This window comes from Pseudoxanthomonas sp. Root630, assembly GCF_001427585.1.
Taxonomy (GTDB): Bacteria; Pseudomonadota; Gammaproteobacteria; order Xanthomonadales; family Xanthomonadaceae; genus Pseudoxanthomonas_A.
Map to the genome: position 1 here is coordinate 175,343 of NZ_LMGY01000012.1, position 185,960 is coordinate 361,302.

Annotated in this window: 160 protein-coding genes, 1 tRNA gene, 2 pseudogenes and 1 riboswitch (1 of these 164 cut by a window edge); of the genes and pseudogenes, 114 read left to right on the top strand and 49 right to left on the bottom strand. The window is 67.7% G+C overall.

Translation table 11 applies throughout. The features are described from left to right. The 4 genes from ASD72_RS06985 to ASD72_RS07000 form a co-directional block, all read left to right on the top strand. Positions 1-171: the final stretch of a Rieske (2Fe-2S) protein gene (locus ASD72_RS06985; protein ID WP_056879216.1), read on the top strand. 462 nt of this gene lie to the left of the window's left edge; only the last 171 of its 633 coding nucleotides appear in the window; the start codon falls outside the window, past its left edge; the stop codon is at positions 169-171. A 58-nt stretch (positions 172-229) separates the two neighbouring features. Then, positions 230-1,957, top strand: coding sequence for a PQQ-dependent dehydrogenase, methanol/ethanol family (locus tag ASD72_RS06990; protein ID WP_056879217.1), 1,728 nt, complete (start codon positions 230-232; stop codon positions 1,955-1,957). A gap of 80 nt (positions 1,958-2,037) precedes the next feature. Continuing rightward, positions 2,038-2,496 carry an azurin gene (azu, locus tag ASD72_RS06995; protein ID WP_056879218.1) on the top strand — a complete coding sequence of 153 codons (459 nt, stop codon included), beginning with the start codon at positions 2,038-2,040 and terminating at the stop codon, positions 2,494-2,496. Continuing rightward, positions 2,493-4,628 (top strand): TonB-dependent receptor, encoded by a 2,136-nt coding sequence (locus ASD72_RS07000; RefSeq protein ID WP_056879219.1) that lies wholly within the window; start codon positions 2,493-2,495, stop codon positions 4,626-4,628. The genes azu and ASD72_RS07000 overlap by 4 nt, the downstream gene beginning before the upstream one ends. Before the next feature lie 4 nt (positions 4,629-4,632). Here the strand turns inward: ASD72_RS07000 and ASD72_RS07005 are convergent, their stop codons facing one another. Both ASD72_RS07005 and ASD72_RS07010 read right to left on the bottom strand, forming a co-directional pair. After that, positions 4,633-6,048, bottom strand: coding sequence for an ATP-binding protein (locus tag ASD72_RS07005; protein ID WP_056879220.1), 1,416 nt, complete (start codon positions 6,046-6,048; stop codon positions 4,633-4,635). After that, a complete protein-coding gene (locus tag ASD72_RS07010) occupies positions 6,045-6,764 on the bottom strand; it encodes a response regulator (protein WP_056879221.1) in 720 nt (239 codons plus the stop codon). The genes ASD72_RS07005 and ASD72_RS07010 overlap by 4 nt, the downstream gene beginning before the upstream one ends. Before the next feature lie 285 nt (positions 6,765-7,049). On the opposite strand from ASD72_RS07010, the gene ASD72_RS07015 reads away from it, so the two are divergent. From ASD72_RS07015 to ASD72_RS07030, 4 genes are all read left to right on the top strand, one after another. Continuing rightward, on the top strand, positions 7,050-8,060 hold the full coding sequence (locus ASD72_RS07015) for a glycosyltransferase (protein ID WP_056879222.1): 1,011 nt from the start codon (positions 7,050-7,052) through the stop codon (positions 8,058-8,060). Beyond that, the gene (locus ASD72_RS07020; RefSeq protein WP_162250358.1) at positions 8,057-9,076 is read left to right on the top strand and encodes a sulfotransferase; all 1,020 of its coding nucleotides are present in this window, start codon (positions 8,057-8,059) and stop codon (positions 9,074-9,076) included. The genes ASD72_RS07015 and ASD72_RS07020 overlap by 4 nt, the downstream gene beginning before the upstream one ends. A 129-nt stretch (positions 9,077-9,205) precedes the next feature. Beyond that, positions 9,206-9,559, top strand: a complete 354-nt coding sequence (locus ASD72_RS07025) for a hypothetical protein (protein ID WP_056879224.1) — start codon at positions 9,206-9,208, stop codon at positions 9,557-9,559. A gap of 59 nt (positions 9,560-9,618) precedes the next feature. After that, positions 9,619-10,608: a hypothetical protein gene (locus ASD72_RS07030; RefSeq protein WP_155944519.1), complete on the top strand. Its 990-nt coding sequence runs from the start codon at positions 9,619-9,621 to the stop codon at positions 10,606-10,608. Positions 10,609-10,621: 13 nt separating this feature from the next. On the opposite strand, the gene ASD72_RS07035 is transcribed toward ASD72_RS07030, so the two are convergent. Together ASD72_RS07035 and ASD72_RS07040 are read right to left on the bottom strand one after the other, a co-directional pair. Further along, on the bottom strand, positions 10,622-11,446 hold the full coding sequence (locus ASD72_RS07035; protein ID WP_235577962.1) for a polysaccharide deacetylase family protein: 825 nt from the start codon (positions 11,444-11,446) through the stop codon (positions 10,622-10,624). A 4-nt stretch (positions 11,447-11,450) separates the two neighbouring features. After that, positions 11,451-12,821, bottom strand: coding sequence for a glycoside hydrolase family 30 protein (locus tag ASD72_RS07040; RefSeq protein ID WP_081420264.1), 1,371 nt, complete (start codon positions 12,819-12,821; stop codon positions 11,451-11,453). A 428-nt stretch (positions 12,822-13,249) separates the two neighbouring features. Between ASD72_RS07040 and ASD72_RS07045 the strand changes: the two genes are divergently transcribed. From ASD72_RS07045 to ASD72_RS07075, 7 genes are all read left to right on the top strand, one after another. After that, positions 13,250-14,260: a LacI family DNA-binding transcriptional regulator gene (locus ASD72_RS07045; protein ID WP_056879227.1), complete on the top strand. Its 1,011-nt coding sequence runs from the start codon at positions 13,250-13,252 to the stop codon at positions 14,258-14,260. A 357-nt stretch (positions 14,261-14,617) separates the two neighbouring features. Beyond that, entirely contained in the window at positions 14,618-17,665 is a 3,048-nt protein-coding gene (locus ASD72_RS07050; RefSeq protein WP_056879228.1) for a TonB-dependent receptor, read from the top strand. A 129-nt stretch (positions 17,666-17,794) separates the two neighbouring features. Continuing rightward, a complete protein-coding gene (locus ASD72_RS07055) occupies positions 17,795-19,348 on the top strand; it encodes a tryptophan halogenase family protein (RefSeq protein WP_056879229.1) in 1,554 nt (517 codons plus the stop codon). 12 nt (positions 19,349-19,360) lie between these two features. After that, positions 19,361-20,068 (top strand): SapC family protein, encoded by a 708-nt coding sequence (locus ASD72_RS07060; RefSeq protein ID WP_056879230.1) that lies wholly within the window; start codon positions 19,361-19,363, stop codon positions 20,066-20,068. After that, on the top strand, positions 20,055-21,074 hold the full coding sequence (locus ASD72_RS07065) for a cupin-like domain-containing protein (protein ID WP_343123681.1): 1,020 nt from the start codon (positions 20,055-20,057) through the stop codon (positions 21,072-21,074). The genes ASD72_RS07060 and ASD72_RS07065 overlap by 14 nt, the downstream gene beginning before the upstream one ends. 23 nt (positions 21,075-21,097) lie before the next feature. Next, entirely contained in the window at positions 21,098-22,606 is a 1,509-nt protein-coding gene (locus tag ASD72_RS07070) for a tryptophan halogenase family protein (protein ID WP_235577963.1), read from the top strand. Positions 22,607-22,638: 32 nt separating this feature from the next. Then, positions 22,639-23,487 carry an NAD-dependent protein deacetylase gene (locus ASD72_RS07075; protein WP_056879232.1) on the top strand — a complete coding sequence of 283 codons (849 nt, stop codon included), beginning with the start codon at positions 22,639-22,641 and terminating at the stop codon, positions 23,485-23,487. Here the strand turns inward: ASD72_RS07075 and ASD72_RS07080 are convergent. After that, positions 23,462-25,645: an EAL domain-containing protein gene (locus ASD72_RS07080; protein ID WP_056879233.1), complete on the bottom strand. Its 2,184-nt coding sequence runs from the start codon at positions 25,643-25,645 to the stop codon at positions 23,462-23,464. The two genes, ASD72_RS07075 and ASD72_RS07080, sit on opposite strands and share 26 nt — an antisense overlap. 347 nt (positions 25,646-25,992) lie before the next feature. Here ASD72_RS07080 and ASD72_RS07085 point away from each other — a divergent pair, with 347 nt between their 5' ends. The 4 genes from ASD72_RS07085 (at position 25,993) to hemC (ending at position 29,404) form a co-directional block, all read left to right on the top strand. Further along, positions 25,993-26,910: a TonB family protein gene (locus ASD72_RS07085; protein ID WP_056879234.1), complete on the top strand. Its 918-nt coding sequence runs from the start codon at positions 25,993-25,995 to the stop codon at positions 26,908-26,910. A 36-nt stretch (positions 26,911-26,946) separates the two neighbouring features. Continuing rightward, positions 26,947-27,630, top strand: a complete 684-nt coding sequence (locus ASD72_RS07090) for an alpha/beta hydrolase (protein ID WP_056879235.1) — start codon at positions 26,947-26,949, stop codon at positions 27,628-27,630. Between the two features lie 95 nt (positions 27,631-27,725). Continuing rightward, entirely contained in the window at positions 27,726-28,457 is a 732-nt protein-coding gene (locus ASD72_RS07095) for a LytTR family DNA-binding domain-containing protein (RefSeq protein ID WP_056879236.1), read from the top strand. A 38-nt stretch (positions 28,458-28,495) separates the two neighbouring features. Beyond that, positions 28,496-29,404 (top strand): hydroxymethylbilane synthase, encoded by a 909-nt coding sequence (hemC, locus tag ASD72_RS07100; protein WP_056879237.1) that lies wholly within the window; start codon positions 28,496-28,498, stop codon positions 29,402-29,404. A 7-nt stretch (positions 29,405-29,411) separates the two neighbouring features. On the opposite strand, the gene ASD72_RS07105 is transcribed toward hemC, so the two are convergent. Both ASD72_RS07105 and ASD72_RS07110 read right to left on the bottom strand, forming a co-directional pair. Then, positions 29,412-30,317 carry a DUF481 domain-containing protein gene (locus ASD72_RS07105; protein WP_235577964.1) on the bottom strand — a complete coding sequence of 302 codons (906 nt, stop codon included), beginning with the start codon at positions 30,315-30,317 and terminating at the stop codon, positions 29,412-29,414. 176 nt (positions 30,318-30,493) lie between these two features. After that, positions 30,494-31,144 (bottom strand): hypothetical protein, encoded by a 651-nt coding sequence (locus ASD72_RS07110; protein ID WP_056879238.1) that lies wholly within the window; start codon positions 31,142-31,144, stop codon positions 30,494-30,496. Positions 31,145-31,347: 203 nt separating this feature from the next. Between ASD72_RS07110 and ASD72_RS07115 the strand changes: the two genes are divergently transcribed. Next, complete coding sequence (locus ASD72_RS07115; RefSeq protein WP_056879239.1) at positions 31,348-32,319, top strand: YafY family protein; 972 nt, start codon at positions 31,348-31,350, stop codon at positions 32,317-32,319. A 110-nt stretch (positions 32,320-32,429) separates the two neighbouring features. On the opposite strand, the gene ASD72_RS07120 is transcribed toward ASD72_RS07115, so the two are convergent. Further along, positions 32,430-33,014 carry a lipocalin family protein gene (locus tag ASD72_RS07120; protein ID WP_056879240.1) on the bottom strand — a complete coding sequence of 195 codons (585 nt, stop codon included), beginning with the start codon at positions 33,012-33,014 and terminating at the stop codon, positions 32,430-32,432. Positions 33,015-33,177: 163 nt separating this feature from the next. Here ASD72_RS07120 and ASD72_RS07125 point away from each other — a divergent pair, with 163 nt between their 5' ends. The 13 genes from ASD72_RS07125 to ASD72_RS07185 all read left to right on the top strand — a co-directional run bounded on the left by ASD72_RS07125 (position 33,178) and on the right by ASD72_RS07185 (position 45,694). Beyond that, the gene (locus ASD72_RS07125) at positions 33,178-33,471 is read left to right on the top strand and encodes a hypothetical protein (RefSeq protein WP_056879811.1); all 294 of its coding nucleotides are present in this window, start codon (positions 33,178-33,180) and stop codon (positions 33,469-33,471) included. A 76-nt stretch (positions 33,472-33,547) separates the two neighbouring features. After that, positions 33,548-35,656 carry a prolyl oligopeptidase family serine peptidase gene (locus ASD72_RS07130; protein WP_056879241.1) on the top strand — a complete coding sequence of 703 codons (2,109 nt, stop codon included), beginning with the start codon at positions 33,548-33,550 and terminating at the stop codon, positions 35,654-35,656. A 65-nt stretch (positions 35,657-35,721) separates the two neighbouring features. Further along, on the top strand, positions 35,722-37,893 hold the full coding sequence (locus ASD72_RS07135; RefSeq protein WP_056879242.1) for a S9 family peptidase: 2,172 nt from the start codon (positions 35,722-35,724) through the stop codon (positions 37,891-37,893). Positions 37,894-38,146: 253 nt separating this feature from the next. Continuing rightward, a complete protein-coding gene (locus ASD72_RS21475) occupies positions 38,147-38,545 on the top strand; it encodes a YbaN family protein (protein ID WP_255357647.1) in 399 nt (132 codons plus the stop codon). A 43-nt stretch (positions 38,546-38,588) separates the two neighbouring features. After that, positions 38,589-38,801 carry a lipoprotein gene (locus ASD72_RS07145; RefSeq protein ID WP_056879243.1) on the top strand — a complete coding sequence of 71 codons (213 nt, stop codon included), beginning with the start codon at positions 38,589-38,591 and terminating at the stop codon, positions 38,799-38,801. A gap of 25 nt (positions 38,802-38,826) precedes the next feature. Further along, a complete protein-coding gene (dapF, locus tag ASD72_RS07150; RefSeq protein ID WP_056879813.1) occupies positions 38,827-39,657 on the top strand; it encodes a diaminopimelate epimerase in 831 nt (276 codons plus the stop codon). Continuing rightward, positions 39,654-40,325, top strand: coding sequence for a DUF484 family protein (locus ASD72_RS07155; protein ID WP_056879244.1), 672 nt, complete (start codon positions 39,654-39,656; stop codon positions 40,323-40,325). Before dapF ends, ASD72_RS07155 begins: the two co-directional genes overlap by 4 nt. A 28-nt stretch (positions 40,326-40,353) precedes the next feature. After that, a complete protein-coding gene (xerC, locus tag ASD72_RS07160; RefSeq protein WP_056879245.1) occupies positions 40,354-41,229 on the top strand; it encodes a tyrosine recombinase XerC in 876 nt (291 codons plus the stop codon). 199 nt (positions 41,230-41,428) lie between these two features. Beyond that, positions 41,429-41,980, top strand: coding sequence for an ATP-dependent protease subunit HslV (gene hslV, locus ASD72_RS07165; RefSeq protein ID WP_056879246.1), 552 nt, complete (start codon positions 41,429-41,431; stop codon positions 41,978-41,980). Between the two features lie 68 nt (positions 41,981-42,048). Continuing rightward, entirely contained in the window at positions 42,049-43,437 is a 1,389-nt protein-coding gene (gene hslU / locus ASD72_RS07170; RefSeq protein ID WP_056879247.1) for an ATP-dependent protease ATPase subunit HslU, read from the top strand. A 94-nt stretch (positions 43,438-43,531) separates the two neighbouring features. Further along, a complete protein-coding gene (locus ASD72_RS07175; protein ID WP_056879248.1) occupies positions 43,532-43,870 on the top strand; it encodes a zinc ribbon domain-containing protein YjdM in 339 nt (112 codons plus the stop codon). A gap of 41 nt (positions 43,871-43,911) precedes the next feature. Next, positions 43,912-45,228 (top strand): DoxX-like family protein, encoded by a 1,317-nt coding sequence (locus tag ASD72_RS07180; protein ID WP_056879249.1) that lies wholly within the window; start codon positions 43,912-43,914, stop codon positions 45,226-45,228. Position 45,229: 1 nt separating this feature from the next. Continuing rightward, a complete protein-coding gene (locus tag ASD72_RS07185) occupies positions 45,230-45,694 on the top strand; it encodes a DUF2269 domain-containing protein (RefSeq protein ID WP_056879250.1) in 465 nt (154 codons plus the stop codon). Positions 45,695-45,709: 15 nt separating this feature from the next. On the opposite strand, the gene ASD72_RS07190 is transcribed toward ASD72_RS07185, so the two are convergent. After that, a complete protein-coding gene (locus ASD72_RS07190; protein WP_056879251.1) occupies positions 45,710-46,156 on the bottom strand; it encodes a nucleoside deaminase in 447 nt (148 codons plus the stop codon). 161 nt (positions 46,157-46,317) lie between these two features. On the opposite strand from ASD72_RS07190, the gene ASD72_RS07195 reads away from it, so the two are divergent. The 6 genes from ASD72_RS07195 (at position 46,318) to ASD72_RS07220 (ending at position 54,295) form a co-directional block, all read left to right on the top strand. Beyond that, positions 46,318-47,928: a hypothetical protein gene (locus tag ASD72_RS07195; RefSeq protein WP_056879252.1), complete on the top strand. Its 1,611-nt coding sequence runs from the start codon at positions 46,318-46,320 to the stop codon at positions 47,926-47,928. A 168-nt stretch (positions 47,929-48,096) separates the two neighbouring features. Beyond that, a complete protein-coding gene (locus ASD72_RS07200) occupies positions 48,097-49,758 on the top strand; it encodes a hypothetical protein (protein WP_155944521.1) in 1,662 nt (553 codons plus the stop codon). A 45-nt stretch (positions 49,759-49,803) separates the two neighbouring features. After that, on the top strand, positions 49,804-50,565 hold the full coding sequence (gene ubiE / locus ASD72_RS07205) for a bifunctional demethylmenaquinone methyltransferase/2-methoxy-6-polyprenyl-1,4-benzoquinol methylase UbiE (RefSeq protein WP_056879254.1): 762 nt from the start codon (positions 49,804-49,806) through the stop codon (positions 50,563-50,565). 101 nt (positions 50,566-50,666) lie between these two features. Next, positions 50,667-52,580 carry a M1 family metallopeptidase gene (locus tag ASD72_RS07210; protein ID WP_056879255.1) on the top strand — a complete coding sequence of 638 codons (1,914 nt, stop codon included), beginning with the start codon at positions 50,667-50,669 and terminating at the stop codon, positions 52,578-52,580. A gap of 93 nt (positions 52,581-52,673) precedes the next feature. After that, the gene (locus ASD72_RS07215) at positions 52,674-53,561 is read left to right on the top strand and encodes an alpha/beta hydrolase (protein WP_235577965.1); all 888 of its coding nucleotides are present in this window, start codon (positions 52,674-52,676) and stop codon (positions 53,559-53,561) included. Continuing rightward, complete coding sequence (locus tag ASD72_RS07220; protein ID WP_056879257.1) at positions 53,558-54,295, top strand: hypothetical protein; 738 nt, start codon at positions 53,558-53,560, stop codon at positions 54,293-54,295. The genes ASD72_RS07215 and ASD72_RS07220 overlap by 4 nt, the downstream gene beginning before the upstream one ends. 19 nt (positions 54,296-54,314) lie before the next feature. Here the strand turns inward: ASD72_RS07220 and ASD72_RS07225 are convergent, their stop codons facing one another. Together ASD72_RS07225 and ASD72_RS07230 are read right to left on the bottom strand one after the other, a co-directional pair. Further along, entirely contained in the window at positions 54,315-55,769 is a 1,455-nt protein-coding gene (locus ASD72_RS07225; protein WP_081420202.1) for a GGDEF domain-containing protein, read from the bottom strand. 110 nt (positions 55,770-55,879) lie between these two features. After that, positions 55,880-56,812: a carbohydrate kinase family protein gene (locus ASD72_RS07230; protein WP_056879259.1), complete on the bottom strand. Its 933-nt coding sequence runs from the start codon at positions 56,810-56,812 to the stop codon at positions 55,880-55,882. A 326-nt stretch (positions 56,813-57,138) separates the two neighbouring features. Here ASD72_RS07230 and ASD72_RS07235 point away from each other — a divergent pair, with 326 nt between their 5' ends. The 8 genes and pseudogenes from ASD72_RS07235 (at position 57,139) to ASD72_RS07270 (ending at position 66,823) form a co-directional block, all read left to right on the top strand. Further along, positions 57,139-58,185, top strand: a complete 1,047-nt coding sequence (locus ASD72_RS07235; RefSeq protein WP_055937350.1) for a rod shape-determining protein — start codon at positions 57,139-57,141, stop codon at positions 58,183-58,185. A gap of 171 nt (positions 58,186-58,356) precedes the next feature. Next, positions 58,357-59,190 (top strand): annotated as a pseudogene (gene mreC, locus ASD72_RS07240) (rod shape-determining protein MreC); the annotation flags it as partial. A gap of 236 nt (positions 59,191-59,426) precedes the next feature. Beyond that, entirely contained in the window at positions 59,427-59,912 is a 486-nt protein-coding gene (gene mreD, locus ASD72_RS07245; protein ID WP_056879260.1) for a rod shape-determining protein MreD, read from the top strand. Positions 59,913-59,915: 3 nt separating this feature from the next. After that, positions 59,916-62,045, top strand: a complete 2,130-nt coding sequence (gene mrdA, locus ASD72_RS07250; protein WP_155944522.1) for a penicillin-binding protein 2 — start codon at positions 59,916-59,918, stop codon at positions 62,043-62,045. Then, positions 62,042-63,178 (top strand): rod shape-determining protein RodA, encoded by a 1,137-nt coding sequence (gene rodA / locus ASD72_RS07255; RefSeq protein WP_056879261.1) that lies wholly within the window; start codon positions 62,042-62,044, stop codon positions 63,176-63,178. The genes mrdA and rodA overlap by 4 nt, the downstream gene beginning before the upstream one ends. A gap of 61 nt (positions 63,179-63,239) precedes the next feature. Beyond that, on the top strand, positions 63,240-64,379 hold the full coding sequence (gene mltB / locus ASD72_RS07260; RefSeq protein ID WP_056879262.1) for a lytic murein transglycosylase B: 1,140 nt from the start codon (positions 63,240-63,242) through the stop codon (positions 64,377-64,379). Next, positions 64,376-65,506: a septal ring lytic transglycosylase RlpA family protein gene (locus ASD72_RS07265; RefSeq protein ID WP_056879263.1), complete on the top strand. Its 1,131-nt coding sequence runs from the start codon at positions 64,376-64,378 to the stop codon at positions 65,504-65,506. Before mltB ends, ASD72_RS07265 begins: the two co-directional genes overlap by 4 nt. A gap of 114 nt (positions 65,507-65,620) precedes the next feature. Then, positions 65,621-66,823: a D-alanyl-D-alanine carboxypeptidase family protein gene (locus ASD72_RS07270; RefSeq protein ID WP_056879264.1), complete on the top strand. Its 1,203-nt coding sequence runs from the start codon at positions 65,621-65,623 to the stop codon at positions 66,821-66,823. Positions 66,824-66,882: 59 nt separating this feature from the next. Here the strand turns inward: ASD72_RS07270 and ASD72_RS07275 are convergent, their stop codons facing one another. Then, a complete protein-coding gene (locus ASD72_RS07275) occupies positions 66,883-67,746 on the bottom strand; it encodes a hypothetical protein (RefSeq protein WP_056879265.1) in 864 nt (287 codons plus the stop codon). A 271-nt stretch (positions 67,747-68,017) separates the two neighbouring features. Between ASD72_RS07275 and ASD72_RS07280 the strand changes: the two genes are divergently transcribed. The 4 genes from ASD72_RS07280 (at position 68,018) to glnE (ending at position 72,982) form a co-directional block, all read left to right on the top strand. Continuing rightward, a complete protein-coding gene (locus ASD72_RS07280; protein WP_155944584.1) occupies positions 68,018-68,929 on the top strand; it encodes a CsgG/HfaB family protein in 912 nt (303 codons plus the stop codon). 99 nt (positions 68,930-69,028) lie between these two features. Beyond that, complete coding sequence (locus ASD72_RS07285) at positions 69,029-69,307, top strand: DUF493 family protein (protein ID WP_056879267.1); 279 nt, start codon at positions 69,029-69,031, stop codon at positions 69,305-69,307. Next, positions 69,295-69,963, top strand: a complete 669-nt coding sequence (lipB, locus tag ASD72_RS07290) for a lipoyl(octanoyl) transferase LipB (RefSeq protein ID WP_056879268.1) — start codon at positions 69,295-69,297, stop codon at positions 69,961-69,963. Before ASD72_RS07285 ends, lipB begins: the two co-directional genes overlap by 13 nt. 190 nt (positions 69,964-70,153) lie before the next feature. Continuing rightward, the gene (gene glnE, locus ASD72_RS07295) at positions 70,154-72,982 is read left to right on the top strand and encodes a bifunctional [glutamate--ammonia ligase]-adenylyl-L-tyrosine phosphorylase/[glutamate--ammonia-ligase] adenylyltransferase (RefSeq protein ID WP_056879269.1); all 2,829 of its coding nucleotides are present in this window, start codon (positions 70,154-70,156) and stop codon (positions 72,980-72,982) included. Between the two features lie 57 nt (positions 72,983-73,039). Here glnE and ASD72_RS07300 read toward each other — a convergent pair whose 3' ends face one another. Together ASD72_RS07300 and ASD72_RS07305 are read right to left on the bottom strand one after the other, a co-directional pair. Beyond that, on the bottom strand, positions 73,040-73,606 hold the full coding sequence (locus tag ASD72_RS07300) for a hypothetical protein (protein WP_056879270.1): 567 nt from the start codon (positions 73,604-73,606) through the stop codon (positions 73,040-73,042). Beyond that, positions 73,603-74,559 carry a mitochondrial fission ELM1 family protein gene (locus ASD72_RS07305; protein ID WP_056879271.1) on the bottom strand — a complete coding sequence of 319 codons (957 nt, stop codon included), beginning with the start codon at positions 74,557-74,559 and terminating at the stop codon, positions 73,603-73,605. Before ASD72_RS07305 ends, ASD72_RS07300 begins: the two co-directional genes overlap by 4 nt. Before the next feature lie 138 nt (positions 74,560-74,697). Here ASD72_RS07305 and ASD72_RS07310 point away from each other — a divergent pair, with 138 nt between their 5' ends. The 6 genes from ASD72_RS07310 (at position 74,698) to ASD72_RS07335 (ending at position 79,593) form a co-directional block, all read left to right on the top strand. Next, positions 74,698-75,285 carry a malonic semialdehyde reductase gene (locus tag ASD72_RS07310; RefSeq protein WP_056879272.1) on the top strand — a complete coding sequence of 196 codons (588 nt, stop codon included), beginning with the start codon at positions 74,698-74,700 and terminating at the stop codon, positions 75,283-75,285. 21 nt (positions 75,286-75,306) lie between these two features. Further along, positions 75,307-75,885 (top strand): YceI family protein, encoded by a 579-nt coding sequence (locus ASD72_RS07315; protein ID WP_056879273.1) that lies wholly within the window; start codon positions 75,307-75,309, stop codon positions 75,883-75,885. 148 nt (positions 75,886-76,033) lie between these two features. Beyond that, a complete protein-coding gene (locus ASD72_RS07320; RefSeq protein ID WP_056879274.1) occupies positions 76,034-76,231 on the top strand; it encodes a zinc-finger domain-containing protein in 198 nt (65 codons plus the stop codon). Positions 76,232-76,267: 36 nt separating this feature from the next. Continuing rightward, positions 76,268-77,407 carry a glycosyltransferase family 4 protein gene (locus tag ASD72_RS07325; protein WP_056879275.1) on the top strand — a complete coding sequence of 380 codons (1,140 nt, stop codon included), beginning with the start codon at positions 76,268-76,270 and terminating at the stop codon, positions 77,405-77,407. After that, positions 77,379-78,698 (top strand): O-antigen ligase, encoded by a 1,320-nt coding sequence (locus tag ASD72_RS07330; protein ID WP_056879276.1) that lies wholly within the window; start codon positions 77,379-77,381, stop codon positions 78,696-78,698. Before ASD72_RS07325 ends, ASD72_RS07330 begins: the two co-directional genes overlap by 29 nt. Further along, positions 78,688-79,593, top strand: a complete 906-nt coding sequence (locus ASD72_RS07335; protein ID WP_056879277.1) for a lysophospholipid acyltransferase family protein — start codon at positions 78,688-78,690, stop codon at positions 79,591-79,593. The genes ASD72_RS07330 and ASD72_RS07335 overlap by 11 nt, the downstream gene beginning before the upstream one ends. Here ASD72_RS07335 and lpxL read toward each other — a convergent pair. Next, positions 79,584-80,516: an LpxL/LpxP family Kdo(2)-lipid IV(A) lauroyl/palmitoleoyl acyltransferase gene (gene lpxL / locus ASD72_RS07340; protein WP_056879278.1), complete on the bottom strand. Its 933-nt coding sequence runs from the start codon at positions 80,514-80,516 to the stop codon at positions 79,584-79,586. The genes ASD72_RS07335 and lpxL overlap by 10 nt on opposite strands. Before the next feature lie 39 nt (positions 80,517-80,555). Between lpxL and waaA the strand changes: the two genes are divergently transcribed. Next, a complete protein-coding gene (gene waaA, locus ASD72_RS07345) occupies positions 80,556-81,857 on the top strand; it encodes a lipid IV(A) 3-deoxy-D-manno-octulosonic acid transferase (RefSeq protein WP_056879279.1) in 1,302 nt (433 codons plus the stop codon). Beyond that, complete coding sequence (locus ASD72_RS07350) at positions 81,854-83,074, top strand: CaiB/BaiF CoA-transferase family protein (protein WP_056879280.1); 1,221 nt, start codon at positions 81,854-81,856, stop codon at positions 83,072-83,074. The genes waaA and ASD72_RS07350 overlap by 4 nt, the downstream gene beginning before the upstream one ends. 182 nt (positions 83,075-83,256) lie before the next feature. Here the strand turns inward: ASD72_RS07350 and ASD72_RS07355 are convergent, their stop codons facing one another. The 3 genes from ASD72_RS07355 to ASD72_RS07365 form a co-directional block, all read right to left on the bottom strand. Beyond that, positions 83,257-84,603, bottom strand: a complete 1,347-nt coding sequence (locus ASD72_RS07355) for a TolC family outer membrane protein (RefSeq protein ID WP_056879281.1) — start codon at positions 84,601-84,603, stop codon at positions 83,257-83,259. Positions 84,604-84,625: 22 nt separating this feature from the next. After that, on the bottom strand, positions 84,626-85,282 hold the full coding sequence (locus ASD72_RS07360; RefSeq protein ID WP_056879814.1) for a protein-L-isoaspartate O-methyltransferase: 657 nt from the start codon (positions 85,280-85,282) through the stop codon (positions 84,626-84,628). 147 nt (positions 85,283-85,429) lie between these two features. Continuing rightward, the gene (locus tag ASD72_RS07365; protein ID WP_056879282.1) at positions 85,430-86,101 is read right to left on the bottom strand and encodes a TetR/AcrR family transcriptional regulator; all 672 of its coding nucleotides are present in this window, start codon (positions 86,099-86,101) and stop codon (positions 85,430-85,432) included. Positions 86,102-86,180: 79 nt separating this feature from the next. Between ASD72_RS07365 and ASD72_RS07370 the strand changes: the two genes are divergently transcribed. Then, entirely contained in the window at positions 86,181-87,320 is a 1,140-nt protein-coding gene (locus tag ASD72_RS07370; RefSeq protein ID WP_056879283.1) for an efflux RND transporter periplasmic adaptor subunit, read from the top strand. Positions 87,321-87,324: 4 nt separating this feature from the next. Then, complete coding sequence (locus ASD72_RS07375) at positions 87,325-90,531, top strand: efflux RND transporter permease subunit (protein WP_056879284.1); 3,207 nt, start codon at positions 87,325-87,327, stop codon at positions 90,529-90,531. Between the two features lie 107 nt (positions 90,532-90,638). On the opposite strand, the gene leuB is transcribed toward ASD72_RS07375, so the two are convergent. From leuB to ilvC, 8 genes are all read right to left on the bottom strand, one after another. Next, entirely contained in the window at positions 90,639-91,727 is a 1,089-nt protein-coding gene (leuB, locus tag ASD72_RS07380) for a 3-isopropylmalate dehydrogenase (RefSeq protein ID WP_056879285.1), read from the bottom strand. Next, complete coding sequence (leuD, locus tag ASD72_RS07385) at positions 91,717-92,298, bottom strand: 3-isopropylmalate dehydratase small subunit (RefSeq protein WP_056879286.1); 582 nt, start codon at positions 92,296-92,298, stop codon at positions 91,717-91,719. The genes leuB and leuD overlap by 11 nt, the downstream gene beginning before the upstream one ends. Then, complete coding sequence (gene leuC, locus ASD72_RS07390) at positions 92,298-93,719, bottom strand: 3-isopropylmalate dehydratase large subunit (protein WP_056879287.1); 1,422 nt, start codon at positions 93,717-93,719, stop codon at positions 92,298-92,300. The genes leuD and leuC overlap by 1 nt, the downstream gene beginning before the upstream one ends. 177 nt (positions 93,720-93,896) lie before the next feature. Then, positions 93,897-95,450, bottom strand: coding sequence for a 2-isopropylmalate synthase (locus ASD72_RS07395; protein WP_056879288.1), 1,554 nt, complete (start codon positions 95,448-95,450; stop codon positions 93,897-93,899). Beyond that, positions 95,447-96,580 (bottom strand): threonine dehydratase, encoded by a 1,134-nt coding sequence (locus ASD72_RS07400; RefSeq protein WP_056879289.1) that lies wholly within the window; start codon positions 96,578-96,580, stop codon positions 95,447-95,449. The genes ASD72_RS07395 and ASD72_RS07400 overlap by 4 nt, the downstream gene beginning before the upstream one ends. A 72-nt stretch (positions 96,581-96,652) precedes the next feature. Next, positions 96,653-96,925 carry an ACT domain-containing protein gene (locus ASD72_RS07405; protein ID WP_056879290.1) on the bottom strand — a complete coding sequence of 91 codons (273 nt, stop codon included), beginning with the start codon at positions 96,923-96,925 and terminating at the stop codon, positions 96,653-96,655. Continuing rightward, positions 96,909-98,657, bottom strand: a complete 1,749-nt coding sequence (gene ilvG, locus ASD72_RS07410; RefSeq protein WP_056879291.1) for an acetolactate synthase 2 catalytic subunit — start codon at positions 98,655-98,657, stop codon at positions 96,909-96,911. Before ilvG ends, ASD72_RS07405 begins: the two co-directional genes overlap by 17 nt. Next, complete coding sequence (gene ilvC / locus ASD72_RS07415) at positions 98,654-99,661, bottom strand: ketol-acid reductoisomerase (protein WP_056879292.1); 1,008 nt, start codon at positions 99,659-99,661, stop codon at positions 98,654-98,656. Before ilvC ends, ilvG begins: the two co-directional genes overlap by 4 nt. 365 nt (positions 99,662-100,026) lie before the next feature. Between ilvC and ilvD the strand changes: the two genes are divergently transcribed. Beyond that, positions 100,027-101,868 (top strand): dihydroxy-acid dehydratase, encoded by a 1,842-nt coding sequence (gene ilvD, locus ASD72_RS07420; RefSeq protein ID WP_056879293.1) that lies wholly within the window; start codon positions 100,027-100,029, stop codon positions 101,866-101,868. Between the two features lie 7 nt (positions 101,869-101,875). After that, positions 101,876-102,727, top strand: a complete 852-nt coding sequence (locus ASD72_RS07425) for a PhnD/SsuA/transferrin family substrate-binding protein (RefSeq protein WP_056879294.1) — start codon at positions 101,876-101,878, stop codon at positions 102,725-102,727. Positions 102,728-102,745: 18 nt separating this feature from the next. On the opposite strand, the gene ASD72_RS07430 is transcribed toward ASD72_RS07425, so the two are convergent. Continuing rightward, a complete protein-coding gene (locus tag ASD72_RS07430) occupies positions 102,746-104,692 on the bottom strand; it encodes a S9 family peptidase (RefSeq protein ID WP_056879295.1) in 1,947 nt (648 codons plus the stop codon). A gap of 103 nt (positions 104,693-104,795) precedes the next feature. Then, positions 104,796-104,896: riboswitch (TPP riboswitch) on the top strand. A gap of 148 nt (positions 104,897-105,044) precedes the next feature. Here ASD72_RS07430 and thiC point away from each other — a divergent pair. The 6 genes from thiC (at position 105,045) to ASD72_RS07455 (ending at position 110,435) form a co-directional block, all read left to right on the top strand. After that, on the top strand, positions 105,045-106,931 hold the full coding sequence (gene thiC / locus ASD72_RS07435) for a phosphomethylpyrimidine synthase ThiC (RefSeq protein WP_056879296.1): 1,887 nt from the start codon (positions 105,045-105,047) through the stop codon (positions 106,929-106,931). Between the two features lie 100 nt (positions 106,932-107,031). Beyond that, positions 107,032-107,631 carry a DUF4136 domain-containing protein gene (locus ASD72_RS07440; RefSeq protein WP_056879297.1) on the top strand — a complete coding sequence of 200 codons (600 nt, stop codon included), beginning with the start codon at positions 107,032-107,034 and terminating at the stop codon, positions 107,629-107,631. Beyond that, positions 107,628-107,795 (top strand): hypothetical protein, encoded by a 168-nt coding sequence (locus tag ASD72_RS21240; protein WP_164490770.1) that lies wholly within the window; start codon positions 107,628-107,630, stop codon positions 107,793-107,795. The genes ASD72_RS07440 and ASD72_RS21240 overlap by 4 nt, the downstream gene beginning before the upstream one ends. A 16-nt stretch (positions 107,796-107,811) precedes the next feature. Then, the gene (locus tag ASD72_RS07445) at positions 107,812-108,495 is read left to right on the top strand and encodes an ion channel (RefSeq protein WP_056879815.1); all 684 of its coding nucleotides are present in this window, start codon (positions 107,812-107,814) and stop codon (positions 108,493-108,495) included. Between the two features lie 66 nt (positions 108,496-108,561). Further along, on the top strand, positions 108,562-109,560 hold the full coding sequence (locus tag ASD72_RS07450; RefSeq protein ID WP_056879298.1) for an aspartyl/asparaginyl beta-hydroxylase domain-containing protein: 999 nt from the start codon (positions 108,562-108,564) through the stop codon (positions 109,558-109,560). Then, a complete protein-coding gene (locus tag ASD72_RS07455) occupies positions 109,560-110,435 on the top strand; it encodes a sulfotransferase (protein WP_056879299.1) in 876 nt (291 codons plus the stop codon). Before ASD72_RS07450 ends, ASD72_RS07455 begins: the two co-directional genes overlap by 1 nt. Before the next feature lie 69 nt (positions 110,436-110,504). On the opposite strand, the gene ppa is transcribed toward ASD72_RS07455, so the two are convergent. Next, on the bottom strand, positions 110,505-111,059 hold the full coding sequence (gene ppa / locus ASD72_RS07460) for an inorganic diphosphatase (protein WP_055937232.1): 555 nt from the start codon (positions 111,057-111,059) through the stop codon (positions 110,505-110,507). 157 nt (positions 111,060-111,216) lie between these two features. Between ppa and ASD72_RS07465 the strand changes: the two genes are divergently transcribed. The 3 genes from ASD72_RS07465 to ASD72_RS07475 all read left to right on the top strand — a co-directional run bounded on the left by ASD72_RS07465 (position 111,217) and on the right by ASD72_RS07475 (position 113,100). Further along, a complete protein-coding gene (locus ASD72_RS07465) occupies positions 111,217-112,002 on the top strand; it encodes a lytic transglycosylase domain-containing protein (RefSeq protein WP_056879300.1) in 786 nt (261 codons plus the stop codon). An 88-nt stretch (positions 112,003-112,090) separates the two neighbouring features. Further along, positions 112,091-112,594: a hypothetical protein gene (locus tag ASD72_RS07470; RefSeq protein ID WP_056879301.1), complete on the top strand. Its 504-nt coding sequence runs from the start codon at positions 112,091-112,093 to the stop codon at positions 112,592-112,594. A gap of 56 nt (positions 112,595-112,650) precedes the next feature. Next, complete coding sequence (locus ASD72_RS07475; RefSeq protein ID WP_056879302.1) at positions 112,651-113,100, top strand: DUF4920 domain-containing protein; 450 nt, start codon at positions 112,651-112,653, stop codon at positions 113,098-113,100. Positions 113,101-113,106: 6 nt separating this feature from the next. Here ASD72_RS07475 and ASD72_RS07480 read toward each other — a convergent pair whose 3' ends face one another. Further along, positions 113,107-113,742, bottom strand: a complete 636-nt coding sequence (locus tag ASD72_RS07480; protein ID WP_056879303.1) for an NAD(P)H-binding protein — start codon at positions 113,740-113,742, stop codon at positions 113,107-113,109. A 169-nt stretch (positions 113,743-113,911) separates the two neighbouring features. On the opposite strand from ASD72_RS07480, the gene ASD72_RS07485 reads away from it, so the two are divergent. From ASD72_RS07485 to ASD72_RS07510, 6 genes are all read left to right on the top strand, one after another. Further along, on the top strand, positions 113,912-114,307 hold the full coding sequence (locus tag ASD72_RS07485; protein WP_056879304.1) for a hypothetical protein: 396 nt from the start codon (positions 113,912-113,914) through the stop codon (positions 114,305-114,307). Between the two features lie 213 nt (positions 114,308-114,520). After that, entirely contained in the window at positions 114,521-114,895 is a 375-nt protein-coding gene (locus ASD72_RS07490) for a hypothetical protein (RefSeq protein WP_056879305.1), read from the top strand. Between the two features lie 135 nt (positions 114,896-115,030). Next, entirely contained in the window at positions 115,031-115,348 is a 318-nt protein-coding gene (locus ASD72_RS07495) for a hypothetical protein (RefSeq protein WP_056879306.1), read from the top strand. Positions 115,349-115,374: 26 nt separating this feature from the next. Next, positions 115,375-115,695 carry a hypothetical protein gene (locus tag ASD72_RS07500; RefSeq protein WP_155944523.1) on the top strand — a complete coding sequence of 107 codons (321 nt, stop codon included), beginning with the start codon at positions 115,375-115,377 and terminating at the stop codon, positions 115,693-115,695. A 128-nt stretch (positions 115,696-115,823) separates the two neighbouring features. Beyond that, a complete protein-coding gene (locus ASD72_RS07505; RefSeq protein ID WP_056879308.1) occupies positions 115,824-116,546 on the top strand; it encodes an HAD family hydrolase in 723 nt (240 codons plus the stop codon). A 43-nt stretch (positions 116,547-116,589) separates the two neighbouring features. Then, a complete protein-coding gene (locus ASD72_RS07510; protein WP_056879309.1) occupies positions 116,590-117,036 on the top strand; it encodes a hypothetical protein in 447 nt (148 codons plus the stop codon). A 36-nt stretch (positions 117,037-117,072) separates the two neighbouring features. Here ASD72_RS07510 and ASD72_RS07515 read toward each other — a convergent pair whose 3' ends face one another. From ASD72_RS07515 to ASD72_RS07560, 10 genes are all read right to left on the bottom strand, one after another. Further along, positions 117,073-118,194, bottom strand: coding sequence for a cupin domain-containing protein (locus ASD72_RS07515; RefSeq protein ID WP_056879310.1), 1,122 nt, complete (start codon positions 118,192-118,194; stop codon positions 117,073-117,075). 117 nt (positions 118,195-118,311) lie between these two features. Then, the gene (kduD, locus tag ASD72_RS07520) at positions 118,312-119,070 is read right to left on the bottom strand and encodes a 2-dehydro-3-deoxy-D-gluconate 5-dehydrogenase KduD (RefSeq protein ID WP_056879311.1); all 759 of its coding nucleotides are present in this window, start codon (positions 119,068-119,070) and stop codon (positions 118,312-118,314) included. A gap of 32 nt (positions 119,071-119,102) precedes the next feature. Beyond that, on the bottom strand, positions 119,103-119,951 hold the full coding sequence (gene kduI, locus ASD72_RS07525) for a 5-dehydro-4-deoxy-D-glucuronate isomerase (RefSeq protein WP_056879312.1): 849 nt from the start codon (positions 119,949-119,951) through the stop codon (positions 119,103-119,105). Between the two features lie 251 nt (positions 119,952-120,202). Then, complete coding sequence (locus ASD72_RS07530) at positions 120,203-121,258, bottom strand: LacI family DNA-binding transcriptional regulator (RefSeq protein WP_056879313.1); 1,056 nt, start codon at positions 121,256-121,258, stop codon at positions 120,203-120,205. A 50-nt stretch (positions 121,259-121,308) separates the two neighbouring features. Further along, the gene (locus tag ASD72_RS07535; RefSeq protein ID WP_056879314.1) at positions 121,309-122,898 is read right to left on the bottom strand and encodes a family 43 glycosylhydrolase; all 1,590 of its coding nucleotides are present in this window, start codon (positions 122,896-122,898) and stop codon (positions 121,309-121,311) included. Positions 122,899-122,909: 11 nt separating this feature from the next. Next, entirely contained in the window at positions 122,910-124,037 is a 1,128-nt protein-coding gene (gene pelA / locus ASD72_RS07540; protein WP_235577966.1) for a pectate lyase, read from the bottom strand. A gap of 8 nt (positions 124,038-124,045) precedes the next feature. Then, positions 124,046-125,329, bottom strand: coding sequence for a TRAP transporter large permease (locus ASD72_RS07545; protein WP_056879315.1), 1,284 nt, complete (start codon positions 125,327-125,329; stop codon positions 124,046-124,048). Between the two features lie 3 nt (positions 125,330-125,332). After that, entirely contained in the window at positions 125,333-125,848 is a 516-nt protein-coding gene (locus tag ASD72_RS07550; protein ID WP_056879316.1) for a TRAP transporter small permease, read from the bottom strand. 12 nt (positions 125,849-125,860) lie between these two features. Continuing rightward, positions 125,861-126,856 carry a TRAP transporter substrate-binding protein gene (locus ASD72_RS07555; RefSeq protein ID WP_056879317.1) on the bottom strand — a complete coding sequence of 332 codons (996 nt, stop codon included), beginning with the start codon at positions 126,854-126,856 and terminating at the stop codon, positions 125,861-125,863. Continuing rightward, the gene (locus ASD72_RS07560) at positions 126,853-127,659 is read right to left on the bottom strand and encodes a 2-keto-4-pentenoate hydratase (RefSeq protein WP_155944585.1); all 807 of its coding nucleotides are present in this window, start codon (positions 127,657-127,659) and stop codon (positions 126,853-126,855) included. Before ASD72_RS07560 ends, ASD72_RS07555 begins: the two co-directional genes overlap by 4 nt. A 199-nt stretch (positions 127,660-127,858) precedes the next feature. Here ASD72_RS07560 and ASD72_RS07565 point away from each other — a divergent pair, with 199 nt between their 5' ends. After that, positions 127,859-129,199 (top strand): pectate lyase, encoded by a 1,341-nt coding sequence (locus ASD72_RS07565; protein ID WP_056879319.1) that lies wholly within the window; start codon positions 127,859-127,861, stop codon positions 129,197-129,199. A gap of 108 nt (positions 129,200-129,307) precedes the next feature. Here the strand turns inward: ASD72_RS07565 and ASD72_RS07570 are convergent, their stop codons facing one another. Both ASD72_RS07570 and ASD72_RS07575 read right to left on the bottom strand, forming a co-directional pair. Then, the gene (locus ASD72_RS07570; protein ID WP_056879320.1) at positions 129,308-132,223 is read right to left on the bottom strand and encodes a TonB-dependent receptor; all 2,916 of its coding nucleotides are present in this window, start codon (positions 132,221-132,223) and stop codon (positions 129,308-129,310) included. Between the two features lie 279 nt (positions 132,224-132,502). Continuing rightward, positions 132,503-135,280: a TonB-dependent receptor gene (locus ASD72_RS07575; RefSeq protein WP_056879321.1), complete on the bottom strand. Its 2,778-nt coding sequence runs from the start codon at positions 135,278-135,280 to the stop codon at positions 132,503-132,505. Positions 135,281-135,518: 238 nt separating this feature from the next. On the opposite strand from ASD72_RS07575, the gene ASD72_RS07580 reads away from it, so the two are divergent. The 22 genes from ASD72_RS07580 (at position 135,519) to ASD72_RS07685 (ending at position 165,576) form a co-directional block, all read left to right on the top strand. Then, entirely contained in the window at positions 135,519-136,535 is a 1,017-nt protein-coding gene (locus tag ASD72_RS07580) for a sugar kinase (protein WP_056879322.1), read from the top strand. A gap of 135 nt (positions 136,536-136,670) precedes the next feature. Beyond that, a complete protein-coding gene (locus ASD72_RS07585; protein ID WP_056879323.1) occupies positions 136,671-137,528 on the top strand; it encodes a CoA ester lyase in 858 nt (285 codons plus the stop codon). Beyond that, the gene (locus ASD72_RS07590; RefSeq protein ID WP_056879324.1) at positions 137,525-139,954 is read left to right on the top strand and encodes a sodium/solute symporter; all 2,430 of its coding nucleotides are present in this window, start codon (positions 137,525-137,527) and stop codon (positions 139,952-139,954) included. The genes ASD72_RS07585 and ASD72_RS07590 overlap by 4 nt, the downstream gene beginning before the upstream one ends. 70 nt (positions 139,955-140,024) lie before the next feature. After that, positions 140,025-140,900: a LysR family transcriptional regulator gene (locus ASD72_RS07595; RefSeq protein ID WP_056879325.1), complete on the top strand. Its 876-nt coding sequence runs from the start codon at positions 140,025-140,027 to the stop codon at positions 140,898-140,900. 236 nt (positions 140,901-141,136) lie between these two features. Beyond that, positions 141,137-143,380, top strand: a complete 2,244-nt coding sequence (locus ASD72_RS07600; protein WP_056879326.1) for a TonB-dependent receptor — start codon at positions 141,137-141,139, stop codon at positions 143,378-143,380. An 89-nt stretch (positions 143,381-143,469) separates the two neighbouring features. Further along, the gene (locus ASD72_RS07605; RefSeq protein WP_162250359.1) at positions 143,470-144,681 is read left to right on the top strand and encodes a serine hydrolase domain-containing protein; all 1,212 of its coding nucleotides are present in this window, start codon (positions 143,470-143,472) and stop codon (positions 144,679-144,681) included. Beyond that, positions 144,678-145,628, top strand: coding sequence for a ribokinase (locus ASD72_RS07610; RefSeq protein WP_056879327.1), 951 nt, complete (start codon positions 144,678-144,680; stop codon positions 145,626-145,628). The genes ASD72_RS07605 and ASD72_RS07610 overlap by 4 nt, the downstream gene beginning before the upstream one ends. 40 nt (positions 145,629-145,668) lie before the next feature. Beyond that, positions 145,669-147,864 carry an SUMF1/EgtB/PvdO family nonheme iron enzyme gene (locus ASD72_RS07615; protein WP_081420208.1) on the top strand — a complete coding sequence of 732 codons (2,196 nt, stop codon included), beginning with the start codon at positions 145,669-145,671 and terminating at the stop codon, positions 147,862-147,864. After that, positions 147,864-149,705, top strand: a complete 1,842-nt coding sequence (locus ASD72_RS07620; protein WP_056879328.1) for a beta-L-arabinofuranosidase domain-containing protein — start codon at positions 147,864-147,866, stop codon at positions 149,703-149,705. The genes ASD72_RS07615 and ASD72_RS07620 overlap by 1 nt, the downstream gene beginning before the upstream one ends. 121 nt (positions 149,706-149,826) lie before the next feature. Further along, positions 149,827-151,014 (top strand): CoA transferase, encoded by a 1,188-nt coding sequence (locus tag ASD72_RS07625; RefSeq protein ID WP_056879329.1) that lies wholly within the window; start codon positions 149,827-149,829, stop codon positions 151,012-151,014. A gap of 120 nt (positions 151,015-151,134) precedes the next feature. Next, on the top strand, positions 151,135-151,860 hold the full coding sequence (locus ASD72_RS07630) for a TorF family putative porin (protein WP_235577967.1): 726 nt from the start codon (positions 151,135-151,137) through the stop codon (positions 151,858-151,860). Positions 151,861-151,980: 120 nt separating this feature from the next. Further along, a complete protein-coding gene (gene kdpA / locus ASD72_RS07635; protein ID WP_056879331.1) occupies positions 151,981-153,795 on the top strand; it encodes a potassium-transporting ATPase subunit KdpA in 1,815 nt (604 codons plus the stop codon). 10 nt (positions 153,796-153,805) lie between these two features. Next, positions 153,806-155,866: a potassium-transporting ATPase subunit KdpB gene (kdpB, locus tag ASD72_RS07640; RefSeq protein ID WP_056879332.1), complete on the top strand. Its 2,061-nt coding sequence runs from the start codon at positions 153,806-153,808 to the stop codon at positions 155,864-155,866. Between the two features lie 9 nt (positions 155,867-155,875). Beyond that, entirely contained in the window at positions 155,876-156,469 is a 594-nt protein-coding gene (gene kdpC, locus ASD72_RS07645) for a potassium-transporting ATPase subunit KdpC (protein WP_056879333.1), read from the top strand. A 25-nt stretch (positions 156,470-156,494) separates the two neighbouring features. Then, complete coding sequence (locus ASD72_RS07650; RefSeq protein ID WP_056879334.1) at positions 156,495-159,140, top strand: sensor histidine kinase KdpD; 2,646 nt, start codon at positions 156,495-156,497, stop codon at positions 159,138-159,140. Beyond that, positions 159,137-159,859: a response regulator transcription factor gene (locus ASD72_RS07655; RefSeq protein WP_056879335.1), complete on the top strand. Its 723-nt coding sequence runs from the start codon at positions 159,137-159,139 to the stop codon at positions 159,857-159,859. Before ASD72_RS07650 ends, ASD72_RS07655 begins: the two co-directional genes overlap by 4 nt. 30 nt (positions 159,860-159,889) lie before the next feature. Continuing rightward, the gene (locus tag ASD72_RS07660) at positions 159,890-160,789 is read left to right on the top strand and encodes a hypothetical protein (RefSeq protein WP_155944524.1); all 900 of its coding nucleotides are present in this window, start codon (positions 159,890-159,892) and stop codon (positions 160,787-160,789) included. Positions 160,790-160,869: 80 nt separating this feature from the next. Then, on the top strand, positions 160,870-161,868 hold the full coding sequence (gene dusA, locus ASD72_RS07665; protein ID WP_056879337.1) for a tRNA dihydrouridine(20/20a) synthase DusA: 999 nt from the start codon (positions 160,870-160,872) through the stop codon (positions 161,866-161,868). A gap of 3 nt (positions 161,869-161,871) precedes the next feature. Further along, positions 161,872-162,792 carry an arginine deiminase-related protein gene (locus ASD72_RS07670; protein ID WP_056879338.1) on the top strand — a complete coding sequence of 307 codons (921 nt, stop codon included), beginning with the start codon at positions 161,872-161,874 and terminating at the stop codon, positions 162,790-162,792. A gap of 183 nt (positions 162,793-162,975) precedes the next feature. Then, positions 162,976-163,332 carry a hypothetical protein gene (locus ASD72_RS21480; RefSeq protein ID WP_235577968.1) on the top strand — a complete coding sequence of 119 codons (357 nt, stop codon included), beginning with the start codon at positions 162,976-162,978 and terminating at the stop codon, positions 163,330-163,332. Between the two features lie 76 nt (positions 163,333-163,408). Then, the gene (locus tag ASD72_RS07680) at positions 163,409-164,095 is read left to right on the top strand and encodes a response regulator transcription factor (RefSeq protein ID WP_056879339.1); all 687 of its coding nucleotides are present in this window, start codon (positions 163,409-163,411) and stop codon (positions 164,093-164,095) included. Between the two features lie 29 nt (positions 164,096-164,124). Next, positions 164,125-165,576: a sensor histidine kinase gene (locus tag ASD72_RS07685; RefSeq protein ID WP_081420209.1), complete on the top strand. Its 1,452-nt coding sequence runs from the start codon at positions 164,125-164,127 to the stop codon at positions 165,574-165,576. Between the two features lie 2 nt (positions 165,577-165,578). Here the strand turns inward: ASD72_RS07685 and ASD72_RS07690 are convergent. Beyond that, positions 165,579-166,375 (bottom strand): annotated as a pseudogene (locus ASD72_RS07690) (M90 family metallopeptidase). Then, the gene (locus ASD72_RS21195; RefSeq protein ID WP_056879340.1) at positions 166,342-166,662 is read right to left on the bottom strand and encodes a hypothetical protein; all 321 of its coding nucleotides are present in this window, start codon (positions 166,660-166,662) and stop codon (positions 166,342-166,344) included. Before ASD72_RS21195 ends, ASD72_RS07690 begins: the two are co-directional and overlap by 34 nt. Positions 166,663-166,855: 193 nt before the next feature. Between ASD72_RS21195 and ASD72_RS07700 the strand changes: the two genes are divergently transcribed. From ASD72_RS07700 to ASD72_RS07730, 7 genes are all read left to right on the top strand, one after another. After that, complete coding sequence (locus tag ASD72_RS07700) at positions 166,856-168,676, top strand: DegV family protein (RefSeq protein ID WP_056879341.1); 1,821 nt, start codon at positions 166,856-166,858, stop codon at positions 168,674-168,676. A gap of 30 nt (positions 168,677-168,706) precedes the next feature. Next, positions 168,707-169,333 (top strand): glycerol-3-phosphate 1-O-acyltransferase PlsY, encoded by a 627-nt coding sequence (plsY, locus tag ASD72_RS07705; protein ID WP_081420211.1) that lies wholly within the window; start codon positions 168,707-168,709, stop codon positions 169,331-169,333. Next, positions 169,330-170,295, top strand: coding sequence for a bifunctional biotin--[acetyl-CoA-carboxylase] ligase/biotin operon repressor BirA (birA, locus tag ASD72_RS07710; RefSeq protein ID WP_155944526.1), 966 nt, complete (start codon positions 169,330-169,332; stop codon positions 170,293-170,295). Before plsY ends, birA begins: the two co-directional genes overlap by 4 nt. Next, the gene (locus tag ASD72_RS07715) at positions 170,292-171,041 is read left to right on the top strand and encodes a type III pantothenate kinase (RefSeq protein WP_056879343.1); all 750 of its coding nucleotides are present in this window, start codon (positions 170,292-170,294) and stop codon (positions 171,039-171,041) included. The genes birA and ASD72_RS07715 overlap by 4 nt, the downstream gene beginning before the upstream one ends. 23 nt (positions 171,042-171,064) lie before the next feature. Further along, positions 171,065-171,727 (top strand): SPOR domain-containing protein, encoded by a 663-nt coding sequence (locus tag ASD72_RS07720; protein WP_056879344.1) that lies wholly within the window; start codon positions 171,065-171,067, stop codon positions 171,725-171,727. 13 nt (positions 171,728-171,740) lie between these two features. Continuing rightward, positions 171,741-171,816 (top strand) — tRNA-Thr (locus tag ASD72_RS07725). 171 nt (positions 171,817-171,987) lie between these two features. Beyond that, positions 171,988-173,211 (top strand): integrase arm-type DNA-binding domain-containing protein, encoded by a 1,224-nt coding sequence (locus ASD72_RS07730; RefSeq protein WP_056879345.1) that lies wholly within the window; start codon positions 171,988-171,990, stop codon positions 173,209-173,211. A gap of 133 nt (positions 173,212-173,344) precedes the next feature. On the opposite strand, the gene ASD72_RS07735 is transcribed toward ASD72_RS07730, so the two are convergent. After that, positions 173,345-177,955 carry an ATP-binding protein gene (locus ASD72_RS07735; protein WP_155944527.1) on the bottom strand — a complete coding sequence of 1,537 codons (4,611 nt, stop codon included), beginning with the start codon at positions 177,953-177,955 and terminating at the stop codon, positions 173,345-173,347. Positions 177,956-178,115: 160 nt separating this feature from the next. On the opposite strand from ASD72_RS07735, the gene ASD72_RS21640 reads away from it, so the two are divergent. The 3 genes from ASD72_RS21640 to ASD72_RS07745 all read left to right on the top strand — a co-directional run bounded on the left by ASD72_RS21640 (position 178,116) and on the right by ASD72_RS07745 (position 179,789). Beyond that, a complete protein-coding gene (locus ASD72_RS21640) occupies positions 178,116-178,241 on the top strand; it encodes a hypothetical protein (RefSeq protein ID WP_255357640.1) in 126 nt (41 codons plus the stop codon). An 85-nt stretch (positions 178,242-178,326) separates the two neighbouring features. Beyond that, the gene (locus tag ASD72_RS07740; protein ID WP_056879347.1) at positions 178,327-179,280 is read left to right on the top strand and encodes a DUF932 domain-containing protein; all 954 of its coding nucleotides are present in this window, start codon (positions 178,327-178,329) and stop codon (positions 179,278-179,280) included. Next, entirely contained in the window at positions 179,280-179,789 is a 510-nt protein-coding gene (locus ASD72_RS07745; RefSeq protein WP_056879348.1) for a JAB domain-containing protein, read from the top strand. The genes ASD72_RS07740 and ASD72_RS07745 overlap by 1 nt, the downstream gene beginning before the upstream one ends. 55 nt (positions 179,790-179,844) lie before the next feature. Here the strand turns inward: ASD72_RS07745 and ASD72_RS07750 are convergent, their stop codons facing one another. Next, entirely contained in the window at positions 179,845-180,066 is a 222-nt protein-coding gene (locus tag ASD72_RS07750; RefSeq protein WP_056879349.1) for a helix-turn-helix transcriptional regulator, read from the bottom strand. A gap of 102 nt (positions 180,067-180,168) precedes the next feature. On the opposite strand from ASD72_RS07750, the gene ASD72_RS07755 reads away from it, so the two are divergent. The 3 genes from ASD72_RS07755 to ASD72_RS07765 are packed head-to-tail and all read left to right on the top strand — an operon-like array spanning position 180,169 to position 181,620. After that, positions 180,169-180,570, top strand: a complete 402-nt coding sequence (locus tag ASD72_RS07755; RefSeq protein ID WP_056879350.1) for a hypothetical protein — start codon at positions 180,169-180,171, stop codon at positions 180,568-180,570. Positions 180,571-180,613: 43 nt separating this feature from the next. Beyond that, positions 180,614-180,967 carry a hypothetical protein gene (locus ASD72_RS07760; RefSeq protein WP_056879351.1) on the top strand — a complete coding sequence of 118 codons (354 nt, stop codon included), beginning with the start codon at positions 180,614-180,616 and terminating at the stop codon, positions 180,965-180,967. Beyond that, on the top strand, positions 180,967-181,620 hold the full coding sequence (locus ASD72_RS07765) for a hypothetical protein (RefSeq protein WP_056879352.1): 654 nt from the start codon (positions 180,967-180,969) through the stop codon (positions 181,618-181,620). Before ASD72_RS07760 ends, ASD72_RS07765 begins: the two co-directional genes overlap by 1 nt. A gap of 1,302 nt (positions 181,621-182,922) precedes the next feature. Here ASD72_RS07765 and ASD72_RS07770 read toward each other — a convergent pair. The 4 genes from ASD72_RS07770 to ASD72_RS20875 all read right to left on the bottom strand — a co-directional run. Continuing rightward, a complete protein-coding gene (locus tag ASD72_RS07770; protein WP_056879353.1) occupies positions 182,923-184,359 on the bottom strand; it encodes a YfjI family protein in 1,437 nt (478 codons plus the stop codon). Then, complete coding sequence (locus tag ASD72_RS07775; protein WP_056879354.1) at positions 184,356-184,661, bottom strand: hypothetical protein; 306 nt, start codon at positions 184,659-184,661, stop codon at positions 184,356-184,358. Before ASD72_RS07775 ends, ASD72_RS07770 begins: the two co-directional genes overlap by 4 nt. Before the next feature lie 10 nt (positions 184,662-184,671). After that, on the bottom strand, positions 184,672-184,938 hold the full coding sequence (locus tag ASD72_RS07780) for a hypothetical protein (RefSeq protein ID WP_056879355.1): 267 nt from the start codon (positions 184,936-184,938) through the stop codon (positions 184,672-184,674). A gap of 220 nt (positions 184,939-185,158) precedes the next feature. Then, positions 185,159-185,960, bottom strand: an 802-nt coding sequence (locus tag ASD72_RS20875; RefSeq protein WP_162250360.1) for a hypothetical protein, incomplete at its 5' end; no start/stop codon positions are given.

Consider the following 185,960-nt stretch of genomic DNA (forward strand, 5'->3'; position numbering starts at 1 on the left):
ACGCAGATCGTCTGCAACTGCCATGGCTCGGTGTTCGACGCGGCCAACCGCGGCGCCGTCACCCAGGGACCGGCGACGCGGCGCCTCGCGATGCTGCCGTTGACGATCAAGGACGGCGCCCTGGTGGTCAGCGGCAAGTTCGACGGCCCGCTCGGCCCGCCAACGACCTGACCTGCACCCCGTTCCAACGTCCACCACCTACACCAACGTTCCACCCGGGAGGAGACCCATGTACCTGAAACTGATCACGGCCGCGCTCGTCGCGTCCCTTGCGTCGGCCCCGCTTGCCGCCGCCGACTACAAACCCGTCACCGACGCCCGCCTGGCGAACCAGGAACCCGCGAACTGGCTGTTGACCAAAGGCAACTACGCCGGCTGGAGCTACAGCGAGCTGGACCAGGTGACCACCGCCAACGTCGCGAAACTGCGGCCGGTGTGGTCGGCGGCCACCGGCGTCAACTCGGGCCATGAAGCCCCGGCGATCGTCAATGGCGACTACATGTTCGTGGCCACGCCGCACAACCAGGTGATCGCCTACGACACGCGGACCGGCAAGGTCCGCTGGAAGTTCGTGCGCGAAGTGCCGGAAGGCCTCGGTGCGCTCCACCGCACCAACCGCGGTGTGTCGCTGTACGGCGACAAGGTCTACGTCGGCAGCATCGACTGCATGCTCAGCGCGCTCGACGCCACCACCGGCAAGCTGGTGTGGGAAGCGCAGGTGTGCGACTGGGAGCAGGACAGCGCCTACATCACGTCCGCGCCGCTGGTGGTGAAGGGCAAGGTGCTGATCGGCCCGTCGGGCGGTGAATTCGGCGTGCGCGGCTTCCTGAAGGCCTTCGATGCGGAAACCGGCAAGCTGGCCTGGACGCGCTACAGCGTGCCGGCGCCGGGCGAAAAAGGATTCGAGACGTGGCCGCAGGACGGCGAGTGGAAGGACGCATGGAAGAACGGCGGCGGCACGATGTGGATGCCGGGCAACTACGACGCCACCAACAACGTCATCTACTGGGGCGTGGGCAACGGCGCGCCGTGGCTGGGCGACCAGCGTCCCGGCGACAACCTGTACCTCGCCTCGGTCCTCGCGCTGGATCCGGAAACGGGCGACATCGTCAGCCACTTCCAGTACCACTGGAACGATTCGTGGGATTGGGCCGGCATGAATGCGCCGACGCTGGTGGAGTTCAACCGCAACGGCAAGAAGGTGTCGGGGCTCATCAGCGCACAGCGCAACGGGCGCCTGTACTGGCTCGATCGCGACGACAAGGGCAACATCAGCTACGCGAAGTCCGAGCCGTACGTGCACAACACGGTGTTCGCCAGCATCGATCCGAAGACCGGCCGGCCGACCTACAACGAGAACGCCAAGCCGGCCACCGGCAAGACGCGCACCTACTGCCCGAGCCTGTGGGGCGGCAAGGACTGGCCCTATGAGGCGTACAACCCGAAGACCGGCATGTTGTACATCCCGTACAACGACAATCACTGCCTGACGCTGACCGGCCTGATCCAGCCGCGCATTCCGGGCCAGTGGTCGGCCGGCGTGGACATCAACCGCCTCGACCTGTCGGTGAAGAAGGGCTTCGACCACATCGGCGGCATCCAGGCATGGAGCGTGGATGGCGGCAAGGAAGTGTGGCGCGAGAAGTACCCGCACTCGTGGAACTGGGGTTCGATCATGACCACGGCGGGCGGCGTGCTGTTCGCCGGCGGCACCAACGACCGGATGTTCCGCGCGTACGACGCCAAGACGGGCAAGCTGCTGTGGGAGTTCCCCACGCCGTCCGGCATCATCGCGCCGCCCAGCACGTTCACCGTCGATGGCAAGCAGTACATCGCGGTGGTGTCCGGCTGGGGCGTGGACGCGCAATGGATCCAGGGCAAGATGCACGACCTGGCGGGTTGGGAGAAGGCCGTGCCCGAAGGCGGCTCGGTGTGGGTGTTCGCGCTCGGCGATTGATCCGCTGGTTCTTCGTTCTCCGGCTTGCGCGATCCCGTACCGGGGTCGCGCAAGATTTTCCGCTCCACAGGAATCCTCCGATGTCATCGACGCATGTGTTCAACCTCCTCATGATCGCGCTGCTGGCGCTGATCCCGCTCAAGGGCTTTGCGAAGACCTGCAATGTCGCCATCGGCAGCAACGATGCGATGCAGTTCGACAAACACGAGATCCGCATCGCCGCCGACTGCACGCAGGTCAAGCTGACGTTGCGGCATACTGGCGCCCTTCCCGCCGAGGTGATGGGCCACAACTGGGTGCTGACCCGCACGGCGGACCTGGAAGCGCTGGCCACGGCGGCGGGAAAACTCCCCGCCGACAGCGACCACGTGCCGAAGGGCGATGCACGCGTGCTGGCCGCCAGCAAGGTGGTCGGCGGCGGCCAGGCCACCACGCTTACCTTCGCCACGTCGGTGCTGCGGAAAGGGGGCGACTACACGTTCTTCTGCTCGGTGCCCGGGCACTGGACCATGATGAAAGGCAAACTGGTGTTCGGATGAAGCTGCGCTCGACCTGCTGGCCCTTGCTCGGAAGCGCGGTACTCGCACCCTGTGCGTTCGCCGCACCCGCCGGTGAGCCCGCGATGCCTGCGGAGACGCTCGATCGCGTGGTGGTGACCGCGACGCGGCTCGAAAACGTCACCGCCTTCGACACGCCCGCCTCGATCGATGTGGTGTCGCTGGGCGACGGCGGCGCGCGCACGCAAGCCGCGTTGTCCGAAGCGCTGGACGGCATCCCGGGCGTGCAGGCGAGAGAACGCCAGAACCTCGCGCAGGATACGCAGCTCTCGATCCGCGGTTTCGGCGCCCGTTCCACCTTCGGCGTGCGCGGCGTGCGCCTGTATGCCGATGGTGTGCCGGCGACGATGCCGGATGGCCAGGGCCAGGTGTCGCACTTCAGCATGCTGGGTGCGGACCGGGTGGAAGTCTTGCGCGGTCCGTTCTCCGCGCTGCATGGCAATTCGTCCGGCGGCGTGGTCCAGGCGTGGAGCGATATCCCCGAAGAAGGGCGCGATGCGCGGCTGCAGGCCAGCGCCGCGAGCCACGACACCTATCTGCTGGGCGCGCGCGTGCGGGGTGCGGGCGATGTGCTGGGCTACAACGTGGCGGCCTCGGTACTCGATACACAGGGCTACCGCGAGCATGCGGCCGCACGCCGCGAGTCATTGAATATCCTGCTGCGCCTCCGTCCCGGCGCCGGCACGCTCGATCTGGTCGCCAATCATTTCGATGCGCCCGATGCGCAGGATCCCCTCGGCCTGACACGCGCGCAGGCATGGCAGGCGCCGCAGCAGGCCTCGCCGGTGGCCACGGTGTTCAATACGCGCAAGTCGGTTTCCCAGGACCAGGTGGGTGCGGTCTATGCGCGCCCCTTCGGCGATGGACACCAGCTGCGGGTGATGGGCTATGGCGGGCAGCGCGACGTGGAGCAGTTCCTCGCGCTACCGGTCGCAGCGCAGGCCAATCCACTGAATTCCGGTGGCGTGATCGACCTGGACAACACCTACGGTGGCGCCGATCTGCGCTGGTCGTGGGAAGGGCAGTTCGCGGGGCGGCCGGTGGAACTCACGGCCGGCCTCAATGCGGACCGGCAGCGGCAACGGCGCCGCGGTTACGAGAACTTCGTCGGTGCCGCGCTGGGCGTACGCGGCGCATTGCGGCGCGACGAACGCAACGAGGTGGAGAACGCGGACCAGTACCTGCAGGCCTGGTGGCGGTTCGCGCCGCGCTGGTCGCTGCTGGCCGGCGCGCGCCGCAGCCGCATCACCTTCACGTCCGAGGATGCCTACGTCACCGCGACCAATCCCGACGACAGCGGACGGGTCACCTACGACCGCGTCATGCCGGTGGCCGGGCTGGTGTTCGCGCCACGCGACGCGCTGCGCGTGTACGCCTCGATCGGCCGCGGCTTCGAAACGCCGACCTTCAACGAACTGGGCTATCGCGCCGATGGCGCCGCCGGCCTGGCGTTCGATCTGCGCCCGGCGGCCAGTCGCAACCTCGAGCTGGGTACGAAGTGGCGGGCCGCGAGTGGGACGACGCTGGACGCCGCGGTGTTCCGCGCCGACACCGACGACGAACTCGCCGTCGCGCGCAATGTCGGCGGACGCAGCAGCTACCGTAACGTCGGCGCCGCAAGACGTCAGGGATTGGAACTGCAGTCGGACGTGCCGCTGGGCGATGCGTGGCAACTCCAGTTCGCTTACACCTGGCTGGACGCGACCTTCCGCGACAGCTTCCCGATCTGTACGGCCGCCGGCTGCACCACGCCCGGCGTGCAGGTCGCCGCGGGCACGCGGATCCCCGGCATTGCACGCCAGCAGGCATCACTGCGGCTGCGCTGGCAGGGTGAACGTTGGCACGCGGCGGCGCAGCTGGTCGGCATGGACGATGTCACCGTCAACGACACCGGCAGCGAGCGCGCGCCTGGCTATGGATTGCTCCACCTGGAAGCGAGTCGCGAGTGGTTGTGGGCGAGCGGTCGCCTGCAGGTATTCACCCGCATCGACAACGCGATGGACCGGTTCCATATCGGCTCGGTGATCGTCAACGAAGGCAACGGCCGTTTCTACGAACCCGGCGCCGGGCGCACGTTCACCGTCGGTGCCCGTTGGCACTGGGCGGCGCCGTGATGCGTCAGTCGAGGCCTCGCGGCAGGTAGACGCTGGCGCGCAGACCGCCTTCGGTGCGATTGGAGAGGTGCACCTCGCCGCCGTGCGCAAGCACGGTGTGCTTCACCGACGCCAGGCCCAGTCCGATCCCACCGGTGCTCCGGTTGCGTGATGCTTCGCCGCGCACGAAGGCCATGAACAACTGTTCCGCCTGCGCCGGATCGATGCCGGGGCCCTCGTCGTCCACGCACAGGCGGTAGCCCTGTCCTTCGGGCGCCAGCGTGATGCGCGCGCGATGCCCGTACTTCAGGGCGTTGTCGACCAGGTTGCCCACCATGCGCCGCAGCGACACGGGGTCGCCCTCCATCGGCGCCGGCGCGCCCGGCTCGGCGTGTACGTCATGACCCATGTCGCGCAGGCTGTCGGCCACGCTTTCGACCAGCAACCGGAGGTCGAGGGGTTCGCGCAGCGGACGGCGGTTCTGGTCGTGGATGAAGGCGAGGGTGGCATCGATCATCTGCGACATCTCGGTGATGTCGGCGCTGGCCTTGGCGCGGCTTTCGTCAGGCAGTGCGTCCAGGCGGAATGCCAGGCGTGCGAGCGGCGTACGCAGGTCGTGTGCGATGGCGCCGGCCATCTCGCTGCGTTCCTGCAGCAGGCGGTCCAGGCGGGCCTGCATGGCGTTGAATGCGGCGGCGGCGCTGGCGAACTCGCTGGGGCCGGTCAACGGCAGCGCCGGTGCGCCGCTTTCGCGACCCATGCGATCGGCCGCGCGGGTGAACTGGCGGATCGGCGCGGCGAGCGCACGCGAGAACCACCACGCCAGGGGCAGCAGCGCGAGCATGCCGGCGAGGAACAGGGTCGCCAGCCGGGTCATGAAGCTCGCGCGATTGCGCGTGTTCTCGACCACGCGCCAGCGTCCGTCGGCCTGTCGGAACGCAGCGACGAAGTCGCCGCGCAGCGGTGCATCCGGTCGCCACGCCGGCGGGAACCGTTGCGTCGACGGGTTGCCTGCGTCTTCCGGTGGGCGCGCGGGCCCGCCCATGGGCGGCGCCTGCATGCCAGTGCCGCCCATCGGGGGTGGTCCGGCAGGCGCGCGCGGTGCCGGCGAGAACGGCTGCGGCCCCTGCAGGTGGTAGAAATGCACGTGTTGCGCGTCGCTGCCGAGCCATTGCGCGAGCAGGTCGCGCAGGAAGGGCGACGCACGGTAGCGCGCCGGGTCCGGCATGGGCGGCTGCTCGGCGTCGTAGACCTTCAGGTCCGGGCCGGTGGCGGGCATGCGCGACGACAGCAACGCCGTCAGTTCGCTGAAGGCGATGCCGTCGACCGGCGGGCGATACAGCAGCACCGCCATGCCGATCGCATACGCCACCGCGAGCGCCGCCAGCAGCAGCAGGAACGTCCGCGCGAACAGCGGCATGCGGCGCAGGCGTGCGCTCATCGGCGCACCACCGATGGCAGCAGCATGTAGCCTTCGTTGCGGATCGTCCGGATCATGTCCGGGCCGCCGCGCTCGCTGAGCTTGCGGCGCAAGCGGCTCACCTGGCTGTCGATGGCGCGGTCGTAGACGTCGACGTTGTGGCCGCGCGCATAGTCCAGCAACTGGTCGCGGCTCAGGACCCGCTGCGGGTGCTCCACGAAGGTGCGCAGCAGGGTGAACTCGCCATCGGACAGCACGATGTGCATGCCCGTCGGGTCGCGCAGCTCCCGCCGCGCGACGTCCAGGCTCCAGCCATCGAAGCGGTATCGCATCCCGTCCGGCGACGCAGGCTCGCCCTCCGCGGCGGGCGGATTGCGCCGCAGCAGCGCCCGCACGCGTGCGAGCAGCTCGCGTGGATTGCACGGTTTGGCGAGATAGTCGTCGGCACCGACTTCCAGGCCGATGATGCGGTCGGTGTCGGTGCCGAGCGCGCTCAGCATGATGACGGGCGGGCCACCCTCGCTCGCCAGGCGGCGTGCCGCCGAGAGGCCATCCTCGCCCGGCATCATCACGTCGAGCACCACCAGGTCCGGTCGTCGGCGCGCGATCGCCTCGCGCATCGCCGCGACGTCGGCCGCCACCTCCACGCGATAGCCGTGGTCGCGCAGGAAGTCGCCGATCAGGGTGCGCAGTTCGGGGTCGTCGTCGACCACCAGGATGTGGGAACTCAGGTCCATCGTGCAGCGTCGCAGGCGGCGTCCATGGGAAGTATGCGGCATCCCGGAACCGGCCCCGCCGCGAAAAAGATGCCGCCACGTGGCGTGGCGGCAAGGATTTCCGGGGATTGAGGACACGGTTGGTCTGTCGCCAACACCCGGGCAGCCTGCCCGGCGCACGTGGCGTGCGTGTGTCGGCACGTGGCGACGTGTGTCGCCGCCCGGGCCGCGCGATGACATGGGCGGGCAAATGCGCGCGACATCGCGCGCGCAGGCTCGACGCTCCCCCGCACACCGGTGCCCGCCATGCCCGTTCCCTCCCTGCACCTGCTCACCCGCGACAATGGGGTTGGCCTCAGTCGTGACCTCCGGCTGATGGCGGAGGGCCTGGCGCACGCCGGCCTGGACTGCGAACGGATCGCGTTCGGGGCGGGGGGGCGTTCCGGCAAGACGATGGAGCTGGACCTGTGGGCACGCCGCTTGCGGCATGGCCGGGCCGATGTGCAGGTCTTCCTGGAGCGCATCTATCCGCGCTGCCTGCCGTTGTCGAAGCGCAACATGCTGGTGCCGAATCCCGAGTGGCTGCTCGACAAGTGGCAGCCGCTGCTGCCGCGATTCGACCTGATCCTCTGCAAGACCCGGCACGCGCAGCGCCTCTTCGAGGCGCGCGGATGTCCCACCGCGTACATCGGCTTCACCAGCGACGACCGCCGCGACGTCTCCGTGCCGCGCGAGCGTGCGTTCTTCCATCTCGCCGGCAGCAGTGCGGCCAAGGGCACCGAGGTGCTGCTGGCGGCATGGCGCCGGCACCCGGAATGGCCGCGGTTGACGATCGTGCAGGCCGAGCGCCATGCGCGTCGCGGTCCGGCCGCGCCGAACATCGAGCACCACGTCGGGTATCTGGACGACAGCGCACTGCGCTGGTTGCAGAACCGGCACGTATTCCACCTCTGCCCGTCGGAAGTGGAGGGGTACGGACACCATCTGGTCGAAGCGATGAGCGTGGGGGCCGTGGTCCTGGCCACCGACGCGGCGCCGATGAACGAGCATGTCACCCCCGATCGCGGCGTGCTGATCGAGGCCCTGCCTGGACGGCGGCAGGGATTGGCGACGACCCACGACGTCACCATCGAGGCGATCGAGCGCGCCGTCGACTATGCGCTGTGCCTGACTGGATGGCAGCGTGCGGCGATGGGCGAGGCGGCGCGCACGTACTACCTGGCCAGCCGTCGCACGTTCCACGCGCGTGTCCAGGCACTCGCGCCCATGCTGCTGGGCGAGGCGCCGCCGCGGGTGGCGGCCGGATGCGCACCGTGAACGCGCGCCGCATGCAGCAGCACGCCTGCCTGGCCGACGCCCTGCGCGAAGCCGCGGGTACAGCGCCCACGGGCCACGTCCGTCGCCGCGTGTTCATCGTGGGGTGCCCGCGATCCGGCACGACGCTGCTGCAGTCGCTGCTGCATGCGCATCGCCAGATCCGCTCCCTGCCGGAAACGCACTTCCTTCCGCTGTTGCTGGGCAGCGAGGAGCATCGGCGCTGCGACGCGGACCGCCCCCGCGCGCCTGTCGCCCGGCTGCGGCGTTGGCGCCGCGACCTGTTCGCGCGCTGGTCGCTGGTCGAACCGCGCCGCGCTGCGCGGGCATGGTCGTTCCTGCGCAGCCTCGAGCTTCCCGCCCACATGCCAGGGCAGGGACGATGGCGGCTGGGCCCGCAGCTGCGCGCGTTCGTACACACGCTGGATGCGCACGCGCTGGCGATGCACAAGCCGATCTGGGTCGAGAAGACGCCCGACCACCTGTTCTACATCGACCACTTGAGCGCCGCCGTGGACGATGCGCGTTTCATCCATGTGCAGCGCGAAGGGCGGCAGGTGGTGGGCTCGCTCTACCGTGCGGCACGCGAACATCCCGGGTGGCGCCCCTTCCTCTCGCTGGAGAAATGCGTGGACCGCTGGGAGACCGCCTGGCGGGAAAGCGAGCGTTGGCGCGGCGACGCGCGCCACCTGCATGTGAGCCACGACGCGTTGGTGCGTGCGCCGGGCGAGACGCTGGCGCGGGTGCTGGCGTTCCTGGGGTGCGATGCCGACGACACGCTGTGGTCGCGCTATCGCTCGATGGCGAACGGCCTCATCCGTGCCGACGAGCCGTGGAAAGCCGGCAACCTGCAACCCTTGCGCGCGCGCGATGCCTTCGGCGACGTGCTCGACGCGTCGCAACGGGATTGGGTCGAGTCCGCGCTCGCCACGCGCGCCGCCTCGCGCACGGTGGCGCATGCGCCAGCATCGACCGCGACGCGGCTGACACACACCGGCATTCGCGTGCCACACGCATGAACCAAGCTGCACGCCTGTTCCGCCCGGCATGGCGGGGACGGCGCGGAACCAACCTCTCCCACGTTCCGTCCCGTCCCCCCGTGCCGGCCTTGTCGTCGTCCGTTGGCCATTCTCCTGCGAGGAAATCGCGTGCCGCACGTTCCCCTGTTTCGAGGTCTCTTCCTGCTGCTGGTCGTCGGCAGCCTGGCCGCCTGTTGCACCCGGCCCCTCGGCGCCCATCGCCCACCGCCGCCGTTCGGGGCCGGCGGGCCACCGCCGCATCCGCGTGGACACGACGAGCGCCCGCTTCCGCCGCCGGGTATCGAGGACGCGATATCGGCATGCGCGGATGAGCTCGATCTTCCGCCGCCGCCCTCCGCGGAAGACGATGAACGCCCGGAGCTCACCGAAGAGCAGCATGCGTTGCTGGGTGCCTGCCTCGAAGAGGCCGGCTATCCGCCACCGCCCATGGGCCCGCCGGGCGATCGGGATGAGCCGGTATGATGCTTCGATGATTCCGATGCAGGGACACCACCATTGCGGACGCATGCTGATGCGCGTGCGTGCGATCTGAGCAAGTCCGGCGCGCGTGGCCGATGTCGGTATCGGCCAGCGAGGCGCGCGACAGGCTGATCGCGGGCGCCACCAGTCTGTTGGTGGTGGCCATCGCGCTGCGCGTCCTGATGCTGCAACCATCGACCGTGCATGCGGAGGCGTCAGACCCTCCGTTGCGCGTGCGCTTCATCGACCGTGCCGCAAGTGCGCGGATCGAGCCGGCGCATCCGGCGGACGGGAGGCGCGCAGCGCATGCGGACACGTCGTCGAACGCGCCTGCCGCATCGACCACGACGACCCGCGCAACGGCACAGACGCTGCCGCGCCCGCACGTGTACGAGCGCGATGGCCGGCTGCGCGTGTCCGACAGCATCGGTGCATTGCCGCCTGCTCCGAACCTTCCGCCGGGGAGTGCGCCCGATACGCGCCGCGCGGAAGCACGCGGCCCATTCGATCGCGTCAACCCCGTCGATTACAGGGAGACGCGCTTCGACCGCGCGTGGCGAGGAAAGGGCACGGCCGGCGACAGCGCGCTGGAGGATGCGCACGGCATGGTGACGGGATCAGTGACCATCCCGCTGGGAACGCGCGACCAGCCCGCGCGGGCGCGGCCACCGCCGGCCGTGCGCTTCAATCCCGGGTTGCACGAAAGGACGGCGGACCTGGGCAGCGAGGCCACTGGCGATGCCTACAAGGCAGCGCCCATCGCAGAAGAACCGGCGCCGGGACTCGACGGGGCCGCGAGCCGCGCGATCCGCGGGCAACTGGCGGTGCTGGGCCGGGACTTCGCCCACTGCCAGGCGTCGCTCTTCGCCGAGTTCGCGAAGCCCGTGCGCCTGCACCTGTCGCAGCTGGAAGGCATCGAGTATGCCTTCGCCCACGGCGCCGATCCCGTGCGTGCGGAGCATCTGTTGCCGCGCGAAGCGGACATGGCCTACACACTGGCGCGCCGTGCCCTGTGGCATGCGCGACAGAAGCTGTCCACCTGCAACCGATGAGTCTGCGTCGCCGTCAGGGCGACGCAGTGCGTGCGCCACGAACCGATGCCACGTGCCGCATGATGTCCACGAACGGCGCCACCCAGTACACGTCGGGATGGGCCGCCAGGTGCCGCAGCAAGGCCTCGTGCGCATCGTTCGACACCGCCAGGTAGTCGCCGCCGATGCCGTGGAAGGTGAAGTTGGCCATCGTGCCCTGGCGGGCGGCTTCTTCCACGCGCGCAATCAGCTGTTCGCCGGTGACGTCCACCGGGACATCGACCGGCACGGCCGAGGCATCGAGCGCGGCCATGTCCGCCACCACGCCGCCCTGGCCCCGTTTGATGCCGACGAACTCGGGCGCCACCGCCGCCACGTAGTCGCCATCGCGTGCGCGTGTGTCGCCACAGGGCACGGTCATCGTGCGGTCGCTGCGTCCGTCGAGAGCGGCAAGCATCACGTTGGCCAGGCGCACCTGGTCGGCCATCTGCGCGACGGTGGTCGTGTCGAGGTCGCGATGGGGCGGTACCCATGCCCGGTCCGGCAACGACGACGAGCATTGATGGAACAGGCTGTGGTTGCCGAGCTCATGCCCGTGGCGCGCCGCGTCCACCCAGGCCTGCCGGCGCGTGCGCAGCGTGTCCGACGCCAGCGTCAGATAGAAGCTGCCCTTCAGGCCATGCCGGTCCAGCGCCGGGATCGCATGGTCCAGCTGCGAGGGCAGCGCGTCGTCGTAGGCGAGGCTGACGGCGGCGCGCTTGCCGCCGGGCCAGGCGAAGGGTTCCGCGGCGAGCGCGTGGGTCGCCACCAGCAACAGGGCCAGGGGCAGCCGACGCGTCGGACGCAGGGACCGTGGCACGGCGTCAGTTCACCAGTGTCTGGATCGCGCGCGCCGGGATCGTCACGACGGTGGAGGCCTGGCCGACGTAGAAGTTGTACGCGATCTCCTTGTCGGTCGGATTCATCACCACCGTCGCCAGGCGCCCGTCCGGGTTCACGAAGGACGTCGCCAGCAGGGTGCTGCGGCTGGTGGCGGTGCTGACGCGACGCGCCTCGGGGCGGATGAACTTCGAGAAGTGGCCGATGTAGTAATAGCTCGGCGTGTAGACCAGCTCACCCGTGCGCGTGTCGGCGTGCAGCGGTGCGAAGCAGAAGTTGCCCACGTGGTTGGGGCCGCCCTTCTCGTCCAGCAGCATGTTCCAGTCGGTCCAGCCCACGGCGCCGTTGTTGAAGTCGTTGATCATCGACGTGCCGTAGCGCTCCGCATTCGGCCAGTACTGGTAGCGCGCAGGGTCGAATTTCTCCACCGCGGCTTCGGTCAGCAGTACGGGTTTGTCGGGGAAGGCATCGGTTACCGCGGCGACGTTGCGGAACATCGGGTCGAAGCCCGCCCACGTCTCGTACCAGTGGAAGCCCAGGCCCCAGGCGTACTTCGCCGCCTCGGGATCGCCCAGGATCACCTGCGCGCGGTACAGCATCATGTCGCGGTTGTGGTCCCACACGATGATCTTCTTGTCGGCGAAACCCGCCTTGTGCATCGTCGGGCCGAGGTAGTCCTTGAGGAAGTCGCGCTCCTCTTCCGCCGTGTAGAGCATCGACTCCCAGGTCTGGGTGGCCATGGGCTCGTTCTGCACCGTGATGCCCCAGACCGGGATGCCTTCCTTCTCGTAGGCCTGGATGAACTTGACGAAGTAGTTCGCCCACGCCTGGCGGTACTCGGGCAGCAGCGCCCCGCCGCGCAGCATGTGCTTGTTGGTCTTCATGAAGGCCGGCGCGCTCCACGGGCTGGCGAACAACGGCAGTTCGCCGCCCGCGGCCGCGATCGCCTGCTTGATCATCGGAATGCGCGCCTGGCGGTCGTGGTCGACCGAGAACGAGGCCAGCGCCTTGTCGCCTTCCTTGACGTAGGTGTAGCTGGCGGAGCTGAAATCCGAACTGTGGATGGTCGTGCGGGCCAGCGAGTAGCCGATGCCGGCCTCTTTGTCGTAGTAGGCGCGCATGAACTCCGCGCGCTTCTCGGGCGACAGGGTGGCGTAGACCTCGGCGGTGGAGTCGGTGATCGCGCCGCCGATGCCCAGCATCGACTGGAAGCGCTTCGTTGGATCGACGAAGACGGAGTTCTCGACCTCCGTCAGGGTGTGGCCGGCCTTCAGCGTGGCGGTGCCGGTCTGGCTGAGCCGCTGCGCGGTGTCCTGCGCGGTGGTGTAGATCGTGACGGTGGCAGAGCTCGGCATGGCGGTTTCCCGGGGTTGCGCGGCATCGGCATGCGCCAGGCCGGCGGCCATCGCCACGCCGAGCGCGACGGCGGCGAACAAGCGGGTGGAATGCATCGTGGTGCCTCTCGAGGATGGGTGCGGTGGCGATCGGCCGCAGCCGGACGCACGGTAGTTGACAGCGCTGTCATACCGTTGGTACACCTTGGTGTCAACCGCATGGGGTTCGCGGCGGTGGAACGCGCGATGCAGTGCGCATCGCGATGCCGCCACATCGCAATCATGTGCTGCTGTGCAACAACGATTTGCGTGCATCGCGCGCGCGGGTCGTGTCGTCGGGGAGCCGCCGCAGCGTGCCGATGCGCGCCGCGGTATCCAGGGAATGGGCGTCGCTGTCAGAATCCGGGGTCTTGCCAGGAGGATGTGCGGAGTGGAGCGGGAGCAGCCGAATGCGTAGTCGGATCGAGGACGTGGCCGCCGCCGCAGGCGTGTCCATGAAGACGGTGTCGCGCGTGCTCAACAATGAGCCCAACGTGCGGGATGAAATGCGCCAACGCGTCATGAAGGCGGTCGAGCAGTTGCAGTACCGGCCCAACCTGTCGGCGCGCAGCCTTGCCGGGCAGCGCTCCTACGTCATCGCGCTGGTCTACAACAACCCGTCGCGCAACTACCTGATGGAAATCCAGAGCGGCATGCTGGATGCCTGCCGCGACAACCACTACAACCTGGTGCTCGCGCCCGTGGGATCGGCCAAGCAACGCAAGGCGGAGGACCTGAAGGTCGTGTTCGAGCACTTCGCCCCCGATGGCGTCGTGCTGATCCCGCCGCTCACCGACGACCCCGCGGTGTTGGAGTTCCTCGAGCAGCACGACGTCCCCTTCGCGTGCATCGCCCCCAAGCATCCGCAGGACCGCATCGGTGTGTCGATGGACGAGACCGCGGCCGTGCTCGAGCTGATGGCGGGGCTGGTCGCGCAGGGCCATCGGCGCATCGCCCATATCAAGGGTCCTCCCGCGCACGGCGCATGCCAGTGGCGCTTCAAGGGCTACCGCGAAGCGCTGCGCAAGGCCGGGCTCGATTTCGACGAGGACCTCGTGGTGCAGGGCGCGTTCTCGTTCGAATCGGGGATCGAGGCCGGCAACCGCTTGCTCGACCTGAAGCGCCCGCCCACGGCGATCTTCGCGGCCAACGACGACATGGCGGCCGGCGTGATCCGCGCCGCCTGCGAGCGCGGCCTGGCCGTGCCCCGCGACATCTCGGTGTGCGGGTTCGACGACACGCCGATCGCGCGCCACATCTATCCCGCGCTCACCACGGTGCGCCAGCCCACGTCCGAGATGGGGCGCTTGGCCACGCTGCAACTGTTGGCCCGCATCCGCGCTGCGGAAGCCGGCGGCATGGTGCATGTCGAGCACGAAGTGGTGTTCCGCGAGTCGACCCAGGCGCCCACGCGGCGCTGACGGCGTAGAAGCGTTTCCTCCCGGTCGATCGCGGTCACCGCGAGGCGATGCCGCGCGCGCGCGGCGCATCCGATCGCCATACCAATCGAAAACCTTCCACCCGGGAGGGCGACAAATTTCTTCCATTCGATACGGCGACGCGAAGAATGGAAAACGATTTCAGCTGCGCCGCAGCATCGAGAAAAGTGCTTAAAACAAGGGGTTTTTTGCGAGTGTCGGCACAAATGTGAGAAAGTTGACAACGCTGTCAATCGCGCGTCCAATGCGGCCCAATGTGAGAGGACAGGGGGCCTCGAGCACGTACGCCACACGCACACACAACACGCTATTCGTGAATTTCCGGAGAGGGGAAAGTCCATGAAGCTAGTGCAGTCCGTTCCAAGGAAGCGGGTGCTCACGTCCGCGTTGCTGATCGCCATGGCGGGTCCCGCCTGGGCCCAGCAGGCCGAGCCGCAGAGCACCACCGCCACGCCGTCGACGACGACGGCCAATGAAGCCGACCCGACCACGCTGGATACGGTCGTGGTGAAGGGCATTCGTGCCAGCCTCGAATCGTCGATGAACCTCAAGCGCGACGCGCAAGGTGTCGTCGACGGCATCGTGGCCGAGGACATCGGCAAGTTCCCCGATACGAACCTGGCCGAATCCCTGCAGCGCATCAGCGGCGTGTCGATCGACCGCACGCCCAGCGGTGAAGGCTCGAAGGTCACCGTGCGCGGCATCGGGCCTGACCACAACCTGGTGCTGCTCAATGGCCGCCAGATGCCGGGCGCGCTGTTGAACGGGTTCTCTGCTTCGAACTCGCGCGCGTTCGATTTCGCCAATCTCGCATCGGAGGCGGTATCGGGCATCGAGGTCTACAAGACCGGCCTGGCCTCGAATCCGACCGGCGGCATCGGCGCGACGATCAACATCAAGACGGTCCGTCCGCTGGAAAGCGGGCCGCTGCTGAACCTGGGCTTGAAGACGGTCCACGACACGTCGAACGACAACCTGCCCAGGATCATGCAGGGCGACGATTACACCCCCGAGGTGTCCGGCATTTTCAGCCAGACGTTCGCTGACGGGAAGTTCGGCATCGCCGTGACCGGCAGCTACCAGGAACGCGACAGCGGCTTCAGCCAGGTCGGCGTGACCGCCGGCTGGCGCACGCATTTCGGTGGCGAGGGCGGATGGGGTGCGATCGCGCCGGGAACGCCCGGGAACGACAATCTGCCGGGCCCCACCGATCTGTACTCGGTGCCGCAGAACCTCAACTACAGCGTCAACGGCATCCAGCGCCAGCGCACCAACGGGCAGGTCACCCTGCAGTGGGCCCCGTCGGATCGCGTCACCACGACGCTGGACTACACGTATTCCGAAAACAAGATCCAGCAGAAGCGCAACGAGATGTCGGTGTGGTTCAACTTCGTCGGCCAGGAAAGCGCCTGGACCGATGGCCCCGCCGCCGGTCCGGTCTTCTACCGGGAACTCATTCCGTGCACCGGCACGCAGAACGCGAACGGCACCTACGCGGGCTGCAGCGATCTGGCGATGGCCGGTGGCATCAGCGCGACCAAGGCCGAGAACGAGTCGGTCGGTTTCAACGTCGAATGGGAAGTGACGGACTCGCTGGACCTCGCGTTCGACTATCACCGCTCCACGGCGGAACTGTCGCCCGACAGCGAGTGGGGTTCGCAGGGCAACATCGGTACCGCGGCCTGGATCCGTGGCGATACCACGGTCTATTTCGACGGCAAGCTGCCGATCCTCAGCTACACGCTGGCGCCGGGCGTCAGTGGCGTGGACCCGTCGCAGGCGCGCGTGACCGGCCGTCAGTTCGTGAACGGCTATTCGCGGGGCGAAGTCGACCAGGGCCAGCTGAGCGGCAAGTTCGAGTTCGGCGACTTCTCCAACCTGAAGTTCGGCGTGGCCAACACCGAGGTCAAGAACCGGACCGCCTGGGGCATCAACGAAGCGGCGGACTGGGGCGGGATCGGCCTGGCATCCGACTGGGCCGACGGCCTGTGGCAGATCGACGACATTGCGCAGTACTTCGATGCGTTCCCCGGTTACAGCGATCCGCGCTTCAGCAGCCAGTTCCTGGTCTTCGATTACGAGGCCATGCGCCGGGCGGTGGGCGAATTCACGGGCAGGCCGGATCTTGCCCGCGCCCCGGACAACTACAATCGCGCCGACCTGCGCACCACCGAAAAGACCCGCAGCGCCTACCTGCAGTACAGCACCAGCTGGGAGACGCGGATCCCGATCAATCTGGCCGTGGGCGTGCGTTACGAGAAGACCGAGATCGAGTCTTCGGCCCAGGTGGATACGCCGGTGCTCGTGCGCTGGGTGGCGGACAACGAGTTCTTCACCGACATGGGCGAGAAGACGTTCACCACCATGACCGGTGAGTACGACTACTTCCTGCCGAGCATCGATGCCAGCTTCGAGCTCACCGACGAAATGGTGTTGCGTGCCAGCTACGGCCACTCGCTCGGTCGTCCGGGTTGGCAGGACATCCAGGGCGGGCAGACCGTCAGTCCGTTGCTGCGCGTCAATGGCGGCAGCGGCAACTCCGGCAATCCGAACCTGAAGCCGCTGCTGTCCAAGAACATCGATCTGTCGTACGAGTGGTACTACGCCGACGCCAGCTACTTCTCGATCGGCTACTACCGCAAGAACATCTCCAACTACATCGACAGCGGTGCGGGATCGTTCCAGGACACGTTGTTCAGCCTGCCCACGCCGGTGGGTGGTGCGTACTGGAACGCGGCCATCGGTGCGGGTTGCGGCAGCGCGGACGTGGGCTGCATCCGTCAGTACATCTTCGCCAACTTCGACGGCCAGCCTGGCGTGGACAGCACGGCGGGGACCAACGGCGAAATCACCGGCATCCCCGGCGATCCGTTGACGGTGTACAACATCACCATCCCGGGCAACGCCGGTTCGCACACCCTCAACGGGTTCGAGCTCAGCGTGCAGCACATGTTCGGCGACAGTGGGTTCGGTGTCGCGGCCAACTACACGATCGTGGACAGCGACAGCCTCTCGTACGACAACAACGCCAAGGGGCCGCAGCAGGTGCTGATCGGCTTGAGCGACTCGGCCAACCTGGTGGGCTTCTACGACAAGGGACCGTGGCAGGTGCGCCTGGCCTACAACTGGCGCGACAAGTTCCTGAATGGCCAGTACGACGGCGATGCCGCCGACACCGCGAAGAACAACCCGGTGTATGTCGAGGAGTACGGCCAGTGGGACTTGAGCGTCGGCTACAAGTTCAGCGATCGCTTCACGGTCCAGTTCGAAGGCATCAACCTGACCGACGAAACCGCACGGCTCAGCGAGCGCAACAAGAACATCCTGTTCTACGGCACCCAGACCGGTCCGCGCTACATGATCGGTTTCCGTTACGACTTCCGCTGATGTTCGACGGCATGCCCAGGTCCGGTCCGGGCCTGGGCGGCATCGCCAAAGCCACTGGTCTCCAGCGGCTTTGGCTTTGGAAGGGGACTACCGGGTTCCGTTTTGCGAGCGCATAGGCGAGGGGGTGGCGTGGATTCTCCTGTCAGGCATGTAGTCATCCTCGGCGGCGGTTCTGCAGGTTGGCTCACGGCCGCCGTGCTGGCCGCCGAGCACCAGACCGCCTCGGAAACCGGGCTGCGGATCACCTTGATCGAATCGCCGGAGGTCGCGACGGTAGGCGTGGGCGAAGGCACCTGGCCGACCATGCGCGACACCTTGCGCAGGACCGGCGTCAGCGAGACGGACTTCATCCGCGAGTGCGATGCGGCCTTCAAGCAGGGGTCCAAGTTCGTCCGCTGGCGCGAAGAGGTCGATGGCGACTACTACCATCATCCGTTCGTGTTGCCGCCGGGATTCCTGGAAACCCATCTGGCCACCGGGTGGATGGCGCACCGCGATGTGCCTTTCAGCCTGCTGACCTGTTTCCAGGCGCACCTGTGCGAGGCGGGGAAATCCCCCAAGCAGATGTCGACGCCGGAGTGGGCTTCCGTCGCCAATTACGCCTACCACCTGGACGCGGCGAAGCTCGGCGTGTTCCTGCGGAAGCATTGCGTCGAGAAGCTCGGCGTGCGCCACGTCGCCGATCATATGGTCGAGGTGCAGGCGCACGAGAACGGCGACATCGCCGCGCTGCGGACGCGCGAGCATGGTGCGATCGAAGGCGACCTGTTCGTGGACTGCAGCGGCATGCGCGCGCTGTTGATCGGGCAGCACTACGGCGTCGAGATCGAATCGCAGAAGGACGTGCTGTTCAACGATCGCGCCATCGCGACGCGCGTGCCGTATGCGGACCCCCACGTGGAGATCGCCTGCCAGACCATTTCCACGGCGCAGGAAGCGGGCTGGATCTGGGACATCGGCCTGCAGAGCCGGCGGGGCATCGGCCACGTGTACTCCAGCACCCATACCAGCGACGAAGCGGCCGAGGCGGCGCTGCGTCGCTACATCGTGGCGACGGGAGGCCGCGAGCAGGACATCGACACGCTGCCGAAGATCATGATCCGCCCCGGTTTCCGGCGCGGTGCCTGGCATCGGAACTGCGTGGCCATCGGGCTTTCCAGCGGCTTCATGGAGCCGCTCGAAGCGTCTTCGCTGGTGATGGTCGAACTCGCCGCGGGCATGCTCGCGGACCAGATGCCCGCCACGCGCGCCGCCGTGGACATCGTCGCCAGGCGCTACAACGACACCTTCAGCTACCGCTGGGACCGCATCGTCGACTTCCTGAAGCTGCACTACGTACTGAGCAAACGGGACGACAGCGACTACTGGCGGGACAACCGCAGGCCCGAAACGATTCCGGAACGCCTGCGCGACCTGCTCGAATTCTGGCGCCACCAGCCGCCTTCCCGCTACGACCTCAACCGGGTCGAAGAGGTGTTCCCCTCAGCGAGCTACCAGTTCATCCTCTATGGCATGGGATTCACGCCCGGGGCGCGACCGGCCACGCGACGCATGGACGACGTCCAGTGCGCTGAAGGATATTTCCGCCAGTCCGCAGACATCGCGAGGAAGATGCTGTCGGCATTGCCTGGGCATCGTGAGATGCTCGATCATGTGATGACGCGCGGAATGCCGCGCATCTAGGACGACCCACCGATGCCCCGACACGCCCAGGTCAACAACATCGACCACAAGGACTTGCGAATCGACACCCGGCGCAGCGCGCAGCTGGGCGACGATGTCGGTTTCGCCGCCACGTTCCCCGCCGAGTTCCGCGACCTGCAGGCGTACTATCCCATCGTGTTCCGCAAGGACGCGCACGGCGTGTTGGCGCCGATCGCGCTGCTCGGGTTCGAGGAGGGCGTGAACCTGTTCCTCGATGGCGAGCGCTGGGATGCGCATTACCTGCCGCTGGCGATCGAACGGCAGCCGTTCCTGATCGGCCGGGGCGGCGACGAAATGACGGTGCATATCGACCTGGACAATCCCAGGGTGGGCAGTGCCGCCGGCGAAGCGTTGTTCCGCGAGCACGGCGGCCACACCGAATACCTGGACCGGATCGCGTCGGTGCTGCTCACGCTGCACAACGGGCTGCAGCGCGTGCCGGCTTTCGTCGACGCCCTGCTTGCGCACGATCTGCTGGAATCGTTCGCGCTCGACGTGGAGCTCGACGATGGTTCGCTCAACCGGCTCGCCGGCTACTACATCATCAACGAGGACCGTCTCCGCGGCCTCGATGCCGGCACATTGGGCCAGCTGCATGCGGCCGGCCACCTGGAGCCGATTTTCATGGCGGTGGCATCGATCTCGAACTTCCGTGCCCTGATCGACAGGATGAACCGGAGCCGTGCTGGCGGACGCTAAGCCCATTCGGGAGCTGCGCGGCGATGCGCCCGATGCGCTGTCCAAGGCGCTACAGGCGTCGTCGTCCGGACCCGTCGTGTTGCGCGGCCTTGTCGCGCACTGGCCAGCGGTCGCTGCGGCGCGCGGATCGATGCAGGCGGCAGTGGCCTACCTGCATGGCTTCGAGCGCGCGGACGCGCCGCCTGTGGTCGCGACAGTCGCGGCCCCCGAGGCTGGCGGCCGGGTGTTCTACAACGACGACCTGAGCGGCTTCACTTTCCGCCAGGAGCAGATCCCGCTCGGGACGGTACTCGATACGTTGCTCAAGTACGCGGCGCGGGAATCCGCGCCGATGATCTATGTCGCATCGACGACGCTCGACACCTGGTTGCCGGGCTTCAGCGACGACAACGCGCTCTCCTTCGAGGGCCGCGATCCGCTGGCGAGCATCTGGATAGGCAACCGCACCCGCATCGCCGCGCATCAGGATGTGCCCGACAACATCGCCTGCGTGGTGGCCGGACGCCGCCGCGTCACCCTGTTCCCGCCGGATCAGTTGCGCAATCTGTACATCGGGCCGCTGGATTTCACGCCGGCCGGGCAGGCCATCAGCCTGGTCGATTTCGCATCGCAGGACCTGGAACGGTTCCCGCGCTTCGCCGTAGCGATGCAGCATGCGCAGGTGGCCGAACTCGAGCCGGGCGACGCGGTGTTGATCCCCAGCATGTGGTGGCATCACATGGAGGGACTGGAGCCGTTCAACGTGCTGGTCAACTACTGGTGGCGTGAAGCGCCGGGCTGGATGGACACGCCGATGAACGTCCTGATGTATGCGCTGATGACGATGCGCGACCTGCCGCCACACGAGCGGGAGGTGTGGAAAGAGGTGTTCCGTCACTACGTGTTCGAAGCCGATGCGGACACCGTCGCCCATATTCCCGAGGCGGCCCGTCGCCTGCTTTCGCCGCTGGATGAAGTGCGGGCTCGCGATCTGCGCGCACGCCTGCTCAAACGCATCAATCGCTGATCAAGAACGCCAGGGACCCCTTCGTGAACAACCACATCAACGAGACTTCCAGCCGTGACGTGAAGCGCGTGGTCATCGCCGGGGGCGGCACGGCGGGCTGGATGGCGGCGGCGGCGATCTCCAGGGTCCTGGGCAAGACGCTGGACATCACGCTGGTGGAATCCGAGGAAATCGGAACCGTCGGGGTTGGCGAAGCCACCATCCCGACGCTGCTGAGCTTCCATCGGATGATCGACATCGACGAACGGGAGTACATGGCGGCCACGCAGGGCACCATCAAGCTGGGGATCTCGTTCGAGAACTGGCTGGACACCGACCATCGCTATATCCACTCCTTCGGATTCAGCGGCAAGGACCGGGGAGCGAGCGGCTTCCAGCACTTCTGGCTGCGCGGGCGCAAGGAGGGCCTGGCCAGTGGCTATGAGGATTACTGCCTCGAGTTGAAGGCGGCCCTGGCGGACCGCTTTGCGCATCTCCCCCACGGCGGCATCAACTACGCGTACCACATGGATGCCAGCCTGTATGCGAAGTTCCTGCGGCAGTTCAGTGAGCGGCATGGGGCGAAGCGTATCGAAGGCAAGATCGCCGATGTCGTGACGGATGCGGCATCGGGCTTCATCACGGCGTTGACGATGGAGAACGGCGACTCCATCGAAGGCGATTTCTTCATCGACTGCACCGGCTTCCGCGCGCTGCTGATCGGCAAGGCACTCGGCGTGGGTTTCACCGACTGGTCGCACTGGCTGTTCAACGACAGCGCGCTGGCCACCCAGACCACCGCCGTGCGCGACGCGGTGCCCTATACCCGCGCCATCGCCGGCAAGTCCGGCTGGCAGTGGCGCATACCGCTGCAGCACCGGGTCGGCAACGGCATCGTCTATTCGAGCCGGCACATCAGCGACGACGAGGCCCGCGCGGAATTCCTGGGCGGCCTCGAAGGCGATGTCATCAAGCAGCCTTGGCCGATCCGCTTCCAGCCGGGCCAGCGCCAGCAGTGCTGGGAGAAGAACTGCGTGGCCCTGGGCCTGGCGGGCAGTTTCATCGAGCCGCTGGAGTCGACCACGATCCACCTGATCCAGCGCGGCATCGTGCACCTGCTGCAGAATTTCCCGCAGGTGGTCACCCGGCCGGCGATCGACGAATACAACGCGCGGCTGGACGAGGAACTGCAGCACGTGCGCGATTTCGTGGTGATGCACTATCACCTCAGCAATCGGCGCGACTCGCCGTACTGGCGCGAGATCGCGGAGATGGGGATTCCGTCCACGCTGCGCCATCGCATCGAACTGTTCCGCGAGACCGGCACCGTCTTCCACGTGCCCGGCGAGCTGTTCGGCGAGAACTCGTGGATCCAGGTGATGATGGGGCAGGGCATCGTGCCGAAGCGCTACCACCCGACGGCGGACGTGATATCGCCGGCCGAGCTGCAGCGTTTCCTCGACGATATCCGCGCCAGCGTGCAGGGCAACGCGCAGCGGATGCCGGCGCACATGGACTACCTGCGCAGCTACTGCCCCGCGCCCAAGCCCTGACCGGGACACATCGCTTCGCCTATGCTGCGGGCATGAGCGATACGCGACTCGAGGATTTCATGGCGGCCCATGGTCGCCTGTTCGTGCTCACCGGCGCGGGTTGCAGCACCGGATCCGGCATTCCCGACTACCGGGACGAGCAGGGGGCATGGAAGCGCACGCCACCGGTGACCTACCAGGCCTTCGTCGGCGACACGGCGACGCGCCAACGGTACTGGGCGCGCAGCCTGCTCGGTTGGCCGCGGATCGCGGAAGCCAGGCCGAATGCGGCGCATCGCGCGCTGGCGGCGCTGGAGGCGCAGGGACAGTGCGACATGTTGCTGACCCAGAACGTGGACGGCTTGCACCAGGCCGCGGGCAACCGGTCGGTGATCGACCTGCATGGGCGGCTGGGCGACGTCGTCTGTCTCGGCTGCGGGGTGCGGTCGTCGCGCGCGGACCTGCAGCTCCGGCTCGTGGACGCGAATCCGGACTGGGTCGGCCTGGCGGCGGGTGCCGCGCCGGATGGCGATGCGGACCTGGACGGGCGCGACTTCAGCGGGTTCCGCATTCCGGCCTGTGGAGCCTGCGGCGGCATGCTCAAGCCCGATGTCGTGTTCTTCGGCGAGAACGTGCCGCGCGAGCGCGTCCAGGCGGCGATGGCGCATCTGCAGCGCGCCGACGCGATGCTCGTGGTGGGCTCTTCGCTGATGGTCTACTCGGGCCTGCGCTTCGTGCATGCGGCGATGCGCGCGGGCACGCCCGTGGCGGCCGTGAACCTGGGGCGCACGCGCGCCGACGATCTGCTGCAGTTCCGGGTCGCCGCGCCGTGCGGCGACGCGCTGGCGTTCCTGCTGGACGGCGGACGCCGCCGGGTCACTCCACCGACGATTGCAGGCTGAGCCAGCGCTCCAGCGAGTGCGGCGACAACGGGCGCGAGACGTAGTAGCCCTGCAGGATGTCGCAGTTCAGCGATGCCAGGACCGCGCGCTGGGCCTGGTTCTCCACGCCCTCGGCGACCACCTTCAGCGACAGGCTTTCGCCGATGCGCAGGATGGACGTGGTCAGTGCGCGGGCCGATTCGCTGTGCTCGAGGTCGCGCACGAAGCTCATGTCGAGCTTGAGTTCGCTGATCGGCAGGCGGTGAAGATGGCTCAGGCTGGAATAGCCGGTGCCGAAGTCGTCGATCGACAGGTGCACGCCCATGCGGTGGATGGCGTCGATGTTCGCCAGCACTTCCGGCTTCTGCGCCAGCATCACGCTCTCGGTCACCTCGACCATCAGTTCGTCCGGCGACAGGCCGCACTTGCCGAGCACGCTGCCGATGAAGGTGGGCAGGTCCTGCTGTTCGAAGTTGATCGCCGACAGGTTGACCGACACGCGCGGCACCGGCACGCCGCGACGGCGCCAGTCCGCCATCTGCGTGCAGGCTTCTTCCAGCGTCCAGCGTCCGAGATCGTCGATCAACCCGCATTCTTCGGCCATCGGCACGAACGTGGCGGGCGAGATCTCGCCGATCTCCGGGTGGCGCCAGCGCAGCAGCGCCTCTACGCCGTGCAGATGGCTGTCGTCGTCCATCCCGACCTGCGGCTGGTAGTGCAGGCGCAGCTGGCCGCTGCGGACGGCTTCGCGCAGGGCGTTCTCCAGCGCCAGCCGCTCCTGCATCGCCTGGTTCATCTCCAGGCTGTAGAACACGATGCGGCCGCCGCCTTCGGACTTGGCGCGGTACATCGCGATGTCGGCGTGGCGCACCAGCGAATCCACGTCCCAGCCATCGCTCGGGAACATCGCCACGCCCACGCTGGCCTGGGGCGCCAGCATCATGCGGCCGGCGCTGACCGGCTGCGACAGGCGCGCCATCAGGCGGTCGGCGAGGTTGGCGGCGTCTTCCGCGTCGTAGTCGGGCACGGCGAGCACGAATTCGTCGCCCGCCAGGCGCGCGATCACGTCGGCCTCGCGCAGCTCGCCCCCCAGGCGCTTGGCCAGTTCGCGCAACAGGGTGTCGCCGGCGGTGTGGCCCTGGGTGTCGTTGACGATCTTGAAGCGGTCGATATCGATGAACAGCAACGCGACGGCGCTGTCGCGACGCGCGGCGTCCAGCAGCATCTGTTCGACCTTGTTGTTGAACAGCGCGCGGTTGGGCAGCCCGGTCAGCGTGTCGAAGAAGGACAGCTGGTGCATCCGCACGCGCGCGCGTTCGCGATCCATGGCCAGCGCGCACAGGTGCAGGCAGACGTCGACCACGCGCTGGTGGAAGTCGTCGGGCGCGCGGTTCTCCCAGTAATAGAGCGCGAAGGTGCCCATCACGCGTCCATCGTGGCCCTTGACCGGACTGGACCAGCACGCGCGGATGCCCAGCGCGAGGAACGGCGCCTTGTACGCCTGCCAGCGCGGATCGCGTTCGATGTCGGTGCACTCCACCGGCTGGCCGCTCCATGCGGCCGAACCGCAGGCGCCCACCATGGGGCCGGCGCGTTCGCCGTCCACCACGCCGGCGATGTGGTCGGGCAGGCTCGGTGCGGCGAGCACGCGCAGGTGGCCGTAGTCGTCGAGCGCGATCACCGAGGCCACGGCCTCCGGCATCACTTTCTCCACCTCACGGCACACCAGTGTCAGTACGTCCCGCAGCGGCTGCTCGCGGACGATCGCGCCGAGCACCTTGCGGTGCAGTTCCTCGTGCAGCTTGCTGTGGGTGATGTCGGTATAGACGCCCAGCAGGTAGCGCACGTTACGTTCGTTGTCGAAGACCGGGTTGACGACGGCGGAGATCCACAACGGCACGCCGGTCTTGGCATAGACCAGCAGTTCGGTCCGGTAGCCCTGTTGGGTGTTGAGTTGGCCGCGCACCCATTCGACCGTTTCGGGGTCGGTGTGCGGTCCGGCGAGGAAATCGCTCGGTCGCCGGCCGGCCACTTCCTCCAGGGTGTAGCCGAGCATCCGGGTGAAGCCCTGGTTGATGTAGGTGATCCGGGCATCGCCGTCGCAGACCACCACCGCGTTGTCGCTGTGGTCGATGACCCAGGACACGTCTGGTTCGGCGGACGCGGAAACGGCAGGCATGGCGATGGCAGTGGGCCTCACGGTCGCGTCTTCCCCAAGAACGGTATCCGTTGGATGGACCGGGTTCGCCACGGCAGTCCCTGCTAAGCCGCCCCGGGTTGGGGCCATACGAAACGGTATCGGCCCCGGATCGCCGCACTTTACCCGAACTTCTACGTCTTAGACGGAGAGACGATGCATGCAAACGCTTCCATGTCGATCGCGGCCCTCGACGCGCGAACGCTTGGCCGGGACAGGGCGCGTGTCCAGTGTCCGAACGGACAGGGGAGGAGAGGGTGGCGGCCTGACGCATCGGCGTCATGAAGCCCGCCTAGGCTTGCCGCCCGCACGACAGGGGTGATCGAGACATGAAGAAGTTCGGAATGGGGCTGGTGTTGCTGGCCGGCCTGACAGCGTGTGGGCCTGCGCCCGATCCGGTGTCGGGCGGGCCGGCGGTGTCCGCGTCCACGCCTGCGGCGTTGCCCGACGCCGCCGCCGCAGCGGAGGCGCCCTACGCGCGTGCCACCGAGGCCCTGGCCGGGCAGCGGATGATGTCGCCTGCCGGCGACAATGCGATCGAGCACTATCTGGCCGCTCGCGAAGACGCGGCCGATGCGATCCGCGCGCAGAATGCACTGGCCGAACTGCAGCCCTATGTCGTGATCGCCGCCGAGCAGGCGCTCGCGCGCGGCGACGCGTCCGAGGCCGAGCGGCTGCAGGGGTTGATCGAACGCATCGATGCGCGCGCCCCTGCGTTGCCCCGGCTGCGCACGAGCATCGATGCGCTGCGGCGCGAGCAGGCCGCGCAGGCGTCGGTTGTCGCGCTTGAGACGCCACCGCCCGCGGTGACCATCGCGCCGCGGCCATCCGCTGCGCCGCCGCCCGCAGTGGCCAGCGCGTCGCCGCCCGTCACCGCCAGCGCATCCGCAGTACCCACCCCCACCCCGGTGCCCTCCGCGGTGGAAGCACCGCCACCGGCCACCGTGGCCCCCCGTGCCGCGCCGGTGGTGCGGACACCTCGCCTGCTGCAGGACGCGCAGCCGCGCTATCCCCTGCCGGCGCTGCGCGCGCGCATCGAGGGGCAGGCGGAAGTGGCCTTCACCATCCAGCCCGACGGTCGCGTGCGCGATGTGCGCCTGCTGTCGTCGACGCCAGCCGGCCTGTTCGACGCTTCCGCGCTCGCCGTGGCGCAGCGCTGGCGCTTCGAAGCCAGCGACCAGGCCCATGCCTCGCAGCGCACGGTGCGGTTCCGCTTGCCGGCGGGCGCGGAGGGTGGCTCGGATTGATTGGTATCCGTGCGGCCGTCCGGCGAGAATGGGGGCATGACGACTCCAGACACTTCGCTCCTCGACACCGTCGAACACGACACCGGTCCTTCCCCGCAATGGTCCGTGCTGTGGCTGCATGGGCTCGGCGCCGATGGCCATGACTTCGCGTCGCTCGTGCCCGAGCTCGTGCGGCCGGGCTGGCCGGCGCTGCGCTTCGTGTTCCCGCATGCGCCGGTGCGCGCGGTGACCATCAACAATGGCGTGCGCATGCGCGCGTGGTACGACATCGTCGGCATGGACTTCCCGACCCGCGCGGACAGCGCCGGCATCGAGGAATCCATCCTGCAGGTGGAAGCCCTGATCGAACGCGAACATGCGCGTGGCATCGCGCCGGACCGGCTGCTGTTGGCGGGCTTCTCGCAGGGCGGGGCCGTCACCCTGGCCGCCGGCCTGCGTCGACAGGTGCCGCTGGCCGGCCTGATCGCCCTGTCCACCTACCTGCCGGGCACGGCGCAGGCGGCCTCGAAACTCGAAGCCGCCGCCACCGCGCAGCCGGTCTTCATGGCCCATGGCGTGGGCGACCCGGTGATCCCGCTGGTGCATGCCGAACAGAGCGCCCGGGCACTGGGAGAGATGGGGTTCGAGGTGGCATGGCATCGCTATCCCATGGCGCACCAGGTGTGCGCCGAGGAAATCCGTGACCTGGGTGACTGGATGGAACGCCGGTTTGCGTTGTAATCCGCATGCGTCCCCGCCCGGGTGACGCGTGGCGCCGCCATGGGTAACCTAGGCCACGGGGGATCACGCCAACGTTCATCGAGGACGCCCTTGCCGTGAAAGTGGTCATAGCCGACGACGAACCTCTCGCACGCGAACGCCTGCGCGCATTGCTCGCCGAGCATGCCGGCGTCGACGTGGTGGCCGAGGCCGAGAACGGCCTGGATGCGCTGCAGGCCTGTTCGCAGCACCGCCCGGACATGGTCCTGCTCGACATCGCGATGCCGGGCGTCGATGGCCTGGAGGCGGCGCGGCACCTGGCGGCGTTCGATCCGCGGCCGGCGGTGGTGTTCTGCACCGCGTACGACGAACACGCGCTGTCCGCCTTCGAAGCGGCCGCCATCGACTACCTGATGAAGCCGATCCGTGCCGAACGGCTGGCCGCCGCGCTCGAGCGCGCGCGCACCTTCATCGCCGGGCGCGAGACCCAGGTGCCCATCGCGTCGAGCAGCCAGCCGCGCACCCACCTGTGCGCGCGGCTGCGCGGCAGCCTGCGCTTGATCCCCGTCGACGAGGTGCACTACCTGCAGGCCGAGGAGAAGTACGTGGTGGTGCACCACGCGCGCGGCGAGGACCTGATCGAGGAATCGCTGAAATCGCTGGAAGAGGAGTTCGGCGGCCGCTTCGTGCGCATCCACCGCAACTGCCTGGTGGCGCGCCACGAACTGGTCGAGATCAAGCGGATCGGCGATGGCCACGTGCAGGCCATCCTGCGGCACGGCAAGGCGCCGCTGGAGGTCAGTCGCCGCTGCGTGGCCGGCCTGCGCGAGACCGTCAAGACGCTCTGAGTGGCCGCGAAGGCCACCGCATGCGGGATAATGCCCGCATGACCACGCTGCGCATCGCCACCCGCAAGAGCCCGCTCGCCCTCTGGCAGAGCGAACACGTCGCCGACCGCCTGCGCGCGACCCACGCCGGCCTGGTCGTCGAGCTGGTGCCGATGAGCACGCGCGGCGACGAAGTGCTGGACCGCTCGCTGGCGGCCATCGGCGGCAAAGGCCTGTTCCTCAAAGAGCTGGAACTGGCGATGCTGCGGGGCGAAGCCGACTGCGCCGTGCATTCGCTCAAGGACGTGCCGATGGAGCTGGAAGGTCCGTTCGCGCTGCCGGCGATCCTGCCCCGCGCCGATCCGGCGGATGCCTTCGTTTCGAATCACTACGACGGTATCGCGGCACTGCCCGAGCGCGCGCGCGTAGGCACGTCCTCGTTGCGCCGGCAGGCGCAGTTGCGCGCACTGCGCCCGGACCTGCAGTTGCTCGACCTGCGCGGCAACGTCAATACGCGCCTGGCCAAGCTGGATGCGGGCGACTACGACGCCATCGTGTTGGCTTGCGCGGGCCTGCAGCGCCTGGGGTTCGATGCGCGTATCCGCGCGCGCCTGCAGGCGCCGGACTGGTTGCCGGCGCCGGCGCAGGGTGCGATCGCGGTGGAGTGCCGTGCGGAAGACCCCGCCGTGCATGCCCTGTTCGCGCCGCTGGACGATGCCGGCACGCGCGTGTGCGTGGAAGCGGAGCGGGCGATGAACCGCGCGCTGCATGGCAGTTGCCACGTGCCGGTGGCGGCGTTCGCGCAGCGCGAGGGCGACACGCTCGTGCTGGCGGGCCTGGTGGGCTCCGCCGCGGAAGGCCAGGTGATCCGTGCCGAAGGCGAGGGCGCCGCGAGCGATCCGGAATCGCTGGGGCGCCGCGTGGCCGCGCAATTGCTGGACCAGGGCGCGGGCGCGTTCCTGGCCTGAGCCGGCCCTACTTGAAGCGGTAGACCACGTTCATCGTGGTCAGCGTGTCGGTCTTCTTGATGTCTTCGGCCACGTCGCTGTTGTGGCGCGCCTGCCAGCCGGCCTTGAGCGCGAGGTGCGAGTTCATCGTCACCGAGACGCCGAGGTCGTTCTGGGCGAAGGTGTTGTACTCGCCCGATTCCACCAGCAGTTTGTTGACGATCTCGGTGTTCTCGCTGAGCGCGTAGCGCATGTCGATCAGGCCGCGGCCGATGAAGCCGGATTCGACGCGTCCGTCCACGGTGTCGTACGCACGGCGGTAGCCCGGGCCGACCTGCAGGTCGAGGTGCGCGCGTTCGTTCTCGACCACCCGGTTGCCGTAGCTCAGGCTCAGCGACTGCTGGCGGCTGTAGGTGCCGAAGTCGTCTTCCTCGTGGCGCAGCGCGGTGTTGAGCGTGCCCCGATCGTCCATCAGGTAGGCGCTGTTGGCGTTGACCGTGTAGCGGTTCGCCGTGGTGCGCGTGTCGCGGACGATGCTGCCGTCGTCGTTGGTGCGGGTGTACTCCGAACGCGAATGCAGGCCGAACAGGCTGGCGCTGTGGCGCCAGGCACCGCCGTCGGCATACGTCAGGTCCAGCCGACCGTTGAAGCTCTCGGTGTTGCTGTTGCCGCTGGCGGCCGCGAAGCCCAGCTCACCGCCGCCGGTCAGCCTGGGCGGTGGCGGCGCCGGTTCGGGCGGGGCCTCCGGGATGGGTCGCACCGCCATCGCCACCACCGGCACGGCGGTGACCGCCTCCTTGCCGAAGGTCTTTTCCGCCTTGGCCGCGTCGACTTTTTCGTTGCGCGGGAGCAGCGCATCCGCAGCCAGGGCAGGCGAGGCCAGGCCCGCGAGCAGGGCGAGCGTCAGCAGGGAGGGAAGCGCGGGCGGGGACATGGGGGCCTCGAGGGAGAGGTGTAATCGATTACATGGTAGTCATGGCCCGGCGGGGCCACAACCCAAGTGCTTGTTCCGATTCAGGTTTGCGACATGGATTGTGCCATGGATGAACGGCCCCGCGACCAACCGCCGTCACGGTTGGCGGGCCCGCGACGTCCTGATGCCGGCAGGCTTCACTCGGGGATGTCGATGGCGATCGCCGGATCGTCGTAGCGCGAGTAGGTCTGCACCACGGTATAGGCGCGGCCCTCGTTGTCGGTGCCGGCGTGGCGCAGCCGCAGGGGCAGGCTGCCGGTCCCGATCCAGTACTCGAACTCCACCGGCTCCGGCACGGTGTTGCGCACCCGGTAGTGGCGGGCGGCCACGCCGTCCACCTCGGCCTCGCCGAGGAAGTCCGCGGACAGGCCTTGCTGGGCCTGCTGGAGTTTCAGCGGATCCCGCCAGGGCGCCAGCGTTTCAGGAGGCAACGGCACCCGCGTGGATCGACCATTGATCTCCATGTACAGCGTGTTGCCGATGACGGTCTGCGTACCGCTGGGCAGGGTGATGCGGTAGCGGTCGGGTGCCACGTAGTCCATCTCGCTGCTCATCGGATGCGCGCCATCCATCTCCATCCGCGCATGGAAACTGCGGGCATCCAGGAACCGGTGCATCGAGGCCTTCACGTCCGCCACGGCATCCGTCGCAGCGATGCGGCGCGGTGGCGGCGGCGTGGTCGCGGGGGTGGTGGTGGCGCCGTCCGCGGGCGGTGTGCGCTGGCATGCGGCCAGTCCGGACAGGATCAGCAGGGCGGCCGTGGAGAGCAGGGGGGTACGCAAGGACATGGCGGCGGACTCAGGGAAAGGGCAGCGCCTTGGGTCCGTGCGTTGAGGGCATCCCGTCGGCGACTACACGCCGGAACGCCTGGCACCGCACGGGCCCAAGGCGCCGCCGGCGCTCGTCCCCTGTATTCCGCCCAACGTCAGGCGGGCGGCGAAAACGGCCACCCGTCGGCGATAATCCCGCCACGCCCCCTGCCGTGCCCCCCATGGACAAGATCGAACGCATCACCGCCCTGCACCGCATCCTCAAGGCGGCCCGCTACCCGGTCACGGTGAAGCGCCTGCAGGAAGAGCTCGGTTGCTCACGCGCCACGGTCTACCGCGACCTGGCCTACCTGCGCGACGCGCTGATGGCGCCGATCGAGGGCGACGGCGAGGCGGGCTTCCGTTACCACGCCGCGGAGAGCGAGCGCTTCGAACTGCCGGGCCTGTGGCTCAGCTCGGAAGAACTGTACGCACTGCTTGCCGCGCAGCAGCTGCTGGTCCGCACCGGCGGCGGCGTGCTGTCGGGCGCGCTGGCGCCGCTGCAGAAGCGCATCGAAGGGCTGCTGGCCGACCATGCCGGCGTGTCGCAGTGGCCGGTCGACCGCGTGCGCGTCATCCCGCACCGTGGCCGCAAACTGGACGAAGCCAGCTTCCGCGCCGTGGCCTCGGCCGTGCTGGAGCGCAAGCAGCTGCAGTTCGAATACCGCGCGCGTTCCACCGACGAGCGCACGCGCCGCACGGTGTCGCCGCAGCGCATTACCCACTACCGCGACAACTGGTACCTGGACGCATGGGACCATGAGCGCAACGCGCTGCGCAGCTTCGCCGTCGATCGCGTGGGCAACGCGCGGCTGGGAGAAGAACCCGCACGCGACCTTCCCAACGAAGAGCTCAACCAGCACCTGGCGTCGAGCTACGGCATCTTCTCAGGCGAACCCAAAGGCTGGGCGACGATCCTGTTCAGCGCCAAGGCCGCGCGCTGGGTCGCCGACGAGCAATGGCATTCCAAGCAGCAGGGCCGCCACCTGCCCGATGGTCGTTACGAGCTCAGGATTCCCTACAGCGTCTCGCGCGAGCTGCTGATGGACATCCTCCACTACGGTGCCGACGCGGAAATCGTCGAACCCGCCGTGTTGCGCGAGCAGGCGAAGGCGCTGCTGGAACTGGCGCTGTCGAACTACGACAAGAAATAGCGCCGTCCGCGTTGTGGGAGCGACGTGAGTCGCGAAGCTTCGTGGGTCGCCTCACCTGCCATCGCGACTGACGTCGCTCCCGCAGGGTTCTTCCCCCTGGCGTCGCGCTTTCAAAGCCCCTTAGGTTCGCCGAAGCCCGGTGTGCCGACCTGTGCAGGCACCTGCGGCACGCGGACCAGCTGGCGGGCATTGATGTTGTGGTCGCGCGCGCGCTTCACCAGGTCCTGGTACTGCGCGTCGTCCATCACCGGGTTGCGGGCGAGGATCCAGCCCATGTCGCGGCCCGGATAGTCGATCAGTGCCCATGAGTAGTCCGGCGCCACGTCGACGATGCGCCACTTCGCGGGGACCACGCCGACGAACCAGAGGGTCCATTCGCGATTGCCGGAGCCTTCTTTCACCGACGCGCGGGCTTCGCGCATCTGTTCGGGCTGGTCGAACCCTTCTCGGTAGTGATAGGCCACGCCGACCTTGTCGCTGTCGCGGAATGCGTATTCGTAACGCGCGGCGACGTGCCCGCGTTCGGCGAAGTAGGGAATGTGCGCCACCACATGCCAGGTGCCCATGAAGCGGGGCAGGTCCACGGCCGTGGGGTCATCCCGCACCGCGCCACGGCTGGCGCAGCCGGCTACCAGCACCAGCAGGAGGGCGACCAGGGCAGGTCGGGCCACGCGGAAAAACAATGGCATGGGCATGTGGGACTCCTTCCTCCCTGTCATACAGACACGCTAGTCATCAGGATGCGATGGCGATGTTAACCGGGGATGTCGCAACCCGTGAGATGCGCGTGCGCGAGTGTGACCCCGTACCGACATCAACCCACGGGAGTCCTTCGCCATGTCCACCGCGCCATTCCCCTTGTCCCACCAGAGTTCGCAGAATCGTCCCGATGCAGGTCTCGACCGTGCACTGCGCCGGGTCGTGTTGTCCGGCCTGGCGCTGGTGCTGCTGGTGCCGCTGGCCCGGGCCAGCACGGACGCGCTGGGGTGGTTGCCGTTGTGGCTGGTGGGCATGCCGGCCGTGGCGTGGTGGTCGCTGCACCGGTTCCGTCTGCCCTCGGCAATGCGGCGGCTCCGCCCTGCCGGCCGCCGCCGCGCCCCGCAGGCCCGGCGCCTGCGCGCCCGCCCTGCCGGCCTCGCCCGGGCAGCCTGACCTTCGGCATGGGGTGGCCTCCGGGCCTTGTGCTAGCGTGAGAGGTTCATGAATTGCACCTCCGGAGCCACACCCGATGCCCAGACTCACCCATGCCTGCCTGGCCGCCGGCCTTGCCGTTGCGGGCGCCATGACCGCCCCCGTCCACGCCAAGGAGGCTGACGTGTCCAACGACCCGTATGCCTGGCTGGAAGACGTCGAGGGCCAGAAACAGCTCGACTGGGTGAAGGGCGTCAACGCCAAGGCCGAGGCCGAGATCGCCTCGACCCCGGCCTTCAAGCAGCTGGAAGCGGACATCCGCGCGATCCTCGATTCCGACGCCAAGATCCCCGGCGTGCAGAAGATCGGCGACTTCTACTACAACTTCTGGAAGGACAAGCAGCACGAGCGCGGCGTCTGGCGCCGGACCACGCTGGCCGAGTACCGCAAGGCCCAGCCGCAGTGGGAGACCGTGCTCGACCTCGATGCGCTGAACAAGGCCGAGGGCAAGAACTGGGTCTGGCATGGCGCCGACTGCCGCAAGCCCGACTACACCCGTTGCCTGGTCGCGCTGTCGCGCGGTGGCGCCGATGCCGACGAAACCCGCGAATTCGACCTGGCCAACAAGGTGTTCCTGAAGGACGGCTTCTACCGTCCCGAAGCCAAGGGCGCGCTGGGCTGGAAGGACGCCGACACCGTCTACGTCTACAGCGACTTCGGCGCCGGCAGCCTGACCAGCTCGGGCTACCCGCGCATCGTCAAGGAATGGAAGCGCGGCACGCCGCTGGCGTCGGCCTCGGTGGTCTACGAAGGCACGGCGGAAGACATGTACATCGCCGCGTTCCACGACGACACGCCGGGCTTCCAGCGCGATTTCGTCAGCCGCACGATCGCCTTCTACAACGACGAGCTGTACCTGCGCGGTGCCGACGGCAAGCTGGCCAAGATCGACGTCCAGAATTCGGCCAACAAGGGCGTGCACAAGGAATGGCTGACGCTCGAACTGCGCGAGCCGTGGACCGTCGGTGGCAAGACTTACGCCGCGGGCAGCCTGCTGATTGCGCGCTTTGACGATTTTATGGCGGGCCAGCGCAATTTCACGACGCTGTTCGAACCGACTGAAAAGACGTCCCTCGCCGGATTTACCTGGACGAAGAACCACTTGGTTCTGAACATCCTTGACGATGTGAAGAACAAGCTCTCTGTGCTCAAGTCGCTTGGCGGAAGCAAGTGGGTGTCCAGCGAATTCGTCGGCGCGCCGTCGTTCGGCACCATCGGTGTCAGCGACGTGGACAGCGACGACAGCGATGCGGTGTGGCTGACCGTCACCGACTACCTGACCCCGACCACGCTGTCGCTCGCCGAGATCGGCAAGCAGCCGGAACAGCTGAAGTCGATGCCGGCGTTCTTCGATGCCTCGGGCAAGAAGATCGAGCAGCACTTCGCCACGTCCAAGGACGGCACCAAGGTGCCGTACTTCCTGGTCCGTCCGGAAGGCCTGAAGTACGACGGCAGCACCCCGACCCTGCTGTACGGCTACGGCGGCTTCGAAATCTCGCTGACCCCCGGCTACTCCGGCGGCGTGGGCAAGGGCTGGCTGGAGAAGGGCGGCGTGTACGCGGTCGCCAACATCCGCGGTGGCGGCGAGTACGGTCCGCGCTGGCACCAGGCTGCGCTGAAAGCCAACCGCCACAAGGCGTACGAGGACTTCGCCGCGGTCGCGCAGGACCTGGTCGCCCGCAAGATCACCTCGCCGAAGCACCTGGGCATCCAGGGCGGCAGCAATGGCGGCCTGCTCACCGGCAACATGCTGACCCAGTACCCGGAGCTGTTCGGTGCCGTCGTCGTGCAGGTCCCGCTGCTGGACATGAAGCGCTACAACCACCTGCTGGCGGGCGCGTCGTGGATGGCCGAGTACGGCAACCCCGACACCGCCGACTGGGAATTCATCAAGACCTTCTCGCCGTACCACCTGTTCGACGCGAAGAAGGATTATCCGGCCACGCTGTTCATGACCTCCACCCGCGATGACCGCGTCCACCCGGGCCACGCCCGCAAGATGGCCGCCAAGATGCTGGACGCGGGCAAGGACGTGCGCTACTACGAGAACATCGAAGGCGGCCACGGCGGCGCGGCGAACAACGCGCAGGCTGCGCACATGAGCGCGCTGGCCTACACCTTCCTCTGGCAACAGTTGGCCAAGTAAGTCCCCGGCGCCCCTCCCTTGCGGAGGGGCGCTGCCATTGCATCCCGCATTCCCGGACCCCATCCATGAAGACGACTTCCTTCCTGCTTGCCGCGACCGTCCTGATGAGCACCCCGATCACCTCCGCCCTCGCCGCCACCGCCACCCCGCCCGATGTGGCCAAGAAGCCGCACGTCGTGAAGGCCCCGCACGGCGCCGAGCGCAACGACGAGTACTACTGGCTGCGCGACGACAAGCGCGAGAACAAGGAGATGCTGGCGTACCTCAACGCCGAGAACGCCTACACCGATGCGGTGATGGCGCCGTTGAAGCCGCTGGAGGACAAGCTGTACAACGAGGTCGTCGCCCGCATCAAGCAGGACGATGCCAGCGTGCCGTACCGCGAGCGCGGTTGGTGGTACTACGCGCGCTTCGTCACCGGCAAGGACTATCCGGTGCACGCGCGCCGCAAGGATGGCCCGGGCATCGACGCGGTGTCGATCCAGGCCGCCAACGCAGCGGGCGATTTCACCGGTGAGCAGGTGCTGCTGGACGTCAACGCGCTGGGCGCGGGCAAGGACTACTACAACGTCGGCGACTACGAAGTCAGCCAGGACAACACGTTGCTGGCCTATGCCGACGACACCAACGGCCGCCGGCAGTACACCATCCGTTTCAAGAACCTGCAGACCGGCGAAGTCCTGGCCGATACGGTCACCAATGCCGAACCGAACCTGGTCTGGTCCGATGACGGCCGCACCCTGTTCTACGTGGACAAGGATCCGGAGACCCTGCTCAGCAAGCGGGTGAAGTCGCACGCACTGGGTACGCCGGCCAGCCAGGACAAGCTGGTCTACGAAGAGGAAGACGACAGCTTCTACATGGGCATCGGCCGCAGCCGCGACGATGCGTTCATCTGCATCAGCGTCGAAAGCACCGTGTCCTCCGAGATGCGCTGCACGCCGGCCGCGAGCCCGGGCGTGTTCACCGTGCTGGCCCCGCGCGAACGCGACGTCGAGTACCAGGCCGACCACCTCGGTGGTCGCTGGGTGATCCGCACGAACGCCGATGGCGCGACGAACTTCAAGATCGTGACCGCGCCGACCGATTCGACCTCGCGCAAGGATTGGAAGGACTGGATCGCGCACCGTGCCGACGTGTTCGTCGAAGGCTTCGAGCTGTTCGACGGCTTCAGCGTGGTGGCCGAACGCGCCAACGCGCTGGAAAGCCTGCGCGTGATCAAGGCCGATGGCAGCAGCGATTACGTCAAGGCCGACGAAGCGGCTTACTCGATGGGCCTGTCCGCCAATCCGGAAACCGGTACCGACTGGCTGCGCTACAGCTACACGTCGATGACCACGCCGGCCACGACCTACGAGATCAACACCAAGACCGGCGAACGCCGGCAGCTGAAGCAGCAGCCCGTGCCGGGCTACGACGCTTCCAAGTACGTGACCGAGCGCGTGTGGGCGCCGGCCCGCGATGGCAAGACGAAGATCCCGGTGACCCTGGTGTACCGCAAGGACGTCGCGCGCGATGGCAAGGCGCCCATGCTGCAGTACGCCTACGGCAGCTATGGCGCGTCGATGGACCCGAACTTCAGCATCACCAACGTCAGCCTCCTGGACCGCGGCGTGGTCTACGCGCTGGCCCACATCCGCGGCGGCCAGGAAATGGGCCGCGCGTGGTACGACGACGGCAAGCTCTACAACAAGATCAACACCTTCACCGACTTCATCGATGTCACCGACTACCTGGTGAAGGAAGGCTACGCGGCCAAGGGTCGCGTGGCGGCGATGGGCGGCAGCGCCGGTGGCCTGCTGATGGGCGCGGTGTCGAACATGGCGCCGGAGAAGTACAAGGTCATCCTGACCCTGGTGCCGTTCGTCGACGTCGTTACCACGATGCTGGACCCCACGATTCCGCTGACCACCAACGAATACGACGAGTGGGGCAACCCGGAAGAGAAGGGCTACTACGACTACATCCTGACCTACTCGCCCTACGACAACCTGCAGGCCAAGGCCTACCCGGCGATGTTCGTCGGCACCGGCCTGTGGGATTCGCAGGTGCAGTACTGGGAGCCGGCCAAGTACGTCGCCCGCCTGCGCGACCTCGACACCGGCAAGGGCCCGGTGGTGTTCCGCACCAACATGGAAGCCGGCCACGGCGGCAAGTCCGGCCGTTTCCGCCAGTACCGCGAGCGCGCCGAGATGTTCGCCTTCATGCTGGACCAGCTGGGCGTCGCATCGAAGTAATCGCTGCCGCAGGGCAGGAAGAAAGCCGGGGAAACCCGGCTTTCTTCGTTTCCAGGCCCAGCCCGACCGGCGGCACTCCAGCCTCGCGGCCCTGCGGCCGATAACCCGGGGGAACAGGACGGAGACGGAGAGGTGGGCCATGGCGAGGTGGGGCGCGGTCGTCCGCTGCGCGCACGTCGTGTTCGCGCCATCGGCCGCGGATTTGGGGTACAAGGGCGCGGTGCACGATACGTCTCCTCCCAAGCCCCGCGATCTGCCCGACCCCAGGCCTGCTCGGTTCCGCTGGGCGTGGTGGTTGCTGGCGTACGCGAGCCTGGGCATGGGGATCCTCGGCGTGTTCGTGCCGGGGTTGCCGACGACGGTGTTCATCCTGATCGCGGCCTATGCGGCCTCGCGCGGTTCCGACCGGCTGCATCGCTACCTGGTCACGCACCCGCGCTTCGGCCCGATGATCCACGACTGGCACCTTCACCGCGCGGTGTCGCGGCGTGCCAAGTGGGCGGCCACCTGGACGATGCTTCTCAGTGCCGCGATCCTGCTCGCGCTGATGCTGTGGACCGGTTCGCACCGCTGGTGGATGGTCGCGTTGCCGATCGCCTGCATGGCCGTGGTCGGCACCTGGTTGTGGTTGCGCCCGGAACCGCCGCGCTGACCTCCGGCCGCCGCGTTCATCGGCCTGTGGCTATACTCGCGGCATGAACCGGAACGCCCGTCTTTTCGCCGCCGCCGCCCTGATGGCGGTCCTGTCCGCCTGCGGAGCCAAGGGCCCGCTGTTCCTCCCGGAAAAGCCCGCGGAAGACGCGCCGGTGACGCCGGCGACGACCCCCGAGACGACGCCCGCGCCCGCATTGCCCGCCGAACCGCCGATCGATCCCGCCACGGTGCCGGCCACCGACGGGAATGGCTGAGCCGGCCCGCACGCGGGAGACGTCCATGCGTTTCACCAAGATGCACGGCGCCGGCAACGACTTCGTCGTGCTGGATCTGCGCGATGGCCTGGCGCCGCCCGACGCATCGCTCGCCGCGCGCCTGGCCGACCGTCATCGCGGCGTGGGCTGCGACCAGATCCTGACCATCGAACCGCCGCGTTCGGCCGATGCCGTCGCCGCGTACGGCATCTGGAACGCCGACGGCTCGCCTTCCCAGCAGTGCGGCAACGGCGCGCGCTGCGTGGCGGCCTGGCTGGTGCGCGACGGCGTGGCGCGCGGCGACAGCTTCGTCGTCGATAGCCCGCTGGCCACGCACGCGGTCGAGCGCCTGGGCGACGACCGCTACGCCATCGCCATGGGCGTGCCCGAGTTCGCGCCGGCCCGCATCCCGCTGCATGGGTTCGGCGAGCCGCGCGGCGAGTACGACGCCGACGTGGACGAAGGGGTACGGCTGCGCTTCGGTGCGGTATCGATGGGCAATCCGCATGCCGTGATCGAAGTGCGGTCCGTGGACGACGCACCGGTGCGCCACTACGGTCCGCTGCTGCAGCGCTCGCCGCATTTCCCGGAATCGGTCAACGTCGGCTTCGCCGAGGTGGTCGCGCGCGACCGCGTGCGCCTGCGTGTCTACGAGCGCGGCGTGGGCGAGACGCTCGCCTGCGGCAGCGGCGCGTGCGCGGCCGCGGCTGTGCTGATCCGCCGTGGCCGGGTGGACCGCGACGTGGCCATCGCGCTCCCGGGCGGCGAGCTCCGCATCCGCTGGCCGTCCGACGACGCGCCGGTCATCATGTCCGGGCCAGCGGCATTCGTATTCGAAGGGGAATGGAAAGCATGAGCGAGACACTCGAAAAGCTGGGCGCCCACGAAGTCGCAGCCTGGCTGCGGCGGCACCCGACCTTCCTGAAGCAGTTCCCCGACCTGGCCCTGAGCCTGGTGGTGCCGCGCGACGACGGCCCCACCGCGTCGCTCGCGAGCTACCAGCTCGAGGTACTGCGCGACAAGAATCGCGAACTGTCCAAGCGCCTCAACGACCTGTTCGGCAACGCGCAGGAGAACGAGCGCCTGGCCGTGCGCACGCACCAGCTGGCGCTCACGCTGATGAAGCAGGGCAGCGCCGCCGATACCGTGCGTGCGATGGCCGCTTCGCTGGCCGAGGATTTCAACGGCGACCGGGTCAGCATCGTCCTGCTCGAACCGGTCGCCGGCCTGGAAGAGAGCGAATGGCTGCAGGTCGTGCCGGCCGACAATCCGCACATGGCGCCGTTCCGCGACTGCCTGCGCGATGGCGAGCCGATCTGCGGCCGCCTGCAGCCGGAGAAGCACGTATTGCTGTACGGCTCGCGTGCGGAAGAGGTCGCCTCGTCGGCGTTGTTGCCGTTGCCCGGCATCGGCCTGGTCGCCGTGGGCAGCCGCGACAGCAATCGTTTCTATCCCGGCATGGGCACGCTGTTCCTGCGCATGATGGGCGAGACGCTGGCGACGGCGTTGAAGCGGTTCGCCTGACCCGGGCGCATCGCGCGGGCCTGCGCGCATGACGGTCGCCGATTTTCTCGCCTATCTCGAAGTCGAGCGCCGCGTTTCCGCGCACACGCTGGATGCCTACCGTCGCGATCTCGCCGCGCTGGCGGAGTGGGCGCAGGCGCAACAGATCGTCGATGTCGCCGATATCCAGGCAGAGCAGCTGCGTGGCTTCGTCGCCGCCGAGCATCGTCGCGGCCTGTCGCCCAAGAGCCTGCAGCGGCGCCTATCGGCGTGCCGCAGCTTCTACCAGTGGTTGTTGAAGCATGGTCGCATCGCGGCCAGCCCGGCCGCCGCACTGCGCGCACCCAAGGCCCCGCGCAAGCTGCCGCAAGTGCTGGATGCGGACGAAGCGGTACGCCTGGTGGAAGTGCCCACCGATGCGCCGCTCGGTCTGCGCGATCGCGCGTTGCTGGAACTGTTCTATTCCTCCGGTTTGCGCCTGAGCGAACTGTGCCTGCTGCGCTGGCGCGACCTGGACATGGCCGGCGGCATGGTCAACGTGCTCGGCAAGGGCAACAAGGAGCGACGCGTCCCGGTGGGCTCGCACGCGCGCCGCGCGCTGGACGAATGGCGGCAGGAGCGCCCCGCCGGCAACGAGGCGTTCGTGTTTCCCGGCCGTGGCGACGGGCCGATCTCGCAGCGCGCGGTGCAGATCCGCATCAAGCACCTGGCGCAGCGCCAGGGCCTGTTCAAGCACGTGCATCCGCACATGCTGCGGCACAGTTTCGCCAGCCATATCCTCGAGTCTTCCGGCGACCTTCGTGGTGTGCAGGAATTGCTGGGCCACGCCGATATCGCGACCACCCAGATCTACACCCATCTGGACTTCCAGCACCTGGCCAAGGTTTACGACGCCGCGCATCCTCGGGCCAAGCGCAAGAAATAAGAGGCCGTAGAGCCGTAGGCTGGGATGCAGCGCAGCGAAATCCCAGCGTCGTGCGCGATCTGGCTCCGGCGCGCTGGGATTACGCGTTGCTTCATCCCAGCCTACGGCCAGCCGTTCAAGCCCATGTCGTGGACCCAAAGGTCATGCTTGAACCGGAGAGCGGCGTCCCCACCTCTGTGGGAACACCCCGGAGGCCTCCATGGACCCCAGCCAGAACCCGAACGTCTTCCACGCCACCACCATCCTGTCCGTACGCCGCAACGGCCATGTCGCCGTCGCCGGCGATGGCCAGGTGACGCTGGGCCACACCGTCATGAAGGGCAACGCGCGCAAGGTGCGCCGGCTCGGTCGCGATGGCCAGGTGCTGGCCGGTTTCGCCGGGGCGGCAGCGGATGCATTCACGCTGTTCGAATTGTTCGAGGCCAAGCTGGAGAAGCACGGCCAGCTGACACGCGCCGCGGTTGAACTGGCGAAGGACTGGCGCACCGAACGTCGCCTGGGCAAGCTCGAGGCACTGCTCGCCGTCGCCGACAAGGAAACCTCGCTGATCATCAGCGGCACCGGCGATGTCATCGAGCCGGAGGACGGCATCATCGCCATCGGCTCGGGCGGCTCCTACGCCTTGTCCGCCGCGCGCGCGCTGCTCGCCCACACCGAACTCGACGCGAAGTCGATCGCCGTCGAGTCGCTGAACATCGCCGGCGACATCTGCATCTACACCAACCGCAACGTGGTGGTCGAAGAGCTCTGAGCTCCGGCCGCTGTCCCGCCCCGGCCGTCGCGGTCGGGGCTGAAGCCCCTCCTACGAAACAGCACGCCATGACCGAAAACACTTCATCCACGATGACCCCGCGCGAGATCGTGCAGGAACTCGACCGTCATATCGTCGGCCAGCACGCCGCCAAGCGCGCGGTCGCCATCGCGCTGCGCAACCGCTGGCGCCGCATGCAGTTGCACGAAGGCCTGCGCAATGAAGTCATGCCGAAGAACATCCTGCTGATCGGCCCCACCGGCGTCGGCAAGACCGAGATCGCGCGCCGCCTGGCGACGCTGGCCAACGCGCCGTTCGTCAAGGTCGAGGCCACGCGCTTCACCGAGGTCGGCTACGTGGGCAAGGACGTCGAGCAGATCGTCCGCGACCTCGCCGACACCGCGGTGAAGATGTACCGCGAGCAGGCCAAGGCGCGCATGCGCACCCAGGCCGAAGAGCGTGCGGAAGACCGCATCCTCGACGCGCTGCTTCCGCGTCGCGAGGGCGCTGGCGGCGGTTTCGGTTTCGGCGCGAACACCACCACCACCGTCGACATCGGCGCGGAGCCGTCGTCGAAGGAGTCCGAAACCCGGCAGAAGCTGCGCCGCCAGCTGCGCAATGGCGACCTCGATGAGCGCGAGATCGAACTCGAGCTGTCCGCCAACGTCGGCGTGGACATCATGACGCCGCCGGGCATGGAGGAGATGGGCCAGCAGTTGCGGCAGATGTTCTCGAACCTGGGCGGCAGCAAGACCCACAAGCGCACCGTGACCATCAAGGCCGCGCGCCCGCAGCTGGTCGAAGAGGAAGCGGGCAAGCTGGTCAACGAGGACGACATCCGCGCGGCCGCCATCGAAGCCTGCGAACAGCACGGCATCGTCTTCATCGACGAGATCGACAAGGTCGCCAAGCGCGGCGGCAACGTCGGCGGCGCCGATGTCAGCCGCGAGGGCGTGCAGCGCGACCTGCTGCCGCTGGTGGAGGGCAGCAATGTGTCCACCAAGTACGGCACGGTGAAGACGGACCACATCCTGTTCATCGCGTCCGGCGCGTTCCACCTGGCCAAGCCGAGCGATCTGATCCCGGAGCTGCAGGGCCGCTTCCCGATCCGCGTCGAACTGTCGGCACTGAGCAAGGATGACTTCATCCGCATCCTCACCGAACCCAAGGCGGCGTTGAGCAAGCAGTACGTGGAGCTGATGAAGACCGAGGGCGTCGCGTTGCGCTTCAGCGACGATGCGATCGATCGCCTCGCCGAGATCGCCGCACTGGTCAACGAGCGGCAGGAGAACATCGGTGCGCGCCGGCTGCACACCGTGCTGGAGCGCCTGCTGGACACGCTGAGCTACGAGGCGCCCGATCGCGATGGCCAGAGCGTGGTCATCGACCGGGCCTACGTCGATGCGCACCTGGGCGAGCTGGTGCAGGACCCGGACCTCAGCCGCTACATCCTGTAGCCCCCGAACCCGCCGCGAGGCGGGTTCTTCGTTTCTGGAGGACATCGACCCGTCGGTTACAATCGATGCATCCCCGCACATCTTTTCCGTTCCCATGAGCACGCTTCCTCCCTGCCCGCAATGCGCCTCCACCTACACGTACGAGGACGGCGTGCAGCTGGTCTGTCCGGAGTGCGGCCACGAGTGGTCCGCCGACGCCCCGGCGGGGGGCGACGATGCGCGCGTCATCAAGGACGCGAACGGCAACCTGTTGCAGGACGGTGATACCGTCACCGTCATCAAGGACCTGAAGGTGAAGGGTTCGTCGCTGGTGGTGAAGGTCGGCACCAAGGTCAAGAACATCCGCCTGGTGGACGGCGACCACGACATCGACTGCAAGATCGACGGCATCGGCGCGATGAAGCTCAAGTCGGAGTTCGTGCGCAAGGCCTGATCCCGCGTTTCCCACCCTCCCGACGGACACGGAACGACCGCATGCAAATCCCTTCGCAGGCATCTCCGGACGGCAAGGTACGAACGGTGCTGGTGGTGGGTGGCGCGGGATTCATCGGTGGCTACCTGGTGGCGGCGCTCCGTCGCCACGGCTGGCGCGTGTTGCGTGCCGTGCGGCCGAAGGGACGTCCGCTCGCGGATGACGAACGCGCCTGCGACCTGCAGGCGATGCTGCGACCGGAGGATTGGGTGCCGCTGCTGGAGGGCGTGGATGCGGTGGTCAATGCCGCCGGCATCCTGCGCGAGCAGGCGGGGCAGACCTTCGAGGCCGTGCACGTCGCCGCGCCGCTGGCGCTCGCGCGGGCCTGCGCGGTGCGCGGTATCGAACGCTTCGTGCAGATCTCCGCGCTCGGCCTGCCCGAAGACGGGCCCTTCATCGCCTCCAAGCATCGGTTCGACGAACAGCTCGGCGCGCTCTCGCTGTCGTCCGTCGTGTTGCGGCCCTCGGTGGTCTACTCGGTGAGCGGTTCCTACGGCGGAACCTCGTTGTTACGCGCATTGGCGGGCTTCCCAGGCGCGCAGTGGTTGCCGGGGGATGGCCGGTGGCAGGTGCAGCCCCTCGCGGCGGAAGACCTGGGCGAACTGGTGGCACGCGCGGCGGCCAATGCGGTGTCCGGTATCCACGAGGTAGGCGGCCCCGCGCCGATATCGTTGCGCGACTACCAGCGCCAATGGCGTCGCTGGCTGGGTATCCCGGGCGAACGCGTGGTGACGGTGCCGGAGGCCGGCGTGTCGCTCGCGGTATCGGCGATGGAGGCGCTGGGCCGCGGGCCGGTGGGACGGACGATGTGGCGCATGCTGCGAAGGGGCAACACCACGGCGCCGGATGCGGCGGATCGACTGGAAGCCGCCTTCGGCCTGCGCCCCCGTCCTCTTGCGGACGCGCTGGAACAGGCACCCAGCCAGGTGCAGGACCGTTGGCAGGCGCAGCTCTACTTCCTCGCGCCCGCCTTGCGCTGGGCCGTGGTGGGCTTATGGCTGCTGTCGGCGCTGGCCGGCTTCGTCACGCCGGCGGCGGACATCCTGCGGCTGGCGGCGGATACGCCGTTGGCGGACGGGGATCCGGTGATGCTGGCGCGTACCGGCGGCGCGGCCGATCTCGTCCTCGGCCTCTGGTTGGCGAATGGTTGGCGACCACGCATGGCCATCGGCGCGATGCTGCTCCTGCTGCTGGCATACACGCTGGTGCTCGGTGGCATGCTGCCGGCGCTGTGGTGGGATCCGTTGGGCGGGATGGCGAAGAACCTCGTGCTGCTGCCAGCATTGGCGGTGCTGTGGGTGCTGGCGGAGCGGCGCTGACATGACGTACCTGTGGGTGAAATGGGTCCACATCCTGGCGTCCACGCTGCTGTTCGGCACCGGGCTGGGGATCGCGTTCTTCATGTGGCTGGCGCACCTGCGTGGCGATCCGCGCGTGATCGCATCGACAGCGCGTACCGTCGTCATCGCCGATGCCTGCTTCACCGCGCCGGCCGTCGTCGTGCAGTTGGCCACGGGCTGGTGGCTGACCCGATTGCTGGGCCTGCCGCTGGATATCTTCTGGGTGAAGGCGGCGCTGGTGCTGTTCTTCGTGATCGGCGCATGCTGGCTGCCGGTGCTGTGGCTGCAGATCCGCGCACGCGACCTGGCCATGCAGGCGGTGGCGTCGTCGCAGCCGTTGCCCCCGGCGTACTACCGCGCGATGCGCGTGTGGTTCTGGCTGGGCTGGCCAGCCTTCCTCAGCGTGATCGCGATCTTCTGGCTGATGGTGATGAAGCCGGCCTGAGGACCTCGCGGCAGCTCACTCCTCGCCGATGTCCTCGTTCCATACCTCGGGATTGGCGCGGATGTAGCCGCCCAGCAGGTCGATGCATTCCTGGTCGTGCAGGTCGATGACCTCGACGCCGGATGCGCGCAGCCAGTCGATGCCGCCCTGGAACGTCACGGATTCGCCCACCACCACCGTGCCGATGTTGAACTGGCGCACCAGCCCGCTGCAGTACCAGCACGGGGCCAGGGTGGTGACCATGATGGTGTCGCGGTAGCGGCGCTGGCGGCCCGCCTTGCGGAAGGCATCGGTTTCGCCGTGCACGGAGGGGTCGCCCTCCTGCACGCGGCGGTTGTGGCCGCAGCCCAGCAGGCGGCCGTCCTGGTGGTAGAGCGCCGCGCCGATGGGGATGCCGCCTTCGGCCAGGCCCTGGCGCGCTTCGGCGATGGCGGTTTCCAGGAGGGCGCGGTAATCGGTCATGCGGGGTCTCAACGGCAGGGGAGCGTGACGCGGCTCAAGGAATCCAGCTTCACATATCGCCTAGTGTGATGCCAATCGCAGCACGGACGGGGACCCTCTGGCATCCAGGGGCCGTGGATTGCGTCGCCACACGAGGGAGCCAGGGGATCATGGACATGGGAATGAGCACGACGACCGGTCGCGCATGGGCGATCGTCGCCGTTGTCGCACTCGGCATCACGGGGGCGCAGTCCGCGGGCGCGCAGAGCATCGAACAAGGTCTGTTGCAGCTGGAGTGGGGCGATCCGGCCCCGGCGGCACCCGGCAAGGTGGAGCGCGAGTCCCGCTTCAACGCGCACCTGGTGAAGGACGACGGCAGCCGCGTCGCGCTGGATCCTGCGCAGGCGCGCAAGGCCGCGGGCGACCTGTACGTGCTCGCCAACCGGCGCGTGGCGATCGCGTTCGGTGCGCTACCCAAAGGCGTGTCGTCCGCTCCCCCGATCGAGGCCATCGTGCCGGTGGACCGCTTCGCCCAGTCCGCGCAAGCGAGCGCGGCTACCGCGCGCGTGGCGGCCGCGGCGCCCATCAATGGCGTCACCCGCTGGGTCACCCTGATGTGCAAGTTCAGCGACATCGCGACGGAACAGAAGGCGCTGCCGTTCTTCCAGTCGCAATACGGCGAAGGCGTCGGCCAGCTCGGGCACTACTGGCGCGAGGTGTCCTACAACAAGATCAACCTGACGGGCAGCAGCGCCTATGGGTGGTTCGACCTCCCGCAACCGCGCAGCTACTACGTCACCCAGGAAAACGGCAAGGACAAGGCCGACCTGCGCAAGCTGTTCGCCGATTGCGGCGCGGCGGCGGATCCTTCCGTGGACTTCGGCAGCGTGCAGGGCGTGAACATGATGTTCAATGGCGAGCTCGACGGGTACGCATGGGGCGGCGGCAGCTGCGCACCGCTGGAAGGTCGCGCGAACTTCTGCACCCGCGTGACCTGGAATCCGCCGTGGTCCTTCAGCAACCTCGCGCCGCTCGCCCACGAGATGGGGCACGGGTATGGCCTGCCGCACTCGGACAACTCCGATGGCGACGACGACACCTACGACAATCCCTGGGACGTGATGAGCGACGGTTGGAGCAACGCGGTACGCGATGCCACCTACGGCGCGCGGCCCAAGCACATCAACATCTTCCAGCGGCACCGCCTGAGCTGGGTGGACACCGCGCGCCAGCAGGTGCTGGTGCTGGGCGACATCGCCACACGCCAGGTCGCGCTCGATTACGCGCACCTGGTGGGTTCCACCAACACGCAGATGCTGGTGTTGTCCCTGTCGCCGCAAGCCGATCCCTACGCGACCGTGGTGTACACGCTGGAAGCGCGCAAGCGCGAGGGCGCGTATGACGGCGCCCTGGCGGGCGACGCGGTGATCATCCACAAGGTCCAGGCTTCCGGCACCGCCTACAGCATCGATGCGGACGTGCCCGCCGCGAACACCTCGAACAACGAAGGGTCGATGTTCAAGGTCGGCGAACGCTGGTTGACGCCCGAAGGCACGCATGCGATCACCGTCACGGCGCAGACCGCGACCGGATTCCTGTTGAGCGTCGGGCCGGCGCGGGTGATGAGCAGCCCCAATCCTCCGCGACTCAAGCCGAATGGAGCGTCCGCATCGTCGGCGCCCGCGACCACGGGCACGCAGGCGCCGACATCGCCCGCACGCACGCCGACGACCGCGCGCTGTGCCGCACCCGGTGGCGCGCGCAGTGAAGGTTGCGCGGTGCGCGAACGCTGACGTGTAGGGAAATCCCCCACATCGCGGCGGCGCAGCGCGTTCGCGTTTCCTGACCTGCATCGCAGTTCGGAACATCCGCGTCGAGAACTCCTCAAGCCGTTCGCATGACGGCCGACACCGCAGCATGGCGGTGCCATTCCGGCCCGCCAGCCGTGAGTGGAGTGGCGCGTGGTCAATCAACGATCCGCCGTCGCGCGGTGGAAGCGCGTGCATGCGTTGGCCGCCGGGTTCGCGTTGGCGCTGGGATGCATGCTGGCGGCTCCGCCGTCGCACGCGGACACCGTCGTGCAAGGCATCCTGCAGTTGCAGTGGGCGGATCCCCCGCGCGCGCTGCCCGGTCGCGCGAAGGCGGCACCGCAGCTGGATGTCTGGCTCGAGACCGCGCCGGGGCAACGCGTGCCGCTGGATGCCGCACAGGCGCGCCGGGCGGCAGGCGATCTGTACGCGCTGGCCAATCGCCATGTCGCGGTTTCGTACGAGGCATCGCAGTCCAAGGCGAGCCGGGTGGCGTCCTCGCCCGCGATCGGCGCGATCGTGCCCACCGGTCGGGTGGCGGCGCGTGCGACGGCCGTCGGCGCGGACAGCCGCGTGATGGCCGCGTCCGCGGTGCTCGGCAGCACGCGCTGGGTCACGCTGATGTGCAAGTTCGCCGACATCGCCACCGAACAGAAACCGCGCGAGTTCTTCCAGGCGCAGTACGGCAACTCGCCAGGCCAGCTCGGCCACTATTGGTCCGAAGTGTCCTACGGGCAGGTGGATCTTGCGGGAAGTTCCGCGCACGGCTGGTACACGCTGCCGCAGCCGCGCGAGGCCTACCTGGCCGTCGTGAACGGCAAGCAGAAGGCGCAGCTGTCGCAGTTGTTCGCCGACTGCGCCGCGGCCGCGGATGCGGACGTCGACTTCCGCGGTGCGCAGGGCGTCAACCTGATGTTCAATGGCGAACTGGACGGCAATGCCTGGGGCGGTGGCGCCTGCGCCACGCTCGATGGCGCCTATACGTGCACGCGGGTGACGTGGAGCCCGCCCTGGTCCTTCGCGAACCTGGCGCCGCTGGCGCACGAGATGGGCCATGGTTACGGCCTGCCGCACTCCAACAATTCGGACGGCGACGCCGACACCTACGACAATCCCTGGGATCTGATGAGCGATGCCTGGCGCAACTCGACCAGCGATGCCACGTTCGGCACGCTGCCCAAGCACATCAACATGTACCAGCGCGAGCGGTTGGGCTGGCTTCCTGCCGCCCGCAAGCGCGTCATCGAGGCCGACAACAGCGAGGCGCAGGAGTTCGTGCTGGACGCCGGCAGCCTCCGCGATTCATCCAACGCGCAACTGGTGATCCTCGCGTTGCCGACGCAAGCCGATCCCTACAAGACAGTGATCTACACGCTGGAGGCGCGTCGCCGCACGGGCACGTACGAGTCCAAGCTGGCGGGCGACGCGGTGATCATCCACAAGCTGGAGGATTACGGCATCGCCTACAGCATCGATACCGATACGCCGGCCGCCGATGTCTCCAACAACGAGGGCTCGATGCTGAAGGTTGGCGAGCGCTGGAATACGCCCGACGAAAGGCACTGGGTCGAGGTCGTGGCCGCCACGGCGGACGGTTTCCACGTTCGGGTCGGGCCGCGTCCCCGGTCGATGAGTTCGCCGGCCCCGGTCCTGGTGAAGCCCGCCACGCAGACCGCTTCGTCGCAACCGCCCGTGAGCACCGGGACGCCGTCCACGTCCGTCGCGGTGAAGCCGACGGCTGCGACAACCGGGCGCTGCAACGCATTGCCCGCGCTGCTGCGGCACCCGGCGCTCTGCGCACTGCTGGAGCGATGAGGCGCGGGGCCACGCCGGCCCGCCCGTAGTGCGATAATCGGGGGCATGAGCGAATCCCCCTACGAACGCGGCACCACCCATTTCGGCTTCCGCGACGTCGCCGCCGCCGAAAAGCAGAAGCTTGTCGGCGAAGTCTTCACCTCGGTGGCCGGCAAGTACGACCTGATGAACGACCTGATGAGCCTCGGCATCCATCGGGTATGGAAGCGCTATTTCGTCGGTACCTGCCAGGTCAAGCGCGGCGACCGCGTGCTCGACCTCGCGGGTGGCACCGGCGACATCGCCGCGCTGCTGAAAGACCGCGTGGGCGACGTCGGGCAGATCGTGCTGGGCGACATCAATGCCGGCATGCTGTCCGTGGGGCGCGACCGCCTGACCGACCGCGGGCTGGTGCAGGGGCTGGAATACGTGCAGTGCAACGCCGAAGCGTTGCCGTTCCCCGATGCCAGCTTCGACCTGGTCACCATCGCGTTCGGCCTGCGCAACGTCACCGACAAGGACGCGGCGCTGCGTGAAATGCACCGCGTGCTGAAGGTGGGCGGCCAGGCGCGCGTGCTGGAATTCTCGGAAGTGACCATCGACTGGTTCAAGCCGGTATACGACTTCCATTCCTTCAAGGTGCTGCCGAAGTTGGGCCGGCTGTTCGCCCAGGACGCCGGCAGCTACCAGTACCTGGCCGAGAGCATCCGCAAGCATCCGCCCCAGGCCGAACTGCAGGGAATGATGGACGCCGCGGGCTTCGCCCGGACCAGCTTCCGCAACCTTTCCGCGGGCATCGTGGCGATCCATACGGGCTACAAGGTCTGAACGCACGCGCCGTCCCGCGGTAGGAGGGGAGGGAGCCGGGAAGCGGCCCGGGGGCCGGGAAGGTAAACTTGGCGCTTCCCCCGATCGCTGGAAGTCCCCTGATGCGTTCACTGGCTTTGCTGTTGTCCTGCGCCGCCGTGCTGGCGGCCGGGTGCTCCAAGGAACCCGAGTCCACCCCCGTGGCCACGCCCAAGAAACCCGCCGTCGCCCAGGTCGCCGACCACGACGAGCACTCCTACGCCGAGCCGCTGAAGGTCGCCATCGCCGACCTGGCGCTGGATATCGCGGTCGATTTCGATACCAGGACCATCGGCGGTACCGCCACCTACACCCTGGACTGGAAGGACAAAGCCGCCACCCAACTGGTGCTGGATACGCGCGACCTGACCATCGAGAAGGTCGAGGGCGAAGCCGACAACGCCTGGGCACCGCTCCAGTACGCGCTGGCCGCCAAGGACCCGGTGCTCGGCAGCAAGCTGACCATCGAGACGCCCGCGCGCAACGCCAAGGTGAAGGTGACCTACAAGAGTTCGCCGGAGGCCTCGGGCCTGCAGTGGCTCACGCCGGAGATGACCGAAGGCAAGCAGCTGCCCTTCATGTTCAGCCAGTCGCAGCAGATCCATGCGCGCAGCTGGGTGCCGCTGCAGGACACGCCGCAGGTGCGCTACACCTACAGCGCGCACGTGACCTCGCGTCCGGACGTGATGGTGCTGATGAGCGCCGACAACGACCCGGCCGCCGCGCGCGACGGCGACTACACCTTCACGATGCCGCAGAAGATCCCGTCGTACCTGATGGCGATCGCCGCCGGCGACCTGGTCTTCAAGCCGATCTCCGCGCGCAGCGGCGTGTGGGCCGAGCCGTCGATGGTCGACAAGGCCACGAAGGAGTTCGAAGACACCGAGAAGATGATCGCCACCACCGAGCAGCTCTACGGCCCCTACCGCTGGGACCGCTACGACATGCTGGTGCTGCCGCCGTCGTTCCCGTACGGCGGCATGGAGAACCCGCGCCTGAGCTTCATCACGCCCACGGTGATCGTCGGCGACAAGACGCTGGTCTCGTTGATCGCGCATGAGCTGGCGCACAGCTGGTCGGGCAACCTGGTGACCTTCTCCAGCGCCAAGCATGGTTGGCTCAACGAGGGCTTCACCAGCTACGTGGAGAACCGCATCGTCGAATCCCTGTATGGCAAGGAACAGTCCAGCATGGAGTACGCGATCGCGCGCAACGGGCTGAAGAAGGAAATCGTCACCATGCCGGAGGCCACCCAGGCGCTGGCGGTGAAGCCGGGCACGACGCTGGATGCCGACGACGCGCTCAGTGCGGTGTCGTACGACAAGGGCGCGTGGTTCCTGCAGATGCTGGAGGAGCGCTTCGGCCGGGAGGAGTTCGATGCCTTCCTGCGCGGCTACTTCGACCATTTCGCCTTCCAGAGCATCACCACCGAGCAGTTCCTGGCGTACGCGAAGAAGAACCTGTTCGACAAGCATCCCAACCTGGTCAGCGATGCCGAGATCCAGGAATGGATCTACGCGCCGGGCATCCCGGCCGGTGCGCCGCAGGTGCAGTCGCGCGGCTTCTCCAACACCGATACCGCGCGCATCGCCTGGCAGGGCAGCGGCCAGTTGCCGAACCCGCAGGTCACCAACACCTGGATCACCCAGCAGTGGGTGCACTTCATCGAAGGCATGGGCGACAAGCTGACCGTCGAACAGGTCAAGCAGCTGGACGACGCCTACCACTTCACCGGCACCGCCAATGGCGAGATCGCCATGCGCTGGTATCCGCTGACGATCCGCAGCGGTTACGTGGACGCGCGTCCGGAGATCGCGAAGTTCATCGAGCGCGTCGGCCGCCGCAAGCTGATCATGCCGATCTACGAGGAACTGGTGAAGACGCCGGACGGCCTGGTGTTCGCGCAGGAAACTTTCGCACGCGCCAAGCCGGGCTATCACCCGATCACGACCGGCTCGGTCGAGGCCGTGCTGGCGAAGGCCTCGGCAGGCCAGTAAGGGATGCCGGTACGCCTGGCCCGTGCAAGGACGGTCGCCCTCGTGGCGGCCGTTCTCGTTTGCGGGTTCGTGGCCTGGGCATGGCGCCATCCGATGGCCCCATTGCGCGGCGCGATGGCGTTGCAGGGGTGGTGGATCGGCCTCTCGGAGGCGCGCGTGCGCGTGGGCGACCACCGCTGGGCCTACGACACGCGCGAGGCGGCCGAGCCCGGTGCGCCGACGGTCGTGCTCGTGCATGGCTTCACCGGCAGCAAGGAAAACTGGTACCCGCTGGCGGAACGCCTGGGCGGGCATTACCGCCTGGTGATCCCGGACCTGCCGGGCTGGGGCGAGAGCCAGCGCATCCCCGGTGCGGACTACGGCTTCCTGGCCCAGGCCGATCGCCTGGCGCAGTTCCTGGAGAGCATCCGGCGCGAAGGCAGCCCCATCGTGCTGGTCGGGCACTCGATGGGGGGCGGCATCGTCGCGCTGGTGGCGGCAGACCACCCCGAGCTCGTCGCGCGGGTCGCGCTGATCGATGCCGCTGGCGTGCGCTTCCGCGACAACCGCTTCGGCGAAGCGGTGCTGGCCGGCGGCAATCCGTTCGCCGTCCATGACGAAGCCTCCCTGCAGCGCTACCTGGATACGGTGTTCAACGAGCGCGCCGCCCAACCTTCGCTGCCGTGGCCGGTGTCGCGCGCGGTGATCGACTGGCGCATCGCGCAGGCGCCGTTCGAGCAACGGGTGCTGGACCGCATCGGACGCAGCCCCGAGCGCTTCCTGCCCGGCGAGGCGGCCGGCGCCATCCGGCAACCGGCGCTGCTGCTCTGGTGCCGGCAGGACCAGGTGATCGACATCAGTGCGATGGCGCTGTACGCCGCGCGGATGCCGCAGGCGATGCAGGTTTCACTCGACGGTTGCGGCCATATGTCCATCATGGAAAGACCCGATGACGTGGCGGCTTCCGTCGCCCTGTTGATCCAACGAGGAACGGCAAGATGAACAAGCATGTGTGGAAGGGGCTGCTGCTGGCCGCGTGTACCGTCGCGATGACGGGCTGCGGCGACCGCGAGGCCGAGCGCGCGGCGGCGGCCGCGGCGCAGGCGGCGGCGCAGGAACAGCAGGCCGACGAGGTGGCGAAGAAGTACGACAGTGCGGTGGCCTCGCGCGATTGGGACATGGCGCGCATCCATGGCGTCGCGCTGCTCGACCAGTACCCCGACAGTACCGCGGCCAAGCGCATCGGTCCCGGGCTGGAGGAGGTGAAGGCCCAGGCCGAGGGCGCGCGCGAGCAGCGCCGGATGGAATCGCTGTGGGACTACTCGCAGGTGTCCGCGGACGGCGGCATGCAGCGCTCGGCGGCCATCCTCAGCAAGGATCCCGTAGACGTGGATGGCAGCGGCGCCAAGCCGGTGCAGCTGGTGTTCCGCGACCATCCGAAGTGGAGGCGCAGCAGCTACCTGGTGCTGCGGGCCAGCGACTTCGCCAAGGCCTGTTACGGGAGCTGCAATGTCAGCGTGGTGGCCGATGGCGCGGCCGCGAAGCGCATGTCGGCCAATCGCCCCGATACCGACGAGGCGATCGCGATGTTCATCGACGACAACAAGGCGCTGTGGCGCCTCGCCCGCAAGACCAAGGTGCTGGAGATCGAGTTCCCCGTGAAGGACGGCGGCACGCGCAAGGCGGTGTTCGAAACCGGCGGCCTCGACGGCAGCCAGATGCCGGGCTGGGATTGAAGCGACGTCGCGCGGCGATTCACGCCGAGGCGACGACCCGGTTCCGCCCCATCGCCTTCGCGCGATAGAGCGCGTTGTCGGCCTGGTGCAGCAAGTCCTCGAGGCGTTCCAGGCCGCTGCCCGACGACACGGCGATGCCGACGCTGACGGTCACGTCCAGCGCGCGCCCGTCGTCGAGCACCACCGGTTCGCTGGCGATAAGGCGCAGCCGTTCGCCCACGGCGAGCGCGGCGTCGGCCTCCACGCCGGAGAGCAGTACCGCGAATTCCTCGCCGCCGAAGCGGCCGAACAGGCCGTCCTCGCGCAGGTGGGTGCGTACCCGTTGCGCGAACGCCGCCAGCACCGCATCGCCCGCGGCATGCCCGTGGCGGTCGTTCACCGACTTGAAGTGGTCCAGGTCGAGCATCATCGCGACGACGGGCGCGTCGCCCTCGCGGGACTGGTCGAGCTGCCGCCGGCCGCGCCGCAGGAAGGCGCTGCGGTTGAGGACGCCGGTCAGCGCGTCGTGGTCGGCGGCATGGTTCAGGGTGGCGAGCAGGTGGTTGCGGGCGGCGTTGACGCTGGCGACCGTCAGCGGCGCCACCGCGAGCAGGGCCATGCCCATCCGCAACGAAATCACCGGCTGCACGCTGGTCTCCAGCAACTGCAGGTCGATCAGGCCGGTGGCGATGGCGATCAGCGTCCACATGCACAGCAGCATCGTGACCAGGGCGGTCGTGAACAGCCGGTAGGCCAGTGCGCACCACAGCAGGGCCGGCACCGGGAAGGCGATGGCGCCGGGTCCGCCGATGGCCACGCCGAGCAGGATCGCCAGCGCCAGCGCGACCCCGGGCAGCACCAGCGCCGGCTGGCGACGCACGCGGCCCGCCTGCTGGTGCAGCGTGCGTACGAAGCCGGCCGGGGTGGGCGCCAGCAGCACCACCGGCAGGATGGCCACGTAACTGACCAGCTCGGCGGAGAACCAGAACCCGCTGGCGGTCAGGAATCCCATCCGCATCATCGCGTGCGAGCTCAGGCTGCCGACCAGCGCGGCACCGAGCGCCGCCACGGCCGACACCGCCAGCACCCACAGCATCGACAGCGGGTGCTGCAGGCGCCGGTCCTCGTGCCGGACATGGCGGAACAGCAGGTAGCCGGCCAGCACGCCGGCCAGGTTCGCCATCGTCAGCCGCAGCGTGGTCGGCAGCGAGGTGCCGGTCAGCAGGTCCGCTGCCACGTAGCCCAGCGCCGCGGCCGCCCAGCCGGCGGGCGAGGCCAGCCCCGGCTTGCGGGCGAACAGCCCCAGCAGCAGCGCATTGGTGGGCCAGAAGGAGGCCAGCTGGTGTTCGGGTCGGGTCAGGATGCCCAGCCCGCTGGCGGCGAAGACGACGATGGCCACCAGCAGGGCCTGCAGGGCCAATCGCTGGAAGGTCGCGAACGGCGATTCGTGGGTTGCGGGGTCCCCTGGAGTGGAATGCCGAACCTGCACGACCATGTTGCCCCTGCCCGATGACCGACTGCGAGGCGCGCGACCATCCTCGACGGCCCCCGGGGCTACCTTACGCCAAGGTCATGGCGGTCGGGAAAGTGCCCGGACGGCCGGTGTTACAGCGCGTAGCCGAACTGCTGCTTGAACTGCTCGTTGAACTCGTCGAAGTCGAAGCGCTGGTTCTGCGTACCCGGGTGCTCGACCTTCAGCGCCCCCATCAGGTTGCCCATGCGGCCGATGGTCAGCCAGTCGTAGCCCTTCTCGATGCCGTAGATCAGGCCGGCGCGGAACGCATCGCCGCAGCCGGTCGGGTCGGTCACGCGGCGTTCGTGCGCCGGCGGGATGTCGTAGGTCTTCTCGGGCGTATGGATCAGCGAGCCATGCGGGCCGCGCGTGGTGATGTAGGCCTTCACGCGCTTGACGATGTCGGCCTCGCTCCAGCCGGTCCGTTCCTGCAGCAGGTTGGACTCGTAGTCGTTGACCGTCACGTAGTCGGTCAGCTCGATGAACTGGCGCAGCTCCTCGCCATTGAACAGCGGCATGGCCTGGCCGGGGTCGAAGATGAAGGGGATGCCCGCGTCGGCGAACTCGGCCGCGTTCTGCAGCATGCCCTCGCGCCCGTCGGGGCTGACGATGCCGAAGCTCACGCCGGGCACGTCCTTCACGTGGTTTTCGTAGCTGCGCATCATCGCGCCCGGGTGGAACGCGGTGATCTGGTTGTTGTCGTGGTCGGTGGTGATGAACGCCTGCGGGGTGAACAGCTCATCGATCACCTTCACCTGCGAGAGGTTGATGCCCTGCTCGACGAAATGCTCGCGGTAGGGGCCGAAGTCCTGGCCCACCGTGGCCATCGGGATCGGGTCGCCGCCCAGCAGCTTCAGGTTGTAGGCGATGTTGCCGGCGCAGCCGCCGAACTCGCGGCGCATGCGCGGCACCAGGAACGACACGTTCAGGATGTGGACCTTGTCCGGCAGGATGTGATTCTTGAACTGGTCCGGGAACACCATGATGGTGTCGTAGGCAAGGGAACCACAGATCAGTGCGGACATCGGCGAACTCGGCTGGAGAGGGTGCGGCCGTCCCGGGCCGCCCGGAAAAGCGGGACGTGCGCCCCATTCCCGGCGCGCCGGTGCGAAGGTTACCGGCTGGGGCCGGCGGCGGCCAGTCTTGGCCCCGGGCGCCACGTGTGCCGGCGACGCCGGAGCCGCCGGAGCCGCCGCGGCGCGATGCCGGCGCATGGTGTTTTCCCCGCGGATTCACGAGATTTTTCCTTGCCCGCGCCATGCCGGATTGTTAGGCTAGCCGACTTCGTTTTTGCCCAAAAAATCGCCAGCCTTGCGCGATTTTCCAGCCCCCAGCAGGAACCCGTCCCCCGATGTTCAAGAAGCTCCGCGGCATGTTCTCCAATGACCTGTCCATCGACCTGGGCACGGCCAACACCCTGATCTACGTGCGCGGGCAGGGCATCGTCCTCAACGAACCCTCGGTCGTGGCGGTGCGCCAGGACCGCGCCATCGGTGGCTCGCGCTCGGTCGCGGCGGTCGGTGCCGAGGCCAAGCAGATGCTGGGCCGCACCCCCGGTCACATCACCACCATCCGCCCGATGAAGGACGGCGTGATCGCCGACTTCACCTACACCGAGGCGATGCTGAAGTACTTCATCAAGAAGGTGCACAAGTCGCGCTTCCTGCGTCCCAGCCCCCGCGTGCTGGTGTGCGTGCCGGCCGGCTCCACCCAGGTGGAGCGCCGCGCCATCAAGGAATCGGCCGAAGAGGCCGGTGCGCGCGACGTCTACCTGATCGAGGAGCCGATGGCGGCCGCGATCGGCGCCGGCATGCCGGTGACCGAGGCGCGCGGCTCGATGGTCATCGACATCGGCGGCGGCACCACCGAGGTGGCCGTCATCTCGCTGAACGGCATCGTCTACTCGCAGTCGGTCCGCATCGGTGGCGACCGCTTCGACGAGTTCATCACCAACTACGTACGCCGCAACCACGGCATGCTGATCGGCGAAGCCACGGCCGAGCGCATCAAGCTGGAAATCGGCTGCGCCTACCCGCAGGCCGAAGTGCAGGAGATGGAGATCTCCGGCCGCAACCTCGCCGAGGGCGTGCCGAAGATGATCAAGATCAACTCCAACGAAGTGCTGGAAGCCCTGCACGAGCCGCTGTCCGGCATCGTCAGCGCGGTCAAGCTGGCGCTGGAGCAGACCCCGCCCGAGCTGTGCGCCGACGTCGCCGAGCGCGGCATCGTGCTGACCGGCGGTGGCGCGCTGCTGCGCGACCTGGACCGCCTGATCAGCGAGGAGACCGGCCTGCACGTGCAGGTCGCCGACGACCCGCTGACCTGCGTGGCCCGCGGTGGCGGCCGTGCGCTGGAACTGGTCGACATGCACGGCAACGAGTTCTTCGCGCCGGAGTGAACGGCGCAGCGGTAAGGCCGCCCGCACTGCGGGCGGTACAGGGGAGGGGGACGCGGATGCGCGTCGCAGGCAAAGCGGAACCGGCCGGCCTGCGCCTTCCCGATGATCTGCGCGTTACCCTTGTTTCCTGCGGGCGGCGTCGCCGCCGACCTTCCTCCTGACGGCCCCCCAGTGCCTTCCTACGCCGGTCCTCCCGTCGCATCCCGCCCCGGTGAAGTCGCCAGCACCCTGCGACTGCTCGCGTATCTCGCCCTGACGATCGCCCTGGTCGTCCTCGACCATCGCGGCGGCTGGCTGGCGCAGGTGCGCGCGCAGGCCAACGTGGTCACCCAGCCGCTGTGGTGGCTCGCCGGCCTGCCGGGACGCGTCACCACGCGCGTGCAGGACGATGCCGCCACCCGCACCGGCCTGATCGAAGAGAACCGCCGGCTGCGCAACGACATGCTGGTGGCCAATGCGCGCCTGGCGCGCCTGCAGACCGCTGCCGCGGACAACGCGCAACTGCGCGCGCTGCTCGGCGTGAAGACCTCGCGCGGCCTGGATGTGCAACTGGCGCCCGTGCTCGACATCGACCTCGCACCGGGCCGCCAGCGGCTGGTGCTGGACGCGGGCAGCCGCGACGGCGCGACCCTGGGCCAGGCGGTGATCGATGCCGGCGGCCTGATGGGCCAGATCATCGACACCACGCCCGCGCACGCCACGGTGCTGCTGCTGACCGACCCGGACCACGCCGTACCGGTGGTGGTCGCGCGCAACGGTGTGCGCCTGATCGTCTACGGGCGCGGCCGCAGCGATCTGCTGGAACTGGCCGACGTGCCGCTCAACAGCGGCGTGGAAGTCGGCGACGTGCTGGTGACCTCGGGCCTGGGCGGGCGGTTTCCTGCCGGCTTCCCGGTCGGCACCGTCGCCGCGCTGCGGCCGGACGACAGCCATGCCTTCCTCGTGGGCGACGTGACCCCGGCGGCGCGCCTGGATCGCGGCCGCGACGTGCTGCTGCTGAAATCCGCGCCGCCGCAGCCGCTACCGCCGGCGGACCCGTCGCGGTTCCTGCCGGAGGCCGCCCCCACGACGCAGGGCGCGGGAGCCGAGGTGCCTGCGGCTTCGTCGACCACGCCTGCGCAGCCGCAGGCTCCAGCGCCTGCGAATGCGCCAGCCGCTTCGCCTTCCGCCCCTGCGCAGGGTGCGCAGTCCGGGCCCGGCGGCACGCCGCCCGCGACCATGCCGCCGCAGGAGCCGCAGCGATGAGCCGCGCACGCACCGGCTGGCTGATGCCGCTGAGCATCGTCGTCGCCCTGTTGCTGGGCCTGTTGCCGCTGCCGGACCTGCTGCAGCCGCTGCGCCCTTACTGGCTCGCGCTGGTGCTCGCCTATTGGGTGATCGAGGCGCCGGACAGCGCGGGCCTGGGCTTCGCCGTCATCATCGGGCTCATCGCCGACCTGATGTTCGGCACGCTGCTGGGCGAACAGGCGCTGCGCCTGCTGATCATGGCCTTCATCCTGCAGCGCTTCCGCGCGCGGCTGCGCTTCTTCCCGATCTCGCAGCAGGCGCTGGCCATCGGCGGCCTGCTGCTCAACGACCGCATCGTGACCACCGTGGTGCACCTGGCGCTGGGCGAGCCGACCCTGTCGTGGCCGTACTGGTGGGCGCCGGTCGTGGGCATGCTGTTCTGGCCGCCGCTGTTCGTGCTGATGGATGCGCTGCGGCTCGGCCGCCGCAAGCGGGGCTGAGCGATGGCAGGTCTGCGCCGACGCAGCAAGAACCCGCATGCCGAGGCCGACCAGTTCCGCCGCCGGGCGGTGATCGGCTTCGCCGTGGTCGGTGCCTGCCTCGTGGCGTTGGCGGCCTGGTACTTCAAGCTGCAGGTGCTGGACCACGACGAATACGCCACGCGCTCGGAAGCCAACCGCATCCGCCCGCGCCCCGTCGTGCCAGGCCGCGGCACCATCTACGACCGCAACGGCCTGTTGCTGGCGGAGAACGTCCCCGCGTTCCGCCTGGACATCACCCCGGACAAGGTGAAGGAGCCGGCGAAACTCGTGGCCGAGCTCGGCAGGATCATCGACCTCTCCCCCGAGGACATCGAACGCTTCGAAGCCACGCGCAAGACCTCGCGCGGCTTCCGGCCGATCACGTTGAAGCTGCGCGTCTCCGAGGAGGAGATGGCGCGCTTCGCGGTGGACCGCTGGCGGTATCCGGGCGTGGAACTGGTGCCCTACCTGACGCGGCGCTATCCGTACGGCGAATTGTTCGCGCACATCGTGGGCTATGTCGGTCGCGTCGATGAAAAGGACCTCGAGCAACTCGGCGAGATCAACAGCGCGCTGACCCACATCGGCAAGACCGGGCTCGAGCGCTACTACGACGAACAGTTGCGCGGGCGCATCGGCTACGAAAAGGTCGAAACCAACGTGGAAGGCCGCGCGTTGCGCGTGGTCGGGCGCGTGCCTGCGCAGGCCGGCACCGACCTGCGCCTGAGCGTGGACGCGAAGCTTCAGCAGGCCATCGTGGATTCGTTCGGCGAACTGGAAGGGTCGGCGATCGCGGTCGATCCGCGCACCGGCGAAGTGCTGGCGATGGTGAGCCTGCCGAGCTACGACCCGAACCTGTTCGTCAACGGCATCTCCAGCAAGGACTTCAAGCTGCTCAACGACAATCCGTCGCGGCCGCAGTTCAACCGCCTCGTGCTGGGCGGCGTGGCGCCGGGTTCGACACTGAAGCCGTTGATCGCGCTGGCCGGCCTGGACAGCGGCAAGCGCAAGCCGGAGGACACCGTGGTGTCGACCGGCATGTTCTACCTGCCGGGCACGAGTCGTGGTTGGGGCGATGCCAGCCGGCGCGGCCACGGCGTGACCAACCTGCGCAAGTCGATCTCGCAATCGGTCAACACCTACTACTACCGGCTCGCGCTGGACCTGGGTATCCAGCAGTTTGACGAGTACATGGCGTACTACGGTTTCGGCGAGCCCACCGGCATCGACCTGCGCGGCGAGATCGGCGGCATCCTGCCGTCCCCGCAGGCGAAGCTGAAGGCGCGCAAGGAGCGCTGGTATCCCGGCGATACCGTCAACGTGGCCATCGGCCAGGGCGACTGGAAGGTCACGCCGCTGCAACTCGTGCGCGCGACGGCCGGCATCGCCAGCGGCGAACTGCGCCGCCCGCACCTGGTGGCGCAATCGCGGATCGGGTTCGACCGTCCGTGGGAACCGATGCCGCAGCCGGCCTCCGTGCCGATCAGCCGGAATCCGGCGAACGTCGCCGTCGTGCGCTTGGGCATGCAGGACACCATGCAGCCCGGCGGCACCGGCTGGCGCGTGGCCCAGGGCGCGTCCTACCTGATGGCGGGCAAGACCGGCACCGCGCAGGTGATCAGCCGCCGCGGTACGGCGGCGGTCGATCCGCGCAGCCTGCCGATGCATCTGCGCCATCGCTCGCTGTTCGTGGGCTTCGCGCCCGCGGACAACCCGACGATCGCGATCGCGATCGCGGTGGAGGGCGGCGGCTACGGCGGCAGCACCGCTGGGCCGATGGCGCGGAAGATCTTCGATGCGTATCTGCTCGGCAAGATGCCGGAGAAGGAAGGCGAGGAAGCGGTGCCAGCCGCTGCACCCCCCGCAACGACGCCGGTACCGCCCGTGACGCCGCCATCGCCACCCGCGAATCAGAGCCCCTCTCCCGCCGGGAGAGGGGTTGGAGTGAGAGTCGGCGAAGATCGTATGGGCGGAGCGCTTCGTGAAGTGGCAACGCTCACGCTTCGTTCTTGCGGTGTGTTCGCCATCGCGCGTGCCCCGACCCTCACCCCAACCCCTCTCCCGGGAAGAGAGGGGCTTGAAGCCGCCTCTACGGCGAGGATCCCGGCATGAGCGATCTGCTGCGCTGGCTGTTCGACGTGCTGCGCCATCTGCTGCGCACGCTGGACTGGCCGCTGCTGGGGGCATTGCTCGCGTTGATGGCGGTCGGGCTGGCGGTGCTGTACAGCGCGGGCGGCGAAGCGCTGGGTTCGCGCCTCGTGCTGGCGCAGGGCGTGCGCTTCGGCGTGGGCCTGGCGGCGATGTGGGCGCTGTCGCGGGTCACGCCGGTGCGCCTGCGCGCCTGGACGCCGGGCGTGTTCGCGGTCGCGCTGGTGCCGCTGGTGCTGGTGCTGTTCATCGGCACCGGCAAGCACGGTGCGCACTGGATCGACCTGAAGTTCTTCTACCTGCAACCGTCGGAGCTGCTGAAGATCGCACTGCCGATGATGCTCGCCTGGTACCTGCACCGTGAGCCGCTGCCGCCGGGCTGGCGCACCACGATCGTGTCGGCGCTGCTGATCGGCCTGCCGACCGGCCTGATCCTGCTGCAGCCGGATTTCGGTACCGCCATGCTGGTGGCGGCGAGCGGCGTGTTCGGCCTCTACCTGGCCGGCCTGTCGTGGTGGTGGTTCATCACCGCCGGCGTGCTCGGCGGCACCGCCGTGGGCCTGGTGATGTTCGCGCCGATCTCGTGGTTCTCGTTCCTGCGCGAGTACCAGCAGAACCGGATCCTCACCTTCCGCGATCCGGAGAACGATCCGCTGGGCGCGGGCTGGAACATCCTGCAATCCAAGATCGCCATCGGCGGCGGCGGCTGGACCGGCAAGGGCTGGGGGCAGGGCTCGCAGTCGCACCTGGACTACCTGCCCGAGCACACCACCGATTTCATCTTCTCCGTGCTGTCGGAGGAATTCGGCTGGGTGGGCGTGGCCGTGGTGCTGCTGCTGTACCTGTTCGTCGTCGGTCGCTGCCTGTGGATCGCGATGGACGCGCGCGACACCTACTCGCGCCTCATCGCCGGCACGCTCGGCATGGCCCTGTTCGTCTACGTGATCGTCAACGGCGGCATGGTGTCCGGCCTGCTGCCGGTGGTGGGCGTGCCGATGCCGCTGCTGAGCTACGGCGGCACCTCGGCGGTGTCGTTGCTCGCCGGCCTGGGCCTGGTGATGGCGGTGCGTGCGCATCGGCCCGTGCACGGCTATTGAAGCCACGCCGCGCGGCACTCTGTTCACCCTGCACGGAAAGTCGCGTGCTACCCTCGCGACGATGATGCGACGCGTACTTCCCTGTCTTCTGGTGCTGGCCCTTGCGTCCTGCGCCACACCGCAACCGCCGCCGCCGGGATCCTCGGCGACTCCTTCCGACGCTGCGACCGCGACGCCCGCCGAGACGTCGGTGGAGCGCGTGGCCGACGTGCCGCCCGAGGCGCTCGCGCCGGTCGATTTCCCCACCGCGCGCGCGCAGTTCGTGCGCGATACCGCGGCGAAGTACGGCATCGCCCCCGCCGACATCGAGGCCACGCTGGCCAAGGCGCAGTTCCTCGACAGCGTGGTCGCGGCGATGTCGCGCCCCGCCGAGCGGGTGAAGCCCTGGAGCGAGTATCGCGTGGGCTTCCTCACGCAGACGCGCATCGATGGCGGCCGTGCCTTCCTGGCGCAACATCGCGACGAGCTCGCCCGCGTCGAGCAGCAGTACGGCGTGCCGCCGGAGGTGATCGTCTCGATCATCGGCGTGGAGACCAACTACGGCGGCTTCACCGGCCGGCACAAGGTGCTGGATGCGCTGTACACGCTGGCCTTCCGCTACCCGCGCAGCGGCAATCCCGAGCGCGTCGCCTACGAATACCGCCGCGAGCAGTTCTTCCGCGACGAACTGGCGCAGCTGTTCGCGCTGGGCCGCGAGGAGAACCTCGACATCGCCACCCTGACCGGCAGCTACGCCGGCGCGATGGGCCTGGGCCAGTTCATGCCGTCGAGCTACCGCGAGTTCGCGGTGGACGGCAACGGCGACGGTCGTCGGGACCTGTTCACCACGTATCCGGACATCTTCGCGTCCATCGCCAACTACTTCCGCAAGAAAGGCGGCGAGCGCGGCGGCTGGGTGCCGGGCGGCGCGGTGGTAGCGCGTGCGCAATTGCAGGACGGCTATCCGGAGTTCAACCCGGAAACCTGGACGCCCGACTACACGCTGGTGCAGCTGGCCGAGAAGGGCTACCGCCCGCTCGATCCGGTGGCGCCCGACGCCACCGCCACGCTGGTGCAGCTGGATGGCGCCGACGGCAAGCAGTACTGGCTGGGCTTCCGGAACTACTACGCGATCACCCGCTACAACAACTCCAAGATGTACGCGATGGCGGTGTACCAGCTGTCGCAGGCCATCGCCGGCCGCGAGATTCCGCCGGCATGAGGTGGCTCGCGCTGCCGATGCTGGTCGTCGCCCTGGCCGCGTGCAGCACGGCACCGAAGAAGTCCCCGCCGCCGCCGTTGTCCGGCGGCACCACGACATCGCCGTCCTCCTCCTCGCGCCCCACGGCGGGCAAGGACTGCTCGCGCTACGCGCCCGCGCAGGAAGACCTGTCCACGCGGGGTGATTACAAGGCGGGCGGCCTGTACAAGCCCGGCGTGGCCGATACCACCCCCGACCACGTGCCCGACCTGGAGTGCATCCGCGAACCCGTCGTCACCGCCGAGGCGCGCTCACGCGTGGGCAACAAATCGCCGTACACCGTGCTGGGCAAGCAGTACCGCGTGCTCGATCGCGTGGACGACTACGTGGAGCAGGGCACTGCGTCGTACTACGGCAACAAGTTCCATGGCCGGCGCACCTCCAACCAGGAGGTGTACGACATGTACGCCTACAGCGCGGCGCACAAATCGCTGCCGCTGCCGAGCTTCGCGCGCGTCACCAACCTGGACAACGGCAAGTCGGTCGTCGTCCGGGTGAACGATCGTGGCCCGTTCCACGAAGGACGCGTGATCGACCTGAGCTACGCCGCCGCGGTGAAGCTGGGCATTACCCAGCGCGGTACAGGCCGTGTGGAAGTGCGTGGCCTGGCCCCGGACGGACGCGCGCTGGCCGAGGCGCCCGCCGCGACCCCAACGCCCGTGGCGACGCCGTCGCAGATGGACGCCCTGGTCGACCGCTTGCCCCAGGGCACCACCGCGACCGCACAGGGCTTCGAACAGTGGATGCAGGCCAACGGCGTGCGCGTGGCGACCGGCAAGCCCGGCGGCGCGGCGACGCCGGTGGTGGCGACGACCGTATCAGCGTCCGTGCCATCGGCCCCGGCGCCCGCTGCGACGTCGCCGCTGCAATTGCAGGTAGCCAGCTTCTCCAGTCGCGACAATGCCGACCGCGCGCTTGCACGTCTGGCGGCTGCCGGCATCGCCGACGCGCGGTTGACCGACGTGCCCGGTAACGGCGGCACGCTATGGCGGTTGCGCGTCGGTGCGCCGGATGCCGCGACTGCGGAGGCCCTGGCCGGCCGCATCGCGGGCCTCGGCTTCGGCCGTCCGCAGCTGGTGCGCGAATAATCGCGGGAAACCGCCGGTTTTTTTACGTTCTTCCAACCCACGAACGGGCCGGCCTCCCTACAATATCCGCCTTGAATCGTCAGGCCCGCGGGCCTTGCCAGGAGTTTTCCGCCGATGAAGTTCCGTTTCGCCCTTGCCGCGCTCGCGACCACCGCCATGGGCCTGGCCATTGCCCAGACGCCCGCGCCGACCCCGGCGCCCACCGCTGCCGCGCCCGCTGCGCCCGTCGAGATCCCGCCGCCGCCCAAGCCCACCGCCACCGCATGGGTGCTGGTCGACTACATCACCGGCCAGGTGCTGGCGGGCGAGAACTACAACGAGCGCGTCGAGCCGGCCAGCATCACCAAGGTCATGACCTCGTACGTGCTGGCGGCCGAGCAGAAGAACGGCAAGATCAAGCCTGACGACCAGGTGATGATGAGCGAGCGCGCCTGGCGCGAGGGCGGCGCCGGTACGGACGGCAGCTACAGCGGTTTCGCCGTCAACAAGACCGCGCCGTTGCTGGACATGGAAAAGGGCATGGCCGTGCAGTCGGGCAACGACGCCGCCATCGCCCTGGCCGAGCACGCCGCCGGCAGCCAGGAAGCGTTCGCGTCGCTGATGAACAACTACGCCGCGCAGATCGGCATGAAGGGCTCGCACTTCGTCAACGCGCACGGCCTGTCCGCGCCGGAGCACTACTCGACCGCGTACGACCTGGCGCTGCTGGGCCGCGCCTTCATCCGCGACTATCCCGAACAGTACGCCTTCAACAAGATCAAGGAATTCACGGTCGGCACGATCACCCAGCCGAACCGCAACCTGCTGCTGTGGCGCGATGCCAGCGTCGACGGCATCAAGACCGGCCACCACTCCGCCGCCGGCTATTGCCTGATGAGCTCGGCCAAGCGTGGCGACCAGCGCCTGGTCGCGGTGGTGATGGGTTCCACCTCCGAGAAGCAGCGCGCCGACGATAGCCTGGCGTTGCTCAACTGGGGTTTCCGCTTCTACGAGACGCACCGCCTGTACGAGCCCGGCAAGGTCATCGCCACGCAGCGCGTGTGGAAGGGCACGACCAAGGAGGTGCAGCTGGGCGTCGCGCAGCCGATGCTGGTCAGCGTGCCGCGTGGCCGCTACGGCGACCTGAAGCCGACGATGGACGTGCCCAAGACGCTGGTCGCACCGATCACGCAGGGCCAGGCCATCGGCACGGTGAAGGTCACGCTGGACGGCAAGGTGGTCGCGCAGTCGCCGCTGGTGGCGATCACGCCGATCGAAGAAGCCGGCTTCTTCAAGCGCCTGTGGGATGCGTTCTGGATGTGGTGGGAGTCGGAGTGATCCGCACCCGTCCATGACGATCAAGAAGCCGGCGCATGCCGGCTTCTTCGTTTCCGCCATCAGTGGATGCCGGCGGCGATCAGGCCGATGGCGATGATCGCCAGTGGAATGGCCAGCAGGTTCAGGCGGCCCAGTCGTTCGCCGAACCCGAACATGCCCACCAGCGTGCCCAGCACCACGACGCCGATGTTCATCATCGAGAACACCACCGCCGGGTGATCCGGCAGTGCGCGGTGGGCCTTCACGTAGAACAGGATGTTGGCGAAGTTCAATGTGCCCAGCAGCAGGCCCGCGCCCAATGCGGAACGGGTCGGCGCGATCCGCGACCGCCAGAGGCGCAACCCCTGCACGAGCAGCATCACCGCGAATGCGGCGATGAAGGCCACCTGCAGCGATGCCGCGAACGGCGTACCGGCTGCGGCCAGGCGCTTGAGCAGCACGTCCACGCTGGCGTAGCCGACCAGCACCAGCAGCGGCAGCGCCCAGGCCTGCCATCCATCGCTGCGCGTGCCGCGTTCCGGCCGCGCCACCAGGCAGGCGATCGCCACCACGCCCAGCACGAGGCCGGCGATCCGCAGCGCATTGGCCTGTTCGCCGAACCACAGGAACGCCGCCAGCAGCGACAGCACCAGCGACATGCGCTGCGCGATGTCGGTGCGCACGATGCCCGCGGCGCGCACGGAGGCCGACAGTGCCAGGAAGATGCCGGGCAGCAGCAGCGCCAGCAGCGCGAGTTCGGTCCATGGCGTGCCCGCGTGGCCGAGGGCCGCCAGCGGCGGGTCCAGCAGGCCGAAGCACAACAGCGAGGCCGCCAGGTAATTCCAGGTGATGCCCTGCGCGGTATCGATCCCGCGCCGCTGCATCAGCTTGAGCAGCACGGAGACCAGGACGCTGCAGGCGACGCTGATGAGCAGGTAGACCATGGCGCGACTCGGAGAAGGGGCGCGGGATTATCGCGCCTGAACGCAGGCCCGTGCGGCGCCGTCGCGCATGGCCGTCGCACCTCACTCTTCGCGTGCCTATCGGGAAGGACGGCCACCATCGCCTATCATCGGGTCCGGGAGATGCGACGCGCGTCGCGTCGTTCGCCCGGCCCACGGAACAACCCGCACCATGCGGATCACCACTTTTCAAGGAGATGCACGAGTGAACAGGGGAACACGACACACGGTACTGGCGACGGCCTGCCTGCTGATGGCGGCTGCCGCGACGCCCGCGTTCGCACAACGCGCCAGTGCGCAGGACCAGCGCAAGCAGCAGATGGCGGAAATCCCGACCTGCTCCAAGCCGCTGGGCACGATTTCGGTGATCGAGCCCGAGGACGGCGTGAACTGGTGGAGCGGCCAACAGCTGCCGGCACCGTCGAAGTTGATCAAGGTGTTCGTCAACAAGTCGCGCTGCTTCACCCTCGTCGATCGCGGCGCGGGCCTGGACGCGGCGATGGGCGAGCGCGCGCTGGCCTCCAGCGGTGAGCTGCGCAACCGCTCCAACATCGGCAAAGGCCAGATCCGCGCGGCGGACTACGTGCTGGTGCCGGACCTGATCTCACAGAACAGCAACGCCGGCGGCAACGCGATCAGCGGCCTGCTGGGCGGCCTGGTGGGCGGCAACGTCGGCCGCGTGGTCGGCGGGCTGGACTTCAAGAAGAAGACCGCCGATGTCGTCCTGACCGTCACCGACGTGCGTTCGTCCGAGCAGGTGGCCATGGCCGAGGGCAGCGCGAAGAAGACCGACATCGGCTGGGGCGCGGGCGGCAGCCTGTTCACCGGCAGCCATTGGGGCGGCGGCGGCGCCAGCGGCTACGCCAACACCGAGATCGGCCAGGTCATCACGCTGGCCTACCTGCAGGCCTACACCGACCTGGTCGCCCAGCTGGGCGGCGTGTCCGGCAACGCCTCGGCCTCCAACGCCCAGCAGGCGGTGGAAATGACCAAGCCGGGTCGGTTGTTCGCCAACCCCAAGGGCACCGGCAAGGCGGTGCGCGACCTCGATCCGGGCATGATGCTGTACCCCACCGGCAACAAGGAGGGCGTCATGTGGGAAGTCGAGGACGAACTGGGCAACAAGGGCTGGGTTTCGTCCAGCCTGGTGCAGCTGGCGCGCTGAACCGCGACCGCTGCCTGCCGGAGGGCCGCCCGAGGGCGGCCCTTCGCGTTTCCGGGCCCGCGGCTTGGCTTTCACGCCCCGCGTCCCAATAATTCCCGCATGGAAATCAAATCCGACAACCCCGAACACGGCTTCCAGTTCCCCGGCACCTTCGAGCTCAGCGCGATGGGCACCGCGGGCACCGGCCTGGAGACCGAACTGCCGCGCCTGCTGGAATCGGCTGGCGTGGAGGTCCTGCACGAAGACATCAGCTGGAAGCACTCGAGCAACGGCAAGTACGTGTCGGTGCGCATCCGCTTCCGTGCCGAGGACCGCGCCCAGTACGACGCTGCGCACAACGCGCTGCGCGACCATCCGGAAGTGAAGTGGACGCTGTGAGCGCGCCCTGCATCGTCCGCGAACTCGGTCGCCAGCCGTACGAACCGGTGTGGCGCGCCATGCAGCGCTTCACCGATGCGCGCACCGATGCCACCGTCGACGAACTGTGGCTGGTCGAGCACGACCCCGTCTTCACCCTCGGCCAGGCCGGCAAGGACGAGCACGTGCTCGCGCCGGGCGACATCCCGGTGGTGCATGTCGATCGCGGCGGCCAGGTGACCTACCACGGCCCCGGCCAGATCGTGGCGTATCCGCTGTTCGACCTGAAGCGCCTGAAGGTCGGCGTGCGCGATTACGTCTGCAAGATCGAACAGGCGATGATCGACACGCTGGCCGAATGGAACATCCACGCCGAACGCAAGGACGGCGCCCCCGGCGTCTATGTCGCCGGCGCGAAGATCGGCGCACTCGGCATCCGCGTGCGCCGCGGCTGCACCTTCCACGGCCTGGCGTTCAACATCGCGATGGACCTGGAGCCGTTCCATCGCATCAATCCCTGCGGTTACCAGGGGCTGCAGGTGGTTTCGCTGGCCGATCTCGGCGGCCCGGCCGGCATGGACCAGGTGAAGCCGGTGCTGCTGAGCCACATGGCGGACCAGTTCGGCCTGTCCCTGCAGCACGAAGCCGACCTGCCGGACCTGTCGCAGGCGGCATGATCCCGGCTCGTTGTAGGAGCGACGTAAGTCGCGACCGCACGACTGGGCAGCCAGCGGAAGTGAAGGGAAGGCAAGCGCATGTGCGCTGACTAGAGGCGCCCTGACCGTAGTCCGATGCCGTGTCGTGGTCCGCGGTCGCGACTTACGTCGCTCCTACAACAGTCCGGATCGCATGCCACAATCCGTCGCCATGAACGACGCGAACCTGTCCCTCGATGCCGAACGCGATGCGCTGACTGACCGCGGCCTGGCGCGACTGCGCGCCGCGTCGGCGGACTCGGACGCACTGCTGGCCGACGCAGGCAACGTCGGCCGCGTTTCGCGCGTGATCGCCGCCAGCGATTTCGCGCTGGAAACCCTGCGCCGGCAGCCCGACCTGCTCGCGGCCCTGCTTCGCGACGACGGCGCTGCGCCGTGGCCGGTGCCCGTGCTGGTCGCGGACAACACCGCGCAATGGCCCGTACTGTTGCGTCGTTACCGCACGGCCGAATCCACGCGCCTGGTATGGCGCGACGTGCATGGCCTGGACACCGTGGACGACACGCTGGCCGGCACCACGCGCCTGGCCGAGGTCTGCCTGCAGACCGCACTCGATGCGCTGGAAGTCGAATTCGCGCAACGCCACGGCGTGGTGCGTGCAGCCGATGGCAGTGCGCAGCGACTGGTGGTGTTCGGCCTGGGCAAGCTGGGCGGCGGCGAGCTGAATTTTTCCTCCGACATCGACCTGGTCTACGCCTATCCGCAAGGCGGCGATTCCACGCCTGCCCCCGCGCAGGCGGGGGGCGCGCGTTCGCTCGCGGCCGAGGACTACTTCATGCGGCTGGGCCAGCGCCTGGCGAAGCTGCTGGACGAACCCACGGCGGAGGGCTTCTGCCACCGCGTCGACCTGCGCCTTCGGCCGTTCGGCAACGCCGGGCGCGTGGCGCTGTCGTTCGCCGGCATGGACCAGTACTTCCAGCGCGAGGGACGCGACTGGGAGCGCTACGCCTGGTTGAAGGCGCGGGCCGTGGCCGGCGACATCGAGGCGGGCGAGCAATGGCTGGAGTCGCTGCGGCCCTTCGTCTACCGGCGCTACCTGGACTACACCGCGCTCGATGGCCTGCGCGAAATGAAGGCCGCCATCGCCGCCGAAGTCGCGCGCCGCGAACTGGCCGACGACATCAAGCGCGGCCCGGGCGGCATCCGCGAGATCGAATTCCTCGTGCAGGCGTTGCAGCTCATCCGTGGCGGGCGCGAAGCAGCGCTGCGCGAACGGCGCCTGCGCGTGGCGTTGCCGGCGCTGGTGGCGACCCGGCAGGTCTCGCCGGAGGAAGGCGAGATGCTCGCGGGAGCCTATCGCTTCCTGCGCCGCCTGGAGAACCGCCTGCAGATGCTGCGCGACGCGCAGACCCATGCGTTGCCGGAGGCGGCACTGGACCGCCATCGCATCGCGCGCGGGCTGGACTATCCGGACTGGGACGCACTGCGCGCCGCGCTGGACGTGCAGCGCGAACGCGTCTCCGCGGAGTTCGCGGAGCTGCTCGCGCCGCGCCAGCGCGATGCCGAGCCGGGCGCGCTGGCGCTGTACTGGCGCGCGTTGCCGGAAGGAGGCGATGCGTCGCCGCTCGCGTCATCGGGGTTCACCGATCCGGGCAGTGCGGACAACGCGCTGCGTGAGTTCGCGCAATCCAGCGGCGTGCGCGCGCTGTCCGACGGTGCGCGCGCGCGGCTTGATCGTGTCGTCCCGTCGCTGCTGGACGCCTGCGTGCGCTCGCGCCAGCCCGATGCCGCGCTGCGCCGCGTGTTGCCGCTGCTGCAGGCGATCCTGCGTCGTGCCAGTTACCTCGCCCTGCTCGACGAACAGCCGAGTGCGCTGGCGCGCCTGGTCGACGTGTTGGCGCGCAGCGCACTGCTGGCCGAACGGCTCGCGCAGTACCCGTTGTTGCTGGACGAACTGCTGGACACGCGCGTGGCCGGGCCGATGCCCGACCGTGGCGAGCTGCGTGCCGAATGCGAGGCGGCACTGCTCGAAGACGATCCGGAAGCCTGCCTGCGGGTCTTGAACGAGCGGCGGCTCGCGTTGAGCTTCCGCGTGGCGCTGGCCGCGCTGGACGGTCGCCAGGCGGCGCGCGACAGCGTGCGCCAGTTGGCCTGGCTGGCCGACGAGGTGGTCCGCGTGGTGCTGCAGGTGGCGACGCGCGACGTGCTGGCCGCGCATGGCCGCGTGCCCGATGGACGCTTCGCGGTGGTCGGCTACGGCAGCCTGGGCGGCGAGGAACTGGGCTTCGGTTCGGACCTCGACCTGGTGTTCCTGTTCGACGCGCCGGCAGGCGCGGAATCAGATGGCGCGCGCGCGCTGGAAGCGGGGCGCTGGTACGCGCGTCTCGCGCAGAAGATCGTCGCCCTGCTCGGCGCGGTGACGGCGGCGGGCCGGCTGTACGACGTCGACGTGCGCCTGCGCCCCGATGGCGCGAAAGGGTTGCTGGTGTCGTCGCTGGCGAGTTTCACCGAGTACCAGCGCGACCGTGCGTGGACCTGGGAACACCAGGCCCTGGTGCGCGCCCGTGCGATGGCCGGCGACTTGTCCTTGCGAGACGCCTTCGAGGAGGTCCGCAGCCTCACGCTGGCCCATCCGCGGGATGCCGACACCCTGCGCGGCGAGGTGGTGAAGATGCGTGCGCGCATGCGCGCCGAACTCGACCGCAGCGATGCCGCGCGCTTCGATCTCAAGCAGGGCGCGGGTGGCCTGGTCGACCTCGAGTTCCTGCTGCAGTACCTGGTGCTGCGCGATGCCGGTCTGCGACCGGGCCTGCAGCGGCCGCGCGACACGCCGGGCCTGCTGGTCGCACTGGCGGAAGCGGGCGTGCTGTCGCCGGAGCAGGCGGCTGCATTGGACGCGGTGCACGCCACCTTCGTGGCGGAGGGCCTCGCCTGCACGCTGGACCGGCGTCCGCGCCTGGTGGTGGAGAACGCGGCGCTGGCCGCTGCGCGCGCGCTGGTGATGCGGACGACGTCCGCGCATGGGCTGGATTTCGCCTGACTTCATGCGGCCCACGGTGCGATCGGTTGTCCGGCGTCCGCGGGCGGGACGTGTGGCTCAGGGAACTTGATGAGAGAAGTGTGCGGCGGTCATGCCGGCTTCGATCAGCTTGCGCAGACCGCGTGCGAGCGCGGTTTCATCATCCTGATCCCAGCAGAGCCCGGGTTTGACGAGGTCGGGGTCATCGTCGCCCATGCCGAGACTGGCGTGGAACACCATGTCGTAGATGTCTTGAAGGGCTGCGTCGCGCTTCATCGCGTCGGAGATGTCGAGGGTACTTCCACGCACGGTGGCGGCGATGTCATCGAGCATGTTCCATGCATGCAGGAACATGCGGCAGTCCTGGCGCAGCACCTCGCGTCCATCCAGGTGGGTCAGTCGCGTATCGACCTCATCCAGATCCACGTGGTGCGACTCGTCCCAGGCGATGCGGTGAGCGACGGTGCTTTGCCGCACGGTCTTCGGGTCGAAGACCGCGATCTGCCGGGGTCCATCGCATAGCAGGTGATCGAGGGCGCCCTGGCCAATGGCGCCTTCGACGCCGGGGACCCACAACACCAGGTACTCCCTGCCGCGCCAGCGGAGACAAACCGGGTAAAGCGTGGGTTCCACCGCGACGTTCAAGCCGGGAAACCCAAGCGCCGCCGTACTTCGGCAGCAATGCGCCCGGTTTCGCGCAAGGGTTCGCCCCTGAATGGCGTCGGCCCGTCGGCAAGATCATGGATGCGCCCTCGCTGGCGCATTGCATCGAGGAAGCGGCGGGGACGCCCGGTAACGCGCTCTGGTTCAAACACCTGCACCGGCGCGCGCGTGCCGCATGCTTCCGACAGCATGTTGACCGACTCCGGCGTGCAGACGATCCGGTCGGCCCAGGCCAACAGGCCGGCGTAGGGATTCGGGCCGTCGGCGGGAGCGCACCACAGCACGGTATCCGCGCGCGATGCGTAGCGCTGGCGAAGGGCCTGCACGACGTCGGCAGGGGTGCGGCGCGATGTCGTGATCATCAGGCTGCCCGTGCCGATCGCTTCGTCGATGGCGTCGGCGAGTCGCGCGAACGCCGCGGCATCGAAGGTGTAGTGCGCACTGCCGCCACCGATCAGCAGCGCGGTCCGCGGCGAGGGCAGGGCGGCGAACGACGGAAACGCGGTGCGCGCATCGTCCAGCCAGGCATCGTCGATCGGGTTGAGGCTGCCGAGCAGGGTGAGCACGTTGGGCCCGGCCAGTCCGTCATGCGCCGGTGCGATGACCAGGTCCCAGTGCGACGGGTCGATGCGCGGGTCGAGGATCTGGATGGCGCGGCTGCCGCGCTCGCGCAGCAGCCGCGTCGCGAGTGCGGCTTGGCGCCCGCAGCCGATGGCCAGCGCGGGTGGCGCGCTCCATGCGGCATGGAACGCGGGCCCGAACGCCTGCGATGCGCCGGGCAGCCTGCGGGGCGCCATCCAGCGCCAGGGCGCACGGGGCAGCAGCACGATCTCGTCCGCCATCCGCGCCAGTGCGCGTGCCAGCGCCTGCACCTGGCGCACGTTGCCGGCATGGCCGTCGGTGAAGGTGCAGGTGCGGGGCGAATCGGCCGTCACGGGGCGTTTTCGTTCCACTGGTTAAAACAATCCGTTCCGGGACGGCTGGATGTTGTCATAGTCAGGACACTCTACACTGCCCCCGCATTCGCTGGCCCGGGACACCGGGTTCCGTCTTCTTCCTGCCGCAGGTTTCCCATGCCCCAAGCTCTCGACGCCGCTTCGCTGGACCAGTTGTTCCGCACCGCCCGCACCTACAACGCCTTCGGTGGCGAGGTCAGCGACGAGACGCTGCGGCAGCTGTACGACCTGCTGAAGTTCGGTCCCACCCAGGCCAACACCACGCCGGCGCGCTTCGTGTTCGTGAAGTCGGCCGAGGCCAAGGCCAAGCTGGGCCCGGCGCTCGACGAAGGCAACTACGCCAAGACGATGGCGGCGCCGGTCACCGTGATCATCGGTCGCGACGAGGACTTCCACGAGAAGCTCCCGTTCCTGTTCCCGCATACCGACGCCAAGGTCTGGTTCGATGGCCCGCGCGAAAACCGCACCAAGCCTGCGCTGCGCAACGCCAGCCTGCAGGCGGGTTACCTGATCGTCGCCGCGCGCGCGCTGGGCCTGGACGCCGGCCCGATGACCGGCTTCAACGCCGCGAAGGTGGACGAAGCCTTCTTCGCCGGCACCGCGATCAAGTCCGACATCCTGGTCAACCTGGGCCATGGCGACCCCGCCAGCCTGTTCCCCCGTTCCCCGCGCCTGGGCTTCGACGAAGCCGCACGCATCCTCTGACCCACCCCCTGGAGATTCCCCATGCGCAAGACCCTGCTCGTTGCCGCCCTGTTCGCCTTCGCCGGCTCCGCCTTCGCCGCGCCGGTGACCTACAAGCTCGACCCCGGCCACACCAATGTGTTGGCCAGCTGGAACCACTTCGGCTTCTCGAACCCGAGCGCCAACTTCGGCCAGGCCGACGGCACCCTGGTGTACGACGCCGACAAGGTGTCCGCCTCGAGCGTGCAGGTCACCCTGCCGCTGACCGGCCTGAGCGCGTTGGCCGACCAGTTCTACGACCACCTGACCAGCGACAAGTGGTTCGATGCCGCCAAGTACCCCACCGCCACCTTCAAGAGCACCAAGGTCGAAGCCGCGGGCGAGGGCAAGCTGAAGGTCACCGGCGACCTGACCATCAAGGGCATCACCAAGCCGGTCGTGCTGGACGTGACCCTGAACAAGGCCGGTGAGCACCCGATGAAGAAGGTGCCGGCGATCGGCTTCGACGCCACCGCCACCGTGAAGCGCAGCGATTTCGGCGTGGGCGCGTACGCCCCGATGGTCAGCGACGACGTGACGCTGAAGATCACCACGGAAGCGACGGCCGACGCCAAGAAGTAAGTCGCGTCCTTCGGCCGTCCTCCCGGCCGAGGCTTCCAGAACGCCGCCCCGTCCCGGGCGGCGTTCTTCGTTCCGGGCCCCGCGCCTTGGGGCGTCCGGGAGCGGCTGGTAGACTGGCCGCCCCTGTTTCGCCACTGTGTCCACCGCCATGAGCCAGACCGCCACCGCGCCCGCCAACGCCGAGAAGCGCTACACCGTGAGCCGCGCGGACCTGCCGCTGAGCTGCCCGCTGCCGTCGATGGCGCTGTGGAATTCGCACCCGCGCGTGTACCTGCCCATCGAGGACGCGCCGGGCGGCGACGTGCAGTGCCCGTACTGCGGTTCGCACTTCGTCCTGGCCGACTGACCGGCCGATGCCGGCCCCTCGCATGGCCCGCCGACCATGCGCCGACTGACCGTCGTCCAGCTGCTGCCGGCCCTGGAATCCGGCGGCGTCGAACGCTCCACCCTTGAGATCGCCGATGCGCTGGTGCGCGCCGGCCATCGCGCCATCGTGGTGTCTGCGGGCGGTCGCCTCGTGCCGACGCTGCTGGCGTCCGGTGCCGAACACATCACCCTCGACATCGGTCGCAAGTCGCTGCTGACGTTGCGCCATGCCGGTGCGTTGCGCCGACTGTTCGCCGAGGTGAACGCCGACATCGTGCATGCGCGTTCCCGGCTGCCGGCGTGGGTCGGGAGATGGGCGTTGCGCGGCATGCCTGCGGGATCGCGCCCGCGCTTCGTCACCACCATGCACGGGCTCAATTCGCCGGGTCGCTACAGCGCGGTGATGACGCACGGCGAGCGCGTGATCTGCGTGTCGGACACGGTGCGCCGCTACCTGCTGCAGCACTATCCACGGACCGACCCCGCGAAGCTCGTCGTCATCCCGCGTGGTATCGATCCCGCGCAGTTCCCGCGTGCCGCCTCGCCCGATCCCGCCGCGCGCGCGTGGGCGGCCGCGCAGCATCCCGCGCTGGCGGGCGATGGGCCGCTGCTGCTGTTGCCCGGTCGCGGCACACGGCTGAAGGGGCACGCGGATGCGCTCAGGTTGCTGTGTCGCCTGCGCGAAGCGGGCGTCGATGCGCGCCTGTGGATGCCAGGCACGCGCGAGCCGGGGCGGGAGTCCTACGTCGCCGAGCTGGAAGCCGCAGCGCAGCGTGATGGCATTGCCGATGCATGGGCCATCACCGCGCCCACTGCGGAGATCGCGCGCGCCTACGCCGCCAGCGACCTGGTGCTGCAACTCTCGCGCAAGCCGGAAGCCTTCGGTCGCACCGTCATCGAAAGCCTGTCGGTAGGCCGTCCCGTCGTGGGCTGGGCGCACGGCGGCGTAGGCGAACTGCTGGCCGGGCTGCAGCCGCAAGGCGCGGTGCCTGCATTCGACGAGGACCGCCTGTTCGAGGCGACGCGATCGATGCTCGCCCATCCGCCGCCGCCATTGGCTACGATGGAGGCCTACTCCCTGCGCGCGATGCAGGAAGCGACGCTGGCCCTCTACCACGATCTTGCCGATGACCGCCGACCTGCCCTCGACTCCTGACACGCCCGTACGCCGCGCGCACGGCTGGCGATGGGCGCCCGCGTGGGTGCTGACCTTCGTCGCCCTGTGGCCGGCGCCGGGTTACGCCGAAGCGGTGATGGTGCTGGGTGCCCTCGCGGCCATCATCCGGCTGCTGCTAGGCCGATTCCGTGGCGGCACGCGCCTGCTCAGCGGTCCGGCCTGGGCACTGACCAGTGCGTTGTTCGCCGCGTACTGGCTGCCGGAAGCGATTTCGGCCATCGATGCCGTCGATGTCGGGCGCGCGCTGCGCGAGGCTGCGGTGGACCTGCGCTACCTGCCGTTCCTGTGGCTGGTCGCATCGGCGGTCGCCAATGCGCGGGCGCGCCGCACGACCTTCAACGGGTTGGCGGTGATCGTGGGGATCTGGACGCTGGATGCGCTGGCGCAGGTCGTGTTCGGCACCAGTCCGCTGTTCTGGGGCCTGGACCAGCTCAAGCAGCTGATCAGCGGGCGGCCGATGTGCACGCTGGTCGAGGTGGCGGCGGTCGATCGCCTCAGCGGTTTCCTGGGCCCCTGCAATCTCAAGCTCGGCGTCGTCATGGCCAGCCTGTCGCCCTTCCTGCTGTTCGCGGCGGCGAAACGCCTCGATACGTTGGGCTGGTTGTTGGCAGCGGGTGCGATCGGCCTGGTGATCCTGCTTGCCGGCGCGCGCGCCGCATGGATCACCTACGCGCTGGTGCTGGTGTGGTCCGGCTGGCGGCTGCTGGGTTTCCGCCGAATGCTGGGCGTGCTGGCGGCAGGCGTGCTGGTGCTGACGTTGCTTTCGGTCTCGTCGGCGCAGTTCCGCGACAGGATCCTGCGGACCACGCACGCACTCACCGCCAACGAATCCGGCGTCGACACCGCGCTGTCGGGTCGTGCGCAGATCTGGTCCGCTGCGGGCTGCATGATCGTGGAACACCCCGTCAACGGGGTCGGCGCGCGCGGGTTCCGCGAAGCGTATCCCGGCTGCGATGCCAGCCCGGAGACACGCCCGGCCTGGGGCGAGGGCCCCGCCCTGCACGCGCACCAGCTGGTGCTGGAAGTACTCAGCGAGACCGGCATCATCGGCCTGTTGCTGTGGTTGGCCGGCGTCGCGCTGGCGTGGCGTGCCTGGCGCTACGCCACCCCGGAGGCGAAGGAACGCGCGCGTCCCGCGATGCTGGCGCTGGCGGTGACGGTGTTCCCGTTCAACACGCACCTCGCGTTCTATTCCACCTTCTGGGGCGGACTGACGCTGATGCTGGCGGCGCTGTACGCCGGCAGCCTGCTGGCGCGCGATGACGAATGAGGCCGGACGTGCGCGACGCTGCGCCTTCGTCGCACCTGCGAACCTGATCGCCACGGCGATCGCGGCACTGCCGCAGCGCGCGCTGCTCGCACTGGGTACGTGGGTGACGTGGGTACTGTGGCCGGCACTGGGCAAGCGTCGCCGCTATGCGGCCACCAACATCGCCCTGTGCTTTCCCGAGCTGGATGCCGCGGCACGGGCCCGCCTGCTGCGCGCCAACCTGCGTGCGACCGTGACGGGCGTGCTGGAGCTGGTGCGCGGCTGGTTCGCTTCCCCGGGCCGGCTTCGCGGCCTCGCCGACGTGGAAGGCCTGGAACACGTGCGCGCCGCGCGCGAACGCGGGCAGGGCGTGTTGCTGTTCGGCGGACACTTCCCGCATTCCGAGCTGTGCGCAAGGCTGTTGGGCGAAGCGCTCGGCGAGCGCGTGAACATCGTCGCCCGCCGCAACAACGATGCCTGCATCGAGCGCTGGCTCGACGGCGCGCGTCGCCGCGCCTTCGCCGACGTCATCGGCAAGAAGGACGTGCGCGGCCTGCTGCGCACGCTCACGCGCGGCGGGATCGTGGCGTACTCCGCCGACCAGGATTTCAACTACCAGAACGCGTTCGTGCCGTTCTTCGGTATTCCCGCCGCGACACTGACGGCGACGCCCGATCTGGCGCGGCGAGGCAACGCCGTCGTGCTGCCGTTCTGGTTCCATCGCGACGGCGCCGGCCGTTACAAGCTGCGCATCGAACCCACCTGGAGCGACTGGCCGAGCGGCGACCCGGCCCGGGATGCGGCGCGCTACATGGCCGAACTCGAAACCGTCGTGCGCCAGCATCCCGAGCAATACCTCTGGGTGCACCGGCGATTCAAGACACGGCCGCCCGGCGAGCCGGGTCTCTACCGGTAAAGCTCGCCGCGACCGTCGGGCTGGCGCTTGAAGCGCCGGTGGATCCACAGGTACTGGGTCGGCGCCTCGCGCACCATCGCTTCGATCGCCGCGATCACGCGCGCGGTGTCGGCGGTGGCGTCGGAAGACGGGAAGTCCTCGAGGGCGGGCGACAGCCTCAGTGTGTAGCCGCCGTCTTCGCGCCGGGCATGCGAGAAGGCGATGACCGCGGCACCCGACAGCCGCGCGAGCTGGTGGGTCGATGTCAGGCTGTAGGCGGGATGGCCGAAGAACGGCACGAACACGCTCTCGCCGCGGCGCGTGTCCTGGTCGGGCGCGAACCACAACAGCCCGCCCTGCTTGAGGTGCTTCAACGCCGGGCGCAGCTCGTCGCGGGTGAACATGGCGGTGGCATAGCGCAGGCGGCCACGCTTCACCGCCCACTCCATCGCGCCCTGGTCGTGCGGGCGGTACATGCCGGCCAGCGGTGCGTAGTCGCACATCAGGCGCGCGGAAATCTCCAGCGTGGTGAAGTGCCCGGAGACCACGATGACGCCGCGCCCGCCGGCCTGCGCCGCGGCCAGGTGTTCCAGGCCCTCGACGCGCACGTTGCCGCGCATCGGCGCCACGCTGCCCCACCAGGCGCGCGCGAACTCGAACAGGCCGATGCCGAGTTCGCCGAAGCCCGCGCGCGCCAGCGCGTCCTGTTGGGCGGCATCCAGCTCGGGAAAGCACAGGGCGATGTTGCGCCGTGCCACATGCCGGCGCTCGCGCATCAGCGCGAACAGCACGGCGCCGATGCCACGCCCCAGCGGGCGCTGCAGGGCCCACGGCAGGCGCGCGGCCAGCCACGCCAGGCCGACGCCGGCCCAGGACGGCCACTGGCGCAGCCCCAGCGGCGGGCGCTCGTTCGCGTCGGGGGATCGTTTCTCGGGTTCGGCCATGACCCATTGTAGCGGCGGCGCCGGGTATCCTTGGCGGCGATGCCGAACCGAACCGCCGAACGCCTGCTGCGCGCCCTGTATTCGGCGGTGCTGTACGTGCTGACGCCGGTCACCGTCTACCACCTGATCTGGCGCGGCTTCCGCTATCCCGATTACTTCCAGCGCTGGAACGAGCGCTACGGCAGCTACGACGCCTCGCCGCGACCGGTGGACGTGTGGCTGCACGCGGTGTCGGTCGGCGAGGTCAATGCCGCGGCCCCTGTGGTGGACGCGCTGCTGAAGCGCCATCGTGGCCTGCGGCTGCTGATCACCACCATCACGCCGACCGGCTCCGAGCGCGTGCGCGCGCTGTGGGGCGATCGCGTGCTGCATGTCTATTCGCCTTACGACCTGCCCGGTGCCGTCGCGCGCTTCCTCGACCACTTCCCGCCGCGGCTCGCATTGATCATGGAGACCGAACTGTGGCCCAGCCTGCTGTTCGGCTGCCACGACCGCAAGGTGCCGGTCTACATCCTCAATGCGCGGTTGTCGGCGCGCTCGCTGCGCGGCTACAGCGTGCTGCGCCCGCTGATCGCGCGCACGCTGCGCACCGTGCGCCGCGTGGCGGCGCAGTCCGAAGGCGATGCCGCGCGCTTCGTCCAGCTCGGCGCCGCGCCGGAGCAGGTGCGCGACGTCGGCAACCTCAAGTTCGACATTCCGGTGCCGGCCAACCTGCAGGACATCGTCGCCGGTTTCCGCGGGCACCTGGCGCAGGGACGCCCGGTATGGATCGCCGCCAGCACGCACGAAGATGAGGAAGCGCCGGTCCGCGAGATCCACGCCCGCCTGCGCCAGCGTTGGCCGAACCTGTTGTTGCTGTGGGCGCCACGGCATCCGGAACGCTTTCCACGCGTGGTCGATGGCGCGCGCGAGGCGGGCTGGAAGGTGGGTGCGCGCCGTGCCGACCAATGGCCTGCCGGCGACGACGATGTGTTCGTGCTCGATACGCTGGGCGAACTGATGGCGTTCTACGCCTGCGCCGACGTGGCCTTCGTCGGCGGCAGCCTGCAGGCGATCGGCGGGCACAACCTGCTCGAACCCGCCGCGGTCGGCACGCCTGCCGTCACCGGTCCGCATCTGCACAATTTCACCGAGATCTCCCGTCGGCTCAAGGAAGCCGATGCGCTCGTCATCGCGCCGGACACCGATGGCGTGGCGCGTGCGCTGGAAGATCTGCTCGGCGACGATGCGCGCCGTGAAGCGATCGCAGCGAACGGAAGGGCGCTGGTCGAACACGGGCGCGGTGCGCTCGCGCGGACGCTGGTGATGATCGCGCCGCACCTGCCCGCACCGGTGGCATGAGCGCCATCACGCCGCGAGCGCTGGCCGGCGTGCGCGTCCTCGACCTCACGCGCGTGCTGGCGGGCCCATGGTGCACGCAGGTGCTCGCCGACCTGGGCGCGGACGTCATCAAGATCGAACGCCCCGGCACCGGCGACGACACGCGGGGGTGGGGTCCGCCGTTCCTGCGCGACGCGTCCGGAAACGAAACGGACGAATCCGCTTATTACCTGTGCGCCAACCGCAACAAGCGTTCGCTGACGGTGGACCTGTCGACGCCAGGGGGCCAGGACGTCATCCGCCGCCTCGCGACGCAGTGCGACGTGCTGGTGGAGAACTTCAAGGTCGGCGACATGGCGCGCCATGGCGTGGACGCCGCCTCGTTGCGCGCGCTGAACCCGCGCCTGGTCTATTGCTCGATCACGGGCTTCGGCCAGGATGGGCCGTATGCGCAGCGCGCGGGCTACGACTTCGCCGTGCAGGGACTGGGCGGGCTGATGAGTCTTACGGGGGAAGCCGATGGCGAACCGCAGAAGGTGGGCGTAGCGGTCGCCGACCTGTTCACCGGCATGTACGCCACGGTCGCCATCCTCGCGGCGCTGCGCCATCGCGACGCGACCGGCGAAGGGCAGGTGATCGACATGGCCTTGCTGGATGCGCAGATCGCGATGCTCGCCAACCTGGGCAGCCACACCCTGGTCGGCGGCGCAGTGCCGCCGCGGCAAGGCAACGCGCACGCCAACATCGTGCCGTACCAGGTCTTCGCCGTGGCCGACGGCCATCTCATCGTCGCAGTGGGCAACGACCGCCAGTTCGCCCGCCTGTGCGACCTGCTCGGCCTCGCGGCGCTGGCGCAGGACGCGCGCTACGCGACCAACGCCGCGCGCGTGCGCCATCGCGATGCGCTGGTGCCGGTGTTGCAGGAGGCATTCCGCACACGCGGACGGCATGCGTGGCTGGCATCGCTGGAAGCGGCCGGCATCCCGTGCGGACCGGTGAACGATCTCGCCGACGCATTCGCCGACCCGCAGGTGCAGGCGCGCGGCATGATCGTCGAGACCCCGCATCCCCTGGCCGGCGAGGTGCCGCTGGTGGGCAGTCCGATGAAGCTGTCCGCGACACCGGTCGAGCCCCCGCGCGCGCCGCCCTTGTTGGGGGAGCACACGGTCGATGTCCTGCGCGAGGCGGGGTTCGACGATGACGAGATCGCCGTACTGCGTGAGCGTGGCGCGATCTGAAAGCCTTCCTGTAGGAGCGACGTCAGTCGCGACCCGGAATCTTCCCCGCACGGAACGCATCTCTCGCACGGTAAGCGTGCGGTCGCGACTGACGTCGCTCCTACAAGAAACGAAATACAAGGCCGGAAACGACAACGGCGGGCCGAAGCCCGCCGTCGCGTTCGCGCGAAGCGCGCGAGGCTTTACTGCGAAACCGGCTGCGACGACAGGCGCGCTTCGGCGTCGGCGGTCAGCAGGCGGTTGACGTCCTGCACGTCGGCGCCGTCGAGCGTGCCGGCGGCCTGTTCAAGCAGCAGGCGGTTCTGCAGGAAGTTGTAGCGGGCCTGTGCGTATTCGACCTGCGCCTGGAACAGCGTGCGCTGGTTCTGCAGCACGTCCAGCACGGTGCGGGTACCGACTTCCAGGCCGACCTGCGAGGCATCCAGCGCGCTCTGCGCGGAGACCACGGCCAGGCGGCGGGCTTCCACTTCGCTGACACCGGCGACCAGCGCCTGGTAGGCATTGCTGGTGTTGCGGATCAGCGCGCGACGGGTCTGCTCCAGGCCATCGGAGGCACGGTCACGCTGGGCCAACGCCTGGCGGACGCCGGACTGGGTGGCGCCACCGGAGAAGATCGGCACGGTCAGGGTCACGCCCCAGTTGTAGCCTTCGCCATCCTGCGACAGGGTGCCCGGCACGCTGTCCCAGTCGGTGCCGTTCGAGTAGGCGCCGCGGAAGTTCAGCGTGGGGTAGTGGCCGGCGCGCGCGCTGGACACGCCGTGTTGCGCGGATTCCAGCTGGTACTGCGCCGACTTCAGGTCCGGGTTCTGTTCGATCGCGCGATCGACCCACGCCTGCGCGTTCTGCTCGGCCGGCAGTTCCGGGCGGAAGTCGTCCGGCAAGCCCTTCAGGCCGCTGATCGGCTGGCCGGTGATCTCGGCGAGCGCGCGGTAGCTGTCGTCCAGGGCGTTGCGGGCCAGGATCGTGTTGGCGCGGGCGCTGTCGTACTGCGCGCGGGCTTCGTGCACGTCGGTGATGGGCGCCAGACCCACGTCGAGGCGCTTCTGCGCGTAGTCGAACTGCTTCTTCGAGGCGGCTTCGTTGGTTTCCGCGGCGGCCAGCGACTCGATGCCGATCAGCACGTTGAAGTAGGCGGCCGAGGTACGGGTGATCAGATCGTTGTTCGCCGAGGCCAGGTCGTAGTCGGCGGCCTGGCTGATGGCCTTCTGGCCGCGCAGGTCGGCGATGCGGCTCCAGTCAAAGATCGTCTGGCTCAGCGAAGCGCCGTAGCTGCGGCTCTTGCCGTCGCCGGTCGGGCTGCCCGGGCGGCTGTTGTGCGTGAGGTCGTAACCGGCGCTGCCGCTGATCTGCGGCAGCAGGGCGGCGCGCGCCTGCACAGCGCCTTCCTTGTCGATCAGCCGGGTGGATTCGGCGATGGACAGCGTGGTGTCGCCGGCGCGCGCCAGCTCATAGGTCTGCATCAGGTCGGTGGCATTGGCCGCGGACGGCAGGGCCAGGGCGAGCGCTAGTGCGAGGGGGCGACGGCTCATGCGGGTTCCTTTTTGTAATGCTTCAGAAGACGAACTGGGGCGCCGGCGCGGCGCCGACAAGATAGGAGAGGTCGGTCTCGAACAACGATTCGATGCGCGGACCGTTGACATCGTTGACGTGCAGAACGGCTTCCATCACCGGCGACGCGCCGCGCACCACGAACAGCCGGCCACCGGGACGCAGCCATTGCAGGAAGCGCGCCGGCACGGCAGCGACGGCCGCGGTCACGCAGATCACGTCGAAGCGGCGGTCGGTGTCCCAGGCGAGCGCATCCACGGTCTCGATCCGGACGTTGGTGCCCAGGCCGGTCGCGTCCAGGCGCGCACGCGCGGCGGCGGCCAGTTCCGGCTGGATTTCCAGGCTGACCACTTCGCGCGCCAGGTTGCCCAGGCAGGCGGTGAGATAGCCGCTGCCGGTACCGATCTCGAGCACGTCTTCGGCCGCCTGCGGCTTCAGCGCCTGCAGGGTGCGGCCTTCGACGACGGGCTTCATCATCGACTGGCCGTGGCCCAGCGGCAGTTCCAGGTCCGCGTACGCCAGCGCGCGGTGCGACTCGGCCACGAAGGCCTCGCGCGGCAGCGTCGCCAGCGTCTCCAGCACGCGCGCATCCAGCACGTCCCAGGGACGTACCTGCTGCTCGACCATGTTTTCGCGGGCCTGGGTGTAGTTGATCGTCATGGGGGTGGTCATCCGACGCGGGAGGCTGGGCCGGGCATTTTACCGGGCCGGCTGCCTCCGCGCTGGGCAAGGATCGGGGCAGCCGTCGCGGCCGGCGCAGTGCCGGAAGTCACCGCGACCTCCTGCGTGCGGGGCTGGGCTTCAGCTTCAGCGGCGGCCATAGGCCCTCAGGAACATGTCCACGGTGGCGTCGATATGGCGACCGACATCGACCGGGCGGGGCTGGCTGCACAGGCCGCAGGTCATCCGGGCATGCACTTCGCCCTTGATCAGGGTGAAGAACTGCACGGAAGCCGTCGCCACGTCGGGGATGTCCAGCTCGCCCTTGGCCACCTGGCCCTGCAGCAGGGCCGCGAAGGCATCGTGGGTGCGCTGCGGACCGGCTTCCCAGAAGGTCTGCTTGAGCTTGTCGTCGATGTTGCCGGGGACCATCATCATGCGGTGCGTGCTGATGGCCTCCTCGCTGGTGATCAGTGCGAAGAACGCCTGGGCGATCGCCTTGAGCTGGTCGCGCAGGGTGCCCTTGAGCTCGATCTCGAACAGCGCGTCCGGCAGCATCTCTTCGCATTTGGCCTGCACGGCCGCGGCGAACAGCGCGTCCTTGTCACCGAAGTGGCTGTAAACCGTCAGCTTGGAGACCCCGGCCTCGGCGGCGATCTCGTCCATGCTCACGCCATTGAAGCCTTCCCGCGCGAACAGCTGCTTGGCGGCTTCCAGGATGGCGGCGCGCTTGCCCAGGTCCTTCGGACGGCCGGGCCCGCTGGCGGCAGGCTTGGCGGTGGGTTTGCGGCGGTTGGCGGAGGGGGGCGGGCTGACCATGATGTAATACTAGACTACTCGGTTCGATATTTATACTATACCGGCAAGTCCACTAATTGAAATGCCCACGGAGCGGTTTATGCGCCAGATGCGCTGGAACGGAGTGTTCGGGATGCTGCTGTTGGGCCTTGCCGCCTGCAGCGCGGAGAAGCCGGCGGAAACGGCGCGTCCTGCCCTGGTCGTACAACCGGGTGGCGGTGCGGAAGCCGCCTTGTCGGCGTACGCCGGCGAAGTGCGCGCCCGCGAGGAAAGCCCGCTGTCGTTCCGCGTAGGCGGCAACCTGGTCCGACGCAATGTCGATGCCGGCGCGCGCGTGCAGAAGGGCGAAGTGCTGGCCCTGCTCGATCCGGGCGATTTCGCACTGCAGGCGCAGGCTGCGCAGGCGCAACTGGCCGCCGCCGAGGCCGACCTGGTTCGCGCACGCGGTGATCGCGATCGCTACGCGAAGCTGGTGGGCGACAAACTGATCAGCCAGTCCGCCTATGACGCGCAGGTCGCGTCGTACAAGGCCGCCGAAGGCCAGGCGCGGGCGGCGCGCGCGCAGATGGACGTGATGCGCAACCAGGAAGGCTATTCGCAGCTGCGCGCGCCGCGCGATGGCGTGATCGCCAGCCGACAGGCCGAAGCGGGCCAGGTGGTGGCAGCGGGCCAGACCGTGTTCACGCTGGCCGCCGATGGAGGACGCGAAGTCGCGATCGGCCTTCCCGAAAACCGCATCCGCGAATTCAGCGTGGGCCAGCCGGTCGTCATCGAGCTGTGGAATGCGCCCGGCCAGCGCCTGCCGGGCGCCATCCGCGAGATCGCGCCGGCGGCCGACGCGCAGACGCGTACCTACGCCGCCCGCGTGAGCCTGGTCGGCGATGCCGTCCAGCAGGTCGAACTGGGCCAGAGCGCACGCGTCTACGTGCAGGAGAACGGCACCAAGGCCGCACTGAAGCTGCCGCTTTCGGCCGTGCAGCGCGGCGAAGACGGCAAGACATCCGTGTGGATCGTCGATCCGGCGAGCGGCAAGGTCCGCGCGCAGGTCGTGCAACTGGGGCGCTACGGCGAGTCTTCGGTGCCGGTGCTCGGTGGCCTCAAGGCGTCCGACTGGGTCGTGGCCGCGGGTGGCCACCTGCTGCGCGAGGGCCAGGTCGTCGCGCCGGTGGACCGCAACAATCGGCCGCTGAAGCTCACGGCCGGTGGCGGCACCGCCAACATCGCCTCGCGCTCGGAGTAACGGCATGCGCCGCTTCAATCTCTCCGAGTGGGCGCTGACCAACCGCAGCCTCGTGCTGTTCGGCATGATCCTGCTGGGCATCATCGGCGCGTGGTCGTACAAGCACCTGGGCCAGTCCGAGGATCCGCCCTTCACCTTCAAGGCGATGGTCGTGCGCACGGTGTGGCCGGGTGCGACCGCCGAGGAAGTCTCGCAGCAGGTCACCGAGCGCGTCGAGAAGGCGTTGATGACCACCGGCAACTACGAGTTCATCCGTTCGTACTCGCGTCCGGGCGAGTCGCAGGTGATCTTCATGGCCCGCGACTCCATGAAGTCCAAGGAGATCCCCGACCTCTGGTACCAGGTACGCAAGAAGGTCGGCGACGTCCGCGCCACGCTGCCCAGCGGCGTGGTTGGCCCGTTCTTCAACGACGAATTCGGCGACACCTTCGGCAACATCTATGCGTTGACCGGCGAAGGCTTCGACTACGCGGTGATGAAAGACTACGCCGACCGCATCCAGCTCGAACTCCAGCGCGTGGACGATGTCGGCAAGGTCGAACTGGTCGGCCTGCAGGACGAGAAGGTCTGGATCGAGCTGTCCAACACCAAGCTGGCCACGCTGGGCATTCCGCTGAGCGCGGTGCAGCAGGCGCTGGAAGAACAGAACGCGATGACGCCGGCGGGGTTCTTCGAAACCGCCAGCGACCGCGTGCAACTGCGCGTCAGCGGCGAATTCGACTCGGTGGACGAGATCCGCGAGTTCCCGATCCGCGCGGGCGGCCGCACGGTCAAGCTGGGCGACATCGCCGAGATCAAGCGCGGCTTCGCCGATCCCGCCGCGCCGCGCATGCGTTTCATGGGCCAGCCCGGCATCGGCATCGCGGTGGCGATGAAGGACGGCGGCGACATCCTCAAGCTCGGTGCGACCCTCGAAGCCGAATTCCAGCGCCTGCAGAAGACCCTGCCGCTGGGCATGGAACTGCGCAAGGTGTCCGACCAGCCGGCGGCCGTCGAGGATTCCGTCGGCGAGTTCGTCCGCGTGCTCGCCGAAGCCGTCATCATCGTGCTGCTGGTCAGCTTCTTCTCGCTGGGCCTGCGCACCGGCCTGGTGGTAGCGGTGTCGATCCCGCTGGTGCTGGCGATGACGTTCGCGGTGATGCACTACTTCGGCATCGGCCTGCACAAGATCTCGCTGGGCGCGCTGGTGCTGGCACTGGGCCTGCTGGTCGACGACGCGATCATCGCGGTCGAGATGATGGCCATCAAGATGGAGCAGGGCTTCGACCGATTGAAAGCGGCCAGCTTCGCCTACGAATCGACCGCATTCCCGATGCTGACCGGCACGCTGGTGACGGCCGCCGGCTTCCTGCCGATCGCCACGGCGGCGTCGAGCACGGGCGAGTACACGCGTTCGTTGTTCCAGGTGGTGACGATCGCGCTCGTGGTCTCGTGGATCGCCGCCGTGCTGTTCATCCCCTACCTGGGCGACAAGATGCTGCCCGACCTGGGCAATCCGCAGCCGCCGAAGCCCGGTTCGCTCGCGGCCCGCTGGCACGGCTTCCGCGCGCGCCTGGCCGATCGCTGGCCGCAGTACGCGATGGTGCTCGCGCCGAAGGCGCACGATGCGCACGACCACAACCCGTACCACACGCCGTTCTACCAGCGTTTCCGCGGGTGGCTGGAATTCTGCCTGCGCCATCGCTGGCTGGTGATCGGCGTGACGGTGGCGGCGTTCGTGGCCTCGCTGGCGCTGTTCCGTTTCGTACCGCAGCAGTTCTTCCCGGATTCGGTGCGCCCCGAGCTGATGGTGGACCTGGAGCTGGCCGAAGGCAGCTCGCTGAAGTCGACCGACGCGCAGGCGCGCAAGCTGGAGAAGCTGCTGGCCGCCCGCGAAGGCGTGCAGAACTACGTGTCGTACATCGGCACGGGGTCGCCGCGCTTCTACCTGCCGCTCGACCAGCAGCTGCCGCAGGCGAACTTCTCCCAGTTCGTGGTGTTGACCGAAGACATCGAATCCCGTGAAGCCACCCGCCACTGGCTGATCGACGAAGTCGCGCCGCAGTTCCCCGAACTGCAGTTCCGCGTCACGCGGCTGGAGAACGGCCCGCCCGTCGGTTATCCGGTGCAGTTCCGCGTGTCCGGTGAACACATCGACCGCGTGCAGGCGCTGGCGCGCCAGGTGGCGGAGAAGGTGCGCGCGAATCCGCACGTCACCAACGTCAACCTGGACTGGAGCGAGCCGAGCAAGATCGTCCGCCTGGAAATCGACCAGGACCGCGCACGCGCGCTGGGCGTCAGCACGTCGCAGGTGTCGCACTTCCTCTCGGGCTCGCTGTCCGGCCTGAGCGTCAGCACCTACCGCGAAGGCAATGAGCTCGTCGAGATCCTGCTGCGGGGTCCGGACGACGAACGCGCGCGGCTCGACCTGCTCGGCAGCCTGGCCGTGCCGACGAGCAACGGCGGCAGCGTGCCGCTGTCGCAGGTCGCGAACCTGGAGTACGCGTTCGAAGACGGCATCATCTGGCACCGCGACCGCCTGCCCACCGTCACCGTGCGTGCGGACCTCAACAGCGACGACGTGACGCCGCCGACCGTGGTCCAGCAGATCCTGCCGACCCTGGACGAGGTGCGTACGCAGCTGCCGCAGGGTTACCTGCTGGAAACCGGCGGCACCGTCGAAGACTCCGGGCGCGGGCAGAAGTCCATCGCTGCCGGCATGCCGCTGTTCCTGCTCGTGGTCACCACGCTGCTGATGCTGCAGCTGCGCAGCTTCTCGCGGGTGTCGCTGGTGCTGCTGACGGCACCGCTCGGCCTGATCGGCGTGACCCTCGCGCTGCTGGTGTTCCGCGTGCCGTTCGGCTTCGTGGCGATGCTGGGCACGATCGCGCTGGCCGGCATGATCATGCGCAACTCGGTGATCCTGGTGGACCAGATCGACCAGGACATCCGGGCCGGGCATGACCGCTGGCACGCGATCATCGACGCGACCGTGCGCCGCTTCCGCCCCATCGTGCTGACGGCCTTGGCGGCCGTGCTGGCGATGATCCCGCTTTCGCGCAGTGCGTTCTTCGGCCCGATGGCGGTGGCGATCATGGGCGGCCTGACCGTGGCGACCGTGCTGACGCTGTTCTTCTTGCCCGCGCTGTACGCGGCGTGGTTCAAGGTGAAGCCGCGCCACGATGACGCGCCGGCGTCCGCAACGTCGAACGAGCCGCAGCGAGCGGGCTAGGCGAACGACCGTGCGTCATCGGGCCTGGCGCGGCCCGCAGATGCCAGACCGGGTGCACGTGAACGACGCGCACCCGGTCTATCTCTCTCCCATGGAGAGAGATGCGCTCAGTCGCGCAGATCCGCCACGTAGCAGTGCGCCTGCATCTGTTCGATCACCGCTTGTGCCGCCGCCTGCGTGGAGACGCCGCGGCCGCCGGTGGCGAGGTCGTTGGTGAAGACCTGGGCGTTCAGCGCCGCATCCACCGCGCGGTCGATGCAGTCGGCCTCCTCATGCAATCCCAGTGAATGGCGCAGCAGCAGGGCGCAGCTGAGGATGGTCGCATAGGGATTGGCGATGCCCTTGCCGGCGATGTCCGGCGCGGAGCCGTGGATGGGCTCGTACAGCCCGACCTTGCCGTCGCCCAGCGAGGCGGACGGTAGCAGGCCCAGCGAGCCGGCCAGCATCGAGGCTTCGTCGGTCAGGATGTCGCCGAACATGTTCTCGGTGACGATCACGTCGTACTCGCGTGGTTTGGCCAGCAGGTGCATCGCCATCGAGTCGACCAGCTGGTGCTCCAGCTTCACGTCGGGGAATTCGTCGCGCCCGATCCGCGAGGCGACGTCGCGCCACAGGCGCGAGGTTTCCAGCACGTTGGCCTTGTCCACCGACACCAGGTAGCTGCGGCGCTGGCGCGCCAGTTTGAACGCGCTGCGCACGACGCGTTCGATCTCGGTGACCGAATAGCTGCACAGGTCGCTGGCGCCGCGCGCATCGCGGGTCTTCTCGCCGAAGTAGATGCCGCCGGTGAGTTCGCGCACGACCACGATGTCCACGCCGGTGAGCAGGTGCGGCTTGATCGGCGATGCGTTCAGTGCGGCCGGATGCGGGCGCACCGGGCGCAGGTTGGCGAACAGGCCCAGGCCTTTGCGCAGCGCCAGCAGGCCCTGCTCGGGGCGCACCTTCGCGTTCGGATCCGACCACTTCGGTCCGCCGACCGCGCCCAGCAGCACGGCGTTCGCCTGCTGGCAGCCCTGCAGCGTCGCCTGCGGCAGCGGTTCGCCGTGGCGGTCGATGGCGATGCCGCCGATGTCGTACTCGTGGAAATCGAAGGTGTGGCCGTGGCGGCGCGCCAGCGTGCGCAGCACGGTGACGGCGGCGGCGGTGACTTCGGGGCCGATGCCGTCCCCGGGCAGTACGGCGATGTCAGCGTGCATGGCGGGTGGCCTCGTAGCGTTCGATGTCGGTGTGGCGGGCCAGCAGGTAGCCCATTTCGTCCACGCCTTCCAGCAGGCAGGTCTGCGCGAAGGCGTCCAGCGGGAAGCCGAAGACCGAGCCGTCGGGCGCGCGGAGTTCGCGTGCGGCGACATCGATGGTCAGTTCGTCGTCCGGCCGTTCCATCAGCGACTGCACGATTTCCTCGGGCAGTACGATGGGCAGCAGGCCATTCTTCAGGCTGTTGTTGCGGAAGATGTCGGCGATCTCGCTGCTGACGATGGCACGCAGGCCCAGGTCGGTGAGCGCCCAGGGGGCGTGCTCGCGCGAGGAGCCGCAGCCGAAGTTGCGGCCGGCGAGCAGGATGCTGCGACCGGTGTTCTCGGGCTGGTTGAACGGGAACGCCGGGTTCGGCGACCCATCGGCCTGCCAGCGCCAGTCGTTGAAGGCGTTCTTGCCCAGGCCGGCGCGCTCGGTCGTGGAGAGGAAGCGCGCGGGAATGATCTGGTCGGTATCGATGTTGGTCTGCGCCAACACCACGCTCTTCGAGCGCACCTCACGGAGTGCGGCCATCACGCCACCTCCTTGTGTGCGTCGAACAGTTCACGCGGGTCGCTGACACGTCCGTTCACCGCGGCCCAGGCGGCCGTCAGCGGCGACGCCAGCAGCGTGCGTGCGCCGGGCCCCTGGCGACCTTCGAAATTGCGGTTGCTGGTGCTCACGGCCAGCTGGCCGGGCGCGACCAGGTCGCCGTTCATCGCGATGCACATCGAGCAACCCGGCTCGCGCCACTCGGCGCCCGCTTCACGCACGATGCGGTCGATGCCCTCGGCTTCGGCCTCGCGCTTGACGATCTCCGAGCCGGGCACGACCAGCATGCGCACGCCTGCCGCGACCTTGCGGCCACGCAGCACCTGGGCGACTTCCCGCATGTCGCGCAGGCGGCCGTTGGTGCACGAACCGACGAATACGACGTCCACCGGCGTGCCCGCCACCGCCTGCCCGGCGCTCAGGCGCATGTAGTCCAGGCCCTTCTGGTCCGCCGCATCGGCGGGCGCCGGAATGGGCGCATCCACCGCGATCGCGGTGCCGGGATGGGTGCCCCAGGTCAGGGTGGGTCGGATGTCGGCGGCATCGACCCGCACGTCGGCGTCGAACACCGCGCCTTCGTCGCTGCGCAGCGTCTTCCAGTAGGCGACGGCGCTATCGAAGGCGTCGCCCTTCGGTCCGCGCGGCGTCTTCGCCACCCAGTCGAACGTGGTCTGGTCGGGCGCGACCATGCCGGCACGCGCGCCGGCTTCGATGGACATGTTGCACAGGGTCATGCGCTGCTCCATGTCCAGCGCCTCGATCGCGCTGCCGCGGAACTCGAGTACGTGGCCGGTGCCGCCGTTGACGCCGATCACGCCGATCACGTGCAGCACGATGTCCTTCGCGCCGACGCCGGGCGCGAGCGCGCCGTCGACGGTGATGGCCATCGTCTTCGGCCGGCGCTGCAGCAGGCATTGCGTGGCCAGCACATGGCCGACTTCGCTGGTGCCGATGCCGAAGGCCAGCGAACCGAACGCGCCATGCGTGCTGGTGTGGCTGTCGCCGCAGACGATGGTCATGCCGGGCAGGGTGAAGCCCTGCTCGGGCGCGATGACGTGGACGATGCCGCGGTTCGGCGAGGCCATGTCGAACAGCTCGATGCCGTGCTCGATGCAATTGCGCGCCAGCGTTTCCACCTGGGTTTCGGCCGCTTTCGTGTAGTACGGCAGCTTGCCGTCGGCACCGGCGGGCAGGGTAGGGGTGGAATGGTCCATCGTCGCCTTGGTGCGATCCGGGCGGCGCGGCGACAGGCCGCGCGCCTTGAGCTCGGTGAAGGCCTGCGGCGAGGTGACCTCGTGGATCAGGTGCAGGTCGATGTAGAGCACGGCGGGGGCCGCGTCGGTCTCGGGGACGACGACGTGGGCTTCCCAGAGTTTGTCGAACAGGGTGCGTGGCGCGGTCATGCGGGGTTTCCAGCGATGCGTTTCATGGTGTGTCGGTCAGAGCGGTCCATCTCGTCTCTCGTCGTCATCCCGGCGAAAGCCGGGATCCATGTTGCTATTGCTCTTCTCGAACTCGACGAACAGACAAAGCAGAAGCGCAATGGATTCCGGCTTTCGCCGGAATGACGGATCGCGACGTCAGGCCGCCGCCGCCTCCTGCTGTTCGATGCGGCGTTGCCGCAGCAGCCGGTTGGCGACGTCCAGCCAGGCCAGCGCGCTGGCCTCGATGATGTCCTTGCTGGTGCCGGTGCCCTCGTACTCCTCGCCCTCGCAACGCACCGACAGGCTGGCCTCGCCACGCGCGTCGGCGCCGATGCCGACGCTGTGCACCTGGTAGCTCTCCAGCTGCAGCTGCACGCCGGTGGCGGCCGCCAGCGCACTGAACAGCGCATCGACCGGTCCGTTGCCCTGCGCGGTCTCGGAGACGCGGTTGCCGTCCGGATCGGACAGTTCGACCAGTGCGTTGGCACGGCTGCCGACGTCGCTGATCGTCATCGAGGCCAGACGGTAACCGTCGCTGACCGCGGCATCCTGCATCAGTGCCTGCAGGTCGGCATCGCCGACCACGCGCTGCTTCTCGCATAGTGTCTTGAACTGCTCGAACACCAGCTTCAGTTCGTCCTCTTCCAGCCAGTAGCCCAGTGCACGCAGGCGCTGTTCGACCGCGGCGCGGCCGCTGTGGCGGCCCAGCACCATCTGCGACGACGGCCAACCCACGTCCTGCGGTTGCATGATCTCGTAGGTGCCGCGATGGCGCAGCATGCCGTGCTGGTGGATGCCGGATTCGTGGGCGAACGCATTGGCGCCGACGATGGCCTTGTTCCGCTGGACCGGCATGCCGACCAGGCGCGACAACAGCTGGGAGGTCGGGACGATGCGACGCGTATCGACGCGCGTGTCCAGGTTGTAGAAGGCGTTGCGTACCTTCAGTGCCATCACCAGCTCCTCGATGGCGCAGTTGCCCGCGCGCTCGCCGATGCCGTTGATCGAGCCTTCCACCTGGCGTGCGCCACCCTCGATGGCCGCCAGCGAGTTCGCGACCGCCAGGCCCAGGTCGTTGTGGCAGTGGGCGCTGAAGACCACCTTGTCGGCGCCCGGTACGCGGGCGATCGCGCGTTCGAACATGCCGCGGATCTCTTCCGGCGTGGTGAAGCCTACCGTGTCCGGCAGGTTGATCGTGGTCGCGCCGGCGGAGATGGCCGCGGCGATCGCCTCGTGCAGGAAGTCCTCTTCGGTGCGTGTGGCGTCCTCGGCCGAGAACTCGATCTCGTCGATATGGCTCCGCGCCATGCGCACGTGCTTGTCGATCGATTCCAGCACCTGTTCGCGGCTCATGCGCAGCTTGTGCTCGCGATGCAGCGGACTGGTGGACAGGAACAGGTGCAGGCGTGGCTTCGCGGCGGCGGTCACGGTGCGCAGCGAGGTCTCGATGTCCGTGGCCAGGCAGCGCGACAGCACGACGAGCGTGGTCTCGCGCAACTCGCGGGCGATCAGCGCATGCGCTTCGCGGTCGGACTGCGAGCTGGCGGGGAAGCCGGTCTCGATCGCGTCCACGCCCAGTTCGGCCAGGCCGCGCGCCATGACCAGCTTCTGCTGCGGCGTCATGCTGCAGCCGGGGGATTGCTCGCCATCGCGCAACGTCGTGTCGAAGATGCGGATCTGCGTCGGGGAGGGATGGGTTGGCGTGTTCACCAGATGGGTTCCTCGTGTACTTCTCTTTCCATGGCGGGCGCATCCAAGCGGCGCGCACCGGTCTTTGCAGGGGAAGGGGTCGTGGCCGCGCGCGACGCGCGGCCCTTGGCAGGCGAGGGTTCGCCCTCGGGGTTGCGGCGACGCGGCTTGCGTGGCGGACGCGGGCGCACATCGGACAACAGCTGCGCCAGCACCGTGGCGTCGATGTTACCGCCGGAGACGACGGCGCACTTGCGCTTGCCGGCGACGCGGCGACCGGCGGCCAGCGCCAGCGCGCCCGCGCCTTCGGCGATCAGGTTCTCTTCCAGCGCCAGCCGCACCAGGGTTTCGCGCAGCTCGGCCTCGCGCACGGTCACCACGTCGTCCAGCAGCTGCGAGCACAGGCGGCGGGTGATGAAGCCGGGCACCTTCACCCGGACGCCATCGGCCAGCGAGGCGACCGGATCCTTCGGGGCGGTGTCGCCCTTCATCGCACGGATCATCGAATCCACGCCCTCGACCTGGGCGCCGACCACGCGCACGCCCTGCGACTTCAGCGCCAGCGCCACGCCCGAGGCCAGCCCGCCACCGCCGATCGGCACGATGACGACGTCCGGGGTGTACGGCGCGATCTCGATGCCGACCGTGCCCTGGCCGGCGATCACGTCGGGATCGTCGAAGGCGGACAGGAAGCGGTAGCCGTTCTGCTCGGCCAGCTCCTTCGCGAAGGCGAACGCCTCGTCGTAGCTGTCGCCATGCTGGCGCACGGTGGCGCCCCAGTGGGCGACCCCGGCGATCTTGGTTTCCGGTGCGCCATGCGGCATCACCGTGATGGCCTGCACGCCCAGCCGATACGCGGCCCAGGCCAGGCCCTGCGCATGGTTGCCGGCCGACGCCGCGATCACCGGGCGGCGGTCGCCGCGCTCGCGGGCGGCCAGCAACGCGTTCAACGCGCCGCGGACCTTGTAGGAGCCGGTGCGCTGCAGGTTCTCCAGCTTCAGCATCACGCCGAAGCGTTCGGCATGGTGCAGCGGCGTGGGCGGCAGGTAACGCCGCAGCCGCGCCTGCGCCGCCAGTACGTCGGCCACGGTGACGACGACGTCGCCTACGTCCGGTTCGTTGCTGGCGGGGGCGCGGCCGGCATCAGGCATCGCGGCACGCGAACGGCTGATGTCGAAGAAGACGCCTCCGGACCGCGACTTCCGCGTTGGCGGGTGCGGCGTTCATGCGGCGCGGTCCTGGTGGCGGCGATCCCGGCTCAGTTCCTGCACGGCGCTGAAGGACAATTCCTCGACATCGTAGATTTTCAGAAGCTGCTGGCGCAGGGTCTCCGGCGCGCGGGTACTGTCGATCACCAGCGCCAGTGCCCAATAGCCTTCGCCGTCGTGGGTGGCATGCACCGCATGGGGCGGAAAACCACGGCGCTCGATCATGCCCAGCACGCGCAGCAAGGCGCCCTCGGCAGGTTTGAGCTTGAGTTCAAGCCGGTAACGCATTCTTTTTCTCCGGGCCGTCGGCCGTGTCGGCAGGCTCGGCGGATTGTGTTGCGGGATTGGCATCCAGCATCGAGCTGTTGGCGTGGTTCGGCGGCACCAGCGGCCAGACGTTGGCCTTGATGTCGATGGTGACGTGCAGCAGGGCGGGTCCGGGCTGGGCCAGCAGGTCGGCCAAGGCGTCCTCGACGTCGTCGCGCAGGTCGATGTGGCGAGCCGGAATGCCGAACACGCGCGCCAGCGCGGCGAAATCCGGGTTGTCGGACAGGTCGATCTCGCTGTAGCGCTCGGCGAAGAACAGTTCCTGCCACTGCCGCACCATGCCCAGCGCGCTGTTGTCGATCAGTACGATCTTCACCGGCAGCTTGCAGCGGGCGATGGTGGCCAGCTCCTGCACGTTCATCATGAAGCCGCCATCGCCGTTGACCAGGATAACGGTGCGGTCGGGACAGGCGAACTGCGCGCCCATCGCCGCCGGCAGGCCGAAGCCCATCGTGCCCAACGCGCCGCTGGTCAGGTGATTGCGCGGATGGGTGAACTTGCAGTGCTGCGCCACCCACATCTGGTGCTGGCCCACGTCGCACGCGATGATCGCGTCCGCGGGGGCCACTTCGCTCAACCGCTTCAGCAGGCCAGGCGCATAGATGTCGCTGCCGGGCGCGTCGTAGCGGAAGCCGAAACGCTCGCGGTTGCCCACGCAGCGCTTGCGCCATTCGTCGCAGGTGCTGCGCGCGGTGCGCAGCGTCTTCAGGCTGATGGCCACATCGCCGGGAACGGCGATGTCGGCCGTGCGCAGCTTGCCGATCTCGTAGGCGTCGGCGTCCACATGCAGCACGCGGGCGAACGGCGCGAACTCGGCCAGCTTGCCGGTGGCGCGGTCGTCGAAGCGCGCACCGACCACGATCAGCAGGTCGCATTCCTGCACCGCCATGTTGGCGGCGCGGGTGCCGTGCATGCCCAGCATGCCCAGGTAATGCGGATGGTTGGCGGGCAGTGCACCCAGGCCGCGCAGCGTCAGCACGGTGGGGATCTTCGTGGCGTCGACGAACTGGCGGAACGCGTCCACCGCATCGGCGATGCCGATGCCGCCGCCACCGTAGATCACCGGCTTCTCCGCACCGGCGATCGCGGCCAGTGCGTCGGCCAGCTTCGCGCCTTCCGGTGCCGGGATCGGATCGACGCTGGCCGGGACGTGATCGGGCAGATGCGAGGCATCGCTCATCTGCACGTCTTTCGGCAGGTCGATCAGCACCGGGCCTGGACGGCCTTCGCGCGCGATGCGGAAGGCTTCGCGCACCATCTCCGGCAGGTCGTCGACGCGCCGGGCGACGAAGCTGTGCTTCACGATCGGCAACGTCAGGCCGAACACGTCCAGCTCCTGGAACGCGTCGGTGCCCATCAACGTGGTGGCGACCTGGCCGGTCAGGCAGACCATCGGCACCGAGTCCAGCATCGCATCGGCGATGCCGGTCACCAGGTTCGACGCGCCGGGGCCGGACGTGGCCACGCACACGCCCACCTTGCCGCTGGCGCGGGCGTATCCGTTCGCGGCCAGCGCCGCGCCCTGCTCGTGGCGCACCAGGATGTGCTTGAGGTTGGAGTCCACCAGCGCGTCGTAGAACGGCATGATGGTGCCGCCCGGATAGCCGAACAGCGTGTCCACGCCCTCGGCTTCCAGGGCGTGGGCCAGCCAGCGGGCGCCATTGCGTGGGGCAGTGGCCGCAGCGGCGTTCATGCGGCGGCCTGCTCGTCTGTATCGGGTTGCGCGGCGTTGGCCTGCAGCCACACCATCTTCGCGCGCAGTTCCTTGCCGACCTTCTCGATCGGGTGGTCCTTGTCCGCCTGCTGGAACTTCTTGTAGTTCGGCAGGCCCGCGTCGTATTCGGCCTGCCAGTTGCGGGTGAAGGTGCCGTTCTGGATGTCGGTCAGCACGTCCTTCATGCGCGCCTTCACCGAGGCGTCGATGACGCGCGGGCCGCTGACGAAGTCGCCGTACTGCGCGGTCTCGGAGATGAACTCCAGCATGCGGGTGATGCCGCCTTCGTAGAACAGGTCGACGATCAGCTTCAGCTCGTGCAGGACTTCGTAGTAGGCGATTTCCGGCTGGTAGCCGGCTTCCACCAGCGTCTCGAAGCCGGCCTGCACCAGCGACGAGGCGCCGCCGCACAGCACGGCCTGTTCGCCGAACAGGTCGGTCTCGGTTTCTTCCTTGAAGGTGGTCTTGATGATGTTGGCGCGCGCACCGCCCAGGCCGCCGGCGTAGGCCAGGGCGAACTGCTCGGCCTGGCCGCTCTTGTCCTGGTGGACGGCGTAGATGCAGGGCACGCCTCGGCCGATCTCGTATTCGCGGCGCACCAGCGCGCCCGGACCCTTCGGCGCGACCAGCACCACGTCCAGGTCGGCGCGAGGTTCGATCATGCCGAAGTGGACGTTGAGGCCGTGCGCGAACAGCAGCACGGCGCCCTGCTTCATGTTCGGCGCCAGCACGTCGGCGTAGAGCTTCTTCTGCACCATGTCCGGCGTGAGCACGGCGACCAGGTCGGCGTCCTTCACCGCATCGGCGGGCGCCTTCACCACGAAGCCGTCGGCCTGTGCCTTGGCTTCGGTCGGGCCGCCCGGGCGCAGGCCCACCGTGACGTCGAAGCCGGAGTCACGCAGGTTCAGCGCATGCGCGCGGCCCTGGCTGCCGTAGCCGACGACGGCGATCTTGGGGTGCGGGAGAGCGTTGGCGGTGGTCATGGCGCGGGTTTCCTGAGGGTTGATGGGGAATCGAAGGGGCTTAAACAAAAAACCCCGCACTTCTCAGTGCGGGGTTTTGCGAATCTGGCGTTTCTGCTGCTTACACGCCGGTCCGTCCCGCACTTGTGGGCGAGGTAATAAGGACGAGTACGAGGAAGGACGCCGCAGCGGATGCGGTGGGGTCGTTCGTCGTGGGCGTGTGGCGCTGCAACATGCGGCAAGGGAAACATGCCGCTCCAAACCATGTCAAGCGCTTTTCCGTCGTTTGCGACGATCGGATGATTTCAGTCGAGATGGTTGCAACTGAAACCGAGAAAACGCCGCAGAATCGGGCTCCCCACGCTGTCGCACCGCCGGCTGTTTTCATGCCCGAATACCGCTCCAAGACCTCCACCCATGGCCGCAACATGGCCGGTGCCCGGGCGCTGTGGCGCGCGACCGGCATGAAGGACGAGGACTTCCACAAGCCCATCGTCGCGGTGGCCAACTCCTTCACCCAGTTCGTCCCGGGGCATGTGCACCTCAAGGACCTGGGGCAACTGGTCGCACGCGAGATCGAACGGGTCGGCGGCGTCGCCAAGGAGTTCGACACCATCGCCGTCGACGACGGCATCGCGATGGGCCACGACGGCATGCTCTATTCGTTGCCGTCGCGCGAAGTGATCGCGGACTCGGTGGAGTACATGGTCAACGCGCACTGCGCCGACGCGCTGGTGTGCATCTCCAACTGCGACAAGATCACCCCCGGCATGCTGATGGCCGCGCTGCGGCTCAACATCCCGACCGTGTTCGTGTCGGGCGGGCCGATGGAAGCCGGCAAGACGCGACTGGCCGACCACAAGCTCGACCTGATCGATGCGATGGTGATGGCGGCCGACCCGAACGCCAGCGACGAACAGGTCGCCGCGGTCGAGCGCAGCGCGTGCCCGACCTGCGGTTCGTGCAGCGGCATGTTCACCGCGAATTCGATGAACTGCCTGACCGAAGCGCTCGGCCTGTCGCTGCCGGGCAACGGCACCGTGGTCGCGACCCATGCCGATCGCGAAAAGCTGTTCAAGCGCGCTGGCGTGCTGGCCGTCGAACTGTGCCACCGCTGGTACGGGGGTGAAGACGCGACCGCGTTGCCGCGCGGCATCGCCACCTTCGAGGCATTCGAGAACGCGATGACGCTGGACATCGCGATGGGCGGTTCCACCAACACGATCCTGCACTTGCTGGCTGCGGCACAGGAGGGCGAGGTGCCGTTCGACATGCGCGACATCGATCGCCTGTCGCGGCGCGTGCCGCAGTTGTGCAAGGTGGCGCCGAACACGCAGAAGTACCACATCGAGGACGTGCACCGCGCCGGCGGCATCATGGCGATCCTCGGCGAACTGGCGCGCGGCGGCCTGCTGCATACCGGTGCCGCCACCGTGCATGCGAAATCGCTGGGCGAAGCGATCGCGAAATGGGACGTCGCGACCAATGACGACGAAGCCGTCGCGACGTTCTACAAGGCCGGTCCGGCCGGGATCCCCACCCAGGTCGCCTTCAGCCAGGCGACGCGCTGGCCGTCGCTGGACACCGACCGTGCCGAGGGCTGCATCCGCAGTGTCGAGCATGCGTTCTCGCAGGAAGGCGGGTTGGCCGTGCTCTACGGCAACATCGCCCGCGATGGCTGCGTGGTGAAGACGGCGGGCGTGGATGAGTCGATCCATGTGTTCGAAGGCACCGCGCGCGTGTTCGAAAGCCAGGATGCAGCGGTCGCCGGCATCCTCGGCGATGAAGTGAAGGCGGGCGACGTGGTCGTCATCCGCTACGAAGGCCCCAAGGGTGGGCCCGGCATGCAGGAGATGCTGTACCCGACCAGTTACCTGAAATCGAAAGGACTCGGGAAGCAATGCGCGCTGCTGACGGATGGTCGCTTCTCCGGCGGTACCTCCGGCCTGTCGATCGGCCACGCGTCGCCGGAAGCCGCCGCGGGTGGCGCGATCGGCCTGGTACGCGATGGCGACCGCATCCGTATCGATATTCCCCAGCGTGCGATCGCGCTGCTGGTCTCCGACGACGAACTGACGGCGCGCCGCGCCGAGCAGGACGCGAAGGGCTGGAAGCCGGCGCAACCGCGTACGCGCAAGGTCAGCACCGCGTTGAAGGCGTACGCGCTGCTGGCGACCAGCGCCGACAAGGGTGCGGTACGCGACAAGCAGTTGCTGGATGGTGTCTGATAGCGGGATGACCCGCACCTTCCTTGTCGTCGTCCTGTCGTTGTTGTCCGTCGTGCCCGCGTGGGCACAGAAGGTACAGCCGCGCCCCTGGGTGATCGCCACCTACGCTTATCCGCAACGCGACCGTGCCGTGGCCATCCAGCCGCTTGCCGACTACCTCGGCCTGCGCGCGCGGCATCCGGTGCAGGTCCGCTTGTTCGACTCGCCGACCGCGTTGGTCGACGCGTTGCGTCGTGGCGAGGCCGACGTCGCAGTCCCCAACCTGCACGGCTACCTGCAGGCACGCCGCGCCAACGAACCGCTGACGACGCTGCCCGTGCCGCAGGTGCCTGCGCTGCAGGCGGATCGCTATCGTGCGGTGCTGGTCGCACGCACGGGCCTGGAGGCGGCGGGCGAACTGGAACGACAGGCGAGGACGCTGCGCCTGGTGCTTGTCGGCAGGGATTCGGCCTCCGGTGGATTCGTGCCGGTGCGCGAGCTGCGCCGGCGCGGCCTGGAGCCGGCGAAAGCCTTCGCCCATCTCGCCTATGCCGGCTCCCACGCGGCCGCGCTGGAGGCGGTGGCGTCCGGCCAGGCGGACGTGGCCGCGCTCGCGGCTGATGTCTACGATGCGGGCCATCCGGCCGGGGTGGTGGAACTGTGGCGCTCGGAGCCCATCCCGCCGGGTCCGCTCCTGTGCCGTCCCGCGGCCGACGTGCCGTGCCAGCAGTTCGCGGCCTGGCTGCTGGAAGCCCATGACGAAGCGCCGGCCGTGATGGCGGCATTGCGCGCGGGGTGGCCGGAGTTCGGTGACGCGCAGCGCTTCACCGTGCCGGCGCAGGGGCTCGTGGATGCAGCGGGGATGCAACTCGAGCCCTGAAGCACGATCGGCCGTGCGTCATCGCGCGGGCGTGCCGAGATGTCGGGCCAGGAACGCTTCCAGCCGGCGATAGAACGCGATGTTGTTGGCATCGGCGTGGAATCCGTGGCCCTCGCCGGCCACCGCCATCCATTCCGGCGCGCGGCCGGCGCGTTCGAGTGCCGCCTGCATCGCGCGGGCCTGGGCGATGGGCGCGCGCTCGTCCAGTTCGCCATGCACCAACAGCACGGGCGCGGTGATCTGCGCGGCCAGCGTCGTGGGTGAAGCCGCAACCAGTGCGGCTTCGTCGCGACCGATGGCGCGCGTGAGGTAGTTGCTGCCGTACTGCGTGCTGCGGATGTCGCCCTTGGCGTACATCATCTTCAGGTCGTATACGCCCGCGAGGCCGGCCGTGCACTTGATGAGCTCCGGTGCCCGCGCCGCGAGCATCAGGGACGCATAGGCGCCGAAGCTGGCGCCATACGCGCACACGCGGTTCCCGTCCGCGTATCCCTGCGCGATCGTCCAGCGCAGGCCGTCGAGCAGATCGTCCTGCACCCGCGTGCCCCACTTCAGGTAGCCGGCCTCCTCGAACGCGCGGCCACGTCCGCCAGAGCCGCGGTAGTTCACCTGCAGGACCAGGTATCCGCGACTGGCGAGGAACTGCGCGTCCTGGTCGAACGCCCAGTCGTCACGGACCGCATGGGGACCTCCGTGCGGCAACACCACGGTGGGCAAACCTGCAGGCGTCGTGACGCCTTGCGGCAAGGTCATGAAGCCTTCCAGCTCCATGCCATCGCTTGCGCGGAAACGGAATGCGCGCCGCTCGCCCATGCGGGCGGCATCCAGCCCCTCCCGGCTCGAGAGCAGCAGCGACGCCTTGCCCTGCGCGCGGTCGAACAGGTACCAGCTGCCCGGGTCGCGATCGCTGAAGGCGTACAGGAGCGACCTGTTGCCGTCGCGGCTGTGGTCCACGTAGGCGACGTAGTGATCGGGGAAGCTGTTGGACAGCGCGTCGTGCAGCTGGGCATCCGCGGACTGGGCGTCGAAGTAGACCGCGCGTGGTCTTCCGTCGTCGATGACGGCGGCGAAGGGTTGCAGGGGGCCTGCGCCCCATTCGATGTCGGAGACGCTGCGCAGCGGGTGCTGGGCCAGTACGCGGTGCTCGCGGCCATCCGGCGAAGAAGCGACCAACCGCGAAGGACCACCGTCCACGGACTGCCATCCGTAGACCTGCGTGCCGTCGACGCTGAATGCGTAAGGCGTCCACACGGTGCCCGCCGCGCCGGATGCGATGGATGTCCAGCTCTTTCCCTGCGCATCGGCAATGAACACCAATGGCCGGTCGTTGTCGTCGACGCCTGTGGCGAACCTGGGCACGCCCTGCCGATCCAGCGTGAAGCGCAGATCCCTGACGTCGATGTCGGCGACCAACCTTGCCGTGGCAGCGCTGGCGTCCACGTCGTACAGCTGGGAGCGCTGGGTGCCGCGCGATAGCCGGCGCATGTAGAAGCGGCCGTTGGGCGTGGCGGGCAGGCCCTCGATGTAGCCGAAGCCGGCTTCGATGCCGGCTGTACGCAGCGATTGCTGGTAGCCGAAGAGGTACTTCTGGTTCTTGCCGTCGGCATCGGTGGCGATGATGTCGCCCATCGGGATGGGCGCTTCGCGCGAACCCAGCTGCCGGCCCTTCGCCAGCACCAGCCGGGTATCGCTGACCCACGCCACCTGGGTGGGAAGTTCATAACGCGGCAACCGCAGCAAGGCGGTGCGCTGCATGTCGTCGGTGCGATGGACGACCAGCGCATGGTGGCCGTCGCCAAGATCGGCCGTGATCGCCAGGTGCGCGCCGTCCGGCGACAGTCGCGGCGAATGCAGCCGGTTGGCGGCGGCGAAGGCCTCGACGGGTACGGGGGCCTCGGCGCCCGCCGGCGCGATGTGCAGGGCCAGCAAGGTCGCGGCGACAGCCCATGTCCTGAATCCCGTCATCCCCTCGTCCTTTTCCCGCCCGGCGGCCGTGATCCCAAGGATATCCCGGTCGCCGGCGGGGAGCGTGGGGTGGGGCGCAGGGGGCCGGGTTGTGGTCTAATTCGCGCCGAAGCGGGGGTATCGCCGGCCTGGCCGGTGATTGAGACAGACCCTTCGAACCTGATCCGGTTGAGACCGGCGTAGGGAAGCTTCGCAGGACGCGCCGCATTGCCTTTCGCCCCCCCAAGGGCCCGCAATCCGTCCGCCTCCGCGCCGCCGCTTCGTCCGTGATGCGAACCCTCGCGTCCCATTATGCGAATCCCTCGCAAGAGCCCGCACATCCAGGTGCGGGGATTCAAAAAGGACGATGCCGATGAATGCCATTCCCAAGCCCGCCACCGACCTGCTGCAGCAGACCGGACAACTGTCCGAGTCCGTGACGCGTCCCATCCCCGGTTCGCGCAAGATCTTCGTCGAGGGCTCGCGCGCGGACCTGCAGGTGCCGATGCGCGAGATCGCGCTGACGCAGACGCCGACCATCTTCGGCGGCGAGGCGAATGCGCCGGTCACGGTGTACGACACGTCCGGTCCCTACACCGATCCCGACGCCCGCATCGACCTGGCCGTCGGCCTGGCCGCGTTGCGCGCAAGGTGGATCGAGGAGCGTGGCGACACCGAGCAGTTGTCCGCGCTGAGTTCGGATTTCGGCCGTGCGCGCGAGCATGATGCGAAGCTCGACGCCGTGCGCTTCCCCAACCGCGTGCTGCCGCGCCGGGCCAAGGCGGGTGCGAACGTCAGCCAGATGCACTACGCCAGGCGCGGCATCGTCACGCCGGAGATGGAGTACGTCGCGATCCGCGAGAACCAGCGGCTGGAGGCCGTGCGCGAGGCGCACCTGCTGGCGCAGCATCCGGGCGAGAGTTTCGGCGCGAACATCCAGAAGCTCATCACGCCGGAATTCGTCCGCGACGAGATCGCACGCGGACGCGCCATCCTGCCGAACAACATCAACCATCCGGAAAGCGAGCCGATGATCATCGGCCGCAACTTCCTGACCAAGATCAACGCCAACATCGGCAATTCCGCAGTGTCCTCCGGTATCGCGGAGGAAGTGGAGAAGCTGGTGTGGTCGATCCGCTGGGGCGGCGACACGGTGATGGACCTGTCCACCGGCAAGCACATCCACGAGACGCGCGAGTGGATCATCCGCAACTCGCCGGTGCCGATCGGGACGGTGCCGATCTACCAGGCGCTGGAAAAGGTCGATGGCCGCGCCGAGGCGCTGACCTGGGAAATCTTCCGCGACACGCTGATCGAGCAGGCAGAGCAGGGCGTGGACTACTTCACCATCCATGCCGGCGTGCTGCTGCGCCATGTGCCGCTGACCGCCAAGCGCGTGACCGGCATCGTCTCGCGCGGCGGATCGATCATGGCCAAGTGGTGCCTGGCGCACCACAAGGAGAACTTCCTCTACACGCACTTCGAAGACATCTGCGAGATCATGAAGGCCTACGACGTGGCCTTCTCGCTGGGCGATGGCCTGCGCCCCGGCTGCATCGCCGATGCCAACGACGCCGCGCAGTTCGGCGAACTGGAAGCGCTGGGCGAGCTGACCAAGATCGCGTGGAAGCACGACGTGCAGTGCATGATCGAAGGCCCCGGCCACGTGCCGATGCAGCTGATCAAGGAGAACATGGACAAGCAGCTGCGCGAGTGCGGCGAGGCGCCGTTCTACACGCTGGGGCCGCTGACCACCGACATCGCGCCGGGCTACGACCACATCACCAGCGCGATCGGCGCGGCGATGATCGGTTGGTTCGGCACGGCGATGCTCTGCTACGTGACGCCGAAGGAGCACCTGGGCCTGCCCAACCGCCAGGACGTGCGCGACGGCATCATGGCCTACAAGATCGCCGCGCATGCCGCCGACCTGGCCAAGGGGCATCCGGGCGCGCAGGTGCGCGACAACGCGTTGAGCAAGGCGCGCTTCGAATTCCGCTGGGAGGACCAGTTCCACCTCGGCCTGGATCCGGAGAAGGCGAAGGAATTCCACGACGAGACCCTGCCCAAGGACGCGCACAAGCTGGCCCACTTCTGCAGCATGTGCGGCCCGCACTTCTGCAGCATGAAGATCACCCAGGACGTGCGGGACTACGCGGCCGAGCACGGTGTCGACGAGCAGCAGGCGCTGGCCGATGGCATGAAGGAGAAGTCGGCGGAGTTCCTGGCGCAGGGCGCGCAGGTGTATCGTCAAGGCTGAACCGGGCGAACCCGTCCTTGCGACGGATCGCCCCGGAACTGCGTAGAAGGTGGAGAGGGGCCGCCGACGGCGGCCCGTGTCGAACATCCGGAGACCTGCCATGACCCTGATCGCCCGTCTGTCCCGCCGCAGCCTGTTGATGGCCGCCACGCTGCTGTTGGCGGCCTGCGCCACCGGTCCGCGTGTCACCAGCGACGTCGACCCGTCCGCCAACTTCGCGCAGTACCGCACTTTTGCGTTCTATGCGCCGCTGGCGATCGAGAGCCAGGGCTACGCCACCCTCACCAGCGGGCGGACCAAGGACGCGGCACGCGCGCAGATGGAGGCGCGGGGCTACGTGTATGACGAGAAGTCGCCCGACCTGTGGTTGAACCTCAACGCCTACATGCAGGAGAAGACCGACGTCGTCAGCACGCCGGAAGTCGACTACGACTACTACTACAGCTATCGCGCGCGGCGTTACTTCGCCGTGCCGTACTGGCGCGATCGCACCGACGTCTACAAGTACACCGAAGGCACGCTCAACGTGGACCTGGTGGACGCGAAGCAGAACCGCCTGGTCTGGACGGGCGTCGCGGTCGGCCGCGTCGGCCGCACCAAGCCGGAAGAGCGGGGCGCGAAGATCGATGCGGCCGTGTCGGAGATCTTCCTGCGCTACCCCTATCGCGCCGGCAGCGGTGCCACGGCGGTGGCGCCGTGAAGGGCAGTGGCAGCGGCATCGCGAAGGCGGGCATCGGCTTCGGCACGGCGCTGGCGATCACCATTTCGTGGGGCGCCAACAAGTCGCTGCTGTGGGCGGTGATCCACGGCGTGCTTTCGTGGGTCTACGTGGTGTATTACGCGCTGGTCTACCACTTCAGATGAAGGCCGCCGCATGACCATGCCCCTGGCGTGGCTGCGCTGGCTGGTGACGGCGCGCCGGCATCCCTGCGCCTTCCTGCTGATCGTGCAGTTGGCGGGCATCCTGCTGTACCCCGTGATGGAGGACACCCAGGCGGGCCGAGCGCTGTTCGGCGCGTTCGGCATCCTGGTGCTCGCGCTGGCGCTGTGGGTGGTCAACCGCAGCGCGGCGGTGAACTGGATCGCGTGGTCGCTGGCGGTTCCTTCGGTGCTGCTGTCGGTGTCGGCGGCGGTCTTCGACCTGCCCTCCCTGGGCATCTACGCCCACCTGCTGGAAAGCGGCCTGTACTTCTACACGGCGGGCAGCCTGATCGCCTACATGCTGCAGGACCACTCGGTCACCAGCGACGAGCTTTTCGCCGCCGGGGCCACGTTCACCTTGCTGGCCTGGGCCTTCGCGTTCGCGTTCTCGGTCTGCCAGCAGTGGTATCCGGGGAGTTTCACGGCCGCCGTGGACCCCACCTCGGCGCGGAGCTGGATGGAGCTGCTGTTCCTGAGCTTCAGCCTGCTGTCCGGCGTGGGCCTGAGCGACGTGGTCCCGATCCTGCCCCAGGCGCGCGCGCTGGTGATGCTCGAGCAGTTCGCCGGGGTGATGTACATCGCCGTCGTCGTGTCGCGCCTGATCGGGTTGACGATGCTGCGCCCGCCCCGGAAGCCGGACTGAAGGCACAGGAGCCGTAACGCCTATTCCGGTACCATCCGCGGCCTGAAGGCCTGTGTGGTACCGGACATGAAGCTAGAAGCCCCCTTCATCCAGTTGCCGATGCGCTACGACGCGGACCGGCTGGCCCAGGAGGTCCTCGCCATCGGGGAAGGCGCCTGGCGTGAGCATCCACAGAAGTTCGCGGGCAATTCCATGCTCCCGCTGGTGGCCGTGGACGGTGATCCGGCCAACGAGGAGTTCGCCGGCGAGATGCGCCCCACCTCCGAGCTGGAGCGCTGTCCCTATCTGCAGCAGGTGCTGGCCAGCATCGGCACCACGGTCGGCCGGACACGGCTGATGCGCCTGTCCGGGGGTGCGGAGGTCAAGCGGCATGCGGACCAGGGCTACTACTGGGCCGAACGCGTCCGCGTGCACGTGCCGATCATCACCCAGCCCACCGTGCGCTTCGAGTGCGATACCTCGGCGGTGAACATGGCGGCCGGGGAGTGCTGGATCTTCGATACCTGGCGGCAGCATCGCGTGCTGAACCAGGACGAGCGGCAGCGCATCCACCTGGTGTGCGACACGGTGGGTGGCGAGCGCTTCTGGGGTCACGTGCGTGCGGGCAGGCGCGTGCAGGCGGATGCGATGGAGCCTGCCGCGGGTTGGGCGCCCGCGCCCGTCGACTATCAGCCCGGTGCGACACCGGCGATCACCTTCGAGCACTACAACGTCCCGGTGGTCATGTCGCCGTGGGAATTGCGTCGCCACCTCGAGTTCCTGCTCGACGAGTCCGCCCCGTTTCCGCATCTGGACGCTGTCCGGCAGATGGTGGATCGCCTCTGCCGCGACTGGCGTGCGCTCTGGGCGGCGCGCGGCGCGGAAGCGATCGCGTTGCCCGACTATCGCCGCCGGATCCAGCAGTTCGTGCAGGAGGCGCGGCCCGCGGTGGGTACGGCGGCCCTGCGCAACGAGCTTCCCCTGATGCCGGCCATCATGCTGATGGCCGTGCGCCCCGCGGTGCAGGAAGCGCCTGGTGCACACGGGCCCGGCAGGCCGCGCATGGCGATCGGAGCCATGGCGTGATGGCGGATCCATCGGGTGTGCATGTTGGCGAGGATGCCCTGTTCGACCGGCCCGTGTTCATCCTGTCGACGCCGCGTTCGGGCTCGACCCTGCTGTTCGAAACGATGTCGCAGGCGCCCGCGCTCTACACCATCGGCGGCGAAAGCCATCAGATGATCGAGCAGGTGCCGGGCCTGGCACCACGCGACCGGAACTTCGATTCCAACGTGCTGACCGACGCCGACGCCTCGGAAGAGCGCGTGGCCGCACTGCGTCGTCATTTCCATGCCGCGCTGCGCGACCGGGCCGGCCAGCGACCGGGTGCCGGACGCGTTCGCATGCTGGAGAAGACACCGAAGAATGCGCTTCGCATCCGCTTCCTGCGGCGGGTGTTTCCGGAGGCGCGATTCGTCTTCCTGTATCGCGACGCCAGGCAGACCCTGTCGAGCATGATCGATGCCTGGCAGTCGGGGCGCTTCCGCACGTACCCGGGACTTCCAGGCTGGCCTGGCGAGTTCGCGTGGTCGCTGCTGCTGGTACCGGGATGGCGAGAGCTGGTGGGCAAGCCTCTTCACGAGGTCGTGCGCGCGCAATGGGAGCGCACGCTCACCACCATCCTCGACGACGTGTCCGAGGTCCCTGCGACGCATCGCACCACGCTCGACTACGACGCCTTCCTGCAGCAGCCTGGCGTGGAGGTGAAGCGCATCTGCGCCGCGCTCGACCTGCCCTGGGACCGGGAGCTGGGCGCTGCGTTGCCGCTGTCCCGTTACACGCTGACCCGACCGGCCCCCGACAAGTGGCGCAAGCACGCGGACCTGATCGAGCCGCTGCTGCCCGGGCTCGACCCGACCATCCAGCGCGCGAAGGCGGCGCTGGAGAAGTGGGCCCGCTGAGCCCAGCGTGAGCGCCGGCAACGAAAAAGGCCGCCCTTGGGCGGCCTTTTTCGCGACGCGGAGGCGCGATCAGAACTTGTGCTTCTCGTCTTCCGGCTGCGCAGCCTGGCGGGCGATGGCATCGACCAGCACGGCCTTGGCTTCGGCGGCGTTGCCCCAGCCGTCCAACTTCACCCACTTGCCCTTCTCCAGGTCCTTGTAGTGCTCGAAGAAGTGGCCGATGCGCTCCAGCCAGTGCGGGCTGACCTGGTCGATGTCGCTGATGTGGCTGTAGCCGGCGAACACCTTGTCCACCGGCACGGCCAGCAGCTTCTCGTCGCTGCCGGCTTCGTCGCTCATGCGCAGCACGCCGACGGGACGGCAGCGGATCACCGAGCCCGGGATCAGCGGCAGCGGCAGCACGACCAGCACGTCGGCCGGGTCGCCGTCGCCGCAGAGGGTGTGCGGCACATAGCCGTAGTTGCAGGGGTAGCGCATGGGCGTGGAGAGGATGCGGTCGACGAAGATCGCGCCGCTGGCCTTGTCCACCTCGTACTTCACCGGCTCGGCGTCCTTGGGGATCTCGATGATGACGTTGATTTCGTCCGGCGGGTTCTTGCCGGCGCTGACCAGATCCAGGCCCATTGCGTGCTCCGAGGGGGTACGGTGTGAAAGAGGGTCGGTATTTTACGCGCTTGGCTGCTGCGGCGCAGCAGGAGCCGCCCCCGGGCTGGCCGGCCGTCGGCGCCCGGCACGTGATTCAGGCTGTCTTACAGCTGCCGGGCCCTAGAATCCGCCGCCCATGCATTCCCTTCGAACCGCCGCCGGCCTCCTGCTGACGGTGCTGGCCCTGGCCAGCGCCGACGCGGGCGCGCGTACGGTTTACCGCTGTGTGCAGGGCGGCACGGTCAGCCTGGCCACCGCACCGGAGCCCGGCTCCAAGTGCACGGCCAAGGAGATCGACGACAACGCCGTGAGCACGCCGAACCTGTGGGGCTCGATGGGGGTGTTCAGCGGCACCCTGTACGAGCGTGATCAGGACGGCCAGAAGGTGTACTCCACCCGCAACCTGCCGGGCTCCACGCCCTACCTGAAGTTCACGGTGCAGACGCCGCCAGGCGAACCCGCGCACACCGGCCTGGGCCGGGTCGGCAAGCCGCGACTGGACCGGTATCCCACGGAGTTCAAGGCCGCTGCGCGGCAGACCGGCGTGGACGACGCCTGGTTGCGCGCCGTGGCGCATGCCGAAAGCGATTTCGACGCCAAGGCCGTCTCGCCGAAAGGCGCCATGGGTGTGATGCAGCTGATGCCGGATGTGGCCAAGGAGTATGGCGTCGCCGATCCTTTCTCCTCCACCGAATCGATCAACGCCGGCGCGCGCCACCTGCGCGGGCTGATGAAGCGCTACAAGGGCGACCTGACCCTGGTGGCGGCGGCCTACAACGCGGGGATCGGCACGGTGTCGCGCTATGGCGGGGTGCCGCCTTACGCGGAAACACAGGAGTACGTCTCCAAGGTCACGGCCCTGTACGAGCTCTACCTGCGCGCGATGGGGCGCAAGCAGGCGCCTGAGCGGCCCGCACTCTAGCCCGGGTCCACGTTCTTCACCCGGCCCTCCCCTGGGCGGGCCTACGGTGTCTGCACGGCCGGACCCACGCGCCGGCCAGGAGACCGCCATGAAGACGCGACGCGTATTCAGCGCCCCGGATATCGATACCGCCGAAGCGGCGCTGCATGTGGCCCTGCACATGGGCATCCAGCCGGACCACGCCGCCCTTGTCGGCCGTCCGGAGATCGAGATGACCCAGATGCCCGATGCCGAGAAGGAGGGCTCGCCGACGGATTTCATGCCGGCCGCGATGCGCGGGCTGGTGGGCGGCGGCGTGGTCGGCCTGGTGATCGGCCTGCTGGCCATGGCGATCCCGGCGGCGGGCATCCCGCTGGTGGCCGTGCTGCTCTGCACGCTGGTGGGTGCGCTGGTCGGCGGTTGGGCCGCGGCGTTGGCCGGCTCGTCCGTGCCCAGCGAGGTCCGCCGCGACTACCGCAACGAGATCGAGGCGGGGAAGGTGCTGGTGGTGATCGATGACGAGGATGAGCGCCTGCTGGAACGGGCGAGCGACGCCATCACCGCCACCGGCACCCAGCGCCTCCAGTTGGTCCATCACGGCTTGCTGCACTGAACCCGCTCCGCCCGTGCACGGGTAAGATGCGGCCTTCCCTGGAAGGAGTGCGTCCGATGCGTCGTGTGCTGGCGATGGTGGGCCTGATGGTGTCTGCGTTTGCCGCGGGTGCGGCGGACGGCGAATGGGAGAAGTTCGGTGCCGACATGCCGGCCGGCCCCGTGGTGCCGCTTGCCCAGGCATTGGCGGACCCTGCGGCGCATGAGGGGCAATCGCGCGTCTTCACTGGTCGCGTCGTCGATGTGTGCCAGAAGAAGGGCTGTTGGGTGATGCTGGAGGACGCGGGGCAGGGCGCGCGCGTGCTGCTCGGCGATCACGATTTCTATGTACCGAAAGACGTGCGCGGTCCGGCGCAGGTGCATGGCGTGCTGTCGCGGGTGACGCTGTCGCCGGCAGCGCGCGAACACACGGCGAAGGAAGTGTCGGCCGGAACCCCGGTGCCGGCCGTGGAATACCGCATCGTTGCCGATGGCGTGCAGGTGCAGGCGGACGATCCCGGCGCCTGAGGGCGTTCAGTCGACGAGGGCTTCCGACAGCACGACGTGGCGCCCGGGGCGTGCATCCAGTGCGGCGTCGAGCAGCGCGGCGGCGACGCGCTCTGGCGGTACCACGCGGTAGCGGCGCGGTACCACGGGACCGAGCGCCCCCAGGATCCGCTGCGCCCAGCGTTCACCCGCGCGGTGCTGGGTGCGATCGCCGCCCAGCAAGCCCGGCCGCAGCAGCGTGAGCGAATCGAATCCGATGTCGGCCAGCGCCTGCTCCACGTCGCCCTTCGTGCGCGAATAGAAGACCCGCGAGGCCGGGTCGGCGCCCAATGCCGATACCAGCGCGAAAGAACGTGCACCGTGTGCGTGGGCGAGGCGCGCGACGGCCAGGGGATAGTCGTGGTCCACGCGATGGAAGGCCGCCTGCGAACCGGCATCGCGGATCGTCGTGCCCAACGCACACGCGACGGCATCCACCCGCCACCAGTCGGCATCGCCGGGGAGCGCATCGAAATCCACCACGGGATTGAGCAGCTTCGGATGGGCGGGCAGCGCCCGGCGGGTAGGCGCTACGACGGCGACGACCCGGGGCGACGCCAGCGCGAGCGCCAAGGTCGCCTGGCCCACCAGGCCGGTCGCGCCTGCCAGTAGAAGACGGCTCATGCGGGGCTTCTCCCTGTGCGGAGCCCGCATGATGCCAGCCGGACGCGCCGGCAGGAGACGCTTCGGTTACGCTTCCGCGTCGGTCACGCCCCCGGCGCGAGGAGCGCCACCCCATGCCTGTTGCCTTCGCACGTGTCGCGCCCGTCGATCGGATCCGGGAGTGTGGTCGATGAATCTCCCGCTCCACTATGGCGTGCTGGGTGCGCTCGAAGCGGGGGTGATCGCCTTCATCATCGGGCTGCTGTGCTTCGTGTTCTGGCATTGGCTGTGTGGCCGCCAGGGGTGGTCGATCGGTCATGCCGTGGGATGGGCGTGCCTGACCGCCGTGCTGATCGGTGCGGGCATCGATACGTGGAACCTGTTCTATCTCGGCATCAGCCGATTGGAGTCGCCGCTTTACGCGCGCCTCGCCCTGCAGGGCATCCATGACGCGGAATCCCTTGGCTCGCGCGTGATCCTCGAGATCGCGGGCGCGTTGAGCGGCGTGGCCCTCGGTTGGCAATGGTTCAGCAAAAAAACGCCGGACGGAACATCCGCGAACACCGGCGAAAAAACGGACGCGTAACTTCGATCCTGCGCGACGTCACGCATTCCACGAAGTGACAACCGCGTGATCACCACGCCGTAACACCTTGCTAGCCGATGCGATGACGGGCGTGGTTAAGCGTGCGTGCACGTTCATGTCGGCGCGCATTTTTCGTTCAGACGCGCCGCTGCAAGGTGGGGCCGTGCGCAATCGGACGCACTTCCTACGAAGACAGACAGACGGAGCACTGACATGACGAAGAACACCCGCACCCCGCTGATCGCCCTGGTTGCCCTGAGCGCTGCGCTGGCCATGCCGCTGGCATTTGCGCAGGAGAAGACCGAAGACGCCGCCACCCAGCAGGCCCAGCAGACCGAACCCACCGCCGACCAGGCGACCGGCTCGGCCACGCAGAGCCCGACCCAGAGCACGCAGTCCGCGGCCGGTGGCAAGCAGGGCTGGGCGGATGTCGATACCAATGGCGATGGCAACATCAGCAAGGAAGAAGCCGCGGCCAACCCGGGCCTGAGCCAGGTCTTCGACCAGGCCGATGCCAATGCCGATGGTGCGTTGACCGCCGACGAGTACAAGGCGTTCGTGAGCAAGAACTACGGCGAACAGAAGTAAGCCCCTTCGTATCACGGCGTGACGTCGCGCGCGCGATGCACGCTGCACCGGGAGAGGCGGCCGGCGTGCCGCCTTTTCCTTTTCATAGGCCCCCGCGCTGCGGATGAAGGAGCGGGGGCAGTACAGGAGGTACCCATGACGCATACGGCACCCCGCCTCACCGGTCCGGCGATCGCATTCGCGATCGCGGCTTTCGCCAACACGCCCTTCGCGTACGCGCAGGATGCCGCGCGCGGTGCGGGCGACGCACAGACACGGCCGCCGCACAGCGCGCCAGCCCCTTCGTCGCCCAAGCCCTTCGAGGAGCTTGATGCGAACGCCGACGGCGCCATCAGCAAGGACGAGGCCGCGGTCGATCCGCCCCTCGCGCAGGCCTTCGGCACGCTCGATACCGATGCCGACGGCCGCCTGACGCCCGAGGAGTACGGGGTCTACGCGCAGGGCCAGTCCTGATTCCCTTCCCCCATCTGGAGAACACCATGAACACGCGCATCCACCGAATGCTCGACAAGCCCCTGCTGCTCCTGGGCACGGCCGTGCTGGGCGCCGGCCTGTTGACCGCCTGTGGTCCGAAGCCGGAAGACACGCCTGCGGCCACGACGGCGCCGGAACCGGTCGACACCACGCCGCCGGCCGACGTCGCACCGCCGGCCCCGGCGCCCACCGATCCGACGATGCCGACCGATCCGAATGCACCGCCGACCGATCCGAACCTGCCGCCGCCGGCGAACCCGAATGCGCCGGAGACCACACCGCCGCCGGCCGACGGCAGCACCACGCAGCCCGCCAGCGGTGGATAAGTTCGCGCGCATGCCGTGAGCAACCGCTGACCAGGATGGCCGCCTTGCGGCGGCCATCTTCGTGACGAGCGCGGAAAGTCGGGGCTGCTATCCTGCGCGCCCCTCCCGCGACGAAGACAGGCTTCCGCATGGCGCGCATCCGATGGGTCGGCTTCGACGGCGACGACACGCTCTGGAAGAGCGAGGACTACTACCGCCAGGCCGAAGCGGACTTCGAAGCGATCCTCGGCGCGTACATCGATCTGGCCGATCCGCGCACGCACGGCCACCTGCTGGAGGTCGAGCGCCGCAACCTGAAGATCTTCGGCTACGGCGTGAAGGGCATGACCCTGTCGATGCTGGAAACCGCGATCCAGCTGACCGACGAACGCATCAGCGCCCGCGACCTGCATCGCGTCATCGAGATCGGGCGCGCCACGCTGCAGCATCCCGTCGACCTGCTGCCGGGCATCCGCGACGCGGTCGCGCAGATCGCCGCCGACCATGAGATCGTGCTGATCACCAAGGGCGATCTGTTCCACCAGGAAGCCAAGATCGCGCAGTCCGGCCTGGCCGACCTGTTCCACCGCATCGAGGTGGTGTCGGAGAAGGACGAAACCACCTACGCCCGCGTGCTGCGCGAGCTCGAGGTGGCGCCCGACGCGTTTGCGATGGTCGGCAACTCGTTGCGATCGGACATCGAGCCCGTGCTCGGGTTGGGCGGCTGGGGCATCCACATGCCTTACCACGTGACCTGGGCGCTGGAGGCGGAGCATGGCGTCGCCCATGACGCGCCGCGCCTGCGGGTGGTGGAGAACGCCGGCCAGTTGACCGCCGCGCTCGCCGCGATCGAAGCCACGCCGGGCGCCTGATGTTGGCGCGGCGCCCGCATCGGCCCTGCGGCACAATGGCGGCATGAAGCGCGCGCTGCCCGTCCTGATCCTGTGGGCCTGCCTGGCCGTCGGCGCACCGGCCGGCGCGCAGGATACCGTCGCCTACGCACCCGCCACCGGCGATGCCACGGTGGACCGGCATCTCGCCGACATCAACGACTATGCCGCGCGTTATCCCACCGCCTTCGCCGACGAGATGTCGCGCTACTACGCCGTACCGCGCGCGTACGTCGAAGCGATGCAGCAACAACCGGACTGGACCGCCGGCGACATCTTCATGGCATGCGCGCTGGCGCAGATCGTGGGGCAGCCCTGCCGTGCGGTCGTGCGCGAATGGTCGCGCGATCATGAGGGCGGCTGGAAAGCCGTCGCCGGACGCCTGCAGGCCGAGCCCGGCAGCGTGCAGTACCGCCGACTGCGCAGTGCACTGCAAGCGACCTACCGTCGTTGGGACCGGCCGCAACCGTAGCCGCGGCACTGCGTGCGCTATCGCCCGGAGACGGGACTATGGCGCCTTCTTCCCGTACATGATCAACAGCACCAGATCGTCGTCGCCGTCCTGGCGGATCGCGTGAGTGCTGCCAGGCCGGGTCAGCATCGCGTCGCCGGCCTGCACGGCCTGCGCCGTGCCATCCAGTTCGTACACACCGCGCCCGCTGAGCACGTAGTAGATCTCGTCCTTGTGGTGCTGGTGCAGGCCGATGCCCGCGCCCTTGTGCAGCACGCGCTTGCGGAACTCGAAGCCGAGCGCGGGCGCGTCGCGGAAGAAGGGATGCGCCGTGGTGGCGCCCGCACCGCCGTGCGGACCCGGTTGCTCCACGGCGATGTCGCGCTCATGCACGACCAGCGAGGGGTTGGGCTGCGCCTTGCGGTCTGCCAGCGCGGTGGCGGGCGCGCCGCAATCCGTATCGCGGGTCACGTGCGCCGCAAGCGCCGGATCGACCTGCTTCCAGCCTGCCACCACCAGGCACGCCACCATCACTGCACCGCGCTGCTGGAAGTGGGTGTCGTCCTGCTGGTCCTGTGCCGGCACATGCATGAAGTAGGCCTTGCTGGCCTCGTCGCCGGTCGCGCGCAGCCAGTCCATGCTCAGGGTCGTGAGGTCGATCAGGCCGATGCGCTCGCGCTGCGCCAGGTCGCGTACGGCCTGTGCGTACAGGCCATGCGTATCGAGCAACTGGCCGCGATCGAATTTCCGGCGCGCCACCGGCGTCACCAGGAGGGGCGTGGCGCCCTTCGTGCGTGCGAGGTCGACGTAGCGCATCAGCCACTCGGGGAACGCGCGCTGCGGTTCGTTGTAGCGGGTGGGGTCTTCGATCTTCTCGTCGTTGTGGCCGAACTGGATCAGCAGCACGTCGCCCTTGCGCACGTCCTTCGCCATGCCGTCGAACCAGCCTTCGGCGACGAAGCTGCGCGCGCTGCGCCCGCTTTGCGCATGGTTGCGCACGATGAACGCTTTCGGGTCGAGGAAGCCCTGCAACTGCTGTCCCCAGCCCTCGCGCGGCGCGCGTTCCGGGCCGTAGGCGCTGGCCGTGGAATCGCCGGCAATGAAGACCTGCCGCGGGGGTGCGGCGGCTGCAGATGCGCAGCAGGCGAGAAGCGCGACGAGGGTGAGTGAACGAAGCATCCGCCATGTCCTTCATGTCGCCTGTGGGAGCGGGGTCAGTCGCGATGAATCATCGGTATACGTCCATCGCGACTGACGTCGCTCCCACAGGACCCATCTACCGCCGGCCGACGCGCGTCAGCGCGCCAGCCAGCCACCATCGACCGGGATGACGGCGCCGTTGACGTAGTCCGACGCGCGCGAGGCCAGGAACACCGCCGTGCCGCCCAGGTCGGCGGGCTCGCCCCAGCGGGCGGCCGGGATGCGATCCAGGATGGCCTTGTTGCGGTCTTCGTCGGCGCGCAGCTGCGCGGTGTTGTCGGTGGCCATGTAGCCGGGCGCGATGGCGTTGATGTTCACGCCCTTGGCACCCCACTCGTTGGCGAGCAGGCGGGTGATGCCGGCGATGCCCGACTTGCTGGCCGTGTACGACGGCACGCGGATGCCGCCCTGGAACGACAGCATCGAGGCGATGTTGATGATCTTGCCGCTGCCCTGCGCTATGAAATGGCGGCCCGCCGCCTGCGACATGAAGAACGCGGACTTGATGTTGACGTTCATCACGTCGTCCCAGTCCTTCTCGCTGAAGTCCACGGCGTCGGCACGGCGGATCAGGCCGGCGTTGTTGACCAGGATGTCCAGCCCGCCCAGGCCGTCGACGGTTTCCTTCACCAGGCGCTCGACCGGATCGATGCTGATCAGGTTCGCCTCCAGGTTGAGGAAGCGACGGCCCAGCGCGCGCACCTTCTCGCCGGTTTCCGCGGCTTCGACGATGCCGGCGGCGGCGATATCGGCGCCGGCTTCCGCCAACGCGAGTGCGATGCCCTGGCCCAGGCCGGTGTTGGCGCCGGTCACCAGTGCGACCTTGCCTTCGAGACTGAAAGGATTGCGTGCCATCGTGTATTCCCCTCGGATGTTGGGTGGCGCGGTTACTTGAGCTGGCAGATGTCCAGCACGTGCATGTCGGTGTAGTCCAGGTTCTCGCCGCCCATCGCCCAGATGAAGGCGTAGTTGCTGGTGCCCGAACCCATGTGGATCGACCACGGCGGCGACACCACGGCCTCGTCGTTCTGCACGACGATGTGGCGTTGCGCTTCCGGCTCGCCCATGAAGTGGTAGACGCGGTCGTTGTCGGCCAGATCGAAGTAGAAATAGACCTCGCTGCGGCGGTCGTGCAGGTGCGGCGGCATGGTGTTCCACACGCTGCCGGTCTTCAGCACGGTCAGGCCGAGCAGCAACTGCGAGGACTGGCAGGTCGCCGGCACGATGAACTGGTAGATCGTGCGCTCGTTGCTGGTTTCCAGCGCGCCGCGCTCGAGCGCGACGGCGTCCTTGATCGAGAGTTGCTTGGTCTCGAAGCGCGCATGCGCCGGGGTGGAGGTCAGGTAGAACTTGGCGGGATTCGACGCATCGTCGGATTCGAACGCCACGTCCGCGCTGCCCATCGCCACGTACAGGCCGTCCTTCGGGCCCAACGCATAGGTCGTGCCATCGACGGTGACCTTGCCGGCGCCGCCACCGACGTTGATCACGCCCAGCTCGCGGCGCTCCAGGAACGGTTTGCCGGCGGCGGAGGCGGGCTCGGTCTGGCGCGGCAGGTTGACCTTCTTCGACACCGGCGCGGCGCCGCCGATCACGAAGCGCTCGTTGTGCGAGTAGTTCAACTGCACCGTGTCGTCGGCGAACAGGTTGCCGATCAGGTAACGATCGCGCAGCTGGTCGTTGGTGGCGCCGTCCATCATGTCCGGGTGGGTGGCGTGGTAGGTCTTGCAGAACATGGGCGGGGCTCCGTCGGTGCGGACGCGCCTGGCGGCGGCGTCGGTAAGAGGTGTGGGGTGGATTCTACGGCCTTTGGTAACCGGTGTCATTTTGCGGTGCGGCAGGGGGTGAAGCGGGAACAGGGAACAGGGAATGAGGGTTGGCGGGTGCCTGGGGCTTTTATGCGCGGGGAATTGCCGGGGACCGCGGGGGGATCAGGCCGTCAGGGAATGATCATTCCCCGTTCCCCGTTCCCCGTTCCCCGTTCCCCTCACTCCGGCGGCTGGGAGGAGTCGCGGATGATCAGGTGCGGGCGGATGCTGGCGGCAGCCAGCACCGGCGTGCCTTCCGGCTGGATCAGCATGGCGGCCGCGGTCCGGCCGGTGTCGCGGGTATTGCGGCGGACCGAGGTCAGCGACGGCCACAGGCGCGAGGCCAGCGGGCTGTCGTCGAAGCCGACCACCGACAACTGGCGCGGGATGCTGATCCCGGCGCGCATCGCCACCTTGTAGACGCCGGCCGCCATTTCGTCGTTGCCGGTGAAGATGGCGGTGGGGCGATTCTTGCCGGACAGCAGCTTCTCGGCCGCCACCACGCCGGATTCGAAGGTGTAGCCGGCTTCGATGATGCGCGACTTCGGCAACTCCAGTCCCCGCTTGGCCAGCGCCTGCAGGAAGCCATCCGTCCGTTCGATCGAAGACCGGTACGCCGCGGGCCCGGTGATGAGCGCGATATCGGTATGGCCGAGCGATTGCAGGTATTCGGCGGCCTCGGCCGCGCCGTCGCGGTCGTGCGTGACCACCATGCGCGACGGTTCGTCCATCGAGACCGATGCGATGCGCGAATAGCGGCACCCGATCTCCGCCAGCATGTCGGCCAGCGCCTGGTCCTCGGATGCGCGCGGCACCAGCATCACGCCATGCAGCTTCTGCTGCTGCACGAAGCGGCGCACGCCGTCGATGTAGCCCGGGCTGCGGCTGTCGCAGGGATGCACCACCAGTTCGAAGCCCGAATCGCGCAACGCGTCCAGCGCGCCGTACTGCATGTTGACGATGTACTGCGCGGTGGGATTGTCGTAGACCATGCCGATCAGGAACGAACGCCGGAACGCGAGGCCGCGCGCCATCGGGTCGGGTACATAGCCCACCTCGCGCATCAGCGTCTCGACTTTCTCGCGCGTGTCCTTACGCACCAGCGGCGAGTGATTGATGATCCGCGACACGGTTTTCTTCGAGACACCGGAAAGCCGCGCGATGTCGTTGATGGTCGCGGCCTTGCCACCGATGGGCAGGCTGGCAGGGCTTTCGGGCTTCTTGCGCGCGGGCATGGGGCAGTGCGGGTCCGTTCGTCGGTCGAGGGGATTCTAGCGGCTGGGGGTCAGTCCAGCGCGCGATAGCGGAAATTACGGAAGTGCACCTTGCCCTGGCCGGCGGCGTACAGGGACGGCTTCAGGGCCAGGAAGCCCCCGGCCACGTTGTGGTGGTAGCCGGAGACTTCCATCTGCACGGGGTACTTGGTCCAGGTCTTGCCGTCCGTGCTGGTATGGATCGTGAGGACATGGCGGTCATGGGTGACCCGCAGCCAGAGCTTGCCGCCCTTGGCGCTCGGGGCCAGTTTGCCGGGGCGCTCCTGTCCGTAGCGGTGCATCACGAACTGCTCCCCGTTGCTGCCCACACCCGCGTACAGCCGGTCGTTGTAGAACAGCACCGCGCCGCCCTGTGCGCCGGGTTCGACGTCCATCTCGACTTCGAACTGGTAGGCCAGGTCGCCCGCGATGACGCCCAGCGGCGAGCTGTCACGGGGTGCGGTGCCCTTGCCCTGCAGCGTCATCACGCCATCGCCGAAGGTGAGTCGACGGGACTCGTCCGGCGCCGGATCGTAGAAGGCCCACTGCGCCCCCAACGTGCCGGCGCGGAAATCATCCGACAGCGCCATCCCGTGCGGCGACAGCGTCTTGCCCGCGGGCTTGCGCAGGGGGCGGCTCAGGTCGCCCCCCTTGGCGACGAACCAGCCGTCGTCCGTCCACTCGATGGGGTCGAGCAACGCTTGCCGGCCGAGCGTCCAGAAATCGTGCTCGTAGCCGTGGTAGATCATCCACCACTGGCCCGCGGCATCCTCCACCAGGGTGGCATGGCCGCGCGACCACCAGTACTGGTCGCGCGAGGTCGTGCGCACCACGGGGTTGTTCGGCGCGTTCACCCACGGACCGTGGATCGAGCGGGAACGCGCGACGATCACCATGTGGCCGGTCGGCGGGCCCGCCGTCCCGCCCACCGCGGTGACCATGTAGTACCAGCCCTTGCGGAAGGTGATCTTCGGGCCTTCCTGCGCATACCCTTCGACGTCCCAGGATTCGGGATAGCGCCAGCCGTCGTAGACATGCTTCACCTCGCCGACGGTGCTCAGGCCATCGTCGGCCAAAGCCACATAGTCGCCGCCGCTGAGGAACAGGTAGCGCTTGCCGTCTTCTCCGACCGCATGGCCGGGGTCGATATGGCCCGGCAGGCCGATGTCGATCGGCTCGCTCCACGGCCCGCGGATATCGTCGGCCCACACCACGAAATTGCTGCGCCGGGGCGACTCGGTGCCACCCACGCGCGCCGGAAAGTAGATGTAGTAGCGGCCCTGGTGCTTGACCAGGTCCGGTGCCCAGATCGAGCCGACATTCTTGGTGATCGCATGGCCGATTGGCTGCCAGTTGACCAGGTCGCGCGAGTGCCACACCGGCAGGCCGGGATAGGCCGTAAACGACGACAGCGTGAGGTAGTAGTCGTCGCCGTCCTTGAGCACCGACGGGTCGGGACGATCGCCGGCCAGCACCGGATTGAGGAACGTGCCGTCGCCGAGGTCGGCCTGGCGCTGATGCTCGACGCCACGCTTCCAGGCGGGGGGCAGTGCATCCGCCGCGATCGCATCGAAGGCGACACAGAGAGACAGGGCGGCGATGATGAACCTGATCAACGGCATGCGGGATTTCCTCAAGGCGTGGCCGGGTGCGACGCCTTCCATTGCGGGTATTCCTTCGACAGCAGCCGCTTGGGCCAACCGCCGTACCACTCGTAGCCGGTGCGCCGCTCGCGCGGGATGTCCTGGTAGCGCGCGACGCGCTGGCTGTCGCGGGTGGCGAGCACGACGCTGTTGTCCGCCACGTCGTAGAAGCGCGCCCACAGGCCCGTGGCGGCGGGATCGGCAACCAGCCGTCGATCCTTCGTGCTGCTGTGGTACTGGAACTGCTCCGCCGGCGCTTCGAACGTCTCGATGCGCCAGCCGGTGATTTCCACACGCCGCAACCAGGCGGCCGCGCCATCGACGGCTTTCACCACCCCGGGTGACGGATCCGGGATCGACATCAGGTAGCGCACGACGCCGACGGTCTCCTGGCCGGTGATCGAGGGGAGTTCGAACTTGCGTCCTTGCGCAGGAAGCAGCGTCTGCGCGTCGTACTGGCCCGCCCACCCCGCGAGCGCATCGCCCTGGCGGACCTGCAGACGCAGCAGGCAGGCATCGCCGGCATCGACGGCCGCCTGCACGCGTGCGCGCAACGTTGCATCGATGAAGGCGTAGCGGCGGGTGTCGGCAAGTACCTTGCGCAACGTACCGAGCACACCCGCGGTCACGTCGTCGGCGATGGTGATATGCGGGTGATAGGGCTGCGTGGCCGGCACCGTGTGCGGCCAGCCCCCGCACGACGGGATCTGCTGCGCCAGGGTGAACGCCAGGCCCTTCAGGCTGCCGTCGCGATACCGCACATCACCGGTGATCGCGTACGCCGTGGCCAGGTAGTCGAGCTGCGTGTAGATGTTGCGGTTATCGAAGCTGCCGCCGGACTTGCGCGCCTCGGCGTCGAAGCGCGCTTTCTCTGCGTCGTCCAGGATCCGCGCGGGGTCTTGGTTCTCGATCCATCCGCCATCGGTCCGCTGGTAGCGCAGGATGTTGTCGGCGATCAGTGCGACCTGGTCCGGTGCGTAGCGCGGATAGGCATCGCCATGCACGTTGCGCCAATGATGGATGGCGTCCTCGAAGCCGGCCAGCGACGGCGGTGCCGGCGTCGCCGCCCAGGCTGGCGATGCCGCGAGCAGCGCCAGGCCCGCGGCGAGGGCGCGCACGCGCTGCTTCATCCCTTCAGCGCCCGCGGCAGCCACAACGACAGCTCGGGGAAGAACGCCACGATCAGCAGGACGACCAATGCCGAGAGCCAGAACGGCCAGATCGTGCGCATGCTCTGCGCCACCGTGATCTTGCCGATCGACGTGCCGATGAACAGCACCGAGCCCACCGGCGGCGTGACCAGGCCGATGCCACCGGCGAGGACCATCACCAGGCCGAAGTGGATCGGGTCGATGCCATAGGCCTTCACGACCGGCAGGAAGATCGGGGTGCAGATCAGGATCTTCGGTGCGAGGTCCATGAACATGCCCAGCACCAGCAGGATCACCACGATCATCAGCAGCACCGTGCGCTGGCTGTCGGCGATCGACTGCAGGAACTCCACCGCCGCCGCAGGTACCTGCAGGTAGGCCAGCAGCCAGCCGAACACGGCGGCCGTGGCGATCACGAACAGGATCACGCCGGTCGTGCGCGCGGCGTGCACCACGGCGCCGCGGAACTCGGCCCAGCGCAGCTGGCGGTACAGCAGCGAGGTGACCAGCAGGGCGTAGACCACCGCGATCGCCGCCGATTCCACCGCGGTGAAGATGCCCGCGCGGATGCCGACGAAGATCAACGTGACCAGGCCCAGGCCGGGCAGGGCACCGACCAGGCGCAGGGCGACGGCGCGCCAGCCCGGGACCGGCTCGGTGCCATAACCGCGGTGGCGGGCGACCACATAGCCGGTGATCATCATCGCCACCGTCATCAGCAGCGCCGGGACGATGCCGGCCGCGAACAGGTCCGCGATCGACAGGCCGCCGCCGGCCGCCGCCGAGAACAGGATCAGGTTGTGCGACGGCGGCACCAGCAGCGCGACCAGCGCGGCCGTCATGCACACGTTCACGGCGTAGTCCACGTCGTAACCGCGCTTGACCATCTGCGGGATCATCGTGCCGCCGACCGCGGAGACGTCGGCCAGCGCCGAACCGGACACGCCGCCGAAGAACAGCGACGACAGCACGCTGACCTGGCCCAGGCCGCCGCGCATGCGGCCGACCAGCGAGGACGCCAGCGCGATCAGTCGCTCGGAAATGCCGCCCCTCAGCATCAGCTCGCCCGCGAAGATGAAAAGCGGGATCGCAATCAGCGAGACCGAACCGGACCCGGCGGAGATCTGCTGCACGAGCACGATCGAGGGGACGTCGAGGTAGAGCAGGGTGGCAAGGGCGGCGACCGCGAGCGCGAATGCGACGGGAACACCCAGCAACAGCAACAGGACGAAGGCGCCCAGCAGGATGGCGATGGCCACGGATCAGACTCCTTCTTCGCGCGCGGGCCGCAAGGCCTTCCACGCGATGTTCAGTGCGAACAGGCAGATCAGCGCGCCGCTGATCGAAAGGGGCAGGTAGTTGATGCTCTGCGGCATCGACGCGCCGGCGATCTTGATGTCCAGGCCGTCGAGCAGCAGCACCGCGGCCCAGCCGGCGATCATCGCGCCTACCGCGGCGATCAGCAGCGGACGCGCTACAGCGAGCAGGCGACGCGCGACCGACGGCAGGCTCTCGGCCAGCAGATGGAAACTGAAATGCCGGTTGGTGTGCACGCCGGCGGCGGCGCCCAGGCTCATCGCGGTGCTCAGCAGCAGCAGCGTGACCGGCTCGGTCCAGCTGGGCGAATCGTTGAGCACGTAGCGGGTGAACACCTGCCAGCCCTGCACGATCACCAGCCCTACCAGCGCCGTGGCGGCGATGGCGATGGCGGCGTCGGCGAGGCGGTCCAGCGCACGCTGCACGGGGCCGGCCGGAACGGAAGCGGCGGTCTCGGTCATGAGGATGTCTCGTCAGGCCAGGTCGCGGATGCGACGGTAAAGGGCTTCGATCTGCGGCTGCTGGTGGTAGGCATCCAACAGCGGCTGCGCCGCCTTGCGGAACGCGGGGATGTCCACCTCGTTCGCCTGGATGCCATGTTCCAGGACGGCCTTGCGCGCTTCGCTCTCGGACGCATCCCACTTGGCGCGCATGATCGGTACGGACTCGCGCGCCAGCCGCACCAGTCGCTCGCGATCCGCCGGCTGCAGCGACTGGAAGCTCGCGCGCGACATCACCAGCACGTCGGGTGCGTAGGAGTGGCGCGTCTCCGACCAGTACTTCGCGGCTTCGAAATGACGGCTGGAGTGGAAACTGCGCATGTTGTTCTCGGCGCCGTCGATCATGTGCGTCTCCATCGCGGAGAACGTCTCGCCGAGCGACATCGGCGTGGGGTTCGCGCCGAGCAGCCGGATCAGTCGGATGAAGATGTCCGAGGCCGCCACGCGCATCTTCATGCCATGCAGGTCCGCGGGCTTCGTGATCGGGTGCTTGTTGTTGTAGAAACAGCGCGCACCGGAATCGTAGATCGCCAGGCCAACGAGACCGCGCGCCTCGAAACTGTCCAGCACGGCCTGGCCGACTTCGCCGTCGATGACGCGCCGCTGGTGCGCGACCGAGTCGAACACGTAGGGAAGGCACAGGGCCTGGGTCAACGGCAGCGCGTTGTTCAGCGCGCCCGAGAACACACGGGTGATGTCGATTACCCCGAAGCGCGCCATGTCGATGGCTTCTGCTTCACGGCCCAGCTGCCCGGAGTGGTACTGCCGCAGGGCCAGGCGGCCGCCCGTCTCGCGCGCCATCGCGTCGCCGATCCAGCGGACCGCCTCGACGGTGGGATAGTCCTTCACGTGCACGTCGGAGGCCGTCAGCACGCGACGGCCTTCGTCGGCAAGCGCGTAGGTGCCGGCCAGCGGGGCGACCACGGTGGCGCCCAGGCCGGCACCGAGGAAACGACGACGGTTCATCATGCGCGCCAGTCTCCCTCGTCCAGCGCCTTGGCGGCCACGGCCTGGCACTCGAGGCTGCCATGGCTGTCGAACTCGATGCGCGCGACCTGGCCCGGCAGGATGTCGTGGATGCCGGTCGCATTGCCGGTCGCGATCAGGTCGCCGGCCTTCAGCGGCCGGCCGCGCCGTGCGGAGCGCGCCAGGGCGAAGGCGAACGCGGCGCGCAGACCGCCGGGCAGGGTGGTCGCGCCGCCCTGTCCGACGCGGACGCCGTCGATCCAGGTGCTGCAGGTGAGCGACGCGTCGCTGCGCGCCGCCCAGTCAGGGATTTCCGCGCCCATCACCAACCCGTTGTTGTTGCCGAAGTCGGACACCACCACGCGCGGCCCCAACTGGTTGATCGTTGCGAGCGGGCTGCTGGCGACTTCCATGCCGATGAAGAGCGTGGACGGGACCGCCGCGGCTTCATCGGGCGTCCACTCGGTCTTGCCCTCGGGAGCGTCAGCGTCCAGGCGGAGCACGTACTCGGCCTCCACCGCGCCGAACCCGCCGGCAAAGATGTGGAACTCGTTCTGACCACCGGTGGTCATTTGGAAGGCGCGCGCGAAGATGGGCCCCAGCAGGCGCTCGTCGCCGGAGACATCCCGGCGCTCCGGCGCGATGTAGCCCACCTTCCAGCCGACCACGCGGTCCGGCCATTGGCCGATCGCGAAATCCTGCACGCGGTAAGCGGTCACCAGGTCGGCGGGAATTTCGCCAGGAAAGCCCGGGAGTGCGCGGCCTTGGCGGCGCGCGGCAACGAAGCTGTCCGCGATGGTCGCCAGTTCCGGGGCCTGGGCGCGCTGGCCCGCCAGGGCGCTGCTGTCATTGCTCAAGAGGGTTCTCCCCGCTCCGTTTGTTGCACTGCCGAGTGACAGCGCCGCTGTGGCCTGTATATGGTAAACCGGTGTCATTGACAATGTGCACTGCCGCAAAAACCCACCCGATGCCACGATGCATCGATCCACTCCTGGGAGGGAGCCAATGCTTGATATCCGAATCCCCCGGCGGGCGGGCGCCCGCCTGCTGGCCTTCACGCTGCTCGTAGCCGCGACGGCAGTCGCCTGGGCGGCCGACACGCGACCCCTGGCCTTTCCGGGTGCACAAGGCAGTGCCGCGCATACGCCGGGCGGCCGCGGCGGCACGCTGCTGCGCGTGACGACGCTGGCGGCCGACGGTCCTGGATCGCTCAAGGCCGCGCTCACGGCGAAGGGACCGCGCACCGTGGTGTTCGAGGTCGGCGGCGTGATCGATCTCGGCATGAAGGAACTCCGCATCACCGAGCCTTTCCTGACCGTCGCGGGCCAGACCGCGCCGCATCCCGGCGTGACGATCATCAAGGGCGGCCTGACCATCGCCACCCACGACGTGGTGATCCGCCACATCCGCGTCCGGCCGGGCGATGGCGGCATGGCCAAGCGTTCCGGCGACATCGATGCGATCACCACCGTGCGCGGTGCGCACGACGTGATCGTCGACCATTGTTCGCTCACCTGGGCGACGGACGAGAACCTGTCGGCGTCCAGTACGCGCTTCCATGGTGAAACCGAGGCCGATTGGATGGCCAACGCCTCGCGCAGGATCACTTACAGCAACAACATCGTCGGCGAGGGCCTGGCGAATGCCACCCACCCCAAGGGCGAGCACTCCAAGGGTTCGCTGATCCACGACCACGTCAACGAAGTGCTGATCGTCGGCAACCTGTACGCGCACAACTACGAGCGCAGCCCGTTGTTCAAGGGCGGCGCGCGCGGGCAGGTCGTCAACAACCTGATCTACAACCCCGGGCAGCGCGCCATCCACTACAACCTGATCGCCGAGGAATGGCAGGGCCATCCCTATTCGCGCGGGGAGATGGTGGTGCGCGGCAACGTCATGCGCGCGGGACGGTCCACCGAGCCGCTGGCCTTCTTCATGATCGGTGGGTCCGGCGACCTGGATCTCTACCTGCACGACAACCTGGTCGTGGATCGCGTGGGCAACAAGAGCATCCAGGACACCGGCAGCTACACGACCGCGCCACTGAAGCTCAATCGGGTTAAGAACGCACCCGCCTTGCCGTTCGGCGTGACGCTGCTGGCATCCGAAAAGGTCCAGGACGCCGTCATCGAGAACGTGGGTGCGACGCCCTGGAACCGCGACCTGATCGACCGTCGCATCGTCGCCGACGTCATCGAAGGCCGCGGTGAGATCATCGACAGCCAGGAGCAGGTCGGGGGCTACCCGCAGTACAAGGAAGCCCGCAAACCGTTCGTCGAAGGCGAATGGAACCTGGACGTGATGGAACCGCTGGCGGGCTATCCGCGGGGCGAGCCGCTGCGCTGAGCGCCGATACGCATCGCCGAGTGCGTCGAAAGGGTCCGCCGCAAGGCGGACCTTTTCTTTATTGCCTCCTTCGATCACGTCGCCTCCCGCGCGATTCGTGCGCAGGGCTCAGAAGTTGAACCGCGCGCCGACGTAGTACTGCCGGCCGGTGTGGTGATAGACAGATGCGCGATCACCCGTCGAGTCCACGTACTGGTCGTTGAACTCGTCGGTCAGGTTCAGCCCTTCGAACGTCAGCGTGAGGCGCTCGTTCCACTTGTACGACATGGAAACATCCACGCTGCGGGCACTGCGCTTGCCTTCCACGTCGTTGTTGTTCTGCCCGGGGACGCGTTGCAGATAGTCGTCACGGAACGAGGTGGAGACGCGCGCGCTGAAGCGATCGTTGTCGTAGTAGAGCGTGGCGTTGTACGAATCGGGCGACAGGTTGACCAGGTCGTTGGCGATGTAGGTGACCGGGAAGCTGCCCGGCACCGCGTAATCGATGTCCGATTCCACGTGCGTGTAGTTCAGCAGCACGCCGAAATGACGGAATCCGCCGGGCAGGAAGGTGAAGGGCTGCTGGTAGTTCAACTCGAAGCCCTTGAGCGGGCCGCCGGGCGTGTTGATCGGCGTGCGCACGTCGAACTCCACGTCCCAGAACGTCGAGGGCACCCATTCCAGCGGCAGGCCGGTGTCGCGGTAGGCGATGTTCTCGCGCAGCTCCTGGATGTAGGTTTCGATGTCCTTGTAGAACAGCGCCAGCGAGAGCACGGAATCTTCGGCGAAGTACCACTCCGCGCTGAAGTCGTACGTCTTGGCACGGAACGGCTGCAGGTAGGGATTGCCCACGCGGATGTTCGGCGAGCCGGTCGTGGTGATGCCGGCGCCGGGCGACAGATTGCCCAGCTGCGGACGCGCCATGACCTTGGCCGCGCCGAAGCGCAGCACGACGTCGTCGGTGAGATCCCAGGCCAGGTTCAACGAGGGCAGCCAGTCCTTGTAGTCGTTGGTCACCGTCACCGCGCTGCCGCCCCCCACGGAGGTGTAGCCGCTGGCTTCCACGTCGGTCGTGGCATAGCGCACGCCCAGGTTGCCGCGCAGTGGCCGGCCGATCAGGTCGGTGTTGAAGTCCAACTGCAGGTAGCCGCCCCAGTCTTCTTCGCTGATGCTGCGATTGTTGCCGCGCGCATTGCCGTTGGTGATGCTGCTGAGGGTGAAATCACCGCCGGGCACGCCGGTGTTGCAGTTGCAGTAGATGTTGAACAGGCTGGCGATCGCGTTGAGGTCCGGGATCAGCCACGCGCTCGGGCCGCGCCCGTCCAGTCCGCGCCCGAAACCGGTGACGAGCGTCGAGATATCCGCCACCGTGGTGCCCGTCGGCAGCGCCGGCACCGAGGTCTCGCTGCTGCGGCGGAATTCCCAGGTATCCATGTCGAAGCGCTTGTACGACATGCCGCCACGCAGGGTGAATGTCTCGTTGATCGCAAAGTCGAGGTCGAGCTTGCCCGTATCGAACGTGTTGTCCACGCCTTGCGGACGGATGCGGATCTCCGAGCCCGTCGTGTTGGCGGCCGGGCTGCTGATCCAGCGCCAGGAAGCAGGATCGGTCACATCGAGGTTGCCGTACGTGATCACCGGCAGGCGGCTGTTACCGCGATAGTCCCAGCTGTAGCCATCCAGGTTCTGGATGTCCAGGGTGACCGTGGTCTGCACGGGGTTGTTGAACTCCGAACGTGAGGTGCCGGCCAGCGCCGTGAGTTTCAACCGGTCGGTGATGTCCTGTTCCAGCGTCAGGCTGTACTGGCTGAACTCGGTGGACAGCTTGTCGAAGCGCGATTCGGAGCGCACGTCCACGTTGTCGAACACGCCATAGACAAGATTGCCGCGCGCATCGACTTCCGCCTGCAGCACGTGCGTCTCGTACTTGCCGCCCTGGCTGTTGGAGCGGCTGAACGAGATGGTCTCCAGGAAGTCCTCCTGGCGGGTCGCATCGAGCTTGGAGTACATCGCGTCGAAGCTCAGCAGCGTGCGGTCGCTGGGTTTGAACTGCAGCGCGGCGGTGACGCCCAGGCGCTCCTGGTCGTGCGTAAGGCGACCGTAGCGCGGCAGGCGCGGGTGGAACGTGGTGGCCGCGGAGGCCAGGCGGTAGGCGTCGTTGTTCGCCTGGGTATTGGCCGGGCGCGGATTGCCGGTGGAGCAGTTAAGCGCGGTGGTGCCGCGGCCGCTGTTGTTGGCGTTGTTCTGCGGCGTGTAGCCGACCGGGCTGCAGAATCCGTTCGACGAGGCGCCATTGTCCCAGCGCACCGCGCTGTAGCCTTCCTCGAGCAGGTGGCGCTCGCTGTACGCGGCGGAGAGCAGGGCACCGAACCGGCCGTCGGCCCAGGTATTGCTGATCAGCGCGGAGAAGCGCGGGTCCCAGTCCTTCGACAGATCGTTGTAGCCCATCTGGCTGGTCGCGGTGGCGGTGAAGCCGTCATAGTCGAACGGACGCGCACCGCGCAGATCGACGGTCGCGCCGAGCGAGCCTTCGTCCACCTGCGCCGATTGCGTCTTGCGCACCGTCAGCTTGCTGAAGAGTTCGGAAGCGAACACGTTGAAGTCGAAGCCACGGCCGCGGTTGGCGCCGCCGGAGCTGTCGGTACCGCCGGTGGTGGCCAGCGCTTCCAGGCCGTTGATGCGCACCCGGGTAAAGTCCTGGCCGAGGCCGCGCACGGTGATCGAGCGCCCCTCGCCTGCATCGCGGTCGATCGCGACGCCGGGAATGCGCTGCAGCGCTTCGGCCAGGTTGAGATCCGGGAACTTGCCGATGTCCTCGGCCACGACCGCATCGATCTGCTCGGCGCTGTAGCGTTTTTCTTCCAACGCCTTCTCCAGGCTGGCGCGGAAGGTGCCGACGACTTCGATGCGATCAAGATCGGTTGCGGCGGGCGGCGAGGTCTGCGCGTCCTGCGACTGCGCGAAGGCAGGTGCGTGGAGTGCGATGGCGATCGAGAACGCGAGTGCGGACACCGGTGTCTTCCGGCGATGTGGCTGATGCGTCATGATGTCCCCTCCCAAGGGTTGCCAATCATGTGAGCGTGCCGGGCGACGCCGGCGACGGTGTGGAAACTCCCCAGATTCCATCCTCGGCGCATGAAAATGACACCGATGGTCAGTGACGCTATCAGAGTGTGCACTGCAACAACAAGTGATTGATTCGAATGGAAAAATGTCTCCATGGACAATCGGGCGGGGGTAACCGTTTTCCATACGGCGGACAACAAAAAAGCCCGGTCGAATCCGACCGGGCTTCCAGGGCGAACCGGGGTTCGCGTGTATCGATCAGAACTTGTAGCGAACGCCCAGCAGGTACTGGCGGCCGGTTTCGCTGTAGTCCAGCGGCAGCTGGCCGTTCGCGTTCTGGACCCACGACTCCTGCGCTTCGTCCGTCAGGTTGATACCTTCCAGGCTCAGCTCCAGGTGGTCGTTGATCTTGTAGCGCAGCGCCATGTCGATGGTGGTCGTGCCGGTCTGCCCGTGCACGCCATCGATGTTGTAGCCCGCTTCGGTGCCGGGCGCCTGCAACAGATAGTCGTCGCGGTTGGTCGCCGAGACACGACCGGAGAAGCGCTCGCCTTCGTAGTACAGGGTGGCGTTCCAGGAGTGCTTCGACATGCCGGTCCACGGCGCCTTCAGCACGTTGACGCCCGCGCTGTTGACGTACTGGATCTCCGTGTCCACGTAGGTGTAGTTCAGCTGCGTGCCGAAGTTGGACCACTTGCCCGGCAGGAAGGTGAACGGCTGGATGAAGGTGGCTTCGAAACCCTTCACCTTTCCGCCTGGCGTATTGACCGGCACGCTGAAGACGAAGTCGTCGTTGACCGTCGCGCCGGTGCCATCGAGCAGGCTGGCCGGCAGGCCGCTGGACGCATAGCTGCGCACTTCGCGGGTCGTCTGCACGAAGCCGTCGATGTCCTTGTAGAACAGGCCCAGGCCCAGCATCGCACCTTCGTTGAAGTACCACTCGAAGCCCAGGTCCACGGTCTCTGCGCGGACGGGATCGAGGTTGGGATTGCCACCGCTGACCGTGCGCGCGCCGCCGCTGACATTGACCGTTACGCCGGGCGTCAGGGAGCCCAGTCCGGGACGCGACATGACCTTCGCGGCGCCGAGCCGGATCAGGAAGTCCGGCGTGATCTCGGCCACCAGGTTCATCGACGGCAGGGTGTCGCTGTACTCGCGTGTCACGGTCGTGGCGACGGGCGTGCCGCTGGCGGTCGCAATGCCGGTGGAGCTCTGCTTGGTACGGACATAACGCACGCCGACGTTGCCGGACACCGGAACGGGGCCCAGATCGGCGGAGAACTCGCCCATCAGGTAAACGCCACGGTCCTCTTCCTTCACGCTGCGGGTGTTGACCGCGCGCTCGGTGACGGCATAGATGCCGGTGTTGCTGTAGATGTCGAACAGATCGGCGATGGCCTCGTAGTCCGGGATGACCCAGGTACCCGGCGAACCGTTGACGCCGCTCAGGCTGGCCAGCTCCGTGAGGTCCGCCGGCACGGTGGTGGTGCCGCCGGTGAATGTCGGCACCACCAGCTCGGACGCGCGCCGCAGCTCACGCGTGGAGAAGGAGTAGTCCTTCGCCTGCACGCCGCCCTTCAGGCGGAATCCCGGGCTGATGTTCCAGTTGAAATCCAGCTGCGCGGTGTCGAAATCGTTGGTGACGTACTGCGGACGGATGCGGATTTCCGCCAGCGTCCACCCATTCGGGTTCGTCGGATCGATACCGTAGTTGAGGATCGGCTTGTAAGGATCGCTGCGGTAGTCGTAGCTGTAGTTATCGACGTTCAGCTTGTCCATGATGATCGTCGTCTGGATCGGGTTCTCGTGCTCCGACTTGGACGTACCGATCTTCCCGCTGATCTTGAAGTTGTCGGTGAACTCGTGCTCGCCTTCCAGGTTGAGCTGGGTGAAGACGGTGTTCCATTCGTCGTGGCGGCTTTCCGAGCGGATGTCCACGTCATCGAACAGGCCATAGACCAGCGCGCCGTTCTCGATCACGCCATCGCGGACGATGGTCTGGGGCTTGCCGGTGCCGCTGCGGCTGAACGAGATCGCTTCGATGTACTTCTCGTCGCGTACCGCATCGATCTTGGAATACAGCGCATCGAGTGCGAACTGGGTGCGGTCGGTCGGCTTGAACTGCAGCGCCGCCGCCACGCCGGTGCGCTTCTGGTCGTGTTCCATCAGCGTGTAGCGCGGGAAGCGCGGGTGGTAGACGTCCGCGCTGCGGGCGGCGGCGAACGGCGACGTCGCGCTGAAGTTGCCGTTGCTGGTGCCCTGGGCCCAGCGACCGCTGCCGGAGCCTTCTTCCAGTGCCTGGCGCTCGGAGTAGGCGACCGACAGCAGGGCGCCGAACTTGCCGTCGGCCCAGGTATTGGCGATCAGCGCGCCGATCCGGGGATCGGTCTTGTCGGCCAGGTCGTTGTAGCTGGCCTGGCCGCTGGCGGTGAACGTGAAGCCGTCGTAGTCGAGCGGTCGCGCGGTGCGCAGGTCGACGGTCGCGCCCAGCGAACCTTCTTCCACGTCGGCCGAGGGCGTCTTGCGCACGATCAGCTGCGAGAACAGGTCGGACGCGAACACGTTGAAGTCGAAGCCGCGCCCACGGTTGGTGCCGCCGTTCTGGTCGGTGGCGCCCACCGTGGTGAGGGCCTCCATGCCATTGATGCGGACGCGGGTCAGGTCGGGCGGGAGGCCGCGGACCGAGATCTGCCGGCCTTCGCCGCCTTCACGGGTGATCACGACGCCCGGGATGCGCTGCAGCGACTCCGCGAGGTTGAGGTCGGGGAACTTGCCGATGTCCTCGGCGACGATCGCATCGACCACGCCGGCTTCGCCGCGCTTGATGTCGAGGGCTTTCTCCACGCTGGCGCGGTAGCCCGTGACGCTCACTGTATCGAGCGTATCGACGCTTTGCTGGGCCGGGGTGGCCTGACCGGACTCGGTCGTCTGCGCCGCGTCCTGGGCCTGCGCGGCTGCACTCATCTGCAGCGCCAGGCCGATCGAAACGGCAAGCAAGGTAACCGGTGTCTTCCGGCGGTGTTGACTGACTGGCATGTTCTCCCCTCCTCAAGGGACCATGGCCGCGTGTGCGACTGTTTTGGTAGCAAAAAACCGCTGTGTATTCCCTTCCAGATCCTGCCAGCTGATAAAATGACACCGCTGGTCAAAAACAACGCTAACAGAGTGTGCGCTGCAACAACAACTGTCGTCGGGCCCGGATTATCTTGTCCTCGGGACAACCCAGAACGGCGCGTAGGCATCGATGCAACACCGCAACGGGAGGAGTGCTGGCATGGCCAAGATCGTGTGTTTCGGAGAATTGCTGCTGCGCCTGGGGGCGCCCGGCAGGCAGGTACTGCTGCAGTCGCCGGTGCTCGACGTGCACGTCGGCGGCGCGGAAGCGAATGTCGCGGTATCGCTCGCGCGGTTCGGACACGATGCGCGGATGGTTGGCCTCGTCGCCGACAACGCATTGGGCGAAGCCGCGCTGGGTGAGTTGCGTCGCCATCGTGTCGATACGTCGGCGGTGCAGCAGCATCCAGGACGCATGGGGCTCTACTTCCTGACCCCCGGCGCGATCCAGCGCCCCAGCGAAGTGCTGTACGACCGGGCCGACTCCGCTTTCGCCCGCGCCGGTGGCGGAGACCACGACTGGCCCGCGCTGCTCGCCGGCGCGCAGTGGCTGCATGTCTCCGGCGTCACGCCGGCACTGGGGCAACGCGCCGCGGATGGCGTGCTTGCGGCGGTGAAGGCAGCGCGTGCCGCGGGGGTGAAGGTGTCGTTCGATGGCAACTTCCGCCCGAAGCTCTGGGAGGCCTGGGGGGGAGATGCGCCGACGATCCTGCGCGGACTGATGGCCGAAGCGGACATCCTGTTCGCCAGTCATCGCGACCTGCAGGTGGTGCTGGGCCTGGACTTTCCGCAGGCGACGCCGCAGGAGCGGTTCGCCGCCGGCGCGGCCGCCGCGTTCGTCGCATTCCCCCACCTGCAGCAGATGGCCGCGACCGTGCGCGTCCAGCGCAGCGTCGACCACCATGCGCTGTCGGGCATCACGGCCCTGCGCGACGGCGCGCTGCACACCACGTCCTCGCACGAGGTTTCGCCGATCGTCGATCGCATCGGCACCGGCGATGCCTTCGCGGCGGGCGTCCTGCACGGGGGGCTGGCGGGTATGTCATCGGCCGACGCGCTGCACTTCGGTGCGGCGGCGGCGTGTCTGAAGCACTCGCTGCCCGGCGACTTCAACCTGGTCGGCGCCGCCGATGTACAGGCGTTCCTGGGCGAGAACAGCCTGGACGTGAAGCGCTGATGTCTGTCGCGGCCAACAGGGAATGTTGCGTTGCGACATTCCCGGACGCAGGAAAAACTATCGTTTGAAGATGCCGGCGCGGGCTTTGCCCGTGCCGCGATTCCCGCAGACTGCGCGCCATGATGAGCGCCGTCCATGCGTAGCAAACTGTTCGTGCCCGGCAGTCGCCCCGCGCTGTTCGCCAAGGCCATGGCCGGCGACGCCGACCTGCTGTCCTTCGACCTGGAAGACGCCGTCGCCGGTGAGGAAAAGGCGGCGGCGCGCGTGCAGGTCGCCGCGTTCCTGCAGTCCGCGCCCCATCGCGCCGCGGGCAAGCAAGTCGTGGTCCGGGTCAATGCGTGGAATACCTCCGCATGGGAGGACGACCTGCGCGCGATCCTGCCGCTCGACATCGACTTGCTCAACCTGCCCAAGATCGAGTCGGTGGAACAACTGCGCCAGGCGATGAGCGAGATCGATGCGATCGAGGCGCGCCTCGGCGTGCGCCGCGCCGTCGGCCTGCTGGTGAACATCGAAACGCCGCGCGCGTTGCGGCACGCGGCTAAGATCGCGCAGGCGCATCCCCGCGTCCGCGGACTGCAACTGGGCCTGGGCGATCTCTTCGAACCCTATGGCATCCGGCGCGCGGACCTGCGCAACGTGCATGCCGCGCAGTACGCGCTGCGCATGGCCGCGGCGGAAGCCGGGGCCTTCGCCTACGATGCGGCGTTCCCCGGGCTGGACGATGAAGCCGGTTTCCGGGCGGAAGCCGACGCGGCGCGCGCCCTGGGCTTTGCGGGCAAGAGTTGCGTGCATCCGCGCCAGGTGGCGTGGGCGAACGACATCTTCGCGCCCTCGGTGAAGGAAATAGACGACGCACGCCGTACCGTGCAGAAGGCGGACGAAGCGGGCGAGGGCGCATTCGCCGTGGATGGCCGCATGGTGGACGCGCCCTTCCTGGCGCGCGCGCGCGCCGTGCTGGCGCTCGTGGATCGGAACAAGGGGACAGCATGAAACATCCGGCAGTGCGGTCCGCGACCGCCCGCATCCAGCGCGTGGTCGGTCGCGCGTTGGTGTTGTTGGCATGGGCGATCGCGGTTGCGGCACTGCCGGCGCATGCGGAAAGCCTGACGACGGTGCGGCAGGAGCTGCTGCCGGCGCCGTCCATCGGCACGAGGGGTGATGTCCACGCCTTGGGCACGTCACTGGTCGCTTTCCATGGCGATTCGGCCCAGCAACTGCCAGCGGGAGCCAAGGCATGGCAATCGCTGTCGATCGCCGCCGACATTCCCGTGCCTGCCACCTGGATCAGTGCGGCCAAGGGCACGCTTTACCTGCTGCATGGCGATGGCGTCGGACAAGCATCCACCGGTGTTTCCGGCGTGGCGCTGCAGCAGGGGCGCCTGGTGCTGCGTGCGTTGCCCGCGTGGCCCGCACCCTTGCAGGGCGTGACCCTGGCGGAAGCGGACGGCCGGCTCTATGCCAGTGGCCTCGATGCCGATGGCACGCCGCGTCTCTACCAGCTGACGCTCGCCACCACCTCGGCAGGTTGGGCTGCGCTTGCGACCTGGCCCGCGGGCGGCGCCAGCAGCCTGCTCGCGCAGCGCGGCGACCTGTTCGCCACCGTGCCGGGCATGGGCGCCGATGCGCTCTGGCGCTGGCATCGGGAAACGGGCTGGACGCAGATGCCCGCGCTACCCGCGCCGTTGGTGCCGCATGCCGCCCGGGCCCTCGGACAGGCGCATCTCCTGTATCTCGTCGCCGAAGGCGGTGCGGGCACGCCACGCCTGGTGACGTTCCACACCATCACCAAGGCATGGGCCACGCTGCCGGCGACCGTGCCGGCGGACATCACGGGCGTGACCGCGTGGGGCGACGGCCTCGCATGGACGGGCGCGGACGGCACGCTGAACACGTTGCAGCTGCAGTCCGGCAAACACCTGCTCACCTGGCTGGACTGGCTGGTGATCGTGGTCTACCTGGCCGCGATGATCGGCATCGGCCTGTACTTCTACCTGCGCGAAAAACGCAATTCGACGGAGAACTTCTTCGTCGGCAGCCGCACCATCCCGTTCTGGGCGGCGGGCCTGAGCCTGTACGCGGTCAACACCAGTTCCATCAGCTTCATCGCGATCCCGGCGAAGGCGTTCGAAACCAACTGGCAGTACCTGACCAACAACCTGATCGCCGTGCTCGGCCTGATGTTCGTGGCGGTCTGGATCGTGCCGCTGCTGCGCCGGCTGAACCTGATGTCGACCTTCTCCTACCTGGAGACGCGCTTCCATCCGACCATCCGCATGCTCGCCAGCGCCCTGGCGATCCTCATGCAGATCGGCAGCCGCATGAGCGTCATCCTGTTCCTGCCGGCGCTTGCCATCTCCACCATCACCGGCATCGACGTGGTCTGGAGCGTGTGGTTGATGGGCGGTTTCACCATCATCTACACCGCCATGGGCGGCATGAAGGCCGTCATCTGGACCGACGTGGTGCAGGTGATCGTGAAGATGGGCGGTGCGATCTTCGCCATCCTCTTCATCATCTGGACGTTGAAGGGCGGCTTCGGCGAGTTCACCCAGATCGCGATGGCCGAGGACAAGACCAAGCTGTTCGACTTCAGCTTCGACCTCACCAAGGCGACGGTCTGGGGTTTCATCTTCCTGGTGCTGTTCGAGGTGGTGCTGACCTTCCCGAAGGACCAGGTGCTGATGCAGCGCGTGCTGTCCACCAAGTCGGACAAGGAGGCCGGACGCTCCGTGTGGGCCTTCGCCGCCATCATGATTCCCGGCGGGTTCGTGTTCTACGGCATCGGCACGGCGCTGTTCGTCTACTACAAGAACAACCCGGAGCGGATGAATCCGCTGCTGCCGGTCGATGCCACCTTCCCGCTGTTCATCGCCGCGGAGCTGCCGATGGGCGTGACCGGCCTGATCATCGCCGGCATCTTCGCCGCCGCGATGGCGACGCTGTCCGGCATCATGAACTCGGTGGCGACGCTGATCACCGTGGACTTCTACGAGCGTTTCGCCAAGGACAAGTCGCAGAAGAAGGGCGTGTTCTTCGCCGAGATCATGACGGTCGTGGTCGGTCTGGTCGGCATCGGCGCGGCGCTGGTGCTGTCGCGCTTCGACATCGGTTCGCTGTTCGATGTGTCGATCGAACTCGCCGGCCTGTTGGGCGGCGGCTTCGCCGGCGCCTATACGCTGGGCATGTTCACCCGCCGGGCGAACTCGCAGGGCGTGGCGATCGGCATCGTCACCGCGATCGTGCTGACGTTCGTCGCCTGGTGGTTCGACCTGGTGCACCCCTATTTCTACCTCGCCATCTCCATCCTGGTCTGCGTGGTCGTGGGTTACCTGGCCAGCCTGTTCTTCCCTGCGCCGGCGCGTTCGCTCGAGGGCCTGACCATCCACCGGCAGGACGCCGCGGACGCGGCCGATTGAGCGCATGGGCCATAGGTCCCATCGTCGGCGTCACGCGCCTCGTGTAGCCTGAAGGCAGCAGGGGAGGCGCGTGGACACCCAGTTCCTGAATACCTTCGTGGTGGTGGCCGACCGGGGCTCGATGGCTGCGGCGGCACGCGTGCTCAACATCACGCCGGCCGCGGTCGCCCAGCAGATCCGCACGCTGGAGCGCGAACTCGGCGCGCCGCTGATCGCGCGCGCCGGCCGTACCGTCAGCCTGACCGAGGAAGGTTCGCGCATCCTGCAGCGCGCCCGCGACCTGCTGCGCGACGTCGCCGACATGCGCAGCGTCGCCAACGACAGCGAAGTCTCCGGCGAGCTGCGGCTGGGCGCGTGCCCCACCGCACTGGCGGGCATGCTGCCGGACATCCTCGCGCGGATGGTCGATGCCTTCCCGCAGATCAACGTCTACATCCGCCCCGGCTATTCGGCCGAGCTGTACCGCGCCGTGGAGAATGGCGAGCTGGACGCCGCACTGGTGCTGCAGGCGCCGTACAACCTGCCCAAGACCTGCGACTGGCAGCTGCTGCGCGAGGAGCCGCTGGTGGTGATCGCTCCCGCGCGCATGGCCGGTCGCGACCCGCACGAACTGCTGCGCAGCGAGCCGCTGATCCGCTACGACCGCAACCAGTGGGGCGGGCGCGTGGCGGACGACTATCTGCGCCGCGCCGGCATCGTGCCGCACGAGCGCTTCGAACTGAACGGGCTCAACGCCATCGCCGTGATGGTGGACCGTGGCCTGGGCGTGTCGCTGGTGCCGGACTGGGCCAAGCCGTGGCCGGAGGGCCTGGACCTGGTCCGCCTGCCGCTGCCGATGCCCAGCGAGCCCCGCCGCATCGGCATGGTGTGGTCGCGCTCGACGGTACGCATCCGCCTGGTGACCGTGCTGCTGCAGGAGAGCCGCGCCACCGCCGGGCAGGCTTGATCCGCGCCACGCGGCGTCATGTTGCAGTGCACGCTACAAAAACTAGCCTGTGAACATATCCGCGGGCGATTCTTCCGTGACGGACGTCCGCCTACGCTTCGAACATCGTCGGGTTCGAGCGTCTGGGAGGAACGCTGGGCACGCCGGCCGCCGGGAGCGGCCTTTCTCGCACTCACCCTTGCCATGCGGCAGGCGCACCGCGCGCCGCCGCCCACTCCGCATTTCGAGAACAGACCATGAAACAGGTACCCGCCGCGTTCGGCGTTTTCCTACTGGCCGCCGCCGTCAGCGCCAGCGTCAAGGCCCAACAGAACACGCCGCTGCCGCCGCAGGACGCGGCGACCGAAGAAGCCAAGGCCAAGGACGCCGTCGACCTGGATCAGGTGATCGTCACCGGCGTGCGCGCGCCCAAGGCCGTGGACAAGATCCCCGGCGCAGTGACGCTGGTCAGCAAGGAGGAAATCGCCCACACGCTGCTGGTCACCGAAGACGCGACCGCCGTACTGGCGCGCACCGTGCCCGGCTACGCCGAGGCCTCGCAGGCCATGAGCAACAGCGGCGAGACGCTGCGCGGACGCGTGGCGTTGCGCCTGTTCGACGGCGTGCCGCAGGGTTCGCCGCTGCGCGACGGCAGCCGCAACGCCACCTTCACCGACATGGGCATCGTCGGCCGCGTGGAAGTCATCAACGGTCCTTCCGCGTCGGAAGGCGTCGGCGCGGCCGGCGGCATCATCAACTACCTCTCCACCGTGCCGACCAAGGAAGGCAGCGAGTTCCGCTTCCTGTCGCGCTACTCCACCCAGTTCAAGGACGACAGCGCGGGCTGGAAACTGGGCCTGAACTACGCTTACAAGCAGGACAACTACGACCTGGTCGCCGGCGTCTCGCGCATCGACCGCGGCATGGGTTACGACGCCGACGGCGTGCGCCTGGGCATGAACACCAGCGGTTCGCTGCACGATTCGGTGACCCGCAACGTGTTCGTCAAGGGCGGCATCAACTTCGGTGAAGACCTCGAGAAGCGCCTGCAGATCAGCTACAGCGATTTCAAGATCGAAGGCAACGGCGACTACATCCAGGTCGACGGTTGCCGCTACGAGCCGGGCTGGTGCGAAGATCCGCATCCGAACACCTCCGAGCGCGGCCACATCTTCGGCAGCAAGGCCGAGTTCAACGATTTCCGGCAGGTCAACGCGCAGTACACCGACGCCGACTTCTTCGGCGGCACGCTGACGCTGAACGCGTACTGGGCCGACCAGGCCATGCGCTACCCGCCGGAGAACGGCAGCGACCGCCAGGATCCGGACATCCCGCCGAACGGCCCCGATGGCCTGATCTGGGACCAGTCGGAGATCAATTCGGACAAGGTCGGCTTCCGCCCGTCGTGGGTGCGCGGCCAGCTGTTCGGCGTGGATGGGCTGGAACTGCGCACCGGTGTGGACTGGGTGCGCGACAAGGCCGACCAGCGCCTGGCGCTGACGGACCGCCTGTGGGTGCCGCCGATGAAGTACGAGAGCGTGGCGCCGTATGCGCAGCTGAGCTGGGACGTCGGCCCGCTGACCTTCAGCGGCGGCATCCGCCACGAGGACGGCGAGCTGAGCGTCGACGACTACACCACCACCTGGTACCGCAATCGCGTGTTCGTGCAGGGCGGCACGCTGTCCTACACCGAGACGCTGTACAACCTGGGTGCCATCTGGCGCATCAACGACCGGTGGTCCGTGTTCGCGGCCTACGGTGAGGGCTTCGGCCTGCCGAATGTCGGCATCCCCCTGCGCAACATCAACTATCCCGGCCAGAGCGTCGACGGCATCATCGACCTGCAGCCGATCGTGGTCGACAACCGCGAGGTGGGTGTCAACTGGCGTGGCGACGCGACCTCGTTCAGCGCGTCGTACTACGACTCGGAAGCCGATTTCGGCACGTCGCTGGCGATCGATCCGGCCACCAACGACTTCGTGCTGAACCGTGCGCCGACCCGCATCAAGGGCTTCGAGTTCTCGGGCGACTGGAACATCAACGAAGACTGGAAGCTCAGCGGCATCTATTCGCGCATCCACGGCAAGACGGCGTTCTGGAACGCCGACACCACCGGTCGCTATCCGGCCGGCGGGTTGAACAAGCCGATGGGCGCGCTGGACGTCAACCCCGACAAGATCGCGCTGAGCGTGCGCTGGAAGTTCAACGAGGCCGGCGACGTCACCCTCGGGTCGACCACGTTGTTGTCGCGCGACCTCTACGGCAGCGACGTGCGCGAGTTCGACGGGGCGACGTACCGCTACGAGGAGCACACCTCCGGTTACACGCTGTTCGACCTGGGCATGAACTACCGGGTGGAGAAGTGGGGCCGCTTCTCGCTGGGCGTCGAGAACCTGGCGAACAAGCAGTACATCCTGACCTGGTCGCAGGTCCCGGGCTTCCGCAACTACTGGGCGGGCCGCGGCCGCATGTACTCCTTCACCTACGAGTACACGTTCTGATCCACGATCCGCGGATGCCGGCACTTCTCCACGCTGCATCCACCCGCGCCGCCTCCTCTCCAGGGCGGCGCGGGCTCTGGATGGTCCTGATGCTCTCGCTTGCGGCCTGCGCGACCGCCACGCCGCCGTCCACCCTGCCGCGTGCGCCGATGGATGCCGTGCTGACGCAGGCGGTCGGCAAGGACGGATACCTGGGTGCCGTCGCCCTGGTCGCCGACCATGGCGCCGTGGTCTACCGCGGTGCGTTCGGTCATGCCGATCTGCAGGGCAAGCAACCGCTGCGCGAAGACGCCATCTTCCGCATCTATTCGATGACCAAGCCCGTCATCTCGGTGGCGGCACTGATGCTGGTGGAAGAGGGCAGGTTGCAGCTCGATGCCCCGGTCGCCACCTACCTGCCCGCATTCGCCGGCCTGCAGCGCGTCACCGGTGGCAGCGTGGAAGCACCCACGCGGGTACCGGTGCAGCGTCCGCTCACGGTGCGGCATCTGCTGACGCACACCGCCGGCTTCGCCACCGGCGGGGACGACATCCGCGTCGCATCCGCCCTGCTGCAGGCGCAGGCGCCCGAAGAAGCCACGGATCTCGCCGGCTACGCCGACCGCGTCGCACGCGCACCATTGGCGACCGAGCCTGGCACGCGTTTCCGCTACGACGGCGTCAACACCGAGGTGCTGGCGCGGGTGATCGAAGTCGCCAGCGGGCAATCGTTCGACACCTTCCTGCGCACACGCATCTTCACGCCGCTCGCCCTGCACGACACCGGCTTCGAAGTGCCTGCAGCGCAACGTGCCCGCATCATGGCGCTGACCACGCGCGATGCCGCAGGGCAACGCGTCCTTGCCGATACACCGTCCGCGCGCGAACCCGGCGCCCGGCTCCGCCCTTACACGAGCGGCGCGGGCGGGCTGTATTCCACCGCGGCCGATTACCTGCGCTTCGCACGGATGCTGGCCGAAGGCGGCACGCTCGATGGCGTGCGCCTGCTGCGTGAAGACACGGTGGCGATGATGATGTCCGACCAGCTTGCGGGCTTCGATCCGCCGGTGCCCGCGCCGGAGCCCGGCGAAGGCTTCGGCCTCGGCGGTTATGTTGTCATCGATCCGGCGATCAGCACGCGTCCCGGATCGCGCGGGCAGTTCGGCTGGTCCGGGGCTGCATCCACTTATTTCACCATCGACCGTGAGCGCGGCCTGGTGATCTTGCTGCTGTCGCAGCACCTGCCTTCCGACGAGGCCCCGGCGCTGCCCAAGCTGGCCACGCCGTTCTACCGCGCGGTCTATTCGGCGGTCACGCCATGAGCCGTGGCCAGGGCGGCGTGCTGGTGGCGGGCTCGGCGAACCTCGACTTCGTCGTCCGCGCAGCGCATGTCCCGGCGCCGGGAGAGACCGTGCTCGGCCGCGAGTTCGCAACGTTCCCCGGCGGCAAGGGCGCCAACCAGGCGGTCGCCAGTGCGCGTGCCGGCGGCGTGCCGACCCGCATGCTGCTCGCGCTCGGTGACGATCCGTACGCGGTGGTGCTCGAAGCCGCCCTCGCCGACGCGGACGTGGCCATGCACATCGTGCGCGTGCCGGATACCGCCAGTGGCACCGCCTTCATCTGCCTGTCCGATGACGCGGAAAACGCGATCACCGTCGCGCCCGGCGCCAACGCCGGATTGCTGCCGCACCACCTGCCGTCGTTGCGCGGCATCAGCCATCTGCTGCTGCAACTGGAAACACCGCTGGCCAGCGTGGCGAACTACGCCCGCCTCGCCCGCGAGGCCGGCGTGCGGGTGATGTTGAATGCCGCACCCGCCACCCCGTTGCCGGCGGGCCTGCTGGACAGCGTCGATGTGCTGGTCGTCAACGAAGGCGAACTGGCCACGCTGGCCGGCGAAGGTTCCGTGGCGGCCCAAGTGGCGCGCCTGCATGTGCCGTGCGTGGTCGTCACCCTCGGTGCACGCGGCTGCTTCGCGCGGCGGGGCGGTGAAATCTTCCTGCAGCCCGCGTTCCCGATCGACGCCGTGGATACGACCGCGGCCGGCGACACGTTCTGCGGCGCGCTGGCGGCCTGCCTGGCCGAGCATGCCGGGCTGGCGGACGCGCTACGCTTCGCCAGCGCGGCCTCTGCGCTCGCCTGCACCCGGCTGGGCGCGCAGACCAGCATCCCGGCGCGCCCGGAGGTCGAAGCCTGGCTCGCCGGGCATGCCGACGCCCCTTCGCAGCAGGCTGCCCTGGCGACTTACTGCGGTCTTCCCAGTTCCTGATCCATCGTCCCGATCCATCGTCCCGATCCAAGATCCCCCCATGAGCACTCCCACTTCCTCCGATCCCAACCATCCCCGCGATCCCGCGGGTCACGACGACACGCACGTGGTGAAGACCGAATACAAGTTTTCCCACGTCACCACCCAGCGCTACCTGCCCACGCCGGGCAAGGCGCCGGGCTGGCCGTTCGCCGACATCGGCCAATGGAAGATCGATGCGAATGCGTCGGCCGACGATTGGGTCGCCGAACTGAAGGACTGGCGGCGCGAGCACCTCACGCGCATCGGTTACGACGATGCCAACTACCGTCGGCCGGAACTGCAGTGGGCGCAGCGCAACTTCGTGCATGCGCAGGTGATGGTCGAGGACCGGTACCTCTACGATCCCGTCGCGGGCCGCTACACGGTCGATCGCTACCTGGACGATCTGGAAACGCGTTTCGGCGGCCTGGACAGCGTGCTGCTGTGGTGCGTGTATCCCAACATCGGCGTGGACGACCGCAACCAGTTCGACCTCGCGCACAGCCTGCCGGGCGGGCTGGAGGCGCTGCGCGGCGCCGTGGCCGATTTCCACCGCCGCGGCGTACGGGTGTTCCTCACCACCATGCCGTGGGACAACGGTACGCGCGACCAGGGCGAGCCGGACTGGCAGGCCATCGCGAAGATCGTCAAGGCGGTCGGCGCGGACGGCATCAATGGCGATACGTACAACGGCGTGCCGCGTGCGTTCTTCGACGCCTGCGATGCGCTGGGGCATCCCGTGGTCGTGCAGCCGGAATCCACGATCAGCGCCGAGGAGCACCTGATCTGGAACGTGCAGAGCTGGGGCAAGAAGGCGCCGAACGAAGTCGTCCCGCCGGTGGCGAAGTTCAAGTGGCTGGAACCGCGCCACATGATCAATTACGAGAACCGCTGGGGCCGCGACCGCAACCACGACCTGCAGTACATCTTCTTCAACGGCGTGGGCTACAACGCGTGGGAGAACGTGTGGGGCCTGTGGAACCAGCTGACCCCGCGCGATGCCGAATCGCTGCGCCGGATCGCCACGATCTACCGCCGCTTCGCCCCGTTGCTGGTCAGCCTGGACTGGCGCCCGTACGAGCGCACGCTGCAGGCCGGCATCTTCGCCAGCCGCTTCCCGGGCGAGGGCCGCACGCTGTGGACGCTGGTCAACCGCCACGAGTACGCCATCGCTGGCGAACAGCTCGCCGTGCCGCATGTCGACGGCACGCGCTATTTCGATCTGTGGAACGGCACAGCGCTCCAGCCGCGCATCATCGATGGCCAGGCGATCCTGGAGACGACCCTGGAAGGCCGCGGCTTCGGCGCGCTGCTGGCGTTGCGCGCAGGCGTGGCGGAAGAAGGCCTGGAGGTATTCCTTGCGCAGATGGCCGCGCACGCCACCACGCCGCTGGCGTCGCTGTCCGCGCGATGGACCGCACTGCCGCAGACGTTGCAGCCGATTGCCGCGACCGCGGCACAGGCCACCGCACCGGACGGCATGGTGGCGATCCCCGCCGGCGAGTTCCTGTTCGCGGTACAGGGCATCGAGATCGAAGGACAGGTGTGGGAAGGGGTGGACGTGCAGTTCCCGTGGGAGCCGACCGCGCGGCGCCACCATCGCCAGCGGATGCAGGTCGCGGCGTTCCACATCGATCGCCACCTGGTGACGAATGCGCAGTTCAAGGCCTTCATCGACGCCACCGGCTATGCGCCGCGCGATGCGTTGAACTTCCTCCGCGACTGGCATGACGGCGCCCCGCAGCCCGGCTGGGAAAACAAACCCGTCACCTGGGTGTCGCTGGACGATGCGCGCGCCTACGCCGCGTGGGCGGGCAAGCGCCTGCCGCACGGCTGGGAATGGCAGTACGCCGCACAGGGCCCGGATGGCCGCCTGTATCCGTGGGGCGATGCCTGGCGCGACGATGCGGCGCCGCCCGTGTTCCGCGGTCGAACCTTGCCGCCGCCCGCCGATGTCGGTGCATTCCCGGCGGGTGCCAGTCCGTTCGGCGTGATGGATCTGGTGGGGCACGTGTGGCAATGGACCGACGAATTCCACGACGAGCACACGCGCGCGGCCATCGTGCGCGGCGGTAGCGACTACGAGCCGCGCACCTCGCACTGGTATTTCCCCCAGGCCAAACGGTTGGACCAGCACGGCAAGCTGCTGCTGATGGGCCCGGGCAAGGACCGTTCCGGCCGCATCGGTTTCCGTTGCGTGGTGGATGCGGCGTGATGACGAAAAGCACCACGGCTGCGTCGTCTGTCGTACTTGGCGGTGTCCTCGGCGCGGCTCTCGAAGCCAACCTGCGCGGCCGCCTTTCGCACTTCATCACCGCGCCGGACAGTCCGGCCATCGTGCTGTTCTCGCCCGAGCTCCGCGCACGCAACACCGAAGGCGACTGGTACGGCGAACATGCCGGCAAATGGCTGTCGGCCGCCGCCCGCGCCTATGGCCGCAGCGGCGATGCGACGCTGGGGGCGCACCTGCGTGCGGTGGCCGACTACCTGCTGTCCGTGCAGGAAGCCGACGGCTACCTGGGCACCTACGCGGAAGAGCGCCGCTTCATCCATCCGCAGCCGCCGAAGCCGCCCAGCTGGGACGGTGCGCCGGCGCTGCGCACCTGGGACATCTGGGTGCATGCCTACCTGATCCTCGGCCTGGTCGAAACCGCGCGCGCCCTGCAGGATCCGCGCTACACGCAGGCCGCCGCGCGTATCGCCGACCTGTGCGCGCAGGCGCTGTCTTCCGGCATCGACATCACCACGCTCGGCAACCACCACGGCATGTCGGCCACGGTGCTGATGGACGCCGCGCTGGAGTTGCATGCGGAAACCGCGGAGCCGCGTTTCCTCGCGCTCGCCCGGCGCGTACTGGAGCAGGCGAACGCGCACCCCGCGCTGCGCCTGCTGCCCGCGCTCGACGCCGGCGCCGATGCCTCCGAGATCGCCACCGGCAAGGCCTACCAGCTGCTCTGGAACCTGGTCGCGCTGGTGAAGCTGTGTCGCGCCACCGGCGATGCCGCCCTGCGCGACACGCTGGAGCGCATCTGGCAGAACATCCGCGAGCACCACCTGACCCTGGGCGGCGGGCCGTGGGGCGGTGTCGCCCATCGCTCGCGCGAGGTCTTCAACGCGCGCGGCAGCTTCAGCCCGAATGCCTACGTGGAAACCTGCTCGCTGCTGTCGTGGATCCAGTTCAACCGCGAGCTGCTGCAGCTCACCGGCGAGGCGCGCTTCGCCGAAGAGATCGAGCGCACCGCGTACAACGACCTGCTCGGCGCGCAGGCGCCGGATGGCGAGGACTGGTGCTACTACTCGTTCCCGAACGGGCGACGCGTGCACACCACCTACTGGCGCTGCTGCAAGTCCAGCGGCGCGATGGCGGTGGAGGAACTGCCGTCGCTGGCGTATGCCGTCGAGGGCGACACCGTCCGCGTGCAGCTCTACGGGCCCGGCGAAGCGCGCCTGGCGCACCCACAAGCCGGGACGGTGGTGCTGCGCCAGCACACCGGATATCCGTTCGATGGCGACGTGTCGCTGGACGTCCATCCCCAGCGCGACGCGACGTTCGACCTGCAGCTGCGCATTCCGTCCTGGGCCGAGGGCGCCACCGTGTCGGTCAATGGCGAGCCCGTGGAGGCGGCGGTCGTGCCCGGCAGCTTCCTCATCCTGCGCCGCCTGTGGCGTTCCGACGACCATGTGCAGCTGGCCTTTCCGCTGCGACCGACGCTGCACCGGAAGGTGCTGCGCAACGTGCAGGAATCGCGCGCGCCGGACGGTTCCGAGGTGCGCCAGCAGGTGCTGGACCTGCATTACGTCGGGCTCACGCGCGGTCCGTTGGCCTACGCCACGGGCCTGATCGACGGCTTCAAGACGGAAGAGACCGTCCGTCTGCCCGACGGCCCGCAGGACGACTGGCTGCAGGTGCTGCCGGTGACCGACGGCGAGGAGGGCGCGGCCATTTCGCTGCAGCCCGCGAGCCGGCCGCCGCTGCTGTTCTGGCCGTACTACCGTGCGGGTGGGCGGCACGACGGCGCCTGGCGCCTGACCTGGCTGTCGCTGCCGCCGCCATGACCGTCCGCGCGCTCGCAAGAATTTGTGGCAGCAGAAGCTACGGCCGCTGGCTGTATCGCGCCCGCCCCGTGGCACAGACTGGCCATCGCCGTTGCGGCGGCGGCTGAAGGAGCCCTTTTCCATGGACAATCCGTCTCCCTTCCGTTCGCGGCTGCGCACGGGTCCCGCCGGTCCGCTGAGCGGGGTCAAGGTGCTGGACCTCAGCGCCTACATCGCCGGACCGTACGGCTGCACGCTGCTGGCCGACCAGGGCGCCGACGTCATCAAGGTCGAGCCGCCCGATGGCGACAACCTGCGCCAGTACCCGTCCACGCTGGAGCGCGAGAGCCGTGCCTTCCTCGGCGTGAACCGCAGCAAGCAGGGGATCGCGCTCGACCTCAAGCAGCCCGCCGATCACGCGGCATTGCTGCGCCTGGTGCGCGAGGCCGACGTGCTGGTGCACAACTTCCGTCCCAGCGTGCCGAAGCGGCTGGGCATCGATTTCGACAGCCTGACGGTGATCAACCCGCGGCTGATCTACTGCGCGGTGACCGGCTACGGCGAAACCGGGCCGATGAAGGACAAGGCCGGCTACGACCAGGTGCTGCAGACCATGACCGGCATGTGCACGCTGCAGGGCAAGCGCGGTGGCGCACCGGAAATCATCTACGGCTCGGTGGTGGACTATTACGCCGCCGCGCTGCTCGCCGCCGGCGTGTCGTCGGCGCTGTACGAACGCGAACGCAGCGGGCGCGGGCAGTTCGTCGGCGTGTCGCTGTTGCGCAGCGCGCTGACCATGCAGTCGGCGCGGATGATCTGGGCCGAGGGCGAAGCGCTCGACATCGGCCGCGACATGCGCTCCGGCGGCGTCACGGGTATCCACCCGGCGCGCGAAGGTTATCTCTATCTCTCCGCCAACACGCCGCGGTTCTGGAAGGCGCTGTGCCGGCTGACCGGCCTGGACGCGCTGGCCGACGATCCACGCTACGACAGCGTGCGCAAGCGCGCCGCGCATGCCGCGGAGATCGTGCCGCAACTGCACGACGCGCTGCAGGCGCGCACCGCGATGGAGTGGGAAGCGCAGTTCGGCGACGAGGTTCCGTGTGCGGCGGCGCGGCGCGTCGAAGACATGTTCGAACATCCGCAGGTGCTGGCCGAAGACATGGTGGCCGAGATCGCGCATCCCGTCGTCGGCAGCTACCGCGGCGTCACCCGGCCGATCGCGTTCGGGCGCACGCCCGGTCCCGAGCCGTTCGCCGCGCCGGTGTTCGACCAGGACGCGGAGCACGTGCTCGGCACGCCGTCACCGAAGGCGCGCACCGCCGGCTGAGGCAGGGCGCGCGGCTTTACGCCGAATTTACGGCGGTGCGCGGGAAGCGCATGGCGGCTTTACGCCGGGCAGGACCAGACTTTCGCGGTCGGCGGAACGTCTTCCGCCTGGATCGCACCGATGTCTTCCTCCTCGTTCCTCCCGCGCAGGCCGATGCCTGCGCGCCTCGTCGTTTCTTCCGTCGCCGCCGGCTTGTTGCTGGCGATGGCATCCGTCGCGCAGGCCGCCACTTTCAATGGCTCCGGCGCGCTCACCACCGATTACGTCTGGCGCGGTACCACCCAGACCCAGGGCGACCCGGCGGTGCAGGCCGGCTTCAAGGCTGCGGCCGACAACGGCCTGTATGGTGCGGTGTGGGGCTCGAACGTGGAGTTCGCACCGGACACCCACGCCAGCAGTGAAATCGACGTCACCGTGGGCTGGGGTGGAGCGCTGTCGGACGACTGGGCCCTCGACCTCAACCTGACCCACTACCGCTATCCGTCCACCACGGTCGACCTCGACTGGACCGAGGCCATCGGCACGCTGACGTGGAAGCAGAACTACTGGGCGCAGCTGGGTTACTCCACCGAGGCGCTGGCCACCGATGAAGCCGGCGCCTACGCCCAACTCGGCGCGAAGTTCCCGCTGAACGACCAGCTCCGCCTTGAAGCCGCCGCTGGCTATTACTGGCTGGACGACGTCTACGACGACAGCTACGCGCATGCGCAGCTGGGCGCGGTGTGGGCGTTCAAGGCACCGTTCGAGTTGCGGGTGACGGCGCATGCCACCGACAGCAGCGCGAAGACGCTGTTCCCCGGCCTGGCCGGTTCGCGCGTGGAAGCGGCGCTCCAGGCCGCGTTCTGAGCATCGCCATGGTCACCGACTTCCTTCATCTGCTGCTGGCCCTGGCGGGCGTGCTCGCCGGTGCCGGTCTCCTGTTCCTGCTGATCACGCGGCGCGCACGCGCCCCGATGGACGACCTCCATGACTGAATTCTTCCTTGTATTCGCGCTGGCCATCGCGCTGGGCTGGCCGCTGGGCCGCTATCTCGCCGCGGTGATGCGTGGTGCGCCGATGCGCGGCGATGCGCTGTTCGGATGGATCGAACGACCGCTGTACCGCCTACTCGGCGTCGATCCGGCGCAGGGCATGGGCTGGAAGGCGTACGCGAAAGCCTTCCTGCTGAGCAACCTGGTGCTCGGCGTGCTGACGTGGTGCGTCTTCATGACCCAGGCGTGGTTGCCGCTCAACCCCAACGACGCGCCGAACATGCGCTGGGACCTGGCGCTGCACACGATGGTGTCGTTCCTCACCAACACCAACCAGCAGCACTATTCAGGCCAGGCGCAGTTGTCGCACCTCGCGCAGATGACCGGCATCGTCGGCCTGCAGGTGGTCACGCCGATGATGGGTCTGGCGCTGGTGGTGGCGACGTTGCGCGGTATGTTCGGTGGGCGATCGGGCGCAAGCTCGTCCGATGCCCTATCGGCATCGGATGCGACCGTGAGCGCCCGGCCACGGATGGCCGGGCAGGACGTTCCGGAGCACGCGATGTCTCGCCATGGACGGCCATCGCACGACGTGTCGAAGCAGCATCACGGCGAAGCCGACGTCGGCAACTACTGGGCCGACGTCCTCCGCCCGACCGTGCGCCTGATGCTGCCGCTGTGCCTGGCATGGTCGCTGCTGCTGACCTGGCAGGGCGTGCCGTCCACGCTGCAGGGCGGGCCGGTGGCGACGCCGGTCGATGCGTCGGCGCAGATGGCCGAGCAGAAGATTCCGGTCGGCCCGGTCGCGCCGATGGTCGCGGCCAAGCAACTGGGCACGAACGGCGGCGGCTGGTACGGCCCCAACAGCGCCGTACCGCTGGAGAACCCCACGCCGTTCTCCAACCTGCTGGAAACGCTGGGCATCGTGCTGATTCCGGTCGCCATCGCCTTCATGGTGGGCAGCTTCACCGGCCGGCGGAAGTTCACCGCGCTGGTGTTCGGCACCATGCTGACGATGTCGCTGGTGTCGACGGGCGCTGCACTATGGTCCGAAAGCCTGTCCGGCACCTCCACCGACATCGCGCTGATGGAAGGCAAGGAAGTCCGCTTCGGCGATGCGCCGTCCGCGCTGTGGGCCGCCGTCACCACGCAGACCTCGAACGGCTCGGTCAACGCGATGCACGACTCGCTGGCGCCGCTGACCGGGCTGGTGACGCTCGGCAACATGCTGGTGAATGCGATCTGGGGCGGCATCGGCTGCGGCCTGCAGCAGTTCCTCGTCTACCTGCTGCTCAGCGTGTTCCTCGCCGGCCTGATGACGGGGCGCACGCCGGAACTGTTCGGCCGCAAGATCGAGGCGCACGAGGTGAAGCTGCTCGCCGTACTGGTGCTGCTGCAGCCGCTGGCGTTGCTGGCCTTCACCGCCGTCACGCTGGCGGTGCCGTCGATCACCGGCAATTCCAACCCGTCTTTCCACGGCATCAGCCAGGTGTTCTACGAGTACACCTCGGCCTTCGCCAACAACGGCTCCGGCTTCGAGGGCCTGGGCGATGCGACCTATTGGTGGAACCTCAGCACCACGCTGATGCTGCTGCTCGGCCGCTATCCCGCGCTGATCATTCCGCTGGCCATCGCCGCCTCGCTCGCCCGCAAGCGCGCCGCGCCCGACGGCCCCGGCACCCTCCAGGTGGAAACCCCGACCTTCGCGCTCACCCTGATCGCCGTGGTCGTCATCCTGACCCTGCTGCAGTTCATGCCCGTACTGGTCCTCGGCCCGATCGCCGACCACCTGGCCTTGAGCGCGCTCTGAGAACACCGACATGACTCCTTCCTCCTCACGCTCTTCCGGCCGCGCGCCGGTCCTGCTCGACGGCGCCGGTGTCCGCACCGCGGTGATCGCGTCGTTCGCCAAGCTTGCCCCGCAGCACGCCTTCAAGAATCCCGTCATGGCCGTGGTCTGGCTGGGCACGCTGCTGACGGCCGGGCTGACGCTCGCCGGCACCACCGCGCCCGGCATCGGCTGGGCGGTGACCGCGCTGCTGTTCGTCACCGTGCTGTTCGCCAACTTCGCCGAAGCCGTCGCCGAAGCGCGCGGCCGCGGCCAGGCCGCCTCGCTGCGGCGCGCCCGCAAGGATCTCGTCGCCCGCCGCGTGGATACGCCGCTCGGCGGCACGGAACGCCGCCTGCCTGCGGCGGACCTGAGACCCGGCGATTACGTCATCGTGTCCGCCGGCGAACAGATCCCGGCCGACGGCGAGATCGTCAAGGGCCTGGCCACGATCAACGAATCCGCCGTCACCGGCGAATCCGCGCCGGTGCTGCGCGAAGCCGGCACCGACCGCAGCGGCGTGATCGGCGGCACCAAGGTGCTGTCCGACGAGATCGTGGTGAAGATCACCGCCGAGCCCGGCCACAGCTTCCTCGACCGCATGATCGCGCTGGTGGAAGGCGCCAACCGGCAGAAGACGCCGAACGAGATCGCACTCGGCCTGCTGCTGGTGACGATGACGCTGACCTTCCTGATCGTCGTGGTCACGCTGCCCTTCATCGCCGGCTTCGTCGGCGCCAGGCTCGATCCGCTGCTGCTGGTCGCGCTGCTGGTCTGCCTGATCCCCACCACCATCGGCGGCCTGCTGCCGGCCATCGGCATCGCCGGCATGAACCGTGCGCTGGCCGCCAACGTGCTGGCCAAGTCCGGCAAGGCGGTGGAAGTGGCGGGCGACATCGATGTGCTGCTGCTGGACAAGACCGGCACCATCACCCACGGCGACCGCCAGGCCACGCTGTTCCATCCGCTGGCCGGCATCGACCGCGAACAGCTGCGCGACGCGGCGATGCTCGCCTCGCTCGCCGACCCCACGCCGGAAGGCAAGTCCATCGTGCGCCTGGCGCGCGAGCAGGGCGCCACCCTCGACGAACCGGCGAAGGCGCAGTTCATCGCCTTCACCGCGCAGACCCGCATGTCCGGCGTGGACCTGCCGGACGACGGCCGCGGCCATGCGCGCGTCATCCGCAAAGGCGCGGCCGACGCGATCCTCAAGCATGTGCAGGCGCACGACGGCACCGCGCCCGCCGAACTCAATGCACGCGTGGAACAGGTCGCCCGCAACGGCGCCACGCCGCTGGTCGTCAGCGACGGCAACCACGTGCTCGGCGTGGTCGAACTCTCCGACGTGGTCAAGCACGGCATCAAGGAAAAGTTCGCCCACATGCGGGCGATGGGCATCCGCACCGTGATGATCACCGGCGACAACCCGCTGACCGCCGCCGCCATCGCGGCCGAAGCCGGCGTGGACGATTACATCGCCGAGGCGCGCCCCGAGGACAAGCTGGCGCGCATCCGCCAGGAACAGGCCGGTGGCCGCCTGGTCGCGATGGTCGGCGACGGCACCAACGACGCACCGGCGCTGGCACAGGCCGACGTGGGCCTGGCGATGAACTCCGGCACGCAGGCGGCGAAGGAGGCGGGCAACATGGTCGATCTGGATTCCGACCCGGCCAAGCTGCTGGAGGTCGTCGAGGTCGGCAAGCAGCAGCTGATCACGCGCGGCGCGCTGACCACGTTCTCGCTGGCCAACGACGTGTCGAAGTACTTCGCGATCCTGCCGGCGCTGTTCGCGGCCGCGATCCCCTCGATGGGTGCGCTCGACGTGATGCGGCTGTCCAGTCCCACGAATGCGGTGCTGGCGGCGTTGATCTTCAACGCCATCATCATCCCGTTGCTGATCCCGCTGGCATTACGCGGCGTGCGCTTCCGGCCGGCCGGCGCCACCGCGCTGCTGCGCCGGAACATGCTGGTCTACGGCGTGGGCGGCGTGCTGTTGCCGTTCGCGGCCATCAAGCTCATCGATCTGTTGCTGGCCGCCATCACCGGCGCCTGAGGAATTGCCATGATTACCGCTTCCGCTTCCGCCGCCACACCGGGCGCGCTCCGTCCATCGCTGATGCTGGCCGCCGTCTCGCTGCTCGGCTTCGGCCTGCTGTACTCGCTCACCGGCACCGGCCTGGGCCGCACGCTGTTCCCAGACCAGGCCACCGGCAGCCTGATCGAACGCGAGGGCCGCGTGATCGGTTCCTCGCTGGTTGCGCAGCCATTCACCGGCGATCGCTACTTCCAGTCGCGCCCATCGGCCGCGAACTACGACACGATGGCGCTCGCCGGCAGCAATCAGGCGCGCACGAACCCCGACCTGCGCGCCCGCATCGACGAGGCGCGCGCCACCGTCGCCGCACGCGAGCGCGTGGCGCCGTCCGACGTCCCCGGCGACCTGGTCACCCAGTCCGGCGGCGGCATCGATCCGCATCTGTCGCCGGCCGCCGTGCGCATCCAGATCGCCCGCGTCGCCCGCGCGCGCGGTGTCGATGCGGCCACGATCGAGCGCCTTGTCGCTTCGCATACCGAGGCCCCGCAGTTCGGCGTCCTGGGTGCACCGAGGATCAACGTGCTGGAACTGAATCTGGCGCTCGATGCGCAGGCGCGTTGAGCCGTTCCACGCGCACAATAGGCTCATGACCGATCCCCGCCACCGCCAGGCCGACGCCCTGATCGACCACTTGCAGCGTGAGCGGGGTGGGCGGTTGACCGTGTTCCTCGGCGCGGCGCCGGGCGTGGGCAAGACGTACACGCTGCTGTCGCGGGCGCGTGAGCTGCGCCGGCAGGGCCAGGACGTGGTGGTGGGGATCGTCGAGACGCACGGACGCGCCGAGACCGCCGCGCTCACCGAGGGGCTGGAGATCCTGCCGCGCAGGCGCGTGGCCTACCAGGGTCGCTGGCTGGAGGAGATGGACCTGGATGCGCTGCTGGCGCGCCGTCCGCAGATCGCGCTGGTGGACGAACTGGCCCACCGCAACGCACCCGGCAGCCGCCACGAACGACGCTGGCAGGACGTGATCGAACTGCTCGATGCCGGCATCGACGTGCACACCACCGTCAACATCCAGCACCTGGAAAGCCTCAACGACGTGGTCCACCGGATCACCGGCGTGCGTGTCAGCGAGACCGTGCCGGATGCTGTGTTCGACCGGCTGCGCGACATCGTGCTGGTCGACCTGCCACCGCGCGAGCTGATCGAGCGACTGCACCAGGGCAAGGTCTACCTGCCCGAGCAGGCGGCGCAGGCGCTGCAGGCGTTCTTCTCGCCGTCGAACCTGATCGCGCTGCGCGAGCTGGCCATGCAGACCGCCGCCGACCGCGTGGACGCCGACCTGCGCGAAGACCAGGCCGCGCGTGGGCTGCCGGGCCTGCCGCTGCGTCGGCGGGTGCTGGTCGCGATCGATGGGCTGGGCCAGTCCGAGTACCTGGTGCGCGCCGCGCGCCGCATCGCCGAGCGCCGCGACGCGCCATGGAGCGTGGTGACGGTGCAGGTTGCCGACGCGGTGGACGACGCGCGCCAGCGCGAGATCGACCAGGCATTCGCGCTGGCGCGCCGCCTCGGCGCGGAGACCGACGTGCTGCGCGGTGCGCGCATCGCCGACGCGCTGCTCGACCACGCCACCCAGAGCGGCGCGTCCACGCTGGTGCTGGGGCGCACGCGCGAGCGGCCGGTGGCGCGCATGTTCAACCGCACGCTGACCCAGCAGCTCCTGCAGCGCGGCGCGCATTACGAACTGGTCATCATCAGCACGCCGGAAGCCCGTGCCCGCGCGCGCCGCGGCGGCACGCGCCTGTCGGACCTGCTGGGCCGGCACGACCTGGTCTTCGCTGCCGTCGCCTCCGTCCTGGCGGTCGGTGTCGCCGCGCTGGCCGAGCGCTGGGTGGGGTTGGACGACCTGTCGATGGTGTTCATCGTCGCGGTGGTGCTGGTGGCGGCGCGCACGCGCATGACGGCCGCGGTCGTCGCCGCACTGCTGAGCTTCCTGGCCTACAACTTCTTCTTCATCGAACCGCGCTTCACCCTCAACATCGGCGCGCGCCAGGGCGTGATGACGGTGGTGTTGTTCCTGGTGGCGGCGCTGGTCGCCGGCCGGCTCGCGTCGCGCCTGCGGATGCAGGTGGTGGCGCTGCGCGCGGCCAATGCACAGGCGACCGCGCTGCAGGCGCTGGGCCGCGACCTGGCGGGGGCCGCCGACCTGGGGCAGGTGCTGGCCGCGGGCCGCAAGGCGCTGTCGCGCGCGTTGTCGGCCGAGGCATGGCTGCGCGTGCAAGGACAGGAAGCGCCGGCGCACGCGGTGCTGTCCGAGATCGACCGCGCGGCGGCGGACTGGGCGCAGCAGCACGGGCAGCCCACGGGTCGCCACACCGACACGCTGGCGGGTGCGGCGCACTGGTTCCTGCCGTTGCGCGGCGACCGCGACACCCTGGGGGTGCTCGGCCTGCGCTTCGACGATGCGGCGCGCCTGTTGCCGGAGCAGCGTCGTCTGGCCGAGGCGATGGCCGAAGACATCGCGCAGGCGGTAGTGCGCACGCGACTGGTCGCCGAACTGGAAGACGCGCGCGTCAGTGGCGAGACCGAGCGCCTGCGCTCGGCGCTGCTGTCGTCGGTGTCGCACGACCTGCGTTCGCCGCTGGCCTCGATGATCGGTTCGGCCAGCAGTCTGGCGAGCTACGGACAGCAGATGGGTGAAGAGGACCGGCGCAGCCTGCTCGACACCATCCAGCAGGAAGGCGAGCGACTGGACCGCTACATCCAGAACCTGCTCGACATGACCCGCCTCGGCCATCGCGGACTGACCCTCAATCGCGACTGGATCGGCGTGGACGAACTGCTGGGCTCGGCGGTCACGCGCTTGCAGCGCTACCAGCCCGGCGTGCGCGTGCAGACCGCGGTCGCCACGGACGTGCCGCCGGTATGGGTGCACCCGGCGCTGATCGAGCAGGCGGTGTTCAACGTGCTGGAGAACGCCGCGAAGTTCTCGCCGCCGGACGAACCCGTGCAGATCGACGCGAAGCTGGTCGACGGTGGGTTGCGCATCGACGTGCGCGATCGCGGGCCGGGCATTCCGGAAGACGAGCGCGCGCGCATCTTCGACATGTTCTACAGCGTGGAGCGCGGCGACCGCGGCCGCCATGGCACCGGCCTGGGTCTGGCGATCTGCCAGGGCATGGTGGGCGCGCACGGCGGCAGCGTGCAGGCGCTGCCGGGGCCCGATGGCCGCGGCACGGTGATCCGGATTACCCTGCCGCTGCTGTCGCCCACGCCCCAGGAACCGGCTTGACCTACACCGCGCCACCGCCCGCGTCCGCACCACCGGCCCGCATCCTGGTGATCGATGACGAGCCGCAGATCCGCCGCTTCCTCGACATCAGCCTGCGCGCGCAAGGCTATGTGGTGGCGCTGGCCGACAGCGGCCGTGCCGGGCTGGCCGAACTGGCCGCGCATGGCGCCGACCTCGTCGTGCTGGACATCGGCCTGCCCGATCTCGACGGCCACGGCGTGCTGCGCGAGCTGCGCCAGTGGTCGCAGGTGCCGGTCATCATGCTGACCGTGCGCGACGGTGAGGCAGAGAAGGTCGCCGCACTGGATGGCGGCGCCAACGACTACGTCACCAAGCCGTTCGGCATACAGGAACTGATGGCGCGCATCCGCGGCCTGCTGCGCGCCCGCATCGCCCCGGCCGACGCGGCGATGCCGGTGTTCGACGATGGCCACCTGCACGTGGACCTCGGCCGCCGCGAAGTGACGCTGGACGGCGAACCGGTGGTGCTGAGCCGCAAGGAATTCGCCCTGCTCGCGCTGCTGCTCCAGTACGCCGGCCGCGTGGTCACGCAGCCCCAACTGCTGCGCGAACTCTGGGGCCCCACCCACCAGGACGACACGCATTACCTGCGCATTCTCGTCGGCAAATTGCGACAAAAGCTGGGTGATGACGCGACGGCGCCAAGGTATATCGCGACGGAGCCGGGGGTGGGGTTGCGGTTCATCGCCGTAAGCTAGGACACTAAAAACTCCAACGACTGGATATGAATGCAAGGGACTATTGCCCAGATCATTGCTCTTACTCTTGAAGGGAATGCCGCACTTCGAGGGATCGCCTCCGGCGGGTTGGAGCAAACCCATAGCACGATGTCGTTCTGCGAGTTCGTGCGTTTCGTGGATCTGACAAAAACGCCGACGGGCTGGTCAGAAAGACCGGTTGCGGATGAGCCGTCCACATGGTTTCAGTACCTGAAAGACCGGGGCTTTGCCTCTCTGCGATTGACGTATGGTCCCTCCAACGATCCGAACGTCGGCGGAAATGGGGTGACCGACAGGATGCTTGTCGGCTTCGTCGGCGGTGGAGGACGTTGGTTGATCCGGGCCAATAAGCCCGGCACTTCGGATTATTGGGAAGCGCGCTGGATGGTGGGCGATCAGCAACGCACAGATCGCAGGATCTGGCGGGTAACCTACGGCAGAATCGCCAGGAGCCGTCCGATAGAAGCTGCTGAGCAGGTCGATCTTCGCGTCATCCGGGAGCGTTTCCGCAGCGTTCTTGTTGAAATCAGAGCGTTTGCGGTGAAGCAGGATCTGTCGGGATTCGCGAACTGCTTCACTAAGGGATTGGATGACCTGGAAAGCGAGTCGCCGGCGAACGGTTTCCACAAGGAGCTGTTGAACGCATCGCTCTTGCCAGTCACAGCCATCCAACTGCTGTCGGCTGCGCAGTCGTCATGGGTATTCGGCGGAATGGGTTCGTGGAACGATCTCGGCTTCGATGGACATGACCAAGAGACCTATGAGCGTTTGTCCGAAGAGCTATACATCGTGATCAACCGAGCGATCGTGGCTGCGACAAACAGCTCGATAGGTGATCCCGTGCATTCCCTTCGACCGAATGTCGAAAACAAGGCTGCAAAGCGACAGTGGTGGCGCATATGGGACTGAAAGCGCGTTGCCCGGCCTGAGAGGATGCGAGCCTTGTGCGCACGGGCGAGTCTCGCAGGGCCCCAAGGTACAATGACGGCATGACGTCCCCCCCCATTCCCCATGAAGCCCTGCGCCTGTCGGTCGCCCCGATGATGGACTGGACGGACACGCATTGCCGCGTGTTCCACCGGCTGCTGGCGCCGAACGCGCGTCTGTACACCGAGATGGTGCACGCGCAGGCGGTGATCCATGGCGACCGCGACCGTCTGCTGGGATTCGATGCCGGTGAGCATCCCGTGGCGGTGCAGCTGGGCGGCAGCGAGCCGGCGCATCTGGCGCAGGCCGCGCGGATCGCGCAGGAATGGGGCTACGACGAGGTGAACCTCAACGTCGGCTGCCCGTCCGACCGCGTGCAGGCGGGGCGCTTCGGTGCCTGCCTGATGAAGGAGCCCGCGCTGGTGTCCGAGTGCGTGGCGGCGATGATCGAGGCCGTGCGCATTCCGGTGACGGTGAAGTGCCGTCTCGGCGTGGACGAGCAGGAGGACTACGACCTCTTCCTCGCCTTCATCGATACGGTGGCGGAGACCGGTTGCGACACGTTCTTCGTGCACGCGCGCAAGGCCTGGCTGCAGGGCCTTTCGCCGAAGGAGAACCGCGAGATCCCGCCGCTGCGTTACGACTGGGCGTACCGGCTCAAGCGCGAGCGGCCGGCGCTGACGGTGGCGATCAACGGCGGCATCACCACGACGGCGCAGGTGCACGAGCACCTGCAGCACAGCGATGGCGTGATGATCGGTCGCGCCGCGTACCACGAGCCCTATGTGCTGCATGAAATGCAGGCGGCGTTGTTCGGTGGCGACATCGCGCCGCGCGCGGACCTGCTGCGCGCGTGGCGTCCGTACGTCGAAACGCAGCTGGCGAAGGGCGTGGCGCTGAAGCACCTGACCCGCCATGTGCTGGGCCTGTTCCATGCGCAGCAGGGTGGGCGCGCGTTCCGGCAGATCCTCAGCGAAGGTGTGCACAAGCCCGGCGCGGACTGGTCGCTGGTGGAGCAGGCGCTGGCGGCAACCGTGCGCGAACTGCGGCCGGCGGCCTGAGCGATGATCACGCGCGACATCGGCGCCTTTATCGCCTTTGCCCGCACGTTGAAGCCGGACGCCGGGCCGGCGACGGCGCGCGCGGCGTTCCTGGTATCCCCGGATGGTTTCGTGCGCGCGGACCAGTCCGCGCAGGACAACCGCTACATGGCCGATGCCGGCGCGTTCGATGCCGAGGCGGCCCTGCGCGAGCACCATGCGCTGCATCGCGCGCTGTCGCAGGAAGTGCCGGTGGTCTGCTTCCCGGGCGATGAGGCGACGCCCGACGCTGTGTTCCCGAACAACGTGTTCGCCACCGCACGGGTCGATGGTCAGCCGCGGCTGATCGTGGGGCGCATGCGGCATCCCGTGCGCCAACGGGAAGCGGAGCGGACGGATATCCGTGGCTACTTCCGGGCGATGGGCTATGCCGAGACCGACCTGTCTGCCCAGCCCAGTCCCGGCGAGCTGACGGGCGCGCTGGTCATCGATCGCGCGCGGGGCATCGGCTTCTGCGGGCTGTCCGAGCGCTGCGACGAAGCGGGTGCGGCACAGATGCATGCGGCCTTCGGGTTGCGCGCCACCCTGATGTTCGACCTGGCGGCAGGCGAGTACCACACCAATGTGCTGCTCGCGGTGCTGGCCGGGCGGGCGGCCCTGGTCTGCCCGCATGCGCTGCAGGGCGACCTCTCCGCCGCCCTGCACGCGCTGTATGGCCCGCAAGTGGTGGCGCTGTCGCCGGCCGAGCAGGCGGCCTTCGCCGGCAATGCGATCGCGCTGACCGACAGGTCGGTCTGGATGAGTCGGCGGGCATATGAAGGTCTGGCGCCCGCCTCTCGCCGTCAGCTGGAAGAGGTGGCGGGCTTTGCCATCCGCAGCGTGCCGCTGGACGCCATCGAGGCCGGGGGCGGATCGCTAAGGTGTTGTGTGGCCGAGATTTTCTGATCATTCAGCTGGCTGAATGGGGCCCCTAGCGCTGTGGATAAATTCAGAACGGATTCACTGCCGCGGGCCAAGACTTTGCCTCCATTCCATAGAGGCGGTTTCGGGTTCTGTTCAGTTTCGCGGCCCCGTATCCGTTACGATTCCGTTATGCGATTTCGTTCATCCACTCTTGCCGCCTTTGCCATGGCCGGGCTCATCGCCCTGGCGGGCACCTCCGTGGTGCTGGCGCAGGACGATCAGGGTCGTGGCAACGCGCCGCCGTCGCGTGAGCGCGGCGCCCAGCGGGCCGAGGATCGCGGCCATCGCAGCTCGATGTCCGACTCCGTGCGCCGTGTGCGCAACGAGACCGGTGGGCAGGTGCTGAGCGTGGAGCGCATGCAGTACGACGGTCGGGAGATCAACCGGGTGAAGTACGTCGACGACCGTGGCCGCGTGCGCACGATGGATGACGCGGCTCCCTCGCGTCGCGGTGCCGATGCGCCGCCGCGGCCGCGCGAGAGTGGCCAGCCTGCACGCGGCGATAACCCCCCGCGCCCGTAGTCTTACGTAGAATCACGGCTCAACACGAGCACGTCCCGCGCGGTTGCATGCCGCGCCGCATTCCCAAGGAGAGTCCATGCGTATCCTGCTGGTCGAAGACGAAGCCCCCCTGCGTGAAACCCTGGCCGCGCGCCTGAAGCGCGAAGGCTTCGCGGTGGACGCGGCCCAGGACGGCGAGGAAGGCCTGTACATGGGGCGCGAAGTGCCGTTCGACGTGGGCATCATCGACCTGGGCCTGCCGAAGATGTCGGGCATGGAGCTGATCAAGGCGCTGCGCGACGAGGGCAAGAAATTCCCCGTGCTGATCCTGACCGCGCGCAGCAGCTGGCAGGACAAGGTCGAGGGCCTGAAGCAGGGCGCCGACGACTACCTGGTGAAGCCGTTCCATGTCGAGGAACTGCTGGCGCGCGTCAACGCGCTGCTGCGCCGCGCCGCCGGCTGGAGCAAGCCGACCCTGGAATGCGGTCCGGTCGCGCTGGACCTGGCCGCGCAGACGGTGAGCGTCAACGGCAGCAACGTCGACCTGACCAGCTACGAGTACAAGGTGCTCGAGTACCTGATGATGCATGCGGGCGAGCTGGTCTCGAAGGCCGACCTGACCGAGCACATCTACCAGCAGGATTTCGACCGCGACTCCAACGTGCTCGAAGTCTTCATCGGCCGCCTGCGCAAGAAGCTGGACCCGGAAGGCGAACTGAAGCCGATCGAGACCGTGCGCGGTCGCGGCTACCGCTTCGCCATCCCGCGCACCGGCGAGGCCTGATGCGCCGCGCCGGCATCGTCTGTACTTGAATGCCCGCGCCACCTTCCGGCGGTACGCCGCCCGCGCCCGTCGGCCGTGACCGGTTCGACGGCTGGCGCCCGCGCTCGCTGCGCGCGCGCCAGCTGCTGGCGGCCAGTCTCGCGCTGGTCGCGTTCCTCGCGCTGGCCGGTTGGGCGCTGGACCGTGCGTTCGTCGATACGGCCCAGGACAACCTGCGCCAGCGTTTGAAGAGTTACGCGCTGTACTACACCGACAAGGTGGAGTTCGGCCGCAACGGCACGCTGATCCCGCCCTACAACACGCCCGACCCGCGCTTCGACATGCCCGACAGCGGCATGTACGCGCAGGTGGTATTGCAGGGCACGCCGCCGTGGGGTTCCAACTCCACGCTGGGCCCCGAGCTTCCAACCCCCCAATTGCTCGGCGCGCTGGACGAGTCGTTCGAAGGACCGTTGCCGATCCGCCGTGCCGACGGTACCGAAAGCGAGGCCTACCGTTACGGCGTGGGCTACGCGTGGCCGGCCACCCACCAGCACGGCGAAATCCCCTACAGCATCTACATCCTCGAGGACGCGCAGGCGCTGAGTGCGCAGATCCGCGTGTTCCGCGGGTCGCTGTGGGTCTACCTGGGTGGCGCGGGCGTGATCCTGCTGCTGCTGCAGATGCTGGTATTGCGCTGGAGCCTGCGCCCGTTGCGGCGCGTGATCTTCGAACTCAGCCGCGTGCAGCGCGGCGAGGCTTCCGGCATGACCGAGAGCCATCCGCGCGAACTGGAACCGCTCACCGACAGCATCAACGCCTTCATCGAAAGCGAGCGCGAGAACCTGGAGCGCCAGCGCAATACGCTGGCCGACCTGGCGCACAGCCTGAAGACGCCGATCGCCGTGCTGCGCACGCAGATGGACAACAACGCCGACCCCGCCGCGCTGCGCGACGAGTTGGACGTGCAGCTCAAGCGCATGAACAACCTGGTGTCGTACCAGCTGGCGCGCGCGGCATCGAGCGGCCACAAGCTGTTCTCGGCGCCGGTGCCGCTCGAGCCGCACGCCGAAGAGATCGTGCGCGGGCTGGAGAAGGTCTATGCCGGCAAGGGCGTGATCTGCGAGTTCGAGATCGACCCGCGCGCGCGCTTCCACGGCGAGACGGGCGACCTGCAGGAGCTGATGGGCAACCTGCTGGAGAACGCCTTCAAGTGGGCGCGCTCGCGCGTCCTGCTCACGGTGAAGGTGGGTGCCACGGCGCCGCAGCGCCGGCCGGGGCTTTTCCTCGCCGTCGACGACGACGGTCCCGGCATCGCCGAGGACGATGTCGCCAAGGTGCTGCAGCGTGGCGTGCGCGGCGACGAGCGCGTACAGGGCCACGGCATCGGTCTGTCGATCGTGCAGGACCTGATCCGCGACTATCGCGGCGAACTGCAGGTGTCGCGCTCGGAAGAACTGGGTGGCGCGCGCTTCGAAGTGCGGTTGCCGCCGGGCCTGTAGCGCTACCGTTCCGCGAACGGCGACGGACCGTAGAAACGGCGGAGGTGCTCGGCCACCGTTGGCAGCGACCCCGCCAGCACGTCCGGTGCCGAGAAGTGGTATTCGGTCGTGACGGCGAAGAACTCTTCCGGCGCTTCCGCCGCATAGGGATCCAGCGCGGTCTCGCGCCCCAGGTCCACCTGCATGCAGAAGTCGTCGTACGCGCGCTGGAAGTCGCGTGCCCAGCGCGCATGCCAGTCGCGGGGCAGGGGCGGCGTCCCGTCCAGTTCGCCGTCCAGCACGTCCAGCTTGTGCGCCATCTCGTGCACGGCCACGCAGAAGCCCGCATCCGGTTCGGCCAGGTCGGCCTGCACATCGGCCCAGGAAAGGATCAGCGGCCCCTGGTCCCAGGCTTCGCCGGACAGGTCGTCTTCCCATTCGTGCAGTACGCCGGCGGCATCGGTGTGCGTGCGCTGCACGCGGAAGGCATCCGGATAGACGATCAATTGCGACCAGCCACGCAGGCCGGTTTCGCCGAACTCCAGCAGCGGCAGGCTGCACAGCGCGGCGAGTTGCACGCGCTGCGGGTCGTCCAGCGTCAGGCCGGCCAGCGGGGTGATGGTCTTTTCGTGCAGGAAGCGCGCCGCCAGGGTGCGCAGGCGATCCGCGCGCGCGTCATCCAGCGCAGCGGTCCAGGCGGTATCCGCGCGGACGGCGTGCCATAGGGCGTCTTCGATGAAGGGGGCGGGGCGCCGCAAGCGGCGCAGCAGTCCAATCACGGGTGCGTCAGCGGAACATGCCCGGCAGGAAGCTGTGCCACTTGGAGCCGCGGCTGCGCGGCAAGGGGGTATCGTCGTCGTCGCCACCGCCGCGCGAGGCGGGCGGGGTCACTGCCGCAGGTGCGGCGTACTTGCTGCGCACGGCGGTGGCGCGCGCGCGGCGAGCATCCGTTGCCGTCGGCACGGCATCGCCGGGACGATCGGCGACCGCGCGGTCGGCGACATCCTGGCAGGCCGTGGCGTTGCCATTGGCGATCGCGCGCCCGTTCTGGGCGAACACGGCCGCCGAGGCGCCAAGGAGCAGCAGGGCAAGGCTGGCGCGAAGCATCGGTAGACTCCTGTCGGTCGGTTACGGCGGCCAGATGACGTCGCCGACTATAGCCGGAAAGGCCCCTCCCCGGCACGGATGCGGGGTGCCGTGCGACGAAACGCCGATACACGGCGACGGAACGAGGGAACCTGTCGACCGGCTGCTGCGCCGCAGCAGGTCGCCGACGCCGGTTGCGGCAGACTGGCGCTCCATGCCCACCCCGCCGGACCGCCCGCTGACCGCTCCCGCCCTGCGCCTGGCGCTGATCGCCGGGGCCCGGCGCGTCATCGCCGCTCGCGACGGGCTGAACCGGATCAACGTGTTCCCGGTGGCCGACGGCGATACCGGCAACAATCTCGCATCCACCCTGGGCAGCGTGCTGCACGGGGCGCTGTCCCGGCCCAGCCAGCATGCCGGCGACCTGCTGAGCCGGGTGGGCAACGACGCCATCGACGGTGCGCGCGGCAACTCGGGCGCGATCCTGGCGCAGTTCCTGTACGGCGTCGCCGAGCGCGTGCGGAACCTGCCGGAACTGGACGCCCGGTCCCTCGCTGCCGCCGTACGCCAAGGTGCGCAGAGCGCGCGCCAGGCGCTGGCGCAGCCGGTGGAAGGCACCATCCTCAGCGTCATCACCGCGTTTGCCGACGAACTGGATGCCGCGGCGGGCGATGGCGAGACGCCGGCCGACACGCGCAGCGGCTTCGCCCGTGCACTGGACCGCGCGCGTCGTGCGTTGGCCGACACGCCGCGGCAGATGGCGCTGTTGCAACGCGCCGGTGTGGTGGATGCCGGCGCGCAGGGCTTCGTCGACCTGCTGGAAGGCATCGCCGAGTTCGTCGAGGGTGGACCGCGCGCGGTGCGCATGCGCGGCAACGCGCCGGCGGCGGCGAACGATGCCGCCGATCCACTCGGCCACGACCACGACATCGATCCGGCGCGCCGCTGGTGCACCGAATGCCTGCTGCTGGGCGAAGGACTGGACCGGGAGCGCCTGCGCACCGCGCTGGAAGCGGCGGGCGCGGATTCCATCGTGATCGCCGGCGGCGCGTCGCGGCTGCGCGTGCATGCGCATACCGGGTCGCCGCAGGCGCTGTTCGACGCCTGCGCGGCGCAGGGCCAGGTCGAAGGCATGAAGGCGGACGACATGGTCCGCCAGCAAGCGGTGGCGGCATTGACGCAATCGCTGGTGATCGTCACCGACAGCGCGGCCGACCTGCCGGAGGACATCGGCGAGCGTTACGCCATCGGCGTGGTGCCGGCGCGCGTGGACCTGGATGGGCGCGATTACCTGGACAAGGTGGGGCTGTCCACGGCCGAGTTCTATCGGCGCATGGCGGCTTCGCAGCAATTGCCGCGTACCAGCCAGCCGCCGCCGGGCGATTTCCGCCGGCAGTTCGAACTCTCGCTGGCGCACCACGCCCGCGTGCTTTACGTCGGCCTGTCGCGTGCGCTGTCCGGCACGCTGCAATCGGGTGAGCATGCCGCGGCGCGCGACCCCGGGGCGCGCGTGCGCGTGTTCGACACCATCAACGCCGCGTGCGGGCAGGCGTTGCTGGTCTGGCGCGCAGCGGAGCTCGCCGCGCAGGGGCAGGGCGAGAACGACGTGCTGGCGGAGCTGGAGCGCCTCCGCCCGCTCACGCGGATGTGGGCGATCGCGCCGGATATCTCGCACGCGGTGCGTGGCGGACGCATTCCACGCTGGGCCGCACCGATCGCCCGCCTTTCCGCATTGACGCCGATGGCGAAGATGAGCGTGGATGGCCGCATGGCCGTGGCGGGGCTGTTGCTCACGCGCGCGCAGGCACCCGAAGCGTTCGCACGTCGCGTCGCGCGCGCGCTTCCACGCGATCAGCGCTGGCGCCTGATCGTGGGCCACTGCGATGCGCGGCCGGAGGCCGACCGCCTGCTGGCGGCGCTGCGCACGCGCCTGGATATCTCCGAGGACCGCCTGGTGGACACCGGCGCGGCCATCGGCGCGCACGCCGGGCAGGGCGCCCTGATCGTCGCGGTGCAACCGGCGCCTGCCGACTGAGCCGGCTCGGCCGTGGCCCATAATGGGCCCATGCTCGTCTCCCTTCTTTTGCTGGTCTCCGCCTACCTGCTCGGCTCGGTGTCCGGCAGCCTGACCCTCGGTCGGCTGCGCGGCGTGGACATCCGCACCCAGGGCAGCGGCAACGCCGGCGGCACCAATGCCTTCCGCACCCAGGGTGCGAAGTTCGCGCTGGGCGTGGTGCTGATCGATATCGGCAAAGGTGCGCTGGCGGCGTGGCTTGCGTTGCGGTTCGCGCCGGTGGATGGCGCGTTGCCCGTGCGCGCAGTCGCATGGCTGGCCGTGTTCGCGGCCGCGCTGGGCCACGTGTGGCCGCTGTGGCATGGGTTCCGTGGCGGCAAGGGCGTCGGCACGCTGCTGGGCGGCGTCGCCATTCTTTGGCCGGTCGCGTTGTTGCCGTTGTTCCTGGTCTGGGTGTGCGTGCTCGTCGCCACCGGTTATGTGGGGCTGGCCTCGATCATCGCGACGGCCTGCCTGCTGCCGCTGGCCCTCTGGCTGCGTGCGGATGGCGCGACGCAGCTCTTCGCGGCGGCTGCGGCGCTGCTGGTGCTGTTCACCCATCGCGCCAACGTGCAGCGCCTGCGCGCGGGCACGGAGTCGCGTTTCGAGCGCGTACGTTTCTGGCGCCGTCGCACGTGACCGGCGAACGCGACCTGCTGCTGCGCCTCGCGCAAGGTCCGGTGTCCGGCGACGCACTCGCACGCGCCGTCGGCCAGACGCGCGCGGCCGTGTGGAAGCGCATCGAAGCCCTGCGCGAAGGCGGCGTGCGCATCGATGCGCAGCCGGGTCGCGGTTATGCGCTGGCGGTGCCGGTCGAACTGCTGGAGGCCGAGCGGATCCGCGAGCAGATGCGGTACGCCGGCTCGGTATCGGCGCTCGAGGTCGCGTGGTCGCTGGATTCGACCAACAGCGAACTGCTGCGCCGCAACGCGCCCGCGCACGGCACCGACGTCTTGCTCGCCGAACAGCAGACGGGTGGCCGTGGCCGGCGCGGACGGCACTGGGCATCGCCGATCGCGGCGAACCTGTATCTCTCGGTATCGCGGCAGTTCTCAGGCGGATTGGCGCGCCTGGGCGGTCTCAGCCTGGTGGTCGGCGTGGCGGTTGCCGAGGCACTGCGGCGGTTGGGCTACGCGAGCGTCGGCGTGAAGTGGCCCAACGATCTGCTGGCCGGCGACCGCAAGCTGGGCGGCATCCTCGTCGAAGGCGGCGGCGAACATGGCGGGCCGGTGCGCGCGGTAATCGGCATCGGCCTCAACGTGCGCATGCCCGATGTCGCCGCCGGGCGCATCGAGCAGGCGTGGACCGATCTCGTCGCGCTGGGCGGCGCCGACACCCCGTCGCGCAATGCGATCGCCGCCAGCGTGCTGGATACGCTGCTGCCCGCGCTGGACCGCTTCGATGCCGACGGGCTGTCGCCGTTCCTGGCGCGCTATGCCGCGCTCGATGTGCTCGCAGGTCGTGCGGTCACCGTGCACGGGCCGCAGGGCGACGAGCAGGGCGTCGCGGACGGCATCGGCGGCGATGGTGCGTTGCAGGTGATGATCGGTGCGGAACGCCGGCAGGTGCATGCCGGGGACGTCAGCGTGAGGGCGATATGACGCAATGGGTGTTCGATGTGGGCAACAGCCGCCTGAAGGCGGCGCCGCTGCGTGCCGATGGCCGTCCAGGCGATGTCGTCGCGGTCGCCCACGATGAAGACGACATCGCCGCCGCCCTGGATGCGGCCCTGCCGCTGGCGCCGATGCGTTCTGCTTGCGCCGCGCTGGCGAGCGTCGCCTCGCCGGCACGCACGGCGGCGGTGGTGGATTGGTTGACCACCCGGTTCGGCACCGTCTCGATCGCCCGGACGCAGCCGGCGTTGGCCGGTGTGCGCATCGCCTACGCCGACCCGGCGCGGCTGGGCGTGGATCGTTTCCTGGCCCTGCTCGCAGCACATGCCCGCGGTGCGCAGGCATGGCTGGTGGTGGGCGTGGGTACGGCGGTGACCGTCGACCTGCTGGATGCGCGGGGCCTGCACCATGGCGGGCGCATCGCGCCGTCGCCGACGCTGATGCGTGCGGCGCTCCAGCAGGCCGCCGCGCAGTTGCCCGCGCAGGGCGGCGGCTACACCGAGTTCGCTACCGACACGCCCGACGCGCTCGCCTCCGGCTGCGAGGGCGCGGCGCTGGGTTTGATCGAGCGCAGCCTTGCACAGGCGACGGTCCTGTTGGGCGCGCCGCCGACCCTGTTGCTGCATGGCGGTGGCGCCGATGCATTGCGGCCCAGGCTCCCGGATGCCGTGCATGCCTCCGCGCTGGTGCTGGAAGGCCTCGCATGCTGGGCGCGTGCCGGTATCGACGACTGAGCCCGGGTAGCTAGAATCGACCCATGCTGATCCGCGCCCTGATCGTCCTGCTGGTGGTGCTGAACCTGGGCGCCGCCGCCTGGTGGCTCACCCGACCCGCGCCCGAACCCGAACCGCCGCCGGCACTGCCGGCAGGCGTGGCACGCCTGCAACTGGTGGGTGAGGACGCCCCCGCCGCGCCGCCGCGCCCGTCGCCCACGCCCGCCATCGTGCCGCCCGCGCTTGCCGCGTGTTTCAGCCTGGGACCGTTCACCAGCGAGGCCGCGGCCACCCAGGCCCGGGATACGCTCGGCGCCGACCTGCTGCGGGTGCAGTTGCGGGAGGCTCCGGGTGCCAGCGCGAGCGGCTACCAGGTGGTGATGCCGCCGGCGGCCTCGCTGGAGGAGGCGCAGGCCACGGCGACGCGCATCGGTGCCGCGGGTTTCGACGACTTCCTGGTCGTGCGCCAGGGCGAACAGGCCAACGGCATCGCGCTGGGCCGCTATCGCAGTCGCGATGCCGCCGAGCGACGTCTCGCCGAACTGCAGGCCGGTGGCTTCACCGCGCAATTGCAGCCCGTGGGCCGGGCAGGACCCAGCCTGTGGTGGCTGGATGCAGGTGCGGCCGAGGGCGCGGACCCCGCGGCGTTGGCGCGGCGCGCGTCCAGCGCGGCACCGCAGCCGCTCGAATGCACGGCGCTGCGCTAGAATTGCCGCCCACGCCGCTTTAGCTCAGCTGGTAGAGCAACCGCCTTGTAAGCGGTAGGTCATCCGTTCGATTCGGATAAGCGGCACCATCTCATTGTTCTATGGCGTCCAGCCGAGTCCAGGATTCACAATAAGCCCGCGGAAACGCGGGCTTTTTTGTGCGTCTTGGTCCGAGGGCGTCCAGATACTTCCGGTCGTGTTGGGGGTACAAATGGGGGTGCTTTCCAAGGGATGACTAACTAGAAGGAGGATGTACCCCCATGGGTGCTAAGCAGTTGACTGATATGGCAGTCCGGAATGCGAAGGGCAAAGAAAGACCTTACAAACTGGCGGCAGGGGCTGGGCTTTATCTGCAAGTGATGCCAAATGGTGCGCGCTACTGGCGCATGAAGTATCGAATTGATGGCAAGGAGAAGCTGCTGTCTATTGGCGTTTATCCCGAGGTCTCAATGCGGGAGGCCATGGAGAAGCGAGATGCTGCCCGACTAGCGCTGAGATCCAACAAGGACCCCTCTGAAGAGAGGCAGCTTGCCAAGCTCAAGTCCAAGTTGTCCGCGGACACGAGGTTCGAGGCGATCGCGCTTGAGTGGTGGGATAGCCGCCAGGATCTGGCGCCTACGACCAGGGAGAAAGCCAAATGGATGTTGGAAACGTACGCTTTTCCCTGGCTCGGAAAGCGACAGATTGCGGAGATCACCACAGTTGAGGTGTTGGCGGTCCTGCGTAGGCTAGAGTCGCAAGACAAGATCGAGTCTACGCAACGCCTTCGCCAAATCTGCGGACAAGTGTTTCGCTATGCAGTAGCAACTGGACGATTGGATCGAGATCCAACGGGTGCATTGCGCGGAGCATTGAAGACGGCAAAGAATCGCCACTATGCGGCAATCACCGATCCTGCCAGAGTTGGTGAACTGATGCGTGCTATCGAAGGGTACACCGGACAATTCACGACGCTATGCGCTCTGAAGTTGGCGCCACTTGTGTTCACCCGCCCGGGGGAGTTGCGTAAAGCTGAATGGAGTGAGTTCGATCTGGATAGGGGGCAGTGGAACATTCCTGCAGAGAAAATGAAGATGGGGGTTGCTCATGTCGTGCCACTATCGAGGCAGGCGATCGCAGTGCTCACAGACCTCAAGCCATTGACCGGCAAAGGGCGCTATGTCTTTCCGTCGATTCGGAGCGCGAGGGATCCGATGAGCGAAAACACGGTCAATGCTGCGCTTCGTCGCTTGGGATACGGAACCGACGACATGACGGGGCACGGCTTTCGAAGCATGGCGTCGACCCTGCTGCATGAAATGGGCTGGACTTCTGATGCGATCGAAAGACAGCTTGCACACGCAGAGCGCAATCCGATCAAGGCGGCTTACAACCGGGCTGAGCATCTTCCGGAACGGAGGAAAATGATGCAGTCGTGGGCTGACTATTTAGATAAGCTGAGGATGAAACAGCGCGGAAATCATCTGAAGCTTGTACGTCAGTAGCCTGCTCGATCCCGGCTCTCCGCTCGCTGGTTCAGTTGGGCCAGCGAGTGGGCGTCGTCTGCTATGGGTGATGCCAAAAGTTTGAGCTGAAGTTGACGAGGGAGGGGCGGGAGGAAGTTTCTCCGACCTTCCCTTACTGTCGTCTAGAAGCGGCGCGCCTTCTACGCCTCATTGGTGAAGGCGCGCCAGGTGCATTAGTGGTTCGTTTGTCGATGTCCAAGGTGACGTTGCGTGCCTCGGACATATTGAACTCAAGCAGGCGTTCAAAAATGTGTGCGCCGTTCTCCTGATGCGACCCCCCTATTTCCTGCAGACGCAGAGAGACGGTCAGAAGATGTTCTGCTAGGAAGTAGCGCGATGACGCGTCGTTGAAGAAGTCATCACCGGATCCGTCCAGCAGCGAACGTACAACATTGGCGACGACCAGCGGTGCAGCTTCCAACATCGAAACCAGACACTCGCCCAGATCGTTGTCGGCGATCTGCTGAAGCAGATTGGGGCGCGCCTGCAGGTGCTCGAGTAGCTCGCGACTGGCGGCGTCAGGTCTCAGATGTCGCCTGCCGAATACCCTGGCCGCCGCTTTAGCCACCTCTTCGTCACCGAGGTCCAGAAGGCGCAGCAAATACGGGTGGATGCGGGTACGGGCATCCATTTCCGGCCACAGTTCGGCAGCAGCATAGGCGAGCCCAATGCGACAATTGACGGATAAGCCGTCCTGATCTGCTAGATGCTGCTCCAGCAGTTCTTGCAGGTTTGATTCTTCCTCTGGCTTCAGACTAAACCTCAGCATGAGGATTTCGCCGGCGGCTTGGTTAGAGAAGCCTGTCGCCATGGCGAACAGCCGCTCCAGCAGCGTGTTGGCTGCTGACACCGAGATCCAGTACTGGCTGTGTGCGAGAAGTATTACGCCGGCCTTGAGATTGTTGAGTCCGGGGTAGACCTGGAACAAATTCAGAAGGAAGCGTTGCGCGCGATCATGATCGGCGCAGACCAGCCACCTTAGCTGGTAGGCCAGGATTTCCCAGACCTTCAGGTGTTCCTTCCGGCGAAGATGCGCCTCCAGTATGGATAGCCACTGTTCGGTCAGCGGGGGCTCCTGGGAAAGGCAGGCACGGGTCAGGGCCGAGAGAACCGGATAGTTGCCGCGGGGCACAATGGCGAAGCCACTATGGCTCCACAAGACACTGCCCGACAGATTTTTAATGTTGGCGTCGTCTTCGTTAGGCGCAGTGTCGTCGGGATCATCTTGCAACCACGTCGCCAGCAGGTCGAAGATATCTTGTGGCAAAGGCGAACCGGCATCCACAACTGCGGCAGCGGCATCGGCCGCGTCGCTTCGAAACCCTGGGCTGCTGAACCCGATCTGATCCAGTTCCAGCACGAGCGAATGCAGTGTGGCGGCCTCGTACTTGCCCTCCCCAAGGACTCGCAACACAGCGCCGACTGCGATCTCGTTGCTATCCGGAGCCATTTGACGGATCAGGCGGATGGCCTTGTCCGGCGTAGTCTTGGCGAGTTCGGCCAGTTCGCGACTTGCCTGGATCACGCCGCCACGCATCCGATGTCTTGGGTGATCCCATTCCGTCTGGTCAGTGAGTTCGGCGAACAGGCTGAGGATGTCCTCGTCCGGCGCGCGTTGCATGCTCGTAACATCCATGGGGCTGCCGATTACCCTGACACCCGAGAAGCGGACATCGGCATCGTCCAGACCCGGGAATGCCCGCTCTTCCTCTGCAACATGACGGCGACAGGCTGCGCTCAAGAGATCCCGCGGAATAGCCCGCAGAAGGCGCAAACGATGCTGGCGCGTCCACTGGAGGCGATGAAGGCGAGTCTTTGCATCATCGTCGGGCAGGTAGATGTACCGGTTCCATTCGCGGATGGCCCGTTCCAACCGCTGGATTTGTTCTTCGCCAAGATGTGGTGAGACGGCACGGATGAGGCGATTCGAGTCGGCATGCACATCGCGATAGCTGCCGATCACCAAGCGTCGGGGATCTTCAAGCAGGAACTCGAGCGCATCGATTTGGTATAGCGGAGCGACCTGCTGGAGACCCAGTGCAAGCAGTTGCTGTACAGGCATCCAATCAACCTGCCGATTGGATTGTAGAAAAGCAATGAAGTCCTCAGGGCATTGTTCTGCCAGCGATCGGACCCCGACGATGATCGCCGAGATGAAGGGCTTCTCGCGGTGACGATCTTCCTCTTCGAGATCGGGAAATCTCATATCGACGCTTCGGTAGCCAACGACGAAATCATGCGCGTCCAGAGCCAGAAGCTGAATTGCCTTCAGCGCCCAGGGCCAGATCACCGTCATGAACTCTCGGGGTGCGGCTTCGGCGATCGCCGGTAGATCATGCAGTTCCTGCCCGTTCAGAACCTCGGCAATGCGTGCCGCCTCCTCCTCCGGTTGCTGCACGTCGGCGGTTCTCTGCTGCAGCCAGGCATCGAGTAACGACGGTGCTTGGCTCGGATCCGCTTCGCTGACGATGCTGATCATGTGGTTGGCCTGCCAGCCGGATATCCCCGTTCTGGCGAGAATTTGCCGGCCCAGGGCGATGCAGTCGGCGTCCCAAGACGACAACTGTTCCAGCACAAACCAGGTCAGTGGGTCCTTCTCTGCGAAGGGTTGCCAGTGATTCTTGATCAGGTCCACCACACGAGACCGACGGGTCAGCAGTGCACGCGACAGCACAGGCAATGCGATCCGGGCTTCCTCTACCGGCAATCGCATGATCTCCACTAGGGGATCGTTCGCCAGCCAGTCGAACCAGCCGGGACTTCCGGGACTCGTGGCGAGGATGCGGCGCCGGTACCAGATGTCGTCCCACTTCTCCGCGACTAGCGCCGTCTCGTTGTGGTCGGGATCCTGCAACTGGCCGAGAAACTCGATGAGCAGCATCTTCAGGTGCGAGCGAAGATCGGCGTGCCAGAGCCGTTCAATCTCCTGCGCGTAGGTCGGGCGGTCGACCGCCCGCATGTAGGCAAGCGAGTGCCATAACAGCGGCCTGACCCGCAGGCTGTGCTGGCGCGCGAGCACGGTGTCGGTCAGGTGCCCGGGTGCGTCGAGGAAGTTGCGTGCGCGGATGTACTCGTAGAGCGTCTGGTGGCGGAAGCCGACGCGACCGCCCTCACGGAGCAGGATGCCCGACCGCGCGAGTCGTTGCAGTTGAGAATGAAAGGTATCGAACATTGCCTCCGGCAGCCAGAGTACTTCCCGCTCTGCCATGCGCGTCGTGATGGCATACAGGGCCTCGCGGGAGCGCTCGCTTGTATCCGACAGGACCTGCTGCCTCCACAACTCTCCGAGCATATGCTGGTACCCGAGGAGAAGATCTGCCTCGTCGGTCGTTCTGATCAACTGTAGGAACAGGTTCAGGGTTTGGGGTGATCGCAGGTCTTCACGGATCGAGGCATTCCATCTCCCGGCCTGGATGCCGGATTTCAGGAGTGTCGCCTCGACGTTGTCCCAAGCTGGCAGATCGAGGGTCATCGTCTCGGCATCGAGATTCCGCAGCCGGGTGTCGTGCCGGTGCTCGAACACCCGGCATGAGGCCACGATGTGGACGTTCTGGACGCCCGAGAGCCCTCGAATCAGGTCTATGGGCGCGCGCAGTCGGGTGGAATGCTGGACGACAAGGTCGGCGAGCGCGTCCAGCTGATCGACAAGAACCAGCACCTTCGTGGACTTGGCCAGCGCGACCACGCAATCGATCGGGTCAGCGGGCAGGTTCAGGTAATCGCCCAACGAGGCGGTATCAACGACGGTCTCGGACAGGTAGTCCGCCTTGATCGCGAGAACTGGAATGCCGAGCGCAACTTGCTCCCGTACCAGCCTGGCCAGCAGCGCGGATTTGCCGCAGCCAGGCTCGCCAAGCATGAGCGTCAGCGAGGCTGGCTCGTTGCCGATTCGCTCGCAAAGCACGTTCAATTCGGGGCGTTCCAGCCAGTCGCTATTGGGTAGCGTCGTTTTCCAGGCGGCTAGGTCGGCCGACGCCGCTGCAAAGCTGCTAGCCAGCTCGGCCGGATCCAGGGGGACGGCGTCGCGGATGAGTCCGATGCCACGCTCGTTTAGTGCCTGTACGATCTGGTCGCGTTGCAGCGGGCCGGGCGGCAATCGCAGCCCGCTCTGGTTGCCGCGCGCCATCTTGGTAAGCACGTCGACGGCGGTTTCGGGATCGTCGACCTGGGACTGCAGTGCCGAGAGATTGACGGCCTCCCAACCGTCGAAACTGTGGGCGCTGCCGATCTCGATGTGCCTAACCAGGTCGAAAGCGCTATCGCTGGAGCAGCTCAGGATGCGTTCCAGCTTGGTAAGTGCTGTTCTGAGTTTGGAGCTTGCCTGTGCTTGGAATGCTTCGTGATCAACATAATCGCGAGTGCACTCGGCAAGCGCCGCCAGATCTCCGAATGGAGTGAGTGAACAGAACTCGATGATCGCGTTGGAGGTCTTCTGCAGTTGTCTATGCGCCTTGACCAGCTCGTCCTTCAGATCCGAATCCGACAACTTCCAGCGACTGTGGTTCGGTTGGTTTTTCTTGGCCTGTACATGTCGGGTGATGTCGTTGTCGTAGGTGATGACGATGTCATCCACATCGACGGTTTCCGGTGATGCCGGAAGCGAGACGGCGTCCACCTGGACGGACACGATTCCAGAGTCGGAAAGTAATCGAATCAGCCAATGCACGGCGACGGCGAGTTGGTATTCGTCTCCACGATGGGACCTTCTGGCGGCGATGCTCATGCGGCGTCCTCGGAGTTGGTCCGGCAGCTGGCTAGCCAAGCTCAAGAGGGAGCGAAGGCCAAGCAACATTTTTTCAAACACATACTACTTGTTTGAAGTTGGAGCTATCTAGCTTCGCGTATGGCACTCCGCGGTGATGTGCCTATCAGGAACGTTCGCAATGTTGAAAAGCAAGGTCGAGTTGATCTACTGCATCATGGTGGTGGCCACGGCCGTGATGGCCGGCATCGTCAAATGTACGGCGGCTGCTACCTGCGGCAGCTGTGGCGATTTCCTCGATCCCTGACTACCTCCTGCTACTGGCATCTCCCACAAGGCCCGGCTCGTCCGGGCCTTGTGCGTTTATGCCGTTCACTTACAAGGAAACGACAATGCATATGGTTGAAAGCATGGCCTACGCAGGCCAGAGGCCTTGGCATGGCTTGGGCAACAAACTCGCCCGACAGCAGTCGATCGAGGTCTGGAAGAAGCAAGCCGGCATGGATTGGCAGATCGAAGAGTCCGAGGTCCGATACGTTACCGGCAGCCACAACATCGGAACGATCAATGCCTTCCCCGAGAACAAGGTTCTGTACCGTTCCGACAACAAGAAGCCACTCGCCGTGGTGTCCAAGCGCTTCCAGGTCGTCCAGCCCGGCGAGATCCTGGAGTTCTATCGCGAACTGACGGCCGACAACGGCTTCGAGCTGGAAACGGCCGGGGTGCTGCGGGAAGGCCGCAAGTTCTGGGCCTTGGCTCGGACGGGGCAGAATACGGTCCTTCGCGGCCGTGATCGGGTGGAGGGTTACCTGCTGCTGGCCACGGCCTGTGACGGGACGCTGGCCACCACCGCTCAGTTCACCTCGGTCCGGGTGGTCTGCAACAACACGCTGGCGGTAGCTGTGAACCGTGGCGAGGGGGCCATCAAGGTGCCACACCGAAGCCAGTTCAATCCGGAGCAAGTCAAGCGGCAGTTAGGGATTACGGTCTCGGCTTGGGGTGGCTTCGTGGACCGGATGAAGGCGCTGTGCGAACGGCCCGTGGATCCGGACTCGGCCGACGCTCTGCTCCGCCGCATCCTGACCTACGCCGTCCCCAATGCCGCCCCGGTAGTCAACGAGCATGCGGTGGCCAATGTGCGCGCGCTGGTGGAGGGGGGTGGCAAGGGATCCCAACTGGCCTCCAGCCGCGGAACGGCTTGGGGCTTGCTCAATGGCATCACCGAGTACGTCGACCATCATCGGCGTGCCCGCAGCGATGACCATCGCCGGGATGCGGCCTGGTTCGGGGAGGGTGCCCGGATCAAGCAGCGCGCGTGGGAGGTGGTGACGGAGCTGGCGGCGTGATGGTGGCTCGATCGCATAGTCTTGCTCTGGCCAATGCACCGAGGGTTCTCTCGGACGATGCCATTCGGGTGAGGGATGATCGGGTCATCACCCGTGCCCTTAGGGTTCTTGAGAGGCGGGCCAGTATCCCTGGCCAATCGCTAGGGGATGTGTCCACCTGTGAGGCATTCTTCCGGCTGAGGCTGGGCGGGGAGACTCGAGAGCACTTTGAGGTGGCCTTCATGGACGGCCAGCATCGGCTCATTGCGGTGGAGCGGCTGTTCTCAGGCTCAGCGAGTGGGGCGGAAGTGCATCCCCGAGTCGTGGTCCAGCGCGCGCTGGCCTTGAATGCGGTGTCCGTACTGATGGCGCACAACCATCCCAGTGGATATAGCGAACCTTCTGCGGCTGATCGGGCCGTGACGGCTCGTCTTAAGAGTGCCTTGCAACTAGTAGAGGTCCGACTGTTGGATCACTTTGTGGTCACTGCCACCCAAGCGGTCTCGATGGCAGCCCGGGGATGGATCTAGGTTGAGATCCGCTCGGTGAAAAGCATAGAGCCCGGCTTTAGGGCCGGGCTCATTTTCAGAGAAGCTCTTCCGCTTGGGCCAGCATTTGAGATGGACTTGTTCCCAAGACAGCGGCGAGCTTGAAAAGCGTCTTTATGCTTGCTGAGTTGAGGCCGCGCTCAAGGAGCGAGATGTAGTTGCGCTGGAGGTCAGCTTCCAATGCCAACTGCTCCTGAGACAGCCCTACCTGCTTGCGAAGCGCTCGCAAGACTTTGCCCAGTGCGACCTCTGGCTCCAACCCGGCTCTCCCAAAAGGGGGAGACAACCGTAGGTGGCTGGCGCTAGCTGGTCTTCACAATATATTGGTAATCTTTGAGAGTCAACGAATCAGGGGAATGACATGAAAAAAGCAACGCTCGTTTGTGTATCGCTGACATCCATCCTCTTGGCCGGGTGCGCCGTGGGCACGCCCGACTGTGGCGACACGGACACGCTTTCCATCCTCGATCAAGCCATCGAGGCAGAGGTGGAGAAGTACGCCCCTCAAACCCGGCGGGGAACACCTGAGGAGTTCATAGGGATCCTGGACACCTACGAGATCTCCAACATCCGCACGCAGGCCTACGACGAAGACGTCGACAGCTATCAATGCGACGCCCGGGTCACCTACACCTACCACGATCGCGAGCGATCCGTGGACTTCACTTATCGGGTCGACACCGATCAGTCCGACGGCGAAGTCCTGGTTGAGTACCAGACCAAGATGCTCAACCCGATCCTCGGCTATGCGATGGGCTTCTGACACGTTCCCTTCACCTTCCAAACTTCAAAGGAGCAACAACAGCATGGGCGTCTTCATCTATACCCTGGCACTGATCTTTTTCATCATTCCCGTCAGTCTCAGGGCCTACCTGAGTCTGAAGAACGGACGCTTTCCGCTGCCGTACTTTCAGAACAATGTTGTCGTCAACCGCATCAAGCTACGCAAGGCCATTGGAATCGTCTCGCCGATCCTGTTCTGGGGGCTGCACGTCTTCCTCGTCTTCTGGACAATCGCTATTGAGGCGTGGATGTCGGCATTGGCGATCCTGATGTACATGGTGATCAGCCCGTTGCTATCGGGTCAGATCAAGGCCCGTCAGGTCACCGTTGCCCAGGAGAAGGTGGTTCCCAGCCTACCGGGTGGGGATCAGAGCTGATGACGGCGTTCAAGCTTGGCCGGCTGCATGCGCTCTGCGTCACCGCAGCACTCGTGGCCTTGCTCACAGGATGTGAGCAGCTAGGCGCCAGTCTGGGGATGCCGGTCGAACGCCAGCGGGAGAGTCCACCTGCAAACCAAACGACCATCATCGGCGAGCCGGTATCAGTCAATGACGTATCCGTCGCCCAGGACGAGGGATCGGAAGGAGCCGCTGACGTGGCGGAAGCGCCTCCGGAGGCGGCGGACGAACCCGTAGTCGTGGCGTCTACGGACCTCCCGCCAGACGGGCCTGAGTACCAAGCCGACCTGTTGGAGGTTCAGGCCGCATCGCGCACCAGCAATCCAGGCCGTCTCGTGGGTGTTCCAACGCAGGTAAGTGCCAATGGGTACCCGATCTACCCGGCGACCTGCACGTTCTATTCTGGTCACGCAGAGTGCGTGCTGGCGAACGGAGAGGCGGTAGACGAGGCCTACCTGCAGGCCCATACCACGGTTATCCGCAACCTTCACGTTCTGCATGGAAGCATGACCTGCGGCATCGTGTGTGTGGACGATCACGGCAATGTGCTCGGACACGTGTCACAAGCCATGCAGGCCTGGCGGGAAGCCAACTGTCGTTGGGAACAATACGGCATTGCCCGTTGCCGTTGAGTCGTTAGGTAAGGAAGGGGGAGCCGCTGGCTCCCCCTTCTTCATGTGCGATCCCATTTCCTTTTTTTTGCCAGAGCATATCGGCGTCATCCCGCGCCGGCTCCGAGCGCATGCACAGTCCTGGCGCCATTGTCATTATCGCAGCCTCGTGGTGGATTGATCCGAGGCAGGTCAAGTAAATCTTTACGCCAGTATGCCTACCTATATGAGACAGGCATGTTGAGTGTTGGTAGAGCCGCTGATGGAAGTGAAAGGTGGTAGTGGGCGTTAGTAGGGGGGGCAAAGCCCCACGCGCACTTACCGTTTCTTCGCATCAGTAGCGATTGCCGCTTTACAGCCCAGTCCTAGCACGCCGATGAGAGAAGTCTCGTCGGCATTCTTTCGTCTTGACCGGAAAGGGTAGTGCACAGATGGCGAGCTTTAGCTTTCAGATAAAAAGTGGCGGCAAGGGGTGCGCGTTGAGCCACTCCAGGTATGTGGCGCGGCAGGGGTATCATGGTGCCAGAGGGGATCTAGTCCTCTCAGGACACGGCAACTTTCCAGCGTGGACGGGCGGGAACCCTGAAGTGTTCTGGCGGGCGGCCGACGAGCATGAGCGCGTCAATGGCGCGACGTACCGTGAGCTCGTCATCGCGCTCCCGAACGAGTTGGCAGGACCGCCATTGCTTCCACTGGTATCGGACTTGGTCCACCAGCTTGTCGGACCACGACCCTATCAATACGCGGTGCATTCGCCGCGGTCATCCCTGCAGGGCGAGCAGAACCTGCACATGCACCTCATGTACTCCGACCGCACGTCGGATGGATACGAGCGCCCGCCTGAGCAGACATTCGCGCGCTTCAACGCGGTCTACCCATGGCAAGGTGGTTGCAGGAAGATGAGCGTAGGTCGCACGCGGATGCAGGTGCGTAACGACTTGATCGCCATGCGCAAGCTGGCGGCAGACATCCAGAATGCACATCTTGCACGGCAAGGCTATGTCGTACGCGTCGATCACAGGAGTCTGCGGGAGCAAGGCACGCTCCGTGCACCTGAGCGTCACTTGGGGCCAGGTCGGGTCCGCAGGATGTCAGGCACAGAAAGAGCAGAATACACCGCTACCCGTGGTTCGGGCGGGCCTAAGCCGCGGGTAGACTCGCCCAGCAAGGCGCATTCTCGTCGTCCTCATGAATTGATGGCCGACCCCGGGGAGCATGAGCAAGCATGATGAAAATGGCGTGCTCAGTGCTTCATTTGTAGCAACGTGCAGGCGTGCACGTGATCCTGACAACGAAAAAGGCCGCCCAAAGGGCGGCCGGGGGTCACACGATGTGGTCATGAGCAAAGGCTGCGGGGTTGAGATGCAGGAGCCGCTTGCCTCTAGCGTGGTACTCGATCCGGATCGCCCCTTCGTTCTGGAGCTCCCATACAGCCCTCTCAAAGCGGGCCTGATCTCGGACCGGATTGTACTTCCGGACCTCGTTCCAGGGGGCTGTGGCACGACCCTGACACCAGTACCGACGATGCAGGAATTCGCCCACCCTTTGCTTGTCCTGCTCCAGCAGCGGAACCTCGTGCCGTTCACCGAACACGCGTCGGAACTCACACAAATGCCATTGGATCACGTCCAGCGCGCGTTGAAGAGTTTCCTGGCTTATCTTTCCCTCAAGGTGGTTGAAGTGGTGGAAGATCGCAGCGACGCGGCCGGTAATCTCCAGCATCTTGGCTGCAGACTTCCGGATGCTGAAGAATTCACCGCCAGGGCGAAGTTGTGGTTCCAGCTTGTTGTGTACGTTCAGCCAAAGTTCTTTGGCCTCGGCGCTGAACTCGAGGAGGATGCGAGGTCGACTATTGGCTTGGCGCGTATCGGCCTCATCGAGAAGCTCGCTTATGCGTTGATGGAACGCTGGAAGATGCGCCCATACATGGTCCTCCGTCATCATGCGCCTGAACCCCACGTTGGATGTAGGCCAGGCAACCAGATAGCGGGCAAGATGACCTGAGCCATCGGCGACGTCGCCGCGCTTCTTCCAGAATTGATCAAAGACTTCCTCTTGGACCATGATGCTAACGGTAATCCGGGGGTTCGTCGGACGCAGATGAAGGTCCTTACGCGCTCTGGGCATGGTGCTTTCACCATCCCATGCCTTGTTTAGAATTCCCATCTTGTCCATTGCGCCACCCCTGAGAACGAGCTCACCCTCGTCACTCATGATTGCAATCGACTTTCCATCGCCGTCCAAGGCTTCGAATAGGGCGCTCTCGGTAATGCTCTGGTGTAGCAAGTATTGTGGTACTGGCTTGCGAGGCTCGCTTAGCGCGACTGACATCAACTCGCCATGATACTGCTGCGGGTTCGCATGGCTGTTCAGCGCGTCTTGAAGCTTTGCATCCAAGGATCTGTCGGCCGTTCGCCATATGCGCATGTCGGCCTCGTAGCGAGCCAGTGCTTGCCTGCAATCTTCTGCGCGCTTCTGGTCGTGCGCGCGGAGCGGAGCTCCGACCCTCGCATCCACCGTAGTTTTGCCGATGCTAGAGTCTCCCAGCACCAGCATGTACAGGCATGTTGGGCGGATGAGCCCGGTGGGCAACAGAACGTCTACATTAGCTTGGCTGGCTACTGCCATCGAAGCCAGCATGGAGCTGCCTACAAGAGCGGGGGGCGCTTGAGTGTGGTTGATAACCTCCCAGGCGGCGTCGCGTACGAGGGTGTACATGGCGTCAACAGGATAAGGGGGAGGGGAAGTCATCGTGTTCATGCCTTGCTCCTCTCAGCCGGATCACCCGACTCGTTATCTGCGCCTGTGGCGTGAGCAGCCATCAGTGCCTTGAAACGGCTGGGATGCAGCTTCAGGCCTTGGGCCTGAAGCATGTCCAGGATGGCCTTCTGGCTGACGTGCTTGCTCAGCAGTTCGACGATGGTGGGGTACAACAGGGTAAAGAGCTGAGTCTTCTGGTGCTGCGCCTTAGGCTGGAGGGTGAGCAGAGCATCGGTGTATCGGCGGGCCCGCGCCTCGATGTCCTCGTTGGCTTCGCGCGTGACAGTGTCATTGTTCTTCATATGGCCCTCCTCAGCGCTTGACCTGCGCGTCAGCGCATGCAGTGACATAGGCCATCACGGCCGACCGCCACCACACCGACGGCGAGCGTTCGGAGGTGCCGAGCTTGAACGGCTTGGGGGCTCGGGGGTCATAAGAGGGCGAATTGACGTTGAGTCGGGCGTACCACGTACTCTTGCTGACGCCAACGATGGCCAGCAGCTCAGGCAGGCGAATAGCGTGATCAAGGCTAGGGACTTGCTGGATGGCGCGATAGATCGCCTCCAGGCGCTCCAGCATGGCCGGATGGGGGCGATCACCCGCGCTAGGATCGAGGCGGGAACTGTCTATCGCAAGAGACAGCCGGTTGCGATGAGGCGAGGGAAGGGGGAGTTGCGTGCTGGATGGAGCTTGGCGAGACATGGATTCCTCCGGTTGATGCGGCTAGTGCGCCGCGGTGTGGAGGAGTCTTGCCAAGTCCAGGCTATTGCCAAAATTGCGGCTAGCTGCTGGATTTACTTTAGCGCCGTTTTCTGCTAGCGGACATCTCTTCCATCTTCCGGCATATGCCGTTGTACACGTCCGCTAGCTCTTCGTACGGAGGCGTTTTTTTTCGAACCCAAGAACGTAATTTTTGCGCCAATTGATCAGACGCGTCCCATTGTGCGGACGTGTCATTGGGATTCAGGTTACTGAGCGCTTCTAGTAGTCCGGAGTACGCCGGATTTGTCGAGATCAGATGCGCAGTTTTGCCTAGCAGGAAGTCGGGGCCTTGCAAAGACCTGTCGACTTTAATTTCTCGCATGACTTCCAAAGCTGCCGCGGCGATCGCGTCCCGTATCGCCTTCCCAGATTGCCTGCCTGCCTTACTTTTTGCTTCGGACTCGGTTCTTGGTGAATGTACGATCCCAAGAAAGAAATGAGCTTCAATTAGGCAATGCAGGGCGCGCAACGTGTCGTTGCTCAGGTAAGCATTTTGACCTTCAATCCAGTAAGCGATCGCTATTTCAAGTGCGATACTGAGAGGTAAGCTCGCTGCAGTGACCGTTTTGTCGCGCTCAACTTGCGCTTGAGTTACTGCATCGTGGGCCGTAACTCGGCGCTCGGTATCGGTGATCCCAATGTGCATTTCGTGTTCTGTGCGGATCATCTTCTCCCATGCTTTTGCTAGCTCCTCCTGAGCTATTTTGTATCTCCTTTTCCTTCGAATAGACGCGTCTTGGCGCCATTTCGCGTAGGCAGATGCATTTCTCTTCTCCTTGAGATTGTCACAGACATTGCTCCAGAAATGATCGAACTTAGGGCTGAATTTCCTTGTGTCG

Coding starts and splice junctions, on each gene's coding strand:
- ASD72_RS07310 (WP_056879272.1), top strand. CDS start 74,698: ATGCCCCAAGCTCTCGACGCCGCTTCGCTGGACCAGTTGTTCCGCACC.
- ASD72_RS07745 (WP_056879348.1), top strand. CDS start 179,280: ATGGTGGCTCGATCGCATAGTCTTGCTCTGGCCAATGCACCGAGGGTT.
- ASD72_RS21480 (WP_235577968.1), top strand. CDS start 162,976: ATGGCCGGGCTCATCGCCCTGGCGGGCACCTCCGTGGTGCTGGCGCAG.
- hemC (WP_056879237.1), top strand. CDS start 28,496: ATGACCACGCTGCGCATCGCCACCCGCAAGAGCCCGCTCGCCCTCTGG.
- ASD72_RS07355 (WP_056879281.1), bottom strand. CDS start 84,603: ATGAGCCGTCGCCCCCTCGCACTAGCGCTCGCCCTGGCCCTGCCGTCC.
- kduD (WP_056879311.1), bottom strand. CDS start 119,070: ATGGCACGCAATCCTTTCAGTCTCGAAGGCAAGGTCGCACTGGTGACC.
- ASD72_RS07350 (WP_056879280.1), top strand. CDS start 81,854: ATGAGCGCCATCACGCCGCGAGCGCTGGCCGGCGTGCGCGTCCTCGAC.
- kdpB (WP_056879332.1), top strand. CDS start 153,806: ATGACTCCTTCCTCCTCACGCTCTTCCGGCCGCGCGCCGGTCCTGCTC.
- ASD72_RS07565 (WP_056879319.1), top strand. CDS start 127,859: ATGCTTGATATCCGAATCCCCCGGCGGGCGGGCGCCCGCCTGCTGGCC.
- ASD72_RS07685 (WP_081420209.1), top strand. CDS start 164,125: ATGCCCGCGCCACCTTCCGGCGGTACGCCGCCCGCGCCCGTCGGCCGT.
- ASD72_RS07010 (WP_056879221.1), bottom strand. CDS start 6,764: ATGGACCTGAGTTCCCACATCCTGGTGGTCGACGACGACCCCGAACTG.
- ASD72_RS07550 (WP_056879316.1), bottom strand. CDS start 125,848: ATGACCGAGACCGCCGCTTCCGTTCCGGCCGGCCCCGTGCAGCGTGCG.
- ASD72_RS07455 (WP_056879299.1), top strand. CDS start 109,560: ATGGCGGATCCATCGGGTGTGCATGTTGGCGAGGATGCCCTGTTCGAC.
- ASD72_RS07145 (WP_056879243.1), top strand. CDS start 38,589: ATGAACCGGAACGCCCGTCTTTTCGCCGCCGCCGCCCTGATGGCGGTC.
- ASD72_RS07405 (WP_056879290.1), bottom strand. CDS start 96,925: ATGCGTTACCGGCTTGAACTCAAGCTCAAACCTGCCGAGGGCGCCTTG.
- ASD72_RS07780 (WP_056879355.1), bottom strand. CDS start 184,938: ATGCTGGAGCGCCTGGAGGCGATCTATCGCGCCATCCAGCAAGTCCCT.
- ASD72_RS07375 (WP_056879284.1), top strand. CDS start 87,325: ATGCGCCGCTTCAATCTCTCCGAGTGGGCGCTGACCAACCGCAGCCTC.
- ASD72_RS07570 (WP_056879320.1), bottom strand. CDS start 132,223: ATGACGCATCAGCCACATCGCCGGAAGACACCGGTGTCCGCACTCGCG.
- ASD72_RS07080 (WP_056879233.1), bottom strand. CDS start 25,645: ATGCCTGCCGTTTCCGCGTCCGCCGAACCAGACGTGTCCTGGGTCATC.
- ASD72_RS07485 (WP_056879304.1), top strand. CDS start 113,912: ATGAATCTCCCGCTCCACTATGGCGTGCTGGGTGCGCTCGAAGCGGGG.
- leuB (WP_056879285.1), bottom strand. CDS start 91,727: ATGCACGCTGACATCGCCGTACTGCCCGGGGACGGCATCGGCCCCGAA.
- ASD72_RS07335 (WP_056879277.1), top strand. CDS start 78,688: ATGACGAATGAGGCCGGACGTGCGCGACGCTGCGCCTTCGTCGCACCT.
- ASD72_RS07505 (WP_056879308.1), top strand. CDS start 115,824: ATGGCGCGCATCCGATGGGTCGGCTTCGACGGCGACGACACGCTCTGG.
- xerC (WP_056879245.1), top strand. CDS start 40,354: ATGACGGTCGCCGATTTTCTCGCCTATCTCGAAGTCGAGCGCCGCGTT.
- ASD72_RS07155 (WP_056879244.1), top strand. CDS start 39,654: ATGAGCGAGACACTCGAAAAGCTGGGCGCCCACGAAGTCGCAGCCTGG.
- ASD72_RS07075 (WP_056879232.1), top strand. CDS start 22,639: ATGAGCGATACGCGACTCGAGGATTTCATGGCGGCCCATGGTCGCCTG.
- ASD72_RS07590 (WP_056879324.1), top strand. CDS start 137,525: ATGAAACATCCGGCAGTGCGGTCCGCGACCGCCCGCATCCAGCGCGTG.
- ASD72_RS07115 (WP_056879239.1), top strand. CDS start 31,348: ATGGACAAGATCGAACGCATCACCGCCCTGCACCGCATCCTCAAGGCG.
- ASD72_RS21195 (WP_056879340.1), bottom strand. CDS start 166,662: ATGCTTCGCGCCAGCCTTGCCCTGCTGCTCCTTGGCGCCTCGGCGGCC.
- azu (WP_056879218.1), top strand. CDS start 2,038: ATGTCATCGACGCATGTGTTCAACCTCCTCATGATCGCGCTGCTGGCG.
- ASD72_RS07050 (WP_056879228.1), top strand. CDS start 14,618: ATGAAGCTAGTGCAGTCCGTTCCAAGGAAGCGGGTGCTCACGTCCGCG.
- ASD72_RS07730 (WP_056879345.1), top strand. CDS start 171,988: ATGGGTGCTAAGCAGTTGACTGATATGGCAGTCCGGAATGCGAAGGGC.
- ASD72_RS07015 (WP_056879222.1), top strand. CDS start 7,050: ATGCCCGTTCCCTCCCTGCACCTGCTCACCCGCGACAATGGGGTTGGC.
- ASD72_RS07215 (WP_235577965.1), top strand. CDS start 52,674: ATGGCCCCATTGCGCGGCGCGATGGCGTTGCAGGGGTGGTGGATCGGC.
- ASD72_RS07400 (WP_056879289.1), bottom strand. CDS start 96,580: ATGCCTGATGCCGGCCGCGCCCCCGCCAGCAACGAACCGGACGTAGGC.
- ASD72_RS07585 (WP_056879323.1), top strand. CDS start 136,671: ATGCGTAGCAAACTGTTCGTGCCCGGCAGTCGCCCCGCGCTGTTCGCC.
- kdpC (WP_056879333.1), top strand. CDS start 155,876: ATGATTACCGCTTCCGCTTCCGCCGCCACACCGGGCGCGCTCCGTCCA.
- ASD72_RS07180 (WP_056879249.1), top strand. CDS start 43,912: ATGCAAATCCCTTCGCAGGCATCTCCGGACGGCAAGGTACGAACGGTG.
- ASD72_RS07320 (WP_056879274.1), top strand. CDS start 76,034: ATGAGCCAGACCGCCACCGCGCCCGCCAACGCCGAGAAGCGCTACACC.
- ASD72_RS07555 (WP_056879317.1), bottom strand. CDS start 126,856: ATGATGAACCGTCGTCGTTTCCTCGGTGCCGGCCTGGGCGCCACCGTG.
- ASD72_RS07765 (WP_056879352.1), top strand. CDS start 180,967: ATGACGGCGTTCAAGCTTGGCCGGCTGCATGCGCTCTGCGTCACCGCA.
- ASD72_RS07620 (WP_056879328.1), top strand. CDS start 147,864: ATGACGAAAAGCACCACGGCTGCGTCGTCTGTCGTACTTGGCGGTGTC.
- ASD72_RS07220 (WP_056879257.1), top strand. CDS start 53,558: ATGAACAAGCATGTGTGGAAGGGGCTGCTGCTGGCCGCGTGTACCGTC.
- ASD72_RS07615 (WP_081420208.1), top strand. CDS start 145,669: ATGAGCACTCCCACTTCCTCCGATCCCAACCATCCCCGCGATCCCGCG.
- plsY (WP_081420211.1), top strand. CDS start 168,707: ATGCTCGTCTCCCTTCTTTTGCTGGTCTCCGCCTACCTGCTCGGCTCG.
- ASD72_RS07225 (WP_081420202.1), bottom strand. CDS start 55,769: ATGGTCGTGCAGGTTCGGCATTCCACTCCAGGGGACCCCGCAACCCAC.
- mrdA (WP_155944522.1), top strand. CDS start 59,916: ATGGCAGGTCTGCGCCGACGCAGCAAGAACCCGCATGCCGAGGCCGAC.
- kduI (WP_056879312.1), bottom strand. CDS start 119,951: ATGTTCTGCAAGACCTACCACGCCACCCACCCGGACATGATGGACGGC.
- ASD72_RS07090 (WP_056879235.1), top strand. CDS start 26,947: ATGACGACTCCAGACACTTCGCTCCTCGACACCGTCGAACACGACACC.
- ASD72_RS07195 (WP_056879252.1), top strand. CDS start 46,318: ATGAGCACGACGACCGGTCGCGCATGGGCGATCGTCGCCGTTGTCGCA.
- leuC (WP_056879287.1), bottom strand. CDS start 93,719: ATGACCGCGCCACGCACCCTGTTCGACAAACTCTGGGAAGCCCACGTC.
- glnE (WP_056879269.1), top strand. CDS start 70,154: ATGAACGACGCGAACCTGTCCCTCGATGCCGAACGCGATGCGCTGACT.
- ppa (WP_055937232.1), bottom strand. CDS start 111,059: ATGGGCCTGGATCTGGTCAGCGCCGGCAAGAACCCGCCGGACGAAATC.
- ASD72_RS07760 (WP_056879351.1), top strand. CDS start 180,614: ATGGGCGTCTTCATCTATACCCTGGCACTGATCTTTTTCATCATTCCC.
- ASD72_RS07365 (WP_056879282.1), bottom strand. CDS start 86,101: ATGGTCAGCCCGCCCCCCTCCGCCAACCGCCGCAAACCCACCGCCAAG.
- ASD72_RS07105 (WP_235577964.1), bottom strand. CDS start 30,317: ATGTCCCCGCCCGCGCTTCCCTCCCTGCTGACGCTCGCCCTGCTCGCG.
- ASD72_RS07330 (WP_056879276.1), top strand. CDS start 77,379: ATGACCGCCGACCTGCCCTCGACTCCTGACACGCCCGTACGCCGCGCG.
- ASD72_RS07680 (WP_056879339.1), top strand. CDS start 163,409: ATGCGTATCCTGCTGGTCGAAGACGAAGCCCCCCTGCGTGAAACCCTG.
- ASD72_RS07670 (WP_056879338.1), top strand. CDS start 161,872: ATGATCACGCGCGACATCGGCGCCTTTATCGCCTTTGCCCGCACGTTG.
- leuD (WP_056879286.1), bottom strand. CDS start 92,298: ATGGCCGCACTCCGTGAGGTGCGCTCGAAGAGCGTGGTGTTGGCGCAG.
- ASD72_RS07135 (WP_056879242.1), top strand. CDS start 35,722: ATGAAGACGACTTCCTTCCTGCTTGCCGCGACCGTCCTGATGAGCACC.
- ASD72_RS07325 (WP_056879275.1), top strand. CDS start 76,268: ATGCGCCGACTGACCGTCGTCCAGCTGCTGCCGGCCCTGGAATCCGGC.
- ASD72_RS06990 (WP_056879217.1), top strand. CDS start 230: ATGTACCTGAAACTGATCACGGCCGCGCTCGTCGCGTCCCTTGCGTCG.
- ASD72_RS07500 (WP_155944523.1), top strand. CDS start 115,375: ATGAACACGCGCATCCACCGAATGCTCGACAAGCCCCTGCTGCTCCTG.
- ASD72_RS21640 (WP_255357640.1), top strand. CDS start 178,116: ATGTTGAAAAGCAAGGTCGAGTTGATCTACTGCATCATGGTGGTGGCC.
- ASD72_RS07740 (WP_056879347.1), top strand. CDS start 178,327: ATGCATATGGTTGAAAGCATGGCCTACGCAGGCCAGAGGCCTTGGCAT.
- ASD72_RS07315 (WP_056879273.1), top strand. CDS start 75,307: ATGCGCAAGACCCTGCTCGTTGCCGCCCTGTTCGCCTTCGCCGGCTCC.
- kdpA (WP_056879331.1), top strand. CDS start 151,981: ATGACTGAATTCTTCCTTGTATTCGCGCTGGCCATCGCGCTGGGCTGG.
- rodA (WP_056879261.1), top strand. CDS start 62,042: ATGAGCGATCTGCTGCGCTGGCTGTTCGACGTGCTGCGCCATCTGCTG.
- ASD72_RS07775 (WP_056879354.1), bottom strand. CDS start 184,661: ATGAAGAACAATGACACTGTCACGCGCGAAGCCAACGAGGACATCGAG.
- ASD72_RS07120 (WP_056879240.1), bottom strand. CDS start 33,014: ATGCCCATGCCATTGTTTTTCCGCGTGGCCCGACCTGCCCTGGTCGCC.
- ASD72_RS07575 (WP_056879321.1), bottom strand. CDS start 135,280: ATGCCAGTCAGTCAACACCGCCGGAAGACACCGGTTACCTTGCTTGCC.
- ASD72_RS07735 (WP_155944527.1), bottom strand. CDS start 177,955: ATGAGCATCGCCGCCAGAAGGTCCCATCGTGGAGACGAATACCAACTC.
- dusA (WP_056879337.1), top strand. CDS start 160,870: ATGACGTCCCCCCCCATTCCCCATGAAGCCCTGCGCCTGTCGGTCGCC.
- ASD72_RS07185 (WP_056879250.1), top strand. CDS start 45,230: ATGACGTACCTGTGGGTGAAATGGGTCCACATCCTGGCGTCCACGCTG.
- ASD72_RS07005 (WP_056879220.1), bottom strand. CDS start 6,048: ATGAGCGCACGCCTGCGCCGCATGCCGCTGTTCGCGCGGACGTTCCTG.
- ASD72_RS07040 (WP_081420264.1), bottom strand. CDS start 12,821: ATGCCGAGCTCTGCCACCGTCACGATCTACACCACCGCGCAGGACACC.
- thiC (WP_056879296.1), top strand. CDS start 105,045: ATGAATGCCATTCCCAAGCCCGCCACCGACCTGCTGCAGCAGACCGGA.
- ASD72_RS07755 (WP_056879350.1), top strand. CDS start 180,169: ATGAAAAAAGCAACGCTCGTTTGTGTATCGCTGACATCCATCCTCTTG.
- ASD72_RS07280 (WP_155944584.1), top strand. CDS start 68,018: ATGGCGGCTGCCGCGACGCCCGCGTTCGCACAACGCGCCAGTGCGCAG.
- waaA (WP_056879279.1), top strand. CDS start 80,556: ATGCCGAACCGAACCGCCGAACGCCTGCTGCGCGCCCTGTATTCGGCG.
- dapF (WP_056879813.1), top strand. CDS start 38,827: ATGCGTTTCACCAAGATGCACGGCGCCGGCAACGACTTCGTCGTGCTG.
- ubiE (WP_056879254.1), top strand. CDS start 49,804: ATGAGCGAATCCCCCTACGAACGCGGCACCACCCATTTCGGCTTCCGC.
- ASD72_RS07605 (WP_162250359.1), top strand. CDS start 143,470: ATGCTCTCGCTTGCGGCCTGCGCGACCGCCACGCCGCCGTCCACCCTG.
- ASD72_RS07495 (WP_056879306.1), top strand. CDS start 115,031: ATGACGCATACGGCACCCCGCCTCACCGGTCCGGCGATCGCATTCGCG.
- ASD72_RS07265 (WP_056879263.1), top strand. CDS start 64,376: ATGAGGTGGCTCGCGCTGCCGATGCTGGTCGTCGCCCTGGCCGCGTGC.
- ASD72_RS07625 (WP_056879329.1), top strand. CDS start 149,827: ATGGACAATCCGTCTCCCTTCCGTTCGCGGCTGCGCACGGGTCCCGCC.
- ASD72_RS07110 (WP_056879238.1), bottom strand. CDS start 31,144: ATGTCCTTGCGTACCCCCCTGCTCTCCACGGCCGCCCTGCTGATCCTG.
- ASD72_RS07210 (WP_056879255.1), top strand. CDS start 50,667: ATGCGTTCACTGGCTTTGCTGTTGTCCTGCGCCGCCGTGCTGGCGGCC.
- ASD72_RS07715 (WP_056879343.1), top strand. CDS start 170,292: ATGACGCAATGGGTGTTCGATGTGGGCAACAGCCGCCTGAAGGCGGCG.
- ASD72_RS07000 (WP_056879219.1), top strand. CDS start 2,493: ATGAAGCTGCGCTCGACCTGCTGGCCCTTGCTCGGAAGCGCGGTACTC.
- ASD72_RS07610 (WP_056879327.1), top strand. CDS start 144,678: ATGAGCCGTGGCCAGGGCGGCGTGCTGGTGGCGGGCTCGGCGAACCTC.
- ASD72_RS07530 (WP_056879313.1), bottom strand. CDS start 121,258: ATGCCCGCGCGCAAGAAGCCCGAAAGCCCTGCCAGCCTGCCCATCGGT.
- ASD72_RS07445 (WP_056879815.1), top strand. CDS start 107,812: ATGCCCCTGGCGTGGCTGCGCTGGCTGGTGACGGCGCGCCGGCATCCC.
- ASD72_RS07470 (WP_056879301.1), top strand. CDS start 112,091: ATGAAGACGCGACGCGTATTCAGCGCCCCGGATATCGATACCGCCGAA.
- ASD72_RS07535 (WP_056879314.1), bottom strand. CDS start 122,898: ATGCCGTTGATCAGGTTCATCATCGCCGCCCTGTCTCTCTGTGTCGCC.
- ASD72_RS07515 (WP_056879310.1), bottom strand. CDS start 118,194: ATGCTTCGTTCACTCACCCTCGTCGCGCTTCTCGCCTGCTGCGCATCT.
- ASD72_RS07085 (WP_056879234.1), top strand. CDS start 25,993: ATGAAGAAGTTCGGAATGGGGCTGGTGTTGCTGGCCGGCCTGACAGCG.
- ASD72_RS07465 (WP_056879300.1), top strand. CDS start 111,217: ATGCATTCCCTTCGAACCGCCGCCGGCCTCCTGCTGACGGTGCTGGCC.
- ASD72_RS07450 (WP_056879298.1), top strand. CDS start 108,562: ATGAAGCTAGAAGCCCCCTTCATCCAGTTGCCGATGCGCTACGACGCG.
- ilvG (WP_056879291.1), bottom strand. CDS start 98,657: ATGAACGCCGCTGCGGCCACTGCCCCACGCAATGGCGCCCGCTGGCTG.
- ASD72_RS07770 (WP_056879353.1), bottom strand. CDS start 184,359: ATGAACACGATGACTTCCCCTCCCCCTTATCCTGTTGACGCCATGTAC.
- ASD72_RS07480 (WP_056879303.1), bottom strand. CDS start 113,742: ATGAGCCGTCTTCTACTGGCAGGCGCGACCGGCCTGGTGGGCCAGGCG.
- ASD72_RS07720 (WP_056879344.1), top strand. CDS start 171,065: ATGCTGATCCGCGCCCTGATCGTCCTGCTGGTGGTGCTGAACCTGGGC.
- ASD72_RS07580 (WP_056879322.1), top strand. CDS start 135,519: ATGGCCAAGATCGTGTGTTTCGGAGAATTGCTGCTGCGCCTGGGGGCG.
- ASD72_RS07430 (WP_056879295.1), bottom strand. CDS start 104,692: ATGACGGGATTCAGGACATGGGCTGTCGCCGCGACCTTGCTGGCCCTG.
- ilvD (WP_056879293.1), top strand. CDS start 100,027: ATGCCCGAATACCGCTCCAAGACCTCCACCCATGGCCGCAACATGGCC.
- ASD72_RS07630 (WP_235577967.1), top strand. CDS start 151,135: ATGTCTTCCTCCTCGTTCCTCCCGCGCAGGCCGATGCCTGCGCGCCTC.
- ASD72_RS07700 (WP_056879341.1), top strand. CDS start 166,856: ATGCCCACCCCGCCGGACCGCCCGCTGACCGCTCCCGCCCTGCGCCTG.
- ASD72_RS07600 (WP_056879326.1), top strand. CDS start 141,137: ATGAAACAGGTACCCGCCGCGTTCGGCGTTTTCCTACTGGCCGCCGCC.
- hslU (WP_056879247.1), top strand. CDS start 42,049: ATGACCGAAAACACTTCATCCACGATGACCCCGCGCGAGATCGTGCAG.
- ASD72_RS07275 (WP_056879265.1), bottom strand. CDS start 67,746: ATGGTCTACCTGCTCATCAGCGTCGCCTGCAGCGTCCTGGTCTCCGTG.
- ASD72_RS07490 (WP_056879305.1), top strand. CDS start 114,521: ATGACGAAGAACACCCGCACCCCGCTGATCGCCCTGGTTGCCCTGAGC.
- ASD72_RS07130 (WP_056879241.1), top strand. CDS start 33,548: ATGCCCAGACTCACCCATGCCTGCCTGGCCGCCGGCCTTGCCGTTGCG.
- lpxL (WP_056879278.1), bottom strand. CDS start 80,516: ATGGCCGAACCCGAGAAACGATCCCCCGACGCGAACGAGCGCCCGCCG.
- ASD72_RS07045 (WP_056879227.1), top strand. CDS start 13,250: ATGCGTAGTCGGATCGAGGACGTGGCCGCCGCCGCAGGCGTGTCCATG.
- ASD72_RS07175 (WP_056879248.1), top strand. CDS start 43,532: ATGAGCACGCTTCCTCCCTGCCCGCAATGCGCCTCCACCTACACGTAC.
- mreD (WP_056879260.1), top strand. CDS start 59,427: ATGAGCCGCGCACGCACCGGCTGGCTGATGCCGCTGAGCATCGTCGTC.
- ilvC (WP_056879292.1), bottom strand. CDS start 99,661: ATGACCACCGCCAACGCTCTCCCGCACCCCAAGATCGCCGTCGTCGGC.
- ASD72_RS07060 (WP_056879230.1), top strand. CDS start 19,361: ATGCCCCGACACGCCCAGGTCAACAACATCGACCACAAGGACTTGCGA.
- ASD72_RS07230 (WP_056879259.1), bottom strand. CDS start 56,812: ATGTCCGCACTGATCTGTGGTTCCCTTGCCTACGACACCATCATGGTG.
- ASD72_RS07360 (WP_056879814.1), bottom strand. CDS start 85,282: ATGACGATCAACTACACCCAGGCCCGCGAAAACATGGTCGAGCAGCAG.
- ASD72_RS07270 (WP_056879264.1), top strand. CDS start 65,621: ATGAAGTTCCGTTTCGCCCTTGCCGCGCTCGCGACCACCGCCATGGGC.
- ASD72_RS07370 (WP_056879283.1), top strand. CDS start 86,181: ATGCGCCAGATGCGCTGGAACGGAGTGTTCGGGATGCTGCTGTTGGGC.
- ASD72_RS07650 (WP_056879334.1), top strand. CDS start 156,495: ATGACCGATCCCCGCCACCGCCAGGCCGACGCCCTGATCGACCACTTG.
- ASD72_RS07285 (WP_056879267.1), top strand. CDS start 69,029: ATGGAAATCAAATCCGACAACCCCGAACACGGCTTCCAGTTCCCCGGC.
- ASD72_RS07235 (WP_055937350.1), top strand. CDS start 57,139: ATGTTCAAGAAGCTCCGCGGCATGTTCTCCAATGACCTGTCCATCGAC.
- ASD72_RS07440 (WP_056879297.1), top strand. CDS start 107,032: ATGACCCTGATCGCCCGTCTGTCCCGCCGCAGCCTGTTGATGGCCGCC.
- mltB (WP_056879262.1), top strand. CDS start 63,240: ATGATGCGACGCGTACTTCCCTGTCTTCTGGTGCTGGCCCTTGCGTCC.
- ASD72_RS07660 (WP_155944524.1), top strand. CDS start 159,890: ATGCAAGGGACTATTGCCCAGATCATTGCTCTTACTCTTGAAGGGAAT.
- ASD72_RS07510 (WP_056879309.1), top strand. CDS start 116,590: ATGAAGCGCGCGCTGCCCGTCCTGATCCTGTGGGCCTGCCTGGCCGTC.
- ASD72_RS07190 (WP_056879251.1), bottom strand. CDS start 46,156: ATGACCGATTACCGCGCCCTCCTGGAAACCGCCATCGCCGAAGCGCGC.
- ASD72_RS07475 (WP_056879302.1), top strand. CDS start 112,651: ATGCGTCGTGTGCTGGCGATGGTGGGCCTGATGGTGTCTGCGTTTGCC.
- hslV (WP_056879246.1), top strand. CDS start 41,429: ATGGACCCCAGCCAGAACCCGAACGTCTTCCACGCCACCACCATCCTG.
- ASD72_RS07425 (WP_056879294.1), top strand. CDS start 101,876: ATGACCCGCACCTTCCTTGTCGTCGTCCTGTCGTTGTTGTCCGTCGTG.